The organism is Chryseobacterium sp. WG23 (assembly GCF_024586575.1).
Taxonomy (GTDB): domain Bacteria; phylum Bacteroidota; class Bacteroidia; order Flavobacteriales; family Weeksellaceae; genus Chryseobacterium.
This window is the reverse complement of sequence record NZ_JALCZE010000004.1, coordinates 1-230,686: the sequence shown is the minus strand read 5'-3', so window position 1 is coordinate 230,686 and position 230,686 is coordinate 1. Positions and strand designations below refer to the sequence as shown.

The following is a 230,686-nucleotide window of genomic DNA, read 5'->3' as shown; positions in this document are numbered from 1 at the left end:
CAGACTGGCTTTTCTGCATGACCTTAGACTTTTTATTGATAATGGAACTTACCTTATAAATAGCATAAGATAGAATAGGAAGCGGCAGCAATGTCCATAAAGTCATGGAAGCATCTGTTTTCACCATATAAATAGAAGTGATGACAACAAGGACGATAAGGTTCGCCACATACATTACACCTGGTCCCAGATACATTCTTACGGCCACAACATCTTCACTTAACCGGTTCATTAAGTCTCCAATAGTGGTTTGCTTATAATCTGTTAAAGACAAATCCTGATAATGCCGGTAGATTTTATTTTTAAGTTCATATTCAATTCTTCTGGAGGCAACAATAATAGTCTGCCTCATCATGAAGGTGAAAAATCCGGTCAGCAGTGAGCATCCTACAATGATAGCAACATAAATAAGAACCTGGTTATTGAAGCCAAGATTCCCGTTTTTAGTGAGTTCATCCACGGATTTACCTACATACTGAACTTTATAAATATTAAAAAAGTTACTGGCAATGATAAATAGTACTCCCCAAAACAATAGTATTTTGTGTTTCCAAAAATAAGGGTTTAAGGTTTTTAGAGCTTTCATATAGTTTTACAAAATTACAAAAATGTCATCACACTACGAATTTCATCAATTTTAAATTTTGTATCTTTGCAGGCATAAAAAAGCTCTTTGAATGTTAGGAAGACGACAAATCCGTGAAAAATTAGTACAAACAGTGTATTCGTACTATCAGAACCCTGTAAAGTTTGATGTTTTAGAGAAAAACATGTTTGCTGGAATAGAGAAAATCTATCATCTTTACATCTATCAGCTGAATTTTTTGGTGGCACTAAAAGATTTGGCAGAGCATCAGATCGAAATCGGGAAAAATAAGTATCTGAAAACAGATGCTGATATTAATCCTAACCAAAAATTCATCAACAATCAAGTATTAAAGAAGCTGGAAGAAAATCCTGAGAGATTATTTTTCACAGGCCAGCACAAGCAATTGAAGTGGGATATGCACGATGATTTGTTGGTGAAAACTTTCCAAAGAATTACAGCAGGAAAACGTTATCAGGATTTTATGAAAGAAGATGGATATTCTTTTGAAGATGATCAGAAGTTTATCGGTAAATTATTCCTTAGATATATTGCTGAAAATGATGATTTTCATGATTATTTAGGAGATAAAGAACTTTCATGGTATGATGATATTCATATTGCCAATTCAATGGTACAGAAAACCATCGGTTTCCTGAAAGAAGATGAAGAAAGCAGAACTTTAATCAAGATGATTAAAGATGAAGAAGATAAAAGCTTCGCGGCTAAGTTATTGAGAGATACTTTGAACAACTGGGAAAACAACGAAAAAAAGCTGGAAGAGAGACTTGAAAACTGGGATTTGGAAAGGGTTTCTTTAATGGATAAAGTTATTTTATCAACAGCAATTTCAGAGCTTGATAATTTTCCGTTTACGCCTTCAAGAGTTATTATTAATGAATATATTGAAATTGCAAAAGTATTTGCCACAGACCGTTCCAATATTTTCGTTAATGGTATTTTAGATAAATATTGTAAAGATCAAAATAGAATATAAAATGAAAAAGACGTTATCAATTATCGCCTTATCTATCATAGGCTTGGGATTAGTTTCTTGTAAAAAAGAAAACAAAGAAATTCAAAGTGCTGAAACAGTAGCTGCTGACTCTACAGCAATAACAGCTCCTGCTACAGCAGATTCTACAGCAACTCCTGTAACAGGTGAAGCTCCTGCTGCTCCTGCTTCTAACGAACCTTCTACTTCTATTGCTTTATCTGAAAGCAACTTCGATTTTGGAAAAATCAAAAAAGGAGATAAAGTAGAGCACGTTTATGAAGTAACGAACACTGGAAAAAATCCATTGATTATTTCTGAAGTTAAGCCTGGATGCGGATGTACAGCTCCTGACTTCACAAAAGAACCTATCATGCCAGGTAAAAAAGGGAAAATTACACTACATTTTGACTCTTCAAACTTCGACGGAAATGTTCAGAAGTATGCAGATGTTTTTGCAAACGTAGAGAAAGCTCCAATTAAATTAACGTTCACTGCGAACATCCAACCATAATTTTAAAAAATATGTTGACATTATTTTTACAGGCACAATCACAGGGATCTTCATCTATGATGCTGATCATGATGGGGGTGATGTTTGTAGGGTTTTATTTCTTAATGATAAGACCTCAGATGAGAAAACAAAAACAAGAGAAGAATTTCCAGGAAAATCTAAAAGTAGGAACAAGAGTTGTACTTACTTCAGGACTTCACGGAAGAATTGCTCAGGTTCAGGATGATGGTTTTGTTATCGAAACATTATCAGGAAAACTGAAATTTGAAAAAGCAGCTATCTCAAGAGAAATGACAGAAACCCGTTTCGGAGATAAAGCAAAAGCTGCTGATAAAACAGCAGACAAAAAGGAAACAGAAACTGAAGAAAAGAAATAATTCAGCCTGAAAATAGACTGAATCGGCGGGTGAACGAAGTTCACCCGCCGATTCTTTTTTATAAAATACACTAAGCAGTTGATACAATGTAATAGTTATTTGAATAACCATTAATTTTCATTTTGAAAAAAGAAATTATCTTTGCCGGATGGATCAAAAAGCAAATAAAACTGTTCTTATTTTAGGAGCCAATTCAGATGTCGCCAAGCAATGTCTCAAGCAATATGTTGAAAAAGGACTTTCTGTAATGGCGGCTTCCAGGAATACCCAATCTCTTAAAGACTTTGTCTCTGAAAATAATTTGGATCAAAATAAAATTACAGTTTTATCTTTTGATGCCGCCGATTTTAATTCTCATCAGAAATTTTACGATCAACTCCCAATGAAACCCCATATTGTAGTATATGCTGCCGGCTTTTTAGTAGATAATGAAAAAGCATTGGCTGATTTTAATGGGGCTAAACACATGATGGAAGTCAATTATATGGGAGCCGTATCTATTCTCAGTATTATTGCAATGGATCAAAGCAATAATCATCTGGAAAGAATTGTAGGACTCTCCTCATTATCCGGTGTAAGAGGACGAAAAAGCAATTTTGTATATGGAAGTACAAAAGCTGCCTTTACCCAATATCTGGCAGGGTTAAGACAGGAACTGGCTTCCAGGAAAATTATTGTCAATGCTTTGGTAATTGGATATATCAGAACAAAGATCAATGCTGGATTAGAGCTTAATGAATCCTTGATGATGGAACCGGATTACGTAGCCGGATTTATTGTCAATGCCGGTAATTCCTTTATTATTGTTCCAAATTTTAAATGGAAGATTATTTATCATATTTTGAGACTTCTGCCGGAAGGCTTAGTCGCGAAATTACCGTAATGTTTTGAATATTAGGATTTAAAATAATCTGTGTAATGAATATTTTTATCATTTTCTTTGCTTGTTATGTATAATAATAACAACCTTATTTCTTTAAAAAGGGAGTTCGGTACCCTCTTTGCTATTATAAAAACCAAAATTATTTCTTCGTACTAAGATTCAATTTTTGAAATGATCATTGAGTAAGCTGAACCATTCTGTTTCGCAATCAATTTATTTTCATGGATAATACTTCTACTTTAACCTAAAAAACAGTTAAGGCTTGCTTCTTTTTGGAACCTGGTTATGCTATGGCTCATTTTCATTTTAAATCTTGTACAGGAGTCAATAACAGATATACAAATATTAAAATAAGCAGCAGAAAAATGAACGATTTAAAATTAAACAACATTCAGCAACACTGGGACTCTTTAGTATCTTCAGCAATTTCATGGACGCCAAGAATTATCACAGCAGTAATTTCTGCAGTACTGATCTACCTGATTGGTTCATGGATGATAAGAATGATTAAAAAGCTGGTTGCAAAAGCGTTTAAAAAGCGTAATATGGAAGCTTCTTTACAGCTTTTCCTTTTAAATATTATTAATTGGGGGCTTAATATTCTTCTTTTTATTGTTGTGGTTACCCAGTTGGGAGTGCAGACTTCAGCTTTTGTAGCAATGATTGGTGCTGCCGGTCTGGCGATAGGTTTAGCATTACAGGGATCACTGACTAATTTTGCAGGTGGAATTCTTATTTTACTGCTAAAACCATTTAAAATAGGCGATTTTATTTCTACCAATTCCGGAGTTTCAGGAACCGTTCAGGCTATTGATATTTTTCATACAAAATTAATCACTCCTCAAAACCAACTTATCGTTATCCCAAATGGAGTAGTATCCAATAACAGCATTACCAATTTTACTCAATTAGGTTCCCGAAGAACTTCTCTGGATATAGGTGTGGCTTATGATGCGGATCTTAAACAGACCAAAGAAATATTAATGAGAGTAATCAATAGTAACCAGTATGCCTTTACAGAACCTGCACCACAGGTAATGGTAACAGAACTTGGAGACAGTGCTGTAAACTTATCTGTACGGGTGACCACCTCAAATGAAAATTTCTGGAAAATGAATGAGGAGTTGATCATCAACTGTAAAGAAGCTCTTGATAAAGCCGGAATAGGAATCCCTTTTCCACAAAGAGATATTCATGTTTACAATAAATAATTATATTTGAAAATGATAAAAAAGATCCTGCGTTAGCCAATAATGCAGGATTTTTATTAAGCTATTGCTCAACTTTCTTTTGGGAATATTGCTGAATAAAATCTTTTAAAACTTGATAATCATTTTCTTTAAACTCAGCTTCTGTAAAAACATATTCAAAGAAGAATTACTGGCCTTTTCTTTCCAGTTTTTCATTGAATTCAAATTCAATCTTTATAAATTCATTCATGGGATAGAAGTAAAATTGTAAGCAAAAATATAGAAATTAATCCACATTCTGCAGCAACTCCAGAGCCTTCATCATATCAATACCCTTACCCAGGGTGGGTTTAAACAAATCTCCTTTTTCCTTTATTCTTTCCAGACTGTTATCAATAGTAAAATCAGTAGGCTTCAATCCCGGTCTCAGCTCATCCCATTCCACTGGCATGGAAACAGATGCTCCCTGTTTTGGCCTCAGGCTATATGCGCTAGCCAGAGTTTGTCCGGTTCGGTTTTGGAGATAGTCCAGATAAATTTTTTTATGATCCCTTTTTTGAAGGCTTCTTTCTAAAGTAGTAATCTTCGGTAACCTGTCATTCACCTGTTTCATGAGTAGATGTGCGAAATCTTTTACCTGGTCAAACTCGTACTTGCCACCCATCGGAATATAAATGTGAATTCCTGTACTCCCTGAAGTTTTGCAATAGCCTTTTATTTTGATGGTTTGTAAAACTTCATTCACCTGAAGTGCTGTCTCAATAACCTCATCAAACGTGTTTTTTGCTGAAGGATCGAGATCCAAAACCAGATAATCTGGATGTTCCAGATCCGGCAGAGAGCTATTCCACGGATTGAGGTCTATGCATCCTAAATTATTGAGATAAGCTAACGTTGCCTTGTCGTTACAGTACATATAATCAATGTACTTATCATTCGATTCGGAGTATACTTTTGTAGTTTTTATCCAGTCGGGAATATGATCCCCGGCGTCTTTCTGATAAAAGCCCTGTTCTTCAATTCCATTGGGAAAACGGTTGAGGGATAATGGTCTGTTTTTTAAGTAAGGTAAAATATAATCTGCTACCGACTGATAATAATCGATCACATCACCTTTAGTAATACCATCTTTTGGAAAATAGATCTTATCCTGATTAGTGAGTTTTACATGATGCTTGTTCAGTATCATCTCAGTTTCTTTTTCAGAAGGTTTATTTCTTTTAGAAGTGGCTTTTGCTTTCATTCCTTTAGGTTTTTCGTTTTGACTGTTAAGGCTTTTAATTTCTTCAGGTTCTTTATCTTCACGAATGGCAATAAAAACCGGATGCCGGAAGATTCCGTCTTTAGTAATTTCAGAATATTTAATCTCACCTACCAGTTCGGGTCTTATCCATGTTACCGGCATATTCGTTTTAGGGACACTTTCAAAGGGTGAAGATTTTATGATCAATTTCTGAAGCCTTCCGTAAAGTTCTTTTAAAGAATTTTGGTTGAATCCCGTTCCTGTATGGCCGCAATAGGTAAGCTTATGGTCAATATATTTTCCTAAAATTAAGGCTCCAAAACCCTTGCGTGAGCCTCTTGGTTCTGTAAAACCGCAGATAATAGCTTCATCAGTATTAGTGAATTTTATTTTAAGCCAGTCACTGGTTCTTTGATTTTCTATATATTGGCTGCTGGCCCTTTTAGCGATCATCCCTTCCAGTTTCAATTTTTTCATCTGATCAAAAAACTCAATCCCTTTTTCAGGGATATGATCACAGTATTTAATGGTTTCAGTTTCAATCAGGGCTTCTTTTAAAAGCTCCTTTCGCTGGATAAGAGGGAGCTCCTCTGTTGAGTGGCCATTGAGCCATAGGATGTCAAAAACCTGATAAGCAAGAGCTAAATTGGGATTATCGCCAATTTGCTGTAAAAGTTGAAAACTGGGCTTTCCCTGATCGTCATAGGCTACAATTTCCCCGTCCAGAATCATAGGATGCTTTTGTTTTTTGAAATCACGGGCTACGTTTTCAAATTTTGATAAAAATGAAATTCCGTTTCTGGAATAGAAGAGAGGTTCTTCATGGCTGAGATCAGCTATCGCTCTGTAACCGTCCCATTTTATTTCAAAAACCCAGTCCTTATCATTAAAAGCTTCTTCAGAAAGCTTCGCCAGCATAGGCCTGATAAAGGTTTTTAATTTTTTTTCGTTGGTTAAAGAGTTAAAGCTTCTGAAAGGTTTTTCTGAAGTTATGACTTCTTTTTTGCGTTTATTTTCAGGCTTTTTTTTTCCTCTAAAAATTGGGTGACTAAAGATTTTGAGGAAGTATTTTCTTCAGCATCATAAGGACTTTCAGCAAATTCGTCTTTATGTTTAATTAATAGCCATGCATTATTTTCTGCATTTTTCATCTTAACTAAAGCAAACTCACCTTTCAGCTTTTTACCGTGTAAGATAAACTTTAATGACCCGGAATGGAGTTCTTTCAACAGTTCCTTTTCATCAGAAAGCTTAGTGTTTTCTTCCAAAGGTTCATAAGTTCCGCTGTCCCATACTTCCACTTGCCCCGCTCCGTAATTTCCTTCGGGGATATTTCCTTCAAAATCTTTGTAGTCATAAGGATGATCTTCCACCATCATCGCCAGGCGTTTATCCTGTGGATCTAATGATGGGCCTTTAGGCACTGCCCAGCTTTTCAGAACACCTTCCATCTCCAACCGGAAATCATAGTGAAGCCTCGATGCTGCATGTCTCTGAATCACAAAAATCAATTTGTTTTTGCTCTTCTTTGTTTTTCCCTTAGGTTCACTGGTTTCATCGAACCTTCGTTTTTTATGATAATCTTTGAGAGCCATTATAATGCAGATTTAGAGTTAGAATTATTCAGACTGGCCTTCAACTGGGCCATCAGGTCAATCACTTTGCCTTCTTTAGCAGGCTGAGCTTTGTGAGCTTTTATATTTTTACCTTTCGCTTTCTGCTTAATAATCTTCATCAGATCATCAGAATACGTATCTTTATACATAGCAGGATCAAAATCCTGTGAAAGCTGTTTGATAAGGCTTACCGCCATTTTTAGCTCTGCTGGTTTCGGAGCTTTATGAGCAGGAATTTTTAAATCCGAATAACTTCTTATCTCCTGATCGAATCTCAGGCGGTTCAGAACCAGAATATCATCATTATATGGGCGTATCATTCCGATTGTTTCGCTTTCGCGGAGAACGAAAGTTCCTATTCCGACCATTTTTGTTTCTTCAAGTGCTTTTAGCAATAACCTGTATGCATTTTCACCATTTTTCTGAGGTTCCAGATAATAGGGAGTTTCAAAATAGACACTGTCTACTTCCACTTCCTTTACAAACTGGTCAATAGAAAGTATTTTTGTCTTTTCGGGACTTGCAGCTTCATAATCTTCTTCATCCAGAATGATGTATTTGTCATCCATGAGATAGCCTTTGACAATATTTTCCCATTTGACTTCTTTTCCCGTATTTTCGTTCACTCTTTTAAATCTAATATTGGAAAAATCAGATTTATCGAGCATATCAAGGTCCAATTTGCTGGTTTCCGTGGCAGAGTAAATCTTAACGGGGATGTTTACTAAACCGAATCCAATGGCGCCATTCCAAATTGCTTTCATTGTCTTACGTTTTTAAAAATCAAGCAATTAATATGCCGTTGAAAGCTCATGTGGTATGTGTTTGTATGCTTTTTGTCAAATGACAATTGTTTTACAGACATACTTTTATACCTTTATATTTTCCAATTTGTGGGCAAATAATCATGGATGAACTTTTTAATTACATCAAAAAATTTGGCGTACTGAGTAATCAGGAAGAACTTCTCATCGCTGAAGGAGTCCAGGAGATTACCGTAAAGAAAGGTGACAGTTTTGTAGAAGCAGGAAAAGTAAGTAAAAAGATTGCTTTTGTGAAGGAAGGAGTCTTCAGGTCTTTGTATTATAATAAGCAGGGTGATGATTTTACCCGGTATTTTATCTATGAAGGACGGTTCATTGGAGATTTCCAGGGTTTTACAGACCAGGTTTCTTCTCACGAATATATTGAAGCGGTAACCGATGCTGTACTGTTTGTGATTGATTGGGATCATTTTAAAATCCTGGAAAAAGAAATTGCAATATGGCCTGTCCTATTTGCGAGAATTCATGTCTTTGTAGCGGAAAATAAACTTAAGGTAGCGAGTATCATGCTGAACCAGGATGCCAAAGCCCGCTACATTCATTTTTTAAACCATTATCCCGGCCTGGCTAACAGAGTTCCTCAATCTATGCTGGCTTCTTACCTCGGGATTACACCCTCTTCCTTAAGCCGGATCAGAAGAAATATTTTATAGTATTTAAGCAGATAATACCTATTTCCATAGGAAGCAGAATATAGGTCGTCTCCTACAATGATCAATCACTAGACTTTATTTAAAACAGACGTACATTATACATTATACAATTTAAAATCCACGCTTTTTGCCAAATGACAATGGCCTTGCTGTCCGGCTGGTCTAATTTTGCAGTATAAAATTAAAAATATGGATATTGTATTAGGATTACAGTGGGGTGATGAAGGAAAGGGAAAGTTTATTGACCTTATCAGTGAAAACTATGATATTACAGCACGTTTTAATGGAGGTTCCAATGCTGGACACAGCATACAGCGAAACGGAAAAAGAATTACCCTTAAAATGATTCCTTCGGGGATCTTTATGAAAACAGTACAGAATGTTATTGGAACAGGAACCGTTCTGGATCCTGTAAGTTTTAAAAAAGAAATACTGAATCTTCAGGTATTTGACCAAACCTTACAGCCGGAGAAAAATATAATTATTTCCAGAAAAGCTCATTTGGTATTACCCACTCATAAATTTCTGGATATTTTTATGGAGGAAAGCCCGGAATATACCACGATAGGTACAACAAAAAATGGAATTGCGCAGGCTTATTCCAATAAAATACTAAGACAAAATCTTAGGGTTGGGGATCTGTTTTCATCAGATTTCCAAACGAGAATAATACATATTTTAGAGAGAGACTATAAAATGCTGACAGGCAATGGGATGGTTTTACCTTCTTTTGAGGAGATGAGCAAAGAGTTCTTTGAAGCGGTAGATTTTCTTAAGAGATTCAACTGTACAGAAACTGAAATCTATTTAAATACCGCTTTAAATGAAGGGAAAAGTGTATTGGCAGAAGGGTCTCAGGCAGCCATGCTGGATATCGATCACGGTACTTATCCATACGTAACCTCTTCGTCTACTACGGCGGCGGGAGCCTGCAGCGGATTAGGTATTTCACCGAAAAAAATGGGGGAGATCTATGGGATTGCAAAAGCCTACTGTACAAGGGTAGGAAATGGAATGTTTCCTACAGAGCTTTTTGATGAATTGGGGGAAGAGATCAGGATAAAAGGAAATGAATTCGGTTCTAATACAGGAAGGCCACGTAGAATAGGCTGGTTAGATTTACCTGCTTTACAATATGCTGTAATGATCAATGGAGTTACCCAACTGGTGTTGACGAAAGCTGATGTTTTAAGTGGATTAAAATCAGTAGCTATTTGTACACACTATGAACTGGAAGACGGAACAACAGAAAAGGTTTCCGCAATACTTCCGGATAATGCAAAACCGGTACTGAAATGGATGGAAGGATGGAATGCAGATTTTCACAATATGCAAAATACCTCCGAACTGCCCAAAGAATTAAATGATTTTGTATCGTTTTTAGAGGCAGAATTGGGTATTCCGGTAGCGTATCTTTCTATAGGCCCGGGAAGAGAGCAGATTTTGAAAATGAAATAAACTGGACTAAGATTTTAATTTAATGCAATGATTTTCAAAGTGTTTGTAATTTTGACTTATCCCTGAGATAGCTAATGGTTCTATCATAATTATTTCCGGGAATATTTGCTTTATCTAAAATGAAATTCAGTTGATAAGGATTTGATGTTATATAAATATATTGGTCATCCAGAATGCAATAGGTTATCATTTCCCAGTTGAATATAAATTCAGCTTTATAATTTTGAAATCTGAAATATGTTTCAGTAAATTCCCATAGTACATCTTTGGAATTTAGATTAAGATCCTTCGTTTCTTTATCTAATATTTGGCTGAAAGTCTTTTTGTGTTTCCGGTACGTTACAATATAGTTGATACACGAGAAAATATAAAACAAACCAAAACCAAGAAATAGGAATCCGAAAAAATCTTTGCGGAAGAGCATAAATGAAGCCAATATTGTGAAGAAAATTCCCCAGATAAGATTCCTGTTATTTTTAGATAAGTTTTTTTTCCAAATTCTTGCGAATTCATACTGATTAATTTGTTGTAGAATTTCTTCAGAATTAGGTGTGTTATAGCTAAGAGTTTCTTTCATTATTATGAGTCTTTGTACGAGATAAAAAAAGCGGGGCATTTACCCCGCTTTATATTTATGCTTTTAAATTCAATTTAATTTCAAGCTCATCGAGCTGTGCATCAGCAATGGACGCCGGTGCGTCTATCATCACATCACGTCCTGAGTTATTCTTAGGAAAGGCGATATAATCTCTGATCACCTCATTTCCGTCAAGGATAGCCACTAAACGGTCAAATCCGAATGCCAGGCCACCATGTGGAGGTGCTCCGTACTTGAATGCGTTCATCAGGAATCCAAACTGAGCTTCAGCTTCTTCTTTTGTGAACCCTAACAGATCAAACATTTTAGACTGTAAATCTCTGTCAAAAATTCTGATTGATCCACCCCCAATTTCATTTCCGTTCAATACCATGTCATAAGCATTGGCTCTTGCTTTACCAGGATCAGTTTCCAATAAGTGGATATCTTCCGGTTTTGGAGATGTGAAAGGATGGTGCATTGCATGGAATCTTTCAGTGTCTTCATCCCATTCCAATAGAGGGAAGTCAACCACCCAAAGAGGAGCAAATACATTTCCTTTTCTTAACCCTAAACGGTTTCCAAGCTCCATTCTTAAAGCAGAAAGCTGTGCTCTTACTTTATTTTCATTTCCGGAAAGGATTAACATTAAGTCCCCTTCCTTCGCCCCGAACTTTTCAATGATCTTTGCAAGGTCTTCCTCATTGTAGAATTTGTTCACGGATGAGGTCTTCACACCATCATTCTGGAATTTTGCCCATACCATTCCTGAGGCACCAACCTGTGGACGCTTTACCCAGTCTACAAGCTCATCAATCTGTTTTCTTGTATAGTCTGCACATCCTTCTACATTAATTCCCACAACCAGCTCAGCTTCATCAAATATTTTGAAATCTTTTCCTTTTACCAGCTCATTAAGCTCTACAAACTCCATCCCGAAACGGATGTCCGGTTTGTCGTTTCCATATTTTCTCATCGCATCTGCGAAAGTCATTCTTGGGAAATTTCCAAATTCCTGACCGGTAATATCTTTTATAAGAGTCTTAGTCATTCCTTCAAAAACATTCATTACGTCTTCCTGTTCTACGAAAGCCATTTCGCAGTCTATCTGTGTAAATTCCGGCTGTCTGTCTGCTCTTAAATCCTCGTCACGGAAACATTTTACAATCTGGAAATATTTATCCATTCCACCTACCATCAAAAGCTGTTTGAAAGTTTGTGGAGACTGTGGTAATGCATAAAACTGCCCCGGATTCATTCTGCTTGGAACCACAAAGTCTCTGGCTCCTTCCGGCGTAGATTTAATTAAAACGGGAGTTTCCACTTCAATAAAACCTTCATCAGATAAATAATTTCTTACTTTCTGTGCCATTTTGTGACGGAAGATCAGCTTTTCTTTTACAGGATTTCTTCTGATATCAAGGTAACGGTATTTCATTCTTAACTCTTCTCCACCATCTGTTTCATCTTCAATCGTAAAAGGCGGAAGTTGTGAATTATTAAGAACCGTCAGCGTTTCTACTAAAAGTTCAATTTCTCCTGTTGGAATATTGGGATTCTTACTTACCCTTTCAATGACTTTTCCGGAAACCTGAATTACAAATTCGCGGCCTAATTTCTTAGCTTCTTCCATTAATTGTGCTGAAGAGCGATCCTGGTCAAAAACCAGCTGAGTAATGCCGTAACGATCTCGAAGATCTATCCAAATCATAAATCCTTTATCACGGATAGTCTGTACCCATCCTGATAGTGTAACTTGTTCATTCAGATTTTTTAGAGATAGTTCTCCATTGGTGTGTGATCGAAACATAATTATTTGTTTAAAGTTCAATGTTTAAGGTTCCTATCCGAACCTTGTTTTTTTCGAGGGCAAAGATAAGGTTTTTACAGGTTTTATAAACAAAAAAACTTCCTTTCGGAAGTCTTGTATATTTTTAATGAATGTTAATTTTTTACTGCCCCATGCTCTATCAGGAGTTTGGCTGTTTCTTCAGTTTTTCCTATTTCTGCTAATTCCAGTGGAGTTTTGTCTTTACATTTCTTATTGATATTTACTTTATTGTCCAGTAGAAACTTGACAAGAGTTCTACTTCCATATAATGAACTGAATCCAAGTGGGCTATATGCTTCCTGGCCAATTGTAAAACACTTATTGTAATCTCCGGGAGCAAACTGTTTTTTAAATGCAGCTATATTATCAGAATTGATTGCTCTCATTTTCGCTTGGGAAAGTTGTTGTGCAGAAAGCATACCTGCAGATAATGATATTCCAAATAGAAAGAGTGTAGAGATTATTTTTTTCATAAGAACTATTTTTAAGAATATACAAATCTAACTAAATTTTATTATCAATTGCTAAGTTTTATTAATAATTATACTGTCTTATATAGCGTATTGATTAGAAAATAATAAAAATATTTATGTAAAAAAAACTTTCTTTATTGTCATCTGGAAATGTTGAATAAAAAGAAAACTTTCCCTATGCTAAGTCTTAATTGTTTTTGAATTGATATTTTTGTCAGGTAAACCCAAAATATAATGACAAAATATATCAATTTCATAAAAAAAGCCCTGAGCGGAGAAGAAGTAGACTATACTAAAGTAAGTATAAGAAATGCCGTGCTTTTTTTAGCGATACCTATGATGCTGGAAATGGCAATGGAATCTGTATTCGCTTTAGTTGATCTGTATTTTGTCGGACATTTGAAAGAGAGCGGTTTTGCCATTCAGACGGTAGGCCTTACAGAATCTGTACTTTCTGTAATGTATTCTATTGCTATCGGAATGAGTATGGCAGCAACAGCACTGGTGGCGAGACGAATTGGAGAAAAAAATCCGGAGCAGGCTTCCAGAAGTGCTGCACAGGTTTTATTGGTTTCATTTGTTATAACATTTGTTTTAAGCCTGCTAGGTGTTATCTATGCAGAAGAAATTTTAATCCTGATGGGCTCGAAACCTGAAGCAGCTGCTTATGGTAAAGACTTTACGAGAATTATGATGGGAAGCAGTACAGTCATTATGCTCTTGTTTTTAATTAACGGGATTTTCAGAGGGGCAGGAAATGCTATGATTGCCATGAAAAGTTTATGGATCGCCAATATAGCCAACATTATCCTTTGTCCTATTTTAATTAAGGGATTGGGGCCGGTTCCGGCAATGGGACTTACCGGAGCTGCATTGGCCACAACAATAGGGCGAAGTATTGGAGTACTGTACCAGCTGTATCATCTTTTGATTGCAGATACCCAGATCAGGATTAGGATGGATTATTTTAAACCGGATCTGGCTTCTATAAAATCTATTATAAAAATTGCAACACCCGGGATTTTTCAATTTGTGATTGCTTCATGCAGCTGGATTTTTCTTGCAGAGCTGGTAGCCACCACGGGAGGGGAAAATGCTTCCGCAGGCTATCAGACAGCACTAAGGCTGATGATGTTTTTTATGCTTCCGGCCTGGGGACTAAGTAATGCTGCTTCTACTTTGGTAGGGCAAAATATGGGAGCCAATGAAATGGTAAGAGCAGAGCAGGCGGTCATGAAAACGGTGAAGTATAATGTAATTTTCATGTTAGCCGTCAGCTTGATATTCCTTTTAATGGGTAATTTTTTGGTGAGTTTCTTTACTCAGGAAACCGAGATCATGGAATTTGCAAAGAATGCCCTTCACATTATGAGTATAGGATTTATTTTTTACGGAATAGGTATGGTGATGATCAATGCCTTTAATGGAGCCGGAGATACCTGGACACCCACATGGGTTAATCTTTTTGGATTCTGGCTGTTTCAGATTCCTTTGGCTTATTTTCTTGCCAAGCATTTTGGATTGGGACCAAAAGGAGTTTTTATTTCAATTCCGGCAGCGGAAACGCTTATTACCATTGTAGCCTTTATTTTATTTAGAAGAGGAAAATGGAAAAACGTTAAAGTATAATAAACATGAAGGAATATAGCTGGATTTTGGAATGAACGAAATCCGGTTTTATCAGTTTTTAACATTGTAACCGATTGGAATTTAATAGTATATTCCCTATATTCGTAGAACAACAAATATTTAATACTATGGGAAAAGGAGACAAAAAATCTAGAAGAGGTAAAATTAATTCAGGAAGTTATGGGAAAAAGAGACCTAGGAAAGCTTCAAGATCTATTGTAGCCTCTGAAGAAAAAGCTAAGAAATAGTATAAGTAAAAAAGACCGGAGAAATTAATCTCCGGTCTTTTTTTATAACAAATTAAACTAATTATTTTCCAAAAATATTTCCAAGAATACTTCCCAGGCCTCCTTGCTGTTGTTGGTTATTACCTCCGCCACCAAGTACACTTCCCAGTATATCATTCAATGGATTTCCTGATGATTGAGATTGTCCGCCATTCCCCAGTACGCTGCCAAGAATGTCATTTAAAGGACTTGATTGCTGAGTCTGCGCCTGGCTGGATGCATTTCCAAGAATTCCACCCAGAAGATCACCTAAACCTCCGGCACCTACATTGTTTTGTTGCTTTTGTTGGCCAATATATCCCATTACTACAGGAGCTAGCATTGCCAGGATTGGTCCCAGTTTGTCTATTGAAATTCCGGTATTTTGGGAAAGCTGATTTTCTACAGTACTTTTTTGTCCTCCAAAAATGTGATCAAGAATAGACCCACCTTCAGCCTGTCTTGCTTCAACTTGTGAGGCATCATCTAAAATACTTCCATTATGATCTTTATCAAGAGCATTGTTTAAAGCTTCCGCTTCCTTAGCATCCTGAGATTTATTTCTTAAATAAGAAATGATAAGAGGAGTGGCTACTGCCAATAAGGCGATGACCTGATTTTTGCTGATTCCAAATTTGTTTTCAGCCTGTTCAGCAACCTGGTTGCTGGTGTTCCCTGTAAGTAGGTCGATTAAGCTCATTTTTTGTGTTTGTTTAAAGTATTAACTATCTCAAAGTTATCAAAAAATATGGTTCATAAAATTTCTTAAGGTCATAATTATTGTTAAAGTTTTCTGATCTCTTTTTCAGTAAAACCTTTGCTTTTTAGAAGCTCAATATATATTTCGGCTTCTTCGGTCATCCAGAACATGATGTCGGGAGCTTTTCTCCGATCTATTGTGAATTCCAGAATCCCCACATTATTATTCATCCATGGAAACATATAATATTTCAGTCCGCCTTTATAGTTTTTATAGTTACCAAAATCCTGTCCTTTTTCAGTTGATGAAACAATCTGAAGAGCTACTACATAGAAAAGAGGAATGAAAAGACATACCCATGAAAGTTTTTTCACCCACGGATATTGTACCTGAGATAATCCATAGCCTATGGATAATGCAAAAATCATGTTGAAAGGGATAAAGAAAACGTAATTATCCGTGACAGCATAAAATGTTGCAAAACCATACACGCATAGCGACGCAGTAAAGAAAACAAAAAACATTTTCTTATTTGACCGGTATAAAAAATAGATCCCGGCAATACCGAAAAGTGCAAACACATTAAAATTATAAACGATGTAGACTACAGACTTGATGAGGTCCTGAAGGTATTCTATAAAAGTTTTTTTAAATGAATTGGAAAGCCAATCGCCACGTTCAGAAAAATAAGGTGAACTTAAAGATAGCCCCTGAGAAACATTCAGAACGGTAATGGAGCCGAAAATCAGTAAAAAAATCAATAAAGATGAATAAACATACTTACTTTCTTTTCTGAAATAATAGAGAAATAATATAAAAGCAGGAATAAGCAGGATATTCTGAATATGCACCCAAAGGCTGATAGCAAAAAAGAATCCCGCTAAAATGATGTGTACTTTCTTTTGCTCTATAAAACTTTTGACCAGGGAGAAAAAGAAAAGACTTAGCCACAGTGAATTATAGGTATACACCTCTACAATTTCTGCATTTTTCCAAAACGTAAAACTAAAACCAAAAATAAATGCCGCCGCAACAGAAGCCCATTCCAGTTTTGTAATACTTTTTACGGTAAGATAGATCACTGAAACAGTAAGTGCTCCTGAAGTAATAATTAAAAGCCGGCTGGCTTCTATAGCATTAAGCTCTGTAATATTCTTAATGAAAATAGCGGTATTGAGATAGAGAAAATGAGTGGTAGCCGTAGCCGTTGTCTCAAAATCACCCTGTTCTACAGGAAGAACAAAACCAATAGCATCAGCAAAAGGTATTCTCGTAAAACTGCCGAGATAGTAAATAAGTAAAAAAATGAAAAATATAAAACCTGCAGATAAATATTTATTCATGCTTAGTTCTTTACAATAGGGACATTAGAGCATGCTTCTCCGAACATCAGTGATTTTACAAGTGGTTTTAGCTGCTCTACCAGCTCGATATAGGCATTTTCCGGAATTTCTTTATCTGAGCATCCTTTTACTAAGACTCTTTTTCCTCTCATATCCTCAAAATCATAAGTCTGAATAGCATTGTGCATCAGAATTACTTCCAGGTCCTCACGGTTCCCGAAAACTATTTTTTTAGCAACATCTGTAATCCTGGCTGTCAATACAAAATAAGCCCAGAGAGGAATAATTGTATCTACAGAATTATAGATGTAAATATAAGCATCCTTGTATTCTTCAACATTGATGAGTTCTACTTTTTCACGGAAATCTTTTTCTTTCAGGATCATTTCCTGGAACAAAAAATCTTTAAGGTCAATGCCTTTTCTCTGTCCTTTTGGAACCAAAGTACTAAGGTCAAAATTGACAAGGCCGCTTTCCGCAACTTTATTTCGGATTTCAAATTCTTCTGACATTTTTATCATTATCTTTGAACAAATTTACAAATTAAGATCAATATATATTTTAATTTGTTCTCTATCCTTACCATAGAAACCGCCCATGATTCATAATGATCCGATAATGGAAGGGGTATCGTGAGGTATTAAAAAACAAATAATAAAGATTTCGGAAGAAATGAAATATTACATTATTGCAGGAGAAGCTTCCGGTGATCTGCATGGGAGCAATTTGATGAAAGCTTTAAAACAAAAAGATCCGAATGCGGAATTTCGGTTTTGGGGCGGAGATCTGATGGAAGCTCAGGGTGGAACACTGGTTAAACATTACCGTGATCTTGCTTTTATGGGTTTCCTGGAGGTGGTTATGAATTTAAGGACCATCCTGAATAATATTGCATTCTGCAAAGAAGATATCAGAAACAACAGACCGGATGTTTTAATATTGGTAGACTATCCAGGTTTCAATTTAAGAATTGCCAGATTTGCCAAGGAATTGGGAATCAAAGTGATCTATTATATTTCTCCACAACTTTGGGCCTGGAAGGAAGGTCGTGTAGAAACCATCAAAAAATATGTAGATGAAATGATGGTTATTCTTCCGTTTGAAGAGGGTTTTTACAGAAAACATGGTGTTCATTCCCATTTTGTAGGACATCCTTTGCTTGATGCTATTTCCGATCTTAAAGAAATCAGTACTGAACAGTTTAAGAGGGAAAACGGACTGAATGACAAAGAAATTATAGCCCTTCTACCGGGTTCCAGAAAACAGGAGGTGGAAAAAATGCTTGAAATAATGCTTTCAGTAAGGCCTCATTTCAAAAACTACCAGTTTGTGATCGCCGGAGCGCCAAGTCTTCCGAAAGAGTTTTATCAAAAATATGTGGATGACAATGTTCATTTTGTCTCTAACAGAACTTATGACGTATTGAGGTGTTCAAAAGCTGCTCTTGTAACTTCCGGAACGGCTACCCTGGAAACAGCCCTGCTGAATATTCCTGAAGTAGTCTGCTACCGGGGCAGTACAATTTCTTATGCCATCGCCAAAAGATTAGTGAAAAATATCAATTATATTTCTTTAGTCAACCTGATTATGGACAGGGAAGTGGTAAAAGAACTGATCCAAAATGACCTGAACACTAAAAATCTGGTGAACGAACTTACCAAAGTTTTAGAAGGAGAAAAAAGAGAGCAGGTCCTGAATGATTATAGTCTTTTAAGAGAAAAGCTGGGAGGTAAAGGAGCCAGTGACCATGCGGCTGAGGTGATTTTGAAAATCTGAAACTTCATATAACGAATTCTTTGAGAATTTAAATTACTTGTGAAAATGAATCATTTTAAAAACTTTTTCTTACTTTTTGTATGTACATTTTTGTTCTCAAAAAGCTTTGCTCAGGAGAATATTCCAAGAGATAAAGTTCAGATATTCTATTATGGCTGGTATGGAAATCAGGCAGCAGATGGTGGCCTTCAGCATTGGAACCATGAGATTATCCCTCATTGGAGTAACCCCAAATGGAATAATCTGGGACATTATAAAGGAGGTGATGATATTGGAGCCAATTTTTATCCTGCTTTAGGAAACTACAGCTCTAATGATGTCAAGATCATTGAGAAACATATGAAAATGATCAAAGAATCCGGTGCTGGTGTTGTGGTTATCAGTTGGTTGGGGAAGGATTCTTTTACCGATAAAAGTGTCTCAAAATATTTAGACATTGCAGATCGTTTTAATCTGAAAATAGCATTTCATATAGAGCCGTTTTATAAAACAATTACGGAGCTCAGAGATCAGCTTTCGTACCTTGTTGAAACCTATTCTCCCCATCATGCCTTTTATAAAAAAACCGGTAAACCGATGTTTTACGTTTATGACAGTTATAAAATAGCTCCGGAAGAATGGGCAAAGCTTCTTTCTAAGAATGGAGAAAAAACAGTACGTGATACGGATCTTGATGCTCTTTATATTGGGTTATGGGTAGAGGAAAAGGATGCTGCTTTTTTTGAAACTTCCGGATTTGATGGTTTTTATACTTACTTTGCGAGTGAAGGTTTTGTATATGGAAGCACTACTTCAAACTGGGATTTTCTTTCCAGATTTGCCAAAGACCATAAGCTGATTTTTATACCCTGTGTAGGACCGGGATATTCTGACACCAGAATAAGACCATGGAATGAAGCTAATTTTAAAAGCCGTGGAAATGGAAAATATTATGAAAATATGTTTGATGCTGCCATAAAAGTAAAGCCTGAGTTGATAGGAATTACATCTTTTAACGAGTGGCATGAAGGCACACAAATAGAACCTGCGATTCCTAAAAAGACCGGAAATTTCAAATATGAAGATTATGGTAAAGATCCATGGTTGTACATTAAGGAAACAAAGCGTTTAACGGATAAATTTTTAAAAGAAAAATAAAAAACTTTTTATATAAAGACGGTTTTATAGCAAAAAAACAAGCGCTCTGTTAATCTCTTTAATGAGATATAGAGCGTTTTTCAGTGATCACAGAGTTGATGTTCAATTGATTTAATTCCCTACTTTGGTAATACAATTGATTGAAAAATGTGAACAAACAGCCTCTTCTCATTGTAACATTATGTTTTATCCTTGGAATTCTTTTTCAGGATAATTTCCCGTTGGGAAGTATTGCAGTTTATTACGGCATTGTTCTTTGCGTTGGAATTTTAATTTCCCTGTTTTTTTATTCCTATTTTTTGAACAAATCTAAACCGGTTTTGCTGGGTTTGCTGTTTTTTGGACTGGGAATCATTTTTCATTTTTTCAATACCTTTTCTCCTGTTACAGAATTAACTGTCAGGGAAAAGGAAACCGTTATTTTCAATATTTCCCAGAAATTAAATACAACAGCGAAGTATAAAAAGTATGAAGGAGTAGCCATGGTGGGAAAAAACAGCTTCAATACCATTTTATATATTCCAAAAGACACTCACGAGCTTGATTTTAAACATTATTACAAAGCTGAAGCTTACCTGGCAAGAATAAAACCTCCGAAGTATGATTTTCAGTTCAATTACGCACGGTACCTCAAGCGGAAAAATATTGAATATCAGTGCTATCTTTCAAAAGGTATTTCTTCAGCTGAAAAAAAAGGCGTAAGTTTTTTTGATAGAGTAAAGCAACAGAGACTCGAGATCCTGCAAAGAATTGATAACACCGGAATGTCTGAGAAAGCAAAAACTTTTTTAAAAGGGATTATCCTTGCAGACCGCACAGAAATTGATGCCGGAACAGTTCGGGATTTCAACAGGTCCGGCCTGATTCATTTACTGGCTATTTCAGGAACTCATATTGTGGTGATCTTTGGGATGTTTTATTTTTTACAGGTCCGGTGTATACCTTTGCGTTTAAGAAGATATGCTATAATTTTCAGTTTGGTTTTTATCTGGCTTTTTGCAGGCTTTATAGGCTTTGGAAACTCTGTTTTACGGTCCTGTATGATGCTGACGATATATTTTATTTACGTTTTGCTTCAGAGAAAACCGGATCTGCTGCATGCTTTGGGGTTATCGGCATTTATTATTCTTGTTTTTGATACCCGGCAGTTTTTCGATATAGGATTTCAGCTTAGCTTTTTGGCTGTTTTAGGAATTTTTTGGTTAAATCAGCCTCTTTTGAATAGATTTCCAAAGCAGGATCAATATTGGAAAAAACTAATTTTTAATACGGTTACAATTTCTATTGCTGCACAGCTTGCCACACTTCCTTTGGTTTTATATTATTTTCATCAGTTTTCCCTTATTTCGGTCATTGCCAATTTTATTATTGTTCCTTTTTCGGAAGTCATTATTGTATTTTCATTTTTAATGACGGTTCTTATTGCTTTTAAGGTTGATTTTATGTTCATTAATACGGTGTATGACAATGGTATATTGCTGTTACTAAAGGTGATCCATTGGTTTGCAGAAGTAGATGTATTGTTTTTCGAAAATATACCTGTGAATTTGATGGAAGTAGTGTCAATGTTGGGAGTGGTATACTTGCTAAGAGCTGTGATTTTACATTGTAATTTTAAAAGTTTTATGAGGCTTTCAATGTCTGTTTTAGTCTTTTTCATAGTAAGAACGGGGAGCAATGTGTTTGAAAACCAGAGAGAAGAAGTGTTGTTTCACGATTTTAATACTAATAAAGTGTTTCTGGTGAAGAAAGGAAATAAGGCCTGTTTTTGGATTTCGGATGTATCTGATCAGGAAAAGATAATCCGATATTTTATCAATCCTTACTGTTCATCAAGGAGGATCGTACATTTTGAGATAAAAAGCTTGCCTCCATCTGTCAGGAAAATTGTTTTTCAGGATCATATTTATGAAATAAAATAGGATGGTGTCTTCATGTTTTCATTATGCTCTGTTTATCGTTGCGTGCTCTTATTTAGAAAGATTACAAACTGGTTATATGTGAGATTTCTCACTTTTCAATATTGTTAACATTCCTTAATTTTGTGGGAAATTCAAATTTAAACTTATATGGCAGGTTTAACGAGTTCTACGATAGGTAGAAAATATGCTATGGCATTATCAGCTATGTTTTTGCTGATTTTTCTTATACTGCATTTGACGACCAATTTGTTATCAGTTCTTAATAAGGACGCCTTTAACACGGCATCTGACTTTATGGGCTATAATCCTTTTGTGCAGTTCTTAATGCAGCCTATTCTTGGTTTTGCAGTAATTTTCCATTTTGCGATGGGGTTTGTACTGGAAATTAAGAATAATAAAGCGCGTCCGGTAAAGTACGCAGCAAACAATGCTTCTGTGAATTCTTCATGGATGTCCAGAAATATGATTATTTCCGGTGCTGTTATTTTAGCTTTCCTGGCGCTTCACTTGTATGATTTCTGGCTTCATGAAATTAATTACAAGTATGTGGAAGGAATAGCTCCTGATGCAGAACGTTTCTGGCCTGAACTTCATGAGAAGTTTGCTGACCTTTGGAGAGTGGCTCTGTATGTGATCTCTTTTGTACTATTAGGATTACACTTAGCTCACGGATTTCAGTCTTCATTCCAGTCTGTGGGAGCAAGACATCCAAAGTATACGCCGGTAATTAAAGCTTTCGGGAAATGGTATTCAATTCTTATTCCTGCAGGGTTTATTTTAGTGGCTGTTTTTCATTTTATAACTCAATAATATCAATATACTAGTATGAGTAAATTAGATTCAAGAATTCCAGCGGGTCCTCTTAAAGACAAATGGAAAAATCATAAAGACCATATGAACCTTGTTGCACCAAACAACAGAGATAAGATTGATATTATTGTTGTAGGTACAGGTTTGGCGGGAGGTTCCGCTGCTGCTACTTTAGCTGAGCAAGGGTACAATGTGAAAGCATTCTGCTATCAGGATTCTCCGAGGAGAGCGCACTCTATTGCGGCTCAGGGAGGGATCAATGCTGCTAAAAACTATCAGGGTGATGGTGACTCTACCTATAGATTGTTCTATGATACAATCAAAGGAGGTGACTATAGAGCAAGAGAAGCTAACGTTTACAGATTAGCTGAAGTTTCTGCCAATATTATTGACCAGTGTGTTTCTCAGGGAGTTCCTTTTGGTAGAGACTACGGTGGCCAGTTAGATAACCGTTCATTTGGTGGGGTTCAGGTAAAAAGAACCTTCTATGCAAAAGGACAGACGGGACAACAGTTGTTATTAGGTGCATATTCTGCAATGAGCCGTCAGATCGGTAAAGGAAGAATTAAAATGTACAACCGTCATGAAATGCTGGACCTTGTTATTGTTGACGGAAAAGCAAGAGGTATCATTGCAAGAAACCTGGTAACAGGTGAAGTTGAAAGACATTCTGCACACGCTGTAGTAATTGCTTCAGGAGGTTACGGAAACGTATATTTCCTTTCTACCAACGCTATGGGATCAAACGTTTCTGCAGCATGGAAGATCCACAAAAAAGGAGCTTACTTTGCAAACCCTTGTTATGTACAGATTCACCCGACTTGTATTCCTGTTCACGGAACACAGCAGTCTAAACTGACGTTGATGTCTGAATCATTAAGAAACTCCGGAAGAATCTGGGTTCCTAAAAAACTTGAAGATTCAGTAGCGATCAGAGAAGGTAAATTAAAACCTGAAAATATTAAAGAAGAAGATAGAGATTATTATTTGGAAAGAAGATACCCTGCATTCGGTAACCTTGTGCCTAGAGACGTTGCGTCAAGAGCGGCTAAGGAAAGATGTGATGCTGGTTTCGGAATCGAAAACAATGATACTAAAGAAGGTGTTTACCTGGATTTCTCCACAGAAATCATGAAGAAAGGTAAAGAAGCCGCTATCGAAAAACATATTCATAACCCAACTGACCAGCAGCTTTATGATTTGGGTAAAAGCTGGGTTGAGGAGAAATACGGTAACCTATTCGTAATGTATGAAAAGATTACGGCTGATGATCCTTACAAAACTCCAATGAAAATTTATCCGGCAGTTCACTATACAATGGGAGGTGTTTGGGTTGATTATAACCTTCAGTCTACCATTCCTGGATGTTTCGTAATCGGTGAAGCTAACTTCTCTGACCACGGAGCCAACAGACTGGGAGCTTCTGCTTTGATGCAGGGTCTTGCTGATGGATATTTCGTGCTTCCTTATACTATTGCAGATTATCTTTCTGCAGATATCAGAACAGGAGAAATCCCTACCAATTCAGGAGCATTTGATGAAGCTGAAAAGGGAATTAAAGAAAAAATTAATTTTTTCCTGAACAATAAAGGAACGCATTCAGTAGATCACTTCCATAAACAATTAGGACACATTATGTGGAATAAAGTAGGTATGGGAAGAACTCCTGAAGGATTAAGAGAAGCAATCAAAGAAATTGAAGAAGTAAGAAAAGACTTCTGGAAAAATGTAAAAGTTCCTGGTGAAGGAGAAGGGATGAACACTGAGCTTGAAAAGGCATTCAGAGTAGCAGACTTCCTTGAATTAGGACAATTAATGGCTATCGATGCACTACACAGAAATGAATCTTGTGGTGGACATTTCCGTGAGGATCACTCAACTCCAGATGGAGAAGCGGAAAGAGATGACGTAAATTACAAATACGTCGGAGCTTGGGAATATCAGGGAGAAGATATCAACGCGGAAGTGTTGCATAAAGAAGACCTGATATATGACAACATCGAGGTTAAAACTAGAAGTTACAAATAATCTCCAACCTATAAATAAAAAATTATGAGTGCAAAAAAAGGCTTACATCTTACGCTGAAAATTTGGAGACAAAAAAATAGTAAAACTAAAGGTCAGTTTGAGACCTATAAAATATCAGATGTTTCCACAGATTCTTCATTTCTGGAGATGCTGGACATCCTGAACGAAAATTTAATTAACGAAGGAAAAGAGCCGATCGCTTTTGACCACGACTGTCGTGAGGGGATCTGCGGAATGTGTTCTCTTTACATCAATGGTAGAGCACATGGCCCGGACACGGGGATCACTACCTGCCAGCTTCACATGAGAATGTTCAAAGATGGTGAGACCATCGTTATTGAACCGTGGAGAAGTGCTGCTTTCCCGGTTATTAAAGACTTAATGGTAGACAGAAGTGCATTTGACAGAGTAATGGCTGCAGGTGGTTTCGTTTCTGTAAACACTTCAGGAAATACATTGGATGCGAATGCTATTCCAGTTCCTAAAGAAGATGCAGACAGAGCTATGGATGCTGCTGCCTGTATCGGATGTGGAGCTTGCGTAGCAACTTGTAAAAACGGATCTGCAATGTTATTCGTGGGAGCTAAAGTCTCTCAGTTTGCTTTACTTCCTCAAGGTAGGGTAGAAGCGAAAAGAAGAGTGCTGAACATGGTGAAAGCTATGGATGAAGAAGGGTTCGGAAACTGTTCAAATACCGGAGCATGTGAAATAGAATGCCCTAAAGGTATTTCTCTTGAGAATATTGCAAGAATGAACAGAGAATATATGGCTGCTCTTGTAGACCAGGGATAGAATTGATTCAAATACATAAAAAGTCGTCTCCATCCGGGGACGACTTTTTTTATGCCGAATATTTCTGCTGTTAAAGTTTGTTAACTTATTAATATGCTTTGGTATTCTTTGTTTAATAAGTCTATATTTGGTGGGTAATAGAATTGCTTAATAAACAATTCTGAGACATTATAAAGAGATTGATTGTGCCTGAAACAGAATCTGAAAAGCCTGTTTTTATAGGGCGTAAGAAAATTTCTAAAAAAAATTATTAGTGTTAATTAAGAAGCCTTAAAAAGCGTATTTTTGTGTAAAATTTAAAAATTGAAATGAAAAAATATCTTTTATTGTTTATCATCGCGATTTTCGTGATGTCTTGTTCAAAAAAAGTAGAAGTAAAAGGGAAAATTACCGGTGGTGCTCCATTAGAGAGAATTGAATTTGTAGAAGCTTCAGGAGTAGGAACCCTACCTTTAATTAATATAGGTTTAGATAAAGACGGAAATTTTTCAGGAAGCTTCGAAGCTCCTAAAGATGGAATGTATGTTATTAATTATGCTAACAGACAAAACCTGATCTATCTTGAAGGTGGACAAAATGTAAATATCTCAGGAAATGGAATGACTTTCCCAAATGAATTTGTTATAACCGGAGATGCTAAAAAGAACAATGATTTTCTTCAGGCTACCCAAAAATTTTTAGGTGAGTATGGAAGTAAGCTAAACCTAAACCAATTAATGGCTGGTGATGAAGCTTCATTTTTGAAAGGAATCCATAAAGTAGAAGCTGATATCAACAAAAATGTAGATGACCTGGCTAAGAAAAATAATCCTAGTAAAGGACTTATCACCTGGAAGAAAAATGATATTAAAGTAACGATCCTTAATTTATTGGCTAATTACGAAATGTCACATGGTCCAATGGCTGGAAATATGTCATATAAAGCTTCAAAGGCTTTTAAAGACTATGAAGTAAAGCTAGAAGATGATAAAGAAGCAATGGTAAAAACAATACCGCTTTACAGACAGTATTTACTTGTAAAAATGACACCTGATTTCCAAAAGTATGCGGAAGCTAACAGTAAAGGAAAAACTGATATTACCACTTCAGAATTGTTTGCTCAGTATCTGAAGACTAAAAAGGATATCTCTCAGACTGCAAAAGATTACCTTTTAGCTTTTGTAATGGCTCAGACTGATATTCATCCGACGACTCCTGCCAAGAGAATCGATAAAATCAAAAAAATTATTGATTCAGATATTAAAGATGCTACCATTAAAAGTGATCTTCTTAAAATGCAGATGGCTATTACAGGACTTAAAATTGGAGATGCTGCTCCGGAAGCTCCTTTGGTAAAACAGGACGGAAAGTCTTATAATCTTTCTGAAAATAAAGGAAAACCTTATATGCTATTCTTTTATGCATCATGGAATCCTTACATCAGCGAAGCTACAGTGCCTGTACTGAAAGAAGTTGTAAATTTTTATAAATCTAAAATGAACTTTGTATTTGTGAATGTAGATGATACAAAAGATCAGTTTGTAAAAACCAGCAATTCTCTATTGAAAGGTATTCAGGGAGTAAATGTTTACGGAGAAAAAGGAATGGAATCTGAGATCGCTAAAAAATATGGCGTATACGGATTTAAGTTACCTTGTTTCGTAATCATAGACAAAGATGGTAAAATTGCCAGCAGATCTTTTGTTAACCTGGGAGAGCAGGAATTGGTAACTATTTTGGATAAATTGACAGGTCTTGCAGCGCCAAGAGTAGATCAGGCTCCACAGCAAATGCCACAAGGATTACAAGTGGATCCGTCTGCACAGCAACAGGCTCCGCAACCGGCAAATCCACAGCCAGCTCAGACGAAATAATAAACTTTAACATAGATGGAAACCTTATCTTCGGATAAGGTTTTTTTTTATTGTATTTTTGCAGAATTAAACCGGAAGTTTCTTTCGGCTGTATTAGAAGAAATAGAAATAGAGATGTAGGAATGAAACCTTCCGGTTTTGTCCTGCCATTAAAAGAAATTGAGTTTACGGATGAAAAAGAAGAAGAAAGATATAATTCTTGAAAATATTAAGTTATTCGGAGCAGGGGCAAAAGGTGTCGCAATTGGAAAAACGGAAGAAGGAAAAACAGTGCTGATCTCGGGAGCGGTCCCGGGAGACGTAGTCAATGCAAGAGTGAAAAAATCCAAGTCCAAATACTATGAGGCAGAAACTGTAGAAGTGGTGGAGCCTTCAGCCTTCAGAGTAGAACCTAAATGTATTCATTTTGGAACATGTGGGGGATGTAAGTGGCAGAATATGAGCTACGAAAAACAACTGGACTTCAAGCAGGAAGAAGTATACAATAATATCAAAAGAATCGGGGGTATTGACGACTTTGAAACCGTTCCGATCTTAGGTGCTGAAGAACAGTATTTTTACAGAAATAAAATGGAGTTTTCTTTCTCCAATGCGAGATGGCTTACTCAGTATGAAATAAGCTCTGAAGAAAACTTTGGCAGTAAAGATGCCCTGGGCTTTCATATTCCGGGAATGTGGAGTAAGATTCTCGATCTTAAAGAATGTTTTCTTCAGGAAGATCCTTCCAATGCAATAAGACTTGCCGTAAAACAATATGGTGTCAATAACGGACTGGATTTCTTTGATGTGAGAAATCAGGAAGGCTTCTTAAGAACCTTAATGATGAGACAGAACTCTAAAGGGGAATGGATGGTATTATTCCAGCTTTACAGAGAAGAAAAAGAAAACAGAGAAAAACTTTTCGAATTTTTATTGGAGAAGTTTCCGCAGATCAAAACTCTGGTATACGCTATTAATCCAAAACAGAATGATTCAATCTATGATTTAAATATCAATGTTTATTTCGGAGAAGGATATTTAATGGAAGAAATGGATGGGCTGAAGTTTAAGATCGGGCCGAAATCATTTTTTCAAACCAACTATAAACAGGCTTTAGAACTATATAGAAAAACATTGGAATTTGCTGATCTGAAAGGACATGAAGTGGTTTATGACCTTTATACAGGAACAGGAACTATAGCACAGTATGTAGCAAGAAATGCAAAACAGGTCATAGGAATAGAATCTGTGCAGGAAGCTATAGATGCGGCCATAGAGCATGCTGAATTAAATGGCCTTACCAACTGTACTTTCTATTGTGGTGATATGAAAAATGTTTTTAATGATGAATTCATGGAAAATCATCCTAAGGCAGATGTTTTAATCACGGATCCACCAAGAGATGGAATGCATCAGAAAGTAGTAGAGCAAATCTTAAAGCTTGCCCCGGAAAAAGTAGTCTATGTAAGCTGTAATTCAGCAACACAGGCGAGAGATCTTGCACTGATGAAAGATCATTATACGTTGGTAAAAATATTACCGGTAGATATGTTCCCACAAACTCATCATGTGGAAAACATTGCTTTATTGGTTAAAAAATAAATTTATTTAAATTTGAATCTCAAATCTTAATATGAAGTATTTTAAAATTCTCATAATGACCTGTTTTCTGACAATGCTTTGGTCCTGTGGTGGAGATGATGATATCTGTGAAAGCGGAGAGGGGACACCAAGAATGAAAGTGGCATTTAAGTCGATGGAATCTGGAAAAGCAAGAACATTAGATTCCCTAAATGTGGCTGTAGACTATGGATCCGGTAAAGTAGATCTGGGATGGCAGACAAAAATAGAATCAAGGCTTATTCCATTGAGAGTAGATGATTCTCCTTATACGGATGTGTATTTTAAGGTATCTGCCAAAGGAGCGGAATCTAAAGTTAGGGTCAAATATACGACCCAATCTACCTATGTATCTCCAGGATGTGGGATCAAAAAAGCATATGAGAATTTAACCTCAGAATTAATAACTCCCAATCCTGTTCAAAAACTGGAAGCCGGACAAAATCAAATAGAGAATGAAGACAAGACTAATCTTTACCTTCTTTTTTAGTATACTAGGAATACTGGGTCGGGCGCAAGATAAGAAAGAGACAAAAAAGGAACACCTAAAATACGAACCTAATTTTATGATTGGTTTTGATGTTCTGAATACAGGGGCTGCTTTCTTTTCGGACAGAAAATTATATCAGGGATTTATTTCTTCAAAAGTAAGAGGTAATGTTCATGCTGTTGCTGAAGCAGGATTTGAGAAAAATATATATCAGAAAAATGGATATGATGCCAAAGTAAATGGTCCCTTTGTGAAATTGGGTGCATTTTATATGTTGGCGAAAGATGCAGAAAATGAATTCAACGGCTTCTATGCGGGAGGAAAAGTAGGCGGATCATTTTATAAACAGGAATATATGGCCATACCGGTGCGTGGATTTGGGGGAAGTAGTTCTTCAGTAGCGTTTCCTTCTTCATCACAGTCTTCTTTCTGGCTGGAAGGAACATTGGGAGGCAGGGTACAGCTCTTTGAGTCTAATTTCTATATTGATGTGAATCTGCAGCCCCGCTATTTAGTATATACTACAAAACAGGACGATATATCCCCCATGATTATCCCCGGATTTGGAAGAAGTTCTTCTAAATTCAATATGGGATTTGCCTGGAATATAGCATACAAATTTTAAAAGGAGCGTTAAGCTCCTTTTTTTGTGATTACATTTTATCAGGCAGTAAAATAGACTGTGCCCGGATTAATTTTAAGAAGAAGTGAATTATGATATCACGATAATATATTCGGTCGAAGTACTATGTTTATTGTGAAAATTTTTATTTTTTGTCTATATTATAAAACTAAATATTTAAATTATTTTTGTGTTATTATAACGTATTTTACTTTTGATTATGGTATTTGTTTTAAATAATGATTAAAATTTAATAATTAGTAGTATAAAATAATTATATTTGGAAAAAAATATAATTAACTTTTTATGAAAAGACTACTTACTACTTTGATGTGTGCTTTAGTAGGGGGGACAGCGTTCGGACAGTGGACGCCCGCTACTATTAAGGTAGACAGCAAAAAAAGAGCAGTGGATATGAAGGCCACTAACGTAGGATCTAATTTCAAATTGGACTTGAATCAGCTAAGAGCTCAGTTAAAAGGTGCTCAGGAAATGGGAGCTAATGCTAGGCCTGTTGTTATTTCCATCCCAACCTTAAGTGGTAAAATCGAGAGATTTAATGTGTACAGTTTTCCTGTGGTTGTAAAAGAACTTGCAGATCAGTATGAGCTTGGTTCATACATAGGAACTTCTGTTGAGGACCCTACTCAGCAAATCAGATTCTCTGTAGCCCCAAATGATTTCCAGTCTATGTTATTTAAAGATGGAAATTATGAGTTCGTTGAACCTGTTGACAAAGCAAACGGAATATATTCTCTACAGCTTAAAAAGAACAAAACAGGAGACAAGCCTTTTGTATGTAGCACAATGGAAGAACCAGGTGCTGTAAAAGACCTTGAGAATTTATACAATAGCGGAAAATCATTTGCCCACAATCCAGGGGCTTTCAATAAAAATTCTGACAGAAAATACCGTACAATGAGAGTAGCAATCTCAACTACTTCTGAGTATACGGCCTATTTTGGAGGAGTTCCGGGTGCATTAGCACAGGTTAACGCTACCCTTACCCGTGTGAATGCTGTTTTTGAAAAAGATTTTGCACTGCATTTAAATCTACAGGCTTATCCAAGTTTGATTTATACGAATGCTGCAACAGATCCATATTCTCCGGCTGCACAAATGAACAACTGGAACGTTCAGCTACAGCAAACGCTTACCAGTGAGGTAGGAAATGAAAACTATGATATCGGACATTTATTTGGAGCTACCGGTGGTGGTGGAAATGCCGGATGTATCGGTTGCGTATGTATAGATCCTGCTACTCCAACTTCTAAAGCAAAAGGGTCAGGATTTACATCTCCTGCAGATGGTATTCCAATGGGTAATAATTTTGATATAGATTATGTAGCTCACGAAATGGGACACCAGTTGGGTGGTAATCATACATTCTCCCATGGGATTGAAGGATCCGGGGTAAATGTTGAGCCGGGATCAGGATCTACTATTATGGGATATGCAGGGATTACAGGAGCAACTACAGATGTACAGGCGCATTCCGATCCTTATTTCCACAGAGCAAGTATTGGTCAGATTCAAACCAACCTAATCAGTAAAACGTGTGATGTTGAAACCAGTGTTGCGAATAATACTCCTGTAATCGCAGCGCTTTCACCTTATACAATTCCTAAGAAAACAGCATTTGTACTTACAGCTAACGTTACGGATGCTGACGGGGATCCAATGACATATACATGGGAAGAGATGGATAGTGGTATGACTGCTGCCCAGACTATTGATAAAAATAACTTGGGACAAACAACCTATGGAGCATCGTTCAGATCGCTTTCTCCTTCTACTACTCCAACCAGATATTTCCCTAAGTTCTCTTCAGTACTTGCAGGAGCTTTAGATAATTCATTAAATACTTGGGAATCTACTTCACAGGTAGCCAGAACTTCTAAATTTGCCATTACAGCCAGAGATAACAATGCTGATGTAACACAGCAGCAGACTAATTCTGCACAACAGACTATTACAGTTGGAAATGACGGGCCATTCCAGATTACTCAGAATTTCCTTTTTGCCAATGCACCTTCAGATTTAACTTGGGATGTTGCCAATACATCATCAGCTCCTTATAACGTTGCTAATGTTAAAATTGACTATTCTACAGATAATGGAGTAAACTGGACAGTTCTTTCTGCTTCAACTCCTAATGACGGTTCAGAATCTTTTACAATACCTTCGTCTTTAAACGGACAAACTATTGTGGTAAGAGTTTCTTCTATTGGAAACGTTTTCTATACTCTTAAGAAAATTCCTGTAACCAACCAGGTAGCATGTGGTGGCGCTCCTATTGGTTTGGTAGCTCAAAATATTACACTGAACGGTGCTTCTATTTCTTGGAGCCCTGTTGCAGGAGCTGCTTCTTATGCTGTAAGATATAGATTAGCATCTGCTACTCCATGGACTCAGCTTCCGGACAGTAGTACGAACTCCGCAACATTATCAGGATTAACAGACTGTACGGCATATCAGGTTCAGGTAGCTGCTATCTGTGGAGGGGTAACGGGCCCTTATTCTGCAACAACTGCTTTCTCATCTGCATGTACAACGTATTGTCCATCAGCAAGCAGCAGTGGACAGTATAACTATATCTCCAATGTAACGCTGGGAACAGTAAACAATACAACTGGAGGAACAACATACTCTAATTTCACAAACAATACAGCATTACAGCCTGTTTTGTTAGTAAACAGCTCGAATACCATTAATGTTTCTCTTACTACAAATAATGCAGGTGCATTAGTGAATGGAATGGCTGCATGGATTGATTATAATAAAAATGGACTATTTGAAGACACTGAAAGGGTTCTTGATATGCCAATAACTTCTTTGATACTTGGAACTACTCCTAATACAGCAACATTTACAGTGCCATCCACTGCGGTAACTAATACCCCGGTAAGGATGAGAATTGTTACAGTGTTAATAAATCCGGATTATATTGGCGAGAGTCTTCCTGATGATTTTGCATGTGGAGATTTCCCTAATGGAGAAGTTGAAGACTATAATGTAATTATTGCAACCAATCTTGGAACTTCTGAGACCGGTATTAAAAACGATGGTATTCAAATCTATCCAAATCCTGTAAATGATGTTTTAAATGTAACTAAAGTTTCAGATAAAGCAGCTTACAAAATTTACAGTGCAGCGGGTCAGCTGATAGACAGCGGAAATATCAACAGTGGAAAAATTAATGTTTCAGCATTAATTAAAGGTGGATATGTAATTACAATTGAAGATAAAGGTCAGGATCAGTTTAGATCTAAGTTTATCAAAAAGTAATATAAATCTTTATAACATTAAATCCCCAAGTTTCTTGGGGATTTTTTTATTCTAAACCATATTGGGGATTATTGTGAAATTTTTTCAAAAAAATATTTTAATAGATGTGTAATAGTGAAAAAATTATTAGATTTGTGTAATTATTTAAATATTAACATATGGAATGAAAATTACTTTTTTAATACAGTTTATCTGTAAAATGAGATGTTTCGAAAAATATGTTTGAACATCTTACCTAGGAAAACCTTATAATTCTTGACTATTCTTATCACTATTAAATTTAAAAAAATATGAGTGTACTTTTACTCTGTAAAATGAGCAGTCCCAGAAGGACTCTCATAACATTACTTTGTATGGTCTTCGGTCTATTCCTGCAAGCACAAACAATTACGATTGGTACAGGAACATCAACCCAAAGATATCCTTTGAGTTGTTATTATGGATTTGAAAGATCATCTTCACTTTATACAGCAGCGGAAATAAATACAGCTGCGGGGGGAACTGTCCTTTCCGTAGGCTGGAATGTTACAGCTGCTTCCACTGCCACAATGCCGGTAAAGATTTATTTAAAATCTGTACCCAGTACAACAACAACTCTTACTGCACAAAACTGGGTGAATGCAACCGCAGGAGCTACTTTAGTGTATGATGCGAGTTTAACTAATTTACCCACAGGATGGAATACCATTACATTACAAACCCCTTTTTACTATAATGGGACAGATAACCTGGTAGTTTTAGTTGAGACAAACTATGGTGGAAGCGGAACAGGGTCTTCATCAGGAAGTGCAGTTACTTACAGTACTGCTACCTCGAAGCATATGTATATTCAGGGAGATACCAATGCTCCTACAGGTACAGGAACCGTAACGTCCAGCAGACCAAATATTCAGATTACTTTTGGTCCGCCACCTGCATGTATCCCTCCTGGTGCTCTAAGCTTAGGAACAATCACAGCTACAAGTGCCGTGGTAAACTGGTCTGCATCTACACCCGCACCTGCTGGTGGATATGAAGTATATTACAGTACTACCAATACCGCACCAACAGCAGGAACTCCTCCTTCACAAACGGTGACAGGACCAACAGCCACGCTTTCTCCATTGGTACCGGATACCAATTATTATGTTTGGGTACGGGCAAAATGTAGTGGAACCAATCAAAGCTGGTGGGTAGGGCCAATCGCTTTAACTACGCCGCCTACCTGTCCTCCGATGCCTTCTACGGGATCATTATCTATGGGAATGATTACTCCTACTAGTGCAGTACTGAACTGGACAACTTTTGGGTATACACCTGCTGGTGGATATGATGTATATTACAGTACTACGAATACTGCACCAACAGCCGCAACGGTTCCTTCACAAAACGTGTCAGGATTAACTGCAACACTTTCTCCACTGGTAGCTAATACAACTTATTATGCCTGGGTAAGAGCAAGATGTAGTGCAACAGATCAAAGTTCATGGAGTGCCCCTATTTCCTTTTATACAGGATATTGTGTGCCAACGGGAGGTACGGGCTCAACTTCATATTACCTGAATAATATTACCAGTACAGGAGGTATTTCTAATTTAAATTATACTGCTGCTGCCTATCAGGCATATGTTAATAGTACAGCGACTACTTTTTCAGCAATACCTACAAATACAATTACATTGAACCTGGCTTCTGCCGGAAATAATACATATCATTATTATGTCTGGATTGACTGGAATAATGATATGAGCTTTACCGGTACAGGTGAGCTTATTTTTGCATCCACATCTTATAATGCTACTGAATCTGTAACCATTCCTATACCGGCAACTCAGGCTCCCGGAAACTATAGACTAAGAGTGGGTACAACATATTCCGGTACAATGGTTCCATGTGGACCGGTATCCAGTGGTAACTATGTAGATTTCAATTTAAACGTGATTGCTTTACAGCCATGTAATACCTTGCCTCCAAGTAATATTGCCGTTTCAAATATCACAGCAAGTACCGCTCTTGTAAGTTGGGTTCCTGCTACGGGAGCAACATACAAATTGCAGTATAGAAGAACAGGAACTTTACCTTGGACTGTAGTGGATTTAACTGCTGCATTATCAAATAGCTATACTATTCCTAACCTGATTGATGCCACTCAGTATGAATTTCAGATAGCTACTATATGTGGTGGAACTCAGGGAGCGTTCTCTCCTGTAGCAAATTTCACAACTTTAGCTCTTACGTATTGTGACCCGAGTCCTGTGAATACAACATCGGATGGTTACATCAATAAGGTAACTGTTACCCCTACGAATGCACCACTTATGGTGAATGATTCAGGATATGATGTATATAAAGACTATACAACAGATGTTACCAAAACAATTATATTGGTAAGAGGATCAACCGGAAACAAAATTAGTGTTAATAAATATTGGCCGGGATCTACATCTTCTTACGGTGTAGTGGCATGGATTGATTATAATAGAAACGGATTATTTGAAACCTGGGAGAAAGTACTGGATACTTCAAGCAGTACGACTACTCCGGTAAACAATACTTTTTCATTAGCTGCTTTACCGGCTGGAGCTGTTTACAGTGGAGCTCAGCCTACACGTATGCGTGTTGCAATGAAGCAGTATGATGTTCCTATTCCATGTGGTGCATTTGATTCATTTGATTATGGAGAAGTAGAAGACTATCCGGTAAGATTTATTGATCAGCCTGTATGTTCAACTACACCTCCAACGAATGTTACAGTTTCAAACCTTACGGCTACCAGTGCAACTTTCTCATGGGTGGCTGCTACAGGAGCAACGTATAATTTGAGATACAGAAGAACAAACCCGATTGGTGCTTATACAACAGTAACCGGTATTACAGGAAATACCTATACCATTCCTGGTACGGCACCTCTAACTGAGCAGACGGACTATGAAGTTCAGGTGGCTACGGTATGTAACGGTAGTACAGGTTCATACTCAACGGCTGTACCATTTAAAACACCACCTTTATCTTATTGCCAGATGGTAGGTAGTGGAAGTAATGACCATATTTCAAATGTAACGGTTACTTCTTCAAACCTTGGTGTACCGGCTATGAGTAATACTTCTGTACAGACTAACTATATCAGCTATACAACTGCACCAACATTGATTACTCTTGATATTGAATCTACAGGTAATAAAATATCAGTAGCAAAAGGTTGGACAGGTGCTACAAACAATGATGCTGTTGCAGTATGGATTGATTTCAACAGAGACGGACAGTTTACTGATGCAGAAAGAATCCTTAATTCTGCAGCCAGTACAACAACTCCTATTACAGCTACATTTAGTGTTCCTGCCGGATCTTATCCCGGACCACTAACTACTACAATGAGAGTGGTATTAAAACGTTCAAGTGCTCCGGTGATGTGCCAGAATGCGGTGAACGGAGAAGTGGAAGACTACAGGGTAATGTTGAGACCATGTAGCAGTGCTACTCCGGGAACTCCTACTATTGTACCTACCCATAATAGTGCTACAATTACCTGGACACCAACAACAGCCAATGTAAGTTATCTTGTACGATATAGAGTACAGGGAACCACAACATGGACTGAAGTATATGCTTCTGCAGCTTTAGGTAATATGCCGCTTGTTATCAATGGTTTAACTCCTGCTACAATTTATGAAGTTGATGTTGCTGCGGTTTGTGGAGGTACTATTGGTACTCCAACCCCTATAAAAACATTTACAACGAGATGTGATCCTACACCTCCGAATGTTACAATCAGTAGTATTACGGCTACCACAGCTTTAATTACATGGGCACCGCTTGCTGCAAGCTCTACTTATGTGATGAGATACAGAGTAGTAGGATCCGGTGCTACAGGATGGGTTGAAGTAAACTTACCAGCTGCTCCTGCAAATACATATGTACTAGGTAGCACCACTCCGCTGGTACCTTATACTACCTATGAAGTTCAAATTGCCAATAAGTGTGTAGGAGAAAATACCCTGAATCCTTATTCAAATCCTAAAGTATTTACTACAGAAAGAATTTGTGAGATTCCTCCTCCGGGATTAACTATTACACAATTGTTGCCAACAATGGCTGAAGTTAAATGGGATCCTTTCCCAGGAGCAACATATGTGTTGAGATATAGAAAGGTAGGTATTCCTAGCTGGACAGAAGTTCCAACACCTGTTAATAACGTAGTATTGTCAGGACTGACAGAGCTTACAAAATATGAAATGCAGGTAGTGAATATCTGTAACGGTACACCGGGTAATTATACCCCTCTGTACTACTTTACAACACCTACTGTAATTTATTGTAATATGGGCTCAGAGAATTCTACTGGTGAGCATATTGCTAAAGTTACTGTTACTCCAAACGGAAAACCTGTCATGGAAAATGCATCCGGTGCATCTTCTTATACAGATTATACAGGAGTTACTGCTAAGTTTATAGAGTTGATTCAAGGATCAACAGACAATGAAATTATCATTGAGAAAAAATGGACAGGAACCAATCATAACGAAGGAATTGCGGTATGGATCGATTTCAACAGAAATGGAGAATTTGATATCAATGAGAGAGTGTTTACTTCACCTCCGAATACCACAACTCCGGTATCAGGAAAATTCAGTGTGCCAGCAGATGCATTTGTAAGTATGACAGACTACAAATATGTAGTAATGAGAGTAGCAATGCAAAGGGATGGTGTTCCTGTAAGCTGTGTTAACTTTGCTAACGGTGAAGTGGAAGACTATACAGTAAGAATTTCCAAGAAAGCAGTTTTAAATCCTATAGATCAAACTGAGATCATGATTTATCCGAACCCTGTAAGTTCAGTATTATATGTGAAGAATATTAGCAAAAGAGCTAAGTATAAAATTTATAATGCTGCGGGACAAGTGATCACTGATGGTATTCTGTTGAATAACCAGATCAACGTAAGCAAATTAATCAACGGTGTTTATGTAATAGATATCGAAGATAATGGCAATACCGTTCAAAAGAAATTTATCAAAGAATAATGAGTTGAAATTTCTATAGTATAAGCCTCCAGCAATGGAGGCTTATTTTTTTGTGATTTTTCTTTTTTAAATTTGTTAATCACTATATGTTGATATTTTTCACATAATTGTTATTAAAACATGTATATTTTTAATATTAATATTGTTTTATTGATTATTTGTTAATGAATGACTGTTTTGTATTGTTTGTTGATAATAAAACATGTAAGTTTGTGAGATTAATACAAAGATTTAATAAAAATTATGAAGAAAATTTTTACTTCTTTCTTTTTCCTTTTCTTATTGACAATAGTCCATGCACAATGGACTTCGGTAATATTTGATGGAAAGGAAGTTAGAGATGACTTGCAAACCAATAGCTACTATTCTTTAGACCTTCCAATGTTAAGATCTCAGCTTTTGAAAGCACAGGAAACAGGGAAAAATGCTAATCCTGTTGTGATTTCTTTGCCGACTTTACATGGGAAGATCGAACAGTTTGCCATATATAGCTTTCCTGTTGTAGTGAAAGAATTGGCAGATAAGTATCAGCTAGGTTCTTATGTAGGAGTAGGAATAGATGATCCTGGAAAATACGTAAGATTCAGTTTGGCTCCTAATGATTTTCAATCAATGATCATTACCAGTGAAGGTTCCGAATTTATAGAACCGGCTAATGCGGCTAAAACAATTTATAGTGTTCACCCGAAAACTCAGGGAGGTAAAAACGGTTTTATGTGCTCAACTAGGGAAGGAGAAGTTGATCACCAAGAAATAGAAAATCTTTATCAACAGGGAAAATCTTTTACTAATCAACCTACAGATTTTAGACGATCTTCTGACCGAAAATATAGGACGTTGAGATTGGCTCTTTCCGTATGTGGAGAATATACTCAATTTCATGGAGGTACTGTTGCAGGAGCATTGGCTGCAATAAATGCAACCCTAACCCGTATAAATGGAGTTTACGAAAAGGATTTTGGATTACATTTGAATTTACAGAATTATCCTGGACTTATTTACACCAATGCAAATACTGACCCTTATTCTTCTACGGAAGGAGGAACAGTTAATGGTATATCAGGATGGAACGCGCAGGTACAGACAGTAATCACAGCTGGTGTAGGAAACGGTAATTATGATGTTGGGCATCTATTTTCTCCACCTGGTGCAGGGGGAAATGCCGGTTGTGTTGGATGTATTTGTAGAGATAATACTGTACCTGGAGCATTGGATAAAGGTTCCGGATGGACTTCTCCGGGAGGTGGTCCTCCGGTAGGAGATAATTTTGATATAGATTTTGTAGCCCATGAGATTGGGCATCAATTGGGTGGAGTTCATAGTTTCTCTTACTCACCTGGCCAATTGGGTTCCCCTACAAGTGTTGAACCTGCGTCAGGATCTTCTATTATGGGATATGCAGGGGTTGTAAATTCAGGGAACCCTATTAACAATGTTCAACCTCACTCTGATCCATATTTTAACACCATAAATATCAAAGATATTCAGGCCAATCTGATAAACAAAACATGTGATGTAGAAACAACAGTTAGTAATACACCACCCGTAATTGCTGCTCTGTCTACCTATAATATTCCAAAAGGAACAGCTTTTGTTTTAACAGCTTCCGCTACTGATGCTGAAAATGATCCGATGACCTATAATTGGGAAGAAATAGATATAGCAAATGAAGTGATTGATGCCAATAATTTAGGAAACACTTTATCTGGACCATCTTTTAGATCTGTAATGCATACAGCAAACCCTACCCGTTATTTTCCTAGACTGTCTTCTGTATTGGGTGGAGTTTTAAATAATACTAATAACCTATGGGAAGCAGTGTCTACTGTTGCAAGAACAACAAAATTTACTGTTACAGTAAGGGATAATCATCCACTTGCTAACCAGCAACAGACTCAGTCTGCTGTTCAGACCATTATCGTAGGAAATAACGGGCCATTTAAGGTCAATGCAACAACTGTTTATAATAATGGACCAACAACTGTAACCTGGGATGTGGTGAATACCAACGCAGCTCCTTATAATGCAGCTAATGTTAAAATAGATTTTACAACAGATAACGGGCTAACCTGGAATGTAGTGGCTGCTTCCACGCCTAATGACGGAACTGAATCTCTTGATTTCAGTTCTTTCCCACTTACCGTAGGAGGAATAGCAAAGATCAGAATAAGTGCAATTAATAATGTATTTTATGCTGTCGGTAACGCTCCTATTGAAACCCTGCCTATTTGCAGTACAACCATTCCTCCGGGTGGAGTTTTGGTGCCGGCTACTACACAAACATCTGCAACCATTACCTGGAATGCATCATTTAATGCTACTTATGTAGTGCGGTACAGGGTAGTAGGAGCGGCAACCTGGATAACATATACCCCAACCCCTATTACAAATACGGTAACCCTTACCGGCTTAACTGCAGGAACGCATTATGAGGTTCAGATAGCCAATATATGTTCAGGAGTAACAGGTCCTTTTTCGGCAGTTACTGTTTTTATGACACCATACTGTACTGCTACTTCCAGCAACACTGATAATGGATATATTTCAAATGTAACCGTTACAGGAACCAACTCTTATACCATGAGTAATGATTCCGGAGCCAATAATTATACGGATTACTCGACAATTGCCGCAAAATTAATAACACTGGTGAGGGGAACAGCTAACAATACTATTTCTGTTTCTAAATCATGGCCGGCTGCTATGAGTAATAAGGCGGTAAGTGTTTGGATAGATTTTGATAAAAATGGAACATTTGATACTGCTGAAAGAATTTTAAATAATTTTAATAACCAGACTACTCCGGTAACAGCAACATTTCAGGTACCTGCCACAGCTTATGCCGGAACACTTACTACCCGTATGCGCGTAGTGTTGAGAGATCAGAGCAGCCCTGCTGCGTGCGCTTCATTTGCGAACGGGGAAGTGGAGGATTATGCTGTAAAGATTATTGATATGCCAGGATGTACCACTGCTGCACCCTCTAATATCTCCATTACTAACCTTACGCCTACTTCTGCGAATGTATCATGGGTTGCAGCTACCGGAGCAACTTATGTGCTGAGATACAGAAAAGTGGGTACTTTTACGTGGACAACAGTAAATCCTGTGCCGGCTCCTGTAAATAATTATACCATCCAAGGTTTAACAGAGCAAACTCAATATGAGGTGCAGGTAGCAACCAAATGTAATAACAGCCAGGGGAATTATTCCGGCTCACAACAATTTACGACTCCTGCAGTATCGTACTGCCCAATGACAGGGACAGGGACCAATAACCATATTTCTAATGTAACGGTTACCTCAATTAATCCCGGATTGCCGGTTATGAATAATAATTCCGTACAAACAAACTATATTAGCTATACAACTCCATCCACGTCGATTACATTGGAGATAGGATCTACAAATAATAAAATTTCTGTGGCAAAAGGATGGACGGGAGTAACAGGAAGTGCAGCGGTTACAGCATGGATTGACTTTAACAGAAACGGACAGTTTGAAAATACTGAAAGAATTCTAATTTCTTCAGCAAGTACCACTACACCGGTTTCTGCAACGTTTGATGTGCCTTCAGGTGCCTATTCGGGTCCACTGAAAACTACCATGAGAGTTGTTTTAAGTGGAAATACTCCTGTAATGTGTCAAAATGCAATAAACGGAGAAGTAGAGGACTACGCTGTACAGCTGAAACCATGCAGCACCAGTACGCCAACCGGACTTACATTCAATACCATAGCTCATAACTCTGCGATCATTAACTGGACTGCGGCGACCAATAACTTTACCTATCTTTTACAATATAGAGTACAGGGAACAACAGCCTGGACGGATGTATATGTTACAAGTATTCCACATACATTAAATAACCTTGTGCCTTCTACTACTTATGAGGTACAGGTTGCTGCCAATTGTGGTATTACAAATGGTACATTTACACCCATAGGTACATTCTCTACCCGATGCGATCCTACGCCTCCTAATATTACAATCAGCAATATCACTGCAAGTTCGGCGCTGATTACATGGAATCCTGTAGTAGCGGGAGTATCCTATATGATGAGATGGAGAAAAGTAGGAACCACAGGTTGGCCAAATCCGGATATTCCGTTGCCAGCAGCTCCGGCCAGTACCTATACCCTTGGTAATTTGGAGCCATATACCCATTATGAAGTAGAGATTGCCAACAGATGTGCAGGGGAAACCACATGGAATCCGTATTCAAATCCGGCTGTATTTACGACAGAAAGAATTTGTGAACTGCCACCTCCCGGGCTTACCATAACACAGTTATTCCCAACATCAGCATACATCAGATGGGATTCTTTTCCCGGAGCAACCTATGTGCTGAGATATAGAAAAGTAGGCATCCCAAGTTGGAGTACTGTTCAGGTACCAACGAATACCTACACACTAACAGGCCTTCTGGAGCTTACAAAATATGAAATGCAGGTCGCTAATGTTTGTAACGGAACTCCTGCTGCATTTACTCCATTGTATTATTTTACGACTCCTACGGTGATCTATTGTAAGATGGCTTCAGGAAGTTCAGCAGGCGAGCATATTGCTAAGGTTACCGTTAAACCTAATGGGAAGCCTGTCATGGAAAATGCTTCAGGAGCTTCAAGTTATACAGATTATTCCGGAGTTTCAGGCACATTTATAGAACTTATCCAGGGATCTGCAGACAATGAAATTACCATTGAGAAAAAATGGACCGGCCAAAACTATAATGAAGGAATTGCAGTGTGGATCGATTTCAACAGAAACGGTGAATTTGATATCAATGAACGCGTGTTTAGTTCACCGCCCAGTACCACTACGCCAGTTTCCGGAACATTCAGTGTACCCGCAGATGCATTTGTAAGCATGACAGATTATAAATATGTATTGATGAGAGTGGCAATGCAAAGAGGCGGAGTTCCGGTGAACTGTATCAATTTTGATAACGGGGAAGTGGAGGATTATTCGGTAAGGATCTCCAGAAAAATAATTCCCAACCCATTAAACCAAACTGATATTTTGATTTATCCTAATCCTGTAAGCTCAGTATTATATGTGAAAAACGTAAGCAAGAGAGCTAAATATAAATTTTACAATGCTGTTGGGCAGGTAGTAGGAGAGGGTATTTTGCTAAACAATCAGGTCAATGTAAGTAAGCTGATCAATGGAGTGTATGTAATTGATATTGATGATAACGGAACAACCATACAGAAGAAGTTTATCAAAAAATAGATTTTAAATTTTTAAATAAAAAACTCGTTAGAAAATCCTAACGAGTTTTTAGTTTTATTCAATACTAAAGACGATTTTTTCCGTCTGTTCTTTTAAATCTTCAAGATTGGTATTGTTATAGATCACACAATCTGCTATCTTAATCTTATCTTTTTCAGGCATCTGTTTTTCCATGATAGTCTCTACCTCACGGTAGGTTTTCTGATCCCTGTCCATCACTCTTTTGGTTCTGATATTGTCTTCTGCAGTTACCAGAAGAGATTTATAGCATTGTCTGTTTAATTTCAATTCAAACAACAACGCTGTTTCTTTAAAAACTAAATATTTGGTTTGTTTTCGTACCCAATTTTCAAAATCAATACGTACAGCAGGATGAATAATTTCATTTAATTTTTGAAGCAATTCTTTATTGTTGAAAACCTTGTCTGCTACAAATTTCCTGTCATATAAACCATTTTTATCGTATGACTGTTCCCCAAGAAGTTCTTTGATCCGGATCTGTAAATCCTTATCGTCATTGACAATTGTTTTAGCACGGTCATCAGAATAGTAAACAGGAAAGCCCAATTCTTCAATAAAACGGGCAACTGTTGTTTTTCCTGAGCCTATTCCTCCCGTTAATCCGATGATCTTGGGTGATGGTTCCGGTTCTGTCTGTTGTGTCTCTGAATGTAATTCTTCCATAATTAAAATTAATATCCAAAAACATCATTAAAGGTGAAAGTTTCATCAAGTCTTACTCCTTTCTCTGTCATTTTAAGACTTGCCAGTTCATTATGGGCATCGTGTTCAAAAAACAATAGATATTCATTATCTACACATTGTTTCAGGAATTTTCCTTTTTCTTCCATGGTTAAAAGAGGTCTTGTATCATATCCCATCACATACACCGGATTGATGTGTCCGGCGGTAGGAATAAGGTCAGCTGCAAAAACAATTGTTTTATCCTGATATTGAAGTACAGGAAGCATCTGCTTTTCTGTATGCCCATCCACGAAGATGACATCCATCTTCAGATCTGGAGCAAAACCGTAATTTCCTGTCGTAGGAAGAGGAAGGAAATTTAATTGTCCACTTTCCTGGATCGGAATAATATTTTCCTTCAGGAAGCTTGCTTTTTCTCTTGCATTAGGTTCAGTTGCCCATTGCCAATGATTTTCATTAGTCCAGAACTGAGCATTTTTAAAAGCAGGTCTGTATCCCGTTCTGTCATCGTTCCATTCTATGGCACCACCACAGTGGTCAAAATGAAGGTGAGTAAAGAATACATCTGTAATATCCTCTTTTATAAAACCGTATTTCTTTAAATTTTTATCCAGGTTATCATCCCCCCAAAGAGAATAATGTCCAAAGAATTTATCATCCTGCTTATTGCCCAGACCACAGTCTACGAGAATAAGTTTTTTTCCGTCTTCAATAAGAAGAGAGCGGGTTCCTAGTTCAATTAGATTTTTTTCGTCTGCCGGGTTTGTTTTTTCCCACAGACTCTTTGGGACGACTCCGAACATGGCACCACCATCCAGTTTAAATTTTCCACATTGTATTGGATATAACTTCATATATATTTTGATTATTTTTTTATTAATTTCATTTTCTCAGCAATTTTTCTGGCATTATCATCCGATGCTTCAAGCTGGGAGATGATATTGTTAAAATCATCTTCTTTCCTGTTTTGAGAAAGCTTTTGTTTAATGAAAATCTCTGTCGGCATGATCTTAATACCAAAAGCTCCTTTCATCTCTTTTTCCACAAAGTCCTTTCCCATATCTTTCACCATCATCGGGCACTGCTGAAATTTTTCGTATTTGGATGTTAACCGATCTAAATGGGCATACAGTTCATCATGATCCATCAGTTCTGCTTTTCCGTGGATCTGCACCGCTTCATAGTTCCATGTGGAAACATTAACGTGATCATACCAGCTGCTTGATATATAAGCATGCGCACCCAAAAAATCACACAACACTTCATCCCCGTTTTTCAAGGTTTTTGCCTGTGGATTAGCTCGGGAAATATGAGTTTCAATATAAGGATTTTCCGGATTATCCTCATTAAACATCATCATAGAATGAGTAGCACGAAGTTTATCAACAGAAGAAATTAATAAAGCAAAAGAATTTTCACTGATAATTGCTTTCATTACATTAAGATCTTCACTTCTGTATAATTTAGGTATAAACATAAATCCGTAATACTTTACTTTATTTAAATTAAAAAAGCTCTCCCGGTCCTTTGGGTCTTGAAATATTCAAATGGAGATAAGCCTTTTCTGTAACTTCCCTCCCTCTGGGTGTTCTGATAATAAAACCTTCCTGAATTAAAAACGGTTCGTATACTTCTTCCAACGTTTCCGGGTTTTCACCAATGGATGTTGCCAATGCAGAAATCCCAACAGGCTTGCCTCTGAAGTTTTCAATCATGACACGCATGATTTTATTATCCATTTCATCCAGGCCAAACTCGTCCACATTCAGAGAGTTGAGTGCATATTTCGTAATATTGATTTCAACTTCACCATTACCCTTGATCTCTGCAAAATCACGAACCCTTCTTAAGAGTGCATTTGCAATTCTGGGAGTTCCACGGCTTCTTCTGGCGACCTCTATAGCGGCATCTTCATAGATTTTTACCCCTAAAACTCTGGCACTTCTCTGAATAATCATAGATAAAAGCTCAATAGAATAATATTCCAGTCTGCTTTGAATTCCAAATCTTGCCAGCATCGGCTTGGTCAGCATTCCACTTCTGGTGGTTGCTCCCACTAACGTAAAAGGGTTCAGTCCAATTTGAACACTTCTGGCATTAGGCCCTGTCTCCAGCATGATGTCAATTTTGTAATCTTCCATGGCTGAGTACAGATACTCTTCCACAACAGGAGAAAGACGATGGATCTCATCAATGAAAAGAACATCATTTTCTTCCAGATTAGTCAGTAAACCTGCTAAACTGCCGGGTTTATCCAAAACAGGCCCAGAAGTAATCTTACAGTTTACCCCAAGTTCATTAGCAATAATATTGGCCAATGTTGTTTTTCCAAGACCCGGAGGACCATGTAAAAGGACATGATCAAGTGCTCCACCCCGCCTTTTGGCTGCGGAAACAAAAACTTCAAGATTTTCCAGCGTTTTCCTCTGTCCTGCAAAATCCTTAAAGCTCTGGGGACGCATCTGTTCTTCCTGCATCAGCTCCTCGCGTGAGTAGTTTTCCTTATCTGGATGTAAAAAATCTGGCATTAATTCATTTCATTTACTTCAAAGATAGGAATTTTAGACTAAGGTTGAAGATTAGATTAATAAAAGGTTGAATTGAGAATGAGTTTAGACTAAGATTAAGTGCAGGATGCAGAATGAGCAGAACCAAGGCCGGTAAATTGAGATTTTTTAAGTATTTTTGAGAGGAAAAAATATTGATAATTGATAGAATATTTTTCAGAAATTGATTGTTTAAAGATATAAAAGTGGATTGATAAAGTACTGTATGAATTAGATAAAACACAAGTTCAATTTGAATACAGGAAATCGACCTTAGTTAAATCTTAGCCCTAATCTTAAAAAAATGAAATTAATAGGACCATTTAAGCAGGTAGTTACACTTGCTAACTTACCATTAAGAGGAAAACTTTCCGATGAGCAGCTGGAAATTATTGCTGATGGAGGAATTCTGGTAGATAACGATACGATTCAGAAAGTTGGAAATTTTGAAGATCTTAAGACCGGATATCCTGATGTAGAAATTGAGAAAGTAGAAGGAGAACAGGTTGTTCTTCCTGCATTGGTAGATTCGCATACTCATATTTGTTTCGGAGGAAACCGTGCCAATGATTTTGCCATGCGTAACGCCGGAAAAACATACCTTGAAATTGCTGAAAGTGGTGGTGGGATCTGGAGCTCTGTACAGCATACAAGAAATGCCTCGGAAGAAGAATTGCTCACAACATTACTGGAAAGAATTAATTTTCTGATTGACCTTGGAATTACCACCATTGAGGTCAAAAGCGGCTATGGATTAGATGTAGAAAATGAGCTGAAAATGCTTCGTATAATAAAAATGGCACAGGAAGTTACTCAGGCTACCCTAGTACCTACCTGTCTTTCTGCCCATTTGAAACCAAGAGATTTTGAAGGCAGTAATCTTGAATATCTGGAATATATCCTTACCGAAATCTTACCTAAAGTAAAAGAGGAAGGTTTGGCGAACCGTGTTGATATCTTTATTGAGAAATCAGCATTCCAGCCGGAGGAAAGTAAAGAGTTCTTACTTAAAACTAAATCTTTAGGCTTTGAAATTACGGTTCATGCAGATCAGTTTACCCCTGGAAGTTCGAGAATTGCTGTAGAAGTAGGTGCAAAATCTGCAGACCATTTAGAAGCCACTGTTGATGAAGATATAGACTTTTTAGCACAGTCTGATACCGTAGCGACAGCGCTGCCGGGAGCCAGCTTAGGCTTGGGGGAGAAGTTTACTCCGGCCAGGAAGTTATTAGATGCAGGCGCTATAGTTGCCATTGCGAGCGACTGGAATCCGGGTTCAGCCCCAATGGGAAATTTAATTACTCAGGCTTCCATATTGGCTACATTTCAAAAACTGACAACAGCTGAGGTATGGGCAGGAATGACTTTCCGCGCCGCATTTGCACTTAATCTTGAAGACAGAGGAATCCTGGAATCCGGTAAAAAAGCCGATTTTATCACTTTTAAAACCAGTAATTTCCAGAATGTGCTTTATAACCAGGGAAGTTTGAAAGCTGAACATGTATATATCAATGGAAATCTGAATACATAAAAGCTATTCAGGATATGGAGGAAAAGAAATATAAAGAAAAGTTGGAGTACAAAGATTTTTGGGACTGGTTTTTAACGATGGAAAAGACTTTCTTTAAAGTGGTGAAAGAAGGTGGGCAGGAAGCTATTGAAAAAGACTTTTTTGATATTATTTCTCCTAAGCTTAATCAAATAAATAAAGGTTACTATTTCCTTACAGGAATGTCTGATGATAGCACAGCAGAATTGATCATTACCGTAGATGGGGAAATAAAGAATATTGTTTTTGCCGAAGAACTTATTGAGGCAGCTCCCAAGCTGAAACACTGGAAGATTACAGCTTTAAAACCAGCAATGGATATACAAAATGTACATGTAGGTATAGGGGATTATAAATTCTCAAAGGATACTATTTTTTTCTATTCTAATGAGCATGAAGAATATCCGGATGAGATTGATCTTGTTTTTGTTTATCAGGGTACAGCAGAAAATAAAGAGGTAATCACGACGGGAATTTGTATTTTTTTAGATAATTTTTTAGGAGAATTAAACTTTGCAACACAAATCGATACCTTTACTGTCATAGGCATAGAGCAGGCTGGTAAAGAACTTGTTCCTGTTGAAAAGCTAAAGGACTTTCTGGAGTGGAGAGAAAGAGAATTTATAGAAAAGTATAAAAGTACAGAATGGGATGATAAAGAAGATGAGTTTTCTATTCTCAGAGCAGATCTGGAAAATAGCAGACCTCTTATTGCCTGTATAAACCTGTCGTTATTAAAATATGGGGCAAGGGCTTCTTACCCTTGGGTTTCGGTGCTCAAAACTCACTATAATGGAGATGATAATGATGGACTTCCTGAAAAAGAGGATTTTGAAAAATTAAACGATATTGAAAATAAAGCTATTGAAGAACTGAAAAAAAATGGCTATTTATATGTAGGCAGGGAAAGTGCAGACAATATAAAAGAGAGCTTTTTTGTAGGGAAAGATTTTAGACAGATTGCTAAAGTTTTAAAAAAAATAGTACAGGATAATCCCGATTATAAAATGTCATTTGGAATCTTCAAAGATAAATACTGGCAATATTTTAAAGATTATGATAAAGCCGATTAAAAACAAATGATACAATAAAAAAGTAGTTTTGTATATAAACAATATTGGTTAGCTTTACTGAATATAACTATGTAAATACAATTGAATTTTTAAAGAATTATGGTTCAAAATATTTGGCAGGGTAGATGGGATGGAGAAGAGCTTCTTTTCCACAGAATATTTCAAAGAGTAAAAGGAGAACAGAATTATGATAACATTTCACCTAATGATTTCGTGCTGCATGGTTTTGCAGTAGACGAAGGAGTAAAGAGAAATAAAGGCAGGCAGGGCGCTAAAGATGCTCCGGATGTAATCAGAAAAAATATGTCTAATTTTCCGGTGGTACTTCCTGACTTTTCCATGCTGGATTTCGGGAATATTACCTGTGAAGACGGCCATTTGGAAAATGCGCAGAACAGTCTTGCCAAGAATGTTTCAAAAGTCCTTTTAAAAGGTGGAAAATCTTTAGTGTTAAGTGGAGGCCATGAAGTGACCTATGCTCATTATTTGGGGCTAAAAACAGCTTTTCCGGAACAGAAAATAGGAATCATCAATATAGATGCCCATTTTGATAACAGACAACCTGAAAAAGGAGTAGGGCCTAGCTCCGGAACAGGATTCTGGCAGATTGCACAGGAAGGGCCAATCAACTCCCTTCATATTGGAATCCAGAGAAATTCAAATACTTTAAAACTTTTTGATACCGCCCATCAGTATGGGATGAAGTATATTCTTGCTGACGAGCTTTTTTTTGAGAACCTTCCTTCTATTTATCAGCGTATTGATGAGCTGTTAGACAATGTAGATTTCGCTTATCTTACCATTTGTATGGATGTTTTTAATGCTTCTATAGCTCCCGGAGTTTCAGCTTCAGCTTATAATGGTATCTTTGCAGATGCAACCTTTATGCATTTTTACAGGCATATTTTAAAAAATAGCAAACTTGTTGCGCTGGACGTGGCTGAGGTGAACCCTTCTTTCGATATTCAGGACCGAACGGCGAAACTGGCAGCATGCCTGGTAAATGAATGGCTGATGATGTAAAGATAAAGTTATATTCTTCCGATAGAGAAAATCACTATTTTATTTATCCTTAAGGAACGAAATTTGCTGATCTTTTCCGTGCTTTTAGATAAAAGCGCGAATAAATTCATTAGCTGAATTTAAAACAGAAATTATATTATGGAACAATTAATTGAAAGTAAGCTTATTAAAGCAGATAAAGCTTTTTCAGTGTGGAGAAAAATGCCGTTTGAGGAAAGGCAGAAGTTAATTGCAAAAGCAGCAGAAATTTTAAAAAATAATTCAGAAAAATTTGGAAGGATCATTACTACTGAAATGAATAAACCCATTTCGGAATCTATTGCTGAGGTAGAAAAATGTGCTTTAATGATGAATTATTATGCCGATGCTGAGGATATTCTGAAACCCGAGAAAGTGGAGTCTGAATTTACTTATTCTGAAGTTCATTATGTTCCGAAAGGTGTAATTTTGGGCGTTATGCCCTGGAATTTTCCATTTTGGCAGGTACTGAGGTTTGCTGTTCCTGCAATTTTAGCAGGAAATACGGTGGTTCTGAAGCATGCTTCAATTTGTTTCGGAAGTGGAAATGCAATCGAAGAAGTTCTTTTGGAAGCTGGTTTTCCGGAAGGTATTTTCCAGAATTTAGAAGTAGGGCATAAAGCTGTAAAGGAAATTCTTGAACATGATGCTGTAAAAGGGGTGAGTCTTACAGGAAGTGGAAAAGCAGGAGGAGAAGTGGCTTCAATAGCAGGTTTAAATATCAAAAAATCATTACTTGAATTAGGAGGAAGTGATGCTTTTATCATTTTTGAAGATGCAAACCTGGAAGAAGCAGCAAAAGCTGGAGTGAAATCACGTCTTCAAAACTGTGGACAAACCTGTACTGCAGCGAAAAGATTTATCATTGATGAAAAAGTTGAAGATCAATTTTTACCCATATTCATCGAAGAATATAAAAAATATGAAATTGGTGACCCTTTAGATAAAGAAACTAAATTAGCCGGAATGGCAAGACCTGACCTGGCTGATGAGCTGGAGGCTCAATTCAACAGAGCACTGGAAAATGGGGCAGAAATTATCATTCCTTTGGAAAGACTTTCGGAGAATCAATTTAAACCTGGTTTAATCAGGGTTCAGGAAGAGAATCCAATTTTAAAAGAAGAACTTTTCGGACCTCTGGGCATGGTGATGATAGCAAAAAGTGATGAAGAGGCATTACAGATTGCCAATGATATCCCTTTCGGACTCTCCAATTCTGTCTGGACTCAGGATAAAGCCCGTCAGCTTTTCTTTATTGAAAACCTTGAATCCGGGACTGTAAATATCAACAGAATGACAAGTTCTGATCCACGTTTCCCATTCGGTGGAAGCAAGGCTTCAGGATATGGAACAGAGCTGTCATTACACGCTTTAAAAGAGTTTGTGACGGCAAAGACGATTGTGGGAAATTAATTATTTGTACAATGTATGATGTACAAAGTATAAAGTATTGCTGTGCTGTACTGATAAAATAAAACCTCCCGAAATCATTTTCGGGAGGTTTTTTATATCGTTAAAAAAGAAAATTTTTCTCTTTATACTGTGGTAAGTCTCAATGTATTGGTTTTTCCACCTTCATAAGATGGAGTTGCATTGATGTTGATGACAAAGTCTCCGGTTTCAATATAGCCGTAGTTGTGTGTCAGCATATTCACTTGGATGATTGTTTCATCAGTAGATTTTTTCATGTCATAGTAATAAGCGTGTACTCCCCAAAGAAGGTTCAGCATTGTAATTACTCTTTTGTTTCCACTGTATACAATAATCTGAGAATTCGGTCTGTGAGCAGCAAGCTGGAATGCCGTATACCCCGAATGAGTAAGCGTAACAATAGCAGAAACGTTTGTTGTTTTTGCGATTCTTACTGCAGCAAGACATACCCTGTTGGTAATGAATCTTTCATCAATACAGTTGTAGTCTTTTTCAATCGGTTCATTTTTATGTTGATAGAAATGAGTAGTTTCGATATTCTTTACGATTTTCGCCATATTTTCCACCACCTGTACCGGATATCTTCCTACAGAAGTTTCTCCTGAAAGCATTACGGCATCAGCACCATCCAATACGGAGTTGGCAACGTCATTTACTTCAGCTCTCGTTGGCGTTAAGCTATTGATCATGGTCTCCATCATCTGGGTAGCAATAATAACCGGCTTGGAATAGAATCTTGCTTTTTCTACCAGGTTTTTCTGGATAGCAGGAACCTCTTCCATTGGAACTTCTACACCCAGGTCACCACGGGCAACCATAAGACCATCACATTCCAATAAAATTTCGTCAATATTTTTAACTCCTTCCGGCTTCTCGATCTTTGCAATGATCGGTGTTTTGAATTTACCGTTAGGATGCTTAGCGATCAGTTCTTTTAAATCAATAATATCCTGTGCATGACGTACGAAAGAAAGTGCAATCCAGTCAACTTCCATGTCCAGCATGAAGTTGGCATCCTGGATATCCTTCTCAGTCAGGGCAGGAAGAGATACTTTTGTATTAGGCAGGTTAACCCCTTTTTTGGAACTTAGAGGCCCTCCCTGTATTGTTTTAGCCTTTACAGTATCTTTTTCGTTGGTTTCAGTAACTTCCAATACCAGTTTTCCGTCATCAATAAGGATTCTTTCCCCTACTTTTACGTCTTGTGGAAACTGTTGGTACGTCATAAATACTTTCGTAGAATCACCTTCCATCTTTTCATTGGTGAAAGTAAGAATGTCTCCGGGATTCAGGTAAGAACCTTCCTTTACAACACCCACTCTCAGTTTGGGTCCCTGAAGGTCACCCAAAATACCCACTGAATATCCGTACTCACTGTTTAGTTCTCTAATTATATCAATATTGTTTCGAACTAAGTCGTAATCTGCATGTGAAAAATTTATTCTGAAAATATCAACACCCGCTTTCATTAAATCTAACATCACCTCCTTCGATGAAGAAGCAGGTCCTAGTGTTGCGATAATTTTTGTCTTCTTTAAATACTTATTCATAATACTGGATAATTTGATAAAGTTCTTCGTCAGAACTCAATGTGTAATCTTGAATTGGAAACACAAGATTTTCAGGGAGCAAAATTACGGAAAAATCAGGAAACTGTTCCGAACTATGTAGAATATATTCCACATCTGCCTGATTATTTAATAAAAATTTAATGTTTTCTTCTCCTGTAAAGAGCTCGGTCTGAACTTTTTTTTGTTTACTTTCCGAAGATTTGTTTGAAATAAAAGTAAAACAGGTCTTCGTAGACTTGTGATAGGCTTCGAATCTCGGAAATAAATAGTCATAATAATCTCCATGAAAGACCAGGTCTTTTTTTCTGGAAAAATTAAGATCGTTTGTTTGATTTATTGTATAGAAAAACTCATGATCGGGTATATCTTTTGCTAATCTTACCAATCCTATGGCAATATCTTCAAATTCTATATCATCAAGATCATAAAGTTTTTGAATTTCCAAGTATGTTTTCTTTTTTATTTAAAATATAAAATGCCCGTTGTGCTGCTTTTTCTTCTGATTTTTTCTTGGATGTTTCTGTTGCATTGGCAATTTTTTCATCTCCCAACCAGACATGACATCTGAATACAATAGCCTTATTGGCCTGTATTTCTTCGCAGGTTTCGTACTTTATATTGACCTTCTTTTTCTGGCTCCATTCAAGCAGGAGGCCTTTATAGCTTACAATTTTATTTTCAAGTTTGTTAATCTCGGAAGGGGTAAGAAGTTTATCCAAAATAATCTTTCTGCAAATATCATAATGGAAGTCCAAATAAACAGCCCCGATTAAAGCTTCAAATAAATTTCCGGAGATATTCTCGCCCAAAGCTGAAGATGTATTCTGTTTTTGCAGAAGGCTTGTAAGCTTTAGGTTTTCTCCTAATTTATTAAGATTTTTCCGGTTAACAATTTTAGATTTCATCTGTGTCAGATATCCTTCATTAGCATGAGGATAGGTCTGGAACAAATGACAGGAAATAATTGTACCCAAAACAGAATCTCCCAAAAATTCAAGCCTTTCATAATTGCTGTCTTGATTTTTAGAAGAATTTTTCAAAGAGAAAGCCTCACGGTAAAAAGCAATATTTTGTATCTCTGTACCTAACACTTTTTTAAGCTCGGTACTGAGAAAATATTCTCTTTCCGTTAACTGTCTTTTTCTTTTTTTAAGAAGGAATTTAGAAAAGTATTTCTGTAACTCCATTCATTGAATTTAGATTTTCTTAAATAGAACGCAAGCGTTATGCCCACCAAAACCAAAAGTATTGCTCATGGCTACTTTTACATCTTTCTTCACAGCTGTATTAAACGTAAAGTTTAGTCGGCTGTCAATATTTTCATCATCAGTAAAATGGTTAATGGTAGGAGGAACAATACCATGAATAATAGTTCCTAATGCAGCGATAGCTTCAATAACACCTGCAGCACCCAGAAGGTGGCCTGTCATTGATTTTGTAGAATTAATCTGAATGTCATAAGCATGCTCGCCTAGTAGTTTTGAAATTGCGTTGGATTCAGCAATATCTCCTAATGGAGTAGAGGTACCATGCATATTGATGTGGTCTACTTCATCAGCAGTTAAGCCTGCGTCTTCCAAACAACTTTTCATTACCAGATAAGCACCAAGGCCTTCAGGATGTGGAGCGGTCATATGATGTGCATCAGCACTTAAACCTCCCCCCTGTAATTCTGCATAAATTGTAGCACCACGTTTTACCGCGTGCTCATATTCTTCAAGAATAATACATCCTGCTCCTTCTCCTAATACAAATCCATCTCTGTCTTTGTCAAAAGGTCTTGAAGCGGTAGTAGGATCATCATTTCTTGTAGAAAGGGCCATCATAGCATTAAATCCACCGACACCACTTGCTGTAACGGCTGCTTCAGAGCCTCCACATACAATAACGTCTGCTTTTCCTAACTGGATCAGCATTTTGGAATCAATCAGAGCATTGGCTGAAGAAGCACATGCAGATACAGTGGTATAATTAGGTCCGTGGAAGCCGTATTCTATTGAGATATGCCCCGGCGTAATATCCGCGATCATTTTAGGAATAAAGAATGGGTTGAATCTCGGGATTTCCGTATTCGCCCATCCTAAAACCTCTGTCTCAAAAGTTTCCAACCCTCCGATTCCGGAGCCCCAAATTACACCGACTCTGTTTTTATCTACATTGTCTTCCATAATTTTGGAATGTGCTACAGCCTCTCTGGCTGCAACAAGTCCCAATTGGGTATTTCGGTCCATTTTTTTAGCCTCTTTCTTATCGAAATGCTGTAATGGATCGAAATTTTTCACTTCGCAAGCGAACTTTGTCTTAAAGTTTGTGGCATCAAAAAGAGTAATCGGAGCGGCACCGCTCTCACCTTTAACAAGGTTTTCCCAGTATTCTTTTGCATTATTTCCAATCGGTGTTATTGCTCCAAAACCGGTTACAACTACTCTTTTTAATTCCATAAACTTTGTTTAATTTCTTTTTTGTTGAAGAATATTATTTATTTACTACTTCTTCGATGTAAGCAATAGCGTGCCCTACAGTAGTAATTTTTTCAGCCTGGTCATCAGGGATTTGAATATTAAATTCTTTTTCAAATTCCATGATTAACTCAACTGTATCTAGTGAATCAGCTCCTAAATCGTTAGTGAAGCTAGCTTCAGGAGTTACTTCTGTTTCTTCAACGTCAAGCTTATCAGCGATGATAGCTTTTACTCTTGATGCAATGTCTGACATAGTAAATTATTTTTTTAATTGTTAGATGGTGCAAATATATAAAATTCTTTACGATAAAACATTTTTTTAGTCTTTTTTGTGGACCAGTAGCCTTCATTTTGGAACTTTAGACTTTAGTGTTTTCGTTTTCAGCAGGTTATATTTTGTGTTTCTATTGTGGATAAGAAATCAATCCTAAAAGGAACTACGGGGTAAAGTATAGACCTGTATCTTTTAAATTGCTGTTTTCCTGATTCCGGTTTTTATAAATAAAGTATTAGCACTAAGGAACCTGGGGCTTTATAAAACTCCAAAAACTATAGTATGTACATCCTTTATATTGATGACTGAGCTGCATGAAAATATAATGATCTTTAGTCAGATCCAAGATGAAATTTTCATGTAAAACAGTCATTGTTTTTTAAACAAGGTTCATTTTTAATTCTTTTTACACGGATCAGAATTGTTCTTTGAGGTTTCTAATTCAATATATCATTCATTTTCGTTAAAATCACAGGTTCACCATCGGTAATCAGAATAGTGTGTTCATGTTGAGCCATATACCCACCTTTATTACCTACCATGGTCCATCCGTCATTAAGCTCTACTGCAATTGTAGAAGAGGTGGAAATAAAAGTTTCTATGGCTACTACAGAATTTTTTTTGAACCGCCGGGAATCAAAACGATTTCTATAATTTAATAATTCATCGGGTTCTTCGTGAAGGCTTCTGCCTACGCCATGACCTCCAAGGTTTTTAATGACTTTAAAACCTCTTTTTTTAGCTTCTGTTTCCATAAGCTGTCCGATGTCAGCTATTTTTACCCCGCCTTTTATGTGGCTGATGGCTTTTTCTAAAATATATTTGGAAGCATTTACTAAATTTTGATGTTGGTTGATGTCTTTTCCAACAATAAAAGAACCCCCATTGTCTGCCCAGAAGCCGTTAAGTTCTGCCGAAACATCAATATTGATTAAATCGCCTTCTTTTAAGATCCGTTGTTCTGTAGGGATGCCATGGCAAAATTCATTATTTACACTTATGCATGTCCAGCCCGGAAATCCGTATGTAAGGTAGGGGGCAGAGTTGGCGCCGAATCCGGCAAGTATTTTTGCTCCATATTCATCAAGATCTTTTGTCGTCATGCCCGGTTGTGCATACTGAATCATCTCCTTCAAAGTATGGGCAACTGCTTCGCTTACTTTCTGCATTCCGGTCAATTCATATTCATTTGTAATAGACATTCTTTCTTTTTTTTTTCTTAAATATAGGTATTTATATCTTTATTTTACTGATATATATAGGCATACATTCATTAAAATATAAATTTATTTGTCTTTGATAAAGAAAAACAGGTAAATTTATACTAGCTAAAACCATTACAATTTAATTCCATGAATTCAATTATTTTAAACCAACGAATATCAATACTGATGAGCTTTCTGCTTATTGTATTGACAAGCTGTACCTCTATTAAACTTATCAGTGATTATGATGAACTGACTGATAAAAAAATTGTAGCGATGCAGGAAAAGGTGACCGGATTTGTCGTTAAAATCCGGGATGAAATAGGTACAGATAAAGCGAAGTATGCTAACTATAAACCTTTTTATCAGGATGTTAAAGTGGATCTGGAAACTCTTAAAATCCGTACAAATGCCATTGATAATAATAAAATAGTACAGGATCAGGTGGCTACATTAGCGAAATATATAGACGATTTAGAGAAGGTTCATAAGCTTGGTTTTACTGATGTTTCTGAGATAGATCTTATCAACAGCCAGTGTAATACTATTTTTACAGCGCTTACCAAATTACAGCTTGGCCTGAAAAGAGGTGAAAAAAAATAACCATAAAAACGAATAAAAATGGCAGATATAGATTATAGTCAATTATTGAAAGATATGTTGGCGGCAATGAAAAAATCATTCACCAATGACTGGAATGATGCCCAGCCTTATGCAAAAGCAGAATTAAACTCTTTCGTGAGCAATATCAAATTAATTAATAAACTAAAATCTGATGGTAAAATCACTGAAGAGAAAGCCAAATTATATCTTGAAATGCAAAAGAGCTCCATGAGAATTGTCCTTTTAACCATTGATGGATTGACCATATTAGCGGTTGAAAATGCAATTAATGCAGCACTGGATGTCGTAAGAAATACGGTAAATACAGCAATAGGCTGGACTATTCTATAAAGGATATTTGTTATAACTTAATGAAGGGCAGGTGAAGAATTCATTTGCTCTTTTTATATGTTTATTTAAAGGGTTATTTTGCAATATTGTAGCAGAGCATATACAGAAATACTAAAGAAAAATGATATTCTCATTAGTATGACCAAGAACTTGGATTCTTTTGAAAATGCTATAGCGGAAAGAATGAATAGTATTCTGAAATATGAGTTTGGATTGATTGATACCCTTGAAGATTGTAAAAATCTCTCACAACAGCTTGACCAATCAATTTATTATTACAATAATTTGAAACCAGATTTTCCTTGAGTTATAAGATTTCAAGCCAAGTACACATGAAAAATAATGTGAAATGAAAAACTATAAAAACAAAATCAGAATAGGAAAATTCCTACTCTGATTTAAGTATATTTGAGTTGTTAAAATGGTCAGCTTATTTTAGGACGGAACAGCCTCACAAAGTGAGGACTTTTGTTATCTGTTCCGAAGTTGCAAATTTCGGAGAGTGGCATTATTCAAACCTATATAAGGATCTGTTAAAATTAATCTTCTTTTTAAATTATCTGGCAACCCATTTAATGACTTATCATCATCTATTATAATTAAATCATCAGGATCAATTTTATTATCATTTATCCATTTTTCTATTTCCTCTCTTCTTGAAAATTTGGAATCTAACTTTAAATTCATAATAGATATTTTTTTAAATTTAATATTTCTCCTCTGAAAAATATTTTCCCATTCTTGAATATCAAATCTAAATCTATGTGAAGTTGATAAAATTATTTCTAAATCATCAATTGAGTTTATAACATCAGTAGCATTTGCATTAAATTTATAAAACCCATCTTCTTCCATGTCCACTTTTTTATATGGATTAGCATGAACCATTACACCATCAATATCTAAAAAAATCCTCATAACGAAGTTTATTAAAGTAAAATACATCCAAAATCTTCAGGATTAAATCCATCTGGCCAAATTGTGGCTTTATTATAAATCGCTCCTCTAAATATTGCTTCCTCTATTTCTAAACAACGCATATCTGTTCCAGATAAATTTGCATTACTAAAATTAGCAGAATTAATATGGGCATTATTTAGATTTGCATTTTGTAAAACTTACCCTGACTGAACTATGTTCGCAGTCTTTCGTAAAAGCTTCTCTTTTACTCATTTGCCAAGGTGATTCTTGTACTGGTAAATATAATAGTTTTCTTAGAGCAGGACAAAACCACCGCAAATTGCAGGGGTTTTCGTTATTTGCTATGACACAAGCATGACACTTGCGACAACGACGGGATTTTAATTAATTTCTAATATATTAATCTCCTTAACCTCTATAAGCTTATTATTATATTGAGTTTTAACAACTATATCTAATATGTGGTGTGGTAACTCTTTTAATTTTAATGGAGTTTTTGGGCTAGCAACTAAATGATAGTGAGGGTCTAGAAAATTATTCAGGTTAGTTTTATCAAAAGAATATAAGCCCTTTTTTGTCATAGATACAAAATCTTGTAAATATCTTTCATCAGCACCACTTCCAAATATTTTAACTAATAAAGAATTTAATTCAGGATTAATTACCACATCTGAAATTTCAGGTAAATCTCTAAAATAAGATATTAACTTTTCATTATTTTCTGATGATTGAGCCACCGTTTCAGGTAGTTTACCTGCTCCAGATGCTACAAAGCCTATATGATTTTCATCTGTAAAAAACCAATCAATGTCTAAAGTTTGCTGTTCTATTTCTGTATACATAATCATTTTTATTTTCCAAAAGTTGTTTTACAATTATCACACATTGGAACAACCTTTCCTGTTCTTGGTCTTATTGCGTCAGTAAAATTAATTTGTGATGGAATAGCTGAAGGATTGTTCAATAATAAATTATTTCCGGCATTAAATTCAGCACAACATCCAACTGGATTCGTGCGGCAGCGAAGGGAACCTTCTGGAGTAACAAGGAAAGCATCTAAATTTAATTCTCCTGCATAAGATTTATCTCTATCAGAAAAATTTTGATCATCATAATTATTGCCAGGTCCATAATCATCATTACTATGAGTGTGTTCAAATGCAGTTGCTACAGCACCTTTTGGTATATATTTGTTAAATTGTTCATCTGTCAATCCATGCTCACTTCCACGCGAAGGTGTATTATATGCATAGTATTTCTTACCATCTGTAACTTTAACATAAATAATCGTAGCATATTCTCGTTTTTCTAATATCGATCGTCCATTATATTGTTGTCCAAAATTTGCAGCGGCATTTTCTCTGGTATTAAATAACACATGAGGCTCCAATCCTTCTAATTCCCTCGCATCAATCACTCTGTTACCACTAAAAGTGTATGGCGTACCAAGTATTATATTTTTCGGTCAAAGGATCTATGTTGAAAAATCTTCCAACGTCCGGCATATATTGACGCCATTTAAATGCATAAAAACCAGTTTCTTGAAGCTCCTGTTCCTGGTACTTATAATTCTGATAAATTCCTTTTCCATAAAGAGAATTTCCACTATTGAGATGATTCATTCCAAAAGGGTAATAATCATTAACATCAGTAATTGCAAGAACGCCTGCGCTATTTCTTCCGAAGCTTATTCTCACATTTCCTAAGTGATCTTTATACTGGTAAATATAAATATTTCCTAATTTTTAAGTGAGAACCTTAAAAACATTACTACATTAGAGATCTATTTAGAATTCAAATAGACTACTTTAAAATATAAAACCTCACAAAGAGTGAGGTTTTGTTATATCAGCTCAAAGTTATAGAATTCAAGCAGTTAATTTTATGAAATTAGCTTAACTATTTTTCTTTTATATTAGGTATAATTATATAAATATATTGTTACAAGAACATATACTACAAAATTAACAAATACATAATAAAGATTTAAATTCTTTCTTTTCAATATTATTACTGATAAAATAAAATGCAATAATATAGTTATAAAATAGAGTGCCCAAATTTTATATTGATATTTTTCACTACTACTTGCATATCCTAATAAAAAGCAGGAAAAATACCAAGCGACGATGAAGATTAGCATTAGTAGCATATCAACAAAAATATATTTAAGTATTGAATTCATATTAATTATTTATTGTAACCGTTATATTATACTTTTTTTTCATTTCTTGAATAAAATTATTAATGACCTGATTACTGCTTCCTCCTTTCAAAAAGGCTGATGTAAAACCTTGCAGGTCTTTTTGAAAAGAATTTATAGAGTGAGAACCAAATGCTTCGATACCTATATCCAAAATTTTAAAACTAAACAGACTTTTAAATAAACAACAAACCCGCTCATTGAGCGGGTTTGTTGTTTATTTAATAATGTATAATTAGCCTATTGTTTCTTGGGCATAATCATCCGATTTATAGAAGTCACTGAGCTTTTGACCACAAAAGGGACAATAGTTTATAACCATTTTTTTTATACTAAAATCAGTAATCACTCCACTATAGCCATCTGTAACAAAATAAGCTTTATCAAAAACATCTTTTATTTTTTTATTATATAGTTCAGCTTCTCTCTCAAGAAACTTCTCTCCATATTTTACTATACGAAAATTTAATCCCATTGTTTTTTCACCAACATAACGAAATTCAAATTTTTCACAACAAAATTTTTTATTACTCATAATTTTAGATTTTAAGGATTGTGTGGTACACCTCTCTCATTAACAGCTTTTACTAAATCTTTTCCTTTGAATAAATATTCAGTAGATATTGTACTAGAACCAGAATGTATTCCCGTTTTATATTCAAGCTCACCAGTTTTTTCTAACATATACATTCCTGAGTTACTCAAATCATACTGCATCACTTGTCCACCATTTTTTATATAAGTCCCTGCTACCGTTGCATCATCGGTAAGGAATAAAGTATTACTTGCAGCTTCCGAACCCGTTGTTCCTCTAAATAGAGTTTTTGAAGGATCAAATTCACTGGTAGAAGTTAGGATTTTAGAATAATCTACAGCTTCGGCTGCAGCTGCTGTAGTTCTACCTGCTTTTGATGCTATATTTCTTACTAGACTTCCAGCTCCTTCTGTTGCGATGGCAGCTCCTCCTTCTATAGCAGCTGTAGCCAATGCTCTTCCTGCAACTTTCCCCACTATAGTCGCATCTCCCGACTTTAAACTTCCTGCTGCTAGTGCAGGACTCGCAACTACTGATGCCATAAGATTAGTGGATTTGGAGATACCCGCTTTTAAGACCCCTCCTGGGTTATTGTATATCGATCTTGCCGTTCCTTTAGGATCAGTAACAAGCTGTTTTACCCCTTGATAGGTCCCTGTTACAACTCCTTTCGCCCCTTGATACATCCCAGAATAATATGAACCAGCCAGCTTAAGTAAATTACCACAACATCCTTGTGCTTCCCTACCATCAGGATCGATAAACATTATTGGGTTATCTAAGGCATAAGTATAAGATGAAAATCTTCTAGACTTTTCTGCCAGCGGATCCACCACCCCCCATCTTCCAAGATCAGCCATATAGAACCTTGCTCTATAGTCATACATGCCACTTTTGTAGTGGTTTATTTTTATCTGCTCTAAGTCACAGACTTTGCGAAGCAAGGGTGCTTATTTATCAGAACAATGTAACTCTTTTTTTACCTCTTTAGGCATTGCAACTGACGATGCTTCTTTTTTATATAATAACAAATTATCTCTACAAAAATAATAATGAGTTGCTTTTTTTGCATCATCAATAGTATACCCCGTATCTTCTGTTAAAGAATCAACTTTCTCAATAATATTATACTCAGATAACTTATTTATTATGTTCGGATCTTTACCTTTTTTTTCATCATACCAATAAAAAAGGTGGTTATTATATTCAATATATCTATCCTTTATTCTGCCTTGAAAAGAATCATTCACAAGATAAATTTTATTGATATCTCCTAAAATACTCACTCCAATTACACCTGACTTATACTCCTTATAACTAACAGAAAAAGCTTTATCCTTATTAGCTAAAGATGAAGTATTACAAAAGTCAATAACCGCATTTTTGATAGCAATTTCATAATCACCATTTTTTGTAAGTTCATTTTTCCATACAGAGCAACTCTGTATAATAGAAAATACAATAAATATTAAAATATATTTTTTCATTTTCTTTACTTCTTAATAAGGATATGTTTCAACTCCTCCGTTTGTACCTCTTGACAATATAATAAACTTATGATATTCATTTTTATAATTATTTTTAAAATCTAAATCTGCTGGAGATCCATTCTCTATTGAATCCCTATTAAACCCTCCTGTTGGGTGTGTGTGAAAATTTGTATTTTTAAAATATCCTTTTAAGCTAGGATCTCCAATATTGTATCTATATAGAGAGTGGCGAGAACTAGTATATGTATTATTTTTATATTTATCTATATATACTTTACTAATAGTTCCATTATCACTAGAATCTTTAGAAAGATATGCTCCTCCTAATTCTTTTTCTACATACTCAGACATTTTTACAAGAAAATCCTCAACTCCTGCAAGATTTGGTTGATTTTTACCTCCTACATCTATAATATTATCACTTGTTTTGAAATTTTGACCATCTTTTAAAATACCTTTAGCAATATTATCAACAGCAACTTTTGCTTCTCCTTTACGATTAGTTACTATCTCCCCGTTTTTGTCTGTCTTCAAAATTCTATCAGGTTGACTATTTGTTTCTCCAACTTGTTTAACATCTCCAGTTTTTATGTTTAAAGTAAAATCTGTCTCAGGTTTTCTTCCATCGGGATCAATAAATCTTATTGGATTATTATAAGCATAATTATAAGGACTGTGTCTCGTCATCTTTTCCGCCAGCGGATCCACAACACCCCATCGTCCAATATCCGGCATATAAAATCTTGCCCCATAATCATACATACCACTTTCCTGAAGCTCCTTTCCGTTGTACTTATAATTGCCATAACTACCTCCTGAAAAGAAGGAAAGACCGCTTTTCAGGTGATTCATTCCAAAAGGATAATAGTTGTTAAGGTCTTTTAATTCAAGAACGCCTGCGATGTTTTGTGCAAAACTTATTCTTACATTTCCTAAGTGATCCTTATACTGGTAAATATACTGATCTTTTACGTAATCGTAAAATCCTTCTGCGGTTGGGAAAAATCGTAAATCCTGGTTTTTAAGGGTCGTCACTATACCTCCTCCACCTATGGGAGGATCTATCCCCGGTTCTATGGGGCCTATAACACCTTCTCCAATTGTAAATGCTTGCTGCTCATAAGCATATTTTGTTTTCTCTGATATTGCCTTTAGCCCTTCAGTTCCACCACCTCCATTATTGCTGTTTACGCTTTTAAAATACTGGAATCCATCTAAATAATCTGAGGTCTCTATTATGGTATAGCAATTGGTGATACCACATTCATATATAGGATTAATTTTTCTGAGCTTAATTCCGTCCGCTCTGTAAAAGTAATTCAGGGAGCTCACCGTTCCTGAGCTTTCATATTGTATGCTATTGGGTAAATTGAGATAATTGTATGTTATATTACTGATACCTTTATCCGGCATTTTCCACATATTCCCATTTTGGTCGTATTCGATCGTTCCGCCCCCACCTTCATAGCCTGCAGAATTTCCATTATCTGTAATTTTAGACACCTGATTTCCTGAAGTGTAGGTATAAACAAGATTGTCAATAACATTCGGAATAGTATTAATAGCTGCAGCAGTTCTGTAGAGTTTTTGGATATTCCCGTTCAAATCATATTCTAAAGATTCTGTATGTTCTTTGCTATAAGGATTGTTGGGGTTCTGATAATAGCCTGCACTTAGCCTGTTCAAACCATCATAGGCATATCCATACCTTTTGGGGGTTGTGGGAGGGTTTGCACCCAAAGATTCTACAGTTCTCCAGTCTACTTCTGCAATGTTTCCATTGTATCTTGGTTTTACATTTTTTCCAGGAAACTGGGACTGATCCGGATTTTCGATACCTTCTCTCTGGTTGTATTTAATTTTATAAGAAAATAATTTTCCGCCTAAATCAGGAACTGCCATCTGGTCTTTATTAATATCGGTCATCCAACCACGGATATTATAGGCGTAATCAATACTTTGAAGATTATTTCCTACTTTCTTATTAGAGAGTTGAGACAGTTCATTGTAGGTGTTTTCTGCCAATACCTGTTCCGGCTGGGAATCAACCTGGTGGTAATGTTTCAAAAGCCTGTTTTGGGTATCATACTCAAAACGCTCTGCTACTGTTACTCCAATTTCACCATCTGTCCTTTTATGTGTGGTAATTGTTTTCTTTGGGATTCCTGAAAAATCCAACTGGGATTCTGTATTGGTATATCCTCCCAAATGGTTTACAGAATAGGAACCAACAGTTCTTCCCCTGCTATCATAATAAAAATAGGTCTTTGTCCAATTGTCATCTTCTATATTTTTAACATAGGAAGCTGTAGCCATTCCCAATGTACTGATATCAGTATCGTAGGATATGACATATTGGTCTAAAATTTTGGCAGGCGGAAATTTCTTGGTATCCCTTGGATAGGTATCATAATAATTGACGGTAAGCACCGTTACAGAATCAGAAAAATAAGTGTTGGTATAATACACCATAATCCCACTTTTGTTGAAACCAAGACTGGATTGCTCTTCAACGATATTTTGGTTACCAACCTGGCTCTGCATTACCGCTCTGCTTCCCCCTGAAAGGATTCCGGTATAGGCAATACGGCCAAACTTATCATACTTGGTGAACAGCCATTGTCCCTTGGGTTCCATTACAGCATCTCTTACGAGCACAGCCCTGTCCTGTTTATCATAAACTATATACTCCCAACCTTTTCCGGGAAGTTTCTTCTCCACCAGGCGGTTTCTATCATCATAACGATATTCATAAGCTAAAGCATCCTGCTCTGCAATTCCCCAGGACTGCATCTTGGAAAGCATAGGAGGAATCACCCATGCCAACTGATCGTATTCATTATAAACATAATAAGTGTCTGCATTTTCTGAGACATTTAATATCTTTCTCGATAGTATAAGCTGCCCTTTCCCATTTTTGAACTCTATAGATTGGTTACCGTCTTCATCAGTAATGGTATTTTTGTAAAGCTGGGCAGCAGCATAAGTTCCTCCATTTTCAATAGTAGATTTGGTTGCATTGTTGACAAAAGTAGTGGTGGTGAACAATTTTCTAACTTCTCCATTAACATTGGCAGCATAATCAAATTTTACAGGTTTGCCACTCCAGTCATTACCTACCTGGATCTGCTGTTGGATCCTGTCTAAAGGTGAATTCTCTACTATTTTTTCTGCATAGATTTTTTCCGAACCATAAGGGGTATTGATAGCATTTGCCAATGGAGTTGGAACAATAGCACCATTTAAGGTTCCTCCTTGTGGAACAGGAAGATAGTCTTTGACCTGTCTTCCAAACTGATCATATTCGACCTGTGTAACTACATCTCTTCCCAGTGGAGAAGCTTTTACATTTACGATTTGTTTAGCTCTTCCCAGACCATCAAAATACTGAACGGTTTCTGAAGTTTTTACAGGGGCAGCTCCATTATAGTCAAGGTAAGTTTTTGTATAAACATAGTTCTCCGTAAGGCTAAGCTGGGCATGAGCATTACCTGCCATCACCAGAATACCGATTGGAATAATTATCTTTTTCATCATTGTTAGTTTTTATAGTTGTATTTGTATTCTTTAATCACCTTGGAAGAAACGTTTCCTGAAGCATCTTTTATCATTTGCTTTACTTCTTTCAACCTGTTTTCACCATCGTAGAAATACAGTTCCTGTACTCCTGACGGAGAAGTGATCGTTCTTACCCCTACCAATGGATCATAAGTATAGGTGATAACCTGTGTGGATGGAAAAGCTGTTTTTCTGAAAACATCCAAGGCTGCAAGCAGGTTTGATTCATCATTGTTGAGCCCTGCCGTGGCATCTGTATCAGAAGCATTCACAATAGCATCGATCTTCGATTGAGTAATATCTGATAATTTAGCACCCTCAATCTTAGCAATAGGCTGGGTTTTATTGTATCCCCAGACAATACTAACTGGAGTACCGTCTTTTGTAGTGTACTGTTCAATATTACCTTTGGCATCGTATCGGTCATAGCTTACTTCCGTGGATGCATTCCCCGTTTGAGGACCATAAGATACTACCGAAGTTGGCAATAAACTGACTGGATCATCATATTTGGTCTCTGCTTTTGAAAGTACCTTCCCTGGATCACTTACATTTTGCTTTTTGGTAACCTTGGTTTCCAATGGAATACCAATCATATTGGCGTTGATCAGCTTATTATTATTTTTTTCATGAGCATACTGGTAACTTGTCTCCTGAGTAGAACCATCCGTAAATACGGTTTTTGAAGAGGTTAGCTGATAATGGTTCGGGTTGGCATAGCTGCTGAAGCTGGTAGTAGTCACCACAGAATTATCCGGTAAATACTCTGTAGTTTTCACTTCTGTAGGATTGTAGAACCCATAATAATTGTCATAAAATCCATATGAGACATTGAGGAGCTGATCCTGGGTAGGGTCTGGATAATAAGTAAAATTCTCTTTAAAGACATAGTTTTTAAGACTTTTTAGCTGACTGTAATCATACTTATAAGCTTTTGTAACCTGCTTTTTAAAAACTGCATTCTCATATTGATAGCTGTTTTCCTCCAATAGTAAATAAGATTTTTCCTCTCCAGAATTGGTATCCGCGGTATTATAAATCGCAGGTGGCCTTCCTATACTGTATCCTGAGTTGGGAACATAGCTAAACTTTTTCTCTACCGCACTTTTATTTTCTATTATCTCTGTGATATCGGTATAGGTGACCTTATTTTTCCTATGGTTAAAATTAGGGACCAGGTTGTCCTGGTTGGCGGTATAGATATTGACTATTTGTATGGATGGAAATATATTGGAAGCCCATGTGCAAGTCCTTGAGGTTTCGCGCAGCGATGCACCTATATAGTTCAGGTTATAATCTGCAACCGAAGTTTGGGAGCTGGCCATATTGGCAAGAGGATTATAATAAAACTTCCGGGTATAGCTATGACCCTCTACATCAGATTCTTTGATGGATGAAACCCTACTTCCTCCGAAATATATGGGTTCATAGGTCGTAACATCATGGGCATTATAGCTGGTACTAGCAGCTCCGGATACTGATCCGGTCCCACGGACACTATATTCCACTTTATAAGTATGTCCCGCTACGGTATTTACAGGATAGTAAGTTCCTCCCGCTTCGGAATCGAAGTCTATAGAAGTTTTACCACTAGTTGAATACACCTGCGTTGCCGTTGTTTCATCCCTGATAACTAAACTATGTCCGTCCCTTACAGGATCAGGCTCACCGCATGCTTCTACCGGATCATAAGATGCCGATGCATAAAAATGAATTGGCTTTCCATTGGAAACAAATGTAAATGACTTCTTGGGATAATTTTGTTGTGCATTACAGGGGTTATACCGGGCTTCCACACCACCTGTTTCTTGTTCCACTCTCGTAATGGCTCCAGCGCTTGAACTGGGATCGTAAAAAATTTCGGAAATTCCTTTGGTTGGATGGGTGATCTGCTTTAAGTTCCCTATTGAGGCCCATGATGGCAGCACTTCCCTGTTAGCAGAAAGCATTGTTAAAGGCATATAAGCTCCCATCAATTTAAAAATACCAAAGTTATTGGTAGGTCCGGGAACAGGAAAAGGGGAAACATTACTGGCATTATTGGGATAACCATAATAATCAACATTCAAACTGAATCTTGCCGGAAGCTTTTCCAGACTGTAATAGCTGAAATCTGTACTGATGTTTTTAGTAACGTTTTTTAATGATTTTAAAAAATGCCTGTTTCTGGTAGTAGTTTCGTTTGAAGGTAGACCATAATAAGTAGCAGCAGTTAGTGCCTGGACATCCTGATATTCCAGGTTATACTTTTCTACCAGTAAATTCCCATTTTTTATCTCGATGGAAGTCAGAAGATTATTTTCAGCATTGCTAATAAATAAATCGTTTCGTGCTTTTCCATAAATGAAAGAAACATTCTTATTATCTTCTGAAATAAGAGTAAGTCTCGGTTTATAGGATTGCTGGCTTACTTTGTTTTTAACAATATCATTGTAAGTATATTGATCCCCAGATGAGGCATCCGGACATTTTTGAAGTAAGCTAAACCCCGCATTCAATGAGGAATAATAATTGAGATTTTCTGTGATGTAGGTAAAATTGGTTTCCTGTTTATCAGGGCTGATAATCTTGTATAAATACCAGCCTGTAATAGCTTGACGGTCAGGTCCAGCGCTTTGAGTGGTGGACCTTTCAATATTCTCTACAGAACCTCCGAAATAATATTCTGTTCCTGTTTTATCTGTCAGCTTAAAACGGAAAAGCTTTCCGTATCCCATGATTGGGGCATTCAGGTCAAAAATTTCAATTTTAACTTTATCTTTTGATTCGGTAAAAACCTGTAAGTTATTGTTAATGTAAAAGCTACCGGACAATCCATTGGCAACTGAAAAATTAAACCAGTCATATTCAGTATCTATTGCATTGCCTGTTCTTGCAGCTTCTTTTATGGCAAGTAAATCAGCGGTTTCACTAATCGTTTCAGGTTTCCAGTTGGTATTATTTTCGTCTGTTTCATCTTTTACAACCCTCGAAATAACGCCCGGAGCGGTCAGCATCCAGGACATTCCAGTGCTAGTCCCAATATCATCTGCTCTAACGCCACTGGAGTAGCTTAAAGATATTGGGGTACGGAGCTGGCTATAAATAGGAATCTGATGGGTAAAATCACCGTTGGAAGATTGTTCAAAGCTGATCCTGCTACTGGCAAAAGTTTCCTGGGATGGCGCTACTATTTTGGGTAATCCGTAATTGTTATTGGGCTCGGATGACGCCTGCCCACTGTATAATTGAAATGCCAGAAGCATACAAATGGGCACATTTATTTTTTTCATGATTTTTAGTTTTTTATTTTTTAATCAATTTAGCATTCGCTGTTTTATTCGTATCCGTTTTTATGGTCACCAGATAAGCACCCTGAACAAGCGCTTGTGTATTGATTTTGGTAACATTATTTTTAGTTTTTATATTCTGAAGCTGTCTTCCGCTCATGTCGTACAGCATAATATCAGCTTCTTTAAAGTCAAAACCGATTTCTACATAAGCATAATCAGATACCGGATTCGGATAGATCTTGATATCATGTTTCTCGATCAGCTGATCAACCTGTTTGTCTCCCAATTTCACAATCTTCCAGTTTTCTTTTCCTAATTCCTCAGCGCTTGTACCTGCCAGAACAATAGAACCATCTCTGTTTAATTTCAGATCCGAAAGTCTCTCCTCTCTTTTTCTCGAGTCTCCACTCACATGTTTTCTCCACTGCTCATTGCCGTTGCCATCAAGATACAACATCCAGAAGGTTTCATCATCTTTCTCTATTCTTCCTTCTGCCTGGGTATAACCACCCAACAATATTCCTTTGGTGGCATCTTGGTTCTTGGCTCTCGGCTCTTGACTCTGTATCACATTCATCCCCATCAGAATATCCCTGTTCTTGAAATTATAGGATTTCTGCCAGATCTCTTCACCTCTTTCATTCAGTGAGATCAGCCAAAGGTCCGTACCTTCTTCAATACCTACTGATTTATTTCCGGATCTTTCGGATCTGGATTCTCCTCCGATAATGAAACCGTTTGAAGTTAAAGCCAGGGTTCTGATATGATCATCCCCTTTTCCTCCAAAGTTCTTTTCCCATTCTAATTTTCCGTTTTTATCCAGTTTGACGATCCAGTAATCGCCTTCACCGAAGTTGGTGCTGGCTTTTGGCATTTGGCTAATGGCTGTTGAGGCGGCAGGTTTTTCAGTCGAAGGTTTAGTCTCAGGATTCCCAACCCCGGAACCTGAACCCCGAACCTCGGAACTCCTTGAATAGATTCCCAGTAATGCTCCGCCGTCTTTTGTTGGGATCATTTTCTCGACTTCATCTAATCCTCTTCCTCCCAGAATAAGCTGAGAAAGCTCTTTTCCGTCTTTATCCAGTCTGGTGATCCAGACATCTTTTGAACCGTATCCTTTGGATGAATTTTGAATATTTCCTGCCACAAAAAATCCTAAATCTGTGGTTTGAATGACAGCTTTGGCTTCTTCATCTGAAGATGTTCCTAAGGTTTTCTGCCACAGTTCATCCCCAAATTCATTCAGCCTGATCAGCCAGATATCCGATCCGCCTTTGGAATCATCTTTTTTATCAAGTCCTTTGCTTGAATACGTGGTTCCTGAAACCAGAAATCCACCATCCTGGGTGGTCACCGTTCCTGATAAATAATCGTGGTTTTGTCCCGCAATATATTTCTCCCAAACCTGTTCTCCCTGTTGGTTGAGTTTTACCAAATGGAAATCGTAGCCGTTGTTTTGTTTTTGGCTACCAGTAGCTGGCGACTGGCTTTTAGTCTGAATAGTGCTTCCTGTAATAAGATATTGCTGATCAATAGTGGTGATTACCTGATTGAGAAAATCCTGAGTAGAGGATTTGATGTCTTTCTGCCAGATCACTTCTTGGGCAGAGAAGCTCAGAGCTGTGCACATAAACCATGCACCCATGTAGAGTTTTTTCATCTGTTGTTGTTTTTATAGTTAATTAAGATTTTTGCGAATTTAATACAATTTTCAATATCTGTTGAATTATTTTCAAGGTATTTTTTTTATCATATATAACTGATTTATTGTTATGTAGCAAAGATATACCTGCAAAGCGACACAACTTGTCGTGTTATAAACAGGTTTTATAAATTTAGCTGTTTGATTTTTCTTTCTTGAAGTATTTTTGTATTCTATTTGTTATGAAGCTCAATGCATGCAGGGAATAAGTAGATACCACTAACGTAGAGAATAATAATTGAGACTTTATTCTTCTTAATCATTATTAGACTGTAATTATACACTTAAAATGACACTAAATTTTTACATTTTGTATACTTGTAACCGAAATTGATCTGCAATCTTTCTCAGTTGAAATTGATAGAATATAGAATAGGGTAAAAGCTTAATTTCGAGTGCAAATAAAAAAGAGAAAATGTAATGATTTACAAATTCTCTTTTTGTTCTTTAGTGGAGTTGGAGGGATTCGAACCCTCGTCCAAACAAGCAATACATAAGATTTCTACATGCTTATTCTACCATTGATTTTCGACTGGAGGCAGAGGGCAGACACCCAACTTCCAGCTTATCTTCTAAAGTTTTCGAGTTTCAGCCAAAGCATCTGAAACCTTATTCCCGCATTCCTATATCTCAGGATCAAACGCCGCAGAACAGAGCATTTGTGAGATATCTTGCTTCCTTACTATCTTCAGGAAAACGCTTGATCTACTATACTTCGATATTAAGCTGCAAGAGCGAACTCTTCGTTGCCAGTTAAAGTTGTGTAGCAAGGGATTAAAGAGATCGCGCTACGGTTCTCTGCATGCTTACTTACCCATTGATCTTGCTGTCGAAACCAGTCAACCCCATAAGTAAAGTGAATACAAAGATAATGATTTTTGTTAACATAGCATTATTATAGAATTTTTTTGTGACAATATAGGGGGATGTAGCTATGTTTTGGCCGGTTGGGATAAGAAAAGGGTAGAGTGAATCAAATGAAACAAGATGTTTATCCGGGAATGTTAATTAATTGTGGATAAAATAATTACTGTAGGTATCACCCTTGAACACAAGGTCTTTGATGAGATAATGAGCTTAAATATGATAGTTTTTGGGTATATATTTTGTAATGTAAGAAAAAATGTCTAGTTTTGCAATCCAAAATGAGATGTAAAATATGTTAATAATACCAGTAAAAGATGGTGAATCCATCGACAGAGCTCTAAAGAAATACAAGAGAAAATTTGATAAAACAGGTACAGTTCGTCAATTAAGATCTAGACAACAGTTTATTAAGCCTTCTGTGACTTTAAGACAATCTAGACTGAAAGCTGCTTACAAACAAAGAGCACTTAGTAAAGAAGAACAGGCTTAAGATTTTTTCTTAGACCATATACTAATTCACTCCTTAAATTCTTATATTTGAGGAGTGAATTTTTCGTTTTTACCCCTGAAGTAATGCTGAATAAGTTTTTAGAATATTTAGAGCTCGAAAAGAGGTATTCTCCTCATACTATTACAAGCTATAAAAAAGATCTTGATGACTTTTCCTGTTTCTATCTTAAAACAGAGTCATCAGAAGATATCTTTAAAGCAGATAAAAAAATCATCCGGAACTTTATTGTAGAATTAAGTGAGAATGGTATTTCAAAAAGAAGTATCAACAGAAAATTATCCTCACTCCGCAGTTTTTTCTTTTTCCTTTTAAAAATAGGCGAAATTAAAGTTTCTCCTGTAGAAGGGATTTCCTCCCTGAAATTTTACCCCGAGAAGCAAATACCCATGTCTAAGGAGGAAATGGGAGATCTTGGCGAGCGGATTCTGGAACATACCCATGATATACTGGATAAATGTATTATAGAAGTGCTTTATCAAACTGGCATACGGAAAGCCGAGCTTTGTGGCCTGATATTTGAGAATGTTGATATAGAAGGGAATGAATTAAGAGTAATTGGAAAAGGGAATAAGGCAAGGCTGGTTCCTATTTCCGAAGACCTGTCCGGGCTCCTTAAAAGTTATCTGGAAATAAGAAATCCGCAGGCGGAATTCAAATCCTGTTTTTTCGTGAATAAGAAAGGGAAAAAACTCAATGAAAAATTTGTTTATGTGGTAGTTAATAAGTACCTTAGTCTTGTTACAACGAAAGAAAAAAGAAGTCCTCATATCCTTCGGCATAGCTTTGCTACTCATGTATTGGATAATGGGGCGGAGATCTCCAAAGTAAAAAAAATATTAGGGCATTCCAGTCTTGCAAGTACTCAAGTCTATACGAATGCTAATATTGAACAATTGAAAAAAGTGTTTAATCAAGCTCATCCTCGAGCGTCTAAAAAAGAAGAATTATGAAGATTTCAGTTCAATCAATTGGTTTAACTCCACACGAACCACTAGAATCACACATTGAAAAAAAAGTAAGCAAATTAGGAACCTTCTATGATAAAATTCAGGAGTGCAAGGTTTTCTTAAAAGTGGAAAATAACTCTGACAGATCTAATAAAACTGCTGAGATTATTTTGGCTGTTCCGGGAGACGATATCGTGGTTAAGAAGACAAGCGCAACTTTTGAGGAAAGTTTGGATCTATGCGTTGATACTGCTAAAAAGCTACTAATCAAGAAAAAAGAAATGGCTTAGGAAAAAAAGTTTAAAAAAGTTCATAAAAAATTTGAGAATTCAAAAAATCCGTTCTATATTTGCACTCGCAAAAAAGGAACAGCGATCTTTTGAATTCTTTTTAATTTGCCTCCATAGCTCAGCTGGCCAGAGCACGTGATTTGTAATCTCGGGGTCGTGGGTTCGAATCCCTCTGGAGGCTCATTTTAATATAAAACTTTGGGGAGATTCCAGAGTGGCTAAATGGGACTGACTGTAACTCAGTTGCTTCGGCTTCGCAGGTTCGAATCCTGCTCTCCCCACATTTATATTATGAAAAAAAACTTGCAGGATTGAAGAATTATTCTTAGTTTTGCACAGCGTTTACCAATGGTTTTGGAAACAAAATTGCGGAAGTAGCTCAGTTGGTAGAGCGTCAGCCTTCCAAGCTGAATGTCGCGGGTTCGACCCCCGTCTTCCGCTCAAAATAATCACCTTATAAAAGTGATATTTTTAACAGCTGAAATGTATAGAGTAGAGTTTCTCCATCAGTTTCAGTTCAATTATTAAAATGCCTCCATAGCTCAGCTGGCCAGAGCACGTGATTTGTAATCTCGGGGTCGTGGGTTCGAATCCCTCTGGAGGCTCTATTTAATATAAAAACTTTGGGGAGATTCCAGAGTGGCTAAATGGGACTGACTGTAACTCAGTTGCTTCGGCTTCGCAGGTTCGAATCCTGCTCTCCCCACTTTTATATTAAAAAAACTTGCAGAATAAAAGAATTATTCTTAGTTTTGCAAAGCGTTTACCAATAATTTTGGAAGCAAAATTGCGGAAGTAGCTCAGTTGGTAGAGCGTCAGCCTTCCAAGCTGAATGTCGCGGGTTCGACCCCCGTCTTCCGCTCAAAAAATCATGCTAATTCAGTGTGATTTTTTTATTTGATGCCGACTTAGCTCAGCGGTAGAGTGCTTCCTTGGTAAGGAAGAGGTCACGGGTTCAAGTCCCGTAGTTGGCTCTCAATTTTCCCGGATTTTATTCGGGAATTTTTTTTATCCAAACTTTAGCGATCAAGAATAAGAATATAGATAAAAGTTATTTATTTGATGATTTTACAAACTATCCACGTAGTATTTAAAAACTTTTTTATATCATCTTTAGAATGGCAATCATAAATTTTTTGTTAAATTCGTGTAAAATATATTTTGATGAATATTCTTTTATTAGAAGATGATCTTATTCTTTCCGCAGAACTTTGCAGATTTTTAGAATCTAATAATTTTAGCTGTGACAAAATCTATGATGGAGAAACTTTTCTTCGTCAGATCAAGAACAATACCTACGATCTGTATCTGCTGGACATTAATGTACCTAAAATAAATGGATTGGATGTTTGCCAGACCATTCGTTCTTTTGATAAAAATACCCCTATCATTATTATTTCGGCATATGGAGACCTCTCAGATAAAAAAGATGCCTTTACGAGATTGGCAGATGATTACCTTGTAAAGCCTTTTCAATTTGAAGAACTGCTTTTAAGAATCAACTCTTTGCTTAGAAGGAAAGCTCCATCTGATGCTTCCGATCAGGATATCATCAGAGTTGATGATCTTATTATCAATAAAACAGAACATAAAGTATACCGTGGAGGCAATGAGATCACCCTTACTTTAAAAGAGTTTCAGCTTTTGGTTTATCTTGCCGAAGCGCAGGGAAGAACTGTTTCTAAACAACAGATCACAGAACATGTTTGGGAGCACAATTTTAATACGAATACCAATACGGTAGAGGTCTATATCAATTTTTTAAGAAAAAAAATCGATAAGGATTTTAAAATAAAACTGATCCACACACGTTCGGGGTTTGGATATTACTTAAGTCCATTATAAATGTCTTTAAAAAGAAAGATTGCTTTAACGATCAGTATTGCCTTTTCACTGCTTTTTGGAATGGTGATGGCTGTGATTTATTTATCTTTCAATGATTTCAGACGGGATGAGTTTAAGGAAAGGTTCAGGCAGAGACTGGAGTTTACCACCCATTTTATTTCTAGATCTAAAGATTTTGAAGAAGAGGCGCCTATTTTTTTTAATGAGAATTCAGATAATATTCTTTTAAATGAAAAGATTTTAATTTTCAATGAAAAAAAAGAACTGATCTACAGTACGATCAAAGACCAGAATGTTACATGGGATACCACTATGCTTAAGGAACTGGACAAAAAAAAGATCATCTATACTGAAAAGACCATTCCAGAGATTTATGCAGCCTTGCGGACTATTAATGGTGAGAATTATTACATACTTACCAGTGCCTTTGACACCAATGGAAAATCAAAACTGACTTACCTTAAGTATCTTTTGATTTTAGCATATGTGATGAGTACCCTTCTGATTGGTTTTTTCAGCTATTATTTCGTGGAGAAATTCCTGCGGCCCCTGGAAGATCTGAATCAGGAAATTTCAGAAGTTACCGCTCATCAACTAACAAAACAAATCCCTGTTCAGCAGTCGAATGATGAAGTAAGCGTTCTGGCAAAGTCTTTTAACACCATGATTGTACGGCTGAACGATGTATTTCAATCCCAGAAAGATTTTACTGCGAGTGCTTCACATGAAATAAGGACTCCGATTACAAGAATGGCTTTCCAGCTTGAAAACCTGATTACATTTGAGAAACACTCTCCTAAAACCCTGTCTGCGCTACAGCAGATTCAAAGAGATGTATATCAGCTGTCAGATCTTACCAATTCATTATTACTTCTCACCAAATTTGATAAAGAAAATATTCAGAGTATTTATGAGGAGGTAAGAATTGATGAAGTCATATTTGAAGCTTTTGAGGGGGTAGAGAAAAGTTATCCCGATCTTAAGCTTGATTTTCTCATTACCGAAGATACTTCTGAAAATGCTCTGCTTACGATAGATGGAATACCGTCTTTGTTAGTTATCGTTTTTATTAATCTGTTTAAAAATGCTGTAGTATATTCTGATAATACAGAAGTGAAAGTTTTAATAACTGAAACCAACGACCGCCTTTACGTAGAGGTAATCTCTCATGGGGATATCATTCCTGAAGAAGAACAATCTAAATTATTTGAAGCCTTTACCAGGGGCAATAATGCTCAGAATATATCCGGATCAGGATTAGGGCTGAGGATTGTCAAACGTATTCTTGAATACCATGACTCTGAAATAATATATTCTTCACCTGAGGAATACCTGAATAAATTCACTGTAATTTTTAAAAAATAATCCCCGTACTATTTTTTATTTTTAAAATTTCATATTTTAATTAGCAGGAATTGGTTTTCATATAAAAATTCAACATATAGAGAAAAAAATAACTTTTCTTCTGTTTAAATACTTTGTGAAATAGCCTGTTTACAATGATTTTAATTTTATTTTAAGCCTCATTTAAGTTTCTTTTAATCATATGAAAGCAATTTTGTAGTTTAAAAAGAATAATAATGAACAGAATAGCAATGCTGTTTCTAGCCATTTCCTCATTCATGGCAGGACAGCAGCAAATGTCTCTTTTGGATTGTGAAGAAGCTTTCCAAAAGAACAACCTCCAGCTGCTTGCCGAACAGTACAATATTAACATGGCAGATGCTGATATTCTACAGGCCAAAATCTGGGAGCTGCCACAGCTCAGCGGACAGTTCAATGCTTATAACCCCGGAGATAAAAAGCTCTTTGATGCTGGCCATTCAAAAGGAGGAAGCATTACACAGCTCATTTACATGGGAGGAAAAAAGAAAAATGAAATAGCCTTTGCAAAATCCAATAAAGAACTGGCTCAGCTCCAGTTTTCGCAATTACTGGTAGATCTGAGAGCCCAGCTTCGTACTGCTTATTTCAACCTCTATTATGAAAAACTAAAACTGGAGAATACCGATAAGCAATTAGGATATATGAATGATCTTCTAAGCGCTTACCGTGTACAGTCAGAGAAGGGAAACGTATCACTTAAAGATGCTGTAAGATTACAGAGCCTTGTTATTCAGCTGAATCACGATAAACTTGAAATCAATAAGAATATTCTTGATTTTGAACAGAATCTAAAAATTTTAACGGGAATTCCGGAAGATATAGAGCCACAAATGTCAGAACCGGAAGCTAAGGAGGCTCTGGCTGCCCAGCCTTTTGGTGATGCCGAAGAACTGAGAAAAAAGGCCCTTGAAAATAATGCGGATTATCGGTATCATTTAAAATTAATTGATAATAGCAAATTATACGCTCAATGGCAAAAATCCTTGAATATTCCGGACCTGAATGTTGGAGCTGCATGGGATCAGGCAGGAGGCACTTTTAATAATGAAGTGAATCTTACCCTGGGAATTCCTCTGCCTCTATGGAAAGCCAATCAGGGAAATGTTGAAAAAGCAAATTATGCCATTCAGCAAAACCAGAAAAATGCAGACTTTCAAAAATTAACGCTTGAAACTAAAATACAGTCTGCTTACAAAACATGGAAAGCACAGTATGATCAGCTGCGGGATATCAAAACAACAGATTTGAAAAATATGGATGTGGTCTATAACGGAATGATAACCAATTTTAGAAAGGGAAATGTAAATCTTATCGAATTTACAGATTTTATGGACAGCTATAGAGAAGCAGCGCTCCAAATTTATGATATGAAGAATGAAATCATGCAGTCGGCGGAACAACTTAATCAATTAATACAAACGAAAATCTTCTATTAACTATGAAAACATATATTATCCCTGTATTGATGGTCTTATTATTACTGGCCTGTTCAAAAAAAGAGGAAGAAAAAACAAATCAGCCTAAGAAAGGCTTCGAGCTTAGCAATACGATGCTGGGTTCTATTTCTTTAGCTAAAGCGGAGAGAAAGAATATAGAAGATGTGTATAGCTTTTACGGAAAGATTTCTGCAGATAAAAACAGTTATATAGATGTATATCCGCTTGTAGGCGGAAATGTAATGAGTGTAAATGTAGAGTTGGGGGATTACGTTAAAAAAGGACAGGTGCTGGCCACCATCAGGAGTACGGAACTCGCGGAAGTTCAAAAAGATGTAAGCGATTCAAAAACTGATTTGGTAGTGGCTACGAATAATCTTCGGGTTGCTAAGGAGCTGTACGAAGGAAAACTTAATACAGAAAGAGATGTACTGGAAGCTAAAAGCCAGTTGCAGAAAGCTCAGGATCAATTACAGAGAGCCTCTGCTATAAGTACGGTATATAATGTAAAGTCGGGTAATATTTACAGTGTGGTAGCTCCAATCAGCGGATATATCGTTCAGAAAAGTATCAATAAGGATATGCAGCTGAGAAGCGATAGAAGTGAAAATATTTTTGATGTAGCCAACACCACGAATGTATGGGCTATCATGAACGTTAATGAATCAGATATTGATAAAATAAGCCTGGGAATGAAAGCGCAGGTTTCTACACTTTCTTATCCGGATAAAGTTTTTGATGGTAAAATTGATAAAATATTCAAAATTATTGATCCGCAAACCAATGCAATGCAGGCCAGAGTTGTTCTGGATAATGCTAACGGGTTGCTGATTCCGGATAGTAAGGCTACGATAAAAGTATCCAGTTTGGAAAATAATACGATGCTGACGGTTCCTTCCAAGGCCGTGATCTTTGATGATAACAAAAGTTTTGTGGTGGTTTATAAATCCAGAACAGATGTGAAGGTGAAAGAAGTTAAGGTTCAGAAACAGGTAGGTGATGTCACTTATATCGCAGATGGGCTGACCGAAGGAGAGGAGGTGATTACCAACAATCAGCTGTTGATTTACCGCTCTTTGAATAATTAAATTTTGTTTGAGTTTTAATTTGAAACATTAAGAATATTATTATGCAGAATTAAGAAGGTAAGTTTAATTAAGAAAAACATCCAAGATGTTTTTTAAGCATGGCAACTTAGTCAATTCGCCTGCGGGTTACTTAACAATCTCAACTCCTTAAATAAAAAACTTAATGGTTCAAGAACCTTCAACAATTCAACATTTAGTTATTAGTCTAATATCTAAAGTCTAACATCTAATTTCTACTATGAATAAATTCATTAAAAATATAATCGCTTTTTCATTAAAAAATAAAGCATTTACCTTTATCTGGGTAGCTATTTTGGCGATTGCCGGCTTTATAAGTTTCAAAAACATGCCGATTGAAGCTTTTCCCGATGTTACCAATACCCAGATTGTAATCATTACCCAGTGGAATGGGCGTAGTGCAGAAGAAGTGGAACGTTTTGTTACTACCCCTATCGAATTAGCTATGAGCCCGGTCCAGAAGAAAACCAGCGTGAGAAGTACCACTATGTTTGGACTTTCCATTGTGAAAATTCTGTTTGACGATGGGGTGGACGATACTTTTGCCAGAAATCAGGTCAATAACCAATTAAGAACCATTAGCCTTCCTGATGAGGTAGATCCTGAAGTACAGCCACCCTACGGGCCTACCGGCGAGATTTTCAGATATACGCTGGAAAGTAAAACAAAAGATTCCCGTAAACTGCTTACCCTTCAGAACTGGGTTATTGACCGTGCTTTGAGAGGAGTGCCGGGAGTGGCGGATATTAATGTTTTCGGAGGTCAGGATAAAGTTTTTGAACTGAGTATTGATCCCAGGGCTTTGGATAAATACAATTTAACTCCGCTGCAGGTATACGATGCTGTGACTAAAAGTAACCTGAATGTTGGGGGAGATGTTATTGAAAAAAATGGACAGGCCTATGTCGTAAGAGGAATAGGTTTGGTAAAATCTGTAGCTGATATAGGAAATATCACCATCCAGAATGACAGTGGGAACCCTGTTTTGGTGAAAAATGTAGCCGAAGTACATGAAAGTTCTATGCCCAGGGTAGGGCAGGCGGGTTTGAATACCCATGAAGATACTGTAGAAGGAATTGTGGTAATGAGAAAAGGAGAGAATCCAAGAGAGGTTTTAATAGGTGTAAAAGCCAAGATTAAAGAACTCAACGAAAAGATTCTTCCAAAAGATGTAAAAATGGTAACCTTTTATGACAGGGATAATCTGATGGATTTTACGACACGTACCGTGATGCACAACCTTATTGAAGGAATTATTCTGGTAACGGTAATCGTTCTTATCTTTATGGCAGACTGGAGAACTACGCTGATTGTTTCCATTATTATTCCTTTATCCCTGCTGTTTGCATTTTTATGCTTAAAATTGGCAGGAATGAGTGCCAACCTACTTTCATTGGGAGCGGTTGACTTTGGAATTATCATTGACGGAGCCGTCGTCATGGTGGAAGGACTCTTTGTAATGCTCGATCATAAAGCCCATAAATATGGAACAGAAAAATTTAATAAACTGGCAAAAGGTGGCTGGATCAAACAAACCGGCACCGGGTTGGGAAAAGCCATTTTTTTCTCAAAGCTGATTATCATCACATCCCTGATTCCTATTTTCTCATTCCAGAAAGTAGAAGGGAAGATGTTTTCGCCTCTGGCCTTTACTTTAGGATTTGCATTGATAGGAGCATTGATATTTACATTAACCCTTGTTCCTGTTCTTTCTCATATCCTTTTAAATAAAAATGTAAAAGAAAAGAACAATCCTTTTGTCAATTTTTGGGACAGAATTGTTTTAAAAGGCTTTAATATGACCTTCAGGCATAAAAAGACCAGCATGATCGTTGCCATCTCATTCCTCGCATTAACGTTATTCTCAGGTAGGTTTCTCGGAACGGAATTCTTACCCCAGTTGAATGAAGGTTCTTTGTGGATTACCGCGGAAATGCCAATGAGCTCATCATTAAAAGAGTCCCTTAAAACAGCAGACCTTTTAAAGAAAGATATTATGAGCTTTTCTGAAGTTACGGATGTTCTGGCCCAGACGGGTAGAAGCAATGACGGTACAGATCCCAATGGATTTGGATTTGTACAGTTTGCCGTAAATCTCAAACCAAGGGAAGAATGGAAACGTAAGATCACTTATGAAGAACTAATTAATGAAATTGATAAAAAACTTCGGAGCTATCAGGGCATTACGTTCAACTACTCTCAGCCGATTTCAGATAACGTGGCCGAAGCAGTAGCAGGTTTTAAAGCCGAAAACGGGATTAAAATCTATGGAGATAACTTAGAAACTCTGGATAAGCTGGCAGAAGAAATCTTAGTAAAAATTAAAGATGTAAAAGGGGTAAAAGATCCCGGAATCATTAAAAATATCGGTCAGCCGGAAGTAAGTGTTGTTTTAGACCGGGATAAAATGGCAGCATACGGTGTAATGCCCGCAGATGCACAGGCAGTGCTGGAAATGGCCTTTGGTGGCAAAACAGCTTCCGAAATGTTTGACGGGGAAAGGAAATTTCCTATTCGTCTCCGTTATTCCCAGGAATACAGAAAAGATGAAAATGATATAGCCTCTTTGATGGTACCTACCCAGGACGGAGCAAAAATCCCGTTGAAGGAAATAAGTACTATTGTAAAAGACAACGGAGCTGCATTTATTTACAGAGATAATATTAAAAGATATATTGGGGTCAAGTTTTCAATCAGAGACAGGGATCTGGGCAGTACGATTGCCGATGCTCAGAAAAAAGTGGAAAAGATTGAGCTTCCTGATGGATATTCTATAGGATGGACAGGCCAGTTTGAAAACCAGCAACGGGCGTCACACAGACTGGCTCAGGTGGTGCCCGTAAGTATCTTGATGATCTTCTTTTTGTTATTTATCCTGTTTGGAAATATTAAAGATTCACTTCTTGTATTGGCCAATGTACCTTTTGCTCTGATAGGAGGAATTATTGCCCTGCATGTGACCGGAATAAACTTTGGTATTTCTGCAGGAGTAGGGATGATAGCCCTTTTGGGAATCTGTATCCAGAATGGGGTAATCCTTATTACAGAGTTTCATCAGAATGTAAAAGAAGGAATGGATATAGATACAGCCATATTAAGTGGTGTTAAATCCAGAACCAGACCGGTGATTATGACGGCACTTATGGCATCTATCGGATTAATGCCGGCTGCTTTATCTACAGGAATTGGATCAGAATCTCAAAAACCCTTGGCAATTGTCATCATTGGAGGCCTTATTACAGCAACCGTCCTTACCTTACTTATTTTCCCGATAATTTTCTGGATTTTCAACAGAACCCAAAAATTACGGCCCATTTAATCTTGTTTTTATATAACTTCTTCGCCCCGGTTTTCCCAGGGCGAAGTCTTTTTTAGCTTTCTCTTGTATGATTTCAAATAAAATAATTAAATTGGCGAATTAATTATAAACAAATGATAACCACAAAAACAATGAGCTCCCAACCTTTACGACATTTGTAGAAAGTTCCTCCTTATTTTCAAACACAGGCTTACAAAAGCTCTTATAATATGTCTTACTTTGCAAATGTTAAAACACAATATGAAACACTACAAGAAATCGGTTCTCTTCCTATTTGGATTTTTAATCATCCTGCTCCCACTGCAGCTGATTTTTAAGATGAATATTGAAGAAACATATCCATCCTTTAATTTTCCGGGATTTTCCTCATATCCTATAAAAGACGGAAAGTATATTAAATTTACAAAAACAACTTCCCATGTCTTTTTTAAAGATGGAGCGGACAGTATTTTAGTCAATAATGATTATCTGGGAGATAAAATACCCAGAACGATACAGATCACCCTAATCCAAAATTTACTTTTTCCCAAGGAATATCCGGTTTTAGACAGCCGGATAAACAGTCTGCCTCTCTATAAAAAGGAACTTTATCTTTTAAAAAAGTCTATCCTTAACCGGAATATTAAAAAAGTTGACCTAAACGAAAGCAAAAAATTCATTGTAGAAAAATTAAGAGAAAGGTTTCCGGACAAAGAAGTAACAGGCATGGAGGTGATCAATGAAACTAAAGATTTCGATATCACCACAAGAAAAATGAATGATACAGCCGTCCGGGATACTGTATTGAGTTTCCGATTTTAAATTAACAATGATGAATAAACTAAAAGAACTTCCTTTCACCAGTTACCGTCCAAGCTATGAGTTTCTGGCTTTTTACCGGATATTTTTCTCTCTGTTCCTATTATGGATGGGAGTGTCTGATAACAGCTGGATTCATTCTATTCCTAACAGTGCCATGCATCCGCCTATCAGTGTACTGTCTTTTATAGATTTCATTCCCTCAGAAATTTTCTTTGTGCTATGCAGATACATAATGTACCTTGGGTTGCTGTTGATTCTGATAGGCTATAAACCAAGGATATTTGCAATACTTTATATGGCCGTGTATGTACTGACCAGTAATTATGCCTATTCTTTTGGAAAAGTGAACCATGATTTTGTTTATACTCTGCCGATCTTAATAATGGCATTTTCACCATGGAACAGAACCTACAGTTTCTTTCCGGAGCCCGAAAAAGAAACGGATGGTCCAGCGAAGTCGTGGCCTCTGTTCATGATAAGCCTGATCTTCAGTTTCGGAATGTTTACCGCCGGACTTTCTAAAATTTTAGGAGGTTGGCTAAGTATGGATACCCAGTATACCCAGATCTTTTTTAGTCAGTACAGGTATATTATAGGATGGAATGATTTTCTTTCGGATTTTTATGACGGAATACATTCTAAAGTGTTCTGGGAGTTTCTGGATTATATGACTGTCTTTTTTGAAACCATTTTTATAGTAGCTTTTCTTTATCCGAAGTTTTTCAGGTTGATGCTTCTGCTAACCGTTTTTTTTCACCTTAATGTACTTCTGATGCTGAATATCTCATTTATGTATTCAATAGGGCTCTATAGTCTGTTTATTCCTGCTTATTTGCTTCCTGTAAGTTTCAGAAATAAAGTGAAAAAAATACTTGCCCGTTTATTTAATCCAAATTATAGAGGAATTGCATTCATACTGATCGTTCTGTATTTGTTAATTCTTGGCTTCTTTAATATCAATACCATTGGCTTTATTTGCAATGAATTTTTCTCTTTTGTTGCCTTTGGCCAGAATTCTACATCGCTGATCATGATAGGGGGAGCCTTCTTTTTGGCTTTGTACTTATTTATAAGATCATTCAGAATGTCAACGGATAAATAAAAAGATGAAATGAGGATTACAGAGCAATACTAAAGTAAAGATGAAATAACAAATTTTATTCTTTTATATATTGGGTTTCAGGGTTTTTCGGAAAAGGTTTCTTAAAGTTTTTTTCAATTCAGAAAATTGTGTAAATTTGCAGTCTCAATACATTGAAATATAAGGTTTGTACTTCATTGGATTTGAATATTGAAACTTTTTTCAATAAAAAGGTTTTGGTATTTAAAAATTCATTATATTTGCACACCGAAAATTTGAAAAACAATAAATAAATAATTTTACAATCATGGCAAAGGAAACGTTTAATCGTAACAAACCACACTTGAACATTGGTACTATTGGTCACGTTGACCATGGTAAAACTACTCTTACAGCTGCTATTTCTGCTGTATTAGCTAGCAAAGGTCTTGCTGAGAAAAAAGACTTCTCTGCAATTGACTCTGCTCCAGAAGAAAAAGAAAGAGGTATTACTATCAATACTGCTCACATCGAATACGAAACTGAAAAAAGACACTATGCTCACGTTGACTGTCCAGGTCACGCCGACTATGTTAAGAACATGGTAACTGGTGCTGCTCAAATGGATGGAGCTATCGTAGTATGTGCTGCAACTGACGGTCCAATGCCTCAGACTAGAGAACATATCCTACTTTGCCGTCAGGTAAACGTACCAAGAATCGTTGTTTTCATGAACAAAGTTGACATGGTAGATGATCCTGAGTTATTAGAGCTTGTTGAAATGGAACTTAGAGACTTATTGTCTACTTATGATTTCGACGGAGACAACTCTCCAGTAATTCAAGGTTCTGCATTAGGAGCTCTTACTGCAGCTACTGCTTCTCCTGCTAACACAGAAGATAAGTGGTTCAAGAGCGTTGAAGAATTAATGGATGCTGTTGATACTTGGATCGAACAACCACCAAGAGATACTGAAAAGCCATTCTTGATGCCAATCGAAGACGTATTCTCTATTACAGGTAGAGGTACTGTAGCAACTGGTAGAATCGAGGCTGGTGTTATCAACACTGGAGATCCAGTTGATATCGTAGGTATGGGTGATGAGAAATTAACTTCTACTATTACAGGAGTTGAGATGTTCAGAAAGATCCTAGATAGAGGTGAAGCTGGAGATAACGTAGGTCTATTGTTGAGAGGTATTGAAAAAACTGACATCAAGAGAGGTATGGTTATCGCTAAGAAAGATTCAGTTAAGCCACACAAAAAATTCAAGGCTTCTGTTTATATCCTTTCTAAAGAAGAAGGTGGACGTCACACTCCATTCCACAACAAATACCGTCCTCAGTTCTACGTAAGAACTACTGACGTTACAGGTGAAATCTTCTTACCAGAAGGTGTAGAAATGGTAATGCCAGGAGATAACTTAGAGATCACTGTAGAATTGTTACAGCCAATCGCTCTTAACGTAGGTCTTAGATTTGCGATCAGAGAAGGAGGTAGAACAGTTGGTTCAGGTCAGGTTACTGAAATCTTAGACTAATCATCTTAAAATAAATAAAGCTTCCGAAAGGAAACTCTCGGAAGCTTTTTTAATTACGGGCATCGTCCAATGGTAGGATACCGGTCTCCAAAACCGTTGATCAGGGTTCGAATCCTTGTGCCCGTGCAAATATAAATTATGAGTTCATTTGTTGATTTTTTAAAAGGTTCTTATAACGAATTCAGACATAAAGTTGAATGGCCAAAATGGGCTGACCTACAGTCTTCTACTATTGTAGTGACTATTGCGACAGTTATTCTGGCATTGTTTACCTTTGGAGTTGATGAATTGTTTTCAAAAGCAATCAGCAACATCATAGGAATACTAATCAACTTGTTCAATTAATTAAAAGTATTTTCCATAATGAGCGAACTGAAATGGTATGTGCTGAAAGCAATCAGCGGACAGGAAAATAAAGTGAAAAACTATATTGAGACAGAAATCAAACGCTTAGGGTTTGAGCAGTACGTTACTCAAGTGGTTATCCCTATGGAAAAGGTTATTCAAATTAGAAACGGTAAAAAAGTTCCTAAAGAAAAGCCTTACTATCCTGGTTACTTGATGATTGAAGCTGAGTTGATGGGAGAGATTCCTCACGCTATTAAAAACATTCCCGGAGTAATATCTTTCTTAAGTTTAACAAAGGGAGGAGATCCAGTTCCAATGAGAAAGTCTGAAGTAAACAGAATGCTTGGAAGAATGGACGAACTATCAGAATTTGCCAGCGATGTGGAAATTCCATATATCGTAGGAGAAAATGTGAAAGTAATCGATGGACCTTTCAATGGATTCAATGGTACTGTTGAAAAAATTCTTGAAGATAAGAAGAAAATTGAAGTTTCTGTATTGATCTTCGGTAGAAAAACTCCAATGGAGCTTAGCTATATGCAAGTAGAAAAAGTATAATAATTACTTATAAATATAAAAAGACTGCTGTAAAGCGGTCTTTTTTGTTTTGTTCTCTGTCACTAATAAGTTTATATTTATTTTCTTTACCTGGTTCTTTTTCTGTTTATTTATGTGCATTTAAGTTTTGCAATGCTGTTTATTAAATCCACAGTTTACAATTCCTTTTTAATGCTTCTATACGGACTTTGCTATTGTTGAAATTATCGCCATATGGTGATAAGTTTGATTTTTTACTGATGTTTAAGGTATTTATGTACATTATTTTCCTTTATATGGCATACTTATTGTAACCAATCAAGCAACTAATCCATAAAACTTTATATTTTTCTTATTTGATACACTGTACAGCAGAAGTATTGAACTTTTATGCCTATATCGGAAATCAAAATTGAAAATTTCAACATGAAGAGGCGATTTCTACAATAAACACACATAATCCAATGATTAAATTTACTTCGATGATCCTTTTAACGGGGGCCGTTGCATTTGTAAACGCGCAGGTTGGTATCAATACTGCAACACCGGAAAAGGAACTTACCGTTAACGGGACTATGAAAACATCAGGAATGGTTTTCAAAAAACCTATGGAAAAGCTGGGGGCTGATGAAAACTACACTTTTGTGATCAAATCTCCAGCTCCGGAAAACAAAATTACGGCCTATAATGATTCTTTTGTGCCCAATTCTCCGGCGCCCATTAATATTATCCAGTTTAAAATCACATGTGATCCCTCAGATAAAGACTGGGTTAACCAGTTCGATACCAAGATCAATTCTAAGAAATTCCTTGTTGTCATTTCTTCTTTTGGGTTTACTCAGCCCACCAGAACTTATTCTGCAGATTGGCTGACTCCGGTACCTCAGATTTTTGCCTATTCTTCAGGAGATACCTGGAAACTGAAAGCAGATTATCAGGGGTTCTCGCCATCTTCCACATTGCCTACGGGAGAATGGACTCTCAATTTATTGGTATATGACAGATCATACGCTAAAGAATTTAATACCACCCAGGATCTTAAAACTTCTACTACCGGTGCAGCTGCAGCTCCATTAATTCAATAAAAAAACATACATAATGAAAAAAATTATCGCAATAGTCTTTGTAGCTTTTGCAGCTTTGGGCATGAACGCCCAGGTTGGAATTAATACAGTAAATCCTAAAGGAACTTTGGATGTAGAAGGTGAAACATTGGTTGAATCCTATTTGGTAGATACTGAAAATGCAACGGCAAGGGGAAACTATCTTCTTCTTACCCGTTCAAAAGACACTTCGCCTGTGGGTAAAGTAAAACTGCTGGACATTACACTTCGTAACGTAGCACCTGTTAATATTTATAATGTCGTTCTGAAAAATGTAAAACAGGATGAAGTGGTAAATCTGAATACAGGATTAGATGCCGATAAATATGTTGTGGCTGTTACAGGTGCTGTTTTTACAGATGCCGTATCAGCAGCTAACACTTCTACTAATCCCAAATCTTACGGTTCTTATTCTACAGAAGTAAGCCAGATCGTAAAAGCAGGAAAGAAATATCATGCTGTGAATTTAAGTTTTAAAGGTGCCGGTACTGTTTCTTCGGTCAACGGAACATGGTCTCTTACCCTTAATGTTTTTGAAAAGTCATTGGTTAAAGACTGGGGAACTTTTAACGGTTCGGTTTCAGCTTCTTCATCGCCGATTTATTCGGGAGTTTCAACTAATACGCCTTTAGGCCTTCAATAAAAAAGATATGATAAGAAAAATTTATATTACAATAATAATGGGCCTGGGACTATTTTTGAATGCTCAGACCGGTAAAGTAGGAATCAAGACAGATAAACCCACAGAGACTCTTGATGTCAATGGGAAAACATATACCAACTCTTTATATCTTAGAAATCCCGGGGAGCCTACCATGACGGGAGGTAGCTTTTTGGCGACATCCGAAAACGCCCTTCAGCTGTATGATCCAAACCTGGAAAGCAGTGGATTATTCAATTATCTTAAACTTACCCTTACAGGTGTATCCGGTAACGGAATTGCAGACTATGATACCAAAATAGATGCTAATAACTTCCTTGTTGTTCTTCATAACTATTCATTTAAATTAAATGATGGCAGTACCAATGTGATGCTTGACTATGGTGATAATGGAATTAACGATAATAAACAGGGGTCACCTGATGTTACCGCTTTCAAAAGCAACGGAACATGGCATATAAAAGCAAAATTTTCAGACAGTAGAATAATTGCAACCAATACTTCCACTCCATCACGAACCTACAATAACTTTACGGTAGACCTTTACCTGATGGCTTATAGAAGATTGATCACAAAGCATAATATCAATGAGGTAAACGCTAATCTGGGAGGAACAGATGGTTCTGCACAAACAATTAACAAGCCGTCCGGTTTTTAATTGACACTACTATATATAAAAAGACTGCAGACAGCGGTCTTTTTATGTATGCAAAATACTTAATTGATATGTTGAGACCTAAGCCTTATATTATGGTAATAGCTGATAGGGGGGATGGAATAAAGGGAAAAGATATTGAAAGAGAAATATAAATTATAAAGATAAAATAGAGAGATAGGGATAAGATTGATCAGAAAGTAAAAGTTCTTAACAGCAACAAATGAGAAAAATAAGGATCTTGTTTTTATTTTAAAATGTGATGAATTGTTTTGAGTTTCTCCAATATAAAATATATCCTGAAGATAGTCAGTGAAAAAGCGGAATGAACTGATACTGTGAACTTCTATATATCAATTAATTTCTTAAAACTTTTTAAAAATCAGCAATTTCGGTTTGTAGTTTCAAAAATATTTTATACTTTTGCAATCCGAAAAGTAGGTTTATTGTTATGTGAGTGCATAACCTACTGAATAATAAATGCTTCCAAACTCATTAATTATTCAAACTAAAAAAAATTAAAATGGCTAAGAAAGTCTTTAAAATGGTAAAGCTTCAGGTGAAAGGTGGCGCAGCTAACCCTTCTCCACCAGTAGGTCCAGCTTTGGGTTCTGCAGGTGTGAACATCATGGAGTTTTGTAAGCAATTTAACGGAAGAACCCAAGACAAGCCAGGGCAAGTTTTACCTGTAGTAATTACAGTATACGAAGACAAATCTTTTGAATTCGTAATTAAAACTCCACCTGCAGCAATTCAATTAATGGATGCAGCTAAGATCAAAGGAGGTTCCGGTGAACCAAACAGAAACAAAGTAGGTTCTGTATCTTGGGATCAGGTAAAGAAAATCGCTGAAGATAAAATGGCAGATCTTAACTGCTTTACAATTGACTCTGCACTTTCTATGGTAGCTGGTACTGCTAGATCTATGGGATTAAAAGTAACAGGAACTAAACCAACTAACGCTTAAAACTTATTGAAATGGCAAAATTAACAAAAAAGCAAAAAGAAGCTTTAAGCAAAGTAGAGAAAGGTAGAATCTATAACCTTGAAGAAGGTTCGGCTCTTGTAAAGGAAGTAAACACTACAAAGTTTGATGCTTCTGTAGATATCGCTGTAAGATTGGGTGTAGATCCAAGAAAAGCAAACCAAATGGTAAGAGGTGTAGTATCTCTTCCTCACGGAACTGGTAAAGATGTTAAAGTATTAGCTCTTGTAACACCAGATAAAGAAGCTGAAGCTAAAGAAGCTGGAGCTGATTATGTAGGTCTTGACGAATATTTACAAAAAATAAAAGATGGTTGGACAGATGTTGACGTTATCGTTACTATGCCAGCTGTTATGGGTAAATTAGGTCCATTAGGTAGAGTATTAGGTCCAAGAGGTTTAATGCCTAACCCTAAATCAGGAACTGTAACTATGGAAATTGGTAAAGCAGTAACTGAAGTGAAAGCTGGTAAAATTGATTTCAAAGTAGATAAGTATGGTATTATCCATGCTGGTATTGGTAAAGTGTCTTTTGATGCTGCTAAGATCAAAGAAAATGCTCAGGAATTAATCCAGACTTTGGTGAAAATGAAGCCTACAGCTGCTAAAGGAACTTATGTGAAAAGCATCTACTTGTCTTCTACCATGAGCCCGGGTATTGCAATTGATACAAAATCTGTTAACTAATATTAAATCCTTAAGACGATGACAAAAGACCAAAAAGTTGTAGCAATACAAGAGATCAAAGACTTGCTTCAGGATGCAAAAGTAGTATACGTAGCAGATCTAGAAGGATTGAACGCTGCTAAGTCTTCAGATTTCAGAAGACAGGCTTTCAAACAAAATATCAAAGTAAAAGTAGTAAAAAATACACTTTTACAAAAAGCAATGGAGCAAATTGATGGGGTAGATTTCTCTGAAATGTTCCCAACATTCAAAGGTAACTCTGCAATCATGATTGCTGATACTGCGAATGCTCCTGCAAAATTAATCCAAGGGTTCAGAAAAAAAGAAGATAAGCCTGCTTTAAAGTCTGCTTACCTTCAGGAAACTTTCTATGTTGGAGACGAAAACTTAACTTCACTTGCTAACATCAAGTCTAGAGAAGAAATGATCGGAGAAATCATCGGATTACTTCAATCTCCAATTCAAAGAGTTGTTTCTGCTCTTCAAAACAAACCTGAAACAGTAGAAGCTAAAGCTGAAGAAGCTGCTCCGGCTGTAGAAGAAACTCCTGCTGAAGCTCCAGAAGCTGCTGCAGAAAGCACTGAAGAAACAAGTGCTGAATAATTATACTCAAAAAATTAAATAAATAATCAACAAAAACATTACAACAATGTCAGATTTAAAAAATTTAGCTGAAACGCTAGTAAACTTAACAGTAAAAGACGTAAATGAATTAGCTACTATCCTTAAGGATGAGTACGGAATTGAGCCAGCTGCTGCTGCTGTAGTAGTTGCTGCAGGTGGTGGAGAAGCTGCTGAAGAAAAAACTGAATTCGACGTAATTCTTAAGTCTGCAGGTGCTTCTAAATTAGCTATCGTTAAATTGGTAAAAGATTTAACTGGTGCTGGTCTTAAAGAAGCTAAAGATATCGTAGATGGTGCTCCAGCTGCAATTAAGCAAGGAGTTTCTAAAGACGAAGCTGAAGCTCTTAAGAAGCAATTAGAAGAAGCTGGTGCTGAAGTAGAATTGAAATAATTTTCAATTGTATTATAAATATAGAAGCCCGGGCATTTGCCCGGGCTTTTTTGTTGCCTGATAATCACCTGTTTAACCATTTAGTTTATAAATGTATTGAGATTTTATTATCTTAAATTCTATAATATTTAATTATTATTATCAATTTAATAATAATTAACATAATGTATTAATATTAATCTTTAATTAATGATAATTTTTATATAATTTTATCATTAAAAGATTGTTTTTATTGAAAAAATACTATATTTGCATCAAGGAAAAAACACAACACTATTGGATCGAAATTATTTTCTTTCATATAGTCACATCGCATTTCTTTTGCTGCTGTCGACTATAGGAAAATTAAATACCGGCTTTATATCTGCCGCAGTAAGCAATTCTGAATTGCTGCATTATACAGGTGTAAATACTACTGATTTACATTCTCGTATAGCCGTTACCTATTTACAGAAATCAATTGAGGATACAAATATCCTGCAGGCTGATAAGGGTAGATTTTATAACCATACTTTACAATGTAATTTTCCCATTCCCAGGGATAAAGACTCTATTTCTTTTGCTATAAATGGTTTTGAGCTTATTTCTGTCTGGAAAACAAGGATACAGTATGTAGAGTGTTTTGAAAGTACCCTACTTATATTTGAAAAGATTAAAAGATTTTACGTCAATTCTTTTAAACTGATCGATGGTTTTAAGTTTATTATTAAAATTCCGGATAAACTGGCCACTCTTTTTGTACAATAATATTTCATAAAAATTTTTACGGTCCTTAGGGAATTATAATACTGTTTCATTTGCACTTTTAAATGAGAAAGCTAAAGAAGTGCCTTTATAATAAAAAACGAACACAAAAAAACAACAAAGATTAACAAAGAATGAAAAACAAATTACTTACACTAGCACTCTTATCGGCAGGATGTTATCTTTCTGCTCAGGTAGGGATTAATACGAGTGGACCTCAGGCTACACTTGATGTGGTGGGCTTTCCATCAAATACAAATAAACTGGACGGCGTTATTGCTCCAAGGCTTACAGGAACACAGCTGAGCGCCAAAAATTATACAGCAGCCCAAACCGGAGCTATTGTATACGTTACAGTTTCTGAAGCTGCTCCTACCGGACAGACTGCAGAGGTTGTATCCCCTGGTTATTATTATTTTGACGGAACAAAATGGGGGAACTTAGGTACAGACTGGCGTACGGTTGGAAATGCCGGGACTACACCTGCCACAGCTGCTTTAGGAACAGATATTTCTACCGGAAGCTATTTAGGGACAAGCGATGGGAAGAATTTGGTACTGGCAACCCAGAAAAATGTCAAAGGAATTCTGGACCTGAATGGAACTCTACGCGGTGGAAATTCTAATACTGCCACAGGGCCATTTGCCTCTTTTACATGGGGGTCCAATAATACACTGACAAACAGTACGTCTTCCAATATAGCTTTAGGTAAGGATAATACTGTTTCTGCACAAGGGAATTTTCCTGCTGTTGCCATTGGATTAGGGAATACAGCTAGTAATGGCGCCAAAATAATAGGGAATACCAATAATGCATCCGGAGCCAATAATTTAGTCTTTGGAAATGGAAATACAGTAACAGGAATTATAGGATTGACACTTGGAAATAATAACACCAATGATGGAGGAATTGCTATAGGTGGTGGAAATACGGCAGCGTCCAACACTGTTGCCATAGGATCAGCAAATAATGTTTCGGGTGGTCAATCGATGGCTATAGGATTTACAGGAAAGGCATTGGCAGGACAATCGGTATATGCTAATAAAGTGCATGCCTTTTTTAATATCGGAAATGCTACGAATGCAATCGTAGGGATTAACATGATTCCTACTGCTGATACGGCTTCCGGTGCTGCTATTCAGATAAAGGGAATTGCTGGAGCTACTGCTTCATGTACGGCTGCTGAAGAAGGGGCAATCCGCTATAATGCCACGGCTAAAGTACACGAAGGCTGTAACGGAACTACATGGAAAGCTTTCTATTAAATAAAAATAAACACAAAATCTTTAAAAAATTAAAAAATGACCAAAAAATTATTCGAGAAATTAGCTGCAATGCTTATGACGCTGGTGCTGTCTGTAGCAGTATTTGCGCAGCAAGGCTATGAACCTATCCGAGGGATGGGAGTTGAAGCAAAACCTGTAAACAACTCAGGGATTTGCCTGGCATGTTACAACGGAAGCATGAATCCTGTGGTGGATGCCAGTCTGGATAACAGTGTAAATATGGGAAATTTCGCTTCCTTACTAAGTGGAAATGGGATATCTGTTAAAAACAAGAATACATCATATCCGGCAGGATATATTACCGGTTTTAATGTAGACCTTGGAACAAGCTTTATTACGATTGATCTGTTAAGCTCGTTAAGAATCAGTACCTATAAAAATGGTGTTATTCAGGAAACGACTACAAACAGTACGCTTTTATCAGTGCCTGCATTCGGGGGTAGCAAGAACAGAATATTCTTACACTTTAAGACTTCAAAAGAGTTTGATGAAGTAAGATTGTATCAGACGAATGTTCTTTCCGTATTCAGTGCGATGAATGTGTATTATGCATTTGCATTTGATCCGGCCAAGGTACCAACAGATAACAATGGTATTTGTGATGATATTATTGCAGGAAGTGGTGTTGATGGAAACATATCCGGAAGCAGCAGTTTCCTTGCTCCGCTTTCTTACGTTCAGAATAAAGAAAATATTGGAGACGGAAATAAAAACTCTTTCGGGAAAGTAGTTCTTCCGATAGGATTGTTAGGATCCTATTCAGTAGGGGTTTTGGATAAAAATCAGGTGTATCCTGCAGGCAACAGGACCGGATTTGTAATAGAGCCCGACGATCAGGGTAAACTGTTGAGTGCTGAGTTTTTGAAAAATATTACCATAGAAACTTATTTATTTGGCCAGCTTCAGGATTCAAAACAGTTATCAGACGGAGGCGGGCTAATCAATATTAAAGTGCTGGGCTATGGTTCCGGTAAGCAAAAGGTAACTCTTACCACTACCAAACCTTTCAATGAAGTTCGTTTGAAAATTACCCAGACTGTAGGGTTTAACCTGGGAGCACTTAAAGTATATTACGCATTCGAAGAACCAATGTCTTGTGAATGTGATGATAAAATTCAGACAAGCGGCTCTGCAATACCGGGAAATCTGGTGACAGGAGGAAGCTGGACTTCCGGACCTGGTTTTCTAGGTCTTATTCTGGCTAAAATGACAAATCCTGAAGCGATTGTAGATAACAATCCTGCCAATTATGCTACGGCAACAGTGCCTGCTGCATCTATCTTCAGTATTTTCTCTGCATTTGCCACAGTAAGCAGTAATGCGATGCTTCCTGCTAATACGGTAGCTGGATTTACGGTAGAAAAAGCAGGAAACCTTCTGGGAGTAAGTGTACTTGAAAGCATTACAGTGACCCTCTATAACGGAAATACGGTAACCAATACTTTTACAAGTTCAGGAAGCCTTATCAGTGGAAACTTCTTTACTACAAACTCTAACAAGTTCTATGTAGGAGGCAAGGCTACGAAACCTTTCAACCGTATGAAGATTACCTTTAATAGCGGAACAGCTGTTCGTATTCCTCAGAGCTATTATATCTATAATGCTTTTGCCAGCAAAGATGATGATAATGACGGAATTCCAAACTGTTTTGACAGATGTCCCGGAGGAGATGACAGTATAGATAGCAATGGTAACGGTATTCCTGATTGTGCAGAAGGATGTACAGTGGTTAATGATAAGTCTCCAACATTGGATACTGATGGTGACGGTATTGTTGATGCTTGTGATTTTGATTCTGACAATGACGGTATTCCTGACTCAACAGAAAACTTTGATGCCAACGGTAAATTTGAAGATGATGATGCGGAAGGTGATATTTTAATTACATCTATATTGGGAGACAGTGTTCCGAATTATCGTGATCTGGATTCTGATAATGACGGAGTGTTGGATCTATTTGAATCAGGTATTCCAACATCAGTAATCAATCAGATTGATGCAGATCATAATGGTGTTATTGATAGTGGTGTTGCAGTAGGAAATAATGGTTTGGCAGATGTATTGGAAACTTATCCTGATTCAGGAACTTTAAAATATCCTCTTAGGAATACCGATGGAGATGGCTTGCCGGACTTCCTGGACCTGATTTCCAACGGTTCGGATCTCGATCTGTACCAGATAGGAAAAGGAAATCTTGATACCCTGGGTGGTGGATTCATTTCTACAATTGATGATAAAGACAGAGACGGTATTCAGGCTGTTGTAGATACAGACCTTGTAAAGAGAGGTGCACCTGATTCTCCACTTTCTCCATATGCTTCATTGTTGAAAGATGCATCAATGAACGCAAAAAGTACAGGAGCTTCAGATGTAGCAGAGGTTGCCCATGATATTAAAGTATACCCTAACCCGGTAAAAGCTGGTGAAAGCCTTATGGTTACAGCGGCAGAAGAAGGAACTTACACTTTATTCTCAGCAGAAGGAAAGGCTGTGAAATCCGGTAAATTCTCTGCCCGTAACGGTATTGATACTGCTGCATTACCTACGGGAATTTATATTATTAAGATAGAAACTAAATCAACGGTAAAATCTTATAAAGTTATTGTGAAATAATTATAAGAAATCTAGTGTTTATAAAGGCTGCTCAGAAATGGGCAGCCTTTTTATTTTAATGTCCTCAAAATGAGGTAGATTATTTGTAATTGTGGATAAGTTTTTGTATCTTTGCCCCTCTTTTGGCGCTAAAAATTGTTTGTAAATTTATAAAATACTAAAAATCAGCTCTTTCAATGTATAATCATGGAAGGGATTTCGTATTTGTAGATACTGCGGTAATACAGCCTCAAAAGTAATAAAAATATTTTGCATTACGCTGTGAAAAGATATACCAGCGTTGCAGTTAGAAGTCAGATTGAAGACTTTAAGATAAAGAATAAAGAACAAAGACCGATGATTGCGCCAAAATTTTCTTACTTTTTCTTTTCTCTTACTTCTTTTCTCTTTACTCTCTTCTGATATTTTTTAATAAATCAAAATATTTTTTAACCCTTTCTTAAAAGTTTTATGAGTAAAACAAAATCAACAACTCAAGGAAATCCGAGAATTAACTTCTCATCAGCGAAAGGAAAAATCATCACTCCAGACTTTTTGGATATCCAAATCGAGTCTTTTAGAGAATTTTTCCAGCTTGATACACTTCCTGAAGCCAGAAAGACTGAAGCTCTTTACAAGACCTTCCAGGAGAATTTTCCAATTACCGATTCTAGAAATCAATTCGTATTGGAATTCCTTGACTATCTGGTAGATTCTCCACGTTATTCAATTGATGAGTGTGTGGAAAGAGGTCTGACTTATTCAGTGCCTCTAAAAGCAAGACTTAAACTATATTGTACTGACCCGGAACACGAAGATTTCCAAACAGTGGTTCAGGATGTATATTTAGGTCCGGTTCCTTATATGACGCCTAGTGGATCTTTCATCATCAATGGTGCTGAGAGAGTTATTGTTACGCAGCTTCACCGTTCACCTGGTGTATTCTTCGGACAGACTTACCACGCTAACGGAACCAAACTATACTATTCAAGAATTATCCCTTTCAAAGGATCTTGGATGGAATTTACAACAGATATCAACAGCGTAATGTACGCGTATATCGACCGTAAGAAAAAGTTACCATTAACAACTTTATTAAGAGCTATCGGTTACGAATCTGATAAGGATATCCTTCAGATCTTTGACCTTGCTGAAGAAGTGAAAGTTTCTAAAGCTGCCCTTAAAAAAGTAGAAGGGAGAACATTGGCTGCGAGAGTATTGAACACTTGGTTCGAAGATTTCGTAGACGAAGATACAGGTGAAGTAGTTTCTATTGAAAGAAACGAAATCATCTTGGATAGAGAGACTATCCTTGAAAAAGAACATTTAGATCTTATCCTGGATGCTGGTGTGAAATCTATTCTGATCCACAAAGAAAACAGCAATGAATTCTCTATTATCCAGAATACATTACAGAAAGACCCTACTAACTCTGAAAAAGAAGCAGTAGAGTACATCTATCGTCAGTTAAGAAATGCAGATCCACCAGATGAGGAAACAGCAAGAGGAATTATTGAAAAATTATTCTTCTCTGAGCAGAGATACTCTCTTGGTGAAGTAGGACGTTACAGATTGAATAAAAAATTAAGTCTGAACATCCCAACTACCACTGAAGTTCTTACAAAAGAAGATATTATTGCGATTGTAAGACACTTAATTGAGTTAGTAAACTCAAAAACTGATGTGGATGATATTGACCACTTATCAAACAGAAGAATTAAAACTGTTGGTGAGCAGTTAGCAGGACAGTTCGGTGTAGGTCTTTCAAGAATTGCAAGAACAATCAAGGAAAGAATGAACGTTAGAGATAACGAAATCTTTACTCCACTTGATCTTGTAAATGCTAAGACATTAACATCAGTAATCAACTCGTTCTTTGGTACCAACCAGCTTTCTCAGTTCATGGACCAAACCAACCCGCTATCAGAAATCACGCACAAGCGTAGACTTTCTGCACTAGGGCCTGGTGGTTTATCAAGAGAAAGAGCAGGTTTCGAGGTTCGTGACGTTCACCATACACACTACGGAAGAATTTGTCCGATTGAAACTCCGGAAGGACCAAACATCGGTTTGATTTCATCTTTAGGTATTTATGCGAAAATCAACAGACTAGGTTTCATCGAAACTCCATACAGAAAAGTAGAAGACAGTAAGATTAATCTTACTGCTGATCCTATCTATCTTAATGCAGAAGACGAAGAAGACAAAGTAATTGCTCAGGCAAACGTTGAATTGAATGATAACGGAGAATTCTTAACAGACAGAATTATTGCCAGACTTGATGGTGATTATCCTGTAGTAGAGCCAGCTCAGGTAAACCTTATTGACGTTGCACCAAACCAGATCTCTGGTATTTCTGCTTCATTAATTCCATTCCTGGAGCATGATGATGCGAACCGTGCGCTGATGGGATCCAACATGATGCGTCAGGCAGTTCCTCTATTGAAGCCACAAGCACCAATCGTAGGTACAGGTCTGGAACAACAAGTTGCGAAAGATTCAAGAATTTTGATCAATGCAGAAGGTACAGGTACTGTAGAGTATGTGGATGCTGACAAGATCACTATTAAATATGAAAGAAGCGATGACGAAGATTTAGTACAATTCGAGTCTGCTACTAAAACATACAACCTTACTAAGTTTAGAAAAACTAACCAGAGTACAACAATTACCCTAAGACCAAACGTAAGAGTAGGTGATGTAGTGGAAAAAGGACAGGTACTTTGTGACGGTTATGCTACTGAAAAAGGAGAATTAGCTCTTGGTAGAAACTTAGTGGTAGCGTTCATGCCTTGGAAAGGGTACAACTTTGAGGATGCAATTGTAATCAACGAAAAAGTGGTACGTGAAGACTGGTTTACGTCAATCCACGTAGATGAATATTCTCTTGAAGTTCGTGATACCAAATTAGGTATGGAAGAGCTTACGGCAGATATTCCAAACGTTTCTGAAGAAGCTACTAAAGATCTTGACGAGAACGGTATGATCAGAATCGGTGCTGAAGTGAAGCCTGGAGATATCATGATTGGTAAAATTACTCCAAAAGGTGAATCTGACCCGACTCCTGAAGAAAAACTTCTTAGAGCAATCTTTGGTGATAAAGCTGGTGATGTAAAAGATGCATCATTAAAAGCCGATTCTTCATTAAGAGGGGTGGTGATCAACAAGAAATTGTTCTCAAGAAACATTAAAGACAAAAAGAAAAGAACTGAAGAAAAACTTAAACTTGAAGAGATTGAAAACACTTACAAGGCTAAGTTTGACGAGCTGAGAAATACTTTAATTGAAAAATTAAATACACTGGTAAGCGGTAAAACTTCTCAAGGGGTACAAAATGACCTTGATGAAGAAATTATCGGTAAAGGTGTGAAATTTACTCACAAATTATTGACTTCAGTTGAAGATTATGTAAACGTTAGCGGTTCAGACTGGACAGTAGACGCTGATAAAAATGAATTGATCAAACAATTGATTCACAATTACAAAATCAAATTTAACGACATTCAGGGAGTTAAAAACCGTGAGAAATTTGCTATTTCAATCGGAGATGAGCTTCCGGCAGGGATCATGAAGTTGGCTAAAGTTTACATCGCTAAGAAACGTAAACTGAATGTAGGAGATAAAATGGCAGGACGTCACGGTAACAAAGGTATCGTTTCAAGAATCGTTCGTGAAGAAGATATGCCATTCCTTGAAGACGGAACACCGGTAGATATCGTATTGAATCCACTAGGGGTACCTTCTCGTATGAACATCGGTCAGATCTATGAAACAGTTCTTGGATGGGCAGGTCAGAAATTAGGAATGAAGTTCGCTACACCAATCTTTGATGGAGCAACTCTTGACCAGATTACTGAATATACAGAAAAGGCAGGTCTTCCTAAATTTGGTAACACTCACCTTTATGATGGGGGTACCGGAGAAAGATTTACTCAGCCGGCTACTGTAGGTATTATCTACATGCTGAAACTAGGACACATGGTTGATGATAAGATGCACGCACGTTCTATTGGTCCTTACTCATTGATTACTCAGCAGCCGTTAGGAGGTAAAGCTCAGTTCGGTGGACAGAGATTTGGAGAGATGGAGGTTTGGGCTCTTGAAGCATTCGGAGCATCAAATATTCTAAGAGAAATCTTAACTGTGAAGTCGGATGACGTGATTGGTAGAGCAAAAACTTATGAAGCAATTGCAAAAGGTGAATCTATGCCTGAACCAGGTATTCCGGAATCATTCAATGTATTACTTCACGAGTTACAAGGACTTGGACTTGATGTAAGATTGGAGGAGTAATTAAAAGATTTAATTATTAAAAAATTAAAACATTAATTAACTCTGAGATGATAAGAGCGAAAGTAATTTTAAATCTTTCAATCTTTAAATCTTTTAATCAAAAATTAAATTATGTCAAATAAAAATAAAACAAGTAGATTTAATAAAATAACCATTGGTTTAGCTTCACCGGAGTCTATTTTACAGGACTCAAGAGGAGAGGTTTTAAAGCCAGAAACTATTAACTACAGAACTCACAAACCTGAAAGAGACGGATTATTCTGTGAGAAAATCTTTGGTCCTGTAAAGGATTACGAATGTGCTTGTGGTAAATATAAGAGAATTCGTTACAAAGGGATCGTTTGTGACCGTTGTGGTGTAGAAGTTACCGAGAAAAAAGTAAGAAGAGAAAGAATCGGACATATCGGTTTGGTTGTTCCTATTGCTCACATCTGGTACTTCCGTTCATTACCAAACAAAATAGGATACCTTCTGGGAATCCCTTCTAAGAAATTAGATATGATCATCTACTACGAAAGATATGTAGTGATCCAACAGGGTATTGCCAAAAAATTAGATGGTTCTGATTTTGAAAATATGGAATTCTTAACAGAAGAAGAGTACCTTGACATCATGGAAACTCTTCCTGTAGAAAACCAGTATCTTGATGATTCTGATCCAAACAAATTCATCGCCAGAATGGGTGCTGAAGCTGTGGAAGATCTATTAAAGAGAATTGATCTTGATGCATTATCTTTTGACTTAAGACACAAAGCTCACAACGAAGGTTCTAAGCAAAGAAGAACTGAAGCCCTGAAAAGATTGAACGTTGTAGAAGCATTGAGAGGTGCCAATACAAGAATGATCAACAGACCAGAGTGGATGATTATGCGTGTGCTTCCTGTTATACCACCAGAACTAAGACCATTAGTTCCGTTGGATGGAGGACGTTTCGCTACTTCTGACCTTAATGACCTTTATAGAAGAGTTATTATCAGAAATAACCGTTTGAAGAGATTATTGGAGATTAAAGCTCCTGAAGTAATCTTGAGAAACGAGAAGCGTATGCTTCAGGAATCAGTAGATTCATTATTCGATAACACAAGAAAATCTTCTGCCGTAAAATCTGAATCAAACAGACCATTGAAATCACTTTCTGATTCATTGAAAGGTAAACAAGGTCGTTTCCGTCAGAACTTACTAGGGAAAAGGGTTGACTACTCTGCGCGTTCGGTAATTGTTGTAGGTCCAAACTTACAGCTTCACGAATGTGGTATTCCTAAAGATATGGCAGCTGAACTTTACAAACCGTTTATCATTAGAAAACTAATTGAAAGAGGAATTGTAAAAACTGTAAAATCTGCAAAGAGAATTATCGACAGAAAAGAACCTGTAGTGTATGATATCCTTGAAAACGTGATGAAAGGTCACCCTGTTCTACTGAACAGAGCACCTACGCTTCACAGACTGGGTATTCAGGCTTTCCAACCTAAGATGATCGAAGGTAAGGCAATCCAGCTACACCCGTTAGTAACAACAGCATTCAACGCCGATTTCGATGGTGACCAGATGGCGGTACACTTACCGTTAGGACCAGAAGCGATCCTTGAAGCTCAGTTATTAATGCTAGGTTCTCAGAATATCTTGAACCCTGCAAACGGTTCTCCAATTACAGTACCTTCTCAGGACATGGTTCTTGGTCTTTATTTCATGACTAAAGAATTGAGCTCTACGGAAGATATGAAAGTAAAAGGTGAAGGTCTTGCATTCTATTCTCCTGAGGAAGCAGAAATTGCTTATGCTGAAGGTAGAGTTTCTTTAAATGCTAAGGTAAGATGTAGACTGCCTGTTAAAGAAGACGGAGTAATAGTAACAAGATTGATCGAAACTTCTGTAGGTAGAATTTTATTCAACCAGATTGTACCTAAACAATCAGGATATATCAATGAACTTCTTACTAAGAAATCATTGAGAAACGTTATTGGTAAGATCCTTGCTGATACCGATTTCCCAACTACGGTGAAGTTCCTTGATGCCATGAAAGACTTAGGGTATTCAAATGCATTCAAAGGAGGTCTTTCTTTCTCACTAGGGGATATTGTAGTTCCTGTTGAGAAAAAGCAGATGATTGCTACTTCAATTGAAACTGTAGATGAAATTAGAGCCAACTATAACATGGGTCTTATTACAGATACAGAACGTTATAACCAGGTAATTGACGTTTGGACTAACACCAATGCGGGATTAACTGAAATGATCATGAGCAGAATGAAAACCGATCAAGGTGGTTTCAACTCTGTGTATATGATGCTTGACTCTGGGGCGAGGGGTTCTAAAGAACAGATCCGTCAGTTATCAGGGATGAGAGGTTTGATGGCGAAACCGCAAAAAGCTGGTTCTACCGGTGCGGAGATCATCGAAAACCCGATCCTTGCCAACTTTAAGGAAGGTCTTTCGATCTTAGAGTACTTTATCTCTACTCACGGTGCCCGTAAGGGTCTTGCGGATACCGCTCTTAAGACAGCCGATGCTGGTTATCTAACGAGAAGATTGGTAGACGTTGCACAGGACGTTATCGTTACAGAAGACGACTGTGGAACACTTAGAGGAACAGAAGTTACTGCACTTAAGAAAAATGACGAGATCGTTGAAAGAATCTCTGAAAGAATCTTAGGTAGAGTATCTCTTCATAATATCTATGACCCTGAAACGGATGAGCTTATTGCTAGTGCAGATCAGGTAATCATTGAAGAATTGGCAAAAAGAATCGAAGAAGCAGGATTAGAAGCTGTTGAGGTTCGTTCGCCATTAACTTGTGAAGCTAAGAAAGGGATCTGTGCGAAATGTTACGGTAGAAACTTGGCAACAGGTAAAGTGATCCATATGGGTGAAGCGGTAGGTGTAATTGCAGCACAGTCAATTGGGGAACCGGGTACTCAGCTTACGTTGAGAACCTTCCACCAAGGGGGTACTGCAGGAAACGTATCAGAAAACCCATCTATTGTAGCAAGAAGAGATGGTATCGTTGAAATGGATGAAGTAAGAACAATTACTTCTGAAGATGAAAACGGTAATACTGCTGAAGTAGTAGTTTCACGTTCAACGGAATTCAGATTAGTTGCAGCGGAGTCTAAAACTCCATTAATGATTGCTAACGTACCTTACGGATCTATATTATCTGTAAAACCAGGTGATAAAGTGAAGAAAGGAGATACCATCTGTAGATGGGATCCGTATAACGCGGTTATCATTGCTGAAACTTCTGGTAAAGTAGAATATGAAGATATTATCCAGGGTATTTCATTCCAGCTTGAAATTGACGAACAAACAGGATTCGAAGAGAAAGTAATCTCTGAATCTAGAAATAAGAAAGCCGTACCTACATTGAAGGTGGTAGATTCTAAAGGAGTTGAGCAGAGAGCATACAACTTACCGGTAGGAGCCCACTTGATGGTAAATGATGGTGAAAAAATTAAGGCGGGTAAAGTCTTAATCAAAATCCCAAGAAAATCTGCAAAAGCAGGGGATATCACCGGAGGTCTTCCGAGAGTTACCGAATTATTCGAAGCAAGAAACCCTTCAAACCCAGCGGTTGTTACTGAAATCGACGGGGTAGTTTCTTACGGAAAAATTAAGAGAGGTAACCGAGAATTGATCGTAGAAGCTAAAACTGGCGAAAGAAAAATTTACCTGGTAAAACTTTCTAACCAGATCCTGGTTCAGGAGAATGACTTCGTAAGAGCTGGTTCTCCATTATCTGACGGTTCTATCACACCGGATGATATCTTAAGAATCAAGGGCCCAACTGCGGTTCAGGAATACTTAGTAAATGAGATTCAGGAAGTTTACCGTCTTCAGGGGGTAAAAATTGATGATAAGCACTTTGAAATTATCGTAAGACAGATGATGACCAAAGTATCTATCGTAGATGGAGGTGACACTCAATTCCTTGAAGGAGCTCTGGAACATAAATATGACTTCCTGGAAGAGAACAATAGAGTATTTGGTCTTAAAGTAGTAGTAGAGGCTGGAGATTCTAAAGAATTCAGACCAGGTCAGATGATTACTGCAAGAGAATTAAGAGATGAAAACTCTAAACTAAGACGTGAAGACCAAAAGTTGGTAGAAGTAAGAGAAGCTCTTCCTGCTACAGCAACACCTGTATTACAAGGTATTACAAGAGCAGCTCTTCAGACTAAGTCATTCATGTCTGCAGCATCATTCCAGGAAACAACGAAGGTTCTAAATGAAGCGGCTGTTGCTGGTAAAGTAGATGCTCTTAGTGGTCTTAAAGAAAATGTAATTGTAGGGCACAGAATCCCTGCAGGTACAGGTCTTAAAGAATATCAGAATGTTATTGTAGGTTCTAAGAAAGAATTCGAAGACCTTAACTAAAATTAATGATTTGAAATTTGAGGTTTGGATTTATTTTTATATTTTCACAATCTCAAATTTCGAATTTAAAAAACATAATTTATAACAATGGACAACAATCAAAATCCACAAGACGGAAACATCAACATCGAATTAAACGAAATGGTAGCTGCTGGTATCTATGCTAATTTAGCTTTAGTAAACCACTCGCCATCTGAGTTCGTAGTAGATTTCATCCAATTAATGCCGGGGGTACAGCAAGCTAAAGTAAGATCAAGAGTAATTCTTGCTCCACTTCATGCTAAGAGAGTATTAAACGCTCTTCAACAGAACATCGCTAACTATGAGCAGCAGTTCGGAGAAATCAAAGAAGTTGAGCCTTTCGTATTAGGAGGTAACAACGTTCAAGCGTAAGATTTCTTTTACAATAAATAGATGCCCCAATGAAAATTGGGGCATTTTTTATGTTATATTTTTTTATCCTGGCTGGATAGTCAATGTTTATCATGCATCAGTTGTGGTGATTTTTTGTTATCCTATTCCTGCAATACAACAGTAATTCCCGGTAAAAATATACCGTGCTATTTATAACACAACTTTAACGGTAATGAATCATCATATCAATGATCCAATTTTATATATTTGAATATTACATTTTGATATAATTGATATGACAGATAATGTGTTTATTCTTGATAAATTTGGTTTTCTTGGGAAAGTTTTTTTGAGCGAACTCCAGCAGCATGCTGTTATTGTTGATATAAAAGCAAAAACAGAAATTATAAGAGAAGGACAAAAAAACAAATATGTACCCTTTCTGATAAAAGGTTCTATTAAAGTTTTTACCCTTAATGATGGCAGAGAGCTGATCTATTATTTTATTAAGTCTAGTGACAGCTGTCTGATGACTTTTTCTTCGATTTTTACAGACTATGTAAGCCGCGTATTTGCCGTTGCTGAAGAAGAATCAGAAGCCTTACTGATTCCTGTTTCTGTAATGCACGACTGGCTGATCAGGTTTCCGGAGATCAATAAATTATTTTATCGTGAATATGACAGGCGCTTTTCAGAAGTCATGAATATGGTTAATGATGCTGTTTTCCATAGACTTGATAAAAGAGTATTAAATTATATTAAACAGCAGATCATCAGTACAGGGAAAAGTCCCTTGAAAATTACCCACCGTGAAATTGCCAGCAGTCTCGGTACTTCCAGAGAAGTGGTAAGTAGGGTACTAAAAAAAATAGAAAGTGACGGCGAGATTGTGCAGACCAAAGAAGGAATCAAAGTCACTGTAAATGAAAATGTTAGATTAATCTAATTTATAATGTTTCAAAAGTTTTGTTTTATGATTGATAAAAACAATGCCTTTGGTGACTTTTATCACATAATTTTGAATTGAGAACTTGATAAGTTTGTCATATGATAATTTAATTCAAATTGTATATGACAAAAGCTCTCTTATTTTTGTCAGTATTTTCATCAGGTTTTGCCTTTGCACAGGAAGATCTGTTGAAAGATATTGATACTATTAAAACCGATACGGAATTTTCACAACCTGCTTTCAAAGCACTACAGATTGTTACAGGACAATCTACAAAGCTTGCCGCCAAAAAAGAATGGTACATTATTGTTGCCCATAGATTTGGTGATGTAAGCACAGGATTTAAAAACTTTTTTGGACTGGATAACGCCTCCACAAAATTAGGCGTAATTTATGGTATTAATGATGCCGTTTCTGTCAGTTTATCAAGGGAAACGAATATGAAAACCTTTGAAGGTGCTGTGAAATACAGGCTGATAAGACAGAATGATCATTTTCCGGTAGATATTGTTGGGTATAATGTGATGGGTGTAAATACGGATCTCAGTACGGACAGCTATCCGTTTCTTAAATTCAACGACAGACTTTCTTATCTTACCCAGGCTTTAATTTCGAGAAGGTTTAATGATAAACTTTCACTGCAGCTTACTCCTTCATATGTTCATAAGAATCTGTATGAGCCTAAAAATGAAGATAAAAACCAATTTTTAGCAGGATTAGGCGGACGTTATAAAATTTCAAAGAGAGTTTCTGTAAATGCAGAATATTTTGTGAATTTTGACAATCACAGTTTCTATAAAAACCCTCTTTCTTTAGGAGTGGATATAGAAACCGGGGGACATGTGTTCCAGCTTTTATTCTCGAACTCCCAGATTAATTCAGATATAGGATATCTTACCAATGCATCAGGTGAATGGGGGAAAGGACATATTTTCTTTGGGTTTAATCTTTATAGAGTTTTTTAATATGAGAAAGTTAACATACCTCGTGATCCTTTCATCAGTGGGAATACTGAATTCCTGTGATAGCAGGACCTATGAAGAGATTTCAGATAATACCCCTATTACGATGCCGATAAAATATACCGCAGATGTAAAACCGATTATAGACAACAACTGTATTGGTTGTCATTCTGCAGGCAGTTTTAAACCTTTAACAACCTACGATCAGGCAAAGAATAACATAGATGGAATCCTGGACCGGATCCAAAGGCCAAACGGCGACCCTGAAAAAATGCCTAAAGGAGGATCCCTGTCGGCAACACAAATTAATATTTTCATCAAATGGAAAGCTGATGGATTAACTGAAAATTAAAAAATTTGATATGAAAAAAATAATATTAATCAGCGCATCACTGCTTTTTACCGGATACGCTTCAGCACAGAAATACAGCTCTAAAACAGGTAAGGTGACTTTTGAAGCTTCAGTACCATTATTTGAAGATGTGTATGCCCTGGATGAGAATAACCTGGTTGTCTTAAATGCTGACAGTGGGGAAATGGCATCGGTTTCAGCCGTTAAAAACTTTCATTTTAAAACAAAATTAATGGAAGAGCACTTTAATGAAAGCTATGCAGAAACAGCCAAGTATCCAAAGACCACTTTCAAAGGAAAAATTATCGGTTTTGATAAAACAAAACTGACTGCCAGTCCACAGAAATATACAGTTCAGGGAAGCCTTAATTTTCATGGGGTAGATAAAGCGGTGGCTTCTACAGCTACTATCTATACTAAAGACGGTAAAATCTATATGCAGGGAAATTTTGTAGCCAGACCCGCAGACTATAAAGTGACAATCCCTAAGATGGTGACAAAGAAAATTGCAGAAAGTGTAAATGTTGAATACAACTATATATTGATAAAACAATGAGAAATCTGATCTTATTACTAACGGTCTTCCTGAGCTCATTCCTGGTGGCTCAGGAAAAAGTAAAGTCAATATTTGATATTGCAAGAAGTGGAACTGTCACAGAAGTACAGGAGCTGATGAAACAAAATCCGGATGTGATCAATCAAACCAACGAAAATGGATTTTCGCCACTTATTTTGGCCTGTTACAGAGGAAATGTAGAGGTGGCTAAATTTCTGATTGATCACGTAAAAGATGTGAATTATAAAAGTGACGAAGGGACAGCCTTATCCGGGCTTTCGGTGAAATATAATAAAGAGTTGGTAGAGCATTTATTAAAGAAAAATGCTGATCCTAATATCGCCGACACCACAGGATATACACCTTTATTCTGGGCTGTGAAGTTTGGTAATAAAGAACTGGTAGAGCTGCTGTTGAAGTACAATGCAGATAAAACAAAAAAAGATTCAATGGGAATGACCCCATTTGAATATGCATTAAAAACAGATAAAAAAGACATTATTAACCTCTTAAAAAATTGATATGAAAAAACTTTTACTCACCTTAAGTATGGCTCTTGCCAATTTCGCATGGGCCCAGTTTTCCTCAGGCGTTGTAAGTCTTGGGGCAACTGGAATGACCGTGAAACTCGAAACTTCACCCACATTGGCAACCTTGACACTTACCGGAAACAGTACTTCCTATCTGGGAATAGGTGCCGGTGATTCCGGAATGGAAGCCGGTGCAGACGGATTTATTTATAACAGCAGCTCAAACCTTGATTATAGTTTTAATGGTATAGGGGCATTCCCTAGTGTAGATGCTGTTCAGGATTGGACTCTTGTTTCCAACACTGTTTCAGGAACTACCCGGACTGTTATTGCGACCAGAAGTTTATCCGGAAGTGCCGGTGATTTTGTAATCCCAAATGCAGCAGGCTCTCTGGATATATTTTTTGCTAGAGGAGGAAGCACAGCAATATCTCAACATAGTTCTTCTAACAGAGGATATGCAACGTTAACAATGACGGCAAGCAATTTATCAACCAGTGAGGCAGTTACCGAAACTAAGAAAGTAAGCCTTTATCCGAATCCTGCTAGGCAAACAGTTAGTTTCAAAAACGTTGACCGTATAAAATCTATTGATATTTATGAAGCAGCAGGAAGAAAGATAAAATCTGTAAAACCGGATAAAGAAACCATTAGCATTGAAGATCTGAAGTCAGGAATATATTATTTTGAAATTCTATTGAAAGACGGAAGTCTGTCTTATGAAAAACTGATTAAAGAATAGTCCAGAGAAAACACATCTACATATTTTCAATAGTACCTCTGATTTTTCGGAGGTATTATTATGAAGAAAAATAATGAATTTTTTAATTTTTTTAAGATGATTGGATGAACGTATAAAGAATATTTACAAATTAACGATTAATTATTCTAAAAGTGTATTGTATTTTTAATTTTTATCCTACTTTTAAGGCGTAAAAAACTAATAACTTACAATGAAAACACGCACCACATTTAAATTTGGGCAGATATTGCTATTTGCTTTTGGGGCCTTATTACTTTCCTTTCAGTATTCTTGTAAAGATGAATCAACTGAAATGCAAAATGAAGCAGCCTTAGAGCAAAATAACATTAACGCTTATGCCCGTTCATTTTCCGGGGATTCTATCCTTTTGAAAAACCCTTATTCTGTTGAAACCATGAAAATTGCTCTTGAACAGCTAAGAGTTAAAAACCCAAAACAAACCGCAGGATTCGAAGTACGCCCTTCCCATCTTTACCTTAAATTCAACCCTAAAAATGAAGATGAAGTAGGATTGCTGAAGCAGGATTCTACCATTCATTACTTCGATTACAGATTAGATGCTGAATATGCAGATGGATTCCTGGAAAACAGAGCTCCAGACAGAGACTCTATTCCTGTTTATTATACTGCAGTTCCCGTAGGAAAAAACCTTCCTGCAGTTGAGCATGAAGTCCTGAGTGAACTGTATATCCCTGAACAGGATCCTTATTTTTCCGATATTGATGATATAGAAAGATATGAAGTTACCGGAAAATTAGCCAATAAAACAGATCTGTTTAATAACCTTTTATACCTGGCCTATGAACTTACAGGGAATGAATCAGATCTGCTTACCGATGATTCTACTCCACAAGCAAAATGGATATTTGGAAAAAAATGGTATCCGAGCGGAAGAATTCAGGTAAAAGATGATATTTTAGATGTGGTACCGGTAACCGGAGCACAGGTATTGATGAGGCAGTGGTTTACTGTAGCTCAGGGAATCACAGACGGGAACGGCTATTTCTCCACTTCCTCAGTACGTGGAAAAGCAAAATATGTTATCCAGTGGGAAAGATATAATTATAGTGTGAGAAACGGATCTATTTTCCAGGCAGAAATGAAAGGGCCTAATGTAAAACAGCAGGCATGGTATCCTGTTATCGATGGAGGAGAAGATGAGTATCACGCTCTGATACACCAGGCGGCACATGATTTCTATTATGGGTATAGATTTGGACTGACTTCTCCACCTATGAATAACCATATCTATAATTTCGGAAGACAGAGCCAGATAAAGATTGCAGCCCGTAAATCAGCACCGTGGGGAGTACCTTCTTCTTATTCTCACATCAGAAGTGAACTTACTTTTGGTTTATCAGCCCAGGTCCATATTAAAGCATATGGAAGATTATCCGATATGGTGTACGGAACAACCATCCATGAATTGAGCCACGCCCTGCATTCAATTATAGACAGATCGGCGTATAATGACATTTGCCAGGATTCCTTCCTGTCTTCCAATTCTGCGGTCAAAAACCGAAACCGAAGACTTCTTGAAAGCTGGCCAACTACTGTGGAAACTTTGATGACCTTAGAAAGATATAAAAGGATAAGAGGATATGCGGTTTACAGATCTACAGGTTCCAATAACTTCCAGAACCGTACCATTAGTGCTGAAAATCATTATACATCAGGCGGATATGATATGATTGACGGAAATAATCAGAATGTTATGTTTGGAGTAGGATACCCTGCAGACAGAGTTACCGGATATACGGCTTCACAGCTGGAACAGGCGCTTAAAGGGTCTAGAAACTGGTATCAGTGGAGAGATAAAATAAAGACCAGTTATTCCAATCCTACCAGTATATATATGGACGAACTTTTTGCCAATTGGCCGGATTAATCACATTTTACATATTTTCAATAGTACCTCTGATTTTTCAGAGGTATTATTATTTTATTTACTTCTGGAAATCTTAAAAGGCTTAATTTTAAAGGGATTGTTTGATTTTTTATATATTTGTATATAACCGGATATCCTATGAAAATTACTTTTGAAAAATACAATCCTTTGTGGAAAAAGCAATTTGAAACGATTAAAAATGAATTGAAAAACAGCATCGGTTTTTTGAACCCACACATTGAACATATCGGAAGTACATCAGTGGAAGGTTTATCTGCAAAACCTGTGATAGACATTATGATTGGGGTGAAAAATGAAGAAGAACTGGATAAGGTTCCTCCTTTATTACAGGGACAGGATTATGTTTATTACCGGAAGTATAACGAGGATATGCCATACCGCCGTTTTTTTATAAAGCTTACAGATCAGCCTCAGCATTTAGGATTTCCGGAAATTATTGAAGCAGGAGATGAAATTCCTGAAGGAATTCACGATCATAAGCTTCGTATCGCCCATATTCATGTAATTCCCACTTCTTCTGAACATTGGCTTCGTCATATTGCATTTCGGGATTACTTACGGACCCATCCTGAAGTGAAAAATGAATATCAGCAACTAAAAGAATATTTGAGTGAAAAAGAATGGTATGACGGGAATGATTATAATGAAGGAAAAGATCCGTTTATCAAGAGAGAAGAACGAAAGGCTGTTGAGTGGTATTTGGAACACCGAAAATAAAGAATTAATGCAATGGAAAAAGACCTAAAGGAAATCGCCGGTCAATTGGCAAAAATCAAGAGGCTGAATGATTTTATAGAATATGGAGGAGTTGTCGCAGCTATTGAAACTACAAACGGAAATGTTTACACTGGAGTCAGTATAGACACAGCATGCTCTATGGGATTTTGTGCGGAACACAGTGCTGTAGCTGAAATGTTGAAAAATGGGGAGCATAAAATCAAAGCTGCTGTAGCAGTAGGAAATGATGGAAATGCAGTACCACCTTGTGGACGTTGCAGGGAGTTGATGAGCCAGCTATCCAGAGAAAATCTCAATGCCGTGATAGAAGTGAAAAACGGAATATTTGTAACCTTAAAAGAATTAATGCCTTATGACTGGAAAGAAGATCTTGAAAGAGAATGGTAATTTTTTTAACTCATAATTTTTATTAAGCCAATGGAATTCAAAACTTTAAAAAATACTAGTGTAGAGGAGCTTTTATCTGTATTTAATCTTTCTTTTTCTGATTATATTGTTCCTTTTCACCTGACAAAAGAGGTGCTTATCTCAAAAATTAATTCTGAAAAAATAGATTTAAACTTATCAGTAGGGGCATTTGAGTCCGGGCAGTTGGTAGGATTTATTCTTAATGCTGAAAAAACAGAAGATCCTCATAGAATAATCTATAATGCCGGAACGGGAGTCGTTCCTGAAAGCAGAGGAAAAGGGCTGGTAAGAAAAATGTATGATTTTATCCTTCCCATATTAAAAGACAGAAAAGTAGACACCTTAATCCTTGAAGTGATTGATGGAAACAAGCCGGCGATCAGGGCCTATGAAAATTTAGGATTTACTGTTGTACGGAGACTGCTTTGTTTCAATGGGAATATTAATGTACAACAAACAGATTCCGATATTGTAATAAAAGAACTGGAAGAGGTTCAATGGGAAAACCTCCGTGCTTTCTGGGATATTGAACCGTCATGGCAGGGTTCAGTTTTTGTCCTTGAAGATATGCGCAAAGACTGTATAGTCCTTGGTGCCTATAAAGATGGAAAACTGGCAGGATACGCTTTTTATAATCCGGTAGCAAAGAAAATATACCAGATTGCTGTAGATAAAGATCACAGAAGACAAGGAATTGCAACCAGACTTTTCGAAGCTATTAAAGAGAAAAATAATGGAGAAACCGTATCCTTAAATAATGTAGATGAGGTTTCAGAAAGCACCTTTCATTTTCTTAGTGAAAGAATAGGCCTTAAAAACTGGGTATCCCAGTTTGAAATGAAGCGTATTATCTGATAGTCAGTATATTTTTAATCAAAATAAATGGTTTTAATATACTTTTAATCTCTTAAACTTTTCAGAGAGCGGTATAGAATGTAACTTTGCTGAAATTTTTTAAATAATGAAGCGAGGAATACATTTTTTACTGCTGCTTATTTCCTTTACGGTCTTTGCCCAGCAGGCAACTGTTGATACAGCCCAGATAGTCATTCCGGGTCGGCAGAATACAATAGAGGCTCAGTCAAAACCTTATGTGATTATGATCTCAACTGACGGTTTTCGGTATGATTATGCTAAAAAATATAATGCTGAAAATCTCCTGAAATTTTCCAATAATGGTATACAGGCTAAGGCAATGATCCCAAGCTATCCCAGTATTACATTTCCTAACCATTGGAGCCTGATCACCGGACTTTATCCTGCTCATCATGGGTTAATAGATAATTTTTTCTACGATTATAAGAGAAATGAAACCTATGCTATGAGCAATAAGAAAAATGCTGAAGATGGAAGCTGGTATGGCGGAACACCACTTTGGGGATTAGCTGAAAAACAAGGGTTAGTATCTGCTTCTTTAATGTGGGTGGGCTCTGCCAGCGATGCCGGAGGAATAAGACCAAGCTACTATTATCCTTATCATGAAAAATTTACTCCTTCAGAAAAAGTAGAAAAAGTAGTGAACTGGCTGAAATTATCCCAAGATAAAAGACCTCATTTCATTTCATTATATTTCCCGGAAGTAGATGGAAGCGGACATCATTATGGACCCGATACGAAAGAAACCGAAAATGCAGTTCATTTAATTGATCATGCTATTGGTGATCTGGTTCAGAAAGTGAATGATTTGGGCTTAAAAAATGTCAATTTTATTTTTGTGTCAGACCATGGAATGATCAAAGTGGATGGAGGAGCTCCACTGGAAATTCCAGCTGTACTTTTTGATAAAAGCAGGTTTGATTTTTATAACTCCCAGACCTTATTGAGGATATATGTTAAAAATCCTGCTGAGATCAAGTCTGTTTATAAAGAATTAAAGGCTCATAAAACGGAAGATTACGAGGTCTATCTGGACAAAAAGCTACCCAGATATCTCCATTTTGCAACAAGAGATGACCAATACCACAGAATAGGGCAGATTCTTCTGATTCCGAAAGCGCCCAAAATATTTCTTGAGAAAGGAAAGAAAACATCTGTGGGAAAACATGGGTACAATCCTAAAGTTGTTCCTGAAATGAAAGCAACATTTTATGCATGGGGACCTGAATTTAAAAATAACTTGGTAGTAGATGAGTTTGCCAATATTAATGTTTATCCTGTGGTCGCTGAAATTTTAGGATTGAAAATTGACCAACCCATTGATGGAAAACTGAAAGTCCTGAAGGAAATATTGAAGGAAGAAAAATAATCGGATAACGAATGATTACGTCAAAAAAAGAATCGGCGCACCTTTGGTGCGCCGATTCTTTTTATATCCAAATAACTTAAAACTTAGAAGAAAATTCTTTAGCAAAATCCTCAAGCTTTGTCTTTCCTGTAATAGGAGATCCATGATCCATGAAATCTTTCTGTACAATACCGGTTCTTATCCCTCTTCCCATTTCAGTATACAGTTCTGCCATATCCTGTGGAAGCCCGGCCTGTAGCATTCCGTTGAAAGAATCTTCATCTGAGAATTCTACCCACGGCAGTTCAGGCTTTTCTATGGAAGTTCCTAAGACTTTGGCAAAATCAGAAGCTTTTCTGTTGTCACTTACGATATAACGTATGCTGTTACCATTTCCATCTTTTACAAGCTCTTCAGCGGCTGCGTTAGCAATGTCGTTAGGATGTACCAACGGAACTTCAGTATTTGCGGGATAATTGCCTCCAATAATTCCCGCATTCTGGATCAAGGGAATATCATTGAAAAAATTAGTATAAAAATATCCGGCTCTTAAAAATGTAAATGAAGTGTTTTCAACCTCCTGATATAGTTTCTCAATCTGGTGAAGGCCTTTGATAGGCCCTGTTTCTACAGGAGATTCTGCACCTACACTACTGAGCATGACAGCTCTTTTTACATTGGCCTTTTTTAATGCTTCAGCATAATTTTTTCCTGCATCAACAGTATTGTCAACAATGTTATTTTCACTGATAGCAGGAGGGGTCATGACGAAAACTGCATCGGCTCCCTCAAATGTTTTGCTAAGGAAATCAATATCTGTAATAGATCCGATAGCCGGAACAGCTCCCAATGATTCTATATTCTGCTTCCTTGCTTCGTTACTGCTGATTACAGTGACGTTATGCCCTTCATTGACTAATTGCTGTGCTAAAGGCTTAGCTACATTTCCTAATGATCCTGTGATGATGATTTTCATATGTAAATTTTTTATTGTTTTTTAATGATCATATGTAATCGCTGCATGTTGATTAACTTTTATGAATTGATCAAGTATTGCGATTTCATAATAAATGTTTTTTTATTTCCGAATACAAAGTTATATTTGTACTTACTTTTATACAAGTACTTACCCTAAAGTATGTAACTATGACAGCAATTAAAGAAAGTTCAACCATTCAGGAGAACAGAAAAGTACTGCAGGACTGCCCTGTAATGTATGTTATGGAAAGGATAGGAGGGTTCTGGAAACCTATTATTCTGTTTAACCTTTCCACAGGAGAAAAAAGATACAGTGAACTGAAAAAAGCAATTCCTGCCGTCACAGAAAAAATGCTGATTCAGCATTTAAAACAGCTGGAAGCAGACGGACTGATCATCAGGACCGCAAGACCTGTTGTACCCCCGCATGTTACCTATAAACTAAGTGAAGCCGGGCACGGACTTGGTACAGTGATTGACGCTATGGCAGAATGGGCATTCCAGGATATGGATGGGAAGTATAAATGAGAATACATTGTATAAGGTAAAAAGTATAATGTATAATGTATAATGTATAATGTATAATGTATTCTTGATAGTCTACGTACTGCCATTTGTAAAATGATTATAGAAATTCAATAGGAACGGGCTTTTAGCCCGTTTGGGTTTATATAAAAATTCCATTGGCTTAGCCAAAACCCATAAAAAATAAGCAAAAAGGCTCTTCAATCAGAAGAACCTTTTCATGGTGTATAGTCGATTACAAAGACTGCATGTCAATCACAAAACGGTATCTCACATCACTCTTCAGCATTCTTTCATAGGCTTCATTAATTTCCTGCATCCTGATCATTTCAATTTCCGATACAATATTGTGTTTTCCACAGAAGTCCAGCATTTCCTGAGTTTCTGCAATACCCCCGATTACAGAACCGGCCACAGATTTTCTTCCCAAAATCATAGGAACAGTATTCAGAATAGGTTCTAAACCTCCCAGATATCCTACAAGTACATGGGTTCCGCTGATATTTAAAGTAGTAACATATGGATTTACATCATGTACATAAGGAACGGTATCAATAATCACATCGAATTTTCCTTTTACAGAATCCATTTGGGCTTCATCTGTAGAAATAATAACGTGGTCAGCGCCCAGCTGCTTTGCGTCTTCAGTTTTTCCCGGAGTTCTTGAAAATAAAGTCACTTCGGCACCTAATCCTTTAGCAAGTTTAATTGCCATATGACCTAAACCACCTAAACCTACTACTGCTACTTTAGAATTCGGACCTACGTTCCAGTGTCTTAGTGGTGACCAGGTTGTAATCCCTGCACATAGAAGTGGTGCTACGGCTGCAAGGTCAAGATTTTCAGGTATTTTTAATACATGATCAGAATTAACCACTACTTTCTGAGAATAGCCACCGAAAGTATGACCACCTGAGTGCTTGTCATGACCATTGTAAGTTCCGGTAAATCCATTCAGGCAATACTGTTCAAGATCATGCTGGCAGCTTTCACAGTGGCCGCATGAATCTACAATACATCCTACACCTGCCAGATCACCTACTTTAAACTTGGAAACCTCGCTTCCTACCTTTGTAATCTTTCCTACGATCTCGTGCCCCGGAACGGCAGGGTAGATTGTTCCTCCCCAGTCGTTTCTTGCGGTATGAAGGTCAGAGTGACATACTCCGCAATAGAGAATTTCAATTTCTACATCGGTAGCGGTAATTTCTCTTCTTTCAATATTCATTTCTTTCAGGTCTGCTGTGGTAGATTCCGTACCATAGGCTTTTACTGTAAATGTGTTCATTTGATTAATTAATTTAAAGTTAATAAGTTCAGTTTTATAAATTGTTATATTCGTCGTTTGTTACAGGTTTCAACCATTCTACAATCCCATTTTGGGTATTGACATTAATGGCGATATGTGTCAATTCACTGTCAGGTGCTGCTCCATGCCAGTGGATCACATCTGGAGGAATGTTGACCACATCTCCCGGATGTAAAACCTGGGCATGTTTTCCTTTTTCCTGGTAAAAACCTTTTCCTGAAGTTACGATTAAAATCTGTCCACCTCCATGAGAATGCCAGTTATTTCTGCATCTGGGTTCAAAAGTGACATTTCCGACCTGGCAGTTCAGCCCATCTTCATTCGGTTTTAAAAGATGAATCCAGGCTGTTCCTCCAAAAAAATAATCGGAAGGGGCTTTTTCTCCTTTCGGAAAAATGGTTGTATTAAAAGTTTCCATAACGGTACAAAAGTCGAAACTTTCAGATAAACAAGACTTATACAGATTACCGAATTACTTACCAATTTTACAGACCTTATTTCAATTACAAATGAAAGTGGTAATTTTGAATAGTAATAAAAATATACTTCATGGAAAATCAGGAGGTTGAAATCTATAATACGGTCTCGGAATATAATAAAATGGCAAATCATGAAACCCTGCATCCGCTGGTAAGTATCATTGATTTTTCAAAATCAGATCCTATTTGCCAGCATAAAAGAATGTTTGGGTTTTATACCGTTTTTCTGAAAGATGTAATGTGTGGAGACATGCAGTATGGAAAGCACAGCTACGATTATCAGGAAGGAACTTTGGTTTTTATTGCTCCTGGTCAAACCTATGGAATTTATAATAAAGACAGATCTGTTCAGCCTGCAGGTTTTGCCTTAATTTTCCATCCGGATTTGATAAAAGGAACCAACTTAGGAAAAAACATCAAAGACTATTCATTTTTCTCTTATGACGTACATGAAGCACTCCATCTTTCCGAGAAAGAAAGAGAAGTGGTACTGGATTGCTTTAAAAATATCAAACTTGAGCTGGAACAGTCTATTGATAAACACAGCAAGTCACTCATTGTTAATAATATTGAACTGTTTTTAAATTACTGCATGCGTTTTTATGACCGCCAGTTTATTACCAGAGATCATATTAACCAGGGAGTGATCGGAAAATTTGAAGATCTCGTAGATGAATATTTAAAATCTGATGATCCTAAAAATATAGGCTTTCCCATGGTGAACTACTTTGCAGAAAAACTCAATCTCTCAGCTAATTATTTTGGAGATCTTATCAAAAAGGAATTGGGAGTTTCAGCACAGGAATTTATCCACAACAAGCTGATTGATGTGGCCAAAGAACAAATCCTGGATCAGGAGAAATCGATCAGTGAAATTTCCTATAATCTGGGGTTCAAATATCCACAGCACTTTACCCGGTTATTTAAAACCAAAGTAGGAATTTCTCCCAGTGAATATAAACTCCTGAACTAAAGTTTTCAACACTCATCACACTAGTTTTTTCACTAATACAATTCTAATTAGTGAATATTTGTGCGTCCATTCGTGAGATTCGTGGTTTAAACTATAAGATTTTTTGTTTAAATAATTTTCTGTTCTCAAAAAACAAAATTAAATTTAAAGAGAAAAGTTTTCACAATCTAATGACGACACCAAATCAGCAAGAAACCTTTATTTTTGAAACTCGTTTTGGAAAAATTATTGCATTAAAACAAAACGGGATCATCAAGGCTAAAAGTATTCGTTATGCCCATTCCGAAAGATTTCAATTACCTGTTCCGGTAGAATCTTCCCTATCAGATAATCTTCCTCCTGATAAAACTCCCGTTTGTCCACAGGCATTAAGCCCACTTGTGGAAAAGATGATCGGTACAATACCTGTTGAAGTCTTCGAGGCTGATGAATCTACTCAGTATCTTTCCGTGACCCGTCCTGAAAACATTATTGAAAATGAAAAACTTCCTGTAGTTGTTTGGATTCATGGAGGTTCTCATGAGATTGGCTGTGGTGATATGGATACTGCAGATCCTGCCGGATGGGTAAAGGAACAACATATCATTGTAGTAAGTGTTTCCTATCGTTTAGGAATCTTTGGTTTTTTAGGTGGCGATGAAAAGAGACCTCCGAATCTTGGACTGTTTGATATTATTGAAGCATTAAAATGGGTCCAGATTAATATTGCTGATTTTGGAGGAGATCCTGAAAATATTACCCTTATGGGGCAGTCTTCAGGAGGTGATGCAATAGCCCATCTGATGATTTCAGAAGGAACAGATGGATTATTTCACCGGGTCATTATCCAGAGTGCTCCTTTAGGGTTACGTCATAAAAGACAAAAGATGTCAGCTGAATTCCTCAGAAAAACAGAAATACTGAAAGATGAAACCGATGTTTTGAAAATAGCGGATGAGTACAGAAAGTTCGTCCCATCAGTGTTTAAATATGGTTTAAAAGCAGCAATGCCATTTGGAACGCAATATGGATTTCCTCCCTTGTGCAGAGAAGAAGAATCTGAAACGAAATGGAAAGAGAATGCCGGAAAATATGATGTTCTGATTGGTTTGAATAATGATGAAACAGCATTTTATCTTAAAACTTCAGAATCTTTACATCCTTTTTTCGGGAAGGGTATGGGGTTGAAAATAATGAATAAAATAGTTAGGAAAACCACCGAGTTCATCTATGGCCATCCGGCAAAGTTATTTGCAGATAATTACGCAAAAGCAGGAGGAAATGTTTATTTGTTCAGAATTCATTCCCTGTTGAAAGATAATCATATCGGAGCACCACACTGTATTGATCTGCCGTTGATTTTTGGAAATGAACCAGCGTGGAAATCCTCAGGACTGTTAAAAAATATTCCATGGACATATATTCATGAAAATGGGAAAAGAGTAAGAGCGCTCTGGGCGGAGTTTGTCCGTACCGGAAAAATATCCGATATTGCCGAAAGACCTGAAATCCTGGAACTCCGAAAGATGTAGCTATACATCAATCTTGTAAAATCCCTAATCTTAATAAATATTCCCTTCCTTGGAAGGGTGGCAAAAATTCAAAGAACTTTTTGACGGATGGTCAACTGTATTTTCAATATTTGTTTTCTGTGAATTATATACTAAAACATGCAGTTGGCGTTTATTATTCATTTGTAATTATTATTTTTAATGTATATTTAATAATTAAACCATAAAAATAATAATCATGAAAACAAAACTTTTTCTTAACGCACGGAAATTCGACAGACAAGAACTTAAAAATATGAAAGGTGGAATCATCATCCGTGACAGAGTTTGCTGTGCTTATAATGAAGAAAATTTCTGCTGCGAGTGGGCTATAGACTTTAGAAACTGCCGGGGTATTCAATGCTAGAAACTATCAATTAAATAATGATAAAGCATACATGACTCATTTGGGCAGGTATGCTTTTTTATTGATACCTGTTCTTATTCACTGATCCATACACTCACATTTCCTGCAGGAACAGGAAAATCTCCCCAGCCGTTTTCATCAATCGTTATTTTTTCTTCATATCTTTTCAATAAGTCCCTGAAACTTTTTCCGGCATATTGTTTTCCTATTTCCATGGGCTTGTTGTAGGCATCTTTATTACTTAAGACAACAGCGCACCCCGGGTGCTGATCATCACCATCCCGTACCCATCCAAGACAGTTGGCATCTTCAAAATAATCCCGCTGATTTCCATATGCATGATCTTTCCTTGCTTTAAGAAGTATTTCAAGGCCATCTATTTTAGGCATGAATATCTCCTGATCGTTCCCTTCTCTGTCTTTATCAACATAATGAGCACCATATAGATCAGGATAAAATACACACGGGTAGCCTTCTTTCCTCAATAAGATCAAAGCATAAGCAATAGGCTTAAACCAAGGCTCTACCGGAGCTTCCAGATCTTGTAAAGGCTGGGTGTCATGATTGGCAACAAGACTTACAGAATGTAATGGATCTGCCTGGGTAAGCGTTTCATCAAAAATTCTTCGCAGGTCATAAGAATCACCTTCCCTTGAAGCATTGTGAAAGTTATTCTGCAGGGAGCTGTCAAAAAGACTCATGCAGCCTTCGGTAACCTCAATATATTTTTGAAGAAGATGGAGATAGCCCGGTGCCCAGTATTCACCTACAGCAAAAATATTTTTTCCTGTATTGGAACGAAGCAGGGAAATCCATTCTTTGTAAAAATCAAAAGAAATATGCTTTAAGGCATCCAGCCTCACTCCATCAAAATCGGTCTGGTCGAAATACCACTTTGCCCAGTTATTAAGCTCTTCCCGTACAAAAGGATTTCTGTGCTCAATGTCATTATACATCAGATAGTCATAATTTCCTTTCTCATCATCTATCATTTCTTCCCAGTCATTTCCATATTCAGACTGTATTTTAAAAATATGAGAATCCATACCTTCTGCATAATCTACACCACTGAAGCAGGTAAAGTTCCACTCAAAATCAGAATATTTTTTTCCTCTTCCCGGAAATGTAAATTTAGTATAAGATTCTATTTCAATGACATCAGAAATAATTTTTTCCCTGTTGTTTTCATCTACTTTTACTGCTTTAAATTTTTCCAGCTCATCACCTCCCGCTTTATGCCCCAGCACGATATCTACAATAACTTCTATATTGTGATTTTTAAGTGCTTTAATCGCTTTTAGATACTCATTTTTACTGCCATATTTCGTAGATACAGTTCCTTTTTGGTCAAATTCGCCAAGATCATAAAGATCATAGGCGTCATATCCTGTGGAATACCCTCCATTGGTTCCTTTGTAAGCAGGAGGGAACCATACGGATGTGATTCCTAATTCTGATAAATATCCGGCCTGTTTTTCGGCTTCTTTCCACAATTTTCCATCACCTTCAGAATACCAGTGGAAAAACTGAATCATTGTTTGGTTCATATATTTGAGGATTTGGTAGATACAAGATAACGAAAAATTTTTATCTATTCATTTTCGAATTCTTTAAACGGAATTTTTAGTTGAACAGAAATCAGCTTTTTTTCCTCAGTATTGAGTTGAGAAAGGGATAGTCCCAGTAAGCGGACTGCTTTATCATAAGGACGAAGTTCCCAAAGTTTTTTTCCAATGCTGAAATACTGTTCCGGAGAACTGAAATAATTTTCCTGAGTAATACTTCTTGTAAAAAGGGAAAAGTCTTTATATTTAATTTTTAATGTGAGGGTTCTTCCAAGAATATTATTTTTTTGTAAGCGCTGATGAAGTTCCTGTCCGAGGCTTTCCAGTTTTTCATTGATCTGCAGTTCATCAAAAAGATCTTCGAAAAAAGTTCTTTCCACTGCTACACTTTTCTGAATCCGGTGAGGTTTTACTTCCGAAGTATGGATTCCCCGTACCACATTGTAATAATGGGCACCCGATTTTCCAAAAAGCCTTACCAGATCTTCCAGCGATCTTTTTTTTAAATCTTTTCCTTTGTAAATTCCTAAACTAAACATTTTGTTAGCCGTAACTTTTCCAACACCGTAAAATTTTTCAACAGGTAATTCTTCAAGGAAACTTTCTACCTTATCAGGATGAATCGTTTTCTGTCCGTTAGGCTTATTGATATCAGAAGCTACTTTTGCCAGAAATTTATTCACTGAGATTCCTGCAGAAGCGGTTAATCCGGTTTCCTCAAATATTTTCTGACGGATTTCCCGGGCTATCAGATTGGCGGAATCCATCCCTTTTTTATTTTCAGTGACATCCAGATAGGCTTCATCCAGAGATAATGGTTCTACAAGATCTGTGTATTCGTGAAAAATTTCCCGGATTTTTTTTGAAATTTCTTTATACCGGGCAAAACGGGGCGGTACAAAAATAAGATCAGGACATCTTTCCTTTGCTGTCTTGCTGGGCATTGCCGAACGGACTCCAAATTTTCTGGCTTCATAGCTGGCCGCAGCCACAACACCTCTGTGCTGACCTCCTACAGCAATGGCCTTGCCTTTCAGTGTTGGATTATCATGCTGCTCCACAGAAGCATAGAATGCATCCATATCCACATGAATAATTTTACGAAGCGGCAAAGAAAAATCCATATCACAAAGATATGGATTCCTTTATTTATGCTGAATTATTCGTTACGGTTTCAATCTCATAGTAAGAAGATGAGGTTCAAAACCTGCTTTTTCATAGGCTTTGACAGCAGATTCATTTTCAGCATATACATCAAGTCTTACTTCTGAAATATCTCTGGCCTTTGCCCAACTGATCAGTTCGTCGGTAATCACTTTATTAACGCCTTTTCCTCTGTATTCAGGTTTTACATACATAAAACCCAGATAAGCATACTTTTCAAATTTGTAATAATAGCTTCCTGCTTTTTTGATGAGGGCATATCCAGATCCTATGATTTCATTATTCTCTTCAGCAACAATTAAGACCGCATCCGGAGATTTTATAAAATGTGTCAAATCGTAATAATGGATCTCGCCATCAATAAGTGTAATGTTGAAAGGTCTTTCTGCCGAAACAATTCCCTGTTCAAATTCTAAAAGAATCTTTAAATCCTCTTCTTTTGCTTCTCTTGTAGTCATGGTATTCAATTGTTGAATTTTTTAACGTAAAAAATAAATTGAAAGCGCTCAGCTTTTATTCCCCGGTTAAATGAATATTACTATTTTAAAAGATGATCTATGGCCTGTTGAATTTCAGGATCTTCGGGAGAAATAGCATAATATTTTGCGATGGCCGATTTCTGATCAATAACCATATATCTTGGAATCCAATTAAGATCTACATAATTATTGAAGTCATTTTTCCACCCGGAAGCAAACCAATAATTATTTTTGTCTTTCATATTGAACCTGACAAGACTTTTATCAAAACCTTCTTTTGATCTTTCTAATGATAAGAATACAAAATCTACATTCGGATTGTTTTTTTCTAAGACCTCGGCTTTAGGAAGTGCCTTCAAACAATCCCTGCACCATCCGGCCCAAAAGTCAATGACTAAAACTTTTCCTTTATGCTGATCAAGTATCTGCTGAACCGTGATGCTTTTTCCTTCTTCATCTTCCAGTTTCTGCTGTAATGCTTCTTTGGAAAATCCCGTTTTAAGAGCTGTAGGTACCTTTTGTGAATAACTGAGTCCAAAAATACCTGCCATAAAAATTACTAACAACTTTCTCATTCTGACAATTTCATTTATACAAATCTAATGAATGAAAAGCAATTGATAATTCATTTTTTATGAATTAGGAAAAATTTATAATATTTATAATTTCTATAGTTTAAACATAAATGATAGTATTAATAGACCGCCTTGTCAATCTTTAATTTGCCACCCAAGTAGAATTCTCATTCCTTCAGGTGACGTATTGATTAAAATCAGAGGCTTTCCCAAAATGTAGGAGTACTTTTTATATACAGGTTGGCACTTAAAATAACTTAGTGCCCAAAAAAACACCTTTTGGCGTTGAAATAAATACTTGTTATGGGTATGCTTTAATCAAGCCTTTTACCACAGCAATGACATTAGGCATTGCTTTATTGGCCGCATTCAGTACTTCTTCGTGAGAAACGGAAAGGGCAATATCCGGACCGCCAAGATCTGTAATGACGGACATACAGAAAACATCCATTCCCATGTGTCTGGCAACAATAACTTCCGGTACGGTACTCATCCCTACCATATCACCACCAATAGCTTTAATCATACCGTATTCGGCAGGTGTTTCAAAAGTTGGTCCCTGGAGGGCTACATAAATACCCTGGTGGATCTTGATATTATTTTCAGAAGCAGCCTGCTCAGCTACCCTGATCATTTCTTTATTGTAAGGCTCACTCATATCTACAAAACGAGGCCCAAGTTCATCAATATTTTTACCCCGAAGCGGATGTTCGGGCATCATGTTGATATGATCTTTTAAAATAACGATATCTGCAACACTGTAAGCAGGATTTACTCCGCCACAGGCATTGGAAAGAATAAGGTTTTGAATTCCCAACAAATGAAAAACCCGTATAGGGAAAGTCACAGTTTCCATAGAATGTCCTTCATAATAATGAAAACGGCCACTCATCATCAGCACTTTTTTTCCTTCCAGTATTCCATAGATCAGCTTTCCGGTATGCCCTGCTACCGTAGTTTGTGGAAAATTGGGGATGTCTTTATACTCTAAAATATGGATGGGCTCTACTTCATGTTGCAGTTTTCCCAGTCCTGAACCTAAAACAACCGCAAAATCAGGAGTATCCTGAATGATATTTCTAATGAAATCTGCGGTCTCCTTAATATTTTTTAACATAATCCAAGATGATTTGATTGAATTCCTCCTTTTTATCAATGAGAACATTGATAGGCCAGTAGTAAACAATATCTCTAAGATAGTCAAAAGTTTTCAGACGAACATAATCTTTCTCTGTGGTTAATATCAGCTTATATTCACCTAATTTTTTATATTCCGCAACGATTTTTTTTATATCATCATCTGTAAAATTATGATGATCTCTGAATTTCAGATGTTTTACTCTTTTCGAAAATTTTGCAAGATGCTCCAACAGTGGTTTAGGATTAGCAATTCCTGTAATCAGTAAGATGTCGTAATAATTCAGGTTGTTATCAGGAAGCATTTTCTCTTTTCCGTATACATTTTCGTCATACCCAATGGATGAAAAGAATACTTTCTGTTTATAAGAAGGTTTTATTCTTGAAATATAATAGCGTTTTGTTTCTTCAGTAAGTTCATCAGGACATTTGCTGACCATAATAATGTCTGCTCTTTTGACACCCGCTCTGGATTCTCTAAGATCTCCGGCAGGAAGAAGGTAGTCCTTAAAATAAGGATCATTAAAGTCTGTCATCAGAATATTAAACCCGGCTTTGATAGCTCTGTGCTGTAAGGCATCATCCAATACCAGTACATTAAGGTCCATATCTTCGATCACTTTTTTGGCACCGGGAACTCTTTCTTCTGAAACAGCGATTACAAAACGGTTTTTAAAACGCTCAAAAAGCTGCATTGCTTCATCACCCACCATTTTATAATTACTCTCATAATTAGTTACTTCATATCCTTTGGTCAGCCTTCCGTAACCTCTGGAGAGCACTCCGGTTCTGTAGTGTTTGGATAAAAACTGGGCAAGATACATCACCATCGGTGACTTTCCACTTCCGCCCACAGAAAGATTTCCGACGTTGATTATCGGTGTCTTGAATTTTGTCGACTTAAAAATCCCTAAATCATACATTGTGTTTCGGATACCCGTTACCAAATGATAACCGAGGGAAAAAGGATAAAGGTACCATCTTTTCATACGATTGCAAAAATAGGAATTTTCATAAGGATTGTTGTCATATTCTCAAAGACTTTTCAACAAATATTTCAGTAAATTAAAGTATTTTTGCGGAGTTATTATACTACATTGAGATACTTTATTGAATTTTCTTACAACGGAAAGAATTATTTCGGCTATCAGATACAGCCGGATGCTATTTCTGTACAGGAAGAACTGGAAAAAGCTCTTTCCACAATTTTAAGGGAAGAAATTAAAACTACGGGAGCCGGAAGAACAGATACAGGAGTTCACGCCAAAAAAATATTTGCTCATTTTGATACGGAACAGGAGCTGAATGATCAGTTTCCGAGGAGACTGAATGGTTTTCTTCCGCCTGATATTTCAATTAAAAAGATTTTTCGGGTGAAGGACGATTTCCATGCCCGTTTTGATGCTACCTACAGAACCTATGAATATTATATTTCGCTGGAAAAAAATCCATTTACACAGGAATCTGCCTGGCAGCACTGGAAAAGATCACTGGATATTGATAAAATGAATGAGGCCTGTAAGATTTTGTTTGAATATGAGGATTTTACGAGTTTTGCAAAATTAAAAACAGATAACAAAACGAATATCTGTAAAATGTATAAAGCAGAATGGGAGCAGGAAGGATCAGAATTGAAATTTACTGTTTCGGCCAATCGTTTTCTAAGAAATATGGTTCGTGCTATTGTAGGAACCATGGTAGAGATTGGGGTCGGCAAACTGAAGCCTGAAGATCTCCGTAAAGTAATTGAAGACAAAAATCGTAATGCTGCGGGTACATCAGCACCTGCTCACGGATTATATCTGGTAGATGTAGGCTACGAATTTTAAATAAAAAAAACTAAAAGAAATAACCATGTTATCAATTTTTATACTTATTGGTGCTTATCGGTATTATGCACAATTAGCCGGGAGATTTGGAAAAACAAAATGGCATTTCGGCCTTTTGGCGATAGGAATTTATTTGGGAAGCCAGATTGTTTTAGGAATGAGCTATGGAGTTTACAAAGGACTCACTGACCCTGCCGCTTTGGAAGATGTGAACTATACCGGATTTTCTTTGGTCAATATGATTGGCTGGGTGATCTCTATTGCAGCAGTATGGGGTATTTACCAGCTTCTTGAGAAAAAATTCCAAAAAGAACATCTTCAAAAACCTTCCATAGAAATAGAAAAAATAGGGGAAGTATCCGAAAGTCAGCAAAGTTAGGTAGCGATACAAAGACTGCTACCACTTAATTCATATAAAACAGACGGAAGATATTCATATTGTAAATGACAGGTATCTGAAATTTTCTATTAGGATTTGTAAAAGTTCTGAAGCCAGTCCAATTATAAAATCTTATTTTTGCATAGAATTTTATTTTAATTCTTTTCTTCTATTTGTACAATGAAAAAACAAGATACCTGGGGAATTATAAAAAGATTGTTCTTTATTGGAATGAAATTTCGTTCTTGGTTCATTCTTACTTTAGTAATTTCTGTCATACTTTCAATTGTTTCTACTTACAGACCATATCTTACCATGGAAGTGGTGGATAATGATATTACAAAATTGCAGGATAAAGCTGTAATGATGAAGCATATCTACATTTTGGTGGGATTGGTATTTGCAGAAACTGTTTTAAACTTTTTCTTAGTCTATTTTTCAAATTTTATCTCGCAAAATGTAATTCGGGATATCAGAGAAAGATTATATGCCAAGCTGATCTATTTCAGAACTTCATTTTTTGATAAAACACCTATCGGACAGCTGGTCACCCGTGCTGTAGGAGATGTTGAAACGATTGCAACAGTGTATACGGACGGCTTTCTGATGGTTTTCGGAGATGTTCTGAGGATTGTCTTTGTATTGATCATGATGTTCAATACTAATGTGCATTTAAGTTATATCACTTTGGCTATTTTACCTTTAATGGTTATCATTACAAGATTTTTCCAGAAAAGACTTAAAAAGGCATTTGGAGACGAGAGAAACTGGACTGCCAATCAAAACTCTTTTGTTCAGGAAAGATTGGCGGGAATGCCGATTATTCAGGTATTCAACAGACAGGAATCTGAATTCAAAAAATTTGATGATATTAATATTACCCTGAAAGGAGCGCTATTGAGAACGGTTTTCATTTTCTCATTATTCTTTCCCGTTGTAGAGCTTATTTCTTCTCTTTTTATAGGATTTATCCTGTTTTACGGAGGTTATATTACGATCAGTGCAGGAGTTGTAATTGCTTTTATTCAATATATTTCAATGCTGATCCGTCCGTTGAGACAGATTGCAGACCGTTTTAATAATATCCAGAGAGGTATTGTAGGAGCTGAAAGGGTATTGGGGCTGATGGATGAGGATAATTCAATGCCAAACAACGGAACTGTACAAAAAGACCATTTCGCAGGTAAAATTGAATTTCATGATGTACATTTTGCTTATGATGAAAAACAGGAGGTGCTGAAAGGTATCGACTTTAAAGTAAATCCGGGAGAAACAGTGGCTATTGTAGGGGCAACGGGAGCTGGGAAATCCACCATTATCAGTCTGATCACCAGACTGTATGATATCAATTCCGGAAAAATACTTATTGATGATGTAGATCTTAAAGATTATGAGCTTTATAATTTAAGAAGCCATATCGGAGTTGTACTGCAGGATGTCTTTCTTTTCCATGGAAGTATTTTTGAAAACCTTGCCTTTGGTGATGACAGTATCACGCTGGAAAAAATAAAAGCGGGAGCAAGAGAAATTGAAGTTGACCAATTTATAGAACAGCTGCCTGGCGGTTATGATTATGTAGTAAGTGAAAGAGGTTCCTCTATTTCTTTAGGGCAGAGACAATTATTATCTTTCCTTAGAGCTTATTTATCAGATCCCAAAATTCTGATTCTCGATGAGGCAACATCTTCCATTGACCATGAAAGTGAAAAGCTGATCCAAAGGGCTACGGAAAAGATTACTAAAAACAGAACATCAATTATTATAGCACACCGACTTTCTACTATTGAAAAAGCAGATAAGATTATTGTTATGGAGCATGGTAAAATTGTGGAAGAAGGAACACATCTTGATCTTTTGGATAAAAACGGATATTATGCTACTCTTTACAAGGCTCAGCTGCGTCATGAGGTAGAAGCGGAATCATAAACCCAGTGCAAAGTATAATTGCTGTTTTTAAAACTAATATAGAGTAAGACCCGAGAAAATCTTTGATTTTCTCGGGTCTTACTCATAAAAATAGAACAATGTGTTTTTAAAGCTTTTTAAAACTGCAGAAAACAAAATTCTGAAGGGTATTAAAAGGTGTGATATGATCTTCAGTGATGCATTTTATTTTTTCAAATCCGGATTTAAATGTTTCAGCCAGAGATTCTTCATCATACTGCCGGATATCCAGCCCGCTGCATCGGGTAGGGCCATTTTTAGAAAAAGTTCCAAGGACCATGCATCCGGTTATGTTTTTTTCTGCAATATCTATATATTTTGAAACCTGCTCAGGTGTTGTCAGAAAGTGAAAGGCAGCCCTGTCATGCCAGATATCATAAGTTTCCGTAGGTGTAAATGCTGTGATATCCGCAGCAACCCACTTCACCTGATCAGCGGCATCTCCCAGTCTGTGTTTTGCTTTTTCCAATGCTTTGGCAGAAATGTCGAGCACGGTAATGTTGGTGTATCCTTCTGTAAGGAGAAAATCTACAAGATTACTGTCTCCGCCACCAATATCAATAATTTTGGCGTCTTTTCCCAATCCTGCTGACTTAATAAAATCAAGGGAGATTTGTGGCTTTTCCTGTGTCCAGCTTACCTGCTCAGGATTCTTTGTTTCATATACGTTTTCCCAATAGATTTTATTTTCTGAAAAATTCATAAGTCCTGTAGTTGATTATTAATTTCTTCAAATTTATTAATTAATCCATTAAGTTTAGCCTCTTGTTTTCTGATCGTTTTAGGCCTGATATAAAACCAGTTGAAACCTATCCATGCCAACGTAAGGATATACGCGAATACAGCAGAAGAAGAGGTCATTTGTAAAGTATATTCATACATATAAAGACAGATTCCCAGGAAAAGCATCATGAAATATAGGTTCAGCATGGTAGTCTGCATAAATTTCTGCTTATTTTTCACTGTATACAGACTCTGAAGATATTGGCTGTTGGACTGAGTATGGTCAAGGGTATAAAAAACCATAAACATTTTGTTATAAGCCAATAAGAAGATAACCATTGCTAAAATAACAAGTATAATTCCTGCTTTTGTAGTCATAAGCTGAGGCTGAAATTGATACCAGATGAAGGCAATACCTAGGGAAGTGGCAATCAATAAAACATTCATGATGATGATTTTGCGGAGATTTTCATTCTTAAACTTTTTCAGTTTGCCAAGAAGATCTTCCAGATCAGGCTTTTTGGAAGTTTGTTGCTTCCATATATTCTTGAAATCTATATTAGTATCCATTTTCTTTAAACTTTTGCGTTAATTTTTCTTTTATCCTGTGGATTTTTACCCTGATATTGGATTCTGAAAGTCCAACAATATGGGCTATTTCTGCCTGTTTTACTTCTTCCAGTTCCAGAGAAATGATAATACGGTCTGTTTCAGGAAGCTCTGAAATAAACTGATAAAGCAATTGTATTTGAGGCTCCAGCGATTCCTGCTTTTTCTCTTCGAGATTAATAGGAAGGTCTGTTTTGGTAAATCTTTTTTCTTTCTCAATCTGACGCAGGCAATTATTGGAGGCAATTCTAAAGATCCATGTTCCTACACTGGATTCGTTTCTGAATTTTGGTAGTTGTTGCCATACAATAATAAAGGTTTCCTGAGCCAGATCCTGAGCAGAATCAGTATCATTCACATATCCCATACACAAACGGAATATCTTCTGCCAGTATAGTTCATATATTTCTTCAAATACCATTATTTTGCAGACAAAAAGTTGTTCAGCTGATTAAAATACCATTCTTTATCATCATACATAATAAAGTGTAATCCCTTGGAAGCATATTGCATATTGGTGTTTTTTAGATTTTTATACTGGTCTTCAATAGCTGGTTTAAAATTAACGAAATAAGATTCCAGCAGAATAAGAGAGGGGCACCGTATACTTTTTATCTTCTCTCTGAGATCTGTATTGGAGAAATCACAGTACATACTGGCAAATGTTTTTCTGTCAGATTTCATACTCCAGTTTATTACGGTTTCCTGCATGGAAGTATCCGCCAGAAGACGGGGGATAGATTGTGTCTGCATTTGGCGGAATTGGTCATCAGTCATGGCGGTTAATTTATTAACGGTTGCTGAGCAGTCATTATTTTCTTTAGCTGTAAAATTGGGATTGGATAGTGCAGCCAGGCAAGGCAGCGTATCTACGATAATAATTTTACCCGGAAGGTCAGGATAATCTGCGGCAATAGCCAAAGCCAGGCCTCCTCCCATACTATGCCCGATGATAATAGGTTTTTCGATATTTGTATCCTTTATAAAGGCTGCAATTGCTTTTTCCCAATTTTTAAAACTGGTATCAGTTTCTGGTTTTATCCCTGCAAACCCTGCCATTGTTAAAGTATAGCAGGTGTAATTTTTTTCAAATTTTGCCGTAGTTTCATTCCAAACGTCTCCTGATGAGGCAAAACCAGGAATGAAAATTAAAGACTGTTTTCCTTTTCCGGTTTTCTTTACTTCAAATGGATATGATTTTTCCTGACCGAATATATTGCATAATGCTGCAAAAAATAACATGATGATAAGAAGGAATGTGAACTTTTTCATGATCTCTAAGGTTTTAAGGTTTATTTGTCTTTTAGAGACGAACCTTTTGAAAATGTTACAATATTTTTTAATTATTTTTTTTAAAAAACATTTTTTGCTGTAAAGCTCTATATAAGGCTAAAACAAAAGAAAATTATATTCTCTTCATTTTTAAAATAAAGTAATTTTCTCTTCATTGAGAATCTTTTTCAATACAAATGTTTATTCCATTATTTTTTTTGATCTTTTTTAAATTATAGAAATAAATATATCTTTTGCATTTTTGTTGAATAAAACAAAAAAATAATGACATGAAGGTGTTTATATTGATAAAAATTACTAAATTTATTAAATATTTAAGACGATGCCTTGAATGTCGTAGGGGTATCACGTAAAACTGGAATTTTTAATTAAAACCCAAAACATATAAATGAGTAGTAGTATCCAAGATGAATTTAAAGTCTTTAGAGACGAACTGAAAAAACTTAATATTGAAGTTCAGAAAGTAGTAAAAGTAGGAAACGGAAGTATGGATTTCCATGAAGTTTTCTACAAATCGCCAAGATATGAAGAGGTGAAAAGTGTGTATGTCCAGCGACACAATCTGGACAGTATGATAGAAAAATTCAAACAAGCTTACCATTAAAAATATAACCGGCGCCTCAGATTTTCTGAGGCGCCGGTTTCTTTATGTTGATTCTGTTAATCTTTATCCAGTGTTGAATTTTTTTTAGTATCCTTCATCCTCGCATAGACGATGAGAGAGAAAAAAATACATGCTGTGATATACCAATAAAAATACTCTTCACTCCCTATTTTTTTAAACCAAAGAGCAATATACTCTGCTGTTCCTCCGAAAATAGCTACTGTAAGCGCATACGGAAGACCTACTCCTAAAGCCCGGATTTCGGAAGGAAAAAGCTCAGCTTTTACCACAGCGTTGATAGAAGTATAACCACTTACAATAATTAATGCTGCCATAATCAGAAAAAATGCTCCCCATATGGAAGTGGTGGTACTCAGTGCTGTAAGAAGAGGAACCGTACATAAAGTTCCTAAAATACCAAAACCCAAAAGAAGAGGACGTCTTCCAATTTTATCTGATAAGGCCCCAAATACAGGCTGTAGACAGGCGAATATGAATAATGATATAAATGAGACTAAGGTAGATTCTTCTTTGGTAAGGTGAACCGTATTCACCAAGAATTTCTGCATATAAGTGGTATAGGTGTAGAAAGCCAGGGTTCCTCCCAAGGTAAGTCCTACTACGGTAAGAAGCGCTTGAGGATGCTTCAAAAGCTCTCCCACACTGCCTTTTTTCTTGTCACTGACCTCTTTTTTGTTTTCAAAAGCTTCCGTTTCATGGAGATTAGCCCTCAGGTATAATGCAATAATGGAAAGTAAAGCTCCAATCACGAAGGGAATTCTCCAACCCCAGTTTTCCAGCTGTGCTTCTGTAAGCAATAACTTTTGCAGGATAAGCTGGATTCCCAGGGCAATAAGCTGTCCTCCGATTAATGTTACATACTGGAAACTTGAGTAAAACCCTCTTCTGTCCTGAGTTGCCATTTCGCTGAGGTAGGTAGCGGAAACTCCATATTCACCTCCCACACTTAATCCCTGGAGCAGTCTTGCCAAAAGCAGTAATAAAGGAGCCAGGATTCCTATGGATTTATAGGTGGGGGTAAGGGCAATAAGCAGTGACCCAAAAGACATCAGCAATACAGAAAGTGTCATTGCTTTTTTTCTTCCTATTTTATCGGCTATACTTCCAAACAGCCATCCTCCGATCGGTCGCATAAGAAAACCGACAGCGAATATCCCTGCTGTATTCATTAACTGTGCATTGAGATCGGAATCCGGAAAGAATGAATGCGAAAAATAGATGGCAAATGCTGCATAAGAATACCAATCGTACCATTCTACAAGATTTCCGACGGAGCCGCCCACAATGGCCTTGATCCTTTGGCCGGTGGTAATTTGTGATGTATTCATATTTTTTATTTTCCCAAAAATCCCGTAATAATGTGAGCAATATACAACTTTCAGGAAAAATTAAATGGTCTTGAAAAAAAGAACGGTTTGTATACTTTTTGTTGTTTTTTTAAAACCGGTATCCTAAAGAAAGTCCGCTTCTAAAACCTGCCCATGGGCCGTCTACTTTTATCATAGCACCATTGGCATTGGTTTCCACGGTATAATCTACGATCGGGATATCCAGTTTTTCTATTTCTTTTTTTAGCTGTGCCTGCATATCAGGAGTCAATAGAAAGTCGCTGGACATGGAGAAGTCACCTTTTCCGTTTCCATAGTGAGCTCCTGCAATCCAAAAATCGAGTACCAGATTTTGACTTTTCGTAAGGAAAAACTGTACTCCAACCATGAGGCCGCCACTGTTTCCATTGGTTTTCCCCTGGCCCTTAAGCGGAATCTGATATGTATTTCCATCAGGACCATGATAATCGTAATAAAAATCAAAGGTATTGGAGGAAACATCAGAGTACCGGTAATAGGGAGCAATATAAAATCCTTTTCCATATCCCTGTCCAACATAAAATCGGGGTTCTATTGTAAAGTTGGTAGCTTTTACTCTAAGGTTTTGAAATCTTTTTTCGTCTACATCTTTCAGAAAAGCATTGATAAAAGGAATTTTTCCTTCCGGCATGGTTCCAAATCCAATGTTTACTGAGAACCACCGGTTAATGGCTCTTTCATAGGACAGGTTAATATTTCTGAATGCATAAGCTGTAACATTCGTTTTGATCATATTCATTTTTTCTGCCGAACTGTTTTGATCCTGAGCTGCGGCTTCTAAAAACGCCAGACCAAGGATAAGTATACCTGCTTTTTTCATGATCTTATATTTTGTGGTGTAAGATAATACCAGCAAAAAACGGGCTGAATTTAACATAATAATATCGATTATTAGAAAAAAGATAACAGATTGCAATGATTTAGTTAATTATTGGTTCTGATACAGAAGATAAATGTAATAAATGTAATACTTGTGCTGTCTTATCTGTATTATTGCATTTCTGATATGAAAAAAACTATATATACCGTGTTTGTACTTTGTGGGGCTTTTATGTTTTCGCAGGAGAAGGTGAATGATACTGTTAAGGGAGCGAAGACCGAAGAGATTCAGGAAGTTATTGTAAAGGCACAACGTAAAAGACAGTTTGCAGATAAAGCAGTCTATACTTTTGACAAAGAAGCCCTGGAAAGAGCACGGTATGCAAAAGATCTGCTGCGTACGCTCCCGGAGCTGCAGCTTGATCCTGTAGCCAATACAATTACGAGTACAAAAGGAGGTACTGTATTATTTCTTATCAATGGAATTGAAGCTACGGATTTACAGATCCGCAGTGTAGCCCCCAGTGAGGTGGTAAAAGTGGAGTATTATGATATCCCACCAGCAAGATGGGCAACAAGAGCAGATACTGTTGTTAATATTCTGACAAGATCTACGGAAACGGGATATGTTTTTGGAGCTGATGTATCTTCAGCCTTTAATACAGGATTTGTGAATGGTGCTGCCTATGCCAATTATACCAAAGGGAAAAATAATTTCGGACTTGAATATTCCCTGAATTTAAGGGATTACGATGACAGAAGAGTAAACAGTATTTATGATTATCAGCTGAATGGAAAGCATTACCGTTCGGATGAAAACAGAACGGATCATTTTGGATATACTTTTCAGAATGTAGCATTGCGTTACACCAGGCTGGTTCCTGACAATTATGCTTTTCAGGCAAAGCTAAACATGGATATTTTCAGCAGGTTTTCAAAAGGGGTAGGGCAAAGTATCTTTACTGAAGATCAAGCTCATGAAAAACATGCGATGTTTAAAAATAACGGCTCAGATTATGTGATTCCTAAACTGGATTTATATTATTCAAAGAAAATAGGGGAAAAGGATGAGTTGAGTATTAATGTGGTAGGATCTCATTATACAACCAATACCTCGGAAACGGCAAAAGAATGGATCATAGGTTCCGGGCTTTCGGTATATGACAATGATATGACACTGAAAGCCAAGCAGACAAGTATTGTAGGGGAACTTGCCCATACTCATGATTTTGCAGCAGGAAAGCTTTCATCAGGGTATCGTATTTCAAGATCTTCCATCTCCAATGACCTTAATAATCTTGCCGGCTATTCTCAGTATAGTGTTACTTATCTTGAACAGTATTTTTATACCGAGTTTTCCGGGAAAATTGAAAAGTTTACTTACCGCCTTGGCGCCGGAATTACCAATATTCACAATAAAAGTGCTGAAAATACTTTTGATGAATGGACTTTTACTCCCAAAGTGATTTTAGGATATCAGCTGAAAAACAATCAAAGCCTCCGTTTTACAGGGAGCTACAGCCCCGTAAGTCCGTGGAGTAATGCGTTGAGCAGCAATGTGGTACAGCTGGCTCCGAATATTGTACAAAGGGGAAATCCTTTTTTACAATCACAGCAGGTTTTTTCGAATACATTAACGTATTCTTTTAATAATAAGCATTTTGATTTTAATGCTGCTTTATTTTACCGGTATACGGATAGGGTGATTAACCAATATTATGTTCATGATGCAGCATTAGGTGGGTATGCACTGACTTATGAGAATGGAAAAAACGGCCAGAGGTACGGCGTACAGCTGACAGGATCTTATAAGCCTTTTGGCAACAGCCTGCTTGTCATAAAAGCTGTGATAATGCCTACTTCTGAAACGGTAAAAACAAGTGCGGGAGCTTTGATTAAAAATAATTATTTAGGGAATTATTTTGTGCTGTCTTCTGAATATAAAGCTTTTTCACTTCAATATCAGTTCAATATTCCGGTGTACAGTCTGAGCGGAGCTTTCCTCAATACCAATGAAAATCAGAACAATATTTTTGTAAGCTATAAACATAAGAACTGGACCTTTTCTACAGGAATGTACTGGATGGGAATGCCTTCGGAATACAAAACGAAAAGTCTTCAGGAAAGCCTTGTGGATTACAGAGTTCATACACAGATTATGAATAACAAATCGATGTTTGTTTTGGGACTGAGCTATGATTTCTCAACAGGAAAGAAAACTGAGCTTCAAAGAAAACTTAATAATGAGACAGCTCCGGCTGCTACTTTTTAAATACTATTGACTCTATAAAAAACAGCCGCCTGATACAATCAGCCGGCTGTTTCTGTGCGTTAAATATACTTTATTTTAATTGCTGATGATCATTTTGCGGTAAGCATAAATATCTTCAATGGTTACGACGGTCATCCCTTTTTTGGTGGCGAAGTCCACAATTTCGGGAAGCCTTGCCATAGAGCCGTCTTCATTGGTTAGTTCACAAAGGACCGCATCATCCCCAAGATTAGCCATTTTTACAAGATCTACACTGCCTTCCGTATGGCCCCGTCTTTCAAATACTCCGCCTTTTTTGGCGATTAAAGGAAATACATGTCCCGGGCTGGCAATATGGTCAGCCTGAGCATTGGCAGCAACAGCTGTCCTGATAGTGGTGACACGGTCTTTGGCTGAAACACCGGATTCAACCCCATCTTTGGCTTCAATGGTAATGGTGAATGCCGTTTGATTTTTTGAATTGTTGTTTTCCACCATGGGACGTAAGTTGAGGTGTTTACTTTTTTCCTCAGAGATACACAGGCAGACAATACCGCTGCATTCGCGGATCAGAAGTGCCATGTCTTTTTCTGTAATGGTGGACGCGGGATAGATGATATCGCCTTCATTTTCACGGTTTTCATCATCTACTAAAAGAATACCTTTTCCCTGTTGTAGTGTTTGAAGTGCTTTTTCTACACGTTCTTTGGAGGTAGCTCCGAATTGTTCTAATAATTTTTCCATGTTATTTTACTTTTAAAAGTTAAAATAGTCTTCGGTACATGGAAATGAAATACGACACAATAAGAGCCCATAAGGAATCTTACTGATCATCTCATTTTCTTCTCCCATCCAGACTCTAACTGTCGGTTTTGGAATTTCACCAAATCAGTCCCTTCAAAAGAAAGGAGTCGCGGACTGTAACCGCCGGTAGGGAATTACACCCTGCCCCGAAGAAAACTTATACTAAGTTTTGCTGTATGTTTTAATTTAAATTTTTATTTCATTGAATAGTATTTAACGCACAGACCGCTAATTTCGGGAAGTTTTTTGAATTGGAGAAGAAATTTCCGATACTTTTTATCAATCAATAAGGAGCATCTGTGAGGATGCTCCTTATTGATTTCTGAAGTTCTCTTTTCTTAATTTTCATATTCTTTTAGATAAGAAACTAATTTTTTTTCAACGAGATCAGATACAGAATTTGCTATTTTGATCGGCTTGGGAGGCTGATGCTCATGAGCGAGAATATAAATTTTCTGACTTTCCCAATGATATAACAACGGATCTCCATCTCCATAGATCCAAAATTCTCCTAAGACCAGATAGGTTTTGCTTTGAATAATTTCAGTTTCGAGCTCTTCAAAATCAATGGTTAGCCCCTCAAGTTCCAGCCTTGATATATTCTGATAAAATAAAATCAGGTCCTCCGGGAACTGTATTGAAAGCTCTCTTTCTTTGTTTTGAATGCGCTCCTGGGATGCTCCTTTTTCAATATGGTCTGAAGTACTGTAGGATTTTGTAAGTTGTTTAAGGAATCTTGGATAGATGTCTTTTAAATATCCAAACTGATTTTCCACCGTTTTTTGAAACTGGCGTTCTCTTTCTTTTTCTGCTCTACAAAAGTCATTGAATTCTTTTTCCCAGCCTTTTTTATAATGATCAGATAAATTAGGGCTTATTTTTTGTGACTGCAGCCAGTCAAAAGCGGCCAGCTGTCCAATATATAGATTTCTCGAGCCACTGAAACTATCCTTTGGTTTCATGCTAAGGAAAGCCCTTCTGCCACATGTTTTTTCCACATTTTCTTTATGTTGCGCGAACCAATGTATCCATTCTTCAGCACTAAGTTTTGCTTCGGATAAAAGAATGAGTTTTTCCGTTATTTCTTCCAATATCATCTACGTAACATATTATTGTCTCAATATTTTCTCCATTTTCTTTCCTTTTGCCAATTCATCGATGAGTTTGTCCATATATCTGATATTTCTCATCAGTTCATCTTCAATTTCCTCTACCCGGTATCCACAAATGACCCCTTTGATCAAAGAAACATTAGGATGTATCTGAGGAGCCTTTTCAAAAAATGTTTTAAAATCAGTTTTTTGATCCAGGTGCTCCTGAAGTGTCTGTTCGTCATAGCCGGTCAGCCAGCAGATAATTTCATCTACTTCTGATTTTGTACGGCCTTTTTTTTCTGCTTTTTGAATGTAGTGTGGATAAACACTCGCAACAGATGTGGTAAATATCCGGGTGTTTTGCATGGGTTCTGTAGTTTAGATCAATTTTTTAATTACTTCACCAAGTAGAGCATTAAACTCATCAGGTTTTTCCAGCATAGGGTAGTGGCCAACTTCTGAGATGGTCACATAATCATAATCTTTCAGATATTTGCGGTTGTTTTCAAGATGGGTGGGAGAGGCATCAGAGTTAATGGCAACCACCGGTATCTGAATCTGTTCTGCAATTATTTTAAAATCTGTTTTGTATAATGGTTTGAGTAAATTAACTGCTGTTTCCGCTTCATTTTGAAGGAATTCATAGGAAAGTCTTTCTTTTACTTCAACAGGTGTTTTTTCTGTAAATAAATATTGAGGAAGAATATTTTCCACAGCATTTTTAAAATCATTACGGTAATGGGTAAACAGAAACTGCTCAACCTGTTCTTCTGTAAAAGATTCATCAAGATCTTTTAGGGTATCAATTAAAACAAGAGCCTTCACCTGTGGAATTTTTAATGCTGCTTCAAGCACGTAGGCTCCGGACATAGAGTGGCCCACAAGAATGATATCTGAGGAATGAATTTCATCTGCAACAGCTTTAATATCATTAGCATATTGCTCGCTTGTCCAATCCTGTCTGGATGCATCAGATTTCCCATGGCCGGCTAAATCAAGCTGTACAATATGGTATTGATCTTTAAAATAGATCTGTTGGCTTTCCCACCATTGGGCATTTCCCAACCAGCCATGTACAAAGATGACTGATATTTTTCCGCTTCCGTATTCTTTATAATAAATTTTTTGTCCGTCTGCTGAGACTGCGTATTTTTCCATATAAGTAGTTGTAATGGTTTGTAGTTTATGTTAAATAAAGCTTTAGATGTCATAGGATCTGGATCTAAAACTTACCATTTCCAGATCTGTGGTTCATCTTTCCAGATCAGTAACCTGAATTCTTCATAATGTTTTCCGTTACCTATGGTATGGGTGTCTCTCTGACCTTTATTAAGTCTTAGCTTATGTAAAATCCCGGAATGGGCAGCTACCCAAAGTGTTTCCTCATTGTCTGAAATGGTCATTCCGGAAATTGTTGATCCCAGGAAATACCTCCAAAGCTGGTTTCCGTTTTTGTCAAATGCTTTGATATAGCCATAGGCATCACCAAGAATATAATGGTCATTCACAGCCACTCCTGCATAGATTCTCATCTCTTCATCAATGAAAGTGAAATCATCACTTTCTGTGTATGCCTCGATATCTGCTCCTACATACTGATCTGAATTGATTCCGATGGTGATGCCATTATAGAAGTGACAGGAATTGGTAATCAGTTGGCTGTCATCTTTTGCAAAGAGACAAAAATGAGGATAGGAAGATTGTGGCCCGATAGATCCTAACGTATTTCCTTCCGCATCTAATATTCTGTGATCATAGCCCTGATCGCCCACAGCAATATAAGTATTGTCATGAGATAAAGCTGCGTTCTCCATGTCAATTTGCGAAGTCCAGTCTTCATCATTGTCTTCATTGACTGGGTGAATAAGTTTTTTGTCTTCTTTGGATATCAGATGGATTCCGTTTGAAGAAACGATAAGAACTTTACTTCCATCATTGAAGGGTATCATCTCTGTAATTCCGGAATCTTCGGTTTCACTGAGCGTAAACTCATTGATGATTTCTCCGTTCCAATCTTTATAAACAGATATTTTTCCGGGAGTGGCTATGGCAAAAATATTTCCCTGTTTAGATTTTCCAATGGCATGAATAGATTCATCCAGCATTGTGATGTTATCATGATCAAGTACATAAGCCTGTCTTTTTTCATATGAGGTACCGGTAAGGAAAACAATTTTCTGACCACTAATGAAATGTAACTGCTCAATACTTTGAGATTTTTCTTTCATTAATGGAATAATTGGAGTGTGGGCCGGTGGAAACTGTGCTCTGAATAGCTCTGTTTCACCATTTTGATTGGCTATTGTAAGTAATTCAAATACTTCCGGGGCTAAATGGGCTCTTTTATCCTCCGGTTCCTCACCTTTCCAGTTTTCCCAGCCGTTTTTTTCGCCAAACTCAACCATTTCATTAATTTCTTTAGCATAGTGTTCTCCTTCTGAGAACCATTCTTTTTGGATCGTAGTATTGTACATTGAAAAGTATATTTTATGATTTGCTATTCTGATTGATCATCTGTAGGAGATGTAAAGGTGAATCAGAAAACAACAGATGATCTTATGGTAAGTAAATATAAATATTTTTATTTGAAAGAGGTTCGTTTTTGATGTTCACCCCAGATTTTTATACTGCTTCCTTTTAGCAACAGAGGATTAAGTGTACCCTTTTTCTGTGCTATAAATGTAAAGCTCATAGTACTGAGTTTTTCTTTAGGGTTAAATAATAATTTTTCCCATGCTATCTGATAATCTCCATCAGCATTAATCTTTATAGTGTCTGTAGGCCCTTCTATAAAAGAATGAATGTTAGTATTCTCCTTGTTTTCTATTTCAACACTTTTTGAAATGCAGAGTCTATTTACATCATACAGATTGGACCACTGTATAGAAAAGTCCTGGTTCAGGGAAGCTTCCTTGTTATAGATAATATTGTTGGGACTACTCGTGGTAAGTGTGGAAGCATTTCCGAGAAAGAACTTCTTGCCATTGGCCAATTGTATCTGAAGATCATACTGCCCGTTTTCAGGCTGTACATGTTCAATTCGGTAATAGTGTTTTTTGGTATAATATAAGTTTTGCATGATTTGGTAATCTGTTGCCTTTTGATTCACCCAAATGTTGATAGACTTGTTGCCTATCTCTTTGTTTTTTTTATCATATAAAATTACAGTAACGATATTATCATTTTTATTTGTTAAGCTTTGATAAATTTCAATTTCCGCCTTTACCTCAGAAATAGCTGTGATTTTTGACGCAGGTGCCGGACCGGAACAAGAGTACAATAGAAAATAGCTGCAGAATAGCAATACTGAAGACTTTATCATATTCATCGTTTATTTAATTTTTATTTACCTTCACTATTATATTTTTCAATTCAAAAGGGATTCTCCTGATGGACTGTTCATTTTCTATCATAAGCTCCACATTGGTTTGATCTTTCTCAGAAGAAGACATGTCACGCTTTAGTTTAACCAATTTATAAATAATGTCTGTTTTTTTATCATGTAAGGTTAAGGTATTGTATCCGGGGTCCATATCGTCGTTGATGAAATATATGAGTTTTTGCTTATTGTTATACCTGTACGCATACATAATATCAAAGCTTTCGAAATCTATTTTTGCATAATCTTTATCATCATCCAATCTATATTGGAAATCAGGAAAAACCTTGTTGATGGCTGTGGAATCCAGGATGCTAAAATAAAGGGATGGACTTTTTTCTGTTATTTTTTTATCAATCAGATTCGTATTTCGGACTATATTTTTAAGAGGACCTAAATTAAAGTATGAGTTGTTTGCTTCTGATGGCGTAAAATAATTAAGGATTCCGGATATGTCTATTGCTTTGAACTTTTTATCAGGAATGTAATAATGTTTTATTTTATTTGTTCCATTGTTGTAATTATAATTTAAAGGATATTCTTTACTTTCTTTCAGTATGTTCTTTTTATGGTCTGTAACCATCATAGTATCCAGATCTATGAGGTCAAATTTACCGGTTGGTTTATCTATTTCTATACCGATCTCAATAAAATTTTCATGTTGGGAAGCGTGGGATAATGTTATTTTATCCTGTGACAAACACGGAATATAAAAAAGAATGAACAAAATAAAGAGATGATTTTTCATTACTAACTGGATTGGTTTTCTGTAGTAAGGTACAAAAATTCCTGTCTGTTATTTTTTTTAACCCGATTCAAATCTGCTTAAGGGTCATTAATATCTTGTTATAGGTACTGCCAAAAAATAAACACCACATTAATGCAGTGTTTATTTTTTTTTGGATTTAATTTTTATTCTTTGATTTTATATTGATAATAATGACGGCGTATGAATTTCCTGAGGTATCCTTTATTTCGCATTTGAAATAAATAAGATCTTTTAAAAACTTTTGATGGAAAACTTCGATCATAAATCCTTTTCCTGTTGGCATAGCCTTAGAAGCGTAGCCTTCCAAACTGTCTATCTCGTAGGAGTCTTTATTTTCCAGGAAATTGAATATCTCTTTTAATACGCAGTTCGCAACAAATACAAAGGGTACAATAGGATAATTTTCAAAATGGCCCTTACATTGATTGGGAGTAAAAGGCATTATTGAGATCGTGAACTGATGGTTGTCTTCTGTGCGGATGATCTGGCATTCCGGAAGCTTCTCATCATGATATTCTACAGGAGTGTTATTGAAATAATCTTTATAAAAAAGTTTGAATGTATCCTCTGCTATGATATAATAGTCCAATTCGAAAGAGTATACGATTTCTCCTGAATGGGTGTCTTTTACATTTAAGTGAGATTTACCTTTTCTATTGGATTCAAGGAAGCTCTCACAGACAACTGATACCGTATCAAGGGCGGTCTTATAAGATAATTTTCTGATTCTCAGTTTTTCGCCCAAAAAATAGATTTTTTCTTTTGAAGTGTTATTTAAAAGTTGGTATAGACTGCAGCTTCCCAAAGATGCCAGTATTTTTAATAAATTGGAAAAATTTTCATTTTTGAAATTGCAGTCTGTTATTTCTGTTTCTATTCTATGGTTATTAACAATGATGTTTTCAGGAATAGAAATGTAAGGAGCTGTCTCCCCTATGTAGGGGATAATGTTTTCTTGAATGTCGGTTGTTTTCATGGGAATAAAAGTGTTGGGTTATTAAATTTATTTTCATTTGTTTATAGAATCTTTTTGTGTTTGATAAGGGGATGTGAACGAAGTTATTATCATTCAGTTTTACAATTTTGATAAGAAATCCGTAAGTACGAAAAACTGATATTAGGTTTTTGAACTTTTTTGCAGTATAAATTTTATTTTATTATTATATTTCTTTATTTGGTGATTTTTTTGTTATTGCAATTTACAAAAAACAACAATAAATAATTATGAATAAAAATATTTTATATGTGTAATGGTATTGAAGGGATCTTATTTTTAATAGAATCCATGAAGCGATTGTGGATAAGTTATCCACAATGTTTAAAACATATCCGTCAATAAAGGATCTCACTGCCTGGATTTTAGAACATTTTTTGTAGGCTGGATTTTAGGTGATGAAAAAGTTATCCACATTTTATTCACAGCAATTGATGTGTTTAGAAAAATACGATTTTAATCTTGCGGAAAAGCTTAGTGTAAGATAAATATATTTTGCCGGTATCGTAGTTGGAGCTGAAACCTCATAGGTTTGTTGTGATGGTTTGGAGGCTGTAGAGAAATTATTTTTGATCTTTATAAATATTCCAGAAATTAAAATCTGTCATTGGGGCGTCCGTTATTCCTATATTTCTTCCCATTGTTACAATCTGCCCACGGTGAAAAGTTCCATGGATAATAATATGTTGAATATATTCATATTTTGTAAAATCACATTGGAACCATTGGGATTCAACTTTTATATTTTTTTCCAGATCCTCTTCAGATAAGTTTTCTACATAATCCACAAGCTTTTGTGAGTTGTTTCTTAAGGCGTTAAAAACCTCTTCTTTACTATCTGTAGCTGCCGTCTGTGTAAAATCAAAGTCATTGCTTTCAGAAATATAACTCCACCAGTATTCCTGGGTCTGCCAGATATGGTGTAATGTTTTCAGGATGGTCGGAAAACTTGAAATGGTTTCCTGGTTAAGCTGTTCATCGGATTTTGTGGATAACCAGTCAAGATATTTGTTGAATACCCAGGTGTTGTACTGAACGCTTTTGGTGACTAATGTTTTTAAGCTCATAATAGTTTATATTTTGATTGGTTTATATTCAATTTTATGGGCCAAAGTGCCTATCAAAGTACATCCATGATTTTCAATCATATATACAATTAAAATACTCCCAAATTAATAAAAAAGATAATATGAAAAATACTATCTGTTAAAAAAGGAAAAGGCTTTTATAGTTTTGAATATCGCTGTGAATTTGGATTTCTGCTCTTATTCTTTTAGCTGTTATTTTCAACGAAAAAAAACTACAGTCTATTATTCACAGAGAAGTATTTAGAAACAATTTGTTTTCTATATCCTGAGTATTATATTTTCCATACATTTCCTTTATTTCGTTAAACCATTTTGATTTTTTAAATTTTTCAGGACTAATTGCAGACCGTACAGAATTAGAATAGTAAACCTGTTTATCTAGTAAAAGTTTAAAACGAATCCGAGTTTGAAACTCTCCGGAATATCTCCGAGAAGACAGCCTTATTATTTGTTGAGGAAAAAATAACATTGTTTTATCATAGCTATTACCACAGGTAGAATATCCCCAAAATTCGATGGGTTGCCATTGTTTATCTTTGGTTAAAGCTTCCTGGATAAGGTATAAACTATTGTCTTGAGGAATTAGTTGTATGTTTTTATTTTGGTTGTTTTTTATATAAATAGAATGAATGGAATCATTGTCTGTTTTAATAATGAGCTGAATCAATTTTTTTTCATTTTTAGGAAATAATTTTTTAATCTTTTGATCAGCAACAAAATGAGAGTCAATACTGTTTTGATTGGTAAACATCTCAGTAGATAAATTTTGTGCATTGAAATCTCGATTCACAAGCAAAAGAATAATAATAAAAATCTTCAATATGATTGGGTTGTTTTTCATAAATAGATCAGTTACAAGATGATAATCTAAGTTAATTAATCGATCATTAATAAATTATTTTTTAACCTCTTTTACTCTATAGATTTCCAAGTAGAAGTTATTAACCGATAGGCTAATATATCATTAATTTCAAAAGCTTTTTTAGGGTATACAAAACCACTTTTAATTTTAAAATAAGGCTGTGGGTAGTAAATTTCTTGGCATTTTTTATCACAATTTCCAAGGTTAATTTTCATAGAATCATCTTGATTAAAAGTTCCACCATATTGAAGTAAGCAATCCATTTCTTTTTCAACAGATTGATAGTCTTCCTTATCAGGATTATAAATCTTTGCTGTAGAAAAAGTAATCACAACGAAACAGCAAAGAATAATGATATAAGATATTCCTTCGCTGTCAAAAACAGGATAATTAAAGAAAACGGCAGCCAGAATTATACAGCTAATAATAATTATTTTTTTCATGAGTGAGGAGTATAAATAAGCTGTACCACTCCAGATTTGAAAACATTGGTTTTTATTAATTTTAAGTTGAGTCGCTCTTTTAAATCCTTAAACAGAGGCTTTCCACTACCTAAAGCAATTGGATGGACAGAAATTCTGTAAACATCAATCAGGTTGTCCTGAATAAAAGTTGTAATGAGACTTGCCCCTCCATATAACCAGATATTTTTTCCACCTTGTTTTTTAATTTCTGAAACCTTTTCTTTAATGTCAGCATTGATAAAGGTTGCATTTTTATCTTCTCTGTGTTGGCTTGAAAACACAAATTTATTTTTTGAGTGAACAGCTTCCCAAAGTTTTTGCTCTTCCGGAGTAGCATTTTCTTCCGGGTGATAATTTCCCCAGGCATCATAGCTTATCCTTCCATAAAAAATAGTGTCAATACTTGAGAGAAAACCGTCAAAATCCATGTCATCATCCATAATACACCAGTCGGTTTCTCCGTTGGGTCCTTCAATAAACCCATCTAAAGTGATGGCTAAATCTAATACTACTTGTTTCATTTTAAAATGGGGATTTTATTTTTTTACTTTTTAACTGAAATACATTTCCTTCAGGATCTGTTCCGTCACATAACCAAAAATCATAGTTTTCAAATGTTTTGATTTTTCTCATCTGAACATTTTTTGAAAGAAGTTCATTCCTGACAGATTCTATATCAAGATCAACTGTAAAAACTATTTTGGTATTGTTGTCATATAGATATCCTTCATCTATTTTTTCAAGATACTGATCTCCGATTTTATGAAATGCCAGGTTACACCTCCTGCATCCAGGAGTACCCAAACAGGATCTTCTTCAATGACTTTCACATTAAAGTTTTCAACATTAAAGTTTTTCATCACTTCAATGTTTTTTACATAAAATAGGATGGTATCCAGCTTTGTGTTCATTGTTAAGATCGTATTCTAGTATGTTTTTTAACGAGGAATGTTATTAATTCAGAGATCTAAATTAATAAAAAAAAATTCACAAAATGAGGTAATGAAGATAAATTGGGACAGGTAGTCATCAATCTTTCACAGTTAAGTTAAGGGTAAAATATCAATTCACCTTCTCCGTATAACCAGAATTTTCCAATTCTTTCATTGTATGCAAAAGGTCTTTTTTCATAAGGAAATACTTCCTGTTGAGAAGGTAAGGGTAGACATTAATGGCTCTCATCAGAAGCTGCAGATTGGTATCAATATAATGGTCATTGTTGAAGTACATTAAATTGTTGTCAATATAGTAGTGCAGATCTTTTATTTCCTGTTCTTCCAGATAAAATGAGATAGCAGTATTTTCTAAATAAGGCCTGATTTCATTTTTTAATGTATCCTCCAATGGTTTTAGATTCAGGAAATTTCGTTTGATCTGCTCAGGCATTGTTTTCGTGCTCATAAAGGCTGCTGCCTGAGCAATATCTGTATAAACCTTTAATTTTTCCTCATAGCTGTTGTCATATGCTGAAAGAAGCTGATAAGCATTTATAAATTCAGCTTTTTTACCGGAATCATTTGAGGAGGAAAAGAAATAGTGATAAATGTCGGAATCATTCTGCTGAATTTGTTTTTGTATTTCAGAAATAGAATGGTCAATTTCAGGAATCAGTTTTTTAGCTTCCTGAGCAGTATACTTCTTTCCGTCGTAATCAAATGTTTTTAAAACCAATTCTTTATTGACAATAGCTTCAATTGTTTTTTTATCACTTTCAAGAGCGATCAGGGTATAGACTAATTCTACTTTTTCTTTGCTGAAAAGATCATCAAAAAGAAGATCTTTTGTGGTAGTGTTTTCCTGAATGGTAAAATCAGGGTTTTTGTTATCGTAATAACTGTTGAAAATTTTGTCGAAAGAATCCCTGTTGTATTGTTCCTCAAATTCTGTTTTAAAAACGTTCAGTTCCAGTTCAGTTCTTTCTTTTTGGTATTTAACCCTTGAAAAGAGCTTTGCAGTAAGTTTTTCTTCAGTTTTTTCAAAATCCTGGAATAAGTTTTTGGCGTGTCCATTGTCGGTATCCTTTATAATATTAAGATTTCGAAGTCTTGCGATACGCTCTTCATGAGAAGGGTGCGATGCCCATTGGTTCTCAATCATCAATTTAGACTTGTTAAAAAGGCCAGATTCTGAAAGTTTTACATTAGGAAGATCATGTTTCATTTCCAGTTCATTTTGTGTGGCCAGGAAATTCATCACAAAAGACTGTTCTTTGTAAATATTTTTGCTCGCCTGATTTTTGGAAACCTTAGCATCGTAAAAACTAATCACGTTGTTATAAGAGTTGCTTGCCAGTTCTATCCTGAGAAGAGATTCTTCCAATGAAACGGAACCTGCAATATGGGCAGCCACTTCATCGGCATGAAACTCCATTTCTCGGGAAAGTGCCATATGACGGATATTGACAAAAGAATACATTTTAGAAAGAACCCATTGGATTTTATTGGTTATAAAAAGGGAAATCGCTGCAAAAATGGAAAAATAACCACTCATACTTGCCCAGCTTTCTATAGAGTTCCGGTAGGATTGATCATCATTAACAAGATTAAAAATAATCTGGTTCACGTTATACACATAGCTTCCCACCTTCATAGAACGCTGCGAAAAATGTCCGAACTCATGGGCAAGAACAGCTTTTAATTCCTGTTTAGTAGAGGTGTTGATTAATCCAACGCCTATGGTCAGATTTTTTTTAATAGGAAGAAACATACTCCAAAAACTTGAATCATAAAAAACACTGGCATTTACATCATAGGATAGATATACTTTTTTAGGGAAATCCGTTTCAGCTTCTTTTACAATTTCATCAATCATTTTAAAAAGCTCAGGTTCCTGTGTTCTTGTAATTTCTGTAAGATAACTTCTGTCGTTGATATGTTTCTTGAATAAAAATTTGATGATAAAAAAGAAAACACAAACGCCTGTTCCTGCAGCTCCTACTCCCAACATGAGGGTTAAGAACATGGGTTTGGTGATGATAAGTAAGATCCCTCCACCAATACAGGCTACAGCCAAAATAATGGTAAAAAGAAACATAAGGATATATACAAGAACGAAAATGCTAATCGCAAGAATAGCGGATTTACTCTTCTTTTTGAAGTCTTCAGAAACCTGAATGTACATGGCAATAATTTTTTACAATAATACATTCATAAAGTTAACAAAACAAAAAACCACTTCAAAAAATTAGAGTGGTTTCTGAGCTTTCCTATCATTTCCTATTCTCCAGGTAAGAAAACTAGCTGTTGATACTGTTTACGTCCTTTTCCGCTGCCCAGCTGTCAAATGCCGTGGCTGCGCTTCCTATTTCTATAATCCGGTCTTTATGAATCATAACTCCCAACCCATGTTCGCTGTCCCAGGAACACGAAAAACCTAAACCGATGTATGGGTAGTGATCTCTAACTACTGAAGTAATATAAAAATAAGTGGGTGATAAAAGATGAGCAAAACCTTGTATATCTTTTAAATCAGGCATGAAATCAGTTTTATCTTCTTCAGAATAGTTGTAATTTTTTTGTAAATCGGGGTACTGTTTTAAAAGATCAGTCAATATTTTTTCTAAGATGGTTTCCTGGTTTTCTTGTAAATATTCTAATCCGTTTTGCTGTTCCTGGGTCGGCTCGTCCATATATTCATCTTCCTCATCCAGGAGTTCATAATAAAATTCAGGATCTTCCTGATCGAAGAAAGTCTGCCAGTACTTCAGTTCGATACTAAGATCGAGATAGTCATCATCACTTTCTGCATGATCAGGCAAGTCTCTTGGCTCATCAAGATGTTTATTGAAAAATTCATAGCAAAAAGGGGCTCTTGAAAAAATATAATCCTGATTTTCAGCATAACATAAATTGAAATACTCCAGGGCTTTTTCTTCATTGCCACATTCCAGGCAGCATTCTCCGGTATAATAATTCCGGATATAAGAAGCATCTTTCTGAGCAGCGGAATGGCGGTCTGAAATCTCCAGCCACCTCATCATATTTTCAAAATCTTTTTCCCGGATGTATTCGTTGATCATCCGGCTGCTTATAATGTAAGCCTGATAAATATCATATTTTTTATCATCAGCTTCTTCCCATTTTCCCTCTATAAAACTGATGAATTCTTCTCCGGTGATTGTAGAGGTTTTGAGCATCGACTTTTCTAAAAATGTATCGATTTCGTTAATTACCTTTTCAGCATTTGACATTAGTGTTTTATTTTTTTTTAATAAAAATATCTTAGTTTTTTAGGTTAGCTTTCCATTGCTATCTCATCTAGTAGTCCATTTTCGTCGGTATTGATTACCACCAGATAATCTGTAACTTCAAATTCTTCCTGCTGCTTTTGTCTCAGCTCATTTAGGATTTGTTTTCTTCGCTCTTTTTCATTTTTGTCCATACAGTATGTTTTAGTGTTGCTTGTTTCATCGTAGCATTCACACTATTTCAATGTTTTTCTTTTTCAATAACAAACCAGTCGTCTAATACTTCACCATCCAAATCTGTTTCCAGTTCGTAATAACCAATGGGTTCTAAATTGTCAAGATAAATTTCGTTTTCAATATACAACCCTATTCTTGTTCTAATAATAGAGCTGCCGAAACGCCTGTCAATAAGATATTGGTATCCGTCAAAAATTGTTTTAATTTCCTGTTGTTCGAAGCCACATAAAAAATTCTTGTCGGCAGCATTGTTTAAAAATATATAAGTAAGACTCTCAAATGCTGTTTTTTTTAATTCTAATCCCGTAACTCTTTCTTTCAGTAATAATTCAATGTCCTGAGCTTTCATATCATATTGGTTATTACCCAAATCTACGTATAAATGTTAATGTAATCTGCTCAGTGCATCCAGTTTTATAAAATATTCATCCAGCAGGTCATAAATAGCTTTCTGGTCTTTTCCCGAAACTTTTTGATCCCAATCTGTATTGACGATTAAATATCTGCCCATCTTTTGATCTTTAAAAAACCATATCACGGAATTCATTCCCGGATCGCCGCCGGTGTGGCCAAAGTTTCCGGTAGAGCCAAAGCCCATTGTGATGCCCATATTGTATTCGTCGCTGTATTCACTGTTGCTTCTGTCCTTGAAGTTTTCGGCTTTCAGCTGTGGCGTAAAATATTCTTTATAACTTTCTTTGGAAAGAATGCTTCCATTTCCAAAATATCCTTTCATGAGTTCCAGAAGGTATTTGCTCATATCACTGGAAGTGGTAAGCAATCCTCCGTCAGGATAAGTGTTGAGTGAATAATAGGGGTAGGGTGTTTGTTTATTGATAAATGTCTGCGTATACTTTGAAAAATTGACAGCATTAAATTTCCAGCCGGAATGATTCATTTGTAAGGGCCCAAGAATATATTTCGCGGTAAATGTGTCATAGGACATTCCTGTTGCCTTTTCCAGAACCAGTGCTGCCAAGGTGGCTCCAATATTGGAGTAATTAAAGAGCTCACCGGGCTTATTTTCGGTGAATACATCTTTAGCATACCATTTTCCTTTTTCGCTGAGCACATGAGTTAAAAACTCTTCAATGGAAATTTTTGCAGAAGGTGGATTGAAGTGGGTAGGAGAGATATCAATATGTAGATGGTTGGCGAGATCGACAGTATCTTTTAAAACAACAGTATTATTTAAATAGGCGCTATTGTCATTGATAGAAGAGGTGTGGGTGGTCAATTGCCGGATCGTTACCGGGATTTGCGGATGATAGGGATTGGTTACTTTAAATGGAAGATATTGATTAACGGGATCATCCAGTTTTAATTTTCCCAATTCCTGAGCTTTAAGGACTGCAATACCAATTAATGTTTTTGTAACCGAGGCTATATTTTGAACGGTGTTTTCATCATATTTTTGAAAAGGTTTTAAAGTGGCAATACCAAATCCGTTTTGATACAATATATCACGATCATTCACCAGCGCCACTCCAAATCCATTGAAGCTTGTATTCTTACTGATCTTTGCGAGTTTATCCGTTAATTCTTTTTGGGTTCTTTTGAATTCCGGGGACTGTTTTTTCTGTGCCTGGCAGAAAATAATCAGCAAAACAAAAAGAAGATTGTAGTTTAGGTTTTTCATACTGGCTTTTATATAAAAACAATTTCAGTGGTCTAATTATTACATTTTCAGAGTTTTATTTGTATTTTAGAGATAGTGTAGCTGAAAATTATAGCTGATTCAGAGTTAAAATAAAGGCTCTCCATTGAGGTCTGTTGCCAGTACTTCACTCATATAATCAAAAAAGGGGCGCATCGCCAGTAAAGTTAACACAGCTTCCTTTTGAAAATTATCGGATAAAACCTCTTTATCGGTAAATTTTCGCATGACTACGAATTGCTTTTTTCTGATTAAATCGATAGCCGGATGATTTTTATCAAAACCTCTTGGAGCCGTTTTTACGGAATCACCTTTGAGCTCTCCGAAATATTTTACAAAGGTTTCGTCAGAAGTAATCTTTTCGATTTCTGTGGTACTGATTTCAAATTCTTTACGGAGACGAAGTAAGTCTTTGGTTTCAGGTCCCCAGAATCCGCCTCCTACAAAACTGTTGCCGGGTTCCAGCTGAATATAATATCCACCTCTTAACATCGGTTTTGAACGGGAATATCCCACTCCGAAATTGGTTTTGTACGGAGTCTGATCTTTAGAAAAACGAACGTCCCTGTAAATTCTGAAAATATGAATTCCTTTCAGATTATCATATTCCTGAAGTTTAGTATAGATCTGATTAAAAAAATCTTTGTTTTCTTTTACAATCAAATCATATTCAGGCTTGTGTTGGGCAAACCATTCCCGGTTGTTATTTTCTTTTAAATGGCTGAGGAATTCAAATGCTTTTTTCATGATCTTATCTTTCTTTTTTGTTTTTCAAAATTCCTGTAATAGCATCAGAAATTTCAAATAATTTTCCGTTGTGATTGTTTCCTAGCAGAATAATAGTCAGCTTTTTATTGAGATCAGAAACTAATAAGGCTTCATAGTTTCCGTATCTCCCATCGTGTACATGCTCAATTAGTTTTCTGTTTTTAAATTTTGCCTGTCCTAAAGAAGATTGAGTTTCCGGTAGGTTAAATTGCTGCCCCAGCTCAAATAATGAATCTGCGTTGATGACTTTATTGGAATGAAGACAGCCTGACCATTTCAGTAAATCCAGAGTTGTTAAGTAAGTTCCTCCTGTTAGGGGCAGATCCGCTTTGTCTGCCACTGAATCATTATTAAATCCTTTGGCGATGTTGTTTTCATTTTCAAAAGGAGTCATTACAGAAGATGTCATTTTACAAGGCTTAAAAATGAACTTTTCTGCATACAGGTTAAAAGGCATTCCCGTAATCCGCTCCAAAATAAACTGCCTTAGAAAAACATTATTCATGTTGTAATCGTATTGAGTTCCTGGAACAAAATCTAGTTTGTCAATTAATTTTAAATCATCAAAAATGTCCTTATTATTTTTAATTTTTTTCCAATTTACATTGGGTAGTCCACTTGTATACTGTAACAAATCTTTTATGGTGACTTCACTGGCCCATTTGGGTAATTCCGGAATATATTGGGAAACATGATCTTCTATTTTTAATTTCCCCTGTTCCTGCAATTGAAGTAATGCGACACCACTAAATTCTTTGGTAATAGAACCAATATTAAACCTGTAGTCAGTTGTTAATTTCTTTGTTTTTGTAGCATCAGTGAAGCCGAAAGAAGCATGGTAAATAATTCTATTATTTTCTGACACTAAAACATTTCCGTTAAAGTCACCCATCTGATTTGACCGTTTCATCAGAGAATCAATTTGGTTGATCCTGTTTGTTTGTGCCCATGTATTATTCGTTAGAAGTAACAGAATAATGGAAAGCAAGAGGAGTTGTTTACAAGATTGCATGTTTAATTTTTTGTTAGTGGTTTTGAGAATTTTTTGTTTTGCTCAAAGTCGAGAGTGGGGGACATTCTTTACACAAGATTGGCGATTAAATTAAGAGGAGATAAGAAATCGACGTTTAAAATGCTTGTGACTTAAAAGTTTTTTTTATTCGGTAGTTTCCCAATCTTTATATTCAAACCATTGTTCATTATTACGTTTTACTTTTTTGATAATTCTTTTTGGAGGCTTGCTCCACCTTTTGGTTTTCGGATCATATATTCTATGTTCCTCATTGTCATAATATATAACTCCTTTTTTATCACAAGTTTCAGTGAGCTTCACTTTGATTAAAAAGTCTTTTTCGTTGCGTTCTGTAATTATTCCCGTCGCCATACAAGTATCATTATCATATCTATCTTCCTGTTCTTTACTTACAAATCCTTTTTGATAGTTGAAGTTGAGTTTATCCCCAATTTTGTATTTGGAAAATTCTTCTATTTTTCCTTTCCTTGCTTTCTTCTCAGAGCTTTCCCAGTAATCCTGATAATATTTTACTTGTTCTTCAAGCTTAATTTCTTTGCTGTTTAAATATCTGTGATAGCTTACTAAAATAATTCCCGACATATCATCAGGATGATAAATTTTTAAATCATTAAAATATTTTGAAAGTCTTGAGCCTCCCCAAAGTTGCCAATTATTTCTCATCCACATTCCAAATCCCAGATGAACTTTTCCTGTAAATTCTTCTTCTTTTAAAGCTCTCACTTGCGTCTTTGTGTCTTCATTCCAAAATATATTTATCTGAGCAAAGCAATCTTGCAAATCTTTTGGGATATACACACTATTAATACTATCTGTTGTATATTTTACCTTGTTGTTATCATCCGTCTTTTTTTGAAGTACAATATATTTGGTAAGTATTTCTTTTTCTGTGATTTTACCATTTATCAAATATTGCTTAAAAGCATATAATAAGATTTCTGACTGATGATCAAAAATTCTTTTTTTATTTAAATATTTAGTGATTCTGGGATTACCATTTTCACTTGTCCAATTAAAAATTGTTCGGTAGTCTTGATATGGATTTGTCTTTGCGAATGGATAAACAGAATAAATTAAACTATCATTATGAATATTTTTAATTTGTTTTTTAACCCTATCAGGGCAATCTTTACCCAAAAATATTACAGCTTGTTGTAAATTTTCCGGAAGTTTATTTTGTGCAAATAAATTTAATGATGTCAAAAATAACAGAATGCTTATTAAGAGTATCTTTTTCATGGTAGTGTACATGATTCAAATCTACGAATTACAGTAATATCATACCTAGAGCTTTGTTGATGTTTTTATTTTAGAAGCATAAAATAGAATCCTGCTTTAAAAGACAGAACGGGTGTATGATGTTATTAATGATTCTAAGATGTAATTTTTTTGAGATAAACTCTTTTGTTTTTCCATTTAGTACCAAAAAATAAAAACTTCTTCTGGTTAGTGTATATTTTTGATTTTTTTTTCAATTGCCCGTCTTTAGTTCCGTAAGCAAAGAGTTTATTTCCCTGAATTTTATATTTTAAGTGGTGGTTGATCCCATTTTCATTTTTTAAATCATAATTATGATAGTTGCCGGATAATATGTCAGATATGGTTAATGAATCATTTAAGGATTCTATTTCTCCTTTATTCTTACTGAATTTTAAATACAGATTATGACCGCTCAGTTTATAAAGGCCAGAAAGTTCTGTATGCTGAAGATCTCCAGAAAATACATAATTAAATTCATTGCTATTCTTTAATTCGATTTTAGTGACGAAGAAATCAAATTCAGCTTTATTAGATTTATAAATTCCTTGCAATTTTTTTTGTGAGCTGCAAGATGAAAGGAGTAATAAAGCTAAGATCAGAATGAAGATTTTCATGGCATTTGCAAAGAGGTTTATGTCAATTTTTATTTTCAAAACGAGTATTCGCAGAAATAGAGTTTTAAAAAAATATGCTTATTATCTTACAATTCTAACCTGTTGCAAAACCCCTTTTTCATTTTTATAACTAAAAAAGTAAATTCCACTTCCGACTTTTGATAAATCTATTATTTTATTATAATAGGCAAAACCTTTACTGATTGGCTTCCCATCTTTTGAGAGAATGGTATATTCAAACTGATTGCTGTTATTTTTATTACTGATCCGAAAACCGTCTCTGGCTGCGTTGGTATAGACCCTTGTTTCAGTTTCATGATCTTCATTGGCTGTATTTGCAGAAAGTATACTCTCACTAATATCTGCCACTTGTATGCTTTTAATAGCTGAGCTGGTGAGAGAAGTTGTACTTCCACCGATGATGTACAGTTTATTGTTATATACTTCCGCTGCAGCATGTCTTCTGGGAATCATATTGGATGATAACTGATGCAATTTATTGGTTGTAGTATCAAAATAGGCCAGAAAAGTTTGATTATTAAAACCACCTACAATAAAAATCTTATTACCGGATACCGCTAATGCGTGTCCCGATATACCAGAAGGCATCGTATATTGCTTGATCCAAAGATTAGTGTTGAGGTCGTAAACATTGATCAGACGGGATGGGGTACCGTTAAAACCACCAATGACATAAAGCTTATCATTAACAATTTTGCCCTTTGTTTCTCTGGCTGTGGGCATATCCGGTAATGGATTCCAGGTATTTGAAGCGATATCGTACACCTGAAATTTTTTAGAAAATACGGTGTTTTTGGCTCCATTTAATCCGCTGCCACCAAACACATATATTTTACCATTATAGATGGCAGAACCTGCATTTCCTGTATAGGAATGATTAACAGCTCCCTTCGTTATTGTATTGGTGGCAAGGTCTACAATTTCAAGATGACTATTTCCCCAACCGTTAAAAATATATATTTTATTATTATAAGTTTCCGAATTAGCAAATTTTTTGGTAAGTAAAGCAGAATTGAGAACACTCCAGCTGTTATCAGTAATATTATATTTCTCAATATAATTGGCGATACCTCCTTTTTCCTGATATCCATTGCTCACATATATATTGTCATTTACAATTACACTGGTTATGGCACCCCTGCCTGCAGACATATTAGCGAGATTTTTAAAATGAAGTGTTTGTGCATAGGCTGACAATGAGCCCAAAAATAAAAGGAATAATAATTTTGTTTTCAATGGTGTTAAGATTTAGTGTTTGTTTTTATTTCTATTAAGAATTCGATATTTTTTTAGTACTGAGTGTCAATATAAAATTAAGCTTCAAGGATTAGGGTGAAGTCAATTCCGAGAACTTAAAAAGCACCCTTGATTGTTATTAAGTAATAAAGTCATATCCAATTTCTTTTACTCCTTTAAAATCCTGTTTTGATTCCCTTTGGATTAGAATACCTTCTTCATTGAGTTCTTCCAGAATATATTTTAGTTTTAAAATCAGTGCTTTATTTTCAAGTAGGAAGTGATGCTCAGAAACAGGAAAACCACATTTTTTTAAAATAGAAGTAGGAGTTACTACAAATTTCTTTTTTGACATTTGTAATTTTAGAAATTCAAGTATTTTGATTTTGTCTAATTCTTCTAACTGTATCATTTTATTTACAATTAAATTTGTTGCTCAATCGAAAGGATATTAGCAAGAAGTACTTTTTAAAATTTCGTTTCAAAATCTTCGCAATGCTTTTAATTCAGGTTCTGTTAAGTTCCTTTCATTAATCTCCTGCCAAAGTGATTGTGCTTTGTTGAGTTCTGTTATCCCTGTTTTTTTAACTGCAGCTCCCCACATTAATATGGCAAAGTCTTTTTTGTTATACAGGATTCCATCAAAACTTATAAAGGCACCCCCCGCTGCGCAAAGTCTCCTGACTTTTGAGCCCGGATGCACAAACCAATAAGTTGTTCTTATATGAACCGATATAAACCTTGTTGTCATCAGGATTAATAGCAACTTCAAAAGGCTCATCCTCAATTCTTGTCAGATTATTAAATCCTAGCTCTGTTAGTAGCGTTTCGTTGTCTATCTGTGTCGGTTTATTAATTATTATAGCTGATGCTTTCCAAACCATATCTTATTTTTTTGTCAGTTTGTATATTCTGCAAAATGGCAGATAATATCCAAATTTACACATTGCCTAATATAAAACAGATCCAATTGTGTTAATATTTTTAGATTGTTTTCATCAATGACGTAGAATTAAATGTAAAACAACGATCATACTAGACTTTGAGCAGCTTAACGCTCTTTATTTCTTTCTTCGACTTTCAAGAATAAGGTGTGCAACATCCAGCATTTTAGTCAGATGAATGTATGAATTGACGATATTACTTTCAGGTATATTGCGGTAAGCTCCCCGCTGCCCCCTCGCTATCGCACGAATCCTTTCGTGTGGTTCAAGTATTATAAATTAAACATTCTAATAATATAATCTAAGGCCAAAACCACACGATACAATCGTGCGGTCGCGAGGGTATTTACTTTATAAAAAACCGTCATGTTTTTACAGAACGGTTTTTAATACTTGTGTCTGGTAATAGACAGATTGTAATGTTAATAATTGATCTCGGTTATTCATATTTTTTTCGTCAAGAATATATCTGAGACTGTATTCACCTTTTTTAGATCGTTGTTATTCAGTCTTCTTTACTTAGATGCAGTTGAAGGAAACCGTCTTTAAGGTTATATTCTTTATGTTTAAATTTTGAGTTCAGTTCACTGCTGTTTCCTAATACACCGCCAACTCCTGTGATTAATGGATGAATATTAAAATAAATGTCCGTTACCAAATCTTTGTCTATAAAGGCATTAAAAGCACCTGTTCCACCGCCAACTGCCATTTCCTGCAACCCTTTTTCTGACATATATTCAATAGCTTCTTCGGGGCTTTCAACAGTTTTGTAGCCTTTTGATGCGTAGGGTTTTTCAGAGAGTATTACGATTTCTATTCCGCTAAAATGTTCTTTGACTTCCTGTGGGAAGGTTAAAAAACTTTCAAAGGTTTTCAAGCCTATGACAAGGTTCCCAACTTTTTTTGCGAATTCTAAATAAAACTCCATTGCTTCTGGTGGCAACTGATGATGTGGATGATCGGATAATAATACTTTACCATTAGCCGAAATATTGGCAATTACTGTTACTTTCATTTTTTTTACAGTGTAAAATTATGTGAAAGAAACTTTACCTTTACTATCCATTACCTTTTGGAAAGTAACTATACTATGAGTGCCAAAAAAAATGACATCAATAAAGAAAAAATATTAGCCCTTAAAGATGCGATTGAATTATTGGGGGGCAAATGGAAATTCTGTATTCTGCATAATTTGTATTATTACGAAACAATGCGGTTTAAAGATTTGCAGGAAACGGCTTTGGGAATAAGTCCAAAAGTTCTATCCAAAGAGCTGCAGGAACTGGAAGATAATTTACTGATTACCCGAACGGTTAATAACACCAAACCTGTTACAGTTTCGTATGCACTTACCACACATGCCAAAGAAACTGAAGATGTTGTCAATGCCCTAATTAATTTTGGCTTGAAGCATAGAAAGAAGATAAAGGAGAAGTGATTGTATATAAAAACAGTTTAAACTTTTTTATGAAACCACAAAAGGCACAAAAGATTGAAACACTTAAGGGAGCTTAAGAGGATATCCTGGTACAGAATAAGTCCACATAAGTTTTGAAAAATCTTTGATTTTTTTTTCTTCAATGTATTTTATGCTGTATTATTTTAAACTTTCTAAAGTGCACTAAAGTGTTTTGAAAATAAAAACTTTTGTGACTTTTGTGGTTAGTTTAAACAGACTTATAATTAAGAAGTTGAGTTTACATCAAATCATCTTTTTTAATTTTTAAGGCTTTATTTTTTCCTTCCTTTCAATAATAAGGTACGCTGCATCCAGCATTTTGATGAGATGAATGTACGGGGTTATGATATTCCTCTCAGGGCTACGGTTACACCGCTATACCGCTATCCGAAGTCTCCTGACTTTGGATGATTTATTTTTTTGTGCAAAGTCGAGAGACTTTGCTGAGCATAGATCTATTCATTCTCATTAAAGTCATCCTGTCTGCAAATTAAAGCTCTAATTCCATAAATATTCTTTTCTGAAATTCCATATAGATTAATACGCCATCCATTGAAAATCCATGCATTATATTTTATTTTGCCTGATGGAGTGGTAACCTTAACTTGTTCTCCTATCTTATTTAACTGTTCCTGAATTTCTGAATATTTCTCTCTGAATTTTTTATCACTTTCAAGATAGTTCTCGTTTCTGATGGGATAGAAGTCTTTACCAACAGAATAAACAAAAATTGTCTTATCCCAATCCAAGAAGATTGCTTTTAGCATTTCATCTTTTTTAACAAATAAATAATCAATGTTTTGGGTGATATATTCATTTTCAGATTTTAAATAATTAATTGTTTCTACTTCAATCTTATTAAACTTTTTTGGAAAATAGGAATTATGATTAATATTGTTTCTTCTTTTTTGGAGGTCAGTCCCCTTTGTTCTCTTTTCAAAATTAATTATTTCTTTTTTCGAAATAGCATTCTTATCAGATAAGAAGGAGAGTAACTGTACAATATTGTCAGACTTAGTATATTGTATTGTGTCATGAGTGTAATTAACTTTAGTAATGTCAATATTGTTATCATTTACTTCAAAAAAACCGAATGAGTTATATCCATTTTGGAATTTTAAAAATTTGTATTTGTTTTGTTTATTTCTGAATTGATTATGCCAAGAAAAAAATCTGTATTTTTCATTAAATTCTTTAACAATTTCCACCTTATTCTGTCTAACTTTGGAAATAGCCGTTTTATCTTTTAGCTGGGTAATCTGATATAATTTATTATTAGTAACAAAGGAAGTTATGAAAGCATAATTTATTTTATCAATAGAATTTCTAACGTAAGGATCAAATTCTATTGTATCTCTATATATAGGCTTAATTCCCTTGACGTTATCATAGGAAGTAAATATTCCATTTTTTTTATTGTTAATTACATTGTAGTGCTGATTAGAGCTGCATTTATTTAGTTCTTTAGGATTTCGAATTTCCCAGATTGAAGAAACGTTTGTTAAGTAAAATTTTCCGAAAAGGAAATTAATGTCCTGACCATTGAGGCTTGTGAAATATTCTGATTTGTCTTTTTTATTAATAAACCAGGTTGCTTGTCCCCATTCTCCAAAATTTTTATACATAACTTTGTAGTTGTTATCAGTATAAACTAAGTCATTTCCTTTAGTTGTTTCTATAAATTTGTTTGCATTTACATCAAGAATATACCTTTCATTATTATTTTGTTGGATATAGAGCTGGTTATCAGATACGAAAAAATCTAAATAATAACTACGGGAAAGATCTTCAGGTAGTATCACAGTCCCCAGTATTTCTCCCGAAATATTATATTTTACCAAATATTTTTGGGAATGTCCCATATAATATAATTGATCTTCCTGAAATATAGAATAATATTCATTCTTAAATTTTAATGAACTTATCATCTGGATTCGGGAAGCAGGTCTGAAAATATCACGAGTGTTGATTTGAATGAAACGCTCGTTAATATTGAAAGTTTGGCTGCTGACGTTAAAAAAAAATAATACGGTAATGTAAGTTAATAGATAATTTAAAAATTTCATGATATTCAAATATTAAGAAATACTTTTAGTTGAATTTTAAATTTGTAGATTTCTGAGCTATATATATTATTTGTGCAAACTCGGGAGACTTTGTGGAGTTGGGTAGTGTTTTTAAGTGATAAAAGTATTGATCACCTTTTTTACCATCCAATTTCCATCTTTTTGTTTTTCCAGAAGATAGCCAAAACCAATTCCAAAAGAAGAGTCAAAATATCTCGATTCTATATAAGCATATCCGTCTTTGAAGTACACAGGATTGGAAAATTCATAGAACTTTACACGATTATTAATATCTTCCTTAGTGGCGAGTTTTATATTGGGGTTTATTTTACGATCAATTTTCAGAGAATCAAAAATATATTGGTTTTGTTGTAATAGATGCAAAGAGTCAGATTTTCTTTCTTCTAATCTATTGTTCTTCAAATCAAGCAAATGAACAACACTTTTATTAAAAAATGGTGGTGATCCCGGTTCTTCTCCCAAGATTTCTTTTTTACTAGGACTATAGACTTTTAATTGTAAAAGTTCAGGATTAACTAAATAGATGTTCTCTTTTGAAGTACTACGATTGGATTCGTATTTCAAAACAGTATTCACTATTTTGTTCAGGTCTGTTTTCTCTTCTGTATTACTTTTAGAACAGCTTACTATAAAAAGTAATGAAATCCATATTAAATATATTCTCTTCATGTGTTTTAGTGAGCTATGGAAACAAAGATAGATAAAAGTTAGGATAAATTATTGGACGTATTTGTATGTTTAGTAAGGCCCAAATTTACATATTGTACCAATATAAAGTATATACTATAATGATAATGTTGATTTGAGCCCGGAATTTCCACTTTTATTTCTTCCTTCTCCTTTCAAGAAGAAGGTACGCTGCATCCAGTATTTTGATGAGATGAATGTACGGGTTTATCATATTCCTTTCCGGAAGATTGTTATAGATGCCCATTGAGAAATAAACCATACCGGAAATAAAATAATCAAATTACTTGATGCTGTATTCTTTGAATGCTTTTTTAAAGAGCAGCAGAGGATTTTGGTATTCTTTCTCAGAAAGCAAGCCAAGAACCAACGGAGATACATGTTCCAACTGAGTATTGACTTTGGATTTGTGTTTAATTGCATAAAGCCAGGAGACTTTGTGCAGTAGGGGTAGAAGAACAAAAGTAGATAGTATTCTCAAGTGTCAATTATTTACCTGCCAGTTGTTTTATGCCTCCAAACTGCAATTACATTTGTATCTGCATGGTGTTCATCAGGGTTATTTTCCAGAAGTCGTTTTTTGATGTCATATGCTTTTTCAAATTCGTCAATAAGTCCTTTGTTGTTTAGGTCTGTTGGTAAAAATGTTTCTAAGAAGCCACCACAATTAGTCAAAGCACTAATGTTGAAATCTTGATCAAGCAGTTCATACCCTATAAATTCAAACCCGTCCATATTAATTTGGCTGCATTCCTGATCTGGTGCTACAACAACTGCCAGAAGATTGAACTTTTCTTTCGAACTTAATCTTTTAAATACAAAATCAAGGGTTGTAAAAAAGCCTGTTTGGTATTGTTCAATAACGTGAATATAATCCCAATCGTTGGCATTATCATAGTCTGGCTCAACTAAAATTTCATTTAGCATTCCATCCAGCGAAACAAGTTCTTTGAGATGACTTAGTTTAGACCATTCAATATACTTATCCCAAGACGTTCCGTCTTCATAGTTCTTATCGTATATTCCTCTTGCAGTAAATAAAAATGTCATTGTTTTTTCTGTTATTGTTTTGCTAATGCTTGTTTTTAGAAGCTTTCCTGATTTTGGATAATTATTTTATTTGCGCAAAGTTGGGAGAATTGTGTGAAACTGGATGATCTGGGAAATTTACTTAACATAATCCCCTGCAACAATAGATTTTTCCATTTGCCCGACAATTTCAGAAACGGGAATGGTAAATATCCCGGCATTTCCTTTGTCAAAATCTTTTCTCCAGTAAGAATAGCCGTCCATTTCAAGGGAATCTGGTTTTTTGCCTGTCTTATTTTTCAGGCTAGTGACACTTTTGTCTAAAGCTTCTTCTGAAATAGGAAGATGGCTGATGTATTCTGCAAAACCTTTGGGACTGGCAGGGTTTCTCATTTTCAAACCACTGATGGAAATATGAATTACTTTTCCGGTTTTAGGATATTCCTCAATCTTTAAAATTTTAAGAATTGAGCTTTTTTCCGTAGGACGGGTTTTGTACTGCCATTCCTGGCCGACAATGTATTTGCCTTTCTCAGTACAACTGAAGAATAGCAAAAATAGTACTGCTATTAAAGTATAGAGTTTCATGAACGGCCGGTTATTAGTTTTGCATATTTGCTCGTTATAGAAACAAATATAGGTAAAATCTGGGAATAGGAAATGGTAGTGGTATTTTAGCAAGGGTAATGATAAAGAATCCGAAGTGGGGAGACCTAGGATTTTATTGTGGATTCATATTGAAAGGTTGTGTGAAAATGGGTTATGATTTTCCTTCGTTGATATACTCCTGGTAATCTTGTTCTAAATTATTAATTTCCTTAATTAAGAAGTCATAAATATTTCCCTCAAATACTTCGTAATCCTCCTCGTCATATTTGTCATACTCAACTTTTATCATCCCGCTGTCGGTATTGCCCGGTAGAGATTTTCCGCTGCGCAAAGTCTCCCGACTTTGAGCACTTATTTCATTCATCATAATTATTATATTTCCAAAATTCATTTTTCTTAGTAGGATCTATGACTAGATTTTCAGCAATCTCAATCTCAAGTAATCCTTTTCCAAAAACATAATTACCAGCTGAAGAATAAAGATAATGATATCCTTTTTCAACAAATCCAGCCCTTACAGGATTGAGATGGATATAATTTAACTTATCCCACATAAAATGTGATGTAAATATTTCCTCAGCATGATTCCCATATTGCCAAAATTGATAGCACTTATTTCTATTATGCGTTTCGATTGCTTTTGAGAATCTCTCTAACATCCACGCTTTTCTACTTTCAGGTTCACTTTTGATTTTTTCCAAGATATTTTTGGCGGTAAATTTTTTAAAGTCTCTTAATAAATCTGATAAATTATGACTTTTTGATTGTACTATTAAATGAATGTGATTAGTCATGATGACATAGCCGTACACTATCATTCCTTTATTTTGATACAATATTTTAGCGCTTCTATAACGATATTTCTATAGGTTTTTCGGGAAAAAACATCAATCCAATCTATAACTGTACAAGTAATAAAATGAGGTTTATCCTGATCTCTTATAATATAACCTTCTTTCATTGTGTTTGTTTTATTCTAAATATATAAATTTTAGAATAACTATTCAAGGTCTTACTATACAAATAAAGTCAACCTCTAAAGATTGACTTTGTTATATTGCTAGCTCAAAGTCGGGAGACTTTGCGCAGCGGGGGAGTCCATCCACAAGAATTATTCTATTTTGACTCAAAGTTAAAAATTTATATCATGTGAGAGTACTTATAATTGAAAAATAAACCTGCTCTGGAGTAGAGTGGGTTTATTCTAATTAGCAGTGCTAAATTAGCTAATAGTTTTCGTTGTAAATATATTTTCTTTCTTAAAAGAAAAGGAATTTTGAAAATTATTTATAGGATAAGAAAAAATCAGCATATTTTTCTGGCTGTACTTCTTGAACATTTGCGCCGTGTCTTACATAGTATTTACCATTATAAAACATTGGAGTGTTTAATGATGCAATTTTAAAAATCATTACATCCTTATTAAAATAATTAATTAACCTTAAGTTTTTACATAAATAATCTTTGACATCCTCAGAGATAGGCTGGCTTTTGATTTTTTGAATAATTTGTCTAAAGAAATCATCTCTGTCTTTTGCAATAGATATAAATTCGTGTTCAATTCCAGAAACATAAAAGTCTCTATATTTAGTTGTTTCAACTCCATAAATTGTCTTAACTCTATCTGAATCAGCTTTACTATCACATACTCCAACACAAACATATCCAGTATTGCGTGCAGAATTATTGGCGATTGCTGTTAAAGTTAAAATAATTTTACTGAAATTATCCTCATTAAATTGATTTGTGCCATCTAATTTTGTAAATCCTTGCTTAAAATCGTACGAGGTTTGTTCTGTTTTAGATTGCATTAATAGTGATTCAAACTCTGTTAACCACTTAAAAGCACCAGGATCATCAGTTCCTTCTTTAAATGCAGAAGAAATTATTCCCGAAACTGCATCAACATTTGAAACTCTATTTGATGAACTCCAATTCCCTCCTTCTGTTATTGTAATATGTGATGCAATGCCTTGTAATTTAGCAATTAGTTCAGTATAACTATTTACTTCTTTATTCTCTTTGAAAACTAATTTATGGAGAGCTAAAAATACTGTTTGAAAATATCTAGGAATTCTTTGGGCATGTTCATTAAATAATAAGTCTCGTAAATTCTTTCCTGATATCTCAATAACTTTTCTAATTATATTATAGATTGTGAGGAATTGATTTCGTAAAACATCAGCCCCAATTCTATTTAAAGCTAAAGATAATTCTTCAGTTTTGTCTCCTTTTTTTAAACCATAATACTCGTCTAATACTCCAGAACTCGTTGCTGGAATTGTCATAAAAGCCATTGCTGATAAAATATCTGCAACAATTTCCTCGTCACGAGATTCACGAACCATTTCTTTAGTAATAACATTATTTGCAACCCAAAATAAATCATCTACATTTATACCATAATCTAAACCGACATTAGTAATGCTAATTTCTTTCATACGTTTCAGATTTAGAATATCATCATGGGATACATCTGTTCTAATATCCGTAGAAACAATTCTAACCAAATCACCAAAGCTATCAAGTGTGCCTGCGGCTCTTAACTCTTGTCTAGATAAATGTCTACCATAACTATTTATTCTTACAAAAATTTCGTCAATTTTATCTTCATCTGTAAATGAATAAACTGAAACAGGTAAAATGTAACTAGCAAATCGTTCACAGAGTAGACGATCTAAAATTGGTTCTTTTTGAATTAACTCTCCACTATCTAATAAAGATTTTGACTCAACTAATGTATTTAAATCAAAATAACAACCTTCATGAGTAAATTCGCCTTCAATAAATGCATTGATAGTATTTAATCTCTGCATACCATCAATAATCTCGAAGGCCGTAGAACCATGAATTGTTGTTTCTGCTAAAAGAATTAAGGGAACAGGAAGTCCCTTTATTAAAGAGTCTATAAATCTTTGTTTTTCTTCAAAAGTCCATATTAATTTTCTTTGATATCTTCTATTAACATAAAGAATATTATTTTTATAAAAATTATATATTCTCTGTATACTTTCATTTCGGATAGTTAAGTCTGTTTGAGCTGAATTAGAATTTTCTGACATTATTTTGTTTTTATTGTAATTTATTAAAAAGAATTATTGGACGATTTGCTAAAATAGAAAAATATAATGATATTTTTTTACGGAAAACCGTATTTAGTTATGAACAAAAACCGCCCTATAAAAATAGAGATTTATATATTAAATGATCTCAGTGACACGCTGTTACATCATTGCTGGCATTCCACCACCCATTAGCATAGCTGGTTCCGCGCTCTTAATTTCAGTGATTACAAACTCAGTAGTAAGAAGCATTCCAGATACAGAAGCTGCATTTTCAAGGGCAACTCTTATTATTTTAATTTTAGAAATGAGTCTTGCATAAAATGCTAGGGCCTAACTGGATAAAAGTTATAAAATTATGTAGAGGATTTATTTAACGAATTATAAATGAGAGAATTCAATAGAATTCTTACCAAGGATGTTGCAGGTGATAAAAAGTCATTTCCAAATTGTAAAATCATTTCAATAGTTTTCTCAATATCAATTTGAATAGTCTCATCATAAAAAGAATCAATATTAATATGTGCCGAAATATTATTACGAAGAGGAATTATATAATTATCATAATTGAAATCTTTTTTAAATTTTTTAAGGTTAGCGGCTGTTGTTTTACAAGCTTCCATTGCCTGATCATCATCTTTACAAATACTATTAATTAGTTTTCCATTTGCACTATATACAACTATTACTTCATGTATTGTTAAAAAAATATTTTTGAGAAAGAATAATTTTTCAGAATCATTTTTTACAATATGTAAATTTTTTAATGAGATACTTAGATCCGAATTTGCAATAATAAATAGCATCGATAGCTCATTTATTTTTTGTATTTGATTAAATACTTCTTCGAATTCTTTTGATATATCGCCTTTGTTTATTAAAACTTTAATATCTCTATATTCTTTTATACCATTTTCAAGAAATGCTATAAGTTTATCAAAATATTCTATATGTTCCATATTATTATTGAGTTTTCAAGTATTAGTTTTATAAAAAACCGCCCTATAAAAATAGGGCGGTTAGTATATTAATTTGCCTCGGTCGCTGGCTGTTACATCATTCCCGGCATTCCACCTCCCATTGGCATAGCAGGTTCGTCTTTTTTCACTTCAGTGATTACACACTCAGTAGTAAGAAGCATTCCAGATACAGAAGCTGCATTTTCAAGGGCAACTCTTGTTACTTTTGTAGGGTCAATGATTCCTGCTTCAAGCATGTGAACATACTCGTCAGTTTTAGCATTGTATCCGAAGTCTCCAGAACCTTCTGCTACTTTAGCAACGATTACAGAACCTTCACCACCTGCGTTAGCAACGATTTGTCTTAATGGCTCCTCGATAGCTCTCTTAACGATTTTAATCCCTGTAGTTTCGTCAGCATTGATTCCGGTAAGGTTTTCCAACGCAGAGATTGCTCTTACTAAAGCAACACCACCACCTGCAACGATACCTTCTTCTACAGCTGCTCTCGTAGCGTGTAATGCATCATCTACTCTGTCTTTTTTCTCTTTCATTTCCACTTCAGAAGCTGCTCCTACATAAAGTACAGCAACACCACCAGCTAACTTAGCTAATCTTTCCTGAAGTTTCTCTCTGTCGTAGTCAGAAGTTGTAGTTTCCATCTGAGCTTTGATCTGAGCTACTCTTCCTTTGATTTTCGCTTCATCACCACCACCGTTTACGATTGTTGTGTTGTCTTTATCGATCGTTACTTTCTCAGCTGTTCCAAGCATATCTAAAGAGATGTTTTCCATCGTAAAACCTTGCTCTTCAGAAATAACCTGACCACCAGTTAAGATTGCGATATCTTCTAACATTGCTTTTCTTCTGTCCCCGAATCCTGGAGCTTTTACAGCAGCAATTTTAAGAGAACCTCTTAATTTGTTTACCACTAAAGTAGCTAAAGCTTCACCTTCCACTTCTTCAGAGATAATCAATAGAGACTTACCACCTTGTGCAATTGGCTCAAGAACAGGAAGCAATTCTTTCATTGAAGAAATTTTCTTCTCTACTAAAAGGATATATGGGTTTTCTACTTCAGCTACCATTTTCTCAGGGTTAGTCACGAAGTATGGAGACTGGTATCCTCTGTCAAACTGCATACCTTCTACAACATCTACAGTTGTATCGATACCTTTAGCTTCTTCTACCGTGATTACCCCTTCTTTACCTACTTTTCCGAAAGCTTCAGCGATCAAAGATCCGATAGTTTCGTCGTTGTTCGCAGAAACTGAAGCTACCTGCTTCACCATTTCTGTAGAATCTCCAACTGTTTTAGATTGAGATTTAAGGTTTTCAACAACAGCAGTTACTGCTTTGTCGATTCCTCTTTTAAGATCCATTGGGTTAGCACCAGCAGCTACATTCTTAAGACCTTCTCTTACGATAGCCTGTGCCAAAACAGTAGCGGTAGTAGTACCGTCTCCTGCGATATCATTAGTTTTGGACGCAACTTCTTTTACCATTTGCGCTCCCATATTTTCTACTCTGTCTTCAAGTTCGATTTCTTTTGCTACAGAAACACCATCCTTAGTTACGTGAGGAGCACCGAAAGATTTTTCGATTACTACGTTTCTACCTTTAGGACCTAAAGTTACTTTTACTGCATTAGCCAATGCATCAACACCTCTCTTTAACGCGTCTCTTGATTCAATATCGAATTTTATTTCTTTTGCCATATTGTTTAGCTTTTGGCGACTGGCTGTTAGCTTTTGGCTTTATACAAGTCGCAATTTGATTTTTAATTTTAGTTTACTTTTAGCCTATTCCACAATGTTACAAGCTTCTTTTTGAGTATTGTTAATTCTTCCAAAATATTTTGATAATCATTTTCATTAATGTATCCCAAATCTTTAGCAAGAATTAATTGGTTTTCGGCTTCATTGGATGATCCTAATGCAATATTGATGAAATGGGCGAATTCCTTATCCGAATTTCTGCCGCTTCCTTCTGAAATATTATATCCAATTGACGCAAATGATCTTCTTATTTGAGAAGTAAGTCCAAAAACTTCTTCTTTCGGAAAGTTTTTGGTTGAAGTATATACTTTTAAAGTCAATTGATGACTTAATTGCCAAACTTCAAATTTTTTAAAATCTCTCATGAATTAAATTCTATATAGAAGGCCATTTGCCAGAAGCCAATAGCTAGAAGCTTACCCGATAATTCCCAATAAATCAGCTTCTTTTACAATTAAGTAATCTTTTCCTTCCAATTTCAATTCAGAACCTGAATATTTTCCATAAAGAACTTTGTCACCTACCTGAACAGTTGTAGGTTCATCTTTTTTACCAGGACCTACTGCCACTACAGTACCTTCTTGCGGCTTTTCCTTTGCAGTGTCCGGGATAATAATACCTGATGCTGTTTTAGTTTCTGCAGCAATTGGTTCTACTAGAACTCTGTCTGCTAATGGTTTAAAGTTTACTGACATAATATATTTATTTTTTAAGTATTTCTGTAGTATAATTCTCTAAATGTATGCCATCAGGGGTCAGTGGATGAAATGGCAGATTTTTGTCGGGGGATGTGAAAATTTGGCAGAAAAATAAAAACAGAAAGCCGGAAAATCTTCCGGCTTTTATTGAACACTATGAGTTGGTTTTTACTATGGGCAATATTGTCCAGGTCCAATCCATAGGATACATTGTCCTTTGTAGTTGTATTCACAGCAAAAGCGTCCTATAGCGCCGCCGTTGATTGATTTCTGAGCATCTCTGCTTAATAATTTAGCATTTTTCATAGTTAATAATATATAAGGTGTACAATTCCTGAACATTTAACGTCAATCAGGTTTTTGACATTTGGTGTTTAGTGGATCAAATATAAATATTTTTCCTTAATGTGTGATATGTTTTTGTATTTTTTTTGAAAATAATGATTTGGTTATCAGTCATTAAATGATATTTTTTTATTTATTGTATTGTTTCTATTGACATTTTTCTTGTTCCCGATTCAATGTCCTGTTTGAGGATTTTCCGTGTGTCAGAATCAATATAATAGGTTACAGTCGTTGTTTTTTTTGTAATGTCGTCAGCGGTTTTTACGATCCATACTTTTTTATGCTGATAGTCCCCCTTTTCTACACTTTGGATGTAGGCTTTCATTATTCCTTTTTTTGTTGCATTGGGATTATAGTCAAAAATGGAAATTTCTGCAGTGTAGTGTTCTTTCAAGGGTAGAAACCTGATCAGTGTCGGATAACTGCTGCTGTCAAAATAATGGGTAGCAGGCATGTCAATATCATCTTTTTTCTGAGTTTTCTTATCAAGATAATACCCGGTTACTTTGTTTTTGTGGTAGGTAAAAACCATATCGCGGTTCATATTAAAGGATGAATGGCGTATCGGCTGAAGATTGGCGGTTTTCACAAGGGTGGAATCTACCCAATGGGTATTGGGCATCTGCTTCATTTTTACGGTGGTCTCTATGAGCAGATCTGTTGTGTTTAATTTTTTAATCTGGGTAGTAATGTTACCGATTTCTATTTTTTGACCGGCATTTTCAGCATACCATACTGCTTCAGATGTTTCGTCCTGTATGAGCTGGAGATCAATACTGGTATTGGATGGGGTAAGCAGTTGTTGTGAAAATACATGAGTACTGCCTATGAGCAAAAGGATCAGAAATGTTTTCATAGCTTTTTTGCTGATAAGTAGTGTTGGTTTTCAAAAAGTTACATTTGATTAAGCCTTTACATCTATGATAGGTTACTATGTTGAAATTATGGTAGAACTTTTTTCTGCTGCTGGTTGAATTTTGAAATAATGGCTCCGGCTACTGCAATGCCTATAAAGTTGGTGACTGATCTGGCTTCATTCATAAAACGGTCTACGCTGTAAAGCAGAGCTAAATCTGTAAGGGGTATTTTTCCAAATCTGTTCAGGGTAAATATAAGAGCTAAAAATCCGGAACCGGGAACTCCTGACGCTGTTTTTGAGGTAAAAGAAATAATGATAAACAGCCAGATATAATCATTGATCGTCAGTGAAATATTATAAAACTGAACAAGGAAACAACAGGTTACCGAAATATAAATACAGGCTCCAGCCAGATTGAAGTTATAGCCTAAAGGAATAATAAATCTTAAAATCTTCCTGCTGTAGCCCTCAGATTCCATTTTTTCAAAAATTAATGGGAATGCTGTTTTGGAAGTAGAGGTAGTAATGACCAGGATAATTTCCTCCTTGATATTAAGCAGGAATTTCAACAGGTTGAATTTGAAAAAGTAGGAGATCAATCCTAATATTCCGAAAATAAAGACAATGTCTGCCAGATATACCGTAGCCACCACTTTACTAAGCGGCAACAGGGTATTGATTCCATAGATAGCTACTCCGTAAGCAATATTACAAAAGATGATGATGGGAAGAACAAGGTAGAGATATTTAATAAAAATATAAAAAATGCTTAATCCCTTATCCAGCAGTTTCAAAAATCTCTCCCTTCCTTTTGAAAGATTCATGGATATTCCCAGGACTATGGACAGAATAAGAAATAGGCCGTGTCTGTTCAGGTATAAAATGGTAGAAATTTTTCCATCTTTTATTTCGAAAGTTTTGGGAAGAGACGTATTGATTTTGCTGGTATTAATGCCTGTGTCAGCGCCCGGCTGTATGATGGAGCCAAAGATAAATCCCAGTACAATAGCTATTGAGCTGATGATAAGAAAATATAAAATCGTTTGCCATACGATGCGTGTTGCATTTTTAATATCAGAAAGCTGGCATATTCCGTACATAATTGCCATAAAAATAATGGGTAGGATAATAGACTCCAGAATGATGAAGAAATACCGGCTTACCACGCCCAGCTTTATGCTTGCTTCCGGAGCATAATGACCTGTCAGTACTCCGCCTATAATGGCTGTGAATACATATAAGGTAAGATTTTTCAGGTACCTGCCGGTAAATGTTTTCTGAGACTGTAAGAGATTCATTCGGGAAAGATATGCGGTCTTTATACAACAAATATATAAACTAGGGCATCATTATAACGTTGAAACTTAATAATTATGAAAAAAACAGATCAGATGGTACCGAGAAGGAGAGCACCCAGCAACATGATCACCGAAGACCCGATAGCCCATTTCAACGTATATTTCAGATGGTCTGAATATTCTACCCCGGCCAATGACACCAATAAATAGGTGGAAGGAACCAACGGACTCAGCAGATGGGAAGCCTGGCCTACAAGACTTGCCCTCCCAAGAATATCAGGAGCAATTCCCAGCTGATGGCCTGTGGCTTCAACAATAGGTAATATCCCAAAATAGTAGGCATCATTGGTAAGGAAAAAGGTAAGGGGAACACTGAATACAGCCGTGATAATATTCAAATAACTTCCCCAGTTTTTAGGAACTATTTCTATCATACTGTTACCCATTGCCTGCATAATACCGGATCCGTTAAGAATTCCGGTGAAAATTCCTGCTCCAAAGATCATTCCGGCTACCGATAAAGCATTTCCTGCATGTTTAGACATGATTTTCTGCTGGTCTTTCAGTTTAGGATAATTGATGACAGAAGCTATACAGAAAGCAATCATAAAGGCAATTCCCAGCGGAACGATATCTAAAATCATAACGGTAAGAAGAACAGTGGTAAGGCAGAGATTCACCCAAATCAGTTTGGGACGTAGAAGCCTAGGATCCGACTCACCGGTAATATCACTGGCTGCATAACGGGTATACTTCCCATGTTTTGCAATTCTTTTCTTTTCCTTTCTTCCCAGAATATAGGCTACAAATATAACCCAGGCAATTCCCAGTACCATAATAGGAATCATAGGTACAAAAATTTCTGTGTGCCCCAGCTTCAGGGAGCTCATTACTCTGGCTGTAGGGCCGCCCCATGGAAGAATATTCATAATTCCTCCGGCCAGCATGATAATACAGGTTAAGACCAGTGGGTTTATTCCTTGTTTTTTGTAAAGAGGTAACATGGCAGCCACTACAATAATATAAGTAGAAGAACCGTCACCGTCCAATGAAACCAGTGTGGTAAGAATAGCTGTTCCTATAGTGGTTTTGATAGGATTATCTCCAACGGCTTTTAAAATAAGATTCACGAGAGGCTCAAAAAGCCCGGTGTCTATCATTAAGCTGAAATAAAGTATAGCAAAGATCAGCATAACGCCGGTAAGGGCTATTTCCTTAACTCCGTTTTTCATCATCTCCCCCAAGTGAGGGCCAAAGCCTGCAAATAATGCCACTGTGACAGGGATAATCACCAGGGCAGTAAGCGGAGTCATTTTTTTATTCATGATAAGCACCATAAAGATAATGATCATCAGAAACCCAAGGAATGTAAGCATAATAATGAGTGTATTTAGATTATTTGTTTTTGTTTTTTCTCCAGTCGAAGCTGTTTCTATAGCCGATATAGGCATAGTTACTGGTAGACCCGGTTTCCAGCTGGTTGATAAATGCAACTTCTATTGCGGAATTCTTTCCGGTTTTTATACCTATTCCTGCCGTCAGACGATTGCTGTCAAATGGGTCTTCTTTCACGACATTCATCCTGATTTCATTTTTCAGAATACCGTACAGCTTTTCTTTTTCTCCGGCTCTGTTGAAAGGAATTCTCAGAGAAATAAGATAGCGCAGTCTTACGATAAATTCGTCCGGATTGCTTATAAAACGTTCTTCCACACGGAAACGGTGAGAAACGGATGTTCTTCCTATATTACCTCCCAGTGATACCTGCTGGAAAGGCCTTTTTTCATACCTTTCTTTTTTAGAACTGTCTGAGCGGTAAGAATCCAGAACCAAAAACATAGCCCCCACCGCAGGGCGTACCTCATTGGCTACTTCATAATCTACATAGGCGGAGACCAGGAAAAGCCTTGTATCATAAGCCATATCAAAAGAACGGTATTGAGAAAGTGCTGTCAAAGTACTTTTATCAGTCAGTTTTGCTGACATTAAGTACTGAAACCACATATTGTAGTTATCACGGCTTTGTGCATCAGCAAGCCTGCTGAATCCCAATACTATGATAATAGTTAATTTTAATTTAATTTTCATGTAAGATTTGATTAATATCCCGATGTCTCAAATATATTTATAAGAAGAAGCCGGGAATTTATTTTTCAATCAATGACTGTTTTTATCAGTGAACTGCAATCTGGCGTAAAAAGATGCTATATTTGAAAAATGGGAAAATTCATTTAACCGGATGTTTTTACTGATAAATATTATATTTATATTATTGGTTTTCAGACTATTGTTTAATGCAAAGGTTTTGGAAACGCTCATGAAATACCATTGGGGATTTTTGCTGAGGTTTCAGCATGTTTTTTTCTTTTTGGTGTTCCTGGCTATTATTTTTTTCACCGAAAACTACTTTTTAGATGTTCCGGAATTGATATGGAGTGTATTGTTTGCATTTATTCTGAATATAGGAATCTATTATCTGGTCTATTTTTATCTGGTTCCCCAGTTTTACCTTTCCAATAAATACCCGGAATTTATTCTGTATGCTTTGATATGTTTTCTGGTCTCAAGCCTTTTCAGAATTTTACTGGAACCTGCTGTATTTAATATGAAGTTTAATGAAACGCTCTCCAATACTAAATTTCTGTACAATGTATATACTGTCCAGGGGATTGTGATTCTTGTTGCTTCATTTTTGGGAATAACAAAAAATAAATTTCTTATTGAGCAGGATTTTAAAAATCTGGGTGAAGAGAAAGATCAGCTGTATCTTGATCTCCTGAAATCCAAACTGAATCCTCATTTTTTATTGAATACACTTAATAATATTTATTCCAAAAGTATTACCCCATCCGAAAATACCTCAGAATCTATTTTGCACCTGAGTAAATTACTTCAATATGTCATTTATGACACCAATAAAGAATATATTACGATCTCACAGGAATTTTCTTCGATCCAGTCTCTCAAAGGACTCTATCAGCTGAAATATAATAACCTGCTGGATATCAGTTTTGATATTGAAGATGAAGAAACCCTGGACTTGATTGAAATACCACCCTCCATTTGCCTTACCTTATTTGAAAATGCATTAAAACATTCTGCGGTGGGTATAGAAGCGGGAAGTTTTATAAAACTAAGCTATACAATAGAGAATCATGAATTTTTATTCGATATCAGAAATTCCGTTGCCCAAAACAGGACTCTGGTCAGTAATCTTAATGATAGTGGGCTGGGAAATGAAGCGGTGATCAGTATTTTGAAAAAATATTATCCTGAGAGATTTACTTTTATATCCGAAAGTATGGAAAACAATATGTATCAGACTATATTAAAAATTAAACTGTAATGGCCAACCTGACGATTGTAAGTGTAGATGATGAATATCCGGCATTAGAACTGATCCGGCATTATTGTGAGCGGATGGAAGATGTCGATCTGCTGGAAGTATTTCAGAATCCTCAGGATGCCCTTGAATACCTGAAGGAAAATAGAGTAGACCTCGTAATTCTGGACATTAATATGCCTTATATCAACGGAATTGAACTTTTACTTCAGCTTCCCTATAAACCCCTGTGTATATTTCTTACACTGGAAACCCAGTATGCTGTAAAAGCTTTTGAACTTGATGTCGTTCATTACCTGGTAAAACCGGTAGACTTTGAGACTTTTAGAAAAGCAGTGACCAAAGCAAAGGATTTTCTTCAGTTTAAAAAATCTACGGAAGATCAAAAGAAGGAAGACTTTATTATGTTCAAATCCAATTATATCATGAATAAAGTTTTACTGGAAGATATCAAATGGATTCAAGGATTTGGAGAATATATCATCCTGATTACCCATTTGAAAAAATATATGATCCTTGAGCGAATGTCTAATTTCGAAGAAAAGTTTCAAAACTTAGGCTTTATAAGGATTCACAAATCCTATATCGTATTGTCCTCTCATATCAGTTCTTATGATACCGCGAATGTATATCTTAAAGACGGGGAGAAACTTCCGCTTGGGAGAACATATAAAAATTCTTTAAAAGCTTATCTGAATTAATTTTTCCTAGTAAAGTTTCCCACAGATTATACAGCTCCCGCAGATTTTGGGCTTTAACCGAAAATGATGAAGCTGTTTTATAAGAAAAAAGGTTGCCTCCTGTTTAAGACAACCTTTTATTTTTTTATGATTTTTTTCCTGAGGCCTGCATCGGATTTACTTTTCCGTTTGCACCTCCTCTTACGGAGCCTGCTTCCTGTTTTTGTTTAAATAACTGGAATTTGGAAGTTCCGCTGCTGGATCCGGTACTACTCCAGAAGTTATTGGAAGTATCAATATCAGCTGTTTCTTTCATAGGATCAAGTTGTATAGATACTAATTTCTTATCAAAATAATACGTCTTGGAAACCTTCTGTTCATTAAGCCTCCAGATTTGAGCCGATGATTTATCGTAAGATTTTGAGCCGTCTTCAAAAGTAAACTCAAGGATGATAGGCATGATCAGCCCACCTTTATTAGTAAAATCTATCTGATAAGCCGTAAGGTTTTTGAATTTCTCTTTATCCTTAGCATCCAAAGGAGTGGAGGCTTCAGTTTTGGCAGTGTATTCCTTATGGGTATCTATTTTTTCCTGACCTCTGTCATATCTGTAATAGAAGTCCTGAAGATCTTTGTCTTTATCCACATAAAAAGTAATATTCTTATCCTCTCTGTTTCTTATTTTAGAAATATCTTCGAAGCTGTTTACCAAAGGACTTTCTACCTGGTATTTTTTTTCGGAAGCTGCTTTTAGTGTTTCCAGATCAGGAGTAGCAACAGTAACTTTATCAATGGCAATATCTACCGGATCCGTTCCGTAGAACCAGCCTCTCCAGAACCAGTCAAGATCCTCACCGCTGGCATCTTCCATAGTACGGAAAAGATCAGCAGGTTCAGGGTGTTTGAATGCCCATCTTTTAGCATAGGTTTTGAATGCTTTATCAAAAAGTTCTCTTCCCATGATGGTTTCACGAAGGATGTTCAGCCCAGTCGCCGGTTTTGAATAAGCATTGGGTCCATACTGAACGATGTTTTCAGAATTACTCATGATGGGTTCCAGCTGATCCTTCGGAAGTTTCATATAATCTACAATCGTCCATGCCGGTCCTCTTTTAGATGGGAATTTATTATCCCATTTTTCTTCCGTAAGATATTCTGTGAAGGTATTGAGGCCTTCATCCATCCAGGCCCACTGTCTCTCATCAGAATTGATGATCATGGGGAAGAAGTTGTGGCCTACCTCATGGATGATCACTCCGATCATTCCATTTTTGGTTCCTTCAGAATAGGTTCCGTCTTTTTCGGTTCTTCCGAAATTGAAACAGATCATCGGGTATTCCATACCGTTGGCTGCTTCCACAGATTGTGCTACAGGATAAGGATAGGGAATGGTAAATTCCGAATAGGTTTTAATGGTATGGGCTACTGCTTTTGTGGAAAACTTTCTGTAAAGTCCGTAAGATTCTTTAGGATAGAAACTCATAGCCATTACCTTATTATTGTTTTCAGGAATGGTTACCTGCATTCCGTCCCACACAAATTTTCTTGAGGAAGTCCATGCGAAATCCCTTACGTTATTCGCTTCAAAAACCCATGTTTTCCTTTGTTTTGAATGGTTTTTCTCTGCTTTTTTAGCTTCATCCAAAGTGACAATCTCTATAGGTTCACTTGCGCTTTCAGCTTTTTTATACCTTGATAACTGGTCGGAAGTTAAAACCTGATCATAATTTTTACATTCCCCGGTTCCGCCCACAATATGATCTGCCGGAACATTCACGGAAACTTTAAAATCTCCAAAAACGAGTGCAAATTCACCTCTTCCCGTAAACTGATGGTTTTGCCATCCCTGGAAATCACTGTATACACACATTCTGGGATACCATTGCGTCATGGTAAAAAGGTCGTTACCGTCTTCAGGGAAATTTTCATAACCGCCACGGCCTCCCATTTTTATTCTGTTGGAAATATTATAATTCCAGCCTATGGTAAAGATGAGCTTTTCTCCTTTTTTCAATGCTTTTGGAAGATCTATACGCATCATCGTTTTGTTGACAGTATATTTCAGAGGATTTCCGGAGGCATCCGTTACTTTTTCAAGGTTTACTCCATACCCGTTGTCTTTTACGGGAAGCTCAGTTGCTTTAAGCTGCTGATCAGTAGTGGAAGAAGGAAGTACAGATGAGGCTCCATATCCTGCATTTCTGATATTGGAGTGCTCATTTTCGTCTAGCTGAAGCCAGATATAATCCAACTCATCAGGAGAATTATTGTAATAGGTAATCGTTTCAGAACCCTTCAGATTTTTTTTGTCTTCATCCAGGTAAGCCGTGATATTGTAATCCGCTCTGTTCTGCCAGTATCCGTGTCCCGGAGCTCCTGAAGCTGTTCTGTAAATATTGGGTGTAGGAAGTATGGTCCCGAGCTGCTCGAATTTATTTCCGTGGTTGCTGCCAGGATTATTCTGAATATTTTGTGCGGTGAAACCTGTATATGCAAATACAGAAAGTGAAAGTATAACAACTTTTAGCTTCATAACCGAAATGATTTAATAATGATCAAAGATAATAATAAGCTGTTGAAATAATGAAAATATTTCAAGGTTAAAAAGGAATTCTTTCCAATGCCATTTTTAGAGATAATGCAAATACTCCCGAAGAAACAAACAATACCCAATCCTTTTTATTGACCTTGAAAATTTTAAGCAAAATAAAAAGAATGATTAAAATTGCAAAAACAATGATGATTTGTCCTAGCTCCAGGCCGATATTGAAACCAAGAAGCGGAATGGCAATACCCTGGCTTTTTGCAATCATTACTCTCGCCGTATTCGCAAAACCCATACCATGGATCAGACCAAAGATCAAGGCAAGATAGTAATTGGCACGCATTAAAGTTTGCTTTTGATTTTTCATCACAATATTATCCAGCGAGGTTACAACAATAGTCAACGGAATTAAAAATTCAACCCAGTCGGAAGGAACCCTGAAAACATCCAGAATACTTAAAGCCAGTGTGATAGAGTGTCCAATGGTAAATGCTGTTACAAGAATCAGAATCTTTTTCCAGTCAGTATAAGAATATACAGCAATCAATGCCAGAACAAAAAGCTGATGGTCTAATGCATCAAGGGAAATAATATGCTCCCATCCAAGGTTTAAATAGAATAGAAAATCCTGCATTTTTACAATAGATTATTTAGTTTTTATTATTATGTTAAATTGATTTAATTGTTGAATTTTTAATACTATACGATTTGTTGAGTTATTAATATTATGCATTAATATTTAATTAGATAAAAATTGTATAATTGTAGTGTTAAATAAATGAAAATGGATTTTAAAAAATTACTCTTTGCAAAAGTAAACATTTCACGTGGAGGAGCGAAGCTTCTTAGAAATGCTACAGCTGCTTTTTTAGGATTGTATTCTTATGCTTTTTACGGGCAGGTACAAAAATTAGACTCTCGCTTTGATATTTTGTTAAAAAATAAAGAGAGCCTATTAAAAGGAAATCCTATAAAAGGATTGGAACATGCTGATATGAAATTGGATCAGCATCTGGTGGTGACCTCTAAAGGAGCTCAGACCATGTATTCATGTATTATTTATACTAAAAATCCGGAAAAATTGAAAGCAGATGGCTTTTTAGTACAGACCCAGCTTCCTACTTTTTCTACGGCATTGGTAAGTCTTGAGGACATTGATAAACTTACAAAACTTTCCTATGTAACTTCTGTAATGGCTCCTACCTTTGACGAGCTTCATAATGATGTGAGCAGAGCACAGTCCGGGGCAAGCCTTTTACAGGATGGGGCTTTCAATAATACAGCTTATAATGGAACGGGGGTTTTAGTAGGAATTTATGATACCGGGATTGACTGGAAGCATCCTGATTTCAGAAAAGCTGATGATCAGACAAAAAGTAGAATTGTTTCTATTTGGGATCAGACTCTAACGGCACAGGGAAGTGAGGTCTCTCCGACAGGATTTGCAACAGGAGTGGAGTATACCAGAGCTCAGATTGAAGATGAACTGGACGGTACTCCGGCAGGTTTTGTTCGTGAAAATGATATTAACGGACACGGAACCCACGTAGCAGGTACTGCTGCAGGAAACGGTGCCGCTTTCGCAGATAAAAGACATAAGGGATTCTCATCCGATGCCGATATTGTATTTGTAAAAGGAGGAAACGGATCCTTTCCTACTACGAATACCATTAATGCTTTAACGTATTTTAAGAATGTAGCCACCGCATTAAACAAACCTATCGTTGTCAATATGAGTATCGGTGGGCAGGGAAGTGCTCATGACGGAACATCTTCCCATGAAGTTGCTGTTAACAATTTTACATCTTCAGGACCAGGAAGAGTAGTTGTTATTTCAGCAGGCAATGATTATGGTGCCAATCTTCATAGAAAAGTTGATATAGAAGCAAGTGCTGCACAGTCTTATACTTTTACAGTAGCAAGTAATACTTCTGCTGCCTCGGTATTCAGCTTTATCATGTATGCTAATGATAATACAGCAGTTACTGCAAAATTAACAGCTCCTGATGGCCAGCAGTATACACAGAATATAAGTACAAATACCACGCATAGTATCCTGGGGGGTGGATTTACGGCTACTATGTATAACTATTGGGGATCAGATAATAACAAACGTTATGTTCAGCTAGTGGTCAATAGGGTTACCGGATCTACGGCTAATTGCCAGGGAACGTATACGCTGGAAATTACCAATAACGGAACCCAAACGATTAGTACCCATGGATGGCTTAGCAGCCAGGGAGTTGCTACCACGCTACAAAACGGAGATAATGAATATATTGTTGGTTCTCCGGGAAATGCATCTAATGCAATTACTGTAGCTTCATATATGGGACGAGGCAGCTGGTATTCTTCTGTGGGAGGTTATCTTACCACTACGCCACAGGAATTAATTTCTGCATTCAGCTCACAGGGGCCAAGAGTAGATGGTGTTCAGAAGCCGGAGATTACGGCATCAGGGCAAAATGTAATCTCATCAAGGTCCAGTAATTCGGCTCCGGGAACTACAGATATTATTATTGGAACTGATTATTATGTGAAAAATCAAGGAACAAGTATGTCTTCACCGGGAGTGGCGGGAGCAGTAGGTTTGTTACTTCAGGCAAATCCAGCTTTAACAGCAGCACAGGTGAAAGCCCGTCTTACTTCCAATGCGAGAAAAGACGGAGCAACAGGAACTGTCCCAAATGCAAGATGGGGATATGGAAAATTAGATATCTATAAAGCCGTTACTTCCGAATTAGGATGTGTAGCATCTAATTTTGAGATCGTAACATATGATGAACCTTATGTGGTGGTGAATACAGAAAGTAACAGCGCTAACAGTAATTTTGATAATACTGCATTAGCCGTTAGATATACACCAACCCTGACAGGTAAATTAGGAGGATTCTCATTCTCAACAGGCTCAGGAACGCTTCCTAGTGATCTTGCGGTTGATATTCAGGTAAGAAAAGTAAATGCTAACGGAGATCCGGGAGATATTATTGCTACAAAAACAATTTCTTCATGGCTAACCAATACTCAGAGATTTACCTGGAATTATGTTGATCTGTCGTCTCTGAATATTCAGATGGTAACAGGAAAAGATTTTTATATTGTAATCAATGGTCTTGCCGGAAGAATTGCTATAAAAAATGAATCTATTGCAGTAAGCGGACGCAGCAAAACTTCAACGGACGGAACAAGCTGGACAGCAAGAACTTTTGATCTTAAAATGAGAGCGACCATTTATGAAAATGTAGCAGAAGTGAAAACTCTGGCTACTGCTAATCAGACAAAAGCAAGTGCTGTAGCTGCAGGATATAATTATTTTACGAATGCCTGCCAGCTGATTGCCAGAGTTGAAAAAGAAACCGCAAGTACAATGACAGGAAATGTAACATCAAAAGTATGGGTTGATAATGTACAGCCTAATTATGTTTCAAGAAGATATGAGATTAATCCTGCTACAGATGCAGCAACAGCAACAGGAAAAGTAACGTTATATTTTAAACAGGCGGATTTTGACGCCTATAATGCAACAAACGTACTGAAATTGCCAACTTCACCTACAGATGTTGCCAATAAAGCGAATGTAATAGTGGAAAAATATACAGGAACTAGTGCCGGAAACACAGGTACTGTAGCTTCTTTTGGAAGTGCAGCAACAATTATTACTCCTAATGCGGCTGATGTGGTGTGGAATGATACTTACCAATATTGGGAAGTAAGCTTTCAGTCTGCAGGTTTTGGTGGATACTTTGTGAGAACAAACTCTGCATTGGGAACAGTAGATGTTAAACTGAATTCTACAGTGAATATCACTCCAAACCCGGCTAAGGATGTTGTGAGTGTTATGTTAGGAAATTACTCTAAAGCTTTGGTAACTATTCATGATGCATCCGGAAAGTTGGTTAAGACGGCAAATGTTACAAAAGATTCAAATAAAATTGATGTCTCAGCATTGGTAAAAGGAGTCTATATGTTTACAATTGCATTGAATGACAATACAACAATCACTAAAAAAGTGGTTAAGCAGTAAATGTCAGTCAGATTATAATAATAACGGGGCAGCAGTTTTATAACTGCTGCTTTTTTTATATTTGTCAAAAAAACAGAAGTAATGCCGGGTAAATTTTTTTTAATATTTTTTTTATCGCTAACAGTTATTTGTCAGAGTTTCAGAGCTGAAAATGTACATCCTTATCATGTAGGTTCGGTAGAAATAAATTATAACTCAAAATCAAAAACATTTGAGGTAGCCGGAAGGTTTTTCTTAGATGATCTGGAAAACGGGTTGAGTAAGAAGTATGGGAACTCATTTCATTTTAATGATGAAAAATACAAAGCAAGGCTGAACGAAGCCTTACAAAAATATTGCCTGGAGTATTTTAAACTAAAAGCCGATGGCATGTTTCTGAAAATCAGTTATATTGGCTATGAAGAAGATCAGGAATCCGTCAATATCTTCCTGGAATCAGAGCCGGTAACGAATCCTAAAAAGATAGAAACGGCTGTCAGTTTTCTGTATAATCTGTTTGATGATCAGATTAATATTGTTCATATTATAATGGATGGTCAGCGGAAGAGTGAAAAGTTGTCATATCCTAACCGCTATCTGTATAAACAGTTTTAAATTCCGATTGCGCTATAAAAGATAAAAATTATAAACAGGTACAGCAGGATGTAGCTTTTTTTTATAAATTAACCTTCAAGCTGAAGCAAGGTATTAATTCCTTTTGCATGAGCAAGCAGGTCCGGAAAAAAATCATCATAACATTGCTGCAGGGTATTTTTATTCTCTAAGAAAGCTTCAAAAACAGGAATGTTTTTTTCCAGATATTTAGCTTTATTAAGAACATTCTGAATGCTGAATTTTATCCCCCAGTCTTCACGGTAATTATAAAGCCAGTCGTCATGCTCCATTTTTACCAGCATTTTTTTGAAATTCTCAGGCAGCCATTCCTGATGCTCATTCAGTACCCTGTAAACCTTCAGTGAATGGGCTTTCCATTCTGCTAAAGAATTTAGGGAAAGATCTGTGGCTACAAAATAATCCATGGAAACATCTACAAAGGCTCCTGCATACAACCTTACCAGGGGAGCAAATACCTTTTTTGCTTCATGAATGGCCGGGTGGGAGTCTGTAAAGGTATCAATGGCTCTGTGCAAAGTAATTCCGTCCTGGATATTTTTAGGGAAAGAAAAGCGGTCTTTATTCCGGATAAAATCTTCAAGAAATTGTCCTACGATCTGTCCGTCAGTAAAGGATAGAAAAGAATGAGCCAGATAATTCATATTTTAAAGGTAGGAATTAAATGTGAATGGAAAATATTTCACAGGTAAATACTTTTAAATTTAAACCCCTTCCTGCTTTTTTCTAAATTCAGTAGGCGTCATTCCGGTCATTTTTTTAAAAATAGTATTAAAGGCTGTTTTAGAATTAAACCCGGATTCAAATGCAATCCCCAAGACGGAAAGCTTTTTAAAAGACTCATTTGTTAATAATTTTTTAGCATGTTCTATTCTGTATTTATTAACAAAATGAAAGAAATTTTCATTAAAGCCGTTGTTCAGAAGATAAGAAAGCTGATGGGCATTCACTTGGGCCAGATCAGAAAGTTTAAGCAGGTTAAGATCGCCATCCAGATAAGGTTTTTCCGTTTCCATTAAAACATTTAGCTTCAGTTTCAGAGTTTCAAATTCATGGTCGGAAATTAATTTCTTCCTTTCTGTCACTTCCTGTTCATTTTCTATTTCAATGGCTAATAACTCATCCCGTTGTTCCTTATTTATGGGATAAATTTCCTGTTGGCGAAGCACATAATAGAGCGTGCTGTAGACAATGAATAAAAATAACAGGTCCATAACCAGATGCTGATGCATTTTGTACACGAAAGTATTAAACAACTCGTAACCAACCGTGATGATGATCATTATAAAAAGCAGAAAACTTAATTTAATAAGCCATTGCAGATCAATATTCTCTGTGTTGGAAGAAATTGTTTTAATTCTTCTCTGATGTTTCCTTATTTTAAAATAAATGATAGCGATATAGGGCAGGTTATGAGAAACATCTATCAATAGTACTGTAATGCGAATGATCGGATTGTTATCTAAATAGAATAATAATATCCAATAGATAACAGGAATGATAAAACAAACCAGGTCCCTCGCTTTAAATGTATAGTTAGGATTAATAAAATAGATAACGCTGAAAAATAAAAGTATAGGAGTAAATATCTGTACAGTATACAGTGAATAGATAAAAAACGGCTCAGCGGGAATTCCGCAAAAACTTAAAATATCCTGGACCCAATAGCTGGACCACAACAATAAAAACATTCCAAAAAAGAAATTGGCTTTCCTGTTGACCCGCATAGGATTTATCAATACCGTAAATGAGAGCAAGGTTAGTCCGCCATAAAGCAATACCAGGACAAACTTCTGAATGTTTTCGAGCTGCATTTTTTATTTTATTCTAAAAAAGTCTTTCATGGAAATCTTCAATTTTACTCACTTCCTCAATTTTTATCCCAAATTTTCTTTTTGGTATTTTATTAAGATTGGAAACAAATATTTTTTCATAGCCCAGTTTTTCGGCTTCAGTGATTCTCTGTTCTATCTGAGCTACCGGACGGATCTCTCCACTTAACCCAATTTCTCCGGCAAAACAGAAGTGTTCAGAAATGGCAATATCTTCATTGGATGAAAGAACGGAGGCTATCACCGCCAGATCAAGAGCCGGATCATCCGTCTTTATACCTCCGGTAATATTAAGGAAAACATCCTTAGCTCCAAGTTGAAAACCTGCTCTTTTTTCTAATACGGCCAACAGCATATTCAGCCTTTTTGAATCAAAGCCTGTGGAACTTCTCTGTGGTGTTCCATATACAGCAGTGCTTACCAAAGCCTGGATCTCCAATAGCATCGGGCGGTTTCCTTCCAGCGTTACAGCTACTGAATTACCGGAAAGTTCTTCAAACTTCTTGGTAATCAGAATTTCAGAAGGATTTTTAATTTCCTTTAATCCCTGAGAGATCATCTCGTAAATGCCAATTTCAGAAGTGGAACCAAAACGGTTTTTATTGGCCCTCAGTAACCTGAAAAGATGATTCCTGTCCCCATCGAAGTTCAAAACTACATCTACCATATGTTCCAGCACCTTAGGACCGGCAATTTGCCCGTCTTTGGTGATGTGCCCTACCAGGAATACAGGCGTACTGTTTTCCTTGGCATATTTAATAATTTCATTGGAACATTCCCTGATCTGAGAAACTGTTCCGGGTGAGCTTTCAATCAATTGAGACTGCAGCGTCTGAATAGAATCAATAATGATAAAATCAGGTTCCAGTTTTTTAGCTTCATGAAGAATTTTTTCCAATGATGTTTCGGTGTAAAGAAAACAGTTTGGATTTTGAACATCCGTAAGCCTGTCTGCCCTCATTTTAATTTGAGAAGCACTTTCCTCACCGGAAACATAGAAGACTTTTTTCTTCATTTTTAAGGCAAGCTGAAGAAGAAGCGTAGATTTTCCAATTCCGGGTTCCCCGCCAATAAGAGTAACCGATCCTAAAACGATCCCACCTCCCAGTACACGATTCAGTTCCTCGGAAGGGGTTTTTATTCTCGGTTCTTCACTGGTTTCCACTTCAATGATATTGATCACATGCTGTTTGGTTTTGGAAAATGGAGGCGTCTTATGAGAGGGTTTTTCCACCACCTCTTCCACTAATGTATTCCATTCTCCACAGTTTTTGCATTGTCCCATCCACTGAGAGTATTGAGAACCACAGTTTTGACAGAAATATGCTGTTTTCAGTTTTGCCATACTGCGAAGTTATAAAAAAATGCATTTTTCTTTCGAAGTTTTACGGGATTTAATAATAAAAACTAACATACATCAATGTCAAGAATATCTTTTATATATTAGCTTTGTTTAAATTAAAATAGTAATATAAAATATAATTACAATGAAAAAAGTTTTTTTATCCTTCGTATTCGCTTTATTAAGTGTATCAGGTTTTGCACAAGGGAGCTGGGCTATTGATCCTATGCATTCTTCTGTAAACTTTACGATTAAGCATATGGGAATCAGTTTTGTTCAGGGGCGATTTGATAAATTCAGCGGAACGGTAACTACAAAAAATGCCAATCTTGAAAATGCAGCCTTCGATATCAGTGTGGAGGCTGAAACCATCAATACTGGTGTGGAGATGAGAGACAAACATCTTAAAAGTGATGATTTCTTTGGAGCAGGTAAGTATCCTTCAATATTATTGGAAGGAACCTCTGTAGTAAAAGATAAAAACGGTCCCTATACTTTGAAGGCAAAATTGACCATTAAAGATGTACAGAAGGAAATTGCCATCCCTGTAACATTTGGCGGAATAACAAAAAATAAGAATGGAAAAGAAGTGATGGGACTGCAGGGGAAATTCACCATTAACCGTTTGGATTATAATATCAAATATGATCCTACCGGAACGGGAGTAGCAAAAGATGTTGATATCAACGTTTACCTTGAATTGGTAAAACAATAATTGTATATCATTTTAAATAAAAGGGTTTCCAATTCCATGGAAACCCTTTTTTGTTTTTATTATTCTAAAAGTTCTCAGCCTGAGAAATTTACTTTTCCTGAATAATGATAATACGGCTGCAAAAATCATCAATTGGTATATGTTGACTCCTTGTGATTTGGATTGAATATGTATACCGAAATAATGACGGGTACTGACTTGGTCATTTGTCCAGGCTGATTTTCTAAAATCGAATCTCCTCTATTTTTTATAATTATCATTTTTTAAATCTCCAGTTTCCATAAGTTGATATTTTTCAATAAGATCGGAAGTTAAATATTCAATAGGACCATTAATAGAGTTAAATATAAAGGATATTATAGGTGCATCTATTAAGCCTTGATTTCCTAGTGTTTTAATAAATAATTCAAAATCATTATTGATATGAAGATAAAGTAATATAGGGCCGTACCACCATTCTGTTTTAATGTACTGAAAATAATCTATTTTTCTATTAGAAGCAATTTCTTTAGCTGTTAAATGTTCCTGAAACCTTAAATGACCAAAACCATAATTTCTATTACCAGTCATAGGAACAAGAATTTCGCATGGAGAAATTAGCTCCTCAATACCTTTTTTTATTTCAGTTTCAGTATATTTATACTTTAATGTTTTTAAAAGATTTTTAGTGATATTTTCTAGGTCCATTTCTCGAACATTGGAAGAATGTAAAAAAAATGCTATTTTTTGAGAGATATTTTCAAGTAAAGAGGGTAAAGAAAATATTCTTGTTGAAATATGCTTTACATTATCATAATATCCCGTGAATAGTTTTAATCTTTTTTCATATAATCTTATTTCTGTCGTAGGTAAGCTTAAACCATTCTCAGCTAATATACACAATGTTGTAGTTAATAATGGATTCCTAATAATTTTATTCATTTCTTCATTTTGGTTAAGATGATTAAGAACCTTTTTTTGTACAGAAATATCATTATGCTCTGTAAACCATTTTTTTATAAACTCTATTCTTTGATTATCAGTAAAAGGAAGAAGGGTCACTGAAAAAAAAGGTATTTGATTAATATACTCTCCATAATATCTAGAAGATAGAATAATTTGGATTTTAGTATAGATTTCCGAAAAATCTTTAATTAAATTCGGCAAATTCGGTTGAAGTTTGATTGCTTCATCAAGGCCATCAAAAATAATTATCGTCTTTTTATCAACTAAATATTTTTTTAACTCAATTAAGTTTATGAAAATTTCAACTTTTTTTAAATAGAAAATGATTAATTCTTCAATGTACTCGGAACCATTAATTTTATCTTTAGAAATATTGATATTGAAGTCTTTTATAATATAGCCTAATGGTAGAAAGAAAACTTTTTTTTCTGATTCTTGATTTTTATATGCAAACATTTCAAGACTTGTTGATTTTCCTGCACCAGCTTCTCCTAAGACTGAAATATTTAAACCAGTTTCAAAAATTTCATTTATTGGAAGTCTGAATCTTATGTTATCAAGGTTTTCTCCATAGGCATAATTAGATTTTGTTCCTAAGGTTTCTTTAAAATCAAGATTTTGAAATTCAAAAATTTGTGAACATTGATTTATAATGTTGTCACATTTATTGATAAAATCTTTTAATTTTTTTTGATTATATTTTTTATTGTTAATCAGTTCTATATTACTTTCAATATATTTTCGTTTTTGTAATACTTGTTCACATAAATTTTCACCAATAATCTTTATTCTAACTTTAAAATTATCATTTTTCGTTTTAAATGATTTTTGCCTGTCAAATAATTTTTGAATGGAGTTCTGATTTATTGAAATTTTATTTTTATTATATTTTATATTAGAATCCAATTTATCGATTTCAAGACGCTCTTCTATACCAATTGATGACTTTAAATTTTTTTTTATCTGATTGATTTTTGCGTTCTCTTTGTTTATAATCTCTGTACTTGTACTATTCTCACTTTTTAAATGGTCTACTTGTTCTTGGAGCTGCTGTATTTCGGCTAAGTTTTCATTATAATTTTGTTCGCTTTTTTCATATTTTATTTTTATGGCTACCAGATCTTGTTCAATAAAAGATAAATTAAAGTCACTTTGAATATCAATACAAATATTTTGAAATTTGTTCCATTCTTCAAAATTTAATGTAATAGTCTTTGTTTGGGGTTCAAAACTATGATTGAAAAATAATTCAGTTGTTTGTTTGCCAATTGAGAAATCAACATCAGTATAAATCATTTTGATATCAATAATTCTATCTTTCCCTAATGCTTTTAAAAGAATGTCATTACTAAATTTTGGTGTAAGTTTAGTTTTTATTTCAAAATCAATTCCTAATAACTCTTTAATTAATTCTGGTGTCTTTTTTATAATTAAATCAGCTAGTTTTGCTCCATCTATTATTCTTACTTTATCTGTTTGTATGTTTGGAGATTCATCATAAAAAGTAAGTAGAGTTTTAGAGTCGATTTCATGAGTAGTTATAAGCCAAACTTTACATGGTTTTTGAGTAAATCCATCTGAGTGAGGAATTTTTTTATTAAAACATACTGACAATTGATTAACAACCGTTTGAAAACTTCCAGAATTATTAGATGAATTAGTAAATTTAAAGTGTTTTACTTGTGCAACATTTAAGAAGATATCACCCATTGGATCTTGTTCCCAAAAAACAATATCTTTTCCCTCTTCTGAAGTTCCTCCGAAAAATTCTACTTTATTGTATCCTAATGTTTGGAGTAATGGTATAATAATATTTTTTGTAAAATTATTTTCAGGGTAGTTTTTTATTGCCTCTATTAGTTTTTTTTTATTATACATTACTTTAATTTAAACATCTAAAATACAAAAAATCATAACAAAATTGCTTTGTGTTTCTTTTTCCCCTAACTTTGCACAAACCTAATCTAATGAGTAAAAAGAATACAAAGTACATCTTTGTGACAGGAGGTGTAACTTCATCTTTGGGAAAAGGAATCGTGTCTGCTTCTCTGGGACTATTGCTAAAATCACGCGGTTTTAATGTAACGATCCAAAAGCTTGATCCTTATATCAATATCGACCCGGGAACATTGAATCCTTATGAGCACGGAGAGTGCTACGTAACCGAAGATGGTGCAGAGACGGATCTGGATTTAGGCCACTATGAGCGTTATCTTGATGCTCCTACCTCTCAAAACAACAACGTTACTACAGGAAAAATCTACCAGACTGTAATTGAAAAAGAAAGAAAAGGAGATTTCCTTGGAAAAACAGTGCAGGTGATTCCTCATATCACTAACGAAATTAAACGCAGAATTAAAATCCTTTCAAAACAGAACTACGATATCATTATTACAGAGATCGGGGGAACAGTAGGGGATATTGAATCTTTACCATACATTGAAACTGTTCGTCAGCTGAAGTGGGAATTGGGAGAGAGTAATTCTATGGTGATCCACTTAACATTATTGCCATACCTGGCTTCAAGTGGAGAGTTAAAAACAAAACCTTCTCAGCATTCCGTGCGCCAATTGATGGAGAGCGGAATTATGGCTGATGTTTTGGTTTGCAGAACAGAGCATAAAATTCCTAAAGATCAAAGAGCAAAACTGGCACAATTCTGTAACGTTGCTTTGGAAAACGTTATTGAATGTAAAGATTTGGAAACGATCTATGAAGTTCCAATGTATCTTCAGAAGCAGAATTTTGACGATGTAGTGTTGAAAGAACTGGATCTGAAAAGTGATAAAACAGCTGACCTTAAAGACTGGAAGAACTTCTTAAAGAAATTCCAGAACCCTAAGAAAAAAGTGGAAATTGCGTTGGTAGGAAAATATGTTTCCCTTCAGGATTCATATATTTCTATTGCTGAGGCATTTAAACATGCCGGTGCCGATCTTGAAACTGAAGTGAAGGTAAGATGGGTATACAGTGGAGATATCACAGAAGATAATATTAAGGATGTTCTGAAAGGAGTGAACGGTATTCTTGTAGCTCCCGGATTTGGAGACAGAGGAATAGAAGGGAAAGTTCTTACTGCAAAATATGCAAGAGAAAACAAAATTCCTATGTTGGGAATCTGTTTGGGAATGCAGATCATGACCATTGAATTTGCAAGAAATGTTCTTGGACATACCAAAGCGAATTCAGTAGAATTTGATACAGCAACGCCTGATCCTGTGATCTCGTTAATGGAAGAACAGAAAAATGTAGTAGATAAAGGAGGAACAATGCGTCTTGGAGCATGGAAATGTTCTTTGAAAAACGGATCCAGATTATTTGATGTTTACGGAAGTAAAAATATTTCCGAGAGACACCGTCACCGTTATGAATTCAACAGTGAATATCTGCAGGAATTTGAAAAAAATGGCTTCCTGGCTACAGGTACAAACCCTGAAACTGGATTGGTAGAAGCTCTTGAACTTCCTGGTCACCCATTCTATGTAGGGGTTCAGTATCACCCTGAATATAAGAGTACGGTAGCAACGCCACACCCTTTATTCAGAGCTTTCATTAAGGCTTGTGAAACATCTAAGTAGATATTTTAGTATTTGGAAAGAATGTAAGTATGTTACATTGTTCCCAATAAAGAATACTAAATGTCCTTATAAAAAGAAATAAGGTAAAATTTTATCATAAACGTCTTACTATAAACTCAGGCTGATTATTCTCAGCTTGAGTTTATTATATAGTAACGTAGTAAAGCATAGAGTTTTGATAAAAAAACAGTATTTTTGTCAGCTCAAAATTATGTACATATAAAGGTACATCCTAAGTTTAAAATTTTAATATAAAATAAAATGCAACAAAACAACGGAATCGATAAGAAGCAAATGATTAGTTTCGCGGTTTTATGCCTGGTTCTCTTCGGCTTTATGTTCTATTTTCAGAACAAGCAGGCGAAAGAAGAGCAGTTAAAAGCTGAGCAGCAGAAAACTGAACAGGTTAAAAACCCGGTAAAACAAATTCAGGCAAGTAATATCAATCCAAATGTAACTCCTGGTTCCATCCAAACAGCAAGTCTGTCTAACAAAGAACTGAATGTAGAATTCTCAAGTTTAGGAGGACAGGTTTCCAAAGTACAGCTTTCAGAATACAAAGCATATGACCACAAAACAGATCAGGCGGATCTTCCTCTATATCTGATCAATAAAAATAATTCAAACTACGGATTTCAGTTTAAAGATAAAACAGGAAAGGTTGTCAACACTAAAGATTTAGTTTTTGCCCCTTCTGTTAATGGAAATGCTGTAACACTAACAGCTGATTATAACGGCGCTGTTATTCAGTTTATTTATACATTGCTTCCAAAATATACTTTAGATTTTAAAGTAAGAACACAAGGACTTTCTAAAATTACTTCAGATAACAAAGCAGATTTTATCTGGGATTATAGTGTAAGAAACTTAGAAAAAGGTAGAGCTCAGGAGCAGTCTCATTCAGAATTCTCCTATGCTTTTAATAATTATAAAGATTATGATTATGATGGAAGAACTACCATGGAAGAGGAAAAAGAAACCCTTAACTGGATTGGTGTAAAGCAGCAGTTCTTTACTTCTGTTATTGAGGCTAAGAATGGTTTCACACAAAGTAAAGGAAACCAGGAGTCGGTGGAAGAAGGCGAGTATCTGAAAAAATTAAACTATGAAGGTTTCGTTCAGATGACCGGAAGTGAACTGAATCAGGACTTTACCTGGTACTTTATGCCACTGGATCTGAAATTATTGAAATCTTACGATAAAAATTTTGATGAGATTCTTCCATTAGGATGGTCTTTTATCGGATGGATGAACCGTGGGTTCTTTATGCCGATGTATAACCTTATTGCTGATTGGGGATTAACTGCAGGTTGGGTAATCTTCCTGATGACTATTATTGTAAAATTGATCTTGTCACCCATTATGTATAAGCAGCATAAGTTGAGTGCGATGATGAAAGTAATCCGTCCGGAAATTGATGAGGTAAATGCCAAACTGAAAGATGCAGACCCAATGAAGAAGCAACAGGCTACTATGGAGGTTTACAGAAAGGCCGGAGTTAACCAGATGGCAGGATGTTTACCCGCATTGGTTCAGATTCCAATTTTCTACGCATTATTCCGTTTCTTCCCGAACTTTATTGATTTAAGAGGTCAGGGGTTCTGGTTTGCAAAAGATTTGACAGCTTATGACGATTTGATTAAATTGCCATTTAAAATTCCTTTCCTGGGAGATCACTTGAGTATTTTTGCATTGGCGTGTACTATTGTTATCTTAATTTATACGGTGATGACTTCAGGAAATATGCAGCAGCCTCAGCAGGAAGGAATGCCAAATATGAAAGTATTGATGTATATTTTCCCGATTACATTCCTATTCTTCCTTAACACTTCAGCGTCCGGCCTTTCATGGTACTATTTCGTATCGAATGCGATCAATATCTTAATTATCTTAGTTATTAAGTATGTGATTCTGGATGAGAAGAAAATTCATGCTCAGATTCAGGCTAATAAAGAAAAGCCTAAAACGGAAGGTAAATTCCAAAAAAGAATGAGAGAAATGATGGAGAAAGCTCAGGATCAGCAAAAAGCTCAGGAGCAACAAAGAAATAAAAAGAAATAGTCTAATATATATGACTACAAAAAAGAGAAGCTGTTTAACTGCTTCTCTTTTTTTATATTGTAAATCTGATGATAATCAAAGGTTTTGCTTTTAATCATACTTTAATCTGAATGACTGTCTGTGGTGTTTTGTGGGGCCATGCTTTATCAAAGCTTCCTGATGTTTTTTTGTAGCATACCCAAAGTTGGTATCCCAGCCATATTCCGGATGTTCTTCATGCAGCTCGATCATTAATCTGTCTCTGTAGTTTTTTGCAAGAATAGAAGCTGCAGCAATAGACAGTACTTTTGAATCTCCTTTGATAATACATTGATGAGGAATAAAATTATAGGGATGGAATTTGTTGCCATCTACTAAAATAAGTTCAGGAGTGATTGCTAATTTATCCAGAGCGCGATGCATAGCATGGATGCTGGCATTGAGGATGTTATGTTCATCAATGAATGAAGGAGGCAGTTCAGCGATGGCATAAGTATTTACATTGTCCTTGATATAATCATCCAATTCCATTCTTGTTTTAAAAGTTAATTTTTTTGAATCATTAACTAAATTTTGCTTAAAACTGTCATCCAAAATTACAGCAGCAGCAACCACTGGCCCGCTTAAACAGCCTCGTCCTACTTCGTCACATCCTGCTTCAATATAAGCGTCTGACCACCTATGTAATAACTGTGTATCTATATCTTGCATAAGACTGTAAAATTAGTAAAAACAAACCTATTAAACAGAGGTTTCATCTGTTTTTTGAAATTCTGAAAATAAATCATTTTTAAGTTCATGAATTAAAATAAATGAACGATAATAATATGATTTTTATGATTTGTCAAGAGGGTTTAAAATTGCTTTTTTTTAACCTAAAAACAATTTTACTTAATGGTACTATATTGGTGCTTTTGTTACATTAATTTATTTACGTTTTTTATGATTTTTTATTGCGTTTGTAGTGCGTTGCTCGCGGTTTGTAGAATGTTTTTTCGAATTTTAAGATAAAAAAAATAAATATGCATTGCATTGCAATTGTAAAATTATTAATGGTTTTAAAAGTTGAAAACTGTTGTATTTATCTCATTTACAGTATTTTATTGTTTGATTTTATTTGATACTTATATGAATATTATCAATAATAATACTCGTTAGTATTTTTAGAAGAAAAATGTTTAATTTTTTTTTAATTTTTGTTAAAAAAAATAATTTTAACTTATTTTAATAATTTTTATGCTTATTTGATTGAAAATTATTAAATAGTTAATAATTTTTTAAGAATTTATTTTGTGTTGTTAATAAAGTTTTACAAATTTGTACGGATACAAAATTAAATTTGATATGAAGAAACTAACAACGAGTCTACTTGTAGTGGTATTGTCTTCATCTGTTGCTATTGTAAGTGCTCAACAGAAGAAAAATGATACCGCCACACAGACTAAAGAGATTGAGGGTGTAGTGGTGACTGCATTAGGTATTAAGAGAGAGAAAAAAGCTCTTGGATATGCCTCTCAAGAAATCAAAGGGGACCTTATTTCTGATGCAGGGCAAACGAACGCTGTAAGTGCATTGTCGGGAAATGTTGCAGGGGTACAGGTTACAGCACCTTCTTCCATGGGAGGTTCTACCAGAATTACCATGAGAGGTATTAGTTCGGTTACCGGAGAAAACCGACCTTTAATTGTTATTGATGGAATTCCTTTAGATAACTCAAATGTTAACAGTGTAGATACTCAAAGAGGAGCTGGAGGAAGAGATTACGGAGATGCAACTTTTGACATCAACCCGGATGATATTGAAAGTGTAACGGTATTGAAAGGAGGTCCTGCGGCAGCACTATACGGATATAGAGCGGGTAACGGAGCGATTATCTATACCACAAAATCAGCTAAAAAAGGGAGAACGGAAGTTACGCTTAATACAGGGGTATCTTTTGAATCCATCTACATCAGACCCAAATTACAAAATCAATATGGAGGTGGATTAGAGTCAGAACTTCCTACAGAAGATATTAACGGCCAGACCTATAATATTACAGAGTTTGGAACCGATGAAAGCTGGGGACCAAGATACAATCCTAATTTATTATATTTAGGCTGGAACTCATTTGACCCTGAGTTTAGTAATGATTACATGAAACTGAAGAAGTGGGTAGCTCCTAATAAAGATGTTGATGACTTCTTTAGAGTAGGAACTACATATACCAATAACGTTTCAGTTTCTAAATCATTTGAAAATACCAATGTAAGGTTATCTTATACCAATACTAAGATTAATGGTATTGTACCTAATTCAGAAATTAAGAAAGATAACTTCAGTTTAAATGTTAGCTCAAAATTATCAGATAAATTAAAAGCAGATGCTGTTTTCAATTATGTCCATACAGCAGGTTTCAACAGACCGGAGCAGGGCTATGGAGATAATTCAGTAGCGCAGAAGTTTTATCAATGGGGACAAAGACAGCTAGATTTTTCAGAACTGAAAGATTATAAACTGGCTAACGGAATGCAGAGATCCTGGAACAGGACTGCCTGGAATGACGGTACTCCTAACTTCTCAGATAACCCGTACTGGACTATTTATGAGAATACTTCTGATGATAGCAGGCACCGGTTCTTTGGAAATGCAGGGTTAACCTATAATTTCTCTAAGAAAGTGTATGTTTCAGGGAAGGTATATGGAGATACTTACTCTCAGCAAATCAGATCAAGAGTAGCTGTTGGTTCAGCAGCACAATCAGGATATGTTATTCAAAAAAGGAATAATTCTGAATTCAACTACGAAGGTAGAATTCACTACAATGATAATTTCGGTGATTTCAGTTTAAATACATTTGCAGGATTCAATATTATGGATCGTAAATGGGATGTTTTGGAAGGCAGATCTGTAGGAGGATTAATTATTCCAAACTTATATAACCTTGCCAACAGTAAGGAAGCTCCACGTGCATCTAATGCATTTAACCATTTTGGAGTACGCAGTGTATTTGCATCCGTTTCACTAGGATATAAAGACTTTTTATTCTTAGAAGGAACCGGAAGAAATGACTGGTTCTCAATGCTTAATGATGATCAGTTTTATCCATCGGTAACGGGTAGCTTCGTGTTCTCCAAAATTGCTAATGTAGATTGGATCTCTTTTGGTAAATTAAGAGCAGGATGGTCAAGGATTGCAGGAGGCTCTGATCCTTATATCAGAGGGACGTTTGCATCGATAGATACTCCGTTTGGAGGAAGTCCTGTGTATTCTATGCCTAATACGAGAGGAGAAGAAGGAATCAAACCGGAGATCAAAACAACAAAAGAGATCGGTTTAGAGATGAACTTCTTTAAAAACAGATTTGGATTTGATTTTACATATTATGACGTAAAATCTACGGATCTTATTATTCCATTGCCAATTGATCCGGCTACAGGATATGGATTCAAGAGAATCAATGCCGGGGAAATGACCAACAAAGGTATTGAAGCCATGGTGAATATTACACCTATCAGAAGCAGTGATTTCTCATGGGATTTTACCTGGAACTTTACAAGGAACAGAAATAAGCTTGTTGATCTACAAGGAAATCTTCAAAACTATATTTTGACCAATGCACCGTTCAGAGTCCAGCTTGCTGCTCAGGTGGGGTATTCCTATGGGGTAATCTTAGGAACTGATTATGTATATGATGCTGCCGGTAATAAAGTAGTAGATGCTACAGGCCGTTATAAAGCTTCCGAGATTAAGCCTTTAGGTTCTGTACTACCTGATTATAATATGGGATTCAGAAACTCATTTAAATATAAGAGTTTCGGATTGTCATTCTTAATTGATGTTCAGCAGGGAGGTAAATACTTCTCGACAACGAATATGTGGGGGATGTCTTCGGGTATGCTTGAAGAATCTGCACTTGGAGGAAACAGAGAAGCAGGAATTACCCTACCAGGAGTTAAAGAAGACGGTACACCAAATGATATTCATTTAGATGCAACAACATGGGGGAAAGCATTTTATAATACTGTGGATGCGCAAAACGTTTTTGATGCAAGCTACATTAAGTTAAGAGATGTTACTTTATCATATGACTTGCCAAAATCTTTCATAGGAAACTCTATTCAGGGAATCAGAGTATCTGCTTTTGCAAGAAACCTGTTTGCTTGGAATTTAGCTAATAAAGGAATTGATCCTGAGAATACAGCATACGGATCAGGAAACATTCAGGGAATAGAAGGAGGTTCGTTACCATCTACAAGGGTATTCGGAGTTAATGTAAACTTTAAATTTTAATCACAATGAAAAAGATATTTTCAATACTAACACTGGCAGGTTTGTCATTAGCGCTTAACAGCTGTGCGGATAAATTTGATGAAATAGATGCCAATCCAAACTCTACAGAGAATCCATTACCAACAGGGTTGTTCAACAATGGGAACAAAGAGTATATGGATTTCACAAGAGATGGCTGGGTATCAGGAAGAATGATGTTGCCGTTTGTTCAATATTCAGCACAAAGACAATATACAGAAGAAGACAGATACCAGTACAGGCTTACTACGGGTACACAATTATGGGCAAGAACCTATTATGTAGCTCAAGATTACAAAAAGATCATTGACCTGAATACTGATCCGGCTACTAAAGCTCAAATGGCCAACTATGGAGCTAATGCAAACCAGATCGCAGCATCCAGAATTATGTTATCTTACGTATTTGCTAATTTAGCAGATGCTTTCGGGGATATTCCGTACTGGTCTTATGGGAATAAAGATGCAGATTTCCAGGCATTAAATGTTGATGTTAACTTACAGCCTAAATTTGCTACTCAGAAGAAAGTCTATGCAGATATTTTAAAAGAGCTTAAAGAAGCTTCTGAAATGATCGATGGTACTCAGGATATTATCCTGACGGATGGAGATCAATTGTTTGGTAGCCCTGCAAAATTGAAGACATTTGCGAACTCTCTAAGATTAAGAATAGCAACCCGAGTAAAAGGAGTTATTCCGGGAGCAGAAGCTCATATTGCAGATGCTATTGCTTCAGGAGTAATGACGTCTAATGATGATACGGTAGGATTAACGTATGAAAATAACTTGGTTAACCCATCTCCTTTCTTCGCAACCTATATTGAGAGATCAGACTTTGCAATTTCAAAGACTTTTGTACAGTTGCTTAAAGGAGAAAAAGGTAATTTTGGAGTGGATCCACGAATTTTCAAATATGCTTCTCCAACTTCTGTAAAGGCATCTAATATCAGAGCTCAGAATATGGTTGAAGCTACAGATATTAACCAGATCAAAGGAATGCCATATGGTGTACCAACTACTTTGGCAACCAGCCAGGCTGCTTCATCAAGTTATTTTGGTAAAAATGTCTTAAAGCCTGGTTATACTGAAATCTTTATGGAATATGCAGAAGTAGAATTCTTATTGGCTGAAGCTAATGGCTGGTCACAGGATCACTATGAAAAAGGAGTTAGAGCATCTATGGAAAGATGGGGTGTAGCTTCTGATCAGATTGATACATTTGTAGCAGCTCTTCCGGCAGCTAATAAAGCAAATGTAATGAACCAGAAGTATGTTGCATTATTCATGCAGCCTAATGAAGCATGGTCAGAATACAGAAGAACAGGATATCCTAATACATTATTGTTACCTGGGCAAACAGCTGACCTGAATGTACCTTCTGCAGCTGGGCAAACAACATACACGTTTACTTCGCTTATTGCAGGGTTAACAGATGTACCAACAAGAATTTTCTATCCAACAACAGTTCAGACATTAAATACAGCGAATTACCAAGCTGCGTCTGCTTCTATTGGTGGAGATCAAATGAATACAAAATTAATTTGGGATACCAACTAATACTGTAAACATATTTTAACACACATTCAGTTAACATTCATATTAAAACCGCCTTTTGGCGGTTTTTTTATTTAATAATAGTACTTGTTTCTTCATTATTGTAAATTTCAGGGATCTGTATAATTCTATTTTTCATTAAATCATTGTTTATTTTTTTCATTATATATTGTTATACAATATTTTTTACTGATGATTTACTTTATATTTATTTATAAGATTATTTAAAATTTAAATTTTGATAAAAAACAATAAGAAACTTTGTTTTATTGATGTTTATTTAAGTTTTTAACTTAAAATTTTAACTAATTAATATATTTTATCGTTTTATATTGAGTATTTTATATTTTTTTAATTTTTTTTCTTTGACTTGTTAATAAGGTTTTACAAATTTGTACGGATACAAAATTAAATTTGATTATGAAGAAACTAACAACGAGTCTACTTGTAGTGGTATTGTCTTCATCTGTTGCTATTGTAAGTGCTCAGCAGAAGAAAAATGATACCGTCACACAGACTAAAGAGATTGAGGGTGTAGTGGTGACTGCATTGGGGATTAAGAGAGAGAAGAAAGCTCTTGGATATGCCTCTCAAGAAATCAAAGGAGACCTTATTTCTGATGCCGGGCAAACGAATGCTGTAAGTGCATTATCAGGAAATGTCGCAGGGGTCCAGGTAACAGCTCCTTCTTCTATGGGGGGGTCTACCAGAATTACAATGAGAGGGATCAGTTCTCTAACTGGTGAAAACCGTCCATTAATTGTGGTTGATGGAGTTCCTTTAGATAACTCAAATGTTAATAATGATGATACTCAAAGAGGAGCAGGAGGTCGAGATTATGGAGATGCTACATTTGATATTAATCCTGATGATATTGAAAGTGTAACGGTCTTAAAAGGAGGCCCGGCAGCTGCTTTATATGGATATAGAGCAGGAAACGGAGCCATTATTTATACTACAAAATCAGCTAAAAAAGGGAGAACTGAGGTACAGTTTAATACAGGTGTTTCCTTTGAATCTATTTACATCAGACCAAAATTACAAAACCTATATGGAGGTGGTTCAGAATTAGCACTGCAAACTCAGGAAATAGATGGGGTAACGTATAATCTTCCTGAATTTGGAACAGATGAAAGCTGGGGTCCTAAATATGGCCCGAATTTATATTACTTAGGCTGGGATTCTTTTGATCCTGAATTTCCTAATCAATATATGAAGCTGAAACAGTGGGTTGCTCCTAGAAAAGATGTTGATGACTTCTTTAGAGTTGGAACAACTTATACCAATAACATTTCTGTTTCTAAATCATTCGAAAATACAAATATAAGACTATCCTATACCAATACAAAAATTAACGGTATTGTACCAAATTCTGAAATTAAGAAAGATAATTTCAGTATAAATATTAATTCCAAATTGACTGACAATTTAAAAGCTGATGCAGTTTTTAATTATGTGCGTACCGATGGTTTCAACAGACCAGAACAAGGATACGGGGATAACTCTGTAGCACAGAAGTTCTACCAGTGGGGACAGAGACAGCTTGATTTTTCAGAATTGCAAAATTATAAATTACCAAATGGAATGCAGAGATCCTGGAACAGGACTGCTTGGAATGATGGTACTCCAAACTTCTCTGATAACCCTTACTGGACGATCTATGAAAATACTTCTGCAGATACCAGAAATAGATTCTTTGGAAATGCTGGGCTGACGTATAATTTTTCTAAGAAAGTATATGTTTCTGGTAAGGTATATGGAGATACCTATTCACAAACCATTTCCTCAAGAGTGGCTATTGGATCAGCGGCACAATCTCAATATAATCTTAGAAAAAGTAATAACTCTGAATTCAACTATGAAGGGAGATTACACTACAATGATAATTTCGGAGATTTCAATTTAAGTACCTTTGTAGGATTTAATATTATGAATCGTAAGTGGGATATCATGCAGGGTAATTCTGTTGGGGGATTAATTATTCCTGATTTATATAATTTATCGAACAGTAGAGAAATTGCACGTGCAACTAACTCATCTTTTCACGTAGGAGTAAAAAGTTTATTTGCATCGGTGTCTTTGGGATATAAAGACTTTTTATTCTTAGAGGCTACAGGTAGAAATGACTGGTTCTCTATGCTAAATGATGATCAGTTTTACCCTTCCGTAACAGGTAGTTTCGTATTCTCTAAGCTTCTTAAAACAGACTGGATCTCTTTTGGAAAGGTGAGAGCAGGATGGTCAAGAATTGCAGGAGGTTCTGATCCTTATATTAGAGGAACTTATGCAACAATAGGAAATTCATTCTGGGGAAGCCCAACTTATTCTATGCCCCCTACTAAAGGAGAAAACAACCTTACTCCTGACTTGAAAACTACTAAGGAAATTGGTCTAGAAATGAACTTCTTCAAAAATAGAGTAGGATTTGATGTTACTTACTATGATGTGAAAACTACAAATCTGATTATTCCGTTACCAATTGATCCTGCAACAGGATTTGGATTTAAAAGAATCAATGCCGGAGAGATGACTAACAAAGGTATCGAAGCGACGGTAAATATTACTCCTATAAAAACTGCAGATTTCTCATGGGATGTTGCGTGGAACTTTACGAGAAACCGAAACAAGCTTGTAGAATTGCAAGGTAATCTTGAAAATCTTATCCTGACCAATGCTCCGTTCAGAGTACAGTTAGCTGCTCAGGTTGGATATTCATACGGTACAATTCTGGGAACTGATTTTGTATATGATGCCAACGGGAATAAGGTAGTAGATGCAACCGGACGTTATAAAGCTTCAGCGATTAAGCCTTTAGGTTCAGTACTTCCTGATTACAATATGGGATTCAGAAACTCATTCAAATATAAAAGTTTTGGATTATCTTTCCTGATTGATGTTCAGCAGGGAGGTAAATACTTCTCAACAACTCACATGTGGGGAATGAATAACGGGATGCTTGAGGAAACTGCTCTTGGAGGAAATAGAGAGGCTGGTGTGATTCTTCCAGGTGTTAAAGAAAATGGAGCTCCTAACGATATCCGATTAGATGCACCAACATGGGGGAAATCATATTATAACACCGTTGATGCACAGAATGTTTTTGATGCAAGTTACATTAAGTTAAGAGACATTACTTTATCTTATGATCTTCCAAAGTCATTTATTGGTAATTCTATTCAAGGAATAAGAGTATCCGCATTTGCAAGAAACCTTTTTGCATGGAATCTTGCCTTCAAGGGAGTTGATCCGGAGAATACTTCTTATGGGTCAGGTAATATTCAGGGGTTAGAAGGTGGTTCTTTACCATCTACAAGGATGTATGGAGTTAATGTGAATTTTAAATTTTAATTACAATGAAAAAAATATTTTCTATAATAGCGGTAGTAGGTTTGTCTCTAGCAATTAACAGCTGTGCAGATAAATTTGATGAAATTGATGTCAATCCGAATTCTACAGAGAATCCTCTGCCAACAGGGTTGTTCAACAACGGGAACAAAGAGTACATGGATTTCACAAGAGATGGCTGGGTATCAGGGAGAATGATGCTCCCATTTGTTCAATATTCTGCCCAAAGAATATATACTGAAGAGGACAGATATCAGTACAGACTTACCACAGGAACTCAGTTGTGGACAAGGACTTATTACGTAGCACAGGACTATAAGAAAATTATTGACCTTAATACTGATCCAGCATCAAAAGGTAAAATGTTGGCTTATGGAAGTAATGAAAACCAGATCGCAGCTTCAAGAATTATGTTATCTTATGTGTTTGCTAACCTTGCAGATGCTTTTGGTGATATTCCTTATTGGTCTTATGGTAATAAGGATGCTGACTTTCAGGCATTAAATATTGATGCAACATTGCAACCTAAATTTGCTACACAGCAAAAAGTGTATGCAGATGTCTTAAAAGAGCTTAAAGAGGCTTCGGAAATGATTGATCTTTCTACATCAACCGTTTTTTCTGAAGGTGATCAATTGTTTAAAAGCCCTGCTAAGCTTAAGAAATTTGCAAACTCATTAAGATTGAGAATTGCAACCCGAGTAAAAGGTGTGGTTCCGGGAGCAGAGGCACATATTGCAGATGCTATCGCTTCAGGAGTGATGACTTCTAATGATGATACTGTGGGCTTAACTTATGAAAGTAATCTGGTTAATCCATCACCATTCTTTTCAACCTACATTGACAGATCTGATTTTGCTGTTTCAAAGACTTTTGTTCAGCTACTTAAAGGAGAATCCGGAGTTTTTGGGGTAGATCCTAGAATTTTTAAATATGCAGCTCCAACAACGGTGACAGCAACTGATATTAGACAGCAGACAATGGCCGAAGCTTCAGATATTAGCAAAATCCAAGGAATGCCTTATGGTGTACCATCTACATTAACCTCAAGTCAGGCAGGTACCTCAAGTTTCTTTGGTAAAAATATCCTAAAACCTGGTGCTACCGAAATATTCATGGAGTATGCAGAGGTTGAATTCTTACTATCAGAAGCGAATGGCTGGTCACAAGATCATTATGAAAAAGGTGTGAAAGCATCTATGGAAAGATGGGGAATTGATGCCGCTAAAGCCAATACATTTGTAGGCGCGCTTCCTGCAGCGAGTAAAGCTAATGTAATGACACAGAAGTATATTGCATTATTTATGCAGTCTAATGAGGCTTGGTCAGAATATAGAAGAACCGGATACCCGAATACATTGTTATTGCCTGGGCAAACGGCTAATCTTAATAAGCCATCCGCAACGGGGGTAACTACCTATACATTTACGTCACTTATTGCTGGCTTAACAGATGTACCAACCAGAATTTTCTATCCAACTAATGTACAGACATTAAATACAGCGAATTATCAAGCTGCGTCTGCTTCTATTGGTGGAGATAAAATGAATACAAAATTAATTTGGGATGTAAACTAAAAAGTATTCATATAATATATTCAAATTAAGAAACCGCCTTCGGGCAGTTTTTTCTGAAAAAGTTTTTAAACAAGAAAAAGAGGTCTTCAAGACCTCTTTTATATTTTTTATTCACCTTTGCACTTGATTGAAAATGGTAAGCAGGCACCCCAGGCTTGGCATTGTCTATAGCCATCAGGGCAGGTTCCCCATGGCTCACAGCAGGGAGCGTTTCCTCCATTAATCTGTTTAAGTTCTGTTTTAGAGATTTTTCTTAGATTTTTCATGATATATTTTGTTTTAATTAGTAAAATAAATATAGGAAAATTATTGGTAATTTATTGCTTTTCAGTGTAATAATGTGAAAAATAAATTAAATAATTGAAACTCTGTGATCTTGATGTATAGGGTTGTCTTTTTTATTTCACTAAATTTGTACTTCAAATTTTTGAGATGAAGTAAGGCTATTCCATGTGGCCTTTAAAAAAGTAATATATACACATGAATATTAAAGATATTATAGAAGGGAAACTTTCAGAGGTTATTTTAAATGTATATCAATTAAAAGACATTAAGCTGGAGGTTCAGGAAAATAAAACGGAATTTGAGGGTGACTTTACCATTGTTACTTTTCCGTTGGTAAAACAATTAAAGAAAAATCCGGAAAGCATTGGAGTTGAATTAGGGGAAGCTTTAACGGAACAATCAGATTTATTTGAAAGCTTTAATGTGGTAAAAGGTTTTTTGAATGTTAAAGTTAAAAACCAGTTGTTTGTGGATAACTTCAGATCCGTAAGCAATGGTTTTTCAACAATAGAAAAGAAAAATGCTACAGTGATGGTAGAGTATTCTTCACCGAATACCAATAAGCCTTTACACTTGGGGCATATCAGAAATAACTTATTAGGATTTTCTGTAGCTCAGATCTTAAAAGAGGCTGGCTATGATGTGATCAAAACGCAAATTATCAATGATAGAGGAATCCATATCTGTAAGTCGATGTTGGCTTGGGTGAAATTTGGAAATGGCGAAACCCCGGAAACAACCAATACCAAAGGAGATAAATTTGTAGGAAACTACTATGTAGAATTTGATAAAAAATACAAAAAAGAAATTGCAGATCTTGTAGGACAGGGAGTAGGAGAAGAGCAGGCTAAGAAAGATGCTCCGATGATAAAAGAAGCGCAAAAAATGCTTTTAGATTGGGAAAATGGAGATGAAATGGTAAGAAACCTTTGGGCAGAAATGAATTCTTGGGTATATAAAGGATTCAATGAAACCTATAAAAGATTAGGTGTTGATTTTGACCAGGTTCAATACGAAAGCAATACTTATCTGTTAGGAAAGGATATTATTCAGCAAGGGTTGGATGACGGAGTTTTATATCAAAAAGAAGATGGCTCTGTTTGGTGTGACCTTACGGATGAAGGACTTGATCAGAAGTTGTTATTACGTTCTGACGGTACATCCGTTTACATGACACAGGATTTAGGAACTGCTGTTGGACGTTTTAAACAAAGCGATATCAAGAAGCTGATTTATACCGTAGGAAATGAACAGGATTATCACTTCCAGGTCTTATTTAAGATTTTAAAGAAGCTGGGTTATGAGTGGGCAGACCAGCTTTATCACCTTTCTTATGGAATGGTAGAGCTTCCTGAAGGTAAAATGAAATCCCGTGAAGGAACGGTAGTAGATGCTGATGACCTGATGCAGGAAATGTATGAAACTGCGAAATCTAAGGCTCAGGAGCTTGGGAAACTGGAGACTCTTTCAGAAGAAGATAAAGAAGCTTCTTATGAGACAGTAGGACTTGGAGCATTAAAATATTTTATGCTAAAAGTAGACCCTAAGAAAAAAATGCTTTTCAATCCTGCCGAAAGTATTGATTTCAACGGGAATACAGGACCATTCATCCAGTATACTTATGCACGTATTCAGTCATTGTTATCTAAAGCAGGCTATACCCAGAAAGAGACAGCTGATGTAGTTTTCAATCAATCTGAGAAAGAGCTGATTATGCAGTTGACCAACTTTAAGACTGTAGTAGCCAAATCAGCAGAAACATTAAGCCCGGCTTTAGTGGCTAATTATGTATATGATCTTGTGAAAGCATATAACTCTTTCTATCAGAATAACCCAATCCTGATTCAGGATGATGAAAATGTAAAACAATTCCGTCTGAATGTTTCAGACCTTACAGCCAAGACGATTAAAAAATCTTTAGAGCTTCTGGGAATCGGAACCGTAAACAGAATGTAGAAAATAATACGCCTCCTGAATTCAGGAGGCATTTTTTTTTGTAAAATATATTATATAATAGCAGTGAAAAGCCGGAGAGTAGAAGCTAGATAAAAATTCTTTACATTAGATTAAACCCAAAAACTACGTTTCACACCCTTCTTCTTGCATCATGTATCCTGCAGTTTATCATCCTTACCATGCATCTGCTTAAGGCTATCTGCATATAGTTTCGCAGGACTCCATCTTGCATGTTTGGAAAGAACCACTTTGTATCCTTTTTTGTACGTGTAGACTTTGGTGAATTTGGCACCGAAAAATATCAGCATACAGGAATAATTGATCCACATCATAATCAGAATCACAGTTCCGGCAGCTCCAAAAGTGGAAGTGGGCTTTACCTGGCTGAAATAAAGACTTAATAGAAACTTTCCTAATGTAAATAGAGCGGTTGTTAAAAAAGCACCTCTCCACACCGATTTCCAGGAGATCAGTACATCCGGAAGAACCTTAAACATTAAAGCAAACAAAAGCATGACGAGCCCAAAACCTATGGCAAAGTTCACTAATTCTACAAGCATATAAGTTTCAAAACCGAAATATTGGGTAATGATTGTATTAAAAAGACTGATAAGGGAAGATAAGATCATCGTGATCATCAATAAAAAGCCCAGGATAAGAATCATTCCCAGGGAATTGGCCCGGTCCAGTAAAAATTTGAGCAGCGCTTTTTTAGGAGCCGCTTCTACATCCCAAAGTGCGTTGAGTGAATGTTGAAGTTGAAAGAAAAGAGTTGTAGAACCAAAAACTAAAGATCCTACTCCTACAGCTTTCATAAAAATGTTTTTTTTGTCAATCAGTGCTCCAGCCAGCATCCCTTCAATACTTTTTGCTACGTCAGGCCCCATAATGCCGCTGATCTGAGTACTTATCTGCCCACGTATAGCTTCTTCGCCAAAAAAATTCCCCAATACCCAGATAATAATAATTAATAATCCCGGAATAGAAAAAATGGCATAATAGGCCAGACTTGCCGAGTCTTTTGACGCGGAAGAGCTGTTCCATTCTGTAAATGTTTCCTTTAGAACCTCCCAGAAAAATTTTATATTATTGATCATATTAAAATGGATATCCGATGGCAATATTTAAAATAAGATTATCTTTTCTCCAGCTGGAATCTCCGAAATTAATTTTATCGAAAGCCCATCTGTCTCCTTTTTCATAATAAGGTACCCGCAATGGCATAGCTAAATCTAATCGTAAGATCAGGATAGAAAAATCAAGTCTCAGACCAACTCCTGCTCCCACAGCAATTTCATTTAAAAAATCTTTTGAGAATTTGGCGCCGGGCCTATCTTTATCACTATTGATCAGCCATATGTTTCCGGCATCCACAAAAACTGCAGCATTCAGAAATTTATATAGATTAGCACGGTATTCGGCATTAAATTCCAGCCTTATATCTCCGGACTGATCAAAATAGGCACCTTCCTCTAAGGTTCTGGGATCAAAACTCCCGGGTCCTAATGTTCTTGCTCGGAAAGCTCTGATACTGTTACTCCCTCCCGAGAAAAACTGCTTGGAAAAAGGAATAAATTCTGAATTTCCATACGGATAAGCTATTCCGGCAATTACTCTTGTTGCCAGTGAGGATTTCTCAGTAAACTTATGATAGAACCTCAAATCATTTTCAATCTTAACATATTGACTGAAAGGAATTCCGAAAATTTCTTTTTGCTTATCTTTCTTTATATTGGCTCCAGTAACCAGTCCTGTAATGTTTCCTGCCAGGTCAAGCGTTCCTTTATAGTAGAATGTATTTGTTCTGGGAAGCATTGTATTCGTATAAGTATAAGAATAGGTAGGTCCGAAAATAAGCTGTCTTTCTACAATTCGTTGCATGGCAGGTTTACCTTCAGATTTCATTATGTATTCCTCTGTAACTTTAGCCGGAGAAACCAGGGTAATGTCAATTACCTTCAGTTCATGCTCTTTTCTGGCATTTTCTTTCCAGGTGTACCCAAATGATCCGGTGAAGTTATTAAGCGTATAATATTTTGTTCTGTTCTGAAATTCGTATCCTAATGTGATATTGGTTCTCGGAACAAATTCGCTGGAAGAATGAAAACGGAAAGGTGCTACAATTCTTGGAATGGAAAGCTGCACATTAGTTCCTCCACGGAAAATATTGTTGGCATCTTTAGGACCACCCATCTGGAAATCAAAAGCTCCGTAAATAGCGGCTTTAAATTGCTCTGCCCCACGGAAGAAATTCCGGTGTGTCCAGTTCAGATTCAGCTCACTACCGGCATAGTTTGCGGAGTTTGTTCTGCCCAGTGCTTCCAGACGAAGTGACTGGATTTGCCTTGGAGTCAGTAAATAATAAGCATCAAATTTATGAGATAATGAGTCAGCGACAACAAATTCATTCTTTACAAACTTGAAAACTCCCAGACTTATTAACCGGTTTAGCGTAAGGTTATGGTTGGAACGGTTATAAAGATCTCCTTTTTTAAAATATAAAGCTCTGTCGAAAATTTTTGGTTTGAATTTATGTTGCGGATCAATAACATACATATCATCGAAAGCATACTTAGAGAGAGAGTCTTTATCCATTGGGATACTGTATTTCCCATCTTTTACATCCTGGATATTATAATTGGGAAATACAATCACCTTATCAATACTAAACTGTTGGGTGGCCAGATCCGGGGTATTATCTTTAAGTTTTACGTTGAGCTCAACCTTATGATTTTTATTTACAGTACTGTCTGCCTGTACAATAATATTATCGGGATGGAAGTAATAAAATCCTCTTTCTTTTAAGCCATTATCAATTCTTTCCCTTTCAGTCTTGATGACATCCAGATCAAAGGGTTTTCCGTTTTTAAGAAGCGTTTTATTGGTTAAACTTTGAATTTCCTGATTAACGAGGGTAGAGTCTTTCTGGAATTTTACGCCCTCAATCATATATCTGGCACCAGGTCTTACCGTATAAATAACCTGAGCTTTTTTGTTCTTTGAAACCGTATCATAAGTTGCCCGTGCATTGAAATATCCTTTATTTTCAGAATAGTTTTCAATAATGTCTTTATTGAATTCACGGTCTACATCACCTAATAGTACAGGCTTTTCACCTACTTTATATTTAAGCCAGTAATTAAAACCTTTGTCTTTCTTGGGTTCCTTAGCTATATTATAGAAATATAACTTTGGACGAAGTCCCAGAAATGTAGAATTCGGTTTGGGAGTAAGGTTGGCCTCCAGTGCTGACTGGAGGTCTTTTTTCTCTTTTTTCGAAATAGTGTCATTTAAGATTTTTACCTCTGCACCGGTATAGAGCATCTGACCCTCTCTTAAATATTTGGTATTGCTGCAGGAAATAGCTACCGATGAAATCCCGGAAACAAACAGATATTTACAATATGTATGGAACTTATTACTCATTATTTAAATTCTACCACTTGGTTATTTTGATTCTTTTTAGGTTTCTTCTCCTTTGACTTTTGAAATATTTCCCGGAATTTGTCATAATCCAATGTAATGATAAATCCTACTCCGGTTTCTATGATCTGCCCCTGAAGAGCCACCTGATATTCATCTTTACGGTAAGCGCGCAGCATGTATCTGCCGTCTTTAGACAGGCTGTAGTCCACAGAGACATTGCCGGCAATATTCGTCATGTTTTCATTTTGACGGGCATCACCCTCCAGTCCGAAATTACTTCCTACCGTTACTTTCAGTCTGTCATTCAACAGTTTTTTGCTGATATCTACATTAAGGTCTGTTCGGGTATTTTTCTGTCCTGTTGAATAATCATCTGAGGAATCAAGCCCGAAATTGAGATCAACCCCTTTTATCAATCCGGCAGCAAGATTATTCAGTTGCTGGGAGAGAATTTTACTCACACTCTGTCTTGCCATGGTTTCTGCAGACATTCCGGCACCGCTTTCAAAAGGATTTTCTCCAATAAAACGGTTCAGGAGAAGTAAAGCAAATACCTGCTTATTCAATTCAGATTCCTGGGTTCTGAGCTGGGCCAGTTTCTGATCAACAATATCTTTTACATTAGTTGCTACAGCGTTATTTTTTTCTTCTGTGGTAACATCAAAGCTAAGCTGAGGCTTCAGGAGCTCACCTTTCATTTTCAGTAAAGCATTGAATGGTATCCTCTGCTTAAACTGATTCATAAAGGATGCTCCTCCGTCAGTACCTATCTGCTGTTCTACGAGGTCAATAGGAGCGGCTTCAGTCTTATAAACTGCGGTAATATCCATGATGGCTGTCGTAGGCTCTCCGGTCCAGGTAATGGTACTTCCTTTCTGAATATCAAACTTACGTTTCAGGAAACTCACAGAAAGGTCATAGCTTCCTTTTTCTACTTCATATACCCCTACGAGTGTAGTTTTCCCTGACGGATCTATCCCTCCGGTAAGTTCAGCCTCTCCCTGAAGTTGTACAAAATCTCCGTTGGCCTTGTCTATAATCAGCGAAATTTTTGCTTCTTTGCTTACTTCAATATTAACACTTACATCCATTCCTTTGATACGGCTTTGTGCATTAAGAGAATCTGCTTTTACCGTTTTATTGAGGACCACCTGATCCTGATCAATAAACTCTACAATGCCGTCTCTTTCCTGCAGGGATGGAGTAGACTGAGGAAGTACAAAAGTGAAATCAGTATTGTCTGCCACGCTTAGTCTTCCGTCTACCTTTGGCAAATCAAGGTTTCCACGGATACGAAGTCCGGCATCAATAGCAAGAACTCCATACATCATGGCATCATTTGATTTCTCAGAGTTCACCACTTTAAAATCTTTAGCATTTACATTAAGATTAAAGGCGAAATCCCTATAAGTCTGAGTAAGTACCTGTCCATCTACAACAAGAGCGTTTCCGTCTTTGTCATTGATCTTAAATTTATTAAATTCAATACCACGGCTGGTAAAGTCTATCTCATCATTGAGCTTCCTGAAATCACTTCCTGTTTTTGCAATTTCAAGACCGGCATCATTGAATTTTACTTTTCCTAAGATATTGGGTTTTTCCGAACTGCCTGTGATTTTTAAATTCCCCGAGAGATAACCCTCCGTATTGGTAATTGCATTCATGGAAAAGCCCTGGATACTTTTCATCTGAAGCTGATTGATAGCCATATTCAGATCAAAGGTGCTTGAAGAAGTATTATAATCTCCAAGAATTTTCACATCATTATTATTTCCGGAAAGAACGATATCAGCATTTAAAAGATTCGGTGAAGAATTATTCACCTTTACAGCAAGATTTCCGACAGGACTTCCATACACAATCAGATTTGAAATATTTAAATCCGAAGTGAAGGTCATCTTTTTCATCACATCCCTCAGCTGAGCCGTACCATTAATGGTACCTTTTGCCAGAACCGTATCTTTTTTAATAAGTTCTGTAATGGTTTCAATTTTAAAATCTTTCAACGAAATATTCAAAGGACTATTTGGACTGTCATTCTCCGATTGAAGAGATATTTCACTTCCTCCATTAGACAGGATGAAGTTGTCTGCTAAAATCCCTTTATTACTGATCTGAATTTTATTGTTTTCGGCAACATTCCAATCTGCATAGTTGAGTTTTAGCCCATTGGGATTCAATGATATTTCTGTAATGTCATTCAGTGATTTTGCATTTCCTGCAATGAGGAACTGAGTGGCATCTTTATCATCTTTAGTAGTAACATTGTAATTAATCGTATTATCGGCTACATCTCCACCAATATTAATTTTCTTTAAAGTTAAGCTGGAACTTTTCAGAGCGGCTACATTAAGGTTATACTGTAACGCCTGATTTTCATTCGTGACTTTCAGTGCTGCATTTTCAATGGAATTTTCACCATATAGCAACTGGGGAATTTGCCCGTCAATCTCAATCTTCTGGGAATCTGCATCATAATTTCCTGTCAGATTAATGGTTTCAAAACTCTTCAGGTCAGGAACAAATTTTCTGATAAGGTCATCATTTTTAATCTTTGCCAGAAAGTTAAAATGCTGCCCCGGATCAATTTTCTGTGTTTTATCCGGCTTCTGAAACTGGTAATACTGATTGATGGTCTGCGTTAAAGCTCCGAAGATCTGAGTGAGCTTGTATTTTCCTTTTAGCTCAACATCTGCAATTTGAGAATTGAATATAATCTGTGTTGAATCGTTGGTAGAAGATGCTTTTAAATTGACTTCCTGCACAGGATAAACTTCTTTGGTATCGGAAAAAGCAAAATCTTTAAGGTTTAAATAGCCATTTAGGTTATTAGGATCTAAACTGCTAAAGTCTCCATCAATTTTTCCGGCAATAATCATCTGTTTATCGTAAAAGCCAAGCTTGTTAACATCCAGTTTGATGATCTCTCCATTTACTTTTACCGTAGGATTTTTTTCATTATAAACACCAGACGCGGTCAGTTGTAAACTGGCATTCGGATCTTTGGAATCTAAAATAATATGATAAACCCCTTTGTTAATTTTTCCGGTCAGATTCATATGCTGGTATCGGTAACCTTTATAGACCGCCGAAGCTACGTGCCCTTTTAAGTCTGCATTGGCATTTTTAAAATCAAAGCTTTCTCCTTTTGCTGCAATTTGGGCTGTGACAGGACCGATATCTTTATTCTGAATGATTTTTCCCACCTGTACTCCCTGAAGATTGGCTTTTATATCATACAATTCATGATTTTTTCTGCGCATATCAACATTTGCAATGATTGCTGCATTTCCAAGCGTAGAATAAAGATTGAGATCTGTGCTGATTACTTTTGTCGTTCCTTTTGCGTTTCCTTTAATGCTGAAATGAGAAGGAAGGGAAATATTGGAAGGAATTGTATTTTTAGGGACAAGATTGAAAATTGTTTTGGCACTGGAAGAAAATTCTCCGATTCTTACATCATAATATAACTGATCGGGATTCATTGCATTTTTGATCTTTCCTGAAGCCACTACTCTCAACTGATCCAATCCTGATACTTTAAGGTCCTGGATTAAAAGATCATTGACACTTCCTTTTACATTGGCATTCAGATTTAAAACAGCATTCGGATATTTGTTGAATGGAACAGTATTTTTTAAAGTGGGAACAAGATTCAAAATATCAGAAAACCCGATTTTTGAATCTTTAATAGTAGCTGAAACTTTAACAGCACCCAGATTTGAAGTGAGCTGGTCAATAGAATTATAATTCAGGATCACCTCATCCCGCAAAAGGGTTTTGGGAGTTTGAAGGTAAAGACTCTTAAGATAAGCCTCTTTTTCCCCATACACGAAATCTGTATTGAATTTCTGAATATTCAAACCTCTGGCTTCCTGAACTTCTGCAGAATTTACTGTTCCCGCAAACGTATTATTCTCCATTTTGAAGCTTCTCACCTCCATATTCATTTTTGAAAAGTTCAGATGATTGAAATCCATTCCCTGTTTGGTAGGAGCAATTGCTGTATTGTTGTAGGTAGCTTTTACATCATTAAGAACAAGTTTTCCTAACAGCAGTTTCATGGCCTTATCCTGATCTGATGCCTTGGAAACTTCAGCTTCTTTTTCCTTTTTTGGATTGGCATTCTGAGCCGGAAGATAAAGGTTAGCATTAATATCTGCTCCGGATAAAAATACATTAGCAACGCTGTAGTTGTTATTCTCAAGATCAATTTTGTTGACTTTCGTGCTGAGCTCTTTAAACAGAACTTTAGCGAAAGTCTTAGTATTTTCATCTCCGTAGTCAATGTCGAAATTGGTGAGCTTAATTCCTCTTAGCCCAATATTCATAGGCTTTTTTTCATTGAGTGAATCTACTTTTTTCTCAACTTTTTTGGAAACCTCTTCTACTAGGCCTTGCTTTAGTTTTAATTTTAATCCATCAAGGTTAATATCATTAACAGCATAGGTATTTTTAGTAAGATCAAACTTTTTAACCCTGGTATCGAAAGATGTAAAATAAAGGCTAATATCATTTCTCGACTGCTGGTCGTTAAAAGTGACTCCTACGTCTTTTAAATTAATTTTATCAAGAGAAATAATGAAAGGTTTGGAAGGGCTTTCTTCTTTATCACTGGTAGCAAAAGCATCAATAATGTAATCAAAATTAAATTTACCGTCGGCTTTTCTTACAACATGAGCACGGGCTCCCTGCATATCTACAGAGGTAATATCTGCGGTAGAATTGATGAGCTTTAGCATGTGTAAGCCTACATCCAGCTTTTTTACAGACAAAAGAGTATCCACATCCTGTCCTTTGAGATAAAGATTTTCCATAACAAGACTGTTTGGAAATCCGATATAAACTTTTTCAAGGCTTACCTGGGTCTTGATTTTTTTCTCAAGATAGACGATAAGTTTGTCTTTAATAAAGTTCTGAACGGCTGGAAGCCTTAAGCTTAGGATCAACAGGGTAAGGAGAACCAATATCGAAATAAAGGTTATTGCAATACGCCTTAAGAGTTTTGTAATGTTGATTTTTAGTTTCAAATGCGATGTGGTTTCTGACAAAGATAATAATACTAAATTATTTTCACTTTGCTGTGGTACCCTTGCAAATGCAAAAATCCTGCCTTGGCTGTCTTATTATGGAATTTTTAGTCTGTAGTTGTCAAGTGAATAGTTGAGTAAGACGAGCCAAGGTGTGGATTTTATTCTTTAAAAAGCCCCCTTTATATCATTTTTTGATGTTGAAATATTGAAAAGGTTAGTTAGCAAAAATGAAAATTCAAATGTAGTTCTAAAGGGGGCTTGGCATTATTTGTATATTGAGATAATTAGTTTTTAATTGTTTCCGTTTTCCCATTTCACCTCTTCTCCCTGTGCTGCAGCACCGCCCTGCGCAACTGTAATAGGAGAGGTTTCCTGGTTAATATGATAAACATAGGCAGCAATTTTTTCAGCATCTTTTCCTGTAATGGTTCCGTCTTTTATGAATGGTCTCATGGTAGGATTGTTCGGAGAACCGTTTTCAAGCATCCAGAAAACATTTTTAAATAAACTTTTTTCTTTGATGTTGATCCAGTGGGTGTCGGTAAGGTTGGGGCCAATACCTCCTTTTCCACCATCTCCGTGACAGGTCACACAATTGGATTTGAAAAGTTCCTGTCCTTCTGCAATATTGTCTGCGCTGTATTTTGCGGTTTCCAGATTAATTTGAGGTGCCGTTTTTTCAAATTCTGCAATGGAAGCCAGCATTGTTTTTGTTTCTTTGGTATATTCCGCTTCCGGGTGGGCATAATCTGTAAAGCTAAAAGCTGTTAAATACACAACACAGAAGATACATCCGAACCAGAATAAGCCGATCCACCATTTCGGAAGTGAATTATCAAGCTCTGTAATGCCATCAAAACCATGGTCAATAAGAATATCTTTTTCCTCAGTGACAGATTGTTTTTTGAAAGCAGAGTTCCATAACTTTTCATAATAGGGAACACTCTTTTCCGCCAGATACTTTTTTTTCTCTTCATCCGATAGTCTGCTGAAACTTTCATTTTCAATCATATCTCCTATAGAATTCATGATCATCAGAAGAATGATGGCAATCAGTATCAGCGCCCAGAAAAATGGAGAAGAAAAATATCCGGAATCACTAGCGAACATTTCAAAGGCCATGATCGTTAAACCTAACGTTGTTGCGATATATATTGAAAGTGGGGTTCTCGTTTTCATTGCAATACAATTTTAATGATTAGTCTGCACTTGCTGTTTGAATCTGTGTCGTTTTGATATCTGTACCTAATCTCTGAAGATAAGCGATCATTGCCACAATTTCTCTTTGCTCAAGTGGTACATAAGCAGATCCTTTTGCTATTTTTTCTCGTGCCATCTGGTCTTTTACATCCGTAGCTTCTGCATAAATTCTTTTTACAATATCTTTTGACTGGTTGTCTGCCCATTGGTTTGCAGAATCAATCTGAGCTTTTGTATAGGGTACATCAAAAGAATTTTTCATTAATTTTATTTTATCAACCATTTGGGAACGGTCCAGTTTATTGGTAATTAGCCAAGGGAAACGGGGCATGATGGATCCTGCAGAAGTAATTCTTGGGTTGTACATATGTTTAAAGTGCCATGAATCCGGGTTTCTCCCTCCTTCTCTGTGAAGATCAGGCCCTGTTCTCTTGGATCCCCATAAGAATGGTCTGTCGTAGATAAATTCTCCAGCTTTGGAATACTGCCCGTTTTTACCTTCGAATCGTAATACCTCATCACGGAAAGGCCTGATCATTTGGGAGTGACAAGAGTTACATCCCTCACGGACATATAAATCCCTTCCTTCCAGTTCCAGTGGTGTATATGGCTTTACCGCAGTAATAGTAGGAACACTTTGCTTAAGGGATAGCGTAGGAACAATTTCCACAAGCCCTCCAATGGCAATTGTAATAAATGCAAGAATAGATAGAAGTGCAGGAGTTCTTTCCAACCACAAATGCACCCCTTCACCTTCTTTTCTTCCTGTACCGATATTGGCTAAAACTGGTGCTTCAGCAGGAACTTCTTTTTGGAATGAACCGGCTTTAACCGTTCTGATCACATTGATTACCATTAAAATAGCTCCGGACAGATAAAGGATACCTCCTAAAAATCTCATTTTAAAGTAAGGAATGATTGCTGTAACAGTATCCAGCCAGTTTTTCCACAATAATGTTCCGTCCGGATTGAATTGTTTCCACATTAATCCTTGTGTGAATCCAGAAATATACATCGGTACTGCATAGAAAATAATTCCTAATGTTCCCAGCCAGAAATGCCAGTTGGCTAATTTTTTAGACCAAAGTGACGTTCTCCACATAATAGGAACCAGATAATAGATCACCCCGAATGCCATGAAACCATTCCATCCAAGAGCTCCTAAGTGTACGTGACCGATAACCCAGTCGGTGTAGTGACCGATTTTATTTAAAGATTTTGTTGCTAATAAAGGTCCTTCAAAAGTAGCCATACCATAACAGGTAATTGCTACCACGAAGAATTTAAGGATAGGATTTTCTCTTACTTTATCCCAAGCTCCTCTTAAAGTAAGAAGACCATTTAACATTCCTCCCCAGGACGGAGCAATAAGCATAATAGAGAATCCTGTTCCTACGGCCTGTGCCCATGCCGGTAATGCTGTATATTGCAGGTGGTGAGGCCCGGCCCAAAGGTATACAAAGATCAACGACCAGAAGTGAATAATAGACAGTTTGTATGAGAATACCGGACGTTGTGCCGCTTTTGGCATAAAGTAATACATCAGACCTAATACAGGAGTGGTCAATACGAATGCTACCGCATTGTGACCATACCACCATTGTACTAATGCATCTTTTACACCTGCATATACAGAATAAGATTTCCAGCTTGTGAAAGATAAAGGAACTTCAAGGTTATTGAAGATGTGAAGCATGGCCACAGCAATCCAGGTTGCCACATAGAACCATATCGCCACATATAAATGTCTTACTCTTCTTTTAGCGATCGTTCCAAACATATTGATCCCGAAGATCACCCATGAGAAGGTAATTAATATGTCGATTGGCCACTCATGTTCAGCATATTCTTTTGAAGTATTTATTCCCATTAAGAAAGTAACCACTACAGTAATGATCATAAACTGCCATGACCAGAAATGTATCCATGATAATGTATCACTGTACATTCTTGTTTTCAGGAGTCTTTGCATACTGTAATAAGCACCACAGAAAAAGGAATTACATACGAAAGCAAAAATGACGGCACTCGTGTGAAGCATTCTGATTCTTCCAAAGCCTAAAGCACCCTGAGTGTTGATCAGTCCCTGAATATTTCCCGATGCTAAACTTTTTATAGTGGTGTCATCTGTACCGAATAAAAATTCAGGTAATTCCGGGTAGAAAAGCATTAATGCTGCAGTAAGTCCCAGCAGAAATCCGATGAGCCCGAATACGATAGTAGCATAGAGGAATGCCCTGACAATATTATTGTCATAATTAAATTTTTGCGTCTCCATAAATTCCAATAGTGTTTACCGAAGTGATATTTTCTCTGAAACAGACTTATTTTCTGTCTTTTTCTATGATGAAAATAAATATCATGTAATGTGTATTATGTTTTGCCAAAGGTATTTATTAACTTTGTTAGAGTCTAATAGGTAATCTTCTAAACTATACCAAAAACTACTAAAACAGAAATGATGAAAGTGTGTGGCCAAAATATCAGGAAAATTCGTAGGAGCAGAGATTTTACTCAGGAATATATGGCCTTCGAAATGGGTATTTCCCAGAAGGCATACTCCGATATTGAAAATTCCAAGGTGAAGATCAATCTGGATATCCTGGCTAAAATTTCAGATATTTTAGATATTAAACCTTCTGACATCTGCAGTATATCACACAAATGTGGAACTGACGATGGATATGAAGATAAATACCAGAACCTTTTGGAATATATGAAGAAGAACAATATTTCAATTCCAAAAGAATATCTTTAAAAATAAAATAGCTTTTTTGTTTTTCGTGAGCCGGAATTGTCAATTTGCCCTATGGAACGAGAATTTCTGTGAAAAGTTTTTATATATTTAGCGCCTGAATAATTCATTCTATGAGCAACGAAAATAAAACAGGACAAAACGAAACTTTAGTTAGAGGATTAACAAACCGACATATACAATTAATTGCCCTTGGAGGTGCCATAGGAACCGGATTATTTCTAGGAATTGGACCCGCAGCTGTATTAGCCGGGCCCTCGGTTATTTTAGGGTATGCCTTAGCCGGTATTATTGCTTTTTTTATTATGCGCCAGCTTGGTGAAATGGTAGTTCAGGAGCCGGTATCGGGAAGTTTTAGTCACTTTGCCTATAGATATTGGGGAAATTTTCCGGGTTTTGCTTCCGGGTGGAATTACTGGATTCTCTATATTCTTGTAAGTATGGCCGAATTAACGGCTATTGGGCACTATATCCATTTTTGGTGGCCGGAAATACCACTCTGGGTTTCCAGTTTATTCTTTTTTGTAGTGATCACAGCACTCAACCTTGCTTCTGTAAAAGTATATGGAGAAACTGAATTTTGGTTCTCTATCATCAAAGTGGTAGCCATTATTGCTATGATTCTTTTCGGAGTATATCTGCTTATTAGTGGAACGGGAGGAGAGAAGGCTACTGTTACAAACCTATGGAATGACGGTGGTTTCTTTCCAAAAGGGCTGTTTAATAAAACGGAAACCGGATTTTCAGGTTTGTTTGCTGCCATGGCCATGATTATGTTCTCATTTGGAGGATTGGAACTGATCGGTATTACAGCAGCAGAAGCTAAAAATCCTGAAAAAACAATTCCTCAGGCTACTAATCAGGTGATTTATAGAATCCTTATTTTCTATGTAGGAGCATTAGTGATCTTATTTTCATTAAGCCCATGGAGAGAAATTACAGAAGGGTCAAGCCCGTTTGTTATGGTTTTTCAAAACTTAAATGGCCTTGAATTCAGTCTTTTTGGTAAAGTAATTCAGTTCAATACATTGATTGCGAATGTTCTTAATTTAATTGTTTTGACAGCTGCTTTATCAGTTTACAACAGCAGTGTTTACAGTAACAGCCGGATGCTTTTTGGACTTGCCCAGCAGGGGAATGCCCCGAAGTTTTTGAAAAAACTGAATAAAAACTCTGTCCCTACGAATGCTATCCTAATTTCCTCATGTTTTGCCGGAATCTGTATCATCATTAATAAACTGGTTCCTGAAAAAGCTTTTGAGTACCTAATGGCTTTGGTAGTATCTACATTAATTATCAACTGGCTGATGATATGCTATACCCATTTGAAATTTAAAAGATCTATCAATAAATCAGGGATTCAATCCAAGTTTCCGTCCATATTCTATCCTGTATCCAATTATATCTGTATTGCCTTTTTGGTTTTAATTTTAATATTGATGAGTATTACAGGAATGGAAATTCAGGTGATTTTAATTCCGGTTTGGCTGGGCTTTTTATTTGTAATGTATAAACTGTATAAACCGAAATAAAATATAAAACAATCATATGTTTTAAAAGATGAAAATAAATTTATTTTCATCTTTTTTTGTTTTCCTCTATATAGGTAATTGTATCATATTAGTATAAAGCATTTGACAGCAGACTGGATTGAATTATTATAGCATCGGATATGTTTTCTTATGGGTATAAGGTTAAATAGCTGACCGGAAAAATGAATTCATCTGCGATTTTATTCACTATGTGCGTCATTTTTTGTACCTTAGTAAAGGCAGTATTTCAAATTTAGGTGAAAATTATAGCCTGTCTGAAAGTGCTGTCACGGAGATGCCGAACACCGTTCATAAAGTAGGCAACACTAAAAAGACACCTATGGCCAATTTATTTCAAACCCTTACAAATACTGTAAAACATTGGTATATCCCATTGATTTTTGGGATTCTTTTTCTGATCTGTGGTTTTTATGTATTCAGTGTGCCGCTTGCCACTTATGTTACACTTTCTATTTTCTTTAGTGTTTCATTCTTATTTTCGGGAATTACGGAAATATTCTTTTCCCTTCAAAACAACAAATCCTTACAGGGGTGGGGTTGGTTTCTTGTAAGTGGATTATTAACCACAGCAATAGGGCTTTACCTTATTGCAAATCCCCAGATTTCAATGGCCGTACTTCCGTTTGTTGTAGGATTTACCTTACTGTTCCGTTCTTTTCAGCTACTGGGCTTTGCTTTTGATCTGAAAAGTATGAAAATAATGAGCTGGGGAAATATAGCTCTTGCCAGTGCCGGAGGAATTATATTTTCTTTACTGCTTATATTCAATCCTATATTTACCGGAATTTCTTTGGTTACCCTAACCGGAGTTTCCTTTATCTTTATGGGAATTGCCTCTATTATGCTGGCACTGGATTTACGGAAAGTTAAAAAAATTCCCGGAAAAGTAAGCCAGGAACTGAGAGACCGGATTAAATCTATTCAGGATGAAATTGATGCGCTGAAAAAATAATTGATTATAATATTAGACCTCTTGCTGAGGTCTTTTTTTTGTACCTGTTTTCTACAATTATCCATAGGATATTTATCTTTGGTCAAAAACTTAAAGATGGAAAATATATATTCGGAATTGAAAATAAGTGAGATTAAAAATCTCATACATGGTTTACTTGGAGAGCTAAATAAGCTTGATAATGCGGGTACAATAACTTTAAGAGAGGATTTATACTGGAATATTCTTGAAGGAGAATTGTATAACCCGTATGAAGAACCTAAGGGCTTGACAATGGGAAGTCTGAAAGAAGATTGGGAATTTTTACAAAAAGTTGTTAAAGAGAGAGGGAGATGATAGATTATGATTTGTGTAAACTGGCATCAGTCTTAATGTTCTTAGGAAATAAATCCATATTACAAAATAAGGTTTTATAAAAAACAAAAACCATCCTTAGAAAAAGATGGTTTGTAGACCCACAGGGATTCGAACCCCGACTGACGGTACCAAAAACCGGAGTGCTACCGTTACACTATAGGTCTGTTTATTTTTGGTGATGCAAATTTATAGTTTTTTTTTAAATGTACAAATACCTTATCAAAAAATCTCTAGTTTTTACACTAAAAAATGATAGAGATTTATCTTTTCGGAATGATTTTATATTGAATCTTTGGAAAATACCCAAAAAGTCCTGCTGATAAAAATAGCTTTATAGAAAAATAGAATATTACAGGAATCAAATTTATGATCCGTATAAAAAACAAAAACCATCCTTAGAGAAGAATGGTTTGTAGACCCACAGGGATTCGAACCCCGACTGACGGTACCAAAAACCGGAGTGCTACCGTTACACTATAGGTCTGTTTTATTTTGGTGGTGCAAATTTACAGCTTTTTTCTTTACTTACAAGAACTTTTTAAAAAATTTTCTAAATTTACTGTGCTTTTATGAATACTAGAATATGGTGATAGACTTCAATAATCTCAATATTAATAATTTATCGTTCAATACGGAATTTGAAAAAAAAGTTGAATCCTTTTTAGAAGAATGGTCTTTTAATGCCAACACGGTAAAAGTGCAGACTTCAGGTTCTACCGGAACACCTAAGATTTTTGAAATTGAGAAAAATAAAATGATTAATTCTGCGGTAATGACCTGTAACTTTTTGGGATTACAAAAAGGGGACAAGGCACTTTTATGTCTGCCGGTAGAATATATCTCCGGGAAAATGATGGTAGTGCGTGCTATGGAAAGAAAATTAAGGCTGATAGTATCAGAACCATCCTTACGACCTGTTGAAAACGTAGAGGAGGAAATAGATTTTTGTGCAATGACTCCTCTTCAGGTAGAAAATTCATTGGATAAGCTTCATTTGATCAAAAATCTTATTATTGGTGGTGCCGCCGTATCAGAGAGTTTAAAAAATAAAATTCTTAAAATGAATCTGAATGTTTCAAATCGTATTTTTGAAACCTATGGAATGTCTGAAACACTTTCTCATATTGCATTAAGGCAGCTGGTGCCCGAGCCGGAAGACTATTTTACTGCTTTTGAAAATGTAAGTATTTCTTTGGATGAAAGAGCATGTTTAAAAATTTTTGCCCCTGCTGTAAATGATGACGTATTAATAACCAATGATTTAGTTGAAATTAAAGGTGAAAAACAGTTTAGATTTTTGGGACGGATTGATAATGTAATCAATTCCGGCGGTGCAAAAATTTTTCCGGAAACTCTTGAAGCCCTGGTGAAAAAAATGATCCCGAATGAAGTTGTATTTTTAGGACTAAAAGACGAGAGTTTGGGCCAAAAATTGATACTGGTTATAGAAGGAAATAAATCTGAGGACCTGATCATGAGGATTTCAGAAATATCATTTGATAAAAATTTCCACAAACCCAAAGAGATTATTTTTATAGATGAAGTGCCAAGAACGCCAAATGGAAAAATAAATAGAATAGAACTGTACAAAAAGATAAATGAAAGGGCTTGATTTTTTCTTGTTCTAAAAAGTAAATACAATGAAAGACTTTTCAAAAGAACTCAGTTTCAAGACCTCCCGGAGTAGTGGAGCAGGAGGACAAAACGTGAACAAAGTAGAGACTGCTGTTACCGTACTTTGGGAAGTGAGTGCATCTGTTTTTTTTCATGAAGATCAGAAAGCATTAATATTGGATAAACTGAAAAACAGAATCAATGCTGATGGAGTTTTATTTTTAACTGTTTCTGAAAGCAGAACCCAGCTGATGAATAAAAATAAAGCGATAGAGAAAATAATTGAACTGGTGAACAAAGCTCTCATTGTTCCCAAAAAAAGAACTGCTACGAAACCCTCAAAAGCTCAGAAACAGAAAAGACTGGATAGTAAGAAAAAGCTTTCTGATAAGAAAGAAAACAGACGGTTTAAATTGTAGTTGTTTACTCAGAAATAAACGATTGCTTTCAGTATGTTGAAAGATATGATAATGGTGGAAAAATATTAATTTGACGATGATTTGCCGCTGGATTTCGATTTTAAGTCCTATATTTGTTAGGATTAAAATACAATATAATGACAGCAACAATCTTTTTATCTGCAATACGCCGAGCGTCAGGATTGCTGCTGTCATTACTTTATCTACATAGAGATTCTTTTCTTAAAAGTTCTAAGGACTTTATCAATTAAGCCCTGTCAGGATCCAAGACAGGGAGACTTTCCAAACTTTTTATCTATTATTTTTGCAGTTTTCTATCCATAGAATACAGTATATCTATGCTTATATTCTACATTGGATCATAGGAGAATGACCGCAATTTAATCTTAAAATTGAAAAAATGTCCGATCATATTATTGTAACCACAGGGATTTATGATGCCATAAAAGATACACTCAGAAGAAAGAAAGTAAGCATTCAGGAAGAAAACAGACTTTCTCAGGAACTTAGAAAAGCTAAACAGGTTTTAAGAAGAGATTTACCTTCTGATATCGTAACTGTTAACAGAAAAGTGACTTTAAAAGATCACACCCTGGATTTGGAGCACGAATATATTTTTGTGCCTTCTACTCAGGCAAAACTTAAAAAGAATAAACATTCCATACTTTCTGATATTGCCCTTGCCGTTGTAGGCTATAAAGTAGGAGATGTTATAGAATGGCCTTTCAAAGATGGAGAACGTAAAATTGAAATCCTGAAAGTAGCTCCTTGGGAAGGATAAATCTTTGTTGAAAACTATTAAATTAAATTACAATGAAAGCGGGGTTCACTTTGAACCCCACTTTTTTAATTTCATTAGTTCAACTGTTTTGGAAAACGCAAAGGCGCAAGTTTTTTATAATGTGTGCTTTAAATCGCAAAGATTTTATCTCCGATAAAATTGAAATTGTTGAATCCATATACATAACCTTGCTGAAAATCTTAGATTTTCTTGCGCCTAAAAACTTTCACACTACATGAAAAGTTCTTTTTCGCCTTTGCGTTTCCCAACAAAACAGCTTTAGCATTTAACAAATGATAAAAAAGAAGACCTCCATTATACTTTCTTCAAGTGCGTTGACTGCATTCCATTTTTAAGTTTTATCTTTGCAAAAATTAAAAAAATGAACAAACCAATTTCTGAGTTTATAGAAAAATATTTTCTGCATTTCAATGCGGCAGCGTTGGTAGATGCCTCTAAAGGATATGTGGCGCATCTTAAAGATGGTGGAAAGATGATGATTACTTTAGCAGGAGCAATGTCTACTGCTGAATTAGGTAAAATCCTTGCAGAAATGATCCGTCAGGGAAAAGTGGACTTCATCTCTTGTACAGGAGCAAACCTTGAAGAGGATCTTATGAACCTTGTGGCTCACTCCCACTACGAAAGAGTTCCTGACTATAGAGACCTTACTCCACAACAGGAATGGGATCTGTTGGAGAGAGGATTAAACAGAGTTACAGATACTTGTATCCCTGAAGAAGAGGCATTCAGAAGATTACAGAAACATATCGTTGAAATCTGGAAAGATGCAGAAGCGAAAGGAGAAAGATATTTCCCGCACGAATTTATGTACAAAATGATCCTTTCAGGAGTATTGGAGCAGTATTATGAGATTCCTAGAGAAAATTCCTGGATGATTGCTGCTGCAGAAGCAAACCTGCCAATCGTAGTTCCGGGATGGGAAGATTCTACAATGGGTAATATTTTTGCTTCTTACTGCATCAAAGGAGAGCTTACAGCTACTACAATGAAGTCAGGAATTGAGTATATGACTTACCTTGCTGACTGGTATACTAAAAACTCAGGAGGTAAGGGAGTTGGATTCTTCCAGATTGGAGGAGGTATTGCTGGGGATTTCCCAATCTGTGTAGTACCTATGTTATATCAGGATATGGAAATGCATGACATTCCTTTCTGGTCTTATTTCTGCCAGATCTCTGACTCTACAACATCGTATGGTTCATATTCAGGAGCGGTTCCAAATGAGAAAATCACTTGGGGTAAACTGGATATCACTACACCGAAGTTTATCGTTGAAAGTGATGCAACGATCTGTGCACCATTGATGTTCTCTTACATCTTAGAAAATTCTTAAGAATAAATTTCTCAGAAGAGATGACTATAATAGGCGCTTCAATTGATTTGGAGCGCTTTTTTATTTCTGGTGTTGTTTGTTTGATTGTTTGTTTGAAAACGCAAAGGCGCAAAGAATGGTAAATAGCATACTGTTTTAAGACGCAAGAAAATCAAAGATTTTCAGCAAGGAAAATGAAAGGATATAAGATTAAATTTCAAAATCTGCGTAAGCTGCAATATCAACGAGATAAAATAAACTATGTACTGTGCAATTTTATCGTAGATAAAATCTTTGCGCCTTACAACAACATCGAGTATTCAAATCCCTTGCGTCTTAGCGTTTACCAACACATTCTATCCTAATATCTATATCATCTGTAGTTCTTAAAATTTATAAAACCATTGAATTTACGGGCACAAAATAAGGATATGCCAAGATTTCTTTTTAATTTTTAATTTTGATCGATTTGTTTTAAAGTGGCTTTCTTGGGAAACGCAAAGGCGCAAAGAATGGTAATAGCATACTTTTTACGCAAGAAAATCAAAGATTTTCAGCTGGGGAATGAAAGGATATGAGATTAAATTTCAAAATCTGCGTAAGCTGCAATATCAACGAGATAAAATAAACTATGCACTGTGCAATTTTATCGCAGATAAAATCTTTGCGCCTTACAACATGAAGTATTCAAGTCTTTTGCGCCTTAGCGTTTACCAACACATTCTATCCTAAGATCTGTGTCATCTGTAGTTCTTAAAATTTATAAAACCATTGAATTTACGGGTATAAAATAAGGATATGCCAAGATTCTTTTTTAATTTTTAATTTTGATCAATTTGTTTTAAAGTGGCTTTCTTTTCTGATGTTGGCTTTGTTGGAAAACGCAAAGGCGCAAAGAATGGTAAATAGCATACTGTTTTAAGACGCAAGAAAATCAAAGATTTTCAGCAGGGAAAATGAAAGGATATGAGATTAAATTTCAAAATCTGCGTAAGCTGCAATATCAACGAGATAAAATAAACTATGCACTGTGCAATTTTATCGCAGATAAAATCTTTGCGCCTTA

Annotated in this window: 194 protein-coding genes, 10 tRNA genes, 1 other RNA gene, 2 pseudogenes and 1 riboswitch (1 of these 208 cut by a window edge); of the genes and pseudogenes, 104 read left to right on the top strand and 103 right to left on the bottom strand. The window is 36.0% G+C overall.

Going from position 1 to position 230,686, the window contains the following annotated elements:
• Positions 1–586: the 5' end (the start) of an ABC transporter ATP-binding protein gene (locus MP477_RS08065; RefSeq protein ID WP_257189950.1), read on the bottom strand. The gene continues 1,076 nt to the left of window position 1, outside the view; 586 of the gene's 1,662 nt are visible here — the first part of the coding sequence; its start codon is at positions 584–586; its stop codon lies off the left edge, out of view.
• Between the two features lie 91 nt (positions 587–677).
• Between MP477_RS08065 and nusB the strand changes: the two genes are divergently transcribed.
• From nusB to MP477_RS08040, 5 genes are all read left to right on the top strand, one after another.
• Positions 678–1,583, top strand: coding sequence for a transcription antitermination factor NusB (gene nusB / locus MP477_RS08060; protein ID WP_257189949.1), 906 nt, complete (start codon positions 678–680; stop codon positions 1,581–1,583).
• 1 nt (position 1,584) lies between these two features.
• Entirely contained in the window at positions 1,585–2,094 is a 510-nt protein-coding gene (locus MP477_RS08055; protein WP_257189948.1) for a DUF1573 domain-containing protein, read from the top strand.
• 11 nt (positions 2,095–2,105) lie between these two features.
• Positions 2,106–2,471: a preprotein translocase subunit YajC gene (gene yajC, locus MP477_RS08050; protein WP_257189947.1), complete on the top strand. Its 366-nt coding sequence runs from the start codon at positions 2,106–2,108 to the stop codon at positions 2,469–2,471.
• 148 nt (positions 2,472–2,619) lie between these two features.
• Positions 2,620–3,354: an SDR family NAD(P)-dependent oxidoreductase gene (locus MP477_RS08045; RefSeq protein ID WP_257189945.1), complete on the top strand. Its 735-nt coding sequence runs from the start codon at positions 2,620–2,622 to the stop codon at positions 3,352–3,354.
• 365 nt (positions 3,355–3,719) lie between these two features.
• On the top strand, positions 3,720–4,565 hold the full coding sequence (locus tag MP477_RS08040) for a mechanosensitive ion channel family protein (RefSeq protein WP_257189944.1): 846 nt from the start codon (positions 3,720–3,722) through the stop codon (positions 4,563–4,565).
• A gap of 265 nt (positions 4,566–4,830) precedes the next feature.
• Here MP477_RS08040 and ligD read toward each other — a convergent pair whose 3' ends face one another.
• The 3 genes from ligD to MP477_RS08025 all read right to left on the bottom strand — a co-directional run bounded on the left by ligD (position 4,831) and on the right by MP477_RS08025 (position 8,167).
• The gene (ligD, locus tag MP477_RS08035) at positions 4,831–6,705 is read right to left on the bottom strand and encodes a DNA ligase D (RefSeq protein WP_257189942.1); all 1,875 of its coding nucleotides are present in this window, start codon (positions 6,703–6,705) and stop codon (positions 4,831–4,833) included.
• A gap of 71 nt (positions 6,706–6,776) precedes the next feature.
• Complete coding sequence (locus MP477_RS08030; protein ID WP_257189941.1) at positions 6,777–7,382, bottom strand: DNA polymerase ligase N-terminal domain-containing protein; 606 nt, start codon at positions 7,380–7,382, stop codon at positions 6,777–6,779.
• Positions 7,382–8,167 (bottom strand): Ku protein, encoded by a 786-nt coding sequence (locus tag MP477_RS08025; protein WP_257189940.1) that lies wholly within the window; start codon positions 8,165–8,167, stop codon positions 7,382–7,384. Before MP477_RS08025 ends, MP477_RS08030 begins: the two co-directional genes overlap by 1 nt.
• A 143-nt stretch (positions 8,168–8,310) precedes the next feature.
• Here MP477_RS08025 and MP477_RS08020 point away from each other — a divergent pair, with 143 nt between their 5' ends.
• On the top strand, positions 8,311–8,880 hold the full coding sequence (locus MP477_RS08020; protein ID WP_257189939.1) for a Crp/Fnr family transcriptional regulator: 570 nt from the start codon (positions 8,311–8,313) through the stop codon (positions 8,878–8,880).
• A 189-nt stretch (positions 8,881–9,069) separates the two neighbouring features.
• A complete protein-coding gene (locus tag MP477_RS08015) occupies positions 9,070–10,338 on the top strand; it encodes an adenylosuccinate synthase (RefSeq protein WP_257189938.1) in 1,269 nt (422 codons plus the stop codon).
• A 34-nt stretch (positions 10,339–10,372) separates the two neighbouring features.
• Here the strand turns inward: MP477_RS08015 and MP477_RS08010 are convergent, their stop codons facing one another.
• The 3 genes from MP477_RS08010 to MP477_RS08000 form a co-directional block, all read right to left on the bottom strand.
• Entirely contained in the window at positions 10,373–10,915 is a 543-nt protein-coding gene (locus tag MP477_RS08010) for a hypothetical protein (protein WP_257189936.1), read from the bottom strand.
• Between the two features lie 55 nt (positions 10,916–10,970).
• Positions 10,971–12,725, bottom strand: coding sequence for an aspartate--tRNA ligase (aspS, locus tag MP477_RS08005; RefSeq protein WP_257189935.1), 1,755 nt, complete (start codon positions 12,723–12,725; stop codon positions 10,971–10,973).
• Between the two features lie 134 nt (positions 12,726–12,859).
• The gene (locus MP477_RS08000; RefSeq protein WP_230037533.1) at positions 12,860–13,219 is read right to left on the bottom strand and encodes an ankyrin repeat domain-containing protein; all 360 of its coding nucleotides are present in this window, start codon (positions 13,217–13,219) and stop codon (positions 12,860–12,862) included.
• Between the two features lie 234 nt (positions 13,220–13,453).
• Between MP477_RS08000 and MP477_RS07995 the strand changes: the two genes are divergently transcribed.
• Together MP477_RS07995 and MP477_RS07990 are read left to right on the top strand one after the other, a co-directional pair.
• Positions 13,454–14,848: an MATE family efflux transporter gene (locus tag MP477_RS07995; protein WP_257189933.1), complete on the top strand. Its 1,395-nt coding sequence runs from the start codon at positions 13,454–13,456 to the stop codon at positions 14,846–14,848.
• Positions 14,849–14,976: 128 nt separating this feature from the next.
• Positions 14,977–15,096 (top strand): 30S ribosomal protein THX, encoded by a 120-nt coding sequence (locus MP477_RS07990; protein WP_230037537.1) that lies wholly within the window; start codon positions 14,977–14,979, stop codon positions 15,094–15,096.
• A gap of 61 nt (positions 15,097–15,157) precedes the next feature.
• On the opposite strand, the gene MP477_RS07985 is transcribed toward MP477_RS07990, so the two are convergent.
• From MP477_RS07985 to MP477_RS07975, 3 genes are all read right to left on the bottom strand, one after another.
• Positions 15,158–15,814 carry a DUF937 domain-containing protein gene (locus MP477_RS07985; RefSeq protein ID WP_257189931.1) on the bottom strand — a complete coding sequence of 219 codons (657 nt, stop codon included), beginning with the start codon at positions 15,812–15,814 and terminating at the stop codon, positions 15,158–15,160.
• A gap of 83 nt (positions 15,815–15,897) precedes the next feature.
• Positions 15,898–17,157: a DUF2723 domain-containing protein gene (locus MP477_RS07980; RefSeq protein ID WP_257189929.1), complete on the bottom strand. Its 1,260-nt coding sequence runs from the start codon at positions 17,155–17,157 to the stop codon at positions 15,898–15,900.
• Positions 17,158–17,159: 2 nt separating this feature from the next.
• Entirely contained in the window at positions 17,160–17,669 is a 510-nt protein-coding gene (locus tag MP477_RS07975) for a DUF2480 family protein (RefSeq protein ID WP_230037543.1), read from the bottom strand.
• A gap of 160 nt (positions 17,670–17,829) precedes the next feature.
• On the opposite strand from MP477_RS07975, the gene lpxB reads away from it, so the two are divergent.
• The 13 genes from lpxB to MP477_RS07910 all read left to right on the top strand — a co-directional run bounded on the left by lpxB (position 17,830) and on the right by MP477_RS07910 (position 43,709).
• A complete protein-coding gene (gene lpxB, locus MP477_RS07970) occupies positions 17,830–18,933 on the top strand; it encodes a lipid-A-disaccharide synthase (protein WP_257189927.1) in 1,104 nt (367 codons plus the stop codon).
• Between the two features lie 45 nt (positions 18,934–18,978).
• Positions 18,979–20,070: a glycoside hydrolase family 99 protein gene (locus MP477_RS07965; RefSeq protein ID WP_257189926.1), complete on the top strand. Its 1,092-nt coding sequence runs from the start codon at positions 18,979–18,981 to the stop codon at positions 20,068–20,070.
• Positions 20,071–20,219: 149 nt separating this feature from the next.
• Positions 20,220–21,992, top strand: coding sequence for a ComEC/Rec2 family competence protein (locus MP477_RS07960; RefSeq protein WP_257189924.1), 1,773 nt, complete (start codon positions 20,220–20,222; stop codon positions 21,990–21,992).
• Between the two features lie 147 nt (positions 21,993–22,139).
• Positions 22,140–22,802: a succinate dehydrogenase cytochrome b subunit gene (locus MP477_RS07955; RefSeq protein WP_047488924.1), complete on the top strand. Its 663-nt coding sequence runs from the start codon at positions 22,140–22,142 to the stop codon at positions 22,800–22,802.
• Between the two features lie 15 nt (positions 22,803–22,817).
• The gene (locus MP477_RS07950; RefSeq protein WP_257189923.1) at positions 22,818–24,830 is read left to right on the top strand and encodes a fumarate reductase/succinate dehydrogenase flavoprotein subunit; all 2,013 of its coding nucleotides are present in this window, start codon (positions 22,818–22,820) and stop codon (positions 24,828–24,830) included.
• A gap of 24 nt (positions 24,831–24,854) precedes the next feature.
• On the top strand, positions 24,855–25,622 hold the full coding sequence (locus MP477_RS07945; protein WP_047488931.1) for a succinate dehydrogenase/fumarate reductase iron-sulfur subunit: 768 nt from the start codon (positions 24,855–24,857) through the stop codon (positions 25,620–25,622).
• Between the two features lie 308 nt (positions 25,623–25,930).
• Positions 25,931–27,475, top strand: a complete 1,545-nt coding sequence (locus MP477_RS07940) for a TlpA disulfide reductase family protein (protein ID WP_257189919.1) — start codon at positions 25,931–25,933, stop codon at positions 27,473–27,475.
• Between the two features lie 171 nt (positions 27,476–27,646).
• On the top strand, positions 27,647–29,056 hold the full coding sequence (gene rlmD / locus MP477_RS07935) for a 23S rRNA (uracil(1939)-C(5))-methyltransferase RlmD (protein WP_257189918.1): 1,410 nt from the start codon (positions 27,647–27,649) through the stop codon (positions 29,054–29,056).
• A gap of 55 nt (positions 29,057–29,111) precedes the next feature.
• The gene (locus MP477_RS07930) at positions 29,112–29,564 is read left to right on the top strand and encodes a DUF6452 family protein (RefSeq protein ID WP_257189916.1); all 453 of its coding nucleotides are present in this window, start codon (positions 29,112–29,114) and stop codon (positions 29,562–29,564) included.
• Entirely contained in the window at positions 29,530–30,189 is a 660-nt protein-coding gene (locus tag MP477_RS07925; RefSeq protein ID WP_257189915.1) for a DUF6048 family protein, read from the top strand. The genes MP477_RS07930 and MP477_RS07925 overlap by 35 nt, the downstream gene beginning before the upstream one ends.
• Before the next feature lie 303 nt (positions 30,190–30,492).
• Positions 30,493–33,474, top strand: a complete 2,982-nt coding sequence (locus tag MP477_RS07920; protein ID WP_257189914.1) for a reprolysin-like metallopeptidase — start codon at positions 30,493–30,495, stop codon at positions 33,472–33,474.
• A gap of 290 nt (positions 33,475–33,764) precedes the next feature.
• Positions 33,765–38,474, top strand: coding sequence for a GEVED domain-containing protein (locus MP477_RS07915; RefSeq protein ID WP_257189913.1), 4,710 nt, complete (start codon positions 33,765–33,767; stop codon positions 38,472–38,474).
• A 243-nt stretch (positions 38,475–38,717) separates the two neighbouring features.
• A complete protein-coding gene (locus MP477_RS07910; RefSeq protein ID WP_257189912.1) occupies positions 38,718–43,709 on the top strand; it encodes a GEVED domain-containing protein in 4,992 nt (1,663 codons plus the stop codon).
• A gap of 54 nt (positions 43,710–43,763) precedes the next feature.
• On the opposite strand, the gene coaE is transcribed toward MP477_RS07910, so the two are convergent.
• Genes coaE through ruvB form a run of 4 tightly spaced genes read right to left on the bottom strand, consistent with a single transcriptional unit; the run spans position 43,764 to position 46,942 of the window.
• Entirely contained in the window at positions 43,764–44,393 is a 630-nt protein-coding gene (coaE, locus tag MP477_RS07905) for a dephospho-CoA kinase (RefSeq protein WP_230037566.1), read from the bottom strand.
• Positions 44,394–44,401: 8 nt separating this feature from the next.
• Entirely contained in the window at positions 44,402–45,268 is an 867-nt protein-coding gene (locus MP477_RS07900; protein WP_230037569.1) for an MBL fold metallo-hydrolase, read from the bottom strand.
• 11 nt (positions 45,269–45,279) lie between these two features.
• A complete protein-coding gene (locus MP477_RS07895) occupies positions 45,280–45,891 on the bottom strand; it encodes an FMN-binding negative transcriptional regulator (protein ID WP_257189911.1) in 612 nt (203 codons plus the stop codon).
• Positions 45,892–45,919: 28 nt separating this feature from the next.
• Entirely contained in the window at positions 45,920–46,942 is a 1,023-nt protein-coding gene (gene ruvB / locus MP477_RS07890; protein ID WP_230037573.1) for a Holliday junction branch migration DNA helicase RuvB, read from the bottom strand.
• Positions 46,943–47,264: 322 nt separating this feature from the next.
• On the opposite strand from ruvB, the gene hutI reads away from it, so the two are divergent.
• The 4 genes from hutI to MP477_RS07870 all read left to right on the top strand — a co-directional run bounded on the left by hutI (position 47,265) and on the right by MP477_RS07870 (position 52,036).
• Positions 47,265–48,491, top strand: a complete 1,227-nt coding sequence (gene hutI, locus MP477_RS07885; RefSeq protein WP_257189910.1) for an imidazolonepropionase — start codon at positions 47,265–47,267, stop codon at positions 48,489–48,491.
• A 14-nt stretch (positions 48,492–48,505) separates the two neighbouring features.
• Positions 48,506–49,582, top strand: coding sequence for a DUF695 domain-containing protein (locus MP477_RS07880; protein WP_257189909.1), 1,077 nt, complete (start codon positions 48,506–48,508; stop codon positions 49,580–49,582).
• A gap of 99 nt (positions 49,583–49,681) precedes the next feature.
• Positions 49,682–50,605: a formimidoylglutamase gene (gene hutG / locus MP477_RS07875; protein WP_257189908.1), complete on the top strand. Its 924-nt coding sequence runs from the start codon at positions 49,682–49,684 to the stop codon at positions 50,603–50,605.
• Positions 50,606–50,743: 138 nt separating this feature from the next.
• On the top strand, positions 50,744–52,036 hold the full coding sequence (locus tag MP477_RS07870; RefSeq protein WP_257189907.1) for an aldehyde dehydrogenase family protein: 1,293 nt from the start codon (positions 50,744–50,746) through the stop codon (positions 52,034–52,036).
• 122 nt (positions 52,037–52,158) lie between these two features.
• On the opposite strand, the gene pyk is transcribed toward MP477_RS07870, so the two are convergent.
• From pyk to map, 6 genes are all read right to left on the bottom strand, one after another.
• Positions 52,159–53,604, bottom strand: a complete 1,446-nt coding sequence (gene pyk, locus MP477_RS07865; RefSeq protein WP_047493496.1) for a pyruvate kinase — start codon at positions 53,602–53,604, stop codon at positions 52,159–52,161.
• Positions 53,597–54,070, bottom strand: a complete 474-nt coding sequence (locus MP477_RS07860; protein ID WP_257189904.1) for an IPExxxVDY family protein — start codon at positions 54,068–54,070, stop codon at positions 53,597–53,599. The genes pyk and MP477_RS07860 overlap by 8 nt, the downstream gene beginning before the upstream one ends.
• Positions 54,048–54,812, bottom strand: a complete 765-nt coding sequence (gene rnc / locus MP477_RS07855) for a ribonuclease III (protein ID WP_230037588.1) — start codon at positions 54,810–54,812, stop codon at positions 54,048–54,050. The genes MP477_RS07860 and rnc overlap by 23 nt, the downstream gene beginning before the upstream one ends.
• A 9-nt stretch (positions 54,813–54,821) precedes the next feature.
• Positions 54,822–56,066 carry a beta-ketoacyl-ACP synthase II gene (gene fabF / locus MP477_RS07850; RefSeq protein WP_047493506.1) on the bottom strand — a complete coding sequence of 415 codons (1,245 nt, stop codon included), beginning with the start codon at positions 56,064–56,066 and terminating at the stop codon, positions 54,822–54,824.
• A gap of 34 nt (positions 56,067–56,100) precedes the next feature.
• Positions 56,101–56,340: an acyl carrier protein gene (locus MP477_RS07845; RefSeq protein WP_002976354.1), complete on the bottom strand. Its 240-nt coding sequence runs from the start codon at positions 56,338–56,340 to the stop codon at positions 56,101–56,103.
• Between the two features lie 458 nt (positions 56,341–56,798).
• Complete coding sequence (gene map / locus MP477_RS07840; RefSeq protein ID WP_257189892.1) at positions 56,799–57,563, bottom strand: type I methionyl aminopeptidase; 765 nt, start codon at positions 57,561–57,563, stop codon at positions 56,799–56,801.
• 150 nt (positions 57,564–57,713) lie between these two features.
• Here map and MP477_RS07835 point away from each other — a divergent pair, with 150 nt between their 5' ends.
• The 3 genes and pseudogenes from MP477_RS07835 to MP477_RS07825 all read left to right on the top strand — a co-directional run.
• Entirely contained in the window at positions 57,714–58,169 is a 456-nt protein-coding gene (locus MP477_RS07835) for a hypothetical protein (protein WP_257189891.1), read from the top strand.
• A gap of 18 nt (positions 58,170–58,187) precedes the next feature.
• Positions 58,188–58,520, top strand: coding sequence for a hypothetical protein (locus MP477_RS07830; protein ID WP_257189885.1), 333 nt, complete (start codon positions 58,188–58,190; stop codon positions 58,518–58,520).
• Between the two features lie 78 nt (positions 58,521–58,598).
• A pseudogene (locus tag MP477_RS07825) lies at positions 58,599–58,922 on the top strand (integrase core domain-containing protein); the annotation flags it as partial.
• Positions 58,923–58,991: 69 nt separating this feature from the next.
• Here the strand turns inward: MP477_RS07825 and MP477_RS07820 are convergent.
• The 12 genes and pseudogenes from MP477_RS07820 to ssrA form a co-directional block, all read right to left on the bottom strand.
• Positions 58,992–59,438 (bottom strand): HAD domain-containing protein, encoded by a 447-nt coding sequence (locus MP477_RS07820; RefSeq protein WP_257189884.1) that lies wholly within the window; start codon positions 59,436–59,438, stop codon positions 58,992–58,994.
• Between the two features lie 11 nt (positions 59,439–59,449).
• A pseudogene (locus MP477_RS22810) lies at positions 59,450–59,623 on the bottom strand (pentapeptide repeat-containing protein); the annotation flags it as partial.
• Between the two features lie 198 nt (positions 59,624–59,821).
• Positions 59,822–60,283, bottom strand: a complete 462-nt coding sequence (locus tag MP477_RS07815; RefSeq protein ID WP_257189883.1) for a hypothetical protein — start codon at positions 60,281–60,283, stop codon at positions 59,822–59,824.
• Between the two features lie 8 nt (positions 60,284–60,291).
• Positions 60,292–60,858, bottom strand: a complete 567-nt coding sequence (locus MP477_RS07810; protein ID WP_257189882.1) for a DUF4329 domain-containing protein — start codon at positions 60,856–60,858, stop codon at positions 60,292–60,294.
• A 10-nt stretch (positions 60,859–60,868) separates the two neighbouring features.
• Positions 60,869–61,138, bottom strand: coding sequence for an RHS repeat-associated core domain-containing protein (locus MP477_RS07805; protein WP_257189881.1), 270 nt, complete (start codon positions 61,136–61,138; stop codon positions 60,869–60,871).
• Positions 61,139–61,879: 741 nt separating this feature from the next.
• Positions 61,880–62,179, bottom strand: coding sequence for a hypothetical protein (locus MP477_RS07800; RefSeq protein WP_257189876.1), 300 nt, complete (start codon positions 62,177–62,179; stop codon positions 61,880–61,882).
• A gap of 11 nt (positions 62,180–62,190) precedes the next feature.
• Positions 62,191–63,066 carry an RHS repeat-associated core domain-containing protein gene (locus MP477_RS07795; protein ID WP_257189875.1) on the bottom strand — a complete coding sequence of 292 codons (876 nt, stop codon included), beginning with the start codon at positions 63,064–63,066 and terminating at the stop codon, positions 62,191–62,193.
• A 63-nt stretch (positions 63,067–63,129) separates the two neighbouring features.
• Positions 63,130–63,666, bottom strand: coding sequence for a hypothetical protein (locus tag MP477_RS07790; protein WP_257189874.1), 537 nt, complete (start codon positions 63,664–63,666; stop codon positions 63,130–63,132).
• A 12-nt stretch (positions 63,667–63,678) separates the two neighbouring features.
• On the bottom strand, positions 63,679–67,203 hold the full coding sequence (locus MP477_RS07785; RefSeq protein ID WP_257189873.1) for a DUF6443 domain-containing protein: 3,525 nt from the start codon (positions 67,201–67,203) through the stop codon (positions 63,679–63,681).
• A gap of 5 nt (positions 67,204–67,208) precedes the next feature.
• Positions 67,209–70,499 (bottom strand): hypothetical protein, encoded by a 3,291-nt coding sequence (locus tag MP477_RS07780; RefSeq protein WP_257189872.1) that lies wholly within the window; start codon positions 70,497–70,499, stop codon positions 67,209–67,211.
• Positions 70,500–70,512: 13 nt separating this feature from the next.
• On the bottom strand, positions 70,513–72,159 hold the full coding sequence (locus tag MP477_RS07775; RefSeq protein WP_257189871.1) for a T9SS type A sorting domain-containing protein: 1,647 nt from the start codon (positions 72,157–72,159) through the stop codon (positions 70,513–70,515).
• 490 nt (positions 72,160–72,649) lie between these two features.
• Positions 72,650–73,048: a transfer-messenger RNA gene (ssrA, locus tag MP477_RS07770) on the bottom strand.
• 312 nt (positions 73,049–73,360) lie between these two features.
• Here ssrA and rpsU point away from each other — a divergent pair.
• The 45 genes from rpsU to MP477_RS07545 all read left to right on the top strand — a co-directional run bounded on the left by rpsU (position 73,361) and on the right by MP477_RS07545 (position 116,354).
• A complete protein-coding gene (gene rpsU / locus MP477_RS07765; protein ID WP_047493530.1) occupies positions 73,361–73,558 on the top strand; it encodes a 30S ribosomal protein S21 in 198 nt (65 codons plus the stop codon).
• A gap of 83 nt (positions 73,559–73,641) precedes the next feature.
• A complete protein-coding gene (locus MP477_RS07760; RefSeq protein ID WP_257190082.1) occupies positions 73,642–74,529 on the top strand; it encodes a tyrosine-type recombinase/integrase in 888 nt (295 codons plus the stop codon).
• Positions 74,526–74,816, top strand: coding sequence for an HPF/RaiA family ribosome-associated protein (locus tag MP477_RS07755; RefSeq protein WP_230037601.1), 291 nt, complete (start codon positions 74,526–74,528; stop codon positions 74,814–74,816). Before MP477_RS07760 ends, MP477_RS07755 begins: the two co-directional genes overlap by 4 nt.
• A 107-nt stretch (positions 74,817–74,923) precedes the next feature.
• A tRNA-Thr gene (locus MP477_RS07750) sits at positions 74,924–74,997 on the top strand.
• A gap of 19 nt (positions 74,998–75,016) precedes the next feature.
• Positions 75,017–75,097 (top strand) — tRNA-Tyr (locus tag MP477_RS07745).
• An 87-nt stretch (positions 75,098–75,184) separates the two neighbouring features.
• Positions 75,185–75,257: transfer RNA gene (locus tag MP477_RS07740), tRNA-Gly, on the top strand.
• Positions 75,258–75,347: 90 nt separating this feature from the next.
• Positions 75,348–75,421: transfer RNA gene (locus MP477_RS07735), tRNA-Thr, on the top strand.
• A gap of 20 nt (positions 75,422–75,441) precedes the next feature.
• Positions 75,442–75,522 (top strand) — tRNA-Tyr (locus MP477_RS07730).
• A gap of 83 nt (positions 75,523–75,605) precedes the next feature.
• Positions 75,606–75,678: transfer RNA gene (locus tag MP477_RS07725), tRNA-Gly, on the top strand.
• A 40-nt stretch (positions 75,679–75,718) separates the two neighbouring features.
• A tRNA-Thr gene (locus MP477_RS07720) sits at positions 75,719–75,790 on the top strand.
• A gap of 190 nt (positions 75,791–75,980) precedes the next feature.
• Positions 75,981–76,661 carry a response regulator transcription factor gene (locus MP477_RS07715; protein WP_257189868.1) on the top strand — a complete coding sequence of 227 codons (681 nt, stop codon included), beginning with the start codon at positions 75,981–75,983 and terminating at the stop codon, positions 76,659–76,661.
• Entirely contained in the window at positions 76,662–78,026 is a 1,365-nt protein-coding gene (locus tag MP477_RS07710) for a cell wall metabolism sensor histidine kinase WalK (protein WP_257189867.1), read from the top strand.
• A gap of 215 nt (positions 78,027–78,241) precedes the next feature.
• Entirely contained in the window at positions 78,242–79,483 is a 1,242-nt protein-coding gene (locus MP477_RS07705; RefSeq protein ID WP_257189866.1) for a TolC family protein, read from the top strand.
• Positions 79,484–79,485: 2 nt separating this feature from the next.
• Positions 79,486–80,571, top strand: a complete 1,086-nt coding sequence (locus tag MP477_RS07700) for an efflux RND transporter periplasmic adaptor subunit (RefSeq protein ID WP_257189865.1) — start codon at positions 79,486–79,488, stop codon at positions 80,569–80,571.
• Between the two features lie 238 nt (positions 80,572–80,809).
• Positions 80,810–83,908, top strand: coding sequence for an efflux RND transporter permease subunit (locus MP477_RS07695; RefSeq protein ID WP_257189864.1), 3,099 nt, complete (start codon positions 80,810–80,812; stop codon positions 83,906–83,908).
• 240 nt (positions 83,909–84,148) lie between these two features.
• Positions 84,149–84,709 (top strand): hypothetical protein, encoded by a 561-nt coding sequence (locus tag MP477_RS07690; protein WP_230037613.1) that lies wholly within the window; start codon positions 84,149–84,151, stop codon positions 84,707–84,709.
• Positions 84,710–84,716: 7 nt separating this feature from the next.
• On the top strand, positions 84,717–85,811 hold the full coding sequence (locus tag MP477_RS07685) for a hypothetical protein (RefSeq protein ID WP_257189863.1): 1,095 nt from the start codon (positions 84,717–84,719) through the stop codon (positions 85,809–85,811).
• Positions 85,812–86,097: 286 nt separating this feature from the next.
• Positions 86,098–87,309, top strand: coding sequence for an elongation factor Tu (tuf, locus tag MP477_RS07680; protein WP_103291895.1), 1,212 nt, complete (start codon positions 86,098–86,100; stop codon positions 87,307–87,309).
• A 55-nt stretch (positions 87,310–87,364) separates the two neighbouring features.
• Positions 87,365–87,435 (top strand) — tRNA-Trp (locus MP477_RS07675).
• Positions 87,436–87,447: 12 nt separating this feature from the next.
• Positions 87,448–87,654, top strand: coding sequence for a preprotein translocase subunit SecE (gene secE, locus MP477_RS07670; protein WP_047493559.1), 207 nt, complete (start codon positions 87,448–87,450; stop codon positions 87,652–87,654).
• Positions 87,655–87,672: 18 nt separating this feature from the next.
• Positions 87,673–88,215 carry a transcription termination/antitermination protein NusG gene (gene nusG / locus MP477_RS07665; RefSeq protein ID WP_230037617.1) on the top strand — a complete coding sequence of 181 codons (543 nt, stop codon included), beginning with the start codon at positions 87,673–87,675 and terminating at the stop codon, positions 88,213–88,215.
• 443 nt (positions 88,216–88,658) lie between these two features.
• Complete coding sequence (locus MP477_RS07660) at positions 88,659–89,279, top strand: hypothetical protein (RefSeq protein ID WP_230037619.1); 621 nt, start codon at positions 88,659–88,661, stop codon at positions 89,277–89,279.
• A 13-nt stretch (positions 89,280–89,292) separates the two neighbouring features.
• Positions 89,293–89,940, top strand: a complete 648-nt coding sequence (locus tag MP477_RS07655; protein WP_257189862.1) for a hypothetical protein — start codon at positions 89,293–89,295, stop codon at positions 89,938–89,940.
• Between the two features lie 7 nt (positions 89,941–89,947).
• Positions 89,948–90,616 (top strand): hypothetical protein, encoded by a 669-nt coding sequence (locus MP477_RS07650; protein ID WP_230037623.1) that lies wholly within the window; start codon positions 89,948–89,950, stop codon positions 90,614–90,616.
• A 520-nt stretch (positions 90,617–91,136) separates the two neighbouring features.
• Positions 91,137–91,580 (top strand): 50S ribosomal protein L11, encoded by a 444-nt coding sequence (rplK, locus tag MP477_RS07645; protein ID WP_230037624.1) that lies wholly within the window; start codon positions 91,137–91,139, stop codon positions 91,578–91,580.
• A gap of 11 nt (positions 91,581–91,591) precedes the next feature.
• Positions 91,592–92,284, top strand: a complete 693-nt coding sequence (gene rplA / locus MP477_RS07640) for a 50S ribosomal protein L1 (protein WP_047493574.1) — start codon at positions 91,592–91,594, stop codon at positions 92,282–92,284.
• A gap of 18 nt (positions 92,285–92,302) precedes the next feature.
• Positions 92,303–92,887: a 50S ribosomal protein L10 gene (gene rplJ, locus MP477_RS07635; RefSeq protein ID WP_230037626.1), complete on the top strand. Its 585-nt coding sequence runs from the start codon at positions 92,303–92,305 to the stop codon at positions 92,885–92,887.
• Positions 92,888–92,933: 46 nt separating this feature from the next.
• On the top strand, positions 92,934–93,299 hold the full coding sequence (gene rplL / locus MP477_RS07630) for a 50S ribosomal protein L7/L12 (RefSeq protein ID WP_047493581.1): 366 nt from the start codon (positions 92,934–92,936) through the stop codon (positions 93,297–93,299).
• A gap of 276 nt (positions 93,300–93,575) precedes the next feature.
• Positions 93,576–94,046, top strand: a complete 471-nt coding sequence (locus tag MP477_RS07625) for a hypothetical protein (protein ID WP_257189859.1) — start codon at positions 93,576–93,578, stop codon at positions 94,044–94,046.
• A 131-nt stretch (positions 94,047–94,177) separates the two neighbouring features.
• A complete protein-coding gene (locus MP477_RS07620) occupies positions 94,178–95,308 on the top strand; it encodes a hypothetical protein (protein WP_257189858.1) in 1,131 nt (376 codons plus the stop codon).
• 36 nt (positions 95,309–95,344) lie between these two features.
• The gene (locus MP477_RS07615) at positions 95,345–97,942 is read left to right on the top strand and encodes a T9SS type A sorting domain-containing protein (RefSeq protein ID WP_257189853.1); all 2,598 of its coding nucleotides are present in this window, start codon (positions 95,345–95,347) and stop codon (positions 97,940–97,942) included.
• Positions 97,943–98,392: 450 nt separating this feature from the next.
• A complete protein-coding gene (rpoB, locus tag MP477_RS07610) occupies positions 98,393–102,214 on the top strand; it encodes a DNA-directed RNA polymerase subunit beta (protein ID WP_230038299.1) in 3,822 nt (1,273 codons plus the stop codon).
• A gap of 111 nt (positions 102,215–102,325) precedes the next feature.
• Entirely contained in the window at positions 102,326–106,588 is a 4,263-nt protein-coding gene (gene rpoC, locus MP477_RS07605) for a DNA-directed RNA polymerase subunit beta' (RefSeq protein ID WP_230038297.1), read from the top strand.
• Between the two features lie 87 nt (positions 106,589–106,675).
• Positions 106,676–106,981: a DUF3467 domain-containing protein gene (locus MP477_RS07600; RefSeq protein WP_002976436.1), complete on the top strand. Its 306-nt coding sequence runs from the start codon at positions 106,676–106,678 to the stop codon at positions 106,979–106,981.
• Between the two features lie 256 nt (positions 106,982–107,237).
• A complete protein-coding gene (locus tag MP477_RS07595; RefSeq protein ID WP_230038295.1) occupies positions 107,238–107,888 on the top strand; it encodes a Crp/Fnr family transcriptional regulator in 651 nt (216 codons plus the stop codon).
• Positions 107,889–108,013: 125 nt separating this feature from the next.
• Positions 108,014–108,856, top strand: a complete 843-nt coding sequence (locus MP477_RS07590; protein ID WP_230038293.1) for a DUF5777 family beta-barrel protein — start codon at positions 108,014–108,016, stop codon at positions 108,854–108,856.
• 1 nt (position 108,857) lies between these two features.
• Positions 108,858–109,205 (top strand): hypothetical protein, encoded by a 348-nt coding sequence (locus MP477_RS07585; RefSeq protein WP_230038291.1) that lies wholly within the window; start codon positions 108,858–108,860, stop codon positions 109,203–109,205.
• 10 nt (positions 109,206–109,215) lie between these two features.
• Entirely contained in the window at positions 109,216–109,761 is a 546-nt protein-coding gene (locus MP477_RS07580; RefSeq protein ID WP_230038289.1) for a YceI family protein, read from the top strand.
• Positions 109,758–110,282, top strand: coding sequence for an ankyrin repeat domain-containing protein (locus MP477_RS07575; RefSeq protein WP_230038287.1), 525 nt, complete (start codon positions 109,758–109,760; stop codon positions 110,280–110,282). Before MP477_RS07580 ends, MP477_RS07575 begins: the two co-directional genes overlap by 4 nt.
• A gap of 1 nt (position 110,283) precedes the next feature.
• On the top strand, positions 110,284–111,033 hold the full coding sequence (locus tag MP477_RS07570) for a T9SS type A sorting domain-containing protein (RefSeq protein ID WP_257189847.1): 750 nt from the start codon (positions 110,284–110,286) through the stop codon (positions 111,031–111,033).
• A 211-nt stretch (positions 111,034–111,244) separates the two neighbouring features.
• Positions 111,245–112,942 carry a hypothetical protein gene (locus tag MP477_RS07565; RefSeq protein ID WP_257189846.1) on the top strand — a complete coding sequence of 566 codons (1,698 nt, stop codon included), beginning with the start codon at positions 111,245–111,247 and terminating at the stop codon, positions 112,940–112,942.
• Positions 112,943–113,080: 138 nt separating this feature from the next.
• Positions 113,081–113,680 (top strand): GrpB family protein, encoded by a 600-nt coding sequence (locus MP477_RS07560; RefSeq protein ID WP_257189845.1) that lies wholly within the window; start codon positions 113,081–113,083, stop codon positions 113,678–113,680.
• Positions 113,681–113,692: 12 nt separating this feature from the next.
• Complete coding sequence (locus MP477_RS07555; protein WP_257189844.1) at positions 113,693–114,088, top strand: cytidine deaminase; 396 nt, start codon at positions 113,693–113,695, stop codon at positions 114,086–114,088.
• Between the two features lie 30 nt (positions 114,089–114,118).
• The gene (locus MP477_RS07550) at positions 114,119–114,964 is read left to right on the top strand and encodes a GNAT family N-acetyltransferase (protein WP_257189843.1); all 846 of its coding nucleotides are present in this window, start codon (positions 114,119–114,121) and stop codon (positions 114,962–114,964) included.
• Positions 114,965–115,070: 106 nt separating this feature from the next.
• Complete coding sequence (locus tag MP477_RS07545; RefSeq protein ID WP_257189842.1) at positions 115,071–116,354, top strand: ectonucleotide pyrophosphatase/phosphodiesterase; 1,284 nt, start codon at positions 115,071–115,073, stop codon at positions 116,352–116,354.
• Positions 116,355–116,430: 76 nt separating this feature from the next.
• Here MP477_RS07545 and MP477_RS07540 read toward each other — a convergent pair whose 3' ends face one another.
• Entirely contained in the window at positions 116,431–117,309 is an 879-nt protein-coding gene (locus MP477_RS07540) for an NAD(P)H-binding protein (protein ID WP_257189841.1), read from the bottom strand.
• Between the two features lie 170 nt (positions 117,310–117,479).
• Here MP477_RS07540 and MP477_RS07535 point away from each other — a divergent pair, with 170 nt between their 5' ends.
• Positions 117,480–117,839, top strand: coding sequence for a helix-turn-helix domain-containing protein (locus tag MP477_RS07535; RefSeq protein WP_230038271.1), 360 nt, complete (start codon positions 117,480–117,482; stop codon positions 117,837–117,839).
• Positions 117,840–118,071: 232 nt separating this feature from the next.
• On the opposite strand, the gene MP477_RS07530 is transcribed toward MP477_RS07535, so the two are convergent.
• Together MP477_RS07530 and MP477_RS07525 are read right to left on the bottom strand one after the other, a co-directional pair.
• Positions 118,072–119,124, bottom strand: coding sequence for an NAD(P)-dependent alcohol dehydrogenase (locus MP477_RS07530; protein WP_257189840.1), 1,053 nt, complete (start codon positions 119,122–119,124; stop codon positions 118,072–118,074).
• 34 nt (positions 119,125–119,158) lie between these two features.
• A complete protein-coding gene (locus MP477_RS07525) occupies positions 119,159–119,563 on the bottom strand; it encodes a cupin domain-containing protein (RefSeq protein ID WP_257189839.1) in 405 nt (134 codons plus the stop codon).
• Positions 119,564–119,694: 131 nt separating this feature from the next.
• Between MP477_RS07525 and MP477_RS07520 the strand changes: the two genes are divergently transcribed.
• The 3 genes from MP477_RS07520 to MP477_RS07510 all read left to right on the top strand — a co-directional run bounded on the left by MP477_RS07520 (position 119,695) and on the right by MP477_RS07510 (position 122,493).
• The gene (locus tag MP477_RS07520) at positions 119,695–120,597 is read left to right on the top strand and encodes an AraC family transcriptional regulator (RefSeq protein ID WP_257189838.1); all 903 of its coding nucleotides are present in this window, start codon (positions 119,695–119,697) and stop codon (positions 120,595–120,597) included.
• A gap of 170 nt (positions 120,598–120,767) precedes the next feature.
• Complete coding sequence (locus MP477_RS07515) at positions 120,768–122,108, top strand: carboxylesterase family protein (protein ID WP_257189837.1); 1,341 nt, start codon at positions 120,768–120,770, stop codon at positions 122,106–122,108.
• A gap of 217 nt (positions 122,109–122,325) precedes the next feature.
• Positions 122,326–122,493, top strand: coding sequence for a hypothetical protein (locus MP477_RS07510; RefSeq protein ID WP_230038261.1), 168 nt, complete (start codon positions 122,326–122,328; stop codon positions 122,491–122,493).
• A 74-nt stretch (positions 122,494–122,567) separates the two neighbouring features.
• Here the strand turns inward: MP477_RS07510 and MP477_RS07505 are convergent, their stop codons facing one another.
• The 6 genes from MP477_RS07505 to lpxK all read right to left on the bottom strand — a co-directional run bounded on the left by MP477_RS07505 (position 122,568) and on the right by lpxK (position 128,402).
• Positions 122,568–124,040 carry an alpha-amylase gene (locus tag MP477_RS07505; protein ID WP_257189834.1) on the bottom strand — a complete coding sequence of 491 codons (1,473 nt, stop codon included), beginning with the start codon at positions 124,038–124,040 and terminating at the stop codon, positions 122,568–122,570.
• 44 nt (positions 124,041–124,084) lie between these two features.
• Positions 124,085–125,182: a DNA polymerase IV gene (gene dinB, locus MP477_RS07500; RefSeq protein ID WP_257189833.1), complete on the bottom strand. Its 1,098-nt coding sequence runs from the start codon at positions 125,180–125,182 to the stop codon at positions 124,085–124,087.
• A gap of 42 nt (positions 125,183–125,224) precedes the next feature.
• Complete coding sequence (locus tag MP477_RS07495; protein ID WP_257189832.1) at positions 125,225–125,680, bottom strand: GNAT family N-acetyltransferase; 456 nt, start codon at positions 125,678–125,680, stop codon at positions 125,225–125,227.
• Between the two features lie 80 nt (positions 125,681–125,760).
• A complete protein-coding gene (locus MP477_RS07490) occupies positions 125,761–126,276 on the bottom strand; it encodes a thioredoxin family protein (RefSeq protein WP_257189831.1) in 516 nt (171 codons plus the stop codon).
• Between the two features lie 301 nt (positions 126,277–126,577).
• Positions 126,578–127,393: a purine-nucleoside phosphorylase gene (locus MP477_RS07485; RefSeq protein ID WP_257189830.1), complete on the bottom strand. Its 816-nt coding sequence runs from the start codon at positions 127,391–127,393 to the stop codon at positions 126,578–126,580.
• The gene (gene lpxK, locus MP477_RS07480; protein ID WP_230038248.1) at positions 127,377–128,402 is read right to left on the bottom strand and encodes a tetraacyldisaccharide 4'-kinase; all 1,026 of its coding nucleotides are present in this window, start codon (positions 128,400–128,402) and stop codon (positions 127,377–127,379) included. The genes MP477_RS07485 and lpxK overlap by 17 nt, the downstream gene beginning before the upstream one ends.
• A 108-nt stretch (positions 128,403–128,510) precedes the next feature.
• On the opposite strand from lpxK, the gene truA reads away from it, so the two are divergent.
• The 3 genes from truA (at position 128,511) to MP477_RS07465 (ending at position 131,547) form a co-directional block, all read left to right on the top strand.
• On the top strand, positions 128,511–129,242 hold the full coding sequence (gene truA / locus MP477_RS07475; protein WP_257189829.1) for a tRNA pseudouridine(38-40) synthase TruA: 732 nt from the start codon (positions 128,511–128,513) through the stop codon (positions 129,240–129,242).
• Between the two features lie 25 nt (positions 129,243–129,267).
• On the top strand, positions 129,268–129,621 hold the full coding sequence (locus tag MP477_RS07470; RefSeq protein ID WP_257189828.1) for a hypothetical protein: 354 nt from the start codon (positions 129,268–129,270) through the stop codon (positions 129,619–129,621).
• A 180-nt stretch (positions 129,622–129,801) separates the two neighbouring features.
• On the top strand, positions 129,802–131,547 hold the full coding sequence (locus MP477_RS07465; protein ID WP_257189827.1) for an ABC transporter ATP-binding protein: 1,746 nt from the start codon (positions 129,802–129,804) through the stop codon (positions 131,545–131,547).
• Between the two features lie 106 nt (positions 131,548–131,653).
• Here MP477_RS07465 and MP477_RS07460 read toward each other — a convergent pair whose 3' ends face one another.
• From MP477_RS07460 to MP477_RS07445, 4 genes are read right to left on the bottom strand one after another with little or no spacing between them, the layout of a single operon-like run.
• The gene (locus MP477_RS07460) at positions 131,654–132,268 is read right to left on the bottom strand and encodes a trans-aconitate 2-methyltransferase (protein WP_230038238.1); all 615 of its coding nucleotides are present in this window, start codon (positions 132,266–132,268) and stop codon (positions 131,654–131,656) included.
• Positions 132,265–132,858 (bottom strand): hypothetical protein, encoded by a 594-nt coding sequence (locus tag MP477_RS07455; RefSeq protein ID WP_257189826.1) that lies wholly within the window; start codon positions 132,856–132,858, stop codon positions 132,265–132,267. Before MP477_RS07455 ends, MP477_RS07460 begins: the two co-directional genes overlap by 4 nt.
• Positions 132,848–133,318, bottom strand: a complete 471-nt coding sequence (locus MP477_RS07450) for an RNA polymerase sigma factor (RefSeq protein ID WP_257189825.1) — start codon at positions 133,316–133,318, stop codon at positions 132,848–132,850. Before MP477_RS07450 ends, MP477_RS07455 begins: the two co-directional genes overlap by 11 nt.
• Entirely contained in the window at positions 133,318–134,169 is an 852-nt protein-coding gene (locus tag MP477_RS07445; RefSeq protein ID WP_257189823.1) for an alpha/beta fold hydrolase, read from the bottom strand. Before MP477_RS07445 ends, MP477_RS07450 begins: the two co-directional genes overlap by 1 nt.
• A gap of 409 nt (positions 134,170–134,578) precedes the next feature.
• Between MP477_RS07445 and MP477_RS07440 the strand changes: the two genes are divergently transcribed.
• Positions 134,579–134,794: a hypothetical protein gene (locus MP477_RS07440; RefSeq protein ID WP_209801178.1), complete on the top strand. Its 216-nt coding sequence runs from the start codon at positions 134,579–134,581 to the stop codon at positions 134,792–134,794.
• Positions 134,795–134,850: 56 nt separating this feature from the next.
• On the opposite strand, the gene MP477_RS07435 is transcribed toward MP477_RS07440, so the two are convergent.
• Together MP477_RS07435 and MP477_RS07430 are read right to left on the bottom strand one after the other, a co-directional pair.
• Complete coding sequence (locus tag MP477_RS07435; RefSeq protein WP_257189822.1) at positions 134,851–136,143, bottom strand: MFS transporter; 1,293 nt, start codon at positions 136,141–136,143, stop codon at positions 134,851–134,853.
• 109 nt (positions 136,144–136,252) lie between these two features.
• Complete coding sequence (locus MP477_RS07430; protein ID WP_257189821.1) at positions 136,253–137,002, bottom strand: DUF3575 domain-containing protein; 750 nt, start codon at positions 137,000–137,002, stop codon at positions 136,253–136,255.
• 186 nt (positions 137,003–137,188) lie between these two features.
• Between MP477_RS07430 and MP477_RS07425 the strand changes: the two genes are divergently transcribed.
• Entirely contained in the window at positions 137,189–139,273 is a 2,085-nt protein-coding gene (locus MP477_RS07425) for a TonB-dependent receptor domain-containing protein (RefSeq protein WP_257189820.1), read from the top strand.
• A gap of 75 nt (positions 139,274–139,348) precedes the next feature.
• On the opposite strand, the gene ribB is transcribed toward MP477_RS07425, so the two are convergent.
• The 26 genes from ribB to MP477_RS07295 all read right to left on the bottom strand — a co-directional run bounded on the left by ribB (position 139,349) and on the right by MP477_RS07295 (position 161,677).
• Entirely contained in the window at positions 139,349–139,996 is a 648-nt protein-coding gene (ribB, locus tag MP477_RS07420; protein ID WP_257189819.1) for a 3,4-dihydroxy-2-butanone-4-phosphate synthase, read from the bottom strand.
• A 92-nt stretch (positions 139,997–140,088) separates the two neighbouring features.
• Positions 140,089–140,214: riboswitch (FMN riboswitch) on the bottom strand.
• Between the two features lie 180 nt (positions 140,215–140,394).
• Entirely contained in the window at positions 140,395–141,153 is a 759-nt protein-coding gene (locus MP477_RS07415; RefSeq protein ID WP_257189818.1) for an SMI1/KNR4 family protein, read from the bottom strand.
• Positions 141,154–141,165: 12 nt separating this feature from the next.
• Complete coding sequence (locus MP477_RS07410; RefSeq protein WP_257189817.1) at positions 141,166–141,516, bottom strand: DUF2200 domain-containing protein; 351 nt, start codon at positions 141,514–141,516, stop codon at positions 141,166–141,168.
• Between the two features lie 12 nt (positions 141,517–141,528).
• Complete coding sequence (locus MP477_RS07405; RefSeq protein ID WP_257189816.1) at positions 141,529–142,308, bottom strand: alpha/beta fold hydrolase; 780 nt, start codon at positions 142,306–142,308, stop codon at positions 141,529–141,531.
• A gap of 71 nt (positions 142,309–142,379) precedes the next feature.
• A complete protein-coding gene (locus MP477_RS07400) occupies positions 142,380–143,624 on the bottom strand; it encodes a hypothetical protein (protein WP_257189815.1) in 1,245 nt (414 codons plus the stop codon).
• A gap of 107 nt (positions 143,625–143,731) precedes the next feature.
• A complete protein-coding gene (locus MP477_RS07395; protein ID WP_257189814.1) occupies positions 143,732–144,472 on the bottom strand; it encodes a hypothetical protein in 741 nt (246 codons plus the stop codon).
• A 13-nt stretch (positions 144,473–144,485) separates the two neighbouring features.
• Positions 144,486–145,277 (bottom strand): hypothetical protein, encoded by a 792-nt coding sequence (locus tag MP477_RS07390; protein ID WP_257189813.1) that lies wholly within the window; start codon positions 145,275–145,277, stop codon positions 144,486–144,488.
• Positions 145,278–145,434: 157 nt separating this feature from the next.
• On the bottom strand, positions 145,435–146,274 hold the full coding sequence (locus tag MP477_RS07385) for a hypothetical protein (RefSeq protein ID WP_257189812.1): 840 nt from the start codon (positions 146,272–146,274) through the stop codon (positions 145,435–145,437).
• Between the two features lie 581 nt (positions 146,275–146,855).
• Complete coding sequence (locus MP477_RS07380) at positions 146,856–147,359, bottom strand: DinB family protein (RefSeq protein WP_257189811.1); 504 nt, start codon at positions 147,357–147,359, stop codon at positions 146,856–146,858.
• Positions 147,360–147,606: 247 nt separating this feature from the next.
• Positions 147,607–148,221, bottom strand: coding sequence for a hypothetical protein (locus tag MP477_RS07375; RefSeq protein ID WP_257189810.1), 615 nt, complete (start codon positions 148,219–148,221; stop codon positions 147,607–147,609).
• 71 nt (positions 148,222–148,292) lie between these two features.
• Positions 148,293–148,685: a hypothetical protein gene (locus MP477_RS07370; protein WP_257189809.1), complete on the bottom strand. Its 393-nt coding sequence runs from the start codon at positions 148,683–148,685 to the stop codon at positions 148,293–148,295.
• Positions 148,682–149,227, bottom strand: a complete 546-nt coding sequence (locus tag MP477_RS07365; protein ID WP_257189808.1) for a dihydrofolate reductase family protein — start codon at positions 149,225–149,227, stop codon at positions 148,682–148,684. Before MP477_RS07365 ends, MP477_RS07370 begins: the two co-directional genes overlap by 4 nt.
• Positions 149,228–149,437: 210 nt before the next feature.
• The gene (locus tag MP477_RS07360; RefSeq protein ID WP_257189807.1) at positions 149,438–149,617 is read right to left on the bottom strand and encodes a hypothetical protein; all 180 of its coding nucleotides are present in this window, start codon (positions 149,615–149,617) and stop codon (positions 149,438–149,440) included.
• Positions 149,618–149,768: 151 nt separating this feature from the next.
• Entirely contained in the window at positions 149,769–151,826 is a 2,058-nt protein-coding gene (locus MP477_RS07355; RefSeq protein WP_257189806.1) for a M48 family metalloprotease, read from the bottom strand.
• Positions 151,827–151,941: 115 nt separating this feature from the next.
• Complete coding sequence (locus tag MP477_RS07350; protein ID WP_257189805.1) at positions 151,942–152,895, bottom strand: hypothetical protein; 954 nt, start codon at positions 152,893–152,895, stop codon at positions 151,942–151,944.
• A 44-nt stretch (positions 152,896–152,939) separates the two neighbouring features.
• Complete coding sequence (locus MP477_RS07345; RefSeq protein WP_257189804.1) at positions 152,940–153,086, bottom strand: hypothetical protein; 147 nt, start codon at positions 153,084–153,086, stop codon at positions 152,940–152,942.
• A 47-nt stretch (positions 153,087–153,133) separates the two neighbouring features.
• Positions 153,134–153,478 carry a hypothetical protein gene (locus MP477_RS07340; RefSeq protein ID WP_257189803.1) on the bottom strand — a complete coding sequence of 115 codons (345 nt, stop codon included), beginning with the start codon at positions 153,476–153,478 and terminating at the stop codon, positions 153,134–153,136.
• A 36-nt stretch (positions 153,479–153,514) separates the two neighbouring features.
• Positions 153,515–154,768 carry a serine hydrolase gene (locus tag MP477_RS07335; protein ID WP_257189802.1) on the bottom strand — a complete coding sequence of 418 codons (1,254 nt, stop codon included), beginning with the start codon at positions 154,766–154,768 and terminating at the stop codon, positions 153,515–153,517.
• Positions 154,769–154,873: 105 nt separating this feature from the next.
• On the bottom strand, positions 154,874–155,533 hold the full coding sequence (locus tag MP477_RS07330) for a DUF2461 domain-containing protein (protein ID WP_257189801.1): 660 nt from the start codon (positions 155,531–155,533) through the stop codon (positions 154,874–154,876).
• A gap of 4 nt (positions 155,534–155,537) precedes the next feature.
• A complete protein-coding gene (locus MP477_RS07325; RefSeq protein WP_257189800.1) occupies positions 155,538–156,464 on the bottom strand; it encodes a serine hydrolase in 927 nt (308 codons plus the stop codon).
• A gap of 246 nt (positions 156,465–156,710) precedes the next feature.
• Positions 156,711–157,826: a DUF6794 domain-containing protein gene (locus tag MP477_RS07320; protein WP_257189799.1), complete on the bottom strand. Its 1,116-nt coding sequence runs from the start codon at positions 157,824–157,826 to the stop codon at positions 156,711–156,713.
• Between the two features lie 134 nt (positions 157,827–157,960).
• A complete protein-coding gene (locus MP477_RS07315) occupies positions 157,961–158,461 on the bottom strand; it encodes a hypothetical protein (protein WP_257189798.1) in 501 nt (166 codons plus the stop codon).
• A gap of 81 nt (positions 158,462–158,542) precedes the next feature.
• Positions 158,543–159,718, bottom strand: a complete 1,176-nt coding sequence (locus tag MP477_RS07310) for a T9SS C-terminal target domain-containing protein (protein WP_257189797.1) — start codon at positions 159,716–159,718, stop codon at positions 158,543–158,545.
• Between the two features lie 139 nt (positions 159,719–159,857).
• A complete protein-coding gene (locus MP477_RS07305; protein ID WP_257189796.1) occupies positions 159,858–160,073 on the bottom strand; it encodes a hypothetical protein in 216 nt (71 codons plus the stop codon).
• Between the two features lie 286 nt (positions 160,074–160,359).
• The gene (locus MP477_RS07300; RefSeq protein WP_257189795.1) at positions 160,360–160,602 is read right to left on the bottom strand and encodes a hypothetical protein; all 243 of its coding nucleotides are present in this window, start codon (positions 160,600–160,602) and stop codon (positions 160,360–160,362) included.
• 565 nt (positions 160,603–161,167) lie between these two features.
• On the bottom strand, positions 161,168–161,677 hold the full coding sequence (locus tag MP477_RS07295; RefSeq protein ID WP_257189794.1) for a dihydrofolate reductase family protein: 510 nt from the start codon (positions 161,675–161,677) through the stop codon (positions 161,168–161,170).
• 75 nt (positions 161,678–161,752) lie between these two features.
• Between MP477_RS07295 and MP477_RS07290 the strand changes: the two genes are divergently transcribed.
• Complete coding sequence (locus MP477_RS07290) at positions 161,753–162,100, top strand: helix-turn-helix domain-containing protein (protein WP_257189793.1); 348 nt, start codon at positions 161,753–161,755, stop codon at positions 162,098–162,100.
• A 476-nt stretch (positions 162,101–162,576) separates the two neighbouring features.
• Here MP477_RS07290 and MP477_RS07285 read toward each other — a convergent pair whose 3' ends face one another.
• The 15 genes from MP477_RS07285 to MP477_RS07215 form a co-directional block, all read right to left on the bottom strand.
• Positions 162,577–163,983, bottom strand: coding sequence for a hypothetical protein (locus MP477_RS07285; RefSeq protein ID WP_257189792.1), 1,407 nt, complete (start codon positions 163,981–163,983; stop codon positions 162,577–162,579).
• A 315-nt stretch (positions 163,984–164,298) separates the two neighbouring features.
• Positions 164,299–164,877: a hypothetical protein gene (locus MP477_RS07280; RefSeq protein WP_257189791.1), complete on the bottom strand. Its 579-nt coding sequence runs from the start codon at positions 164,875–164,877 to the stop codon at positions 164,299–164,301.
• Positions 164,878–165,387: 510 nt separating this feature from the next.
• Positions 165,388–165,945: a hypothetical protein gene (locus MP477_RS07275; RefSeq protein ID WP_257189790.1), complete on the bottom strand. Its 558-nt coding sequence runs from the start codon at positions 165,943–165,945 to the stop codon at positions 165,388–165,390.
• A gap of 117 nt (positions 165,946–166,062) precedes the next feature.
• Entirely contained in the window at positions 166,063–166,512 is a 450-nt protein-coding gene (locus tag MP477_RS07270) for a hypothetical protein (protein WP_257189789.1), read from the bottom strand.
• 172 nt (positions 166,513–166,684) lie between these two features.
• The gene (locus tag MP477_RS07265; protein ID WP_257189788.1) at positions 166,685–166,900 is read right to left on the bottom strand and encodes a hypothetical protein; all 216 of its coding nucleotides are present in this window, start codon (positions 166,898–166,900) and stop codon (positions 166,685–166,687) included.
• Positions 166,890–167,327: a transposase gene (locus MP477_RS07260; RefSeq protein WP_306552723.1), complete on the bottom strand. Its 438-nt coding sequence runs from the start codon at positions 167,325–167,327 to the stop codon at positions 166,890–166,892. Before MP477_RS07260 ends, MP477_RS07265 begins: the two co-directional genes overlap by 11 nt.
• A gap of 489 nt (positions 167,328–167,816) precedes the next feature.
• Positions 167,817–169,595: a DUF262 domain-containing protein gene (locus MP477_RS07255; protein ID WP_257189787.1), complete on the bottom strand. Its 1,779-nt coding sequence runs from the start codon at positions 169,593–169,595 to the stop codon at positions 167,817–167,819.
• 356 nt (positions 169,596–169,951) lie between these two features.
• A complete protein-coding gene (locus tag MP477_RS07250; RefSeq protein ID WP_257189786.1) occupies positions 169,952–170,554 on the bottom strand; it encodes a hypothetical protein in 603 nt (200 codons plus the stop codon).
• Positions 170,555–170,646: 92 nt separating this feature from the next.
• Entirely contained in the window at positions 170,647–172,272 is a 1,626-nt protein-coding gene (gene groL / locus MP477_RS07245) for a chaperonin GroEL (protein WP_230038159.1), read from the bottom strand.
• Positions 172,273–172,340: 68 nt separating this feature from the next.
• Entirely contained in the window at positions 172,341–172,697 is a 357-nt protein-coding gene (locus MP477_RS07240; protein WP_257189785.1) for a four helix bundle protein, read from the bottom strand.
• Between the two features lie 51 nt (positions 172,698–172,748).
• Positions 172,749–173,027 carry a co-chaperone GroES gene (gene groES / locus MP477_RS07235; protein ID WP_045500963.1) on the bottom strand — a complete coding sequence of 93 codons (279 nt, stop codon included), beginning with the start codon at positions 173,025–173,027 and terminating at the stop codon, positions 172,749–172,751.
• 481 nt (positions 173,028–173,508) lie between these two features.
• A complete protein-coding gene (locus MP477_RS07230; RefSeq protein ID WP_257189784.1) occupies positions 173,509–174,231 on the bottom strand; it encodes a hypothetical protein in 723 nt (240 codons plus the stop codon).
• Positions 174,232–174,317: 86 nt separating this feature from the next.
• The gene (locus tag MP477_RS07225) at positions 174,318–175,532 is read right to left on the bottom strand and encodes a cation:dicarboxylate symporter family transporter (RefSeq protein ID WP_257189783.1); all 1,215 of its coding nucleotides are present in this window, start codon (positions 175,530–175,532) and stop codon (positions 174,318–174,320) included.
• A gap of 89 nt (positions 175,533–175,621) precedes the next feature.
• Positions 175,622–176,983: a CitMHS family transporter gene (locus tag MP477_RS07220; protein ID WP_373567411.1), complete on the bottom strand. Its 1,362-nt coding sequence runs from the start codon at positions 176,981–176,983 to the stop codon at positions 175,622–175,624.
• Positions 176,928–177,620: a DUF2490 domain-containing protein gene (locus MP477_RS07215; RefSeq protein ID WP_257189781.1), complete on the bottom strand. Its 693-nt coding sequence runs from the start codon at positions 177,618–177,620 to the stop codon at positions 176,928–176,930. The genes MP477_RS07220 and MP477_RS07215 overlap by 56 nt, the downstream gene beginning before the upstream one ends.
• A 151-nt stretch (positions 177,621–177,771) precedes the next feature.
• On the opposite strand from MP477_RS07215, the gene MP477_RS07210 reads away from it, so the two are divergent.
• Both MP477_RS07210 and MP477_RS07205 read left to right on the top strand, forming a co-directional pair.
• Positions 177,772–178,878 carry a sensor histidine kinase gene (locus MP477_RS07210; RefSeq protein ID WP_257189780.1) on the top strand — a complete coding sequence of 369 codons (1,107 nt, stop codon included), beginning with the start codon at positions 177,772–177,774 and terminating at the stop codon, positions 178,876–178,878.
• Positions 178,878–179,576 (top strand): LytTR family DNA-binding domain-containing protein, encoded by a 699-nt coding sequence (locus tag MP477_RS07205; RefSeq protein ID WP_047493256.1) that lies wholly within the window; start codon positions 178,878–178,880, stop codon positions 179,574–179,576. The genes MP477_RS07210 and MP477_RS07205 overlap by 1 nt, the downstream gene beginning before the upstream one ends.
• Before the next feature lie 124 nt (positions 179,577–179,700).
• On the opposite strand, the gene MP477_RS07200 is transcribed toward MP477_RS07205, so the two are convergent.
• Together MP477_RS07200 and MP477_RS07195 are read right to left on the bottom strand one after the other, a co-directional pair.
• Positions 179,701–182,088, bottom strand: coding sequence for a M1 family metallopeptidase (locus tag MP477_RS07200; protein WP_257189779.1), 2,388 nt, complete (start codon positions 182,086–182,088; stop codon positions 179,701–179,703).
• Between the two features lie 67 nt (positions 182,089–182,155).
• Positions 182,156–182,734 carry a HupE/UreJ family protein gene (locus MP477_RS07195; protein WP_230038143.1) on the bottom strand — a complete coding sequence of 193 codons (579 nt, stop codon included), beginning with the start codon at positions 182,732–182,734 and terminating at the stop codon, positions 182,156–182,158.
• Between the two features lie 150 nt (positions 182,735–182,884).
• Here MP477_RS07195 and MP477_RS07190 point away from each other — a divergent pair, with 150 nt between their 5' ends.
• Positions 182,885–186,124 carry a S8/S53 family peptidase gene (locus MP477_RS07190; protein WP_257189778.1) on the top strand — a complete coding sequence of 1,080 codons (3,240 nt, stop codon included), beginning with the start codon at positions 182,885–182,887 and terminating at the stop codon, positions 186,122–186,124.
• Between the two features lie 81 nt (positions 186,125–186,205).
• Positions 186,206–186,718, top strand: coding sequence for a DUF6702 family protein (locus MP477_RS07185; protein ID WP_257189777.1), 513 nt, complete (start codon positions 186,206–186,208; stop codon positions 186,716–186,718).
• Between the two features lie 68 nt (positions 186,719–186,786).
• Here the strand turns inward: MP477_RS07185 and MP477_RS07180 are convergent, their stop codons facing one another.
• The 3 genes from MP477_RS07180 to radA are packed head-to-tail and all read right to left on the bottom strand — an operon-like array spanning position 186,787 to position 189,913.
• Positions 186,787–187,380: an ACP phosphodiesterase gene (locus tag MP477_RS07180; protein WP_257189776.1), complete on the bottom strand. Its 594-nt coding sequence runs from the start codon at positions 187,378–187,380 to the stop codon at positions 186,787–186,789.
• A 60-nt stretch (positions 187,381–187,440) separates the two neighbouring features.
• Positions 187,441–188,550, bottom strand: coding sequence for a helix-turn-helix domain-containing protein (locus MP477_RS07175; protein WP_257189775.1), 1,110 nt, complete (start codon positions 188,548–188,550; stop codon positions 187,441–187,443).
• A 13-nt stretch (positions 188,551–188,563) separates the two neighbouring features.
• Positions 188,564–189,913 (bottom strand): DNA repair protein RadA, encoded by a 1,350-nt coding sequence (gene radA, locus MP477_RS07170; RefSeq protein ID WP_257189774.1) that lies wholly within the window; start codon positions 189,911–189,913, stop codon positions 188,564–188,566.
• A gap of 142 nt (positions 189,914–190,055) precedes the next feature.
• Between radA and MP477_RS07165 the strand changes: the two genes are divergently transcribed.
• Entirely contained in the window at positions 190,056–190,625 is a 570-nt protein-coding gene (locus tag MP477_RS07165; protein ID WP_257189773.1) for a YceI family protein, read from the top strand.
• 240 nt (positions 190,626–190,865) lie between these two features.
• Here MP477_RS07165 and MP477_RS07160 read toward each other — a convergent pair whose 3' ends face one another.
• Positions 190,866–193,448: a hypothetical protein gene (locus tag MP477_RS07160; RefSeq protein ID WP_257189772.1), complete on the bottom strand. Its 2,583-nt coding sequence runs from the start codon at positions 193,446–193,448 to the stop codon at positions 190,866–190,868.
• 89 nt (positions 193,449–193,537) lie between these two features.
• Between MP477_RS07160 and MP477_RS07155 the strand changes: the two genes are divergently transcribed.
• Positions 193,538–195,148, top strand: coding sequence for a CTP synthase (locus MP477_RS07155; RefSeq protein WP_257189771.1), 1,611 nt, complete (start codon positions 193,538–193,540; stop codon positions 195,146–195,148).
• Positions 195,149–195,409: 261 nt separating this feature from the next.
• Positions 195,410–197,209: a membrane protein insertase YidC gene (yidC, locus tag MP477_RS07150; protein WP_257189770.1), complete on the top strand. Its 1,800-nt coding sequence runs from the start codon at positions 195,410–195,412 to the stop codon at positions 197,207–197,209.
• A 90-nt stretch (positions 197,210–197,299) separates the two neighbouring features.
• On the opposite strand, the gene MP477_RS07145 is transcribed toward yidC, so the two are convergent.
• A complete protein-coding gene (locus MP477_RS07145) occupies positions 197,300–197,899 on the bottom strand; it encodes a ribonuclease HII (RefSeq protein ID WP_257189769.1) in 600 nt (199 codons plus the stop codon).
• Between the two features lie 633 nt (positions 197,900–198,532).
• Here MP477_RS07145 and MP477_RS07140 point away from each other — a divergent pair.
• The 4 genes from MP477_RS07140 to MP477_RS07125 all read left to right on the top strand — a co-directional run bounded on the left by MP477_RS07140 (position 198,533) and on the right by MP477_RS07125 (position 207,953).
• Positions 198,533–201,460 carry a SusC/RagA family TonB-linked outer membrane protein gene (locus MP477_RS07140; RefSeq protein WP_257189768.1) on the top strand — a complete coding sequence of 976 codons (2,928 nt, stop codon included), beginning with the start codon at positions 198,533–198,535 and terminating at the stop codon, positions 201,458–201,460.
• A gap of 5 nt (positions 201,461–201,465) precedes the next feature.
• Positions 201,466–203,034 carry a SusD/RagB family nutrient-binding outer membrane lipoprotein gene (locus MP477_RS07135; RefSeq protein WP_257189767.1) on the top strand — a complete coding sequence of 523 codons (1,569 nt, stop codon included), beginning with the start codon at positions 201,466–201,468 and terminating at the stop codon, positions 203,032–203,034.
• Positions 203,035–203,451: 417 nt separating this feature from the next.
• Positions 203,452–206,379 carry a SusC/RagA family TonB-linked outer membrane protein gene (locus MP477_RS07130; RefSeq protein WP_257189766.1) on the top strand — a complete coding sequence of 976 codons (2,928 nt, stop codon included), beginning with the start codon at positions 203,452–203,454 and terminating at the stop codon, positions 206,377–206,379.
• A gap of 5 nt (positions 206,380–206,384) precedes the next feature.
• The gene (locus MP477_RS07125; protein WP_257189765.1) at positions 206,385–207,953 is read left to right on the top strand and encodes a SusD/RagB family nutrient-binding outer membrane lipoprotein; all 1,569 of its coding nucleotides are present in this window, start codon (positions 206,385–206,387) and stop codon (positions 207,951–207,953) included.
• Positions 207,954–207,978: 25 nt separating this feature from the next.
• Here MP477_RS07125 and MP477_RS07120 read toward each other — a convergent pair whose 3' ends face one another.
• Entirely contained in the window at positions 207,979–208,173 is a 195-nt protein-coding gene (locus MP477_RS07120) for a hypothetical protein (RefSeq protein WP_257189764.1), read from the bottom strand.
• Between the two features lie 260 nt (positions 208,174–208,433).
• Between MP477_RS07120 and argS the strand changes: the two genes are divergently transcribed.
• A complete protein-coding gene (argS, locus tag MP477_RS07115; RefSeq protein WP_257189763.1) occupies positions 208,434–210,194 on the top strand; it encodes an arginine--tRNA ligase in 1,761 nt (586 codons plus the stop codon).
• 149 nt (positions 210,195–210,343) lie between these two features.
• Here the strand turns inward: argS and MP477_RS07110 are convergent, their stop codons facing one another.
• The 5 genes from MP477_RS07110 to ccoN form a co-directional block, all read right to left on the bottom strand.
• The gene (locus tag MP477_RS07110; RefSeq protein WP_230038121.1) at positions 210,344–211,291 is read right to left on the bottom strand and encodes a YihY/virulence factor BrkB family protein; all 948 of its coding nucleotides are present in this window, start codon (positions 211,289–211,291) and stop codon (positions 210,344–210,346) included.
• A gap of 1 nt (position 211,292) precedes the next feature.
• Positions 211,293–213,620, bottom strand: a complete 2,328-nt coding sequence (locus tag MP477_RS07105; protein WP_257189762.1) for a BamA/TamA family outer membrane protein — start codon at positions 213,618–213,620, stop codon at positions 211,293–211,295.
• The gene (locus MP477_RS07100) at positions 213,620–218,650 is read right to left on the bottom strand and encodes a translocation/assembly module TamB (RefSeq protein ID WP_257189761.1); all 5,031 of its coding nucleotides are present in this window, start codon (positions 218,648–218,650) and stop codon (positions 213,620–213,622) included. Before MP477_RS07100 ends, MP477_RS07105 begins: the two co-directional genes overlap by 1 nt.
• Before the next feature lie 294 nt (positions 218,651–218,944).
• Entirely contained in the window at positions 218,945–219,832 is an 888-nt protein-coding gene (locus MP477_RS07095) for a cbb3-type cytochrome c oxidase N-terminal domain-containing protein (RefSeq protein ID WP_230038115.1), read from the bottom strand.
• Between the two features lie 19 nt (positions 219,833–219,851).
• Positions 219,852–222,131 (bottom strand): cytochrome-c oxidase, cbb3-type subunit I, encoded by a 2,280-nt coding sequence (ccoN, locus tag MP477_RS07090; protein ID WP_257189760.1) that lies wholly within the window; start codon positions 222,129–222,131, stop codon positions 219,852–219,854.
• A gap of 180 nt (positions 222,132–222,311) precedes the next feature.
• Here ccoN and MP477_RS07085 point away from each other — a divergent pair, with 180 nt between their 5' ends.
• The 4 genes from MP477_RS07085 (at position 222,312) to MP477_RS07070 (ending at position 225,449) form a co-directional block, all read left to right on the top strand.
• A complete protein-coding gene (locus tag MP477_RS07085; protein ID WP_257189759.1) occupies positions 222,312–222,611 on the top strand; it encodes a helix-turn-helix domain-containing protein in 300 nt (99 codons plus the stop codon).
• 110 nt (positions 222,612–222,721) lie between these two features.
• Positions 222,722–224,140 (top strand): amino acid permease, encoded by a 1,419-nt coding sequence (locus tag MP477_RS07080; RefSeq protein ID WP_257189758.1) that lies wholly within the window; start codon positions 222,722–222,724, stop codon positions 224,138–224,140.
• Between the two features lie 340 nt (positions 224,141–224,480).
• On the top strand, positions 224,481–225,113 hold the full coding sequence (locus MP477_RS07075) for an HdeD family acid-resistance protein (protein ID WP_257189757.1): 633 nt from the start codon (positions 224,481–224,483) through the stop codon (positions 225,111–225,113).
• A gap of 96 nt (positions 225,114–225,209) precedes the next feature.
• Complete coding sequence (locus MP477_RS07070; protein WP_257189756.1) at positions 225,210–225,449, top strand: hypothetical protein; 240 nt, start codon at positions 225,210–225,212, stop codon at positions 225,447–225,449.
• A 114-nt stretch (positions 225,450–225,563) separates the two neighbouring features.
• Here the strand turns inward: MP477_RS07070 and MP477_RS07065 are convergent.
• Both MP477_RS07065 and MP477_RS07060 read right to left on the bottom strand, forming a co-directional pair.
• A tRNA-Gln gene (locus MP477_RS07065) sits at positions 225,564–225,634 on the bottom strand.
• Positions 225,635–225,883: 249 nt separating this feature from the next.
• Positions 225,884–225,954: transfer RNA gene (locus tag MP477_RS07060), tRNA-Gln, on the bottom strand.
• A gap of 99 nt (positions 225,955–226,053) precedes the next feature.
• On the opposite strand from MP477_RS07060, the gene MP477_RS07055 reads away from it, so the two are divergent.
• The 4 genes from MP477_RS07055 to MP477_RS07040 all read left to right on the top strand — a co-directional run bounded on the left by MP477_RS07055 (position 226,054) and on the right by MP477_RS07040 (position 229,641).
• On the top strand, positions 226,054–227,082 hold the full coding sequence (locus MP477_RS07055) for an AMP-binding protein (RefSeq protein ID WP_257189755.1): 1,029 nt from the start codon (positions 226,054–226,056) through the stop codon (positions 227,080–227,082).
• Between the two features lie 28 nt (positions 227,083–227,110).
• Positions 227,111–227,503 (top strand): alternative ribosome rescue aminoacyl-tRNA hydrolase ArfB, encoded by a 393-nt coding sequence (arfB, locus tag MP477_RS07050; RefSeq protein WP_230038103.1) that lies wholly within the window; start codon positions 227,111–227,113, stop codon positions 227,501–227,503.
• A 400-nt stretch (positions 227,504–227,903) separates the two neighbouring features.
• Positions 227,904–228,284, top strand: a complete 381-nt coding sequence (locus MP477_RS07045; RefSeq protein ID WP_257189754.1) for a GreA/GreB family elongation factor — start codon at positions 227,904–227,906, stop codon at positions 228,282–228,284.
• A 382-nt stretch (positions 228,285–228,666) separates the two neighbouring features.
• Positions 228,667–229,641: a deoxyhypusine synthase family protein gene (locus MP477_RS07040; protein WP_230038099.1), complete on the top strand. Its 975-nt coding sequence runs from the start codon at positions 228,667–228,669 to the stop codon at positions 229,639–229,641.
• Positions 229,642–230,686: the final 1,045 nt, after the last annotated feature.

What these genes read in the sequence shown, in the direction of transcription:
- MP477_RS07660 (WP_230037619.1), top strand. Translation starts at nt 88,659, where the DNA reads ATGATTAAATTTACTTCGATGATCCTTTTAACGGGGGCCGTTGCATTT.
- MP477_RS07145 (WP_257189769.1), bottom strand. Translation starts at nt 197,899, where the DNA reads ATGCAAGATATAGATACACAGTTATTACATAGGTGGTCAGACGCTTAT.
- MP477_RS07230 (WP_257189784.1), bottom strand. Translation starts at nt 174,231, where the DNA reads ATGAAAACATTTCTGATCCTTTTGCTCATAGGCAGTACTCATGTATTT.
- MP477_RS07335 (WP_257189802.1), bottom strand. Translation starts at nt 154,768, where the DNA reads ATGAAAAACCTAAACTACAATCTTCTTTTTGTTTTGCTGATTATTTTC.
- rplK (WP_230037624.1), top strand. Translation starts at nt 91,137, where the DNA reads ATGGCTAAGAAAGTCTTTAAAATGGTAAAGCTTCAGGTGAAAGGTGGC.
- MP477_RS07390 (WP_257189813.1), bottom strand. Translation starts at nt 145,277, where the DNA reads ATGAAAAATCATCTCTTTATTTTGTTCATTCTTTTTTATATTCCGTGT.
- yajC (WP_257189947.1), top strand. Translation starts at nt 2,106, where the DNA reads ATGTTGACATTATTTTTACAGGCACAATCACAGGGATCTTCATCTATG.
- MP477_RS07455 (WP_257189826.1), bottom strand. Translation starts at nt 132,858, where the DNA reads ATGGATACTAATATAGATTTCAAGAATATATGGAAGCAACAAACTTCC.
- MP477_RS07200 (WP_257189779.1), bottom strand. Translation starts at nt 182,088, where the DNA reads ATGAAGCTAAAAGTTGTTATACTTTCACTTTCTGTATTTGCATATACA.
- MP477_RS07710 (WP_257189867.1), top strand. Translation starts at nt 76,662, where the DNA reads ATGTCTTTAAAAAGAAAGATTGCTTTAACGATCAGTATTGCCTTTTCA.
- MP477_RS07400 (WP_257189815.1), bottom strand. Translation starts at nt 143,624, where the DNA reads ATGTACAATACTACGATCCAAAAAGAATGGTTCTCAGAAGGAGAACAC.
- rplL (WP_047493581.1), top strand. Translation starts at nt 92,934, where the DNA reads ATGTCAGATTTAAAAAATTTAGCTGAAACGCTAGTAAACTTAACAGTA.
- nusB (WP_257189949.1), top strand. Translation starts at nt 678, where the DNA reads ATGTTAGGAAGACGACAAATCCGTGAAAAATTAGTACAAACAGTGTAT.
- MP477_RS07360 (WP_257189807.1), bottom strand. Translation starts at nt 149,617, where the DNA reads ATGAACACAAAGCTGGATACCATCCTATTTTATGTAAAAAACATTGAA.
- MP477_RS07565 (WP_257189846.1), top strand. Translation starts at nt 111,245, where the DNA reads ATGAAAACACGCACCACATTTAAATTTGGGCAGATATTGCTATTTGCT.
- rpsU (WP_047493530.1), top strand. Translation starts at nt 73,361, where the DNA reads ATGTTAATAATACCAGTAAAAGATGGTGAATCCATCGACAGAGCTCTA.
- MP477_RS07415 (WP_257189818.1), bottom strand. Translation starts at nt 141,153, where the DNA reads ATGATATTGGAAGAAATAACGGAAAAACTCATTCTTTTATCCGAAGCA.
- radA (WP_257189774.1), bottom strand. Translation starts at nt 189,913, where the DNA reads ATGGCAAAACTGAAAACAGCATATTTCTGTCAAAACTGTGGTTCTCAA.
- MP477_RS07925 (WP_257189915.1), top strand. Translation starts at nt 29,530, where the DNA reads ATGAAGACAAGACTAATCTTTACCTTCTTTTTTAGTATACTAGGAATA.
- MP477_RS07045 (WP_257189754.1), top strand. Translation starts at nt 227,904, where the DNA reads ATGTCCGATCATATTATTGTAACCACAGGGATTTATGATGCCATAAAA.
- MP477_RS07255 (WP_257189787.1), bottom strand. Translation starts at nt 169,595, where the DNA reads ATGTCAGAAAATTCTAATTCAGCTCAAACAGACTTAACTATCCGAAAT.
- MP477_RS07800 (WP_257189876.1), bottom strand. Translation starts at nt 62,179, where the DNA reads ATGAGTAATAAAAAATTTTGTTGTGAAAAATTTGAATTTCGTTATGTT.
- MP477_RS07295 (WP_257189794.1), bottom strand. Translation starts at nt 161,677, where the DNA reads ATGAAAGTAACAGTAATTGCCAATATTTCGGCTAATGGTAAAGTATTA.
- MP477_RS07055 (WP_257189755.1), top strand. Translation starts at nt 226,054, where the DNA reads ATGGTGATAGACTTCAATAATCTCAATATTAATAATTTATCGTTCAAT.
- MP477_RS07220 (WP_373567411.1), bottom strand. Translation starts at nt 176,983, where the DNA reads ATGCCTATATCGGCTATAGAAACAGCTTCGACTGGAGAAAAAACAAAA.
- rpoB (WP_230038299.1), top strand. Translation starts at nt 98,393, where the DNA reads ATGAGTAAAACAAAATCAACAACTCAAGGAAATCCGAGAATTAACTTC.
- MP477_RS07425 (WP_257189820.1), top strand. Translation starts at nt 137,189, where the DNA reads ATGAAAAAAACTATATATACCGTGTTTGTACTTTGTGGGGCTTTTATG.
- MP477_RS08045 (WP_257189945.1), top strand. Translation starts at nt 2,620, where the DNA reads ATGGATCAAAAAGCAAATAAAACTGTTCTTATTTTAGGAGCCAATTCA.
- tuf (WP_103291895.1), top strand. Translation starts at nt 86,098, where the DNA reads ATGGCAAAGGAAACGTTTAATCGTAACAAACCACACTTGAACATTGGT.
- nusG (WP_230037617.1), top strand. Translation starts at nt 87,673, where the DNA reads ATGAGCGAACTGAAATGGTATGTGCTGAAAGCAATCAGCGGACAGGAA.
- MP477_RS07190 (WP_257189778.1), top strand. Translation starts at nt 182,885, where the DNA reads ATGGATTTTAAAAAATTACTCTTTGCAAAAGTAAACATTTCACGTGGA.
- MP477_RS07880 (WP_257189909.1), top strand. Translation starts at nt 48,506, where the DNA reads ATGGAGGAAAAGAAATATAAAGAAAAGTTGGAGTACAAAGATTTTTGG.
- MP477_RS07965 (WP_257189926.1), top strand. Translation starts at nt 18,979, where the DNA reads ATGAATCATTTTAAAAACTTTTTCTTACTTTTTGTATGTACATTTTTG.
- MP477_RS07085 (WP_257189759.1), top strand. Translation starts at nt 222,312, where the DNA reads ATGATGAAAGTGTGTGGCCAAAATATCAGGAAAATTCGTAGGAGCAGA.
- map (WP_257189892.1), bottom strand. Translation starts at nt 57,563, where the DNA reads ATGTCTATTACAAATGAATATGAATTGACCGGAATGCAGAAAGTAAGC.
- MP477_RS07205 (WP_047493256.1), top strand. Translation starts at nt 178,878, where the DNA reads ATGGCCAACCTGACGATTGTAAGTGTAGATGATGAATATCCGGCATTA.
- MP477_RS07975 (WP_230037543.1), bottom strand. Translation starts at nt 17,669, where the DNA reads ATGTCAGAAGAATTTGAAATCCGAAATAAAGTTGCGGAAAGCGGCCTT.
- MP477_RS08030 (WP_257189941.1), bottom strand. Translation starts at nt 7,382, where the DNA reads ATGGCTCTCAAAGATTATCATAAAAAACGAAGGTTCGATGAAACCAGT.
- MP477_RS07275 (WP_257189790.1), bottom strand. Translation starts at nt 165,945, where the DNA reads ATGACATTTTTATTTACTGCAAGAGGAATATACGATAAGAACTATGAA.
- MP477_RS07705 (WP_257189866.1), top strand. Translation starts at nt 78,242, where the DNA reads ATGAACAGAATAGCAATGCTGTTTCTAGCCATTTCCTCATTCATGGCA.
- MP477_RS07160 (WP_257189772.1), bottom strand. Translation starts at nt 193,448, where the DNA reads ATGTATAATAAAAAAAAACTAATAGAGGCAATAAAAAACTACCCTGAA.
- hutG (WP_257189908.1), top strand. Translation starts at nt 49,682, where the DNA reads ATGGTTCAAAATATTTGGCAGGGTAGATGGGATGGAGAAGAGCTTCTT.
- MP477_RS07095 (WP_230038115.1), bottom strand. Translation starts at nt 219,832, where the DNA reads ATGAAAACGAGAACCCCACTTTCAATATATATCGCAACAACGTTAGGT.
- MP477_RS07980 (WP_257189929.1), bottom strand. Translation starts at nt 17,157, where the DNA reads ATGAATAAATATTTATCTGCAGGTTTTATATTTTTCATTTTTTTACTT.
- MP477_RS07175 (WP_257189775.1), bottom strand. Translation starts at nt 188,550, where the DNA reads ATGCAGCTCGAAAACATTCAGAAGTTTGTCCTGGTATTGCTTTATGGC.
- ribB (WP_257189819.1), bottom strand. Translation starts at nt 139,996, where the DNA reads ATGGAAAAATTATTAGAACAATTCGGAGCTACCTCCAAAGAACGTGTA.
- MP477_RS07260 (WP_306552723.1), bottom strand. Translation starts at nt 167,327, where the DNA reads ATGACTAATCACATTCATTTAATAGTACAATCAAAAAGTCATAATTTA.
- MP477_RS07560 (WP_257189845.1), top strand. Translation starts at nt 113,081, where the DNA reads ATGAAAATTACTTTTGAAAAATACAATCCTTTGTGGAAAAAGCAATTT.
- MP477_RS07110 (WP_230038121.1), bottom strand. Translation starts at nt 211,291, where the DNA reads ATGATCAATAATATAAAATTTTTCTGGGAGGTTCTAAAGGAAACATTT.
- MP477_RS07985 (WP_257189931.1), bottom strand. Translation starts at nt 15,814, where the DNA reads ATGAGCTTAATCGACCTACTTACAGGGAACACCAGCAACCAGGTTGCT.
- MP477_RS07410 (WP_257189817.1), bottom strand. Translation starts at nt 141,516, where the DNA reads ATGCAAAACACCCGGATATTTACCACATCTGTTGCGAGTGTTTATCCA.
- rplA (WP_047493574.1), top strand. Translation starts at nt 91,592, where the DNA reads ATGGCAAAATTAACAAAAAAGCAAAAAGAAGCTTTAAGCAAAGTAGAG.
- MP477_RS07165 (WP_257189773.1), top strand. Translation starts at nt 190,056, where the DNA reads ATGAAAAAAGTTTTTTTATCCTTCGTATTCGCTTTATTAAGTGTATCA.
- MP477_RS08010 (WP_257189936.1), bottom strand. Translation starts at nt 10,915, where the DNA reads ATGAAAGAAACTCTTAGCTATAACACACCTAATTCTGAAGAAATTCTA.
- MP477_RS07695 (WP_257189864.1), top strand. Translation starts at nt 80,810, where the DNA reads ATGAATAAATTCATTAAAAATATAATCGCTTTTTCATTAAAAAATAAA.
- MP477_RS07140 (WP_257189768.1), top strand. Translation starts at nt 198,533, where the DNA reads ATGAAGAAACTAACAACGAGTCTACTTGTAGTGGTATTGTCTTCATCT.
- MP477_RS08015 (WP_257189938.1), top strand. Translation starts at nt 9,070, where the DNA reads ATGGATATTGTATTAGGATTACAGTGGGGTGATGAAGGAAAGGGAAAG.
- MP477_RS07950 (WP_257189923.1), top strand. Translation starts at nt 22,818, where the DNA reads ATGAGTAAATTAGATTCAAGAATTCCAGCGGGTCCTCTTAAAGACAAA.
- MP477_RS07600 (WP_002976436.1), top strand. Translation starts at nt 106,676, where the DNA reads ATGGACAACAATCAAAATCCACAAGACGGAAACATCAACATCGAATTA.
- MP477_RS07320 (WP_257189799.1), bottom strand. Translation starts at nt 157,826, where the DNA reads ATGAAAAAGATACTCTTAATAAGCATTCTGTTATTTTTGACATCATTA.
- MP477_RS07505 (WP_257189834.1), bottom strand. Translation starts at nt 124,040, where the DNA reads ATGAACCAAACAATGATTCAGTTTTTCCACTGGTATTCTGAAGGTGAT.
- MP477_RS07760 (WP_257190082.1), top strand. Translation starts at nt 73,642, where the DNA reads ATGCTGAATAAGTTTTTAGAATATTTAGAGCTCGAAAAGAGGTATTCT.
- MP477_RS07550 (WP_257189843.1), top strand. Translation starts at nt 114,119, where the DNA reads ATGGAATTCAAAACTTTAAAAAATACTAGTGTAGAGGAGCTTTTATCT.
- MP477_RS08055 (WP_257189948.1), top strand. Translation starts at nt 1,585, where the DNA reads ATGAAAAAGACGTTATCAATTATCGCCTTATCTATCATAGGCTTGGGA.
- pyk (WP_047493496.1), bottom strand. Translation starts at nt 53,604, where the DNA reads ATGAATAAGTATTTAAAGAAGACAAAAATTATCGCAACACTAGGACCT.
- MP477_RS07210 (WP_257189780.1), top strand. Translation starts at nt 177,772, where the DNA reads ATGTTTTTACTGATAAATATTATATTTATATTATTGGTTTTCAGACTA.
- MP477_RS07540 (WP_257189841.1), bottom strand. Translation starts at nt 117,309, where the DNA reads ATGAAAATCATCATCACAGGATCATTAGGAAATGTAGCTAAGCCTTTA.
- MP477_RS07520 (WP_257189838.1), top strand. Translation starts at nt 119,695, where the DNA reads ATGGAAAATCAGGAGGTTGAAATCTATAATACGGTCTCGGAATATAAT.
- MP477_RS07585 (WP_230038291.1), top strand. Translation starts at nt 108,858, where the DNA reads ATGAGAAAGTTAACATACCTCGTGATCCTTTCATCAGTGGGAATACTG.
- MP477_RS07315 (WP_257189798.1), bottom strand. Translation starts at nt 158,461, where the DNA reads ATGAAAATCTTCATTCTGATCTTAGCTTTATTACTCCTTTCATCTTGC.
- MP477_RS07910 (WP_257189912.1), top strand. Translation starts at nt 38,718, where the DNA reads ATGAAGAAAATTTTTACTTCTTTCTTTTTCCTTTTCTTATTGACAATA.
- rlmD (WP_257189918.1), top strand. Translation starts at nt 27,647, where the DNA reads ATGAAAAAGAAGAAGAAAGATATAATTCTTGAAAATATTAAGTTATTC.
- MP477_RS07535 (WP_230038271.1), top strand. Translation starts at nt 117,480, where the DNA reads ATGACAGCAATTAAAGAAAGTTCAACCATTCAGGAGAACAGAAAAGTA.
- MP477_RS07450 (WP_257189825.1), bottom strand. Translation starts at nt 133,318, where the DNA reads ATGGTATTTGAAGAAATATATGAACTATACTGGCAGAAGATATTCCGT.
- MP477_RS07845 (WP_002976354.1), bottom strand. Translation starts at nt 56,340, where the DNA reads ATGTCAGACATTGCATCAAGAGTAAAAGCTATCATCGCTGATAAGCTT.
- ccoN (WP_257189760.1), bottom strand. Translation starts at nt 222,131, where the DNA reads ATGGAGACGCAAAAATTTAATTATGACAATAATATTGTCAGGGCATTC.
- ruvB (WP_230037573.1), bottom strand. Translation starts at nt 46,942, where the DNA reads ATGCCAGATTTTTTACATCCAGATAAGGAAAACTACTCACGCGAGGAG.
- MP477_RS07790 (WP_257189874.1), bottom strand. Translation starts at nt 63,666, where the DNA reads ATGAAAAAATATATTTTAATATTTATTGTATTTTCTATTATACAGAGT.
- MP477_RS07655 (WP_257189862.1), top strand. Translation starts at nt 89,293, where the DNA reads ATGAAAAAAATTATCGCAATAGTCTTTGTAGCTTTTGCAGCTTTGGGC.
- MP477_RS07460 (WP_230038238.1), bottom strand. Translation starts at nt 132,268, where the DNA reads ATGAATTTTTCAGAAAATAAAATCTATTGGGAAAACGTATATGAAACA.
- MP477_RS07280 (WP_257189791.1), bottom strand. Translation starts at nt 164,877, where the DNA reads ATGAAGAGAATATATTTAATATGGATTTCATTACTTTTTATAGTAAGC.
- MP477_RS07830 (WP_257189885.1), top strand. Translation starts at nt 58,188, where the DNA reads ATGGCAGATATAGATTATAGTCAATTATTGAAAGATATGTTGGCGGCA.
- MP477_RS07780 (WP_257189872.1), bottom strand. Translation starts at nt 70,499, where the DNA reads ATGAAAAAAATAAATGTGCCCATTTGTATGCTTCTGGCATTTCAATTA.
- MP477_RS07355 (WP_257189806.1), bottom strand. Translation starts at nt 151,826, where the DNA reads ATGTACATTCAGGTTTCTGAAGACTTCAAAAAGAAGAGTAAATCCGCT.
- rnc (WP_230037588.1), bottom strand. Translation starts at nt 54,812, where the DNA reads ATGGAGTTACAGAAATACTTTTCTAAATTCCTTCTTAAAAAAAGAAAA.
- MP477_RS07380 (WP_257189811.1), bottom strand. Translation starts at nt 147,359, where the DNA reads ATGAGCTTAAAAACATTAGTCACCAAAAGCGTTCAGTACAACACCTGG.
- MP477_RS07250 (WP_257189786.1), bottom strand. Translation starts at nt 170,554, where the DNA reads ATGGAACATATAGAATATTTTGATAAACTTATAGCATTTCTTGAAAAT.
- MP477_RS07215 (WP_257189781.1), bottom strand. Translation starts at nt 177,620, where the DNA reads ATGAAAATTAAATTAAAATTAACTATTATCATAGTATTGGGATTCAGC.
- secE (WP_047493559.1), top strand. Translation starts at nt 87,448, where the DNA reads ATGAGTTCATTTGTTGATTTTTTAAAAGGTTCTTATAACGAATTCAGA.
- groES (WP_045500963.1), bottom strand. Translation starts at nt 173,027, where the DNA reads ATGTCAGTAAACTTTAAACCATTAGCAGACAGAGTTCTAGTAGAACCA.
- MP477_RS07285 (WP_257189792.1), bottom strand. Translation starts at nt 163,983, where the DNA reads ATGGGACATTCCCAAAAATATTTGGTAAAATATAATATTTCGGGAGAA.
- MP477_RS07155 (WP_257189771.1), top strand. Translation starts at nt 193,538, where the DNA reads ATGAGTAAAAAGAATACAAAGTACATCTTTGTGACAGGAGGTGTAACT.
- MP477_RS07900 (WP_230037569.1), bottom strand. Translation starts at nt 45,268, where the DNA reads ATGAAGTTATATCCAATACAATGTGGAAAATTTAAACTGGATGGTGGT.
- lpxK (WP_230038248.1), bottom strand. Translation starts at nt 128,402, where the DNA reads ATGAAAAGATGGTACCTTTATCCTTTTTCCCTCGGTTATCATTTGGTA.
- MP477_RS07105 (WP_257189762.1), bottom strand. Translation starts at nt 213,620, where the DNA reads ATGAGTAATAAGTTCCATACATATTGTAAATATCTGTTTGTTTCCGGG.
- MP477_RS07340 (WP_257189803.1), bottom strand. Translation starts at nt 153,478, where the DNA reads ATGAAAGCTCAGGACATTGAATTATTACTGAAAGAAAGAGTTACGGGA.
- MP477_RS07835 (WP_257189891.1), top strand. Translation starts at nt 57,714, where the DNA reads ATGAATTCAATTATTTTAAACCAACGAATATCAATACTGATGAGCTTT.
- MP477_RS07715 (WP_257189868.1), top strand. Translation starts at nt 75,981, where the DNA reads ATGAATATTCTTTTATTAGAAGATGATCTTATTCTTTCCGCAGAACTT.
- MP477_RS07330 (WP_257189801.1), bottom strand. Translation starts at nt 155,533, where the DNA reads ATGAAAAAAGCATTTGAATTCCTCAGCCATTTAAAAGAAAATAACAAC.
- MP477_RS07300 (WP_257189795.1), bottom strand. Translation starts at nt 160,602, where the DNA reads ATGGTTTGGAAAGCATCAGCTATAATAATTAATAAACCGACACAGATA.
- MP477_RS07650 (WP_230037623.1), top strand. Translation starts at nt 89,948, where the DNA reads ATGATAAGAAAAATTTATATTACAATAATAATGGGCCTGGGACTATTT.
- MP477_RS07920 (WP_257189914.1), top strand. Translation starts at nt 30,493, where the DNA reads ATGAAAAGACTACTTACTACTTTGATGTGTGCTTTAGTAGGGGGGACA.
- MP477_RS08040 (WP_257189944.1), top strand. Translation starts at nt 3,720, where the DNA reads ATGAACGATTTAAAATTAAACAACATTCAGCAACACTGGGACTCTTTA.
- MP477_RS07370 (WP_257189809.1), bottom strand. Translation starts at nt 148,685, where the DNA reads ATGAAAAAAATAATTATTATTAGCTGTATAATTCTGGCTGCCGTTTTC.
- MP477_RS07795 (WP_257189875.1), bottom strand. Translation starts at nt 63,066, where the DNA reads ATGTATGACTATAGAGCAAGGTTCTATATGGCTGATCTTGGAAGATGG.
- MP477_RS07915 (WP_257189913.1), top strand. Translation starts at nt 33,765, where the DNA reads ATGAGTGTACTTTTACTCTGTAAAATGAGCAGTCCCAGAAGGACTCTC.
- MP477_RS07545 (WP_257189842.1), top strand. Translation starts at nt 115,071, where the DNA reads ATGAAGCGAGGAATACATTTTTTACTGCTGCTTATTTCCTTTACGGTC.
- MP477_RS07225 (WP_257189783.1), bottom strand. Translation starts at nt 175,532, where the DNA reads ATGAATCTCTTACAGTCTCAGAAAACATTTACCGGCAGGTACCTGAAA.
- MP477_RS07955 (WP_047488924.1), top strand. Translation starts at nt 22,140, where the DNA reads ATGGCAGGTTTAACGAGTTCTACGATAGGTAGAAAATATGCTATGGCA.
- ligD (WP_257189942.1), bottom strand. Translation starts at nt 6,705, where the DNA reads ATGCTGGCGAAGCTTTCTGAAGAAGCTTTTAATGATAAGGACTGGGTT.
- yidC (WP_257189770.1), top strand. Translation starts at nt 195,410, where the DNA reads ATGCAACAAAACAACGGAATCGATAAGAAGCAAATGATTAGTTTCGCG.
- MP477_RS07135 (WP_257189767.1), top strand. Translation starts at nt 201,466, where the DNA reads ATGAAAAAGATATTTTCAATACTAACACTGGCAGGTTTGTCATTAGCG.
- MP477_RS07995 (WP_257189933.1), top strand. Translation starts at nt 13,454, where the DNA reads ATGACAAAATATATCAATTTCATAAAAAAAGCCCTGAGCGGAGAAGAA.
- lpxB (WP_257189927.1), top strand. Translation starts at nt 17,830, where the DNA reads ATGAAATATTACATTATTGCAGGAGAAGCTTCCGGTGATCTGCATGGG.
- MP477_RS07620 (WP_257189858.1), top strand. Translation starts at nt 94,178, where the DNA reads ATGAAAAACAAATTACTTACACTAGCACTCTTATCGGCAGGATGTTAT.
- MP477_RS07785 (WP_257189873.1), bottom strand. Translation starts at nt 67,203, where the DNA reads ATGAAAAAGATAATTATTCCAATCGGTATTCTGGTGATGGCAGGTAAT.
- MP477_RS07290 (WP_257189793.1), top strand. Translation starts at nt 161,753, where the DNA reads ATGAGTGCCAAAAAAAATGACATCAATAAAGAAAAAATATTAGCCCTT.
- MP477_RS07530 (WP_257189840.1), bottom strand. Translation starts at nt 119,124, where the DNA reads ATGAACACATTTACAGTAAAAGCCTATGGTACGGAATCTACCACAGCA.
- MP477_RS07945 (WP_047488931.1), top strand. Translation starts at nt 24,855, where the DNA reads ATGAGTGCAAAAAAAGGCTTACATCTTACGCTGAAAATTTGGAGACAA.
- MP477_RS07325 (WP_257189800.1), bottom strand. Translation starts at nt 156,464, where the DNA reads ATGAAACGGTCAAATCAGATGGGTGACTTTAACGGAAATGTTTTAGTG.
- MP477_RS08020 (WP_257189939.1), top strand. Translation starts at nt 8,311, where the DNA reads ATGGATGAACTTTTTAATTACATCAAAAAATTTGGCGTACTGAGTAAT.
- coaE (WP_230037566.1), bottom strand. Translation starts at nt 44,393, where the DNA reads ATGGAAGAATTACATTCAGAGACACAACAGACAGAACCGGAACCATCA.
- MP477_RS07595 (WP_230038295.1), top strand. Translation starts at nt 107,238, where the DNA reads ATGACAGATAATGTGTTTATTCTTGATAAATTTGGTTTTCTTGGGAAA.
- MP477_RS07685 (WP_257189863.1), top strand. Translation starts at nt 84,717, where the DNA reads ATGATGAATAAACTAAAAGAACTTCCTTTCACCAGTTACCGTCCAAGC.
- fabF (WP_047493506.1), bottom strand. Translation starts at nt 56,066, where the DNA reads ATGGAATTAAAAAGAGTAGTTGTAACCGGTTTTGGAGCAATAACACCG.
- MP477_RS07930 (WP_257189916.1), top strand. Translation starts at nt 29,112, where the DNA reads ATGACCTGTTTTCTGACAATGCTTTGGTCCTGTGGTGGAGATGATGAT.
- MP477_RS07515 (WP_257189837.1), top strand. Translation starts at nt 120,768, where the DNA reads ATGACGACACCAAATCAGCAAGAAACCTTTATTTTTGAAACTCGTTTT.
- MP477_RS07240 (WP_257189785.1), bottom strand. Translation starts at nt 172,697, where the DNA reads ATGAGAGATTTTAAAAAATTTGAAGTTTGGCAATTAAGTCATCAATTG.
- MP477_RS07405 (WP_257189816.1), bottom strand. Translation starts at nt 142,308, where the DNA reads ATGGAAAAATACGCAGTCTCAGCAGACGGACAAAAAATTTATTATAAA.
- MP477_RS07345 (WP_257189804.1), bottom strand. Translation starts at nt 153,086, where the DNA reads ATGGACAAAAATGAAAAAGAGCGAAGAAAACAAATCCTAAATGAGCTG.
- MP477_RS07430 (WP_257189821.1), bottom strand. Translation starts at nt 137,002, where the DNA reads ATGAAAAAAGCAGGTATACTTATCCTTGGTCTGGCGTTTTTAGAAGCC.
- MP477_RS07510 (WP_230038261.1), top strand. Translation starts at nt 122,326, where the DNA reads ATGAAAACAAAACTTTTTCTTAACGCACGGAAATTCGACAGACAAGAA.
- MP477_RS08000 (WP_230037533.1), bottom strand. Translation starts at nt 13,219, where the DNA reads ATGAAAAAAATAATCTCTACACTCTTTCTATTTGGAATATCATTATCT.
- MP477_RS07440 (WP_209801178.1), top strand. Translation starts at nt 134,579, where the DNA reads ATGAGTAGTAGTATCCAAGATGAATTTAAAGTCTTTAGAGACGAACTG.
- MP477_RS07590 (WP_230038293.1), top strand. Translation starts at nt 108,014, where the DNA reads ATGACAAAAGCTCTCTTATTTTTGTCAGTATTTTCATCAGGTTTTGCC.
- dinB (WP_257189833.1), bottom strand. Translation starts at nt 125,182, where the DNA reads ATGGATTTTTCTTTGCCGCTTCGTAAAATTATTCATGTGGATATGGAT.
- rplJ (WP_230037626.1), top strand. Translation starts at nt 92,303, where the DNA reads ATGACAAAAGACCAAAAAGTTGTAGCAATACAAGAGATCAAAGACTTG.
- MP477_RS07575 (WP_230038287.1), top strand. Translation starts at nt 109,758, where the DNA reads ATGAGAAATCTGATCTTATTACTAACGGTCTTCCTGAGCTCATTCCTG.
- MP477_RS07395 (WP_257189814.1), bottom strand. Translation starts at nt 144,472, where the DNA reads ATGATAAAGTCTTCAGTATTGCTATTCTGCAGCTATTTTCTATTGTAC.
- MP477_RS07270 (WP_257189789.1), bottom strand. Translation starts at nt 166,512, where the DNA reads ATGAAACTCTATACTTTAATAGCAGTACTATTTTTGCTATTCTTCAGT.
- MP477_RS07070 (WP_257189756.1), top strand. Translation starts at nt 225,210, where the DNA reads ATGGAAAATATATATTCGGAATTGAAAATAAGTGAGATTAAAAATCTC.
- MP477_RS07470 (WP_257189828.1), top strand. Translation starts at nt 129,268, where the DNA reads ATGTTATCAATTTTTATACTTATTGGTGCTTATCGGTATTATGCACAA.
- MP477_RS07365 (WP_257189808.1), bottom strand. Translation starts at nt 149,227, where the DNA reads ATGAAACAAGTAGTATTAGATTTAGCCATCACTTTAGATGGGTTTATT.
- MP477_RS07555 (WP_257189844.1), top strand. Translation starts at nt 113,693, where the DNA reads ATGGAAAAAGACCTAAAGGAAATCGCCGGTCAATTGGCAAAAATCAAG.
- MP477_RS07580 (WP_230038289.1), top strand. Translation starts at nt 109,216, where the DNA reads ATGAAAAAAATAATATTAATCAGCGCATCACTGCTTTTTACCGGATAC.
- MP477_RS07690 (WP_230037613.1), top strand. Translation starts at nt 84,149, where the DNA reads ATGAAACACTACAAGAAATCGGTTCTCTTCCTATTTGGATTTTTAATC.
- MP477_RS07815 (WP_257189883.1), bottom strand. Translation starts at nt 60,283, where the DNA reads ATGTATACAGAAATAGAACAGCAAACTTTAGACATTGATTGGTTTTTT.
- MP477_RS07990 (WP_230037537.1), top strand. Translation starts at nt 14,977, where the DNA reads ATGGGAAAAGGAGACAAAAAATCTAGAAGAGGTAAAATTAATTCAGGA.
- MP477_RS08025 (WP_257189940.1), bottom strand. Translation starts at nt 8,167, where the DNA reads ATGAAAGCAATTTGGAATGGCGCCATTGGATTCGGTTTAGTAAACATC.
- MP477_RS07120 (WP_257189764.1), bottom strand. Translation starts at nt 208,173, where the DNA reads ATGGAGGAAACGCTCCCTGCTGTGAGCCATGGGGAACCTGCCCTGATG.
- MP477_RS07940 (WP_257189919.1), top strand. Translation starts at nt 25,931, where the DNA reads ATGAAAAAATATCTTTTATTGTTTATCATCGCGATTTTCGTGATGTCT.
- MP477_RS07185 (WP_257189777.1), top strand. Translation starts at nt 186,206, where the DNA reads ATGCCGGGTAAATTTTTTTTAATATTTTTTTTATCGCTAACAGTTATT.
- MP477_RS07895 (WP_257189911.1), bottom strand. Translation starts at nt 45,891, where the DNA reads ATGTTTATACCTAAATTATACAGAAGTGAAGATCTTAATGTAATGAAA.
- MP477_RS07700 (WP_257189865.1), top strand. Translation starts at nt 79,486, where the DNA reads ATGAAAACATATATTATCCCTGTATTGATGGTCTTATTATTACTGGCC.
- MP477_RS07570 (WP_257189847.1), top strand. Translation starts at nt 110,284, where the DNA reads ATGAAAAAACTTTTACTCACCTTAAGTATGGCTCTTGCCAATTTCGCA.
- rpoC (WP_230038297.1), top strand. Translation starts at nt 102,326, where the DNA reads ATGTCAAATAAAAATAAAACAAGTAGATTTAATAAAATAACCATTGGT.
- MP477_RS07040 (WP_230038099.1), top strand. Translation starts at nt 228,667, where the DNA reads ATGAACAAACCAATTTCTGAGTTTATAGAAAAATATTTTCTGCATTTC.
- MP477_RS07125 (WP_257189765.1), top strand. Translation starts at nt 206,385, where the DNA reads ATGAAAAAAATATTTTCTATAATAGCGGTAGTAGGTTTGTCTCTAGCA.
- MP477_RS07485 (WP_257189830.1), bottom strand. Translation starts at nt 127,393, where the DNA reads ATGTTAAAAAATATTAAGGAGACCGCAGATTTCATTAGAAATATCATT.
- MP477_RS07180 (WP_257189776.1), bottom strand. Translation starts at nt 187,380, where the DNA reads ATGAATTATCTGGCTCATTCTTTTCTATCCTTTACTGACGGACAGATC.
- MP477_RS07870 (WP_257189907.1), top strand. Translation starts at nt 50,744, where the DNA reads ATGGAACAATTAATTGAAAGTAAGCTTATTAAAGCAGATAAAGCTTTT.
- MP477_RS07615 (WP_257189853.1), top strand. Translation starts at nt 95,345, where the DNA reads ATGACCAAAAAATTATTCGAGAAATTAGCTGCAATGCTTATGACGCTG.
- MP477_RS07305 (WP_257189796.1), bottom strand. Translation starts at nt 160,073, where the DNA reads ATGTCAAAAAAGAAATTTGTAGTAACTCCTACTTCTATTTTAAAAAAA.
- arfB (WP_230038103.1), top strand. Translation starts at nt 227,111, where the DNA reads ATGAAAGACTTTTCAAAAGAACTCAGTTTCAAGACCTCCCGGAGTAGT.
- MP477_RS07350 (WP_257189805.1), bottom strand. Translation starts at nt 152,895, where the DNA reads ATGTCAAATGCTGAAAAGGTAATTAACGAAATCGATACATTTTTAGAA.
- MP477_RS07195 (WP_230038143.1), bottom strand. Translation starts at nt 182,734, where the DNA reads ATGCAGGATTTTCTATTCTATTTAAACCTTGGATGGGAGCATATTATT.
- MP477_RS07525 (WP_257189839.1), bottom strand. Translation starts at nt 119,563, where the DNA reads ATGGAAACTTTTAATACAACCATTTTTCCGAAAGGAGAAAAAGCCCCT.
- MP477_RS07385 (WP_257189812.1), bottom strand. Translation starts at nt 146,274, where the DNA reads ATGAAAACAACCGACATTCAAGAAAACATTATCCCCTACATAGGGGAG.
- MP477_RS07490 (WP_257189831.1), bottom strand. Translation starts at nt 126,276, where the DNA reads ATGAGAAAGTTGTTAGTAATTTTTATGGCAGGTATTTTTGGACTCAGT.
- argS (WP_257189763.1), top strand. Translation starts at nt 208,434, where the DNA reads ATGAATATTAAAGATATTATAGAAGGGAAACTTTCAGAGGTTATTTTA.
- MP477_RS07075 (WP_257189757.1), top strand. Translation starts at nt 224,481, where the DNA reads ATGGCCAATTTATTTCAAACCCTTACAAATACTGTAAAACATTGGTAT.
- MP477_RS07265 (WP_257189788.1), bottom strand. Translation starts at nt 166,900, where the DNA reads ATGATGAATGAAATAAGTGCTCAAAGTCGGGAGACTTTGCGCAGCGGA.
- MP477_RS07445 (WP_257189823.1), bottom strand. Translation starts at nt 134,169, where the DNA reads ATGAAAAAGTTCACATTCCTTCTTATCATCATGTTATTTTTTGCAGCA.
- MP477_RS07465 (WP_257189827.1), top strand. Translation starts at nt 129,802, where the DNA reads ATGAAAAAACAAGATACCTGGGGAATTATAAAAAGATTGTTCTTTATT.
- MP477_RS07495 (WP_257189832.1), bottom strand. Translation starts at nt 125,680, where the DNA reads ATGACTACAAGAGAAGCAAAAGAAGAGGATTTAAAGATTCTTTTAGAA.
- MP477_RS07820 (WP_257189884.1), bottom strand. Translation starts at nt 59,438, where the DNA reads ATGAGGATTTTTTTAGATATTGATGGTGTAATGGTTCATGCTAATCCA.
- groL (WP_230038159.1), bottom strand. Translation starts at nt 172,272, where the DNA reads ATGGCAAAAGAAATAAAATTCGATATTGAATCAAGAGACGCGTTAAAG.
- aspS (WP_257189935.1), bottom strand. Translation starts at nt 12,725, where the DNA reads ATGTTTCGATCACACACCAATGGAGAACTATCTCTAAAAAATCTGAAT.
- MP477_RS07375 (WP_257189810.1), bottom strand. Translation starts at nt 148,221, where the DNA reads ATGAAAAACAACCCAATCATATTGAAGATTTTTATTATTATTCTTTTG.
- MP477_RS07080 (WP_257189758.1), top strand. Translation starts at nt 222,722, where the DNA reads ATGAGCAACGAAAATAAAACAGGACAAAACGAAACTTTAGTTAGAGGA.
- hutI (WP_257189910.1), top strand. Translation starts at nt 47,265, where the DNA reads ATGAAATTAATAGGACCATTTAAGCAGGTAGTTACACTTGCTAACTTA.
- MP477_RS07755 (WP_230037601.1), top strand. Translation starts at nt 74,526, where the DNA reads ATGAAGATTTCAGTTCAATCAATTGGTTTAACTCCACACGAACCACTA.
- MP477_RS07775 (WP_257189871.1), bottom strand. Translation starts at nt 72,159, where the DNA reads ATGAAAAAACTCTACATGGGTGCATGGTTTATGTGCACAGCTCTGAGC.
- MP477_RS07435 (WP_257189822.1), bottom strand. Translation starts at nt 136,143, where the DNA reads ATGAATACATCACAAATTACCACCGGCCAAAGGATCAAGGCCATTGTG.
- MP477_RS07130 (WP_257189766.1), top strand. Translation starts at nt 203,452, where the DNA reads ATGAAGAAACTAACAACGAGTCTACTTGTAGTGGTATTGTCTTCATCT.